Consider the following 230,686-nt stretch of genomic DNA (forward strand, 5'->3'; position numbering starts at 1 on the left):
TATAGCATCGGCACCAAGTGATTCTGCGATGACGGCATCTCTGACTGTTGTAATTCCGCATATTTTTATACGCATACAAAACCCTCCACCGCTTCTCTCCTGTTTTTGGCTTTCATAAGTGAGCTTCCTATCAGGAACCCGTTACAGTATCCCTTCATTGCTGCAAGATCTTTGGGAAAGTTATACCCGCTCTCTGAAATTATAACGGCTTCTTCGTATTCATCTCTGATATATGCCGAGAGTTCAGCAGTCTTATTGAGGTTAATTTTCATGTCTGTTAGATCACGGTTGTTGATGCCGATAATTTCTGCACCGCAGGAGATGGCAAGATCTGCCTCTTCTTCTGTTCTGACTTCTATAAGGCTCTCAAGTGAGAGGGCTGATGCAGTCTCCTTAAATTCCGGAAGCTTCCCGCCCAGAATTTTAGCTATGAGAAGCACTGCATCCGCTCCGATAATCTTTGTCTCATACAGCTGTTTTTCATCTACAATGAAATCTTTTCTGAGCAGAGGCACTGTGGAAATCCTGGAAATTTCTGTCAGGTACTCCTTCTTTCCTCCGAAAAATTTCTCATCTGTAAGAACCGAAATTGCAGTACATCCGCCCCTGATGTATTCGTCTGCAATATCCTTTTGATCTGAGGAGGGTGCAATTTCTCCTCCTGATGGTGACCGGAATTTTATCTCGGCTATCACTGCATTTCTATTCTGATTTAGTACTGCACCTGAGAGGCTCTTTACTTTATAATCCGGCATCATGAATTCGTACGGCATATCTATTCCGGCTGCCTCTGCCTCTTTAAGACGGACGATCTCACTTAAAAATCCGTTTATATCTGTATTCATAATAATTCCTCTCCGCCTGTGGCTTTTATGAGTCTGCTCAGCTTTTCAGCCGCATTTCCGGAGTCGATACTCATCTCCGCCATCCCTATTCCGTCATGGATGCTTCCGGCATTCCCGCTTATATATATCGCAGCAGCCGAATTCATCAGTACAATATCCCGGCAGGCACTCCTCCTTCCATTCAGGATATCCCTGATAATTTCTGCATTGCGGCCCGCATCCCCGCCTGAAATATCGGATAGTTCTGCTCTTTGGATTCCGAACTCCTCAGGGGTCAGGTAAAATGTTTCAGTCTCTCCTCTACCCCTAAACATCGAAATCTTTGTCTCTCCTGTTGTTGTTATTTCGTCAAGCCCGCAGCCATGCACAACCATTGCATTCCTGACACCCATAATCCGGAGCACATCTGCAATTGTCTCTGTAAGCTCCGGATCGTATATACCTAAAAGGCGTGCATCTGCCGATGCAGGGTTTGAAACCGGGCCTAATATATTGAAGAAACTCCGGATGCCAATCTCTTCCCTGGCTCTTCCTGCATATCTCATCGCGGGGTGGTGATTCTTTGCATAGAGAAAGCCTATCCCGTTCTCTTCAATGGATAATTTCACCGCATCCGGGGCAGCATCAATATTAACCCCAAGTTCTTCGAGAACGTCTGCTGAACCGCATCTGCTGCTCACACTCCTGTTGCCGTGTTTTACAACCGGAATTCCTGCACCGGCAGTGACTATTGCCGAGGCTGTGCTGATATTGAAGGTATTTAATCCGTCCCCGCCTGTTCCGCATGTGTCAACGAGCATACCGGAAACTTCCGGCCTTACCTGTACTGAAGCCCTCATCATAGCAGATGCAAAGGCTGCAATCTCGCCGGAAGTTGTTCCTTTTGTCATCATTGCGGCTATAAATGCACCAATCTGGGCATCGGTTGTTCTTCCGGAGATGATTGCATCCATGGCGGATTCTGCCTCAGTTACTGTAAGTGTCTCTCTGTTTACGGCTTTAAAGAGTGATTCGGTTATCATTGCCTCACCCCATATCTGAGGAAGTTCTCTATAAGGCGGTCGCCGTCCTCTGTAAGTATACTCTCAGGGTGAAACTGCACCCCTTCTATGGGATAATTCCGGTGGCGGACTCCCATTATGCACCTGTCATCAGCTGAGAGAGCGGTGACTCTGAGGCAGTCGGGAAGTGAAGTCTTCTCAGCAGCAAGTGAGTGGTATCTCGTTGCTGAAAAGCCGTTTTTCATTCCTTCAAATATGCTCTCCCCGTCATGGTTAATTCCGGATACTTTGCCGTGATATGGGGTTGTTCTTAAAACCCTGCCCCCGAATATGGTACATATTGCCTGATGTCCGAGGCATATGCCGAGTGTCGGAACTGTCTTTGAGATATTATTCAGTGCTTTTAGGCAGAGTCCGGATTTCTCCGGGGTTCCGGGTCCCGGTGAGAGGACAATTCTGTCATAATTATCATTTAATATGGTGTCCTCAGGCTCATCGTTTTTCACAACCGTAATTTCGCATCCGGATTTTCCTATCTGCTGGCAGAGATTGTATGTGAAACTGTCATAGCAGTCGATTACCAGGACTTTCATGCTGATTTCACCTCATCTGCAAGGGTTATTGCCTTTGCAACCGCAAGGGCTTTCTTTTCAGCCTCCATATATTCCGCTTTAGGGTCAGAGTCTGCAACAATTCCTGCTCCTGCCTGAAATGTCAGACTGCCCTCTTCAAGAAGGAGCGTCCGGATAGCAATAGCAAAGTCAGTTCTGCCGTTAAATCCGATATGGCCGACAGCACCGCCGTAAAGACCTCTTCTCTCAGATTCAAGTTCATCTATTATCTGCATGGCACGGACTTTTGGTGCACCTGTCAGAGTTCCGGCGGGGAAGACAGATTTAAATGCATCTGCGGCGTTAAGGCCGTTCTTTAGTTCTCCGGATACTGTTGATACGATATGCTGGACATGGGAGAATTTCTCAATCTTCATGAAATCATCGACACTGACTGAGCCGTACCTGCTGATTCTGCCTATATCATTTCTCGCAAGATCGACAAGCATCAGATGTTCTGCACGCTCTTTTTCATCGGACAGGAGTTCATTTTCAAGGATTTTATCCTCTTTTGGGTTTTTTCCCCTTATTCCGGTACCTGCAATAGGAACGGTTGTAACCCGGTTATCCTCAACCTTTACAAGCATCTCAGGACTTGAACCGATTACCTGCCGGTCACCATAATCTATGTAATACATATAAGGGCCGGGGTTTATTCTCCTCAGTGCCGAGTATATTGAGAACGGGTCGCCTTCGTACCGGCAGCTGTTCTTCTTGGATATAACTCCCTGAAAGATATCACCTGCAAAGATGTACTCTTTTGTCTTTCTGACAAGATCTTCAAATTCTTCCTTTGGTATGTTCTCGGAGTAATTAACATCCGGAATTATCTCTTTATCAGGATCTCTTTTCTTATCGCTGCTCTTCCTGTCAGTTATATCACCAGGTTTTATGACTTCGTTATCTGCATGACTGTAAATCCGGTTATAAATTTCCTGAACTCTTAAGCCTGCCTCTTTGGTTGCTGTTTCTGCATCAGTATTCTCTGCTGCAAGTGAAAGACTGAAGATATACAGGTCTTCTGCCGGGTGATCAAAGAGAATGTACTCTGATGTCATTATGAAATCAGCAAGCGGTGAATTCAGGTCGGTTTTATCAGTGCTTACTGTCTCAAATAGTGAATATACGAGATCATATGAGAAATATCCTGTAAGGCCACCCTGGTATCCGGGTATCTCTTCGCCCCGGTAATCAAAGAAATCCATTATCTGATGGATTCCGGCTACGGGTTCCGGCTCTGGGACAGTTATTATCTCAAAATTATCCGGAATACTGCATCTGTTATCTCTGCCTTCGTCTGCCTCTGTGCTGTCAGAACTTTTGGATATAATTCTGCCTGAAAAAAGCGGCATAAGTGCATCTGTATATTTTTTATCTCCGGAAATTACCATTCTGTTGCAGTTTTCTGCTTTTACTCTTAATACCGGATTTAATCCTATCAGTGAGTACTTCGCTTTTTTCTCCTCTCCACAGGCAGATTCGAGCATAAACGGAGCTGAATCCTTAAATGTCCTGAATATCTCTTCAGGGGAATAACAGTTGGCTTTTTTCCCTGTCAATTTCAGGCTGACCGGAATTATCTGAGGTTTTTTAATCTCTTTTCCGTGTTTATCTTTATTTTTAGTTATGCTGGCAGTAACCATTCCACCGGCATCACCTCACGTTTAATTGATGTCATCTCTGTACAATTATGTTCGCCGTTGTACATATTTATATGTTTTGTTGATGGCGGGAATAACCTGTAATGTGATTACTCTGAATATGTGAACGCCGTAGGTGCTGTTGTGTAATGTGAATACTGCTGATGCTATAGAAATGATGGCTGCTCCGGGCGCTGTGTATATATTTACCAAAGATTCAGCCACCATCACTCATATTAAGAGGTTATTTATAATATTGTGGAAAATTTATGTTATGCAGGATTTTAAATCGTGGACTGATGCAGGCCTTGCAGAGAGGCTGAATTCAAAAATTCCGGCAGTGATTCTGGCATCACTGCTTCTGTTATTGTTCATTCCGGGCACTGTCTCGGCATGCACCATCTTTGGTATAACGCCCGGTGCATCTGAGGACGGCTCGGTGTACGCCGGACATACCAACGATGGTGTCGGGAAAGACTGGAGAAATATTGATGATGTAACCTTAACCTACATCCCCCCGGCTGATCATAAACCCGGCGATAAAAGGCCGGTATTCTTCGATCCAAACAGCGGTTCCGATGCTGCCGGAGGAAAGGAAAGTCCGGATAAGATGACCGTTATTGGCTATATTGATCAGGTGCCGCATACCTATGGCTATTACACCAGTTCCTATGGAATGATCAATGAGAAGAATCTCATGAGCGCTGAATGCACCGACTATGCAAAGTTTGAACCGAATGCAGAGGAAGGGAAGAGAATTTTTTATTCGTCAGGACTTTCAAATGTAGCACTTGAACGATGCACAAATGCAAGGGACGCTGTTCTGCTTGTTGGTGAGCTGATTGACAATTACGGCTACTATGGAACGGGTGAGACTCTCATCTTTGCTGATAGTGAGGAGGTATGGGTAATTGAGATGTGCGGAAATCCGGTAGATGAAACAGGCGGACTGTGGGTTGCAAAGAAGGTTCCAAATGGTGAAATCTTTGTTGCAGGAAATGAGTTCCGGATCCGTGAGGTGGAAACAGGCACTTCTGATATGTACTACTCTGAAAATCTCTTTAAGGCTGCAGAAAAAGCCGGCTGGTGGTCACCCGCAGACGGTACTCTTGACTGGCTCTCTACTGTGAGCTATGGTGAATATGCACACCCTTACTACTCTTTAATGAGAGTATGGAGGCTTGAGGACAAACTTGCACCGTCACTGAACCTCAGTCCTTATGTGGAGAATTCATATACGAAGGCGTATCCGTTCTCGGTGAAGCCCGATGAAAAGGTTGACTTTGAGACTGCACTTAATATGTTTCGGGACCACTATGAGGGAACAGAGTTCGATCTAAGGGATGGAAAAGCATCAGGGCCGTTTGAGAACCCCTACCGTTATCTCGGACCGATGGATGCACACACCAACTTCCAGAATGAATCATATCTGGATGTCCGTGCCGGTGCAAACGTAAGACCGATATCGGCAATATTCTGTGCATACAGCTATGTCGCACAGGTACGGTCCGGGCTTCCGGATGAGACCGCCGGAGTGCTCTGGTTCGGTCCGGCAGTTGCGTATGAGACGGTATATGCTCCGTTTTATGCAAACTCTGAATCTGTTTCAGATCGCTATTCAAAGGGAAGCCGCCTGAAGTACAATTATAACACGGCATACTGGACCTTTGATCTGCTCACAAACTGGGCAATGCTGAAGTATGATGCTATGATTGATGACATTCAGACTGAACAGAAGAAGCTTGAAACAGAGTCATATGATCTGCTGATGGATACTGACAAAAAAGCAGGTGAATGCCTCTCTGCCGGAGATGAGGCCGGTGCAAAGGCTCTCATGACAAATTTCACGCTTGGAAGGGGTGATGAGATAATTAATGACTGGAAGGCACTCACCGCAACTCTTATTGTTAAGTATTCAAACGGACTTGTGACAGATCCGGTTACTGAGGAAGTTACTGAGGGTGGTTATCCTGACTGGTGGTATGATGATACAGATTACCAGTATGGTCCAAGGGTCTATCAGCTTGATGAGTTAAGAAATACTCCGGGGTTAAACTATACAGGAAAGATTGTTTCTGTGTCAAAGGATGCCTCATTTGAGGAGATTAAAGAAGTAATTCAGTAATGGTGTCAGGATTGAAAATCATCCTGTCTGCTTAGGAGATCCTGATCTCCGTTTTAACCGGAGATTGACAGTATAATTTATACCCCAGGAAACAAAATTCATTTTTATGCAGGATTTTAAAGGTGCAGGGAAGCTGAAGGCATTAATTCCGGCTGCACTTATGGTGTCATTGCTGATACTAATATTTATTCCGGGAATTGTTTCGGCGTGTACTATCATTGGTATAACTCCGGGTGCATCTGAGGACGGTTCGGTGTATGCCGGACATACTAATGATGGCATCGGAAAAGACTGGAGGAATATTTATGATGTAGTGGTAACCTACATTCCGCCGGCAGATCATAAATCCGGTTCAGAAAGGCCGGTATTCTTTGCACCAAACAGTGGTTCCGATGCTGTTGACGGAGGAAGAAAGGACAATCTGACAAAGATGACAGTGCTTGGATACATCGATGAGGTGCCGCATACCTATGGCTATTACACCAGTTCATATGGTATGATTAATGAGAAGAACCTCATGAGTGCGGAGTGCACTGACCATGTAAAATATGAGCCCGATGCAGAGATCAATAAGAGAATATTTTACTCCTCTGATCTCTCAAATGTAGCACTTGAGCGCTGCACCAATGCAAGGGATGCAGTGCTTCTTGTTGGTGATCTTATTGACAGTTATGGCTATTATGGCACTGGAGAAACTCTTCTCTTTGCCGACAGTAAGGAGGTCTGGGTCATTGAGATGTGCGGAAATCCTGTGGGGGATACAGGTGGACTATGGGTTGCAAAGAAAGTTACAGATGGAGAGATCTTCATAGCCGGAAATGAGTTCAGGATCCGTGAAGTGAAATCGGGAACGCCCGATATGTATTACTCAGAAAACCTCTTTGATGCTACAAAGGAGGCAGGGTGGTGGGATCCTTCAGAGGGCACTTTTGACTGGCTTAAAGCCGTAAGTTACGGAGAATATGCCCATCCGTATTATTCACTTATGAGGGTATGGCGGCTTACAGATAAACTTGCACCATCACTGAACCTGAGTCCCTATGTTGAAAATTCATATACGAAAGCTTATCCATTCTCCTTTAAGCCTGATGAAAAGGTGGACTTTGAAACTGCCCTGAATATATTCAGAGACCACTACGAAGGAACGGAATTTGACCTTACCAAAGGGAAAGCCGCAGGGCCGTTTGGCAACCCCTACCGGTATGTTGGCCCGGTGGATTCCCATAGGGCTTTCCAGAATGAAACATCAATGGAAATACGCCCCGGTGCAAATGTAAGGCCTGTATCTGCAATATTCTGTTCTTTTAGTTATATTGCCCAGATCAGAACCAACCTTCCGGATGAGACTGCCGGAATTCTCTGGTTTGGTCCGGCTGTCCCCTCTGAGACTGTTTATGCACCGATATATGCAAATTCGGGCAATGTTTCACCTTCATACTCAGAAGGCAGTCGTATGAATTATAATTATGATATGGCATACTGGACCTTTGATCTGCTCACTAACTGGGCAATGCTGAAATACAATGCTATGATCGGTGATATACAGGATGAGCAGAGGTCACTTGAGGAAGGTTCGTACAGTATGCTCCGGCAGACAGATGCAAAAGCTGCTGAATTCCTAAACAAAGGAGATTATAATGGTGCAAAAGCAGTTATGACCAATTTCACAGTTCAGAGAGGCGATGAGATCATTAATGAATGGAAGGCACTCACCGGCACTTTGATTGTGAAGTATTCAAACGGACTTGTGACAGATCCGGTAACAGAAGAAGTGACTGAGAGTGGTTATCCTGACTGGTGGTATGATGATACAGATTACCAGTATGGGCCAAGGGTCTATCAGCTTGATGAACTGAGGGAAACTCCGGGGCTCAACTACACGGGAAAGATTGTTTCTGTGCCAAAGGATGCCTCATTTGAGGAGATTAAAGAGGTAATTTAATCTTCCTGTTTTTTTGACAGTAAAAATCTGAATTCATTTTTTTCAGACAAACAAATAAGTTTAAGCTTTCCCGGATGAAATCATTTCAAAGCAGATTGAAATGGATTTGTGATTTATTATGGAAATGGAATTAATATACATACTTGCACTTCTCTTCACCGGAATTATAGTCGGATTTGCCGGCGGGCTATTGGGAGTCGGCGGATGCTTCATTATGATCCCGGTGCAGTACTGGGTGCTTACATCAATGGGCTATGACCCTCAGATCTCAATACTTGTGGCATTCGGGACAAATCTTGCAGTCGTTTTGCCGACTGCACTTTCCGGAGCATACGGACATAACAAAAAAGGTGCTGTTATGTGGAATGCCGCAGTCACAATGGGTATTGCCGGATTTTTTGGTGCAATAATCGGGGGGTATATCGCAACCCTGATTCCGGGCGACTACCTGAAAGTTATCTTTGGTGTTGTAATACTTCTCAGTGCTGTAAGAATGCTCACCGCAAAACCGCCAAAGCTAGATAAAAGTCCGGTGAATGACACTCTTACATTTCTGCTGTGGGGAATTCCAATCGGGCTTTTGTCCGGAATTATCGGCATAGGCGGAGGTGTTGTGCTTATTCCTGTAATGGTGCTTGCCCTTCACTTTAAGATGCACAGTGCTGTCGGGACATCCACAGCTCTCATGGCATTTACCGCACTTGGCGGAACGATTGCATATGTTATAAACGGATTTGGAGTTATTGGGCTTCCGGAATATTCCTTAGGTTATCTAAATCTTCTGCAATGGATTCTGCTTGCAGTTCCCAGTGTTATTATGGCACAGGTGGGTGTCCGGGTTGCACATAAACTGCCTGCAAAGCAGCTTAAATATGTATTTATAGCTGTGATGATCTATATGGGGCTTAAAATGGCCGGAGTCTTCACATTTCTGGGACTTCCGTTATAATGTGAACTACCTCTGGGCTAAAGACCCAGAGGCTTCCTGCTTCATACCCCAAACCATTGTTCGTAAGTCCACAGGCCCTTCCCCTTGTTCCAAGGGTGCAAAGATATTATATTCCAATTAGATTCTGTCTATCTAAAGCAAACTTCTTGATATTTATTGCGGCATTAATATCCCGGTCATGATGTATCCCACAATCCGGACAAATCCAGTCTCTATCAGATAAAGTCAAATCACGGTTGTAATACCCACATTCACTACAGATTTTTGTAGATGGTTCAAATTGTCCAATCCGTAAGATAGTTTTACCTTGTTTTTGTGCTTTATATTCCAATTGAGTAACAAATGAACTCCATGATGCATCAGCAATATGTTGTGCCAATTTATGATTTTTTAGCATCCCTTCAACATTCAAAGTTTCCAGTGCAATTGCCTGGTTCTCGCATACTAATCTAACCTAAGTTTGACACTTGAGCCAAATAAATTTTGATGGTATCACCTATCTCAATCAAAATTTTTCCAAATTATTGTCAGAAGATCCTATTTGACAGTTAAGGATTTTTGTGATCTCAAATCATGAAACTGCCCAATTTAGCCTTAGAATCATAGTGTTTATTCCATCAAAGTTTGAGTAAACGTACTTTTTTGTCTTCCTTTCCCATGAATCAACGGTAACTGTCAAATTCGATAGTGATTTTTTGATGAACTTTGTTGAAGTATGCTTAAGATCTGAAATTTCATGCCTTAGCAGTGAGATGAATAGCTGAGTTATAAATCCAATAATTAAAGCCCCGTAAATGCTCTCATCCGTCCATACTCTTAACGGTTTTATTTCAATATCATTCTTTAAGGAGTGAAATATTTTCTCAATGCTGTCCTTTTTACGGTATGTCCGGAGAGCCTCATTCAGTGTCAAATTCTTACTGGATTTTAGGCAGAAAAAACCTTCTCTACCATTTATGAATTTATCTTCAAGCAGCTTTACAGCCTCATCTTCTGAGAGTTCAATGAGTTTTGTCTGAAGAGAATAATCCACATCCACAAGAAGGTTGTTAATACGGAATTTCTTTGGGAGTTGTTTATCATCATCCAGGCTTTTTTGTATTGCCTTTGCTTCTTCTATTTGCCTCTTAACTTTTCGCGCTCGTGATTTTAGCTGCTTTTTTTGAAGTTCTTTTGAAAATATGAGATAATTGGTGGAGCTTGGTTTTTCTATTTTAATCCCACGAATGCCTGATTCTTCATCAATAATCTCAGGATTTAATTCCTCAAATACTGCGATTAATTTATCATCACTTTTATTCAGCTTCTTTGCAGTCAGATAGTGCATATTATCGGCACGAACCATTGCTGTATTGGTTACACTATTTGCTCCTTTATCAAATATTACAAGAGAATCCTTTTTTAACCTCTTATTCACCTGTAAATACGTTTTTTCAAAATGAGTTTGATCGTTGATATTCCCAGGTTCAACTGTAAGGCCAATTGGAATGTTTATAGGAGAAGATAATTCACTAACACCAACAGTAATCTGTTTTTTATCGGGCCTGTGATCCCGACTATAGCCATGTTTCCCAAGAGGGGCTTTGTCTCCATGAAGGATTATACTTGTCCAGTCCATATTGATATCAGTGTGCTCAAAATTATACAGTTTAAAGATAAAGTCCTGAATGTCGGAAATTATCTCATATCTGTTCATTCCGATTATTGTGAGAACGCGATATAATGTTCTTTCTGTAAATTCATCCAAATGATACAATTCGAGAATTTCACTCTGATTTATCCAGCTATGCCCTCTTTTTATGCTAAAATTATCAGATAACTTATAGCTTATAAGTGCCCTGAGCAATTTGTTGATATCAATCCCTTTCTTTTTATGCTTTCCAAATATTTCTTCAAAATTTAGAAATTCGTACATTCTGTCTACAAATTTAATGGTCCCAATAGGAAAGGATATATTCTGGTTGGGAACAATATCATGGGTTCTTAGTTTTGTTTGCATATGCATTACTCAGCAATAACTAAGAACATCTAAACTTATTTTAATTGCCAAATTTTGGCGTGAATTGACATAATATTCTTTTTTATAGGATTTTTTTAGAATTGGGCAGAGCCTTAACTGTCAAACTTAGGATCTAAAAGAGAGTTTGTGCTGGAAATCGCTTCTTTGATTGTGAATTTTTTCATGAATTTTTGCTACTGCATTTTTTGCTTTATTTCTGTTGTTAGAACCTTTTTGTTTTCTACTCAATCGTTTTTGCAACACTTTCATTCGGAGAAGTGACTGTTTCAAATATCGGGGATTGTCAATCTTTTCCCCATTGGAAAGTATTGCAAAATCTTTGATACCTACATCAACACCCACGGTTGTATTTACATCAAAATATTGTGCAGGAGGTTGTTCCTGTCCATCATCTATCAGAATACTAATGAAAAATTTGCCCGTTGAGGTGACTGACACTGTTGCAGTTTTTCCGGGCTCCTTCATATTTCCTGTGTAATTTTGTTTTAACCCATCCAATTTTAGGTAATTTAATTTTATGAGTATCAAAATTCACAATATAATGTTGTGGAACTGAAAATGACTGCACTGGATTTTTTCGGGATTTGAATTTTGGAAATCCTTTCTTTTCCCGGAAGAAACGAGTAAATGCATTCTCAGGATTTAACAATGCACTCTGTATTGATTGCGAATTAACATCTTTCATCCAATCATGCTCTGATTTCAAATCAGGTAGCATTTTTTGTAATGCAAATCTCGATATTGATTTTCCATCTGTTTCATAAGTTCGGATCTTATTTTCCAGACCCCAATTGTAGATAAACCTACAGGCACCGAAATGCTGAAAGAACATTTTCTCCTGTTCTTTGTTAGGATAGATTCGGTATTTGTAGGCTCTCAACATATATATCTGGTTTGATTTCAACCCCCCATATATTTTTTGGTAAAACTACAATTACGAAATATATATATGAGAACAAAGATGATGTCGCTTACATCCCCTTGGCTAAAGACCAAGGGGATTTACGCTAAATTTTTAAATTCATCTTTTTTTAACTGACTGAATTCCTTTTTTTTACAAAATGATAATTATATGAATATGTTTAACTCTGTCTGACTGAAATCATTTTAGACGTGGCTGAAGTGATGTTGTGGTAATATAATGGAAATGGAATTAATTTACATACTTATACTTCTCTTCACCGGAATTATAGTTGGATTTGCCAGTGGTCTTTTAGGGGTTGGCGGTGGTTTCATCATGGTCCCGGTGCAGTACTGGGTTTTAACATCAATGGGCTATGATCCACAGATCTCAATACTTGTTACATTCGGGACTAATATTGCAGTTGTGCTGCCGACTGCCATATCCGGGGCGTACGGGCATAATAAAAGGGGGACTGTAGTATGGAATGCAGCACTTATTATGGGTATTACAGGATTTTTCAGTGCTATTGCCGGAGGATATGCTGCAACTCTGGTTCCGGGTGAATGGCTCAAAGTGATCTTTGGTGCTGTAATTCTTATCAGTGCTGCAAGAATGCTGACTGCAAGACCGCCCGGAGTGGATAAACCAGTCGTGAACAACACCCTCATGTACATCATCTGCGGAATTCCTATTGGTTTTATCTCCGGAATGATTGGTATAGGCGGAGGTGTTGTGCTTATTCCGGTGATGATTTATGTACTCCATTTTAAAATTCTCAATGCCATCGGGACATCAACTGCACTTATGGTATTTTCAGCATTTGGAGGAACAATTGCATATATTATGAACGGACTTTCTGCTGCCGGGCTTCCTGAATATTCCTTTGGTTATGTAAACCTTCTTCAGTGGGTTCTTCTTGCAGTTCCTGGTATTATTATGGCTCAGTCAGGTGTCCGTGTTGCCCATAAACTGCCGGCAAAGCAGTTAAAGTATGTCTTCATCGCCGTTATGATCTATATGGGGCTGAAGATGTCAGGAGTCTTTACATTTTTTGGGCTTCTTTTATAAAAATGGTTTTTACGCTATTTAAGGCCGGAAAAAAGCAACTTTCTATTTTTGCCTTAATGTCTCTGTTTGTCTCTTAAGTACTGTATTTTATCTTTAACTGCTGATATTTCAGAGTACAGATATGTCAGGGATGTAAATGAAATATTTTTTCTTATTGTAACTTGTTAGTAATGTTACTTCTAATCTGAGCCGGATGAATTATCCGGAAAATAAGGGATTGTAATATGTCAGAGAATAAGCAAAAAACCGGAAAAAAGGGTTCGGGAAATATGGATGAGATTGCCAAAACTATATTTGCACCGATATACCCTGTAATTGCAGAGAATATAATCAGAAGATTTGGAATAAAAACAGGAATATGTATTGATCTCGGAAGCGGCCCTGCGTTGCTATCAATTGCAATTGCTGAAATGAGTGATCTCAGTGTAACCGCTCTTGATTATTCAAATGAAATGCATGAAGCAGCTTCCGGAAATATTGAAGAGGCGGGACTTTCAGACAGGATTACTCTCATGTGTGGCGATGTCCACAATATCCCGCTTGATGACGATTATGCAGATCTGATAATCAGCCGTGGTTCAATGTTCTTCTGGGATGATATACATCAGGCATTTAAGGAGATATACCGCATCTTAAAACCGGGTGGTAAAACCTATATCGGCGGCGGGTTTGGGAACAAAGAGCTTTTTGAGAGTGTTTCTGCCAAAATGATCCGTAAAAATCCCAAATGGAAGGAGTTTAACAGGAAAAATATCTCTGAGGAGAATGTAACTCGCTTTAAAAATATGCTTGAAGATATAGGAGTGCCGGATTATGAAGTCATACTTGGTGATGAGGGGTTCTGGATTATAATTTCAAAATCAGTGCCGGGAGTATTAAAATAAATCCGCAGAAAACATGAAATTAAATCTATATCAGGTGAATTAATCCTGATACGAAAACCAGTTCTGTAACTTTTACCTGGTTGTCAGCAGGATGATTTTATGATATTGCTGAATAAATTGAAACAAAAGCGTTTTCCTGTCAGAAATAATAGATGATGTTTATGAAAGTCGGAATTATACGCTGCCTGATGACTGAGGATATCTGCCCCGGAACAACGGATTTCAAAATTACAAAGGAAGGTAAGGGATCATTTCAGGAAACCGGACCTGTGGATATTGTGGGTTTTGTAACCTGCGGGGGATGTCCGGGCAAGAGGGCAATTCCAAGGGCAAAGATGCTTGTAGAGAGAGGTGCTGAGGCAATTGTATTTGCTTCCTGTATTTCAAAGGGAAATCCGATAGGCTATCCATGCCCGCATTATGCAAATATGAGGGATGCTGTAATCAAAGCAGTAGGGCCTGATATTAAAATTATTGAGTGGACACACTAATGGATTTGTTATAGGGTTTGTTGCAGAATTTATTGACTGAAGATCGTGGCAGAAAGTGAAATTTAATACTATTAGCCTACCAATTTTTTTACAGTTATGGTCTCCGAAGATAAAAAAGCAAAAAATTCCGGTATTCTAAGGCTTAAGGAATCCGGAACCGTGTCACTGAGAGTGAAAACCGTTGCAGGAAAGCTCTCGTCATCCCAGTTAAAAGTGCTTTCAGAAATTGTTGATCAGTATGGTGATGGATATATCTGTTCTACTGCAAGGCTTAATATTGAAATTCCGGGTATAGATAAATCCCTTGCAGATTCTGTAAGGGAAGAACTTTCAGTGGCTGATCTTGATGTGGGGAGTTCTAAATCTGAGGTCAGATCAATTGTTGCCTGCAAAGGCACTGTATGCCGGCATGGATGCTGTGATACATGGGCAATTGCAGAGAAACTCGAAGAGGAGCAGGGCGGCAGGAAGCTGCCAAGAAAACTGAAAATTGCCATTGCAGGATGCCCTAACAACTGTTCAAAGGTTCAGTTTAATGACATCGGTTTTATGGGACATTTATACCCCTTCTTTGATGAAGATGCCTGCACACTCTGCGGTGCATGTGAAAAAGCCTGCAAAGAGAATGCATTAAAGATTGAGGATGAGAAACTTAATTTCAATCCGGAATTGTGTGTCGGCTGTGGAGACTGCATTAAAAAATGCAGCAGTGATGCGGTAAAGATCAGTGAAAGCGGACTTACACTTTACCTTGGCGGAAGGGCAGGCAGGGAGATCTATATTGGTGAAGAGGCAGAAGGTCTTATTCCTGAAGATAAAATTCCGGAGATTACTGACTGTATAATCACTTACTTTGAAAATAATGCAGATATAGGTGAGAGGTTTGGCAGTATGATGGCACGCATTGGCAAAGGGAAAGTTTTTAATGATCTTGGTCTGCACTCCGGTGAGACCGGATAAATTAAATTTTTTTGATCTATAGATACTGTTGGACAACTACTTTTCCATGGACGATGAGGCAATTAAATTGGCCATTTGAATAATTTACTGCCTCAACATCACCCTGATATACTTGGAAATTGTCCAATTGTCGGTTGATTTTTATTCGTGCAGCAGCCTTTATAATTGCTCATATTTACTTTATGTGTATTTGGCACAGCCTGATTTATCAGTTGTATTAGTGCATAAAACTGGCTATGGTCATTCTGATCAGCAGAATATACAAGTAATACCTGGTAATGATCAGTCTATTGCTGAATTGTCAGAGGGTTTTGTGAGTTCTCCGTCTGTGCCAATGAACCATAAAAGTCTTTAACTTCAGAGAGTAAGTTTATCCAGGAAGATTTTGATTCTTCTATGTTTGAATTACAGTTTGGGCACTTATACTTTCCAATTCTAAGACTGCCCAAATTTTTCCTCGAATAGCTATTATGACCATTATGAACCATCTGATGGCCACATTTTTCACATTTTGGTGGATTTATTCTTCGAATTACAGAATTATGATCAAATACGTAATCATTGGAAAGATCTCCGAATATTTTAAAGATGGACCCAACATAATTGTCATCATATAACTTCTCTTGAATTTGTACCATGTTGCTCTAAAATAGTATTGGTTGTACAAATATGAATATATTTCATTTTTAGGTTCAAAATAGCTGTACTTATCCTATCACTGATTTTTCAGACTGTGCCTGCAAACCATAATCATTATTACCTGTAAGACATTATATTAACTGAGCATCGCATATCAGAACAATTAATTATTTTGTATGGCATGAACTACACTAAATAGAGGGGATGCAGATGAAAGGGGAAGATTCCACAATATCGATACTTTATGTTGATGACGAACCAATGCTCCTTGACGTTGGAAAGCTTTACATTGAAAAATCCGGCAATTTTAATGTAACAACGGCTGAGGATGCCAAAGAAGGGTTAAATCTTTTAAATGATCAGAATTTTGACTGTATAATCTCAGATTTTCAGATGCCCGGAATGGACGGGATTGAATTTTTAAAACAATTCCGGCAGAGTGACAGCATTACTCCTTTCATCATCTTCACCGGAAGAGGCCGTGAGGAGGTTGTCATTAATGCAATCAACAACGGCGCTGATTTCTATGTCCAGAAAGGCGGGGACCCTAAATCACAGTTTACTGACCTTCTGCACAAAGTAAAGCGTTCTGTCTCAGCCAGAAGTTATGAGAAAGAGCTGGCAAAGTCAGAGAGGAAATATAGGGACCTTGTAGAATATTCTCCAAATTTTATATACAGTTATGACTCTCAAAATCGTTTCAGAACGGCAAACCGCAGCCTTTGTGAATTTTTAGGTATGAGTGAAGGGGATATTATCAGCAAAAGATATGAGGAACTTGGTTTCCCAAAAGATACCTACGAATACCTCTATAAACTTCATGACAAAGTTTACCGGACAAAAGATGCTGTCAGGGCCGAATCTTCAATAACCATGCCGGACGGAAAGACATATCACTACAATGTGGTATTTGTCCCGGTATTTGATGAAATGGGTTCTGTTGTTGGAATCAGGGGCAATAGTGCAGATATTACTGATAAAGTCAATGCAGAAAGAGAGCTTACTGAGAAGAACAATACTCTCTTAAAGCTTAATGAAGATCTTGCGGCAGCTGAGGAGGAAATGCGGCAGCAGATGGATGAGATATCCAGGGGGCAGCATACTCTGATGGAGACTAATCAGTACATGGAGAACCTCTTCAACAACTCTGCGTCTCTTGTCATAGTCTGGGATAGTGATCTTAAGATCACCAAAGCTAATGAGGCCGTTACAAATCTCACCGGAATTTCAGAAGGTGAGGTGACCGGGCTATCTCTTGAAGAGATAATTACTCCTGAGAAGCAAAGTGAACTTAAGGAAAAATTAAGCGGCCTTACATCCGGGGAGTATATTAAAGGTTTTAATGTCCGGGTAAAATCTGCTTCCGGAGAAATAAGAACAATTCAGCTTGATGTCGCAGAGATCTTTGATTATTCCGGAAAGAAGATTGCCACAGTTGCCCAGGGTCAGGATATAACGGATATTCTGGATTATCAGGAACTGCTCTTAAAGAAGAATGGGGAACTCAATCTTGCATATGAGGAGATTGCAGCCGCTGAAGAAGAACTCCGGCAGCAGATGGATGAGATAGTCTCTGCCCAGAAAATTATCCGTAAATCAGAGCAGAGAATGTCTGATTTCATCAATCTTCTTCCGGATCAGACCTTTGCAATTGATAAAAAAGGTGAGGTTTTCGTATGGAATGCTGCAATGTCAGAGGCATATAGTAAGTCTGCTGAAGAGATGACCGGAAAATCAGGTTATGAATACTCCCGCTTTATTTATGGGTATGACCACCCTACCCTTGCTGATATTATTCTGAACTATGATGAAGATGCAATTAAACAGAATTACAGGTCATGCACATATGAAAACGGGAAGCTGGAAGGTTATGCCACTTTTAAAGATGTGAATGGTGAGGAGAAGACACTCTGGGGCATTGCAGCACTTCTCTACAATGAAGATGGAGAGGTAGAAGGGGCAATTGAGACTTTCAGGGATATAACTGTCATTGAGAAAAACAGGAACGAGCTTGAGCTCCGGAATGAGGATCTTGCAGCTGCTGAAGAGGAGATCAGGCAGCAGATGGGTGAGATTGCCAAATCAGAGCATGCACTTGCCGAAACTAATCAGTATATGGATAATCTCTTCAATAATTCAGCATCCCTTGTGATTATATTTGGCGCTGATTTCCGGATTACAAAGGCAAACGGAGCTGTTGTAAACCTCACCGGAATTGAGGAGAGTGAACTTAAGAAGCTCTGTTTTGATGATCTTATATCTCCTGAGAAGAAGAGGGAACTTTTCTTAAAGATGGATGAAACTGAGAGAGGTAAGCATATAACCGGTTTTGAAATCCCGCTGAAATCCCCATCCGGAGAAATGAGGACAATCTCATGGGATTTTGCACAGATCTTTGATAATTCCGGAAGGCATATCTCAACGAGTGCCCAGGGTCAGGATATAACAAATGTTCTGGAATATCAGGAACGGCTCTTAAATAAGAATGAGGAGCTTAATCTGGCAAATGAGGAGATCGCTGCATCTGAGGAAGAACTCCGGCAGCAGATGGATGAGATTGCCATTGCCCAGAGGATTATTCTGAAATCAGAACGAAGAATGTCCGCTCTCGTAAACCTTCTTCCTGATCCCACTTTTGCCATTGATAAAGATGGGGATATTATCCTCTGGAATGCTTCAATGGCAACGATATATGAACATTCTGCTGAAGAGATGCTGGGTAAAAATAACCGTTCACTGTCAGAATTTGTATATGGTTATGATCGTCCAACGCTTGCTGACATTATACTGAATTATGATGAAGCTCTGGTGAAGAAGTATTATAAGACATATTCATACAATGGCGGGAAACTGGAAGTTTATGTCACTTTTAAGGATGTGAATGGTGAAGAAAAAACACTCTGGTGCATTGCTTCATTATTATACAATCAGGACGGTGGAGTTGAAGGTGCAGTTGAGACCTTCAGGGATATAACTGCAATTGAGAAGAACACGGCTGAGCTTGAGGGCCGGAATGAAGACCTTGCGGCTGCTGAGGAGGAGATCAGGCAGCAGATGGATGAGATTGTTACTGCACATGAACTGCTCTTAACATCTGAAAATCTCTACAGGGCAATATTTGAAAATACCGGCACTGCTACTATGATAATCGGGGAAAACAATGAAATTTCTCTTGTTAACAGTGAATTTGAGAAGCTGAGCGGATATACGGCGGCTGAACTTAACAGTAAGGAATGGATGGATTTTGTCCATCCTGCTGATCAGGCTAAAGTCTTTGAAAGGTACGCAAAAAGAAGGGAGTCAGGAGATTCAGATCTGCCAAAGCATTATGAATTTAAGTTTGTTGACCGGAAAGGTGATATCCACAATATATGCCTCACTGCCGGATATTCTGATAAGACAAAGCAGATTGTTGTATCGCTCAATGACATCTCTGCGATAAACCGTGTGAACCGTGCCCTTTGTGAGAGTGAGGAGAAGTTCAGGCTGATCTTTGAAAACTCGCCGCTTGGCAAATTCCATTTCAGTGCAGATGGCAAAATTACGGCATACAACGATATATTTGCAGATATTATCTCTATTCCTGCCGGATCAATGGAAGATGTGGATGTGTCTGTAATTGCCAACAGGTGTATAAATTCTGCTATAGATGAAATTATAAATGGTAATGCTGAGAGGTCTGATCAGGAGTGTGTGATTAAGGCCGGTGATAAAAAGACCTATGTGAGGGTTATAATTGCTCCGCTTAAAGGCAGTAAGGGCAGGATTAAAGGTGGTATAGGGATAATTGAGGATATAACCGAGAAGAGAAAGGCCGAGGAAGAGCAGAGGAGATTTAAGGTAATATTTGACAAGGCAAATTACGGCTCGGTTATCGCCGATCTAAATGGGAATATTGTATATAATAATAAATATTTTGCTGATGTCCACGGTTATTCTCCGGAGGAATTAACAGGTAATAACCTTAAAAATCTTCACCATGATGGAGGAGATCTTTCACTGCCGGAATTTATGGGTACGATAATTGAAGAGGGTGAATTCGGTGCTGAGGAACTCTGGCACAGGAATAGGGCAGAGGAGAGATTCCCGATGCTTGTAAATGGTATCCTTCTCAGAGATGATGATGATATTCCGGAGTACATTGCTGCTACTGCAATTGATATATCTGATCGAAAAAGGCAGGAGGAGAGTCTCTCAGTTGTCAATAAGAAGTTAAAGATTCTCTCCGGCATTACCCGTCATGATATTCTAAATCAGATCTCGGCTCTCAGCAGTTATATTGAGCTTACGAAGGAGACTGGAGATGGTTTGCCTCTGCCGGAATATCTGGGACGTATGGAGAGTGCTGCCTCAACTGTAAGACAGCAGATCGAATTTACACGCGAATATGAGGAACTGGGTGTAAATGAACCTCTCTGGATAGATGTTTCTGAGATGACTGAAAAACCATGCAGTTTAAACACCAGTGGTATTGAGATTATCAATGAGTGCAGCGGGCTGATGATATATGCTGATCAGATGCTTGAGAAGGTCTTTTACAATCTTTTAGATAATACAATACGCTATGGGGTTGGTGCAGATAAAATCAGGGTGCACTATAAGCCGGCTGACGGCGGTGTTGTAATATTATGGGAGGACAATGGTCATGGTATTGCGGAAGGTAAAAAGGAGAGGATTTTTGACAGGAAGTTTGGAGATAATACGGGATATGGACTTTTCCTGAGCAGGGAAATTCTCTCAATTACCGGCATAACTATTAAGGAGACCGGAGAACCCGGCAGGGGAGCCAGATTTGAGATCTCTGTTCCTTCCGGGAATTTCAGGATTGAACAGATCACAGGGATGTAGGAATATCTACCGTCCGGGCGCTGTGAAAAATATCCGGCTTTGTATAATATTTGTGTGGTATTATTTATCTCATAAACCAGGATGTTGTTTTATTCCGTCAGGATGTCCTGATAATATTTTCAATTACTCTGAAATAACTTTCTGCACGGTTTAAGGCGTTTATTACTTCTGTATCAGAAATTACTCCTGCCTGATCATAAACGAGGGAATGTCTTTTTCTTCTCATTCTGTCCAGTTGCAGGGACCATTTTTTTTCAATGTGAATCTCTGCATATTTTACTACAGCTACATGCTGATTTGAACCGGAGGGTCTGAATCCATTATGGAACATAAGTGCCCGTGTTGCCTGAAGCATTGAATTATATGCTATATTATATGCCCAGTCAGGATCAATCTCCAGAAGTGAGAGTGCCGTTCTGAGATCGCGTTCTGAAAGTTTTATTGCATCTTCAACTTTCCTGGGATCATACTTTAACTCTTTTATTATGCCCTTTTTCAGCAATTCATAATTATCCGTAATCATACCTTCAGTTCAATTATTTTTCCGGATTTTATCTCTGAGATAAAGGGGTCCCCTGAGTTCTCTCTGGATTTATATTCTTTTTCTGTCATCAGGATATAATTAATTTCACGCCCTGTTTTTTCTTCAAGCACTGAAATGGTCTCAATTAATAAATCTTCATTCACATCACCAATTACCATTAGATCAATATCACTGTCGGGCCCAAAATTCCCCTGTGCATATGATCCAAATATAAATGTCCGGTTTATTCCTTTTAATTCTGTTAAATCTTCAGAGATCATGCTGCCTGCTCCGGCGGTTTTCATGAATACTGATTTTAACTCATTGTACAGTGGAAATGATTTATTAACGGAATAATACTTCTGTTTTCCTCTCCACAAACTCTTTAATAAACCAATACCTTCGAGATTATTTAATTCTCTTCTGACTGAATTGACATTGTCGCCGGTTTCTCTTGCAATTTCCCGGAGATATTTATCTATGTCCGGATTAAGAAGAAACAGGCTTAGAATATCCACTCTTGTTCCTGAGGAAAACAGGTTTATAAGCATAGTTAGTAATGGTATTGTGTATTAAAAAAGTATTCTATTGTATAAAATATTTATACTGTTGTGTGAGTATTGTAAACATCAGGTGTTGTGCTTAGACATCCCCCAATGATTACAGTCGCAGGCTTTCCGCCTGCTTTTTTCGTAAACAATTTTTGTGATGATTTCTCCGGGCATTTATGCTCAGGTTATCTCTGCCGGAATTTTATCTCTTTTATTGCCGGATTGTTCTGTATCACTCATAAAACTCTGCAAATACAAGGACGGGCACACCATCAATTCTGTCAAAGATCACCGGATAAAACCTAAGCCGCCATGACTGCTCCAAAAGTTCCGGTGATGAGAGATTTAAGTCTTCTATAAGCATTATCTCCGGGGATTTACAGAGGAAATTTCTGTGGCATTCCCTGCCCTCCTGCCTGAAGGAAGGAACAGACACTGATATTGCATCCAGGCCAAAGAATCTCAGTTCCGGGCAGATTTCCCTGAGGTAATCCGGTACATCCGGATGGATCCACGGATGCACTGTGGCATAGGTGTCGGGGTCAGCGTCCCTGATGTCACCAGAACCTGTTCTGATAAAGAGTGCTTCAGTATCTTTTATCTCATGGATATAGGGTTTTATATCCTCCGGAATTACAGGTCTGTCACCTGTTTTAGGGATGTCGATACAGACCGCCCCTTCTATTATATTTTCCGGCTTTAAAGTTTCAGATACTGTCAGCGCCCTGCCGCAGAAATGATTTGGTGCGTCAATATGTGTCCCGGAATGTCCGTTGAAGGTGATGAGGGTTGTATTGGAACTGTCTCCCTTTTCAATGGATTTTGCAGGCTCAAGTTTCATTGTGTTGGTTCCGGGATAAAGAGGTGTGTGCCGGTTTAAGGCATATGATAATCTGATCAGCATTCCTGAATATGCAGTGATTTTAAAAAATAAAAAGTTATCCTCCGGAAATCCCGGCAGATTGTCCGGAATATATTCTGGTCTTGCATCTCCGGATATAAAGGCAAAATCTGTTATTATGATCCGGCAAAAATATCAGGTCTAAATTCCGGATGAAAAAAAGGTTTTTTTAAAAATTCAGCTTTTTCAGGCAAAGCCCAGCATACCTGCAAAACCTGAAAGGAAGGTTGCAATTACAATTCCAAAGAGTAGGAATCCAAATAAAACCAGGAACACCGGCAGCAGAACCACAAGTAAGGCATGTTCTGTCTGTATCCCCTGAAGTTCGCGAATGCCTATTACCTGAAGTGCAAGCATCCATATTGCCGCAATTATGTTCACATAGGGTATCCATCCGAAGATAAGGTAAGGGGTGTAAGCATACATCATTGACTTTATAGTCTGTGAATACCCCTTTTCTCCTCCAAGCAAGAGCACAAAGCAGTGAAGCATAAGGCCGGAGATGAAGATTGAGAATAGGGATATGACAAACATCACATAGATGAAGAATATATCAAAGGAGACTGCAAAGTTTCCGAATGATGCTAAAGATGCTGCCCATTCCATCCCCGGAATACTGCTCAGCGAGGCAATAGTAGTGTTGAATACGCTCATATCCATTACAATTGCAACAATCCCGTAGAGGACTGAGAAGAGAACCAGAAGAACAACATAATACCTGTAAGCAGCACCAAGATGTTCTCCACTCTGTTTTTGGAAGGTTTCCACAGGATTTATGAGAAAACCCTTTATTTTTTCGCTATCACCAGACATGATCAGAAATGATTTGCATCATAGATAAAACTTTTGGCAAAAAGAATGCTGTAAAATAAAGTGGCAGATCTGAATGAGTTTTCTTTTGGGTAATCTTTCTTTTCAATTATCGGAGCATAGTTTTCAGGAATGAAATGATAACTGAAAGTTGCTTTAAAAAGGGATATTTTTGCAGGAGTTATGCAATTCAGAGTTCTCCGATCTTTCCGACAAAATACCAGGCAATCCTTGCTGCATCTCCGGTATCGACCTCACCGTTTTCGTTGAAGTCAGCAGCCATATCAACGGGCGTCAGTCCGGCAACCATATATGCAACCTTTGAAACGTCCCCTATGTCAACAAGGCCGTTGCCGTTGAAGTCGCCTTTCTTATAGACTGTAATGTAATCCGTTTTTGTCATCGTATCGCTGCCGCCATCGTTTGTTACAGTAAGGCTTACGGTATATGTGCCGTTTACTGTGTAGTTGTGCACCGGATTCTGTACTGATGATGTATTTCCGTCACCAAAATTCCATGACCATGTATGCGGACTTTCTGTGGAGAGGTCTGTAAAATTTACCTGCCTGACTGCTGCTCCGGTGAGTGGTGCTGCATTGAAGTTTGCAACCGGAGGTGGAACCGGTGTTGGGGTTGGGGTGGGTGTTGGGGTCGGTGTAGGACCTGGCCCCACAGTGTTGGATATCGGTGCAAAAATGACCTTGCTCTTTACCTCCAGTATTCCACAGCCAACCATGTTCTGATCGGTGTTCAGCCAGCTTTCGCCTTTCCATGTGGAAGTTTTGCCGTCATCCCATCCGAAATTATAGCGCCATACTGAGAGATCATCTTCATTAATGCCGGAAGCCTGATCATCTGTGTACCTAAAAGTAAGATTATATATTGGATCATATGGTGAGTAGGTATAAGCTTCAACATAATTGCTGATATTCATCAGGGTTATTGTTGGATCTCCTGAATCAGGATTTGCTGGTGCATTCTCAACGCCACGAAGGAGAATCTTTCCACTTGTGTTTGTTACATCGAAAACTGTAGGATTTGCAGTACCTGCATAATTTTCAGTCATGGAGACTGATGGGTTGGCATAAAGGTCGGAATTTGAGCAGTAGATGCTCCATGCGTCCGCTCCGGTAATGACTGCAATGCCGTTTTTACTGAATTCTGAACCTGCACAGTCATAAATTCTCATTGAATATAATGTGCTGTCATTGAATGAATTGCCTGTTACAGTGTTTGAAGGGCCTGTCAGATAAAGGCCGTATTTCATCTCCTCACATCTGTTATTACTGATGTTAAGGGAGTTTCCGTACTTTGCATAAATGCCCCTCTCTGCATCTGTAACATAATTTCCGGATACTTCACTGTAATATGAATTATCAACATATATTCCGTATTCTTCTGCAATATTTATGATATTGCTGTTTACTGTGTTTGAATCTGATCTGATCCTGATGCCTGTCTCTGTATCTGAGATATGATTGTCATTAATTTGTATTGAATTGCCGCTGTTGTATGCATCAATTCCGTAAATTTTTGAGCCGTTTATCCAGTTTGAAAGAATTACAGAGTTGTTATTTTTGCTGTAAACTTTTATTCCGTTGTCTGCCCGTGTGTCAATATAATTGTCAGCAACTGTTGTATTTGGTGCTTTTTCAAGCTTTATTGAACTCTCACGATAGTACTGTGAGATTATAGTGTTGTTTAATATTCTGCTGTATGTGGGGGACGGAGTATATTCACTGTCACAAATATATATGTCAGTTTTAACTCCGCTTCCTCTCGATCCTATATCTTTCAGATTGTTATTTTCAATCAGGCAGTTCTTTGATCTCAGGTGGTAAATTCCGTTTGTTCCAAGGGATATATTATTTTCTCTTACAGTTGTGTTCTCTGAATCCTTGAGCGAAAAACCCTGAGTATTGTCAGTAAGCTGATTTTTGAGTGCATCAGCATTGTCTGATCCTGAGATCTCTATTCCGCATGAGCATCCTTCAACACTGTTAAAACTTACATAGGCATAGTCAGCATTCTCAACCTTAATGCCATCGCCCAGATCAGGTGATTTGATGTAATTCTCATAGACATTCATGTCTGTGCCCTTAAGATCCATTGCTATGGATGCGGCACTTCCGTTTACAACTGTATTGTTATATACTGTAGCAAATTCACCACCGCCAATGTAGATTCCCCTTAGTCTCTGGCCGTCCAGACTGTTCTTAATATAGGCGCTGTTTGTGTCCGATTCTATCCATATGCCGTAATCTCCGCCAGAGACTGTATTGTTGAGTATCCGGGAATTTTTCAGAGTGCCGTCTTCAATTTTTACTGCGTAATCAAATGTATCTCCGGGGCAGATTTCATTTTCTGAGATGTTGTACTCATTGAATATGTCACCTTCTGTTTCTGATTTGACATTGATCGCTCCCACTTTATTGTCTGTTATGGTTATTTCAGAATTACTGTCAGAAATTACAATCTCTCCGGGAATTTCAGCCATTCCGGTTCTGGAGTAGTCATTCTTCTCAATGATCAGATCATGGCAGTTTTTGATGGTGATCTTCTTTCCTCCGCCGTTATAATTGTCAAAGACTTTTGAACCGTCATCAGAACCATCTGAATATGCGAGTGCAAGATTACAGGCGTTATTATCTTTCATCTCTACGGCAGGGCCTGAAACGCTGATCTCACAATCTCCATTCCCGGATACCTCATTGTGGCTGAGGTAAGGAATGTCTGTAACTCCGGCAGTAATTTTGCATTCCTTATTATCTTTTATATCTCCGGTTTTTGCTGTGGCATTGAATTCTATATTGCTGTTGGAGTTTATAGTAAATCCGTCTCCAAAAATATCAAAGAAGCATGTCTGCTCATCTGTACTGATCCTTTCATTATCGTTAAATGAAATATCTCCGCCGTTTATTTTCACTGCCGGCCATGCTGTTGTATTGTAGAAATCACAATATTCAAATGAAGTATGATTTGTGTATCCTCCGGAATTTAGGTTAATTCCTACATTGTCAACCTTTGTGTTTTTGATGTTCAGAACACCGTTTCCTTTTATGTAGCGTGTGGTTGACTCCGATCTGAATAACAGTTCTGCAGTCTCCTCGCTTCCGCCCACTATTGTAAGATCACAGTCATGCAGAGTGAGATCATATTTCATGTATATTTCATTCTGATCTGTCCATTCGTCGTTGAAGAAGAGATCCCCTTCTATATGTCTGAGTTGTAGATTTAGAAGCCCTCCAAGGGTTGTTTCAGTCCCGTCATTATTTACAAGAACAATGTGATATGTGTATATCAGGGAGTCAAATTCCGGGATGTCTGTATATTCAACAGTATCCAGATTTACATCGGCAATCTTCTGCCATTCGGTATTTATATCGTCTTTTCTGTATATGGTGATGTGGTTTGCATCTTCCGGCATAGGACTTGGTGTGTCCCATTCAAACCAGACCTTGTCCTTGCCAACGTAGGCATACTTTACATTATGTGCAGAAACCGAACCTGCAACCAGAAGCAGTGCAATTAAGGCAGCAATTATAATTAACCCATAATTTAGTTTCATCCCAATCAACCCATTAAGTATTGTAATTGCCAAATCTGTCAAAAACCTAAAAATCCGGAGCTGAAACCCTGGCTATAAACCAGTTCTATATACGTAAAAATACTTATTTGTTACCCTTAAAGTCAGGTTTTATTATCTGAAATAATGAGGCTGTTGCAATAATGAAAATTAATAGACTATGAAATAATTTATAGGTTTAATCGCTCAGATCTGCCTCAAAAAATGTCCGGTTGTCAAATGATGTTGTCATATTGTCTTCAAAAAATTAGTTCCACAACGGATTATTATCCTGAATTTTGGAGAAAATATTTTATTTTGGTGTTTCTTTTGATGTATGTTACTATAATTCACTAATCTTCCCGACAAAATACCATGCAATCCTTGCTGCATCTCCGGTATCGACCTCACCGTTTTCGTTGAAGTCAGCAGCCATGTCAACGTGGGTCAGTCCGGCAACCATATATGCAACCTTTGAAACGTCCCCTATGTCAACAACACCGTTGCCGTTAAAGTCGCCTTTCTTATAGACTGTAATATAATCCGTCTTTGTCATCGTATCACTGCCGCCATCGTTTGTTACAGTAAGGCTTACGGTATAGGTTCCGTTTACTGTGTAGTTGTGCACCGGATTCTGTACTGATGATGTATTTCCGTCACCAAAATTCCATGACCATGTATGCGGACTTTCTGTGGAGAGATCTGTGAAATTTACCTGCCGGATTGCAGCACCTGATAGCGGTGCTGCTGTGAAATTTGCAACCGGATTAGGGATATATCCGTTCCACATCGGTGCAAAGACCGAGAATTCAGTGATATTGTCGGCATAGGTGTACATTGCAGCTGTGTCAACACCGTTTGGCTGGGGCAGTTTGACCCAGCTGTCTCCCTTATAGTGCCACATGGACAGGAGATTTGGATCTTTTGTACCTAAGTCTCCGGCTGAATAATTCACCTCAAGGGATAATTCTGAACCGGAATCTCCGTTAATGTCGAGATAATGGCCGATATTTATCAGGTCATCACCGTCAGGCGGCGGGGTTAATGCCCATCCAAACGTCATATTGCCCTTTCCTTTCATTGAAAATGTCGTTGCATTCTCTCCGGCAAATGTGATTCCTGACAGACTGTTTGTATAGCCAAAGTTCTCAGCCGAAATTCCGGCTGAAACATTTGGAGATGCAATACTATTCAGATATGAATTTTTCAGGGTATTGCCATAGTCCCCGTTTAGTATCCAGCCATATGAATTGTTTGTGGCAGAAATACCTGTAAATCCGGAATTTTTAACAATATTTGGTCCGGATGTGAGCTTCAGCCCGTATGCACCGCCGTATGCAGCACTCAGACCGGATACGGTTACATTTTCTATTATATTACCGCTTCCTGAGGTGAGCGTTATGCCTGTACACTTTGAGGATTCAAAACCGGAAATACTTGAGTTTGATATTGAGTTACTGTCTGAATCGCCGTAGATCTTAAAACCGTCAACGGAATATCCTACAGATGCAATATCGTGGATATTACAGTTTTCTATTGTATTGCTCTCTGAACCTGAGATCTCAAATCCGGTGACGAAACCGTCAGAATTGCCTTTGAATTCACAGTCTGTAAAACTGTTTGAGTCTGAATTCTTAAGATATGCTCCACTTCCGAATGAATCGGAAGAGATGTCTGAAAATGTATTCCGGTCTGAATCCTCAGCATTGATTACGGTGTCTGCCGTGTTTTTGAAGGTTAATCCTGAAAAGGTGTTCTTCTCAGTATCATAGAGGTAGATTCCGTTCTCTGTGTCTGTGAATTCACATGACATAATCTCATTTACAGAACCGCCATGCTGAACAACAACACCGTATTCTGAATTTCCGGAGAAGGTACAGTCGGAAACTAAGCCCGATATGCCGTTTTCAATCGCAATTCCGATGGGATCTTTTATCTCACAGTCAAATACATTGTTCTCGTCCGAATCGTTGATATATACACCACAGTTTGAATTTCCGGAGAATTCGGAGTATGATATTGTACAGTACTCAGACTTTTCAGGGGTTCCTATTTCCGATTTGGCTAAGGATGCTCCGACAGAGTTTCCTGTTATTTTACAGTTGGATACCTTAACAACTTCACATCCTTCAATTTTTAATCCGTATGAGAATGCTGCCCCTGTGATGACGAAACCGTCAATTTCAACATTGTCTGAAAATATCTTTATAGCCGGATCATATGGATCATCTGCTGTAATGGTCACTGATGCCGCTTTTCCGGATGAAGATTTCAGCCTGACCTCTTTGTAAATATTGATGTTCTCCTTTGTGCCGGTGTATGATGTGTCAACGGTTATGGTGTCTCCGTCTGTGAATTCAAAGTCATCAAGGGCCTCTTTTATTGACATATAATCCGCTTCAAGCCGTGGGTTGTGCACCGGTTTTCCGGTTAGCGGCGCAAATATGCAGCAGTGGTATATGCTTGCTCCGACAATATTTCTCTCTGGATTCACCCAGTGTTTATTGTCCCAGCTCTCCCAGTCATCAGGATTGCCTTCGTCCCAGGTTGTTCCGTTGTGCTTCCATACCCACAGTGAACTCTCGTTATAGCCCTCAATCTCCTCATCTGTGTAATGGAATTCTATGTCCAGTTCAAGTTCAGTGCTCAGATTGTACACCTGTGCCCACTTTCCGATTGAGGTTCTGGTTGTGTTGTATTCCGGAGGTTTGGGTGGTTCGGGCGGATCTTCTACGCTCATTACTGCAAAGCAGTCTGAGATGTTTGAGAATGTAAGGTTTGTCGGGTTTGAAACGCCTATGGTATTGGTGTCAAGTGTCAGTGTATCCTGGAATAACCCTTCTTCAGTATTTATGTATAAGTCCCAGGGGTTGTAGGATGTATTTTTCTTCAGTATGTTACTGCTGATGTTTGTTCCCTCGCCCATTGTAAGATAGATGCCGTTCTGGGTATATCCGGTTACAGTATTGGACGTGACAGTTGTATTTTTAGCATCAACTTTGATGCCTGTGTTCTTTGATTCAACTGAGTTGTCGGAGATTTCATTCAGATAGCATCCTCCATATGTTTCTGTATATGGTCCGAATTCAATTCCGGATGTGGTGGTCTGTGTAATATTGTTATTCTCAATTAAAGTCCCGTTTACACTAAACAGAGTTATTCCCTTAGCAAAATTGGAAATCTCATTGTCGGTTATCTCTGCTTCATCAATATAGGTAAGGGCTATTCCAAATCCAGCTGAAGAGCCTTTGATTATGTTGTCCCTGACAGTGAAGTCAGACGGGCCTGATGAACTGACATATATTCCTGAACCATTGCTGATTATATTTTTCTCAACTGTTGTGCCGTCTGTGCCTCCGTCAAAATACATGCATCTGTAGGCTGTATCAACTGTATTATCTGTTATACTCAGGTTATTGCCGGAATTAATGTAAATTCCGCCATAGTAGACATTGTTAAAGTTTGAGTTATTTATGAGAGTGTTTCCGGAAATATTGCCAAATACAGCATCCAGGGTTATTCCTGAATTAAGGTTGTTCGTAACCGTATTTTTGGCAACTGTAATATTGAAGCCTTCGCATGAGATCCCTTCATAGCTCCACGATACGGTATTATTGATGACAGTACTGTTGTCAGATTCAGCATCAAGCCCGATATATCCTTCGCGGGTGTTTGATACTATATTATCTCTTACTGAATTGTATCCAATTGTACTCCACCAGCCGTCATTACCATAAATCTCCATGGATGACTTATCGGCATAATTCCCGGTGAACTCCGAACTGACAGCATGAATGCTCATTCCGGCATAACTACAGTTTACAAAACGGTTTTCCTTTACTAAAAGATCAGTCCCATCTACTCTGAGACCAATGTTTCCAAGATCTGAGAATAAATTACGTGAAAACTCTCCGCCACTTACAGGGTCCCATGTCCGGAATCCCTCTGAACCTGTCCGGCTGACAGTGTTGTTTATCAGAGTTACATTAATGATCTCTTCCAGGTAAGGGGAACTGATGTATATTCCGCGATCCCGGCAGTCACTTATGACATTATCCACAATTAGAGGATTTTTATCAGTGTATAAATTAATTCCCGTTCCCTTAATTCCAGACACTATATTGCCTGAAATTACCGTATTATTGCCGTTTTCAGTAGAAATGCCAGGATAATTGTCATAAACAGAGTTGCCGACTGTATTTCCGGTTATAACCGGAGATTCACCGCTCACCTGAATAATCATACAGTTGTTGTCTTCAAAGTGATTGTTGTCACCTTCAGCTTTTATGAACCCGCCGCAGTCACTTACGGTATTTGAATCCCCGATTATCCAGAATGAAACCGGATTTCCGTTATATGTCCCTTCTGCTGTAATATTTAGAAATGTCTTCTCACTGCAACGGAATTTTATGTCCTGGTTTGCTGACATTCCGGAAAAGAAGCTGTCATTAAGGGTTACATCGACGGTGACGTTTGTAAACTGAGAGTTTATAACCATCAGATCGCCTGAACCTTTGATAGTTTCCGGATAGTAATACTGATTGCTGGTCGGGCCTGAAAAAACGTTTGAATTACGCACTGATAGTTCATGACCATACAGATCAATATCACCTGTCATATTGACATCTATGCTGTTCCAGTCATCATCTCCAAGCCTGAGTGTTCCATGCACCTGTCCTATGTGAATATCTTTTGAATCAGTACTCTTCAGTTTATCGCTCTTATCGTAGTACTCAACCTCAAAATTGTACACCCGGTCTGTCGTCAGGCCGTCTGCACGGCATCTTGTCTCAGACTGGTCATATATGGTATCAACAGGCGATGAATCGGCATAGATCACGTATTTTCCAAAATCATCTCCAACATACTGCGACCATGAAATATCGGCCTTGTCATAGCCGACATAAATTACACCTATTGCAGATGCTGTTCCTGCAAATACCGCTGTGCAGATTAAAATTACCATTAAATAAGTCCCAATCCTCATAACAATCTCCTCATTCGGGCCTGTCCGGAACTCATTGACAGGAGCATAAAAAAAGAATACTAAATTAATGAATCTCCGGTTTATTATTCAGGAAAATACTCTGAGTGAAACTCTCTGCCAGATGAAAATCACTCATTACATATCCGGAATATCAGGCGCTTTAAAGTTTAAGTTGATCATGATCTTATAAATTTATTTCTTCAGATAAGAAGAGAGTCCGGCTGTCGTTTATCTGGTATTCCGGTAACTTTCATATTCATCATAATCCACGGTTAAAAACAAATGATTAAAATTCAGTAGTGCTTAAATTTCTGATTAATGGCAGAATCTCTCAATAAATACAGGCTTGGTTTTTTTACATTTGCAATGATCACAGCCTCAATAATGATTAGCCTCAGAAGCCTGCCTTCACAGGCGGTTACAGGCATGAATATCCTCTTTTATTTTGCCATAACCACAATCGGCTTTCTCCTGCCAATGACCCTTGTCCTGAAGATGTTTGGCTGTGCCTTTCCGGTTGAGGGCGGGCTTTATGCCTGGGTTAAGGAGTCATTTGGTGAGAGATGGGGATTTACTGCGATATTTATTCAGTGGATGCACCTGATTATCGTATCTGTTCTTCTCTTAAGCTTCATATCCGGAGCAATAGCCTATCTCTTCGCACCTGAATTGTCGGAGAACAAAATTTATATTCTTGCAGTATCTCTGATATTTTTCTGGTCAGCGACCCTAATCAGCATGAAAGGGCTGAAAGTATCAGCAAAGATAAGCACATTCTGCGTAATTATCGGAGTATTCATTCCGGCATTTGTGATAATCTCAATGGCGGCTTTACATATCGCAACCGGACATCTGCCCCAGACTGACCTCTCCTTTACATATGCTAATATTGTGCCCGATCTCTCATCCCTTGCAGCTCTTTCAATGATTGCGGCTTTTGTTAATCCCTTCTTTGGCATTGAAGCCTCAGCGGCACACCTTGGCGATCTAAAGGATGCAGCGAAAAATTATCTGCCAACCCTTGTAATCGGCGGAATATTCTGTGTTCTGGTAAACATTCTCTGCTCCCTCTCCATCGCAACCGTAATTCCGGAAGGGAATATCAGCCTTGTAAACGGCCTTTTACAGGCGCTGAATATGCTATTTGCTGAGATGAATGCGGGCTGGATGCTGTTTGTCATAATTCTCATGATAATGTTTGGGACTGTTGGTGAGATCAATTCCTGGATTTTAGCCCCGGCAAGGGGACTTACACTTACTGCCCGGAAAGGTTCACTTCCGCCTTTTATGCAGTATATCAATGAAAACGGAATTCCGGCACACACATTAATAATTCAGGCAGTTGCAGTCACTGTATTCTGCCTTATTTTCACTCTGATTCCGGGTGTGAATTCAGCATACTGGGTGATGCTTGCACTTTTAACTCATATATACCTCATTGCCTATCTTATACTGATGCTCTCAGCGTTTAAGAGCAGGAAAAGACTATTTGAGGCAAACGGTTACCGTACAATGGCAAAAAAAGCTATCTTTTCAGTTATGGGAATACTGGGGATAGTAACAGTTCTCTTCATGGAATTTGTGACCTTCTATGATCCTGAAACCGCACCCGGTTATGAGCTTATCTATGCCGCAGGTATGACCTTTGGTATGATTGTGATTATCTCAGTTCCGCTGATCACTTATGCCATCAGAAAACCGGAATGGAAGAGCAAAGATTAGGGCATAACAGAGTCAGTTGTTGTAAATTCATGATGAAAATTCAGAATCAAATCAAAATTATTATCTCATATAAGTGATAATGTTAATGGGTAGGTTTACTTCAGCAGTAAGGCCGGGTAATTAACTCTGTTTACGTCCGGAATAATTTGCATGTAAGTGTTTACTCAATAGATTGGGCCTGTAGCTCAGTTAGGCAGAGCGCCTGACTTTTAATCAGGTGGTCGGGGGTTCAAATCCCTCCGGGCCCGCTAAATTTTTCTTTGTTCTCTTTAGAATATTTCCGGATATCGTTTCTGAAATTCTTTCATAAGATCGCATTCTTTCTTCACTGTTCATTTATTTTCAGGCCCACATATAATTATGACCGGCCGATTATTTTGACAGTTCATATAATAAATAGTAACAGTTTAAATCCGGAATGTCTCCTAAACGGCAAAAATTTCAGTTTTTTAAAAAATCACCTTTAAGGATATAATATATCTGCAATACTCTGGTCATATCTCCTGTAAATTCCGGATCAAAATAATTCTGCCAGATATAAGATAGGTCGTGGTGGTATTGTCTGAAAAATCAGGTTTAAATATTATATCCTCCAATAGTACGATAATGAACTGTTTAAATTAGTATGGTTCTTTTTTAAATAGTTCTTTTAAGAAATAAATGGTGATAATATGAGCGGGCCGCTGAAATTTACGGAAAGGAAAAATGGAGGGAGGGGCAGGGGTTTAATCCAGCTTTATATCCTTCATTCCCTTAAAGATGATCCAAAATCCGGATATGAACTGTTAAAGGAGATATCTGTTAAGACAAAAGGTGCATGGGTACCAAGCAAGGGCACATTATACCCAATGCTAAAAAAAATGGACGAAGAAGGATTGATTACAATATCAGATACCGGAAAGCGCTGCAAGAATATCTTTGAGCTGACTCCGGACGGGAAAGATACACTTGATTCAATTGTACGGGGGAGGAAAGAAGAGAAGGAGAAGTTTTTCATGTTCAGGGATCTCCTCGTGGAGATATTCGGAGAAGAGAACGGAAATCTGAGATCTGACCTGCTGAATATACGGTCTGTTGCAGAAGGTATTCCGGCTGAAAAGCAGGATGATGTACAGAGAATTATTAATAAATGCCTTGCGGAATTACAGGAGCTGAATTCGGATGAAAGCGGTAGCAGTTGAAGAACTCACTAAAAAATTCGGTGATTTCACCGCCGTTGACAGCATATCATTTGATATAAATGAGGGTGAAATATTCGGCCTTCTTGGGCCAAACGGTGCAGGGAAGACGACTACAATTTCAATGCTTGCAACAATGCTCTCTCCAACTTCGGGAAAAGCTGAAGTTGCCGGACATGATATCAGTGCTGATGAAGACGGTGTCAGAAAGTCAATAGGGATTGTCTTTCAGGACCAGAGCCTTGATGAAGAGCTTACTGCATGGGAGAATATGGACTTTCACGGCAGGCTGTACCGGATTCCAAAACAAATCCGGGCCGAAAGAACAGAAGAACTGCTTGAACTTGTCGGGCTTACTGAGAGAAAGGACGATTTTGTAAAGACCTATTCCGGTGGTATGAGAAGAAGGCTTGAGATTGCAAGGGGTCTGCTGCACCGGCCAAAGGTGCTATTTTTAGATGAACCGACACTTGGACTTGATCCACAGACGAGGAATTACCTATGGGATTATATCGATAAGCTCAGCCGTGAGATGAAGATAACCGTAATTCTGACTACACATTACATGGACGAGGCCGACAGGCTCTGTGGGCGTATAGGGATAATTGACAAAGGTCAGATCGTTGCCCTTGATACACCTGAAAACCTTAAGAAGAGGCTGGGAGGGGATGTTATAACCATAAAATCTCCTGATTATTCCGGTAAAATTTCCGGCCTTGAAAAATCGTGGATTGAGAATACTGAGGGCTATAATGGCTTTTTCACAGTTGCCCTGCATGATGCCGAAGAGCATTTGTCAGAACTGATCGAGACCCTGATAAACCGGAAAATAAAGATAACATCAGTTTCAGTTCATAAACCAACACTTGAGGATGTATTTCTGCATTATACCGGCAGGACGATCCGCGATGAGGAAGCCGGGGCAAAGGATCACATGAGAATGGATTATAAGAGAAGGAGGCACTGATCATGGATGTCATCTACACAATCTGGCTCAGAAACCTCAAAAGATATCTCCGGTCAAGAAGCAGGATTGTAGGGAGTCTTGGGATGCCGCTCTTCTTCCTGATAATCCTTGGTTTCGGGCTGAATTCGGTTGTGAACATCTCAGGTGTCGGGGGGAATTATGTGGACTTCCTTGTCCCCGGAATTGTGGCGATGAGTGTTTTATTTACCTCGATATTCTCCGGAGTTCAGGTGATCTGGGATAAGCAGTTTGGTTTTTTAAAGGAGACTCTTGTTGCTCCGGTCTCGCGGACAGAGATTATGCTTGGGCAGACATTCGGCGGGGCAACAACGGCGATTATACAGGGTACAATAATTCTTGTGCTCTCGCTCTTTATCGGGCTTGAAATACCTGATATTGCCGGGCTGTTTATCGCATTCGGATTCATGGCACTGGTCGGAATAGGCTTCACCTCCCTTGGGATTGCAATTGCATCAAGGATGGAGGATATGAACGGTTTTCAGCTTATTATGAGCTTTATAATCTTTCCGATATTCGGACTTTCAGGGGCTATGTTTCCGATAGAGAGCCTCCCCCCGGCTTTTAAGACACTGACGCTCTTTGACCCGCTGACATATGGTGTTGAGGGGATTAGGTATGGCCTTAACGGAGTGTCACAGATAAATCCTTTGGTATGCCTTGCAGTCCTGCTCGGATTTTCAGGTGCAATGATAATTCTGGGAGCATTTCTCTTCCGGAAAACAAAAATATAATTCTTTTCCGGATAGTTCTAAAAAATTTTTCTTTTAAAAGAGGGTTTTTTGGGGGTAAAATCCTCAGTATTTTTCCCTGTGCTGCATAAGAATAAATCCTGCAGATGCCAGAAGAAGAACAAAAAGTCCAAAGCCGGGGCTTGCTGTCGGGAGGGGTGCATCCTTTCTGTCCGTTTTTTCTGTGATTATCACGTCTGTTTCTGTCTTTTCAGCTGTTATAATATCTCCTGCGGGTTTATCAAAGGCTATTGCAAAGGATGAAAGTGACGGTGTTTCTGCACTGTAGAGTTCATTGCCGTCCTTTTCACCCGTTTTTACGGTTGGGAGACTTACCCACTTTCCGTCTGTGTAATGCAGGAGGACAGTTTTCTTACCGGAAACGAGGTTTTGGGGAACTGAAAATTTGATACTTGCAGATGATACATCTGAGGGATCGGCTTTATAGAGTTCAAAGGTCAGGTAGCGATAGACCTCCAGTTCCGGCTCATTCTGTACACCGGGAGGAACCGTGCTCCTTGTATTCACTGTCAGGAGTACTGATGAGAGATCTCTGTTAAAGTTAATATCAGCCTCATAAACAGGCCCGTCCTTAACTGTAAATGCCGCCGGAACTCCTGCTTTTACACTTCCGGATGAGGAAGCAACAGTATCCCCGCCGCTTCCTCCTCCGCCTGATGAGGACGAAGATCCGCCGGACGGCCCTGGTGCAGGTGAAGGCACCGCCGATACGGCCACCATTGCAAATGCCGAGAACCCGTCAGGCGATATGGCCTCAAAGATCATATTGCCCTTTCCGTCTGTGCCGATATAGGTCGTTTCAAGGAACTGGCAGGTTCCGTTGTCTGCCTCCCTTATTACCCTTATGGCATCCTTTCCGCCGTTTGCATTAACCCATGCCTCTCCGGCAGTAAACCGCAGGACTGCATTGGATATGGTGTCATTTGCTGTCAGGTTTGTTTTGGTGATATAGACAGAATATGCTGTTGAATCAATATTAAGGCCATTCTTAGAGGCAGTCAGGCTGAACTGTGTGGCTGCATGATCACTTGGCTTTTCATAAAGTGATGTCTCAATGACGGCATCCGGGTTGTACCTCGGCATAGAGGCATTGAACGAGAATGAGGCATTGCCTACATTTCCGCCGATATCAGAAGTCAGGGGATCACTGCTCAGGTTTACGCCCGTAACATTGCCCGAGTACATCCCGCTTGTATTTGTAAGCCCGTCTGTGGTGATTGTGACATTAATCCCGTTATTTCTGAGGATGATATTGTCCCCCGATATCTCTCCGCCTGAACTTTCAGATGAATTGAAACTGACCTGCTGTTTTCCTCCGATTTCAGAGACTTTTGTCCCGTTGTCCTTTAAGGTCATGTTCTCAGTCTTCTTTGGCGGCTCAGGTGGTACATCCCTGACGGTTATGTAATCCATAACTGTTTTTGTATCACTTCCAAGCGGATTTGTGACTTTCAGACTTACTGTAAATGTTCCTATGCTGTTGTATGTGTAAACCGGATTTTTTTCTTCTGAAGTGCTGCCGTCACCAAATGTCCATAACCATATCTGTGCATTTTCTGATTTGTCAGTAAATCTTACCTGAAGCGGGACAGTGCCTTCTGTCGGTTCTGCTGTGAAATCTGCGACTGGAAGGTCTTTTCCGGACCACATCGGTGCAAATACTGAAAATTCAGTGATATTATCAGCATAAACATAACGCTCTGCCGTATTCACACCGTTTGGCTGTGGCACCTGCTGCCATCCGGTGCCTTCATTTCTCCATACCGAGAGAAGTGCCGGATCCTTTCCACCGAGGTCTTCATCAGTATAGTCAAATGAAAGCCATGCTTCAGCTGAACTTCCGGTGGAGAGATTCAGGTAATGGCCGATGTTATAGAGTCCGTCCCCGTCCGGCGGAATATCTGTCGTGTCTGAAACCGTGAGATCACCTGCTGCACGGAGTTCGTGAATATTTGCATTATTTCCAAGTGCTGTTGATTCGATGACATTTGAGTATTCTGAATCCTTAAATATTACAAATGATGAGGTATTTTCGGGATTTATTGCACCTGCTGTGCAGTCTTTAATCGTCAGATCTATGGCGTCATTATTCGGTTGGAAATATTGAATTTTGATAGCCATTTTTCAGCTGAACGTCCACCTTCAAGCAAGTTTATGAATTCTTCCAAATACTCCAATCTCTTACTGTCAGAATGTACAATTTCTTTATGTGCATATGGCCTCACCAGTTCACTTGCACTGCTGATCTCTTCAGCTGTAATATCCTGTATCTCTCGAATAAAATCTTTTATGTCATAGAGAATTTCTCTCACATAAGTTTCATTCTCAAGGTTTGAGAAAATGGCCATTAGTGCACCATATTGTGCCATTTCGTTTGTAGTTCTATTTCTTCCGGTTCGTCTTCGTATGTGCATTCTACTCCACCTATGGCCGCGTTCTTCAATATTATTATCTCTCATAATGTCAACTACATTACCAAATGTGTCTTTTACTTCCACAAAAAGTTCATCCATGTGTTTTCTGCAGTTGTTTGTTATTTGCCTTGCTCCGCGGAGTAATTCGCCCCCTTTGGTTACTCCATCTATGTCAATGGCATTCAGAATGATCTCAAAATCGTCTCTCATATTTTGAGCATTTGTGGTTATCATATCACTTCCATTTTGACTTAAGTGCCTGCCAACCCTTAAAGTAATCCTCACTTTCTCAAACCATTCCCATATCTTTTGAATTTTAGAATATTGGGAGTTTATGCCTGCATTGTTTGTGATATCATCTAATTTTTCAGAAAACTCCTTAATTTCACATACGTTAACTTTATGGGCCATATTCCATTCTAATATTTTGTGGGCCATTATTTGGACATCTAAAATTCTATTCATTATTTCAAAGTAGGGTAAACCAAATGGGTAATTTGAACTCCTTTCACGGCAGATAAGAAGATGCTCTATAGCAAGAATAATCCATTTTTGCTCTGCGAAGAATATATCTTTTTCAGAACCATGATGTTTTATTGCACTGAGGTCCCCTTTCATTTTCTTGATTTGACTTAGGATCCTCATTTTCACAATATCTTTGCGAAAAGTAGAGTATCTGGTTTTAAAAATGGTTTTACCAAGATTTTTAACGAAGTGATACTGACAAATTTGGTGCTTTACGTCAGGAAAAATCTCAAATGCTGCATCTCGAATCTGCTTGCTCATATCTCTAACAATGACTATTGGGTCCCCCAATAGTGATTTTAAGTTATTCAGGAAGATTTTAACATATTTTTTGCTCTCTGTTGGTATAATTTGGGCATCCATTGTAATTCCTGTATCCCCGTCCTTTGCCATAAAAACAATTTCATTTCCTGCTTCTCCGGTCCCATCCAGGTGAAGCTTTGCGCCACCTTCTCTCTCAAAAAAGGACTTCATTTGAGGCATATGTCTTTTGTGCAGAGCATAGAACCTTAACAAAAGCTCTTTAGACAGATTAGATATTTCACCAGTTGAAATACTAATTCCTCGAGATAAAAGAATGGTTCTTATTTCATCTCTTTGGAAATCAAAAAGAAATCGCAATAAACCAACAGCAACCATTATTTTAGTATCAAAGTTGCGTCCGGCAGGGCATATTTGATTGAAAATTGAGATTAATGGTTCATTACACGCACCATGTTCTTTACAGTATTTATAAACTATATTAAACCTGATCTCTCCCGATAATGTTTTAACTATTCTTTTAGCTGCTTTTTGGACGTAGAGTCTTTTTTTACAGACTGGGCATCTGTTATGGATTTTTTTGAGTTCTTTGGGTGGGAAAGGGAAATAGAGTACGTTTTTTTTCCAAAGTCGTAGGTAATACCTACACTCTTAAGGGATTCACGCGAGACAGGGTGTCCCATATTTTCCAACATATCTAATACCTCATTTGGAGTTAATTCTCTTTCAGTTAGTTGATTGGCTAAAAAAGAAAAATGGTCTTTATCTATAGTAAAATTATTTGGAAAAGATGGATCAGTCCCTAAAGGTCGGATGTATCGCTGGACAACTTTTCCATCAATTCGAACAGATTCAACTTCAGCAAAGTAGGTCTTAACATCTCCATTTTTGTTGTGACGAGTGTATTTCCGTATGTATGACACCCATAGTGATATATATCACCACATATATGAAACCATTGATTTAGAATTGAAAGTCAGATCAAAATTTAAAAGGAATGTAGGCTGTTTTGAGAGGGATTTAGGGAGTTATAAATCCAACTCTATTTTGACGCCATAGCGTCAGATGCTTAGCCCCCTCTATCCGGAAAGCCGTTGCATTTTCTGCAGCATATATTCCGCTTACAGAACATTTTCTGATTATATTTCCTGTGCTGTTTACTCCGTTAAAGACGGCCGATGCACCGCCGGCAGCACCCCTGAAGTCAGTGAATGTCGAGTTTCTGATAAGATTGTCTGATGCGAAAAGCCTTGCACCGTCAGCACGGGATGCCTCAAACCCGGAGAATGTGCAGGTGTCAAATGTATTATGATCTGCCGCCCCTTCGATTATAAGCCCTGTAACTGCATAGCCGACAGATTTTAGATCAGATACTGTGCAGCGTGTGAATGTATTGCTGTCCGAATCTTTAAGATCGATACCGACAAGTTCTGAGCCGCCTGCATCTTTGCCGGATATTACAGTGCCCGTGAAGGTGTTTGTATCTGAATCCTCACATGCGATTCCAAGCGGAGAACCGGTTACCGAATTGCCGGTGAAGGTACATTCCTCTGTCTTTTCAAGTACAATGCCGGGCCCGGAGGTCTCTGTTACAGAGTTCTCTTTGATTGTATCGGATTCGCTGTCATAAAGATAAAAGCCAAGTCTGCCTCCGGTAACTGTATTGCCGGTAATTTCATTGTTTTTACCATAATTATCAGTGACCCCGTAATCAGCACAGTCTTTGAGTGTATTCCCGGAGATAAATGCATTCTGTGCTTTCTCAAGCCCGACTCCAACTGCCCCTGAGAGGGTGCAGTCAATGACAATGCAGTCGTCCGAACTGTTGATATAGACTGCGCCGTGATCATTTCCGGTTATTGTGCAGTCTGTAATCTTGCAGTTTGTGCATTTTTCAGGCGACTGATAATTATCGGCGGCGATAACTGCACCGAAGAAGTTTCCTTCGATACGTGAATTGGTAACCTTTGAATTGTCACAGGCAACCATTTTAACTCCCTGTGAACCCGTTGCTCCTGTAATCACAAAACCGTCAATCTCGACATCGTCTGAATACCTCACAAGCACTGTTGGTTCATACGGGTCAAGGGCAGTAAGCGTAACTGATGCCGGAGTTCCGGATGATGCCTTCAGTTTAACTTCATCATCAATATAAATATTTTCCTCTGTTCCGCTGTAGCCTTCATCAACAGTTATCGTATCTCCTGACTGGAAATCAAAGTCGTCAAGTGCCTCTGTGATTGTTTCATAATCTCTTGGTATTCTGAGGTTGTGAACCGAAAGTCCGCCAAGAGGGGCGAATATACAGAGTTTCTCAACCTCAACCCCGATCTCGTGTTTATTGAGGTCATGCCAGCGTGTCCCGTTCCATGAGTCCCACATTTCATTGCCGGCATCCCAGGCAGTACCGTTGTATTTCCATACGGAAAGGGTGCTCTCCTCCAGATCTTTTACGTCATCTGCTGTATAGTGGAAAGTCAGGTTCATCTGAACGTCAGTCTGCCCCCCTTCGCCCACTATCTCAAGCCATTTGCCGATTGAGCTTTTTGTGGTCTGATAATCCGGGGGTGAAGGTGTATCAGGCGGGTCTTCCACCCCTCTGATATAGACCGGTTCATTCGGGTCCGTCAGAGTGAATGTTGTTGGATATTTATTCCCTATGGTATTCTCTTCAAGAAGGAGTGTATCCTGCAGTTCACCTGTGGAGGTCTTCAGGTAGATGTCACATCCCTCATCGTATGACAGGTTTCCATTTAACAGGTTTCCGGAAAATGTCGTTGCCTCACAGTCCTCTATCTCAATTCCGGTATATGAATACCCTGAGAAGGAATTCCCTGCAACAATTATGTTTATTAGAGGATCCCGGAAGATACCTCCTATATTTGTGACATTAAATATATTTGCGTTTACAACAGTTCCGTTTGAATTTTCAACAGAGATACCGTTTTTAACCTCTGCGATATTGTTGCCGCTTACAATAGCACTGTCGGCATCACGAATTACAATGCCGTAAGTCTTATTTACAATGTTATTCTCCTCAAAGGTGACATTGTCTGCATAATAGCAGCTAATACCATAGAGTCCTCCGTCAATGATATTTCTCCGGACGGATACCTCAGCTTTACCTTTATATTTGGATTCCCATGACCCTTTTTCTGCCTTCTCTATACAGACTGAGGATGATTTTGTGTTTTTTATGGTGTTGTCTTCTATGACAATGCCGTCATCAGCATACTTGGCATATATTCCGGTATTGCTGCCACTGTCTTCAATCAGGTTATTCCTGACAGCTACATCTCCTGTATGGTGAAGATAAATAACGCTGGTATGAGTATTCCCTGCAAGGGACGGATTTGTAAATGTATTACTCTCTATGGTTCCGTTGTAGGAGTCATAGAAATATATGCCCCATTCACCCCAGTTGTCATAAAATTCATTGTTGCGTATTGTCAGGTTTTCCCTGTATGATGTGTCAATACCGTTTCTGCAGTCCTGGATAATATTTTCCTCAACCACACTGTTTGCAGCTGAAATATCCATCCCGTCCGGACTTTTATCATCATCATGGATTCCGGTTATTGTATTACCCGAAACAACAAGGAAACCCCCGTCTTCATCCGAACTGACAGACATTGCATAATTGTTAACAGGATAGAGGCAGTTTTCCACAATTGAGGAATAGTTGCCGTGGAAGTTTAATCCTCCACCGCTGATATTTTCAAAGGAGTTTCCTCTTATATCCGCATGTTCAGAGTTTCCGATATTATATAACATCCAGCCTGAACAGTCATCAATCCTGTTGTCAGTTATGCTCCATCCGGAAACAGGTGCACGTGTGAAGATACCATATTCACCTCCGGTTATGGTGTTGGACTCTATGTTATAATTCTTCATGACATTATCTGAAGAAACAATTGCGTATATACCGCAATCATCTGCATCAGCTATAGTATTTCCATAGATATCGATGTCATTTATGCAGTCTGAAAGATGAATGCCTCTTCCTGACTCATCCCAGTTACTGGCATTATTGATGTTATTTGAGGAAATGCTGGTTGTATTTCCGGAGGCATAAATAGCATATCCCCGAACATCACGGAGGTTGTTATCCTTTATTGTATTATTATCTCCGGTTGCGTAGATCTTTGTCCACTGCCCTTCGCATCTCTCAATAATACCATTATCTCCCTGGAGATGAATTTCGGCATTGCATTTAGAAATCCGGTTGTCATCACCATAGAGCCAAAACCGGTTTTCTCCGTAATTTGCCCATGGGATCTGCACACCTGATGCGGTTATTCCCCCGCCTCTTACAGCCAGTTTTTTGCCGGATGATACATCATCAAGTGATGCTCCCGGTGCGGTTACATCTATCTCAACTTTGTCAAAGTCAGTATCGGAGATCTCAAGTTCACCAGTACCTGATATTTTATCAATACTGTCTCCGGCGGAGATGGTGCACCCGGAAATATCAAGCGAATTTCCTCCAAGACTGACATCGCCGCCAAGACTGAAGGTCTCACCTGTCCAGGTATCACTCCCAAGTTTAATTGTACCTCTCGGATGCCCGACATCGGCAGTCTTTGTTGTCGAGAAATCCCCTCCGGAATCAGCGGAATATCTTACCTGATAGTTATGACTTCCGGCAGGGACGTTGATGTTTCTGACAGATGTTTTTTCATAATCTGTTATCGTAATTATGACAGCACCGTCACGGACAACCTCGTAGTACTTAAACCCTTCAACACCGGAAGGTTTGTACCATGAAAGATCCACTTTGTCAAGGCCCACATAGTCCACATTAAAATTAAATCCAAATGCACATGCGGGCGATATAACAGCCATTGCCAGCAAAATGACTGTTATAAATAATTTTTTCCCAGTATTAAGCCCCATAAATATGACTCCTCTCTCTTTAGATGGTCATATTTTTAATTTCTCATATGTGCTATATATCATTATTGTAGTGCGGTTATGCACCGGAATTATGACTTTTCCTACCGGAGAACTGTCAGTCTTCTTAAGCCGGCAGCGTTTACTTCCACATGCCTCTTTGTTATAAAAAAGTTAAATTTTCCCTGAATTACAGGAAGGGCACCTTTCCGGTGAAGTACCATGCAATCCTTGCTGCATCGCCTACATCGACCTTTCCGTCCCCGTTGAAGTCAGCCTCAGGGTCTTCAGGCTCTTTTCCGGCAACCATATATGCAACCTTTGAGACATCACCTATATCCACAAATCCATTGCCGTTGAAATCTCCCAGTGGCCTGATTTTAAATCCGTCTTTTAATAATGCAGATTTTCCGTCATAATTTGTTACAATGACTGAACAGAATCCTGCTTCTGCATCATGCAGGCCGATTGTGCAGTTTATCAATGTCGGTGAGAATACTGTGACATTTGTTGCAGTTATGTCGGGCATTCCTTCTCCGGTTAAGGTCACTTTTGCATCTTCAATAAATCCGGTACCATTAATTGCTGCTCTTATTAGCGTGCCATTGCTGTACCCAAAATCAGGTGAGATTTTAGAGACTGTCGGTGGCAGGTTCTCAACTGTGATGTAGTTATTTTTTGTTCTCGTGTTGCTGCCGTCGTCTTTTGTGATCGTAAGGCTGACGGTATAATTTCCTCCTGTGAGGTATGTATGGCCTGGATTCTCTTCATCACCTGTGCCGCCGTCCCCGAATGACCATGACCATTCCTCAGGTCCTCCAACCGAGAGGTCAGTGAACTGTACTGTAAGGGGGGCTGTTCCTTCTGTAAGATTGGCTGTAAAATCAGCACTGAGTGGTTCGGCGAGCGGTGCAAAGATACTGAATTCATTTGTATCTGCATAGACGAAATGGTTGACAGTATCGACCCCGTTCTCACCGGAAACGCGGGTCCAGTCATCATTATGCCGCCATATACGGAGTGATGACGGGTTTGTGCCATTCAGGTCTGCCGTTGTATAATATATCCTGGCAGAGACTTCCGAAGGGGTTGTATTGCTGATCTCAAGGAATTTCCCGATCTCCTGCATATCTTCCGGAGGTGAGGGCGGGGATTTCACAGCCCGGATATGGACTGAGCCGTCTGCTGTCAGGTTGAAGAGAACCGGAAATTCATCTCCCACTTTAATAAAGCCAAGTTCTGCCTCTTCACATGACATAAGGGAGATGGCTGAACTCTCCCCGCTGCCGGAGATTTCTGTGATGGTGAGGTTTTCAAAGACTGCTCCGGAACTTCCGTTGATCTGAATGCCAAAAACCTCCCCGCCGGATGAGTTGATCTCATCGAATGCCGACTGCCTGATAACGGCGGAATTTGTTCTGTCTCCTGCAATTCCTGTCACATTTCCTGCTGATTCAATGTCGTGAATATCAGCCCGGTAAATGAGGCTGTTTCCTGATCCCGGCCTTAGGGAAATTCCTGTTACTCCGCCTGCACCGCCGGAAATATTTGCAAAAGTCAGGTTATTAATGGTAGTTCCCTGAGAACCCGGACTGACAAAAGTTCCTGTTATTGCGTGAGCAGTAATATCACTGAATACTGAGTCGTAGATGGCCGTTCCTGCTGAGGAATCTGAGATCTCCACGCCTGTCATACCATAATTCCCGGAATCTGCGTTTCCAAATGATATTCGGGTCAGTTCAGCATGATCTGATGATTTAATACTGAATCCTGTTGCTGCAGCATCCTCAGCCGCACCGCTGACATGGCAGTCCGTTATGTCAGTTCTGTCAGAATTCTCCAGGGAGAATCCCGTTGAAGAGTCATAGATCATATTTCCGGTTAAGACGGAATCAGAAGAGTCCTCAATCATCATAGCGGGATTTCCACCTGTTACTGTGTTATCCGCAATTATGGATCCCTCACTTTTAAGCACCCAGACGGCAAGTTCGGGGCAGTCCTCAAAGGAGCTTTCTGAAACCTTACATTCAGATCCCTCTTCTATGGCGACACCGAACTTTGGATCGGATACAGTGCATCCGCTGACGGTATTTTTATCTGACTGATAGATCACTACCCCTCCCGCACTGTTACCTGTGACTGTACTGTCAGCAAGTGTGCAGTTTTCAGTGGTGGCCGAGTATAAACCGGAGTAATCCTCAAATATTATGCCCTGCCTGTTATCACGTATAATGCTCTCAGTTAACCGCGAATTCTTTGATCCGTGGAAGTTAAGCCCGTATGAACCGGTTGCACCCTCAAGTATGAAACCTGAGATCAGGACATCGTCACGCAGCAGATCAATGACCGGCTTTGATGTGTCATCTGCGGTAACTGTCACATCTCCGGGCAGTCCTGATGATGCTATCAGCTTAATACCTTCATAGAGTATCATGAGATTCTCCTTCCCTGAGTACCCTGAATCTACTGCAATTGTATCTCCTGTTGAGATATCATAGTCATCTAAAGCCTCGGTTATTGTCTCATAATCTTTCTCAAGCCTGAGGTTGTGCACCGGAAGGCTGCCAAGTGCGGCAAAGATTACCGGATCTGCTGAGTATGACGGAAGGGCAGCCACATGAACGCCGACTTCATGGTTGGTTGTGTCAAGCCATCTGCTTGCATTCCACACAGGATCACCCGGACCGCCGTCCCAGTAGCTGTTGTTATACCGCCATACAGAAAGGCTCTCCTCATCAATACCTGTAAGTTCTTCCGGACTGTAATGGAATGTTAAGTTAAACCCAAAGGGATCACTTCTGAAGCTGCTGAAGGTATTAATGTCGATCCATGCTCCTGCTGATGCTTTGTTAAACGGATAATCGGGAGATTTCGGAGGCGCAGGCGGATTTTTGACAGGCTTTATGACAAGCCCGCTGCTGCTCTCCTTAAGGGAGAAGGTGGTCTTATTCACCATATCTCCGATTGTATTCATCTCGATCTCAAAGGAGTTCTCATTATAGGTCTCAGCATATATCGCAGCCGGATTTCCTGTTTCCCCATGCAGTATTGTATTGTTCCTGAGGATGGTTTCAGACGGGTTGTACAGGTAAATCCCCTTTCCGGAATAATTCAGGAGGGTGTTTCCGGTGGCAAGATCACCTGTCCCCCTGAGCCTGACAGCCTCTGAACCGTTGATTATTAAGTTATCCGAAATTATGCTCTCCTTTGTATATGGCCACAGATCTATTCCGTAATAGCAGTCTGTGATATTGTTTCCGGAGATCCATGAACCATAAATCCGGTCGATATAAACTCCGCTTCCGCCTGATGCACTCATTCCGGCGAAGGTGTTGTTGAGGATCTGCATATCTGTATAGCCTGCATTCGTGGTTGGATCTCCGCCTGAAACTTCCCCTGCATATATGCCTGCTGTTGTTACATTTGTGACTGTATTTTCAGAAAAGACCGTCCCGTTTTTGACCTTTGTTATGTAAAATCCGTTGTCCCCCGTATCTATCAGGTTTTTTGAGAATACATTCCCGCCGCAGTTTGTTGAATATACAATTCCCCTTGCCCAGGTCTTCTGGGTTGTGTTTATGATTGTATTGCCCTCAAAGAGCGAGTTCTCGGCCGAAAAGTTGACCACGTGATGATAGAGGGTGCTTCCGGATATGCCGTCAAGGATATTTCCGGTGACATTGTGATTATTCCCGATTATATCAAGCCCGGAGAAGTAATTGCTCACAGTGTTGTTTAAGAGATCTCCATCCATGCCGTCAAGGCGTATGCCGTACTGAAGCCCCCTGTCCTCAACACCGGTATAGCCGGAGATCCGGTTATCACTAATGAGGGCTTCATCTCCGTAAACAGCCATAGCGGCTTCAGCACCATATAGCCCTGAAGCTCCCTTTATCTCTGATATACTGTTGTTTTTCACCTCAAAGCTGTCACCTGAAAGACGAAGTGCACAGATGAAACCTGAGAGGTTATTCTCTTCGATATAGCCGTTATTTCCGGTTATGTACATGCCGTACGTGCCGGAATTATCTTTTGAACTGTGAATGTCATTTCTGTTAATCTCGAAGAATGAGGTGTCTGCCGGATACGACGAACCCATGCCGAAGTCAATGCCGTAATAAGTGGTATTCCGGACTGAGTTCCCGCTTACAGTGAGCAGTTCATTGTCGGATAAGATGCCGATTCCGGCACCGTCAACTCCGTCAATGCGGTTGCCGGATACTGTTATGTTCTCAAGAGGAGATTTGTTTGCCTCCCCTATCCTGATGCCATCACCCCAGCCTGCCCATGCGGTTACATTGATGATAGTATTATTCCTGATAATACTGCCTGATCCCTCCTTTAGCCAGATGCCGTATCTTTCGTCATATAGAGAGTGGCCGATATTTTTAAGGATGTTATCCTCAATGACTGCATCTCTTCCTGTAACCGTTATTGCTGCGGCCCCTTCACCTGTGCACCCCTTTACGTGTGTTTGGTTTCCTTTTACATCAGCCATTCCTGAAAATGAGATGACATAAGCACGGTCGCCGTTGACAAAGAGATTCCCTTCACATTCATTTATCAGGCTGTCATTTCCTTCGATAATAATCGTGCCTTTGCCTGAATGAACCTGATTGTTCTCACCTGTTAGTTCTAATGAGGAAGAGGTTGTGACATTTGATATCAGCAGACTGCTGTCGGCAACCTCAATAGAACTGTCCGATACGACATTTCCGGTGGTTATCAGCGCCCGTTCATCATTAATTGGGGTTAAATCAAGAGATACATAGCTGAACCGGACATTATCCAGGGTGAGGCTGGTAGCTCCGAGGATCTTTTTTGAGTATAATTCCGGGGAGTAAACACGGGTATCCTTTATCTCAAGCCTGTTCCCGTTCGGATTCAGATCGCCCGTAAGCTGCACCTCTCCGCCGGCTTTATTCCAGATATCATCGGTCTGCATAGTTCCGTAAACCAGGTTCCCAAAGCTTACCGGAGTTACATACAGTAATACATTATTAAATCCTGTGGTGTTTCTCGCATAGATGTAATAAGTATAATCCATCCCCGAACCGCCGGGGACGTTTTTATCTGTAATCGAACACCCGGTTCCGGTGGCAATTGTAACTCCGCCCCTGACCACATTATATCCACCGTAAAATGGTGTTCCTCTCATCGGGCTTGTATTCTCCCATGCCAGTGATACGGTCTCAACACCGAGATATACTGTATTCGCAGCCGGATACTCACCCGGTTTTGGTGTTGGAGTCGGAGATGGTGTAGGCGTTGCTGTTGGTGTCACAGTCGGAGTTGCAGTTGGCGTGGGCGTTGGCTCCACTCCTGAGCCGACTGTTATCAGGCCGGTTCCTGATGAGATATTTCCTCCGTATTTATTGGAGATTGTCAGATTGACAGTGTATGTGCCGTTTGCCGTGTATGTGTACGCCGGATTTATCTCTGTGGAGATGTTCCCGTCGCCAAACGACCAGAGCCTTGTGTAATTTATTCCGGTTGAGTTGTCTGTGAAACCGACTGTAAGCGGCACATCTCCGGATGTAACATTTGCCTCAAATCCGGCTTTCAGGTACAGGGCTAAAAGAGCTTTTGAGGCGTTTATTCTTCCGCCGGTCACACATTTTCCTGAAAGTGAGGTGAGTGCGTCGGTGTTTGAGGTGATAATCTCCTTAACCTGTGCTGTGCTCAGTGAGGAGTTGAAGGCTTTGATAAGCCCGGCAAGCCCGGATACATGAGGGGCTGCCATCGAGGTGCCGTTCATGGATTTATAATCCGGAAGTATTTTTGCGACATTGGTCACTTTGAGGTCGTCAACAAAGGCATAATCCGGTGATGAGAGGTTGTTTTTTATAAAAATAAAAGCAAAGCGAATCTCTTCCGGAATGACAGAATAACCATTTGACTGGTATGAATTAAATATCTGGTCTGTATTTACTGTAACCTGCTTCCAGTTGCCTTCAGATGTGCCATGTATCTGATAAGCAAAATTATATGCATTCTTGTCTGGGCAGGATGTATAAACATTAAGGCTGTTGTTTCCGTTTAATACTGAATAATTACAGCTGAATGTAAGTTCAGGGAGCTGATAATCCGACAGCGTAAGGTTATTTCTCATAACAAGCCATGATTTTGTGTCATTTCCCGGAGGGCCGGCATATGCTGAGGAAGGGACGGTGAGATAAACAGATGTATTCAGTCCCCAAACACCGGTATAATACCAGTTACTGAAGTCAGTAAAATTTTCACTGAAAATTTCTTTTCGGTCATAATATATTTCGGTACTGTAAATATCTGTGCCTGGTGCGGCAACATCCACAGTTGCAGAGCCATAGTTTGAGAAAGAGGAGAGGCTGTTCCTGTTGTCGGTTGATGCAATGGCAATGATATTTGTGCTGTTGTAAGTGGCAGGATAATTGGGGGACGTATCGGTGTCTGCGGCACTGTTTCCCGCAGAGCAGATCACCAGGCCGGAGAAAGAGTCAATAGCATCTTTTAAAGCCTGTGAATATGACGGTGACCCCCAGGAGTTGCTTATTATACCGGCACCGTTGTTTTTTGCATAAATTATGGCTTTTATAGCATCTGAAGTCTTTCCGGAGCCATAAGGGCTCATAAATCTCAGAGGCATTATCTCTGCTGTCCACATAACCCCGGCAACACCGAGATTATTGTTCCCAACCCCGGCAATAATTCCGGCACAGTGGGTACCATGCCCGTAAACGTCATCGGGATCATTGTCATTCTGATAGAAATCCCAGCCATAGAGGTCGTCAATGTATCCGTTTCCATCAGTATCCTTACCGTCCGCTGTTTCATTCCGGTTTATCCACATATTGTCCACGAGATCAAGGTGGTGCATGTAAACACCGGAATCAATGACGGCAATTATAACGTCCTTTGATCCTGTTGTTATATCCCAGGCAGCAGGAGCGGAGATGTCAGCACCGGGAGTTCCTGCCTGTCCGTTGACAGTCTGGCCGGTATTTCTCAGGCCCCACAGACGTGAGAAATCCGGATCATTGGGTATTTTATCCGCATAGCAGTAGTAGTCCGGTTCGGCATAGAGGACATACGGGCTGCTTTCATATACATCCACTGCCTCCTGAACTGTGAGGTCTTCGGGGAGATTTATGAGTTGCATGCCGGAGATTCCGTCTTCTGAAAAGTCGTGACTGAGTGTTGTATGGTGGGCATAACTGAGGCTATTGGCAGTATCTGCCAATATTGACATGTCAGATACAACCTCCGGGCTGTAACGGACTATTATACTGTCCGGAGCATAGAGGGGGTGTCCTGTTGTATCCTCCGGAATGGACATCTGATCGTTATTTTCGATAAACAGAGGCATTTCTCCCTGTAGAAATGTCTCTCCCTCATTATCATATATCTGAGCCTGAGTGGGAACTGGTGTCTGATAAGAGGTCGGAGTATTGGTTCCAATGGCCGGTTTATCTTCTGTTTCATTGCCATCCGCAGGATGAATGACGGCAGGCGGAGGTATTTCTCCGGAAGAATTATTCAGCGTTACATTCCCGGGCATTTCCGTGGAGATATACACTTCTTCACTCTGAGTTGCTGATGCGGCAGCACAGAAGAGAAGTATAATTAAAATAGCAAGGCAGGCAGATTTCACAGTAATCACCCCGTAATCAATAATTTCTGAGATATATACTGGTTGCTTTCCCCAAAAAAATCATTTTGCATACCTTTTGGTATAAATAATCATCAGAGATATTGATTTGTGATGAACAGGAATATATTGTCAATGTATATATAGATTTTGGCAATCCTGTTCTTTGAAAAAAAGAGCGATGAGTTTTTAAAATAATGTCTTCTTCAGATCATACCGCCAGCAATCTCATTGTCACTGTTGTCTTCGAGATAATCAGGATGTACCTCCTGTTTTGCCAGGAATGAGAAGATAACGATAATTATTGCAAGAATAAACGCCCCAAAGAAGGCGAGGTCAAATCCGGAAGATAAGACTTCCATCTTTATATTTACCGGAGCCTGTGATGTGACGTTTTGCCGGGCTGCAACAAGTGATATTCCCTGGAGGAATATCAGGTTGAATATTGCTATACCTATTGTCATAGGGGCAAATCTCTCAAGGCTTGTTAAGCTTGAGACCATCCCCTGATATTTTTTGCCGACTGAATTTAAGATCATATTTGATACCGGAGTTACCATCATTCCAAGTCCGAATCCTATCAGGATGAGACAGATTATGACATAGCCCGTTGACGTATCTGCATGCAGTTTTGTCATCAGGTAATATCCTGCAAGTATCGCAAGTGAGGCAGCTATGCAGAGAATTCTTCCTCCCGTCTTATTGTAAAGCACTCCTGCAAGAATTCCTGAGAACATCATTGCAAATGAGAGTGATGTGATTATAAACCCTGCTGATGATGAGTCAAAACCCTGCACATATTCGAGATAAAATGGCAGGAGATAATTGATTCCGGCAAAGCTCAGGAATACAAGGCACATAATCATATTAGAGTAAAGGAAGTTTTTCTTCTTAAACAGCCTCAGCTCAAGGAGAGGATCTGATGATTTTAACTCCTGGCATACGAACCAGGCGATGGAGAATACTGCAATTGCCAGAGATACCAGTATTGGAAGTGATGTCCAGCCAAGCTCCTGGCCTTCAGATACTGCAAAGAGGAGGGTTGCAAGTCCGGTGAATATGAGTGCCGCTCCGGTTCTGTCAAAGTTGTCAAGCGTTGACCCGTCACTGACGTGAGCCGGTATTGCTTTTATTCCGATTATTACAGCTACAATCCCCACCGGAACATTGATTAAGAATATCCAGTGCCATGAGAGGTACTGTGTCAGTACACCTCCTATTGTCGGGCCGAGTGCTGTTCCGAGGGCCGCAATGGTCATTATAATGCCCATTGCTTTTCCCTTCTGCTGCATCGGGATGTAGGCAGTTACCATAGCAGGCGCAATTGCGGTGATCATAGCTCCCCCTATCGCCTGAAATACCCTCGAACCAACGAGAGTCAGGAAGGAGTCCAGAATATCCGGCAGAAGAGCACAGGCAAAAGACCCTATTGTAAATATTATGAATCCGGATAAAAAAACCCTTTTAAACCCGATTACATCGGATATTTTACCAAATATGAGTACACATCCTGCCATTACAAGCAGGTATGCAGTAGCAACCCAGCTCACAGAACTTGAGGATATACCAAAAGAGCTGGATATCGTTGGGAGTGCAATATTTACTATAGTCCCGTCAAGGGATGACATAAATGCTGCAAGAGATATGGAGAAAATCAGGAGGCCATAACCTTTGCCTCCCGATATTCCGGGAGGATTTTCCATAATTATTAATTTTCTTTTTCTCTTATTAAATAAATATCTTATTTTAGTCATTTGTCCGGAATATTTTTGCGGGCCGTTATTTTGAGTTCCGGAGATTATATGGTCCCAGAAATGTCGGGCATAATTGTGTATGACAGATCCGGTTTTATCGAAGAGAAATATACCTCCCTTTATGATGACTTAAGCACAAACAGGATAGAATCCGGATATAATTATATATAAATAACCGTTATCCGGATTTATAAGTTGAGCGTAAAACCCCCTGGTCTTTAGCCCGGAGGTAATTTATATTAGGGTTAAGGAGAATCATAACCTGAAAGGCTATCTTACACCTGATTATTCTGAAACCATGAATCATGTTATCATTTAGAGTGTCTGTCAGTCAAAAACCCTTAATTTTATAATATGTAAGTACAATATTCACATTACCTGAATATGCAGTACCCTGAAAATCCCAAAATAAAATCCGGCAGTCTGCTCCTCTTCTATGCCGGAGATATCCATTGTGCAGTTCCTGTTACTGATGTGGACAATGTTATCAGAATGGTTGAGATAACTGATGAAGATGATCCCTCTGCCATAGATGGAGGAATTGCCGGAAGTTTCAGTTTTCACGGAAAGAATGTTAAAGTATATTCTCCGGCTGTCTTCTTCGGTGGCGGAATGCCGAAACCTGAACTGACAGACAAATTAATTGTGACAAATCCGGATGTGGGAAACTGTGCACTCTGGGTTAAAAGTATTGACAGAGTATGCAGTACTGATGAGTTTTTTGGCATTTCCGGAGATGAAGATAAACACAGTGCAGCATCTGAAGAAAAATCTGAGGCAGATGGCGGTTCTGAAATCCCTGTAAAGAAGTTGATCTCCGGATTTTTGGGTCTGGAAATATATGCTGCGGTATCCGGAACTGAGCCTGGTGAAGGGTCCGGAACTGGAATGAGCGGGAAATCCGGGCGAATTTCCGGCAGAGAACCTCTATCTCGATCTGAAGAGACAATCCTGCTCATTACTGATATAAAGGAGTTTATCAGTCAGGGTTTAAAAGGCAGTTTTGGGCATATATCCGGTTATATCCATAAATGGTCAGAATCCAAAAGATCTGAAATGTCCGGTGACCTGACAGAGTTGCCGGCAGCAAAGAATATAACTTCAGAGACTGAGCAGGGCATAAAAACCCCTGATTTCCTGCTGTATTCCGGTTATGAATTCCCGGACTCTCTAAAAGCGGCAGAAATACTCAGAGAGAGAAAAGAGCAGATAGAAATGCCGGAAGGGGAGGCAGAAGAGAGTGAAAAGATCGAAATTCTCCGATTTCGCCTGATGTATGCCGAATACGCAGTTGAGATGAAGTACATCAGGGAGGTTTTAATCAATGAGAGAATAACTCCCATACCCGGAATTCCGGATTTCATCATGGGCATCTTTGCACTGAGGGGTGAGATAATCTCACTTGTAAACCTCCGTGTTTTATTCAGACTTCCAAAGGCCGGAATTACCGATCTAAACCGCGTAATTATTCTCAGCAATGGTGAACTGACATTTGGAATTCTGGCAGACTACATAACTGACATAGGTTCAATTCCGGAAAAGCGGCTTAAAGTTCCGGATGAGAAGAATTCGCCGATTGATATAAAATACATTAAAGGCATTACAGATGATTCTCTCATTGTTCTTGATGCAAAAGTTCTGCTTTCAGATCCCTGCATGATCATTGATGAGGTATAATATGGCAAAGACAGTGTACTGCCATTCGCATTGATCCGTGTGGGGCCTTGCGATGATCATTTATGGGTATATCCGGAGGAGAGAGGAGCATGGAACTGATCCCCTGTTCAGAGATTCCGGTATAACCGAAACTCTTATTAAATGTCTGAATTGATTAAAATATATCATACATCTGCAAAATTTCATTTAAGAGGGCGGTTTAATGGTTCAGTTTTTTTCTAATATGAAAGTAGGTACAAAAATTCTTGTAATCTGCCTGTTTCTTGCAATAATGCCATCCCTGTCAATAGGGCTTGTTGCATACTCAAGTTCAAGCGGAGTTATCAGCGATGAGAGTGAAACTCTGCTTCAGACACAGGTTCACGATATGAAAGGGTGGACAAATGATGTGTATAAACTGACCATAAACAAGGTAAACAGTGACCTTAATGTTCTTAGGCAGAATTTCTACAGAAAAGGGACTCCTGAAATCGTTGACGGCGAAATGATACTGATCAATGATGAAGGGCAGGAATATCCAATTAATGACAATTTTGAGGTTGTCGATCTCGTCCGTGATCTTGTCGGAGGAACTGCAACAATATTTCAGGTGTACAATGACAGCTATGCTATCCGTGTATCAACAAATGTTGAGGAGAATGACGGATCAAGGGCTGTCGGTACCCGCCTCAAAGATAACGTATTTGATGTAACTGTAAAAGACGGAGAGACTTATTACGGTAAACGTGATCTCTTCGGAGTTGACTATGTTACTGCCTACGAGCCAATTAGAGATTCAGATGGTAAAATAATAGGCATTCTGTATGTAGGAACTGAGGAGGAGGAGACGCTTGACGTTGTCAAAAACAGTATCAGGGATACTGTTGTTGGCGAAAACGGCTATATGTACGTTGTTGACAGTGAAGGCAATGTGCTCATCCATCCAAACATGGAAGGAGAAAATATCGCAGATGAGGCATTCTTCCAGGAGATGATGAATAACAGGGAAGGTGGCATCACCAATGAGAATGATGACCCGAATGTCCTTGATGCCTATACATATTATGAGCCTCTTGACTGGTTCATTGTATCAAGGGCAGAACTCTCAGATTTCACAGGCCCCATTGATACTATCAGAAATACAATATTTATAGTCGTTACGGCATTTATCTGCATAGGTGCTGCCATTGCAATATTATTCGGGCGATCCATATCAGAACCGCTCCAGCAGGTGGTCGTTATGATCAAGGAGCTTAGAAACGGTCATCTCTCTGCCCGTTTAAACATCCGGCGGCAGGACGAGATCGGTATAATGGCACGGACGATGGATGAGTTTGCCGAGGATCTTCAGGTAAATATCGTTGGAAATATCAAAAAAATTGCCAAAGGGGAGTATATACAGGATTTCACAGTAAACGATGAACATGATGAGATCCGTCCGGCGCTAAAGATTATGCTCCAGTCGCTCGATCATCTGCATAATGAAACTATAAAGATGACAGATGCAGCACGTGCCGGTGATCTCTCAGTCAGGGGAGATGAAAAGGCATTCAAAGGCGGATACCGGATGATCATCGCCGGATTCAACAAAACACTGGAGTCAATTACAGAGCCGGTAAATGAGGCGATGCGTCTTGCCAGATATTATGCACAGGGTGATTTTACTGCCCGTTTTGATGAAAAAATACCCGTGGCCGGTGAATTTGTCGCGTACAGGGATGCGTTAAACACCATAGGCATTGAACTCTCACGCTTAATGAAACTCATAACAGAAGAGCTGTATGAAGGTGTGTCGGTTCTCTCTTCTGCCTCAAGTGAGATTTTAACAGTGACAACGCAGCTCTCATCCGCAAGTCTGGATACCGCAACTACAGTTAATTCAACCTCGGATATAGTTGAACTTGTCCGCAAAAAGGCTGATCTTGTCAACCGGAAGACCCAGCTGGTATCTGAAAAGGCTATGAAATCGATTCAGGTCTCATCAGACGGCCAGAAATCAGTGAGGGAAATTCTGGACGGAATGAATCAGATCCAGAGGCAGATGAACCTGATTGGTACAAATGTAATAAAACTGTCAGAGCAGAGCCAGGCAATCGGTGAGATTATTGCAACTGTCACTGACATATCTGAAAGGTCCAATCTTTTGGCGGTAAACGCTTCCATTGAGGCAGCAAAGGCTGGAGAACTTGGCAGAGGGTTTGCAGTTGTTGCACATGAGATACATGAACTTGCTGAACAGTCCAAGCAGGCAACGGCAAAGATTAGGATGATCTTAACTGACATTCAGCGTGGAGTCTCATCTACTGTGGTATCGACTGAGCAGGGCAATGAGTCGGTATCTGATGCCGTTTCGCTTACAAGCCGGGCCAGTGAGGCGATTGAGGTTTTAGCCAATTCGATTGCAGACTCTTCACAGGCATCAATTGAGAGCGCCTCATCAATTGAGGAGCAGGTTGCCGGAATGGATCAGATCTCACTTGCAATGGTCAATATACGCGATGCCGCCCAGAAGAACCTTGAGATTACAAGGCAGGCTGAAAAGACAGCAGAGGATCTGCACGAACTTGGCATACGCCTGAAGAATATCACAGAAAAATACCGTGTCTGATAACAGCCATGACAGATTCCGGCGACAGATTTCGTAAACAGTTAATTGAAACATTCCGCGGGGAGGCTGATGAGCACCTCACAGATATAGCTGAGGGTCTCTTAACCCTTGAAAAGAGAGGTTCAGCCGGCAGTCCTGATATAACCGAGAGTATATTCAGAAAAACGCACAGCCTGAAGGGTGCGGCAAGGGCTGTGAATATCCCCGAAATCGTCTCAGTGTGCCAGAATCTGGAGAATGTATTTTCTCTGATGCAGAAAGGGGTATTTCTGCCCGGAGAGGATGATTTTGATCTTTTTCACAGAACCCTGAGGACTATCCGTGAACTCCTGGCTGATGAGAATCCCTCTGAATATCCGTATGCAAAAATAATCCGGAGTCTTAAAAAACTTGCCCGTGAAAATCAGCCTGATGCAGCGGAGGGCGACATCCGGAGAACTGATATAATTCCGGGCGAAAAAAAAAATTCTTTTGAAGGAGGATCTGAAAGAAGAGAAAGCGGCGGATCTCAGGGTGAAAAAGAAGAAACCGGAGAAGTAATTGCAGATGGGGGGGATAATACAGGGCTTGATTCTCTGGATATAGTGCAGGAGGAGATGAATAATTATGACAGTCTCTCAGTATTAAGTCCGGGGTATGGTTATGACGATTTTGATGCCCGGAAATCCGGAAGGGATACTGTAAAAATTGCTGCTGAAAAGCTTGACCGGCTGATTCAGGGTTCTGATGATCTGCTCACCACAAGGCTTCTTATCACCCAGAGGGTGCGTGAACTTGAGGATATGATCTTAGATTTTAACCTCTGGCGCTGGAATGAGAACCAGAATTTCAATGACATCTATAATATCAGAAAAACTCTTATGTCTGAGGATGTCTTGGATCTACCACCCGATTTCATTCAGAGTATCGAGCATATACTTAAATTTCTTGAATTCAACCGGGATTTTGTAAAAAATCTTCGTCATGATCTTGAAAGGCATATAAGGGCCACTGAGACTGACCGGTCGTCCCTTGAGGCGAGCACATCAGAGATCTCAGATCTAATCCATGATGCTGTCCTTATTCCGTTTTCAACAGTAATAATCCCTTTTTCTGAGCATGTCCGGGAACTGTCAGGAGATCTTGGCAAGAGTGCGGAACTGGTGACTGAAGGCGGGAATGTCCAGATGGACAGGCGTATCCTTGATTCGCTTTCAGATCCACTTCTGCATCTGATAAGGAACAGCCTTGACCATGGTATTGAAACTCCGGCAGAGAGGGCTGCACTTGGCAAACCGCTGAAAGGAGTGGTTAGTATTAAGGTATTTCCTCTTTCAGGAAGCCGGGTTGGAATTAAAATATCTGATGACGGGGCCGGCATTGATATTCAGAAAGTACGCCGGACAGCAGTGGACAAAGGTATAATCAGCACAAGAAAAGAGGAGAGGCTGAGCGATGAAGAGGTTAAGCATCTGATATTCAGGTCGGGCCTTACAACGAGCACTATGATAACCGAGTTTTCCGGAAGAGGGCTTGGACTTGCAATAGTTGTTGACGCTGTCACACACTTAAATGGTGATATTGAGGTATTATCTGAGAGAGGCAAAGGGACGGATATTACGATAAGGCTTCCCCTGAGGCTTGCAACCTTCAGGGGTGTGATTGTTACCTCCTGCGGACAGACATTTATATTCCCAAAGCAGCAGGTGAAGAAGGTCATTGCTGTTGAATCAGGTAAAATCTCCTCAAAAGGTATGCAGCATATGGTCAGATATAAGGGCGATTCCATCGGGCTGATAAAGTTATCAGATGTCTTTGGTGTCTATGAGTACGAGAAATCCGGCAGGGAGGGCAGAAAAATTCCGGTTGTGATTCTCTCGTATGGAGTCGGGCAGATCGGCTTTATTGTAGATGAGATCATCAGGGTTCAGGAGATAGTTGTCAGAAATCTTGGCTCCCAGCTTAAACATATAAAAAAAGTGTCAGGTGCGTCAGTGCTTGGGGATGGTGATATTGCCCTTGTCATTGATCCGCTTGAGCTGATTGAAGAGGCACTGAATGATTCATATCTCAGGAAGGGATCACCGGGTTTTAAAGAAATCTCAGGGAGGGTGCTTGTTGTTGAAGATTCGGTTACATCGAGGTTTTATATCAAGAAGATACTTGAAAATTCCGGTTATCTGGTTGAGACGGCAACTAACGGAATTGAAGGCCTCTCCAAACTTAAAGAGAAGGGTGCTGATTTGGTCATATCTGACGTTGATATGCCAAGGATGAGCGGTTTTACACTTACTGAAAAGATCCGGGCGGAAGAACGGTTTACCGATATTCCGGTAATTCTTGTGACCTCACTTGATACTCCTGAAGACAGGCAGCAGGGGGCTTTTTCCGGTGCCAATGCCTATATCACAAAGAAGGGCTTTAATGAGAGCAAATTTTTGAGCCTTGTTGGTGATCTGATGAGAGGCCGGGTATGAAATGCAGGTGCCGGTGTGCCCCGGGATTTTGGGTATAAATTCCTTAATTATATATGGGGTTCAGTTCAGACAATATATTAATGGCTGGAATGTTATGAATAAAACAATTATAACCTCAATTACTCTTATCCTCACAGTTTGTGTTCTCTGTATTGCCGGATGCACAACTGCTCCTGCCGGGACAGATAGTTTAGATGTAGTTTTAGCTGATACGCCTGTGCCGGAGATTTCATATAATGATACACCGGTTCAGTATCATGAAGTAAATGGTGTTAAACTTGGATACCGCGAGTTTGGTGTGGATAATAATGAGCCGCTTCTCATGCTCATAGGATTTGGCAAAACTATGGATCACTGGAATACCACTTTTATCGGCATTCTCTCTGAAAATTATCATGTGTATGTATATGACCACCGTGGTATGGGTGAAAGCACCGATGCTGATGGACAGTTTACAATTGCACAGCTTGCAGATGATGCAGCAGGACTTATAACTGCACTTGGATATGATAGCATGAACACATATGGTGTTTCGATGGGTTCTTCTGTTTCACTGGAACTTCTTTGTGACCATCCGGAGAAGGTGAGAAAGGCAGTTCTCTCATCTGCAACGTACAGTGCCAACATTCCGGAGACTAAAATACTGCATGTTCTTCTTCTGGAGAATGCAGAGGGTGAGAATGTTAATACAGGTGTCAGGAAAGAAGCCGTGGCAAACCTTGAATGGGACGGCTGCTATGACAATCTCTCCGGCATTGCAAATGATGTGATGCTCATAACCGGTACAGCAGATATTATTACTCCACAGTCAGTTGCAGTTGATATTGCGGGGCAGATCAACGGCTCGTGGCTTGTACGCTTTAAGAAAATTCCACACGCCGGTTCATCATATGCACCGGAAGAATACGGAAGAATCACAACAACATTTCTGGAGATAAATGAATCTCCGGTTTAACTGTTTTTATATTTTATCTAATATCTCCTATGAAACTTTTGTTTCATCCACCATCTGTGAACCACAGGTTTATGAATGATTTTTTTATTGTCCGGAAATATTTAGTCCCGGAAAAACAGCTGATTATTAAAGCATAAATATCAGTTGTGATTATACAATACTTATTAATGGAGTATAATTCGGATATGCTTTTTACAGGGGACGATCAAAATAACAGAACCGGCAGATGAATATCATGACTGAGGAGAGAACAAAAAAATCCATAAAGATCCTTGTAGTGGAAGACAGCCGTACACAGGCAGAATTTCTCCGTTATATCCTTGAGGAGGAAGGGTGCAGGGTAATGCTGGCAGAAGACGGCAGAGAGGCACTTGAGGAGATTGAAGCTTATAAGCCGGACATTGTACTGACTGATATTGTAATGCCGGAGATGGACGGATATGAACTATGCCGGAGAATAAAATCTGATGATAATACAAAGGATATACCTGTTATTCTTGTAACTCAGCTGTATGACCCGGCAGATGTTATCAAAGGGCTTGAATCGGGTGCAGATAATTTCATAATAAAGCCTTATGAGCAGAGTGATATTCAGAGATGGATTGACAGTATTCTTCCGTCACTGCATAAGCCTGATCCTGACGGGCCACAGAATGCGCTCATAATCCGGCATTCTGAGAAGGATTATTCTATCAATGCCGGCAGGACGCAGATATTAAATATACTTCTCTCCACATACGGCGTGGCCGTCAGGAAAAATTCTGAGCTTGAAGATGCACAGGAAAGGCTGAATTCCTTAAATGAACAGTTAAAAGAGGCAGTCTTTGATCTTAAGGATACCAATGAGGAGCTGGTCTCTGAAAATACCGAGAGGAGGCGTGTTGAAAATGCCCTTGCCGAGGCAAATAAGAAACTTCAGCTTATGGCAAGCATTACCCGTCATGATATTATCAACCAGTTAACAGCAATGCAGGGCTATCTTGAGATTGCCATGACTCTTAAGGAGGAAGAGCCCGATTCCGCCTGGGAGAGTATTGACAAGGCCTTTTCAATGATAGACAAGACCAAAAATACTATTGAATTTACAGGCGATTATCAGGAGATTGGAATGCATACTCCGATATGGCAGGATATGCACACTCTGGTATTAAATTCCTTAAAGCATACTCAGATTGGTGATATCAGATTTGAGAATGTTATTCCTGAAGGAATTGAGATATATGCCGATTCAATGATTGAGAAGGTATTCAGCAACCTCATTGAGAATGCCGTCCGTTATGGGGATAAGATCACATATATCCGGTTCAGAACCGAAATTTCCGGTGATAAACTTAAGTTCATCTGTGAGGATGACGGGGTGGGCATAAGGGAGAGGGATAAAGAGAAGATCTTCTCATATGAATATGGCATGAATACCGGATTCGGGCTCTTTCTTTCAAGGGAGATTCTCGGAATTACCGGCATTAAAATCCGTGAGACCGGGAAGAGCGGTGAGGGTGCAAGGTTTGAGCTTTTATGCCCTGAGGATGCTGTCCGGAATTCCGGTGCGGAATAAAGAGATTTATCCACAGTTTTCCTTTTGTATTCCGGATTTTTTGGAATATGGAGGAATATTATTTATATTGTTCAGTTGTAGAGGAGAATGGTTGCCCTTATGAAATTTGATGCTCTCTTTGATGATGCCCATCCTGTAAGGCAGAGGCGTATATTAATTGTATTGGCTGTAACTGCGGTTGCAGTTGGTATAAATCTGGCAGGAATACTTTTTGGAGTAACTATTGTACTTGCACACCTGCTCTACTTTCCGGTTATTCTTGCTGCGTACTGGTATCCCAAACGCTGTTATCCGTTTCTGATTCTGATTGCTGCGTTATATGGCGGGTTTATATTATATTTTAATTATCCTCCTGATCTCTCGCTTATAGCTGCAACAGCTTCAAGGGTTGTTATCTTTACGCTTGTTGGAGTTATAGTCTCACTTCTCTCATTTAATCTGAGAAGGTCTGAACAGGAGCTGAATGACATAATTGAATTCCTTCCTGATGCCACTTTTGCAGTTAATAAGGATGGTGTTGTGATTGCCTGGAATAAGGCAACTGAGGAGCTTACCGGGGTTAAGAAATCCGCGATTTTAAACAGGGGCAATTATGAGTATCTCATATTGCGAGACCCCCATTAGTGAATGAATCTTTATCTTTATGAAATGTCAATTTTTGACTGAATGTTTCACAATATTCACTTTTGTTTCCTCTCAGTAAATAGAATTAATTTCTATTTGTGCCCACATATTGACTAAAATATATGTATCACTTTAGTTACCACTATGACCTGCTCCGATGATCTTATATTGAACATTAATATTTGAGTATTATATTTCCAATGAGTCAATCTCCAGCAACTTAAGCCAGGTTACAATATGGGGTTCATGAACATCAGTTTTACATTCATAATCAATTCCATCTGGTCTGGTAATGACTGTATAATATCCAAGGAAATGCATTATTTTTTTCAAACCTACCCTTTCAAGTGGTTTTCCATTGTAATCAAGACCGGGTTTTTCTTCCATAGTATCCAGATTTCTTCTGACAAGTACACGAATAATTACCTGCACAAGCAGAGCAAAGGAGAGGATAGTAACCAATGCCGTAATTCTACGAGGCAGCTTTAAAAATAGTGTATCAACCATTGCAGGCTTTTTTAAGACTGAAAAATTATCTTCCACAGTTTTTTGTCCTTTGTAAAGGCGAAGTATTTCCACAGTGGATGCCTGCTCGTAAGTAACATTTGTAAAAAGGACAAATGACTCTGTTTTCCTGACAAGAGCTTCATATTTATCTTTTACAATTGTCATTTTATCCATCTCAATCAACCACTGAACCTCTTTTTTTGGGGGAGGGGCATCTTTAGGAGGCCTACCACGGGCACGCTTTTCAACGACAACCTCTTCTGTTTTTAATGTGAAATCCACAGTCCAGAGACCCTTCTTTAGCTTACTATTAAGCAGTTCAATCTCTTTTTTTGCGTCAGCCTCGCAGGAAAACTTTTTGATGATTGATTCACGAATTGTGGATTTGGCTTCATCTTTTTTCTTTTCCAGGACTTTGTTGACTTTCTTTTGTCTATCGCCGCTCCTTAATACCAGCAACCTGCAAACTTTACCGCAGATCTCTTTTTGAAACTCCTGCGCTTCATATGTTGTAAGTTCACCTTTTTTAGATTCGCGATATGCTCCAATATCTTTCCAATCACTACTTGTATATGCCTCATTGGTAACTTTTTGTGCTATCTTTTTTTCAAAACTCGCAGGGCATCTCGTAACAAATAAAGAATTAGCTTCCATCAGTTTTTTTATGTTTGGACCTGTTGCAAGTTTTGAATCTGCGATATACGTCAATTTATCTTTTGAATTATTCAAGAGTTCTTTGAGTGAATCAATAACTGTATGATTCCATTTTGCATCATTTTGACTACCATCTCTCACAGTTGCCCGTAATGGAATACCTAATCTGTCAGTTATCAATCCAACCATTATCTGCTTGAGATTTCTCTTACCATCCTTACTCACCCCACGGCAAATTTTAGGAAGACTTTCATCTTCTTCATCTGTTTCATATTCACCATACAATGATATTGATGTTGTATCTCCATGAAAAACTGCATTAAATGGAATATTAAAGGCAGAATACGTCTTTAAAGCAATGTTTGTGAAAAGAAATTCACATCCTGCATCATAAAATCGGTCAAGCATAGTTGCAAAAGCATCTCTTGTCAACCATTCCGATTTCACCTCATCATTGAAAAGAAGTGACATGTCCAATGGTTCAAATTGCTCATTAATAGCCTGAATGGCTATTCTTGGACCATTATTGAGGAAAGGAACCAATACAATAGCTTTTGCCAAATTGCCAGGAGATACTCGCCATTGTTGAGAATCCCATGTTAGATGTTCATTTAGAAATTCGACAAAATTTAGCCGATCAAGGAAGCAGGCAACAATTATTGCGGGTAATGGAGTTCTCTTATCGCCACTTTTCTCCTTTTTAACTGCCCCTTTGAGGAGGTCTTTCAATACTTTTTTGCTTTTATAACTCTTGTGAGCCATTACATTATATTTTAATTACTGATGTAAAATATTGCTTGTCACAATTATGATTAATTCTGTCTCACATCGTCAAGGGTTCGCAATGTGCGAGTATTCCCTTCCTTTTTACGGCAAAAGAAGACCTATGCTTGTTGATCTTGTCCTGACAGGAGATCCTGATATTGAGGCGAATTACCCTGATTTAATCCAGGAAGACAATAATATTGCATCAGATGTACTCATTAAGCATTTCAGGGGTGAAGGTGGGGCATATCTCCGTTTTACAGCCGCTGCACTGAAAGATCCTTATGGAAATATTACTGGTGCGGTTGAGTCTATCATTGATGTGACTGATAAGCTGATGACTGAATCGGCACTCTCAAACACCACTAAAAAACTGAACACCCTTACCGGAATAATAAGGACTGATCTCTCCAATAAACTTGCGGTTCTCTATGGTTATCTGAGAATGGGTGCTATTAAGTTCAGTGATCCTGAAGTTATTTCATTTGTGACTGATATTAAGGATGCTGCAAGCGGGATTGAAAGACAGATTAATATATCCCGTGATTTCCGGGATCTTGGGACAAAGCCCCCGTCATGGGTGATGGTGCAGAAGGCTGTCAATGAAGCTGCCGGAAAACTTGATTTTGGATCGGTGTATTTTCGTACGTGGACCGAAAGGCTTGAGATCTTTGCAGATCCATATCTGCCCTCAGCATTTAGTCATCTCTTTGATAATGCGCTGAATCTTGCGGAGGATGTAACAAAGATTGTTGTCACATATCAGATACGTGAAGACGGGTGTGCTGTCATTATAGAGGATAACGGGCCTGGAATTCCTGATAGTGTAAAGGTAAAACTCTTTAATCAGAGCAGTGAGGAGGGGTATGGAAGAGGTCTTTTCCTTACACATGAAATTTTATCTATTACCGGCATTGATATTGTGGAAACCGGAATTCCGGGTAAAGGAGCAAGGTTTGAGATTATAATTCCTTCTGAGGGCTACAGGATCAGGTGATTGGTTATGGAAAGAGATACCGGCAGAAGGGCAGGTTCGGGTTATAAGGGTATAGTGCCTGAGGTTCGTGAGCTTAAGACATCTGAATTTCCAAAGGCCAATGAAGTATGGGTGGATTATCATAATACTACAGGTGTTCCAAAGACTGACAGGATATTCGGAGCATTTCTTGGTGTGGAACTTGTCTCCCTTGCACGATGCAGGCGGCATTTGGACGGTTATGAGGTTGACGGTGTCTATACTCCTGATGATTATCGTGGAAGGGGTTATGCCCGTCTGGTTGTGAATGCACTCATTGAGGCATGCCACAATGATGATCTGTATATGTATTCCGTAAGTCACCTCACTGAATTTTACGGACAGTATGGATTTTATGAGATTTCAGAGAAGGAACTGCCCGAAGGTGTGCGTGAGAGGTACACATGGGCAGTCGGCAATCTTGGCGGTGTTGGTGTTGTGCCGATGATCAGGACCCATACGGATTATATTTAATAATGCTCTCTGAACCGGAGATATGCAATATCTCTCTATGTCCCTCTGAAGATATTTATTGATAATTTTGACTGATAATGTTTACCGGAATTGATATCGGCGGGACAAATACTGATATTGCAGTTGTCAGGAATAATAATATTGAGACTGTTAAGGTAGCCAATGATGCCGGTATATCCTCGGCACTGTCTAAGGTCAGTAGTACCGGAGGCAGGCTTGCTATAAGCACGTCCCAGCCTTTAAACCGTCTGATTATGACATCCCCTGATGATCTGTGCACTGTCACAATTCCGGGGCCGGGTCTTCTCCGTTCCGGTGCTGTAAAGGGTGCTGTAACCATCAGGGGTGATATTGCAGAAGAGATTGATCCGGATGAGATCAGAGGGATTTTTGAAGGGACAGATGCAGACTATCTTGCAGTTGCAGGGAAATTTTCGATTAGAAATCCTCTTCTGGAAGAGAGGGTGCATGAGATTGCACTCGGCTTTTTTGATGAGAAGAGGATTGCACTGAGTCATCATATTGGTGAGATCGGGTTTCCGTCAAGGATTGCCACTACAAAGATCAATGCACAGGTTAAGGAGGTGGCCCTTGGAGTTGGGGGTATTGTAAATACTCATTTTTCGGGCAGAGAATTTTATTTTATGAAGGGTGACGGCGGTCTTTCTTCTCCGGAGATGGTATATAATAATCCTTCAGTGCTTTATAATTCCAGTCAGGCGGCGGTTGTACTGGGTACGGGGTACCTGACCGGAATTAAAGATGCACTGGTAATTGATATCGGTGGAACCACCACAGATTTTGTGCCCATGAAAGGCGGGATGCCTGAGGAGGAGGAACTGGATTTCGGGGGAGGGCATACGGGGATTCGCGGGATCAGGTCGCTTTCGCTGCCTTATGGTGGAGATTCCTTAATTGACGGCGGTCTTCTGCCTTTCAGGGAAGGTGCTTCACGGGCTTTTGGGGGCAGATCGTTTACACTGACAGATGCCTTAAATGTCTGTGGGCATGAGATTGGGGACTATAAGTCATCGGGATATGTTAACCGGAGCCTTGCTGATATGGTTGTTTCAGACTATTTTGAGAAGATTGAGTATGCGATCTCGGTCTTCTCTCCTGATCTGATTATCGGGGCTGGTTATCTTGCACCTCTGCTTATGCCTGAGATTGCAGGAATTACGGGTATTGAGGCACTCATTCCGGATCACGCCGGTTCAGCCAATGCGGTCGGGGTTGCAGTGTCGAGGGTGAGTATACTGCTTAATGTCCGTTATGACAGTGAGAAGGGCCGGATGATTGTTAATGGTGAGGTGAGGCATCCGGACAGGATATATTCTGATGATGAACTTATTGAGGAGTGTATCAGTGAACTCAGAAGGACTGCAATGGAGATGGGTTCACCGGAGGAGGACTGTGAGGAGGTTGTCATCCGGAATTTCAGGGCCTATGATGTTGTCCGGAATAAGGAGAGGGCAGGAAGGATTATTGACCTGTCTGTTGCTATTCTGCCGGGGATTTCATCGGAGGCGTTATGAGGACCGGAATTGTGTATCATCCGGATTATCTTCTGCATGAGCAGAGTCCGACACATGCGGAGAGGCGTGAGAGGATTGCATATACCATTGATATGCTGGATGAGGAGGAGATCTGGGATGATGCCGGGATTAAGAGGATAAATCCCCGGATGGCGGCTGAGGATGAAATTCTGTCAGTGCATACCGGAGATTACCTCCGGAGACTGAAGGAGGCTGATATATCCGGTGCTGAATTTGATACCAATACCTATGGCCCTCCCGGATTTCTGAAAAACGCTCTTCTCTCTGCCGGAGGTGCAGTTACTGCCGGTGAGGCTGTAATGTCTGGTGAAGTAAGAAATTCCTTTGCCCTGATTCGTCCTCCTGGTCATCATGCAGGCCGGAATTTTGCCGGAGGTTTTTGTTATATCAATAATGTGGCGGTTATGACGAGGGCTGTACAGAATTCCGGTGTTAAACGGGTGATGATCATTGACTGGGATGCCCATCACGGCAATGGTACCCAGGATATTTTCTATGATGATCCTGATGTGTTATATGTCTCGATTCACCAGGAGCACTGTTTTCCGGGTACTGGCAAAATTAAGGATGTTGGTGATGGGGTGGCTAAGGGCCGGACGATTAATATGCCAATTGCACCCGGAAGTTCGGGCAGGGTTTACCGGTATCCAGTACTTTAAACTTAGACGATCATTAATATGTTTAAACCTACAATATTAAATTCAAAATACTCTCTTAAATTACCTAAATCGCAGTATTGGCCCTAAATTCTCCGTTTTTTTGCACCGAGGTCACAAGGCACGTTTTGTAAACCTATTTTGATTAACATCACTCATCCCCATTTAGGCCTCATTACATTCTTCCATTTCTCATCGAGATCAATCTGAAAAGAGTATCTTTGAATTGAAATTGTGTTGTTTCCAGTGAAAAAGTTACAAAATTATAGATAGCTACCGCTAAATCGGTCGCAGCTGCATATTCCGTTCATTGAGATGTCAGAATGTCAGCTTATAGCAATTTCATCAATCCTTAATATACGAAAATGAGTCATACTTTCTTCAAATATGATGGCAAGATAATGATTTAAGGGGAATTTGTCCCTGTATATTACTTTTGGTCCTCTCTGAATCTTTGCAAATCGCTTCCATTTTGTTAAAACCCAAAAATTCTGAATTATGCATGCAATTAGATAATAAAAAAATCTCACCACATGATCCTTGGTGGATGTTCTTACTTTGAATTTATTATTAATGACATATGTTGATTCAATGGCAAATCTATGCCTGTATCGCTCACTAATTGATTGTGGGGAAGTATTAATTTTGTACACAACAAAAGCACGATGAAGAGCACCTTTTTTACCCTTTTTACCTTTCATGTAAATGACACGATCAACAATTTTCACCTTACATTTTAGCTTATTCTTCGATTTGGCGTTTATAACATATTCAAATGATTTTGATTTCTTTCCCTTCAGCTGCCTTTTGAGTTCATCACTGTTCTTCTTAACAGGCACTATGTGAGGAATTTCAGATTCCTTAAGGTAACTGAAGATTTCAGCAGAGTAAAACTCACGGTCAAGCATCAGAGATTTGATCTTGAATCCATATCCATAAATTAAATCAACACAATTCTTTATTGCGGTGAGGTTAGTGGAATCTCTAAACAAAGGAATAACCTGAAGTATAAGGTGCTTATCCATATTTACAACCGAGAATGTCAGGTATCCAACAAAATAATTTGTCGATGCCTTTCTTTTTCCACCTACAATTGGAGATTTAGGATTTTTTTTATCCTTTTTCCCATAATATGGAATTAGCGTTATATCAATTGCAAAATCATACTTCTGACCTTTCTTAAGGATTCCTTTTCCCGCTTTTAAAAGCATTTTTGGAGTATTTAGTGTCAATTCCTCCATATTAAGGCCATGAAGTTTTTTTAGACAAGTCGTATGGGACGGTAGTCCTTCCGTCATTTTTGCAAAACCGGATATTGAGTTATTAGAACATGCCGTAGCGATAGCTCCCCGAATCAACGTTAGACTATCATAGTTTCTGCCACCTGTTAAGGTTACATTCCCCTCAACAAGAGCGCATATCGGTTCAAGGTTTCCAAGCTTATTTTCTTTATTAAGCTCTGATTTGCCTATATTTTGACAATTATTTGCCATATGAGGGGTTTTTGAGAGTATATAAACCCCACCATAAATCAGGCGTACGTCAAAAAAATAAGGTAAATTCGGGCTAAATTCTAAAAGAATTTGGCGATATTGGGGTAAACGCGCAGTATTACGCGCAGTAGTCCATGTGGTTTGTCATTAAAATAGAGAAGTACTTAACTTTCTCAAGTTGGGCAGAAATACTCTGAGCAAAAAATGGGGTTTTTCAGGAAATGTTTAAAGTACTGGGTATCTTATGAAGGAGATTATCGTTCCGGCGGCTGAGGAGTTTAAACCCGGATTTATTGCTGTCTCTGCCGGGCAGGACAATCATTTTACTGATCAGCAGACAAGGCTTGCCCTTGATACGAAGGGCTATGCTGATCTGATGTCTGAGGCTGTTTATCTGGCAGAGAAGCTCTGTAGTGGGAGAATTGCAGCAGTTTTAGAGGGTGGATACAGTGTTGAGGGTGCACTTCCGTATGTGAACCTTGCTATAATTGCTTCTCTTGCCGGCCTTGATCTCTCGATGATGAGGGAGCCGGCTTCGTATGATCCTTTGTATAAGGACTCTTTTAATGATATAGCCTTTAAGGTCTCGGAGAAGATGTCGAGGAAGCTTAAGAAGGTTCAGTCTAAGTGGTGGGACTGTTTCTGAAGGTTTTGGGAGATATTTATGGTTGAGGATATTAAGGATGAACTGTATTTTATTGTGCTGATAGAGAATATATCCTCAATATTGAAACACGGTATTCTTTCAAACAATCTGGCTTCGGAAATCCTTCACGAAAATGTATCAATGAAGATCATACAGGATCGAAGGGCTAAAGTTCAGATTCCGGGCGGTATGATGCTTCATCATTATGCAAATCTCTATTTTGATGCCAGAAATCCTATGATGAGAGTTGTAACTGATCCTGTTAACAATGTAAAACCGGTTTGTGTTCTCCGGATAAGTAAAGAGATTCTGAAGCTTGATGGTGTTGTTGTCAGCAGTCAGAATGCTTCAAGCAGTTATGTATTATTTTATTCCTCTCCTGAAGGTCTGCTGAAACTGGATTTTGATCTGATATATGCCCGTAACTGGAATCATCCGGATCAGGTTGAATACTGGAAGCACAAAAGTATAAAATGTGCAGAAGTACTAATCCCATATAGCATTGGAACAGAATATATTACAGGTGCATATGTGCCTGACAAGTATTCGGAAAGTGAATTGAAAAAAGCAGGATTTAATCTGGAAATAATAATTTACCCTGATATTTTCTTTGGAGATTAAAGATGACAGTTGAAGTGGTGCTTGGAGATATTCTTAATGATAAATCGCAGACTCTTGTAAATACTGTGAACTGTGTCGGTGTTATGGGCAAGGGAATTGCACTTGAATTTAAGAAGAAGTATCCGGCAATGTTTGAGGATTATAAAATACGTTGCAGGAAAGGAGAGGTTGAACATGGTGTTCCATACCATTATGAAGATATCTTTGGCAATTCAATAATTAATTTTCCAACAAAGGATCACTGGCGTTCTGCATCACGGATTGATGATATTGTCAGAGGTCTTGATCTTTTCATCAGTTGTTATAAATCATGGAATGTAACTTCAGTAGCATTTCCGCCGCTTGGATGTGGAAATGGTGGTCTTCTCTGGGAGGATGTTGGCCCTCTGATGTACAGAAAACTGTCTTCTATTGATATTCCTGTCTGTATTTATGCCCCTTATTCAACGCCTGAAGATCATATGACTTGTGAGTATCTTTCAGATTCAATGAATTATAATGATAATATTACCGGAACTATTCTGAGGAATAATATTACTCCTGAGAAAGTATTGCTTCTTGAGGTGTTATTCCGGCTTGAGAATATGAAATATGTTTCACCGGTTGGCAGGACAATATTTCAGAAGATCTGTTATATGCTTACACAAACCGGTGTTGATCTCAACATCTCATTTAAACAGGGAACTTACGGGCCTTTTTCTGATGGTACTAAAGATCTAATCAAAGAATTTTCCAACTGTAATCTCATTACAGAGAAGAAGACCGGTTCTATGATTAATATCAGAACCGGGTCTGAATTTCCGGCTGTAAAAGAGCAGTTTAAAGAAGAAATCCAGGCCGGTGATGATAAGATTGAGACGGTGGTGGATTTATTTTCAAGGATTAAGAGTACTGAACAGGCCGGTGAGGTTACAACTGTATTTTATGTATATAGTGAACTTAAATCGAGAAAACCTTTTGGTAAAATATCCGAAGAGATGATCTTTGATCGTGTGATTGAGTGGAAAAATTACTGGGCGAATGAAGAGAAGCTTAAATCAATTGCAGATACAGTGCGTATTCTTACTGTCCTGAGATGGATTCAGGTTGAATTCAGTGATAATCTGCCGGTAAGTGAAATCGTCTGATTATGTTTCAGGTTGGTGTAAATATTATTGATCTACACATAAAGCGTGTAAAATTCAGGGAAAAAAGTATTGCAGCCTAAGGCAGTATCAGAGAGGAACAAAATCCTTCTGATAAACCTCATTGAGTACCTGGCCAAGGCCTGCATATATGGCAGATAAGCCACATATTATCCCTTCATATCCGGCTATGGTTGTTATAGCTGCATTGCCTGTGAAATCTCCGGCTGCAAGCAGAAAGAAGAGCAGAGCAAGGGATCCAAAGACAAACTGTATAGCCCGGTTCATCTTAAGAGTGGCAACAAACATCACCGTAGTGAATATCCCCCACATAACGAGGTATGAACCCATTGCAACCTTTTCAGGTGCAGCTGCAAGACCCAGCCCCGGCAGGATAAGCAGAGCCACAAGGCTTATCCAGAAGAAGCCATAAGAACAGAATGCAGTCGTTCCAAAGGTATTATTCTTCTTCCACTCCATTATTCCGGCTATAACCTGTGCAAGGCCTCCGTAAAATATCCCCATACCCATAATCATACTTCCAAGTGCAAAATACCCTGCATTGTGAAGATTTAATAGTACAGTCGTCATGCCAAAGGCCAAAAGCCCAAGCGGTGCCGGGTTGGCCGTTCCGTCTATCAGAAAGAAACTGTTTCTGTTCTCCTTTTCCATTTAGATCACCATTATTAATTGTATTTGATTGCATTTCCGGCCGGAATTTTTGCAGGGTTTATCAGATAACTCAGATACTTCCCGTCATCTGCAAAGATCACCTGAACTCAGGGACAAAGTTCTTCATCCGCCTGCAAAAATCTGTTTTTGGGGTTTTAATCCTCAAGTGTTGAGATGTCTCCCGGATCAAGACCCATCTCCTTAGCTTTTAATACACGCCTCATTATCTTCCCGCTTCTCGTCTTTGGCAGTGAATCGACAAATTCAATCTCCGAAGGCATTGCAATCGGGCCAAGGCTCATCCTGACATTGTATATCAGATCATTCTTAAGTGCATCGCTTGGTTTATATCCAACGCAGAGGGTGACGAATGCCTTTACTGACTGGCCCTTAACAGGATCGGGCTTTCCGATGACTGCCGCTTCAGCAACAGCCTCCTGTGAGACAAGTGCACTCTCAACCTCGGCAGTTCCGAGATTATGGCCGGCAACGATTATCACATCATCCGATCGTCCTATGACCATGATGTACCCGTCTTCATCCTTAACAGCCAGATCTCCGGCAGTATAGTAATTACCTACTGTATTCCAGTACTGCCTGTACCTCTCATCGTCATTGTGAATTGTCCTCATCATAGATGGCCAGGGGGCTTTTATCACCAGAAGGCCACCTATTCCCGGTGCACAGGGATTGCCGTCCTTATCCACAACATCGGCTATAACGCCCGGAATCGGTTTGCCTGTAAATCCGGGTTTCATCTTATCCCCGACAAGGGTGGCCAGCATGTGCATGCCCGTCTCAGTCTGCCACCAGGTATCTATTATCGGGCATTTTGCCTTGCCGATTTTTCGGTAATACCACTCAAACGCTTCCGGATTCAGCGGTTCACCAACAGATCCAAGTATCCTGAGTGAATCCAGATTATACTTCTCCGGCCATTCCTCACCATACTTCATAAACATCCTGATGGATGTTGGTGCTGTATAGAAGATCGTAACTCCGATGTCCTCAATCGTCTTCCACCATATGCCTGGATCAGGATAATCAGGAACGGTCTCTGAGATTAAAACCGTTGCTCCGGTGGAGAGAGGGCCGTACACGATATAGCTGTGCCCTGTGATCCAGCCGGGATCAGCAGTGCACCAGTGGACATCGGAATCCTTCATATCAAAGACATACTTTGTTGTATAATATGTTCCGACCATATAACCGCCACAGGTATGCACAATCCCTTTCGGCTTGCCTGTTGTTCCGCTTGTATAAAGGATGAATAGTGGATCTTCGGCATCCATCACTTCCGGCTCACATACGGGATCGGCACTGGCCATTATCTCGTAGAAATCAACCTCCTTCTCAGGCATAAGCTCGATATTGAGGTCTGTTCTCTTCAGGACTACCACCTTTTCAACACATGGTGCATGTGTGACGGCCTCATCAACGATTGACTTTAACATTATCGTCTTGCCACGCCGGTAGCTGACATCTGCCGTTATAACAACCTTTGCATTGGCATCACGTATCCGGCTGTTAAGGGCATCTGCACCAAACCCGCCGTAAACAATGCTGTGTACAGCTCCGATTCGTGCACAGGCCAGTATTGCAACGACATGCTCAGGAACAAACGGCATATACAGGCAGACTGCATCTCCTTTCTTAACTCCGAGTCCCTTAAGTGCATTTGCAAACCGCATTACCTGTGCATGGAGCTGCCGGTAGGTTAAAACCCGCTCATGCAGTTCATCCTCTCCACGCCACATGAGGGCAACTTTGTTCCTCTTATCGCCGTTTACGTGCCTGTCCAGACAGTTGCAGGTGATGTTGAGCTTTGCATTGGTGAACCACTTTGCATATGGGTGCTCCCACTCCATGACGTTATCCCATGGCTGCATCCATTCCAGTTCATGCGCAATCTCACTCCAGAAGCGTTCCGGATCGTCCAGAAATCTCTGGTAGGCTGGTTCATACTCACCAATCCAGGAATTGTCGCGATAGGAGTATTCCGGAAGGTATGACTTTTTCTCAAGTTTCACATCGAAATTATCACTCATTGTCCTCACCTGCATGATTAATCATGTAGTATTGGTATTTTCACCACCCTTCGCATCTGTTCTTATAATGCAGAAGAGGGGGGCACACCTGTGCAGTGCGCATCACTCATACAAGGCATTTATAATTAATAAATATGTCTTAAGCACAACCTTTATGCAGTGCATAATTAATATCTGTATAAATGAGGTTTTGGTTAAATGGCAGGTGAATTTCAGGAAACAATTGATATAAAGGAGCTTCTCAGAAAATATCCCAAAGGGCTGAATATATCTGAGATATCCAGTGCACTGCATATGCACAGAAATACCAGTGCAAAATACCTTGATATGTTAAAGCTCAAAGGTGACATTGACAGAAAACAGAGCGGACCTTCAAAGAACTATTACCTGATACAGAGGATGCCAATTTCAGCCCTTATCAGATATACTCCATTTCCGGCAATAATACTCAGTTCAAAAAAGGAGATATTAATGGTGAACAGAGAAGCTCTTAATCTCCTGAAATGCCCGCTTGATGTCTTATATGGTGAAAAAATTCGGGATCTTCCATATTCACTCTTCAAAGAGAGCATAATTGAAGATCTATGTCACAATGCAGTACAGGGGCAGTCTGAGATTATTGAGAGGGAGACCCACATCCTTGGTAAAAAACTTCATCTACGCCTGCATTTTATACCAGTAGTCTTTGATACCGGACGTGACGGCTGTGCGGTTGTGATATATGACAGTACAGAAAATATCGAAAACCTTGAAAAACTTAAGATATGCCGGAAACAGTACGAGGCAGTCACAAGTGACCAGACAGAATTTATCGTGCATATCAGCACTGAAATGATCATTATTTTTGTAAATGAGGCATACTGCCGGTATATCGGCAGAAGTTTTGAGAGAATAACCGGTCTTCGTTTTATTCCGATGTTTCAGGCGGATGAGAGGGAGAGAGTGCAGAGTATCATCTCATCACTAAACCCGGGGAATCATTCCGGAAACCTTGATCTTAAATCTGTCAGAAAGGATGGTGGCATAGGGTATGAAAACTGGACGTTCAGGGCTATATTTAAGGATAATGGTGATATTTCCGGTTACCACGCAATCGGCAGGAATATCACCGAACTTAAAATTAGTGAAAGCCGCCTTAGGCAGTATTATGACAACCTTGAAAAGTTGATCCAGGAGAGAACAAATGAACTTCAGGGGGCAAACAGGAGGCTTCTTGGCGTAATCTCTGAAAAAGAAGATCTTGAACAGGAGCTTTTATTTACACAGTTTGCATTTGACCATGCTTCAGATTCAATAATTCTCTTTGATGAGGACGGAAAAGTGTATAAGGCCAACAGGACAGCCGGAGAACTTCTTGGATATTCGGATGTGGAGATGAAGTCCATATCCGTATTTGATATAAATCCTTCAATCTCGAAGGAAGAATGGCTGCATATGTGGGGGGAAGCACATCCCGGAAAGAAGGAGAGGATAATTTCAATACATGCAAAACAGAACGGAGAAATTTTTGATGTTGATGTCTCACGGAATTTTGTTCAGTACTCTGAGAGGATGTACTTCTGCTCGGTTGCAAGGGAGATCTAAACAATTCATTAATCTATGTTATTCCGGACTATATTATCCGGAAATCTATTTTACTCTTTTAAATTTGTTTAATACCAGTCACTCATAAATACTGCCCTTTTCACTGAACTGAAGCATATAAACCATAAGCCTGACAGGTTTTCACCCGGAACTGAGATTAATAATATTGGCAGGCACTAACGGTTCTCCCTTAAAAACCTATATCTGTGATCGTGATGATAGAAACTATTATGAGAACCATTGAGTGGATCTGCCGAAGTGCACAGTTTTCTATGCTCATTACAGCACTGTAATACTCAAAGGTGAGATGGAGAATATCTCTTATCTGTTAGTTATCAAAGGTTTCTTCAGAATATGGAATTTTTACGGAATAAATGGTGTCGGGATAACTGAAACAGATACGTATGATATGAGACCAGGATCTGAATTCAGAGTATCTCCCTGTGCCGCCTGCCGGATATTTGGGTGGAGAATATCGTGAAAGAAAAATTAAATGATTCATTATCTGAAGACTCACCGGAGAGATATTATAATATGCTTTATATCGATAATGACCCTTTCCTTCTGAGTGCCGGAAAGACATTCCTGGAAAAAGGGAAAAAACGGATCATGATTTTTTTGGATTGGGGAGTTATATGCCTCATTCCGGATGGATCCCACCAGTGACTGAAATATTTAGGATTTGGAGAAGAAAATATGAATGATGATGATTATCCGGATAAGGATGGGTTCTTATTTTATAACTTGGATATCAGCAGTAATGCAGCTATTTTTGGTAAGGCAATTGATCTAATACCAAACCCTGTCTTTATGAAGGACATTAAAGGGAGATATACCGGAGCAAACCGTGAATTTTATAGATATCTGGGCAAAGTTCCGGATGAGATAATTGGTAAAACTGTCTTTGATATAGCACCAAAAGAACTTGCGGAAGTCTATCACAGAAAAGACAGGGAGTTATTTGACAGTACGGGCATTCAGCGGTATGGGGGAGATGTCAGGTACAATGACGGAACTGTTCACAATGTAATATTCAACAAAGCTACTTTTAATGATGAAAACGGCGATGTGGCGGGGATTGTCGGTGTGATGATTGATATCACAGAACTTGAAGATACAAAAAAATCCCTTGAAAGAAGCGAAAGATATTACAGGAAAATTTTTAATTCTGCAAATGATGCTTTCTTTGTTCATTATTTCAATGAAGACGGGCTGCCTGGCAGATTTATAGATGTCAATGATTCTGCATGCAGTATGCTTGGTTATAGCAGAGAGGAGCTTCTTGAATTGTCTGTCCCTGATCTTATGCCGGAGGATCTTTACCCAATAATTCCGGGTGTCATCAGTGACCTGAAACGTGATTCAAGTGTAAAATTTGTGAGTGCTTTTATTAGCAGGGAGGGCACGAGAATTCCCGTTGAGGTAAGTTCAAGGATATTCCTGAAGAATAGCAGAAAAGTTATACTGTCAGTTGCACGTGATATAACAGAGAGAAAGAGGGTTGAAGATGAGATCCGGCAGTCTGAGGAGAAGTACAGGACACTCTTTGAATCTGCAAGTGATGCAATATTCATCCTTGATAATGATGGCAATTTCCTTGAGGCAAACCACGTTGCATGTGAGCGGCTGGGATATTCAAGGGAAGAATTACTCGGAATGAATAAAGCAGATATTGATGATCCTGCTCTTAAAGGTGAAGTGCCTGCAAGAATGTATGAACTTGACAACAAAGGAAGTGTTATCTTTGAAACCGGACATCTGACTAAATCCGGAGTTATTATTCCTGTTGAGGTTCATGGGACAGTAATTGATTATATGGGCAGTCCTGCTGTTCTTTCGATTGCAAGGGATATATCGGAGAGGCTGAAACTTGAAGAGAAGCTCAGATATTCTGAGGAGCTTTACCGGACCATGTTTGAAAATACCGGCACTGCAATGCTCCTTATTGATGAAGACATGACAATTCAGCTTGCAAATTCTGAGATTGAGAAGATTTCCGGTTATAAAAAGGAGGATGCTGAAGGTAAGCTTAAATGGACTGAATTTATCTCCTCTGCTGATACTGAGAGAATGGTCAACTACCATACCCTGAGGAGGAGAGATCCTGGTTCAGCACCTAAAAATTATGAAGCTACATTTGTACGAAGGGATGGGGAGAAGGTCTATACAACCCTTAACATATCTCTGATTCCGGGCACAGAGAAGAGCATTGCATCAATACAGGACATTACTGATCAGAAACTGACCAATCTTGCATTAAAGGAGAATGAGGAGAGACTCAGGATTACAATTGAAGCGGCTAATATAGGCACATGGGACTGGGATGTCGCATCCGGAAAGGTGATACTGAATGATCTCTGGTACAGGATGCTCGGTTATAAGGAAGGTGATTTAAGGCCGGAATATAGTGAAATACTGAGACACATCCACCCTGACGATACTGAAAGAGTTAATCTGGCTGTTAAAGAATGCATTGACGGGAAAAAACTGACGCTTAATTTTGAATCCAGAGTTTTATCGAAGGATAAACAGTGGATCTGGATTATGTCATCCGGAGAGGTTGTGGAGTATGACAGGCAGAATAAACCTTTGAGGATAGCCGGAATTAATCAGGATATAACTGAGATTAAGCGTTTTCAGAATGCTATTACCGAGACTAACAGGAAGCTGAGTATCCTTTCCGGAATTACAAGGCATGATATCCTGAATCAGATTCAGGCGATGATGTATTACTCATATAAGCTCATGCAGAGGGGAGAAAATTCTCCGGAGATAACAGAAATTGCCAGTAAAATAAATGGCATAACAGAAATTATAAAGAGGCAGATCGAGTTTACAAGGGATTATGAGGGACTCGGCATAAAAGAGCCGGCATGGCAGCAGGTTGGAATTGTGGCAGATTCAGCTGCTTCAAGGATTGATGCTGACAGGATCAATATATCTGTTTCTGTCGGAAGTCTGAATGTTTATGCTGATCTCATGCTTGGTAAGGTCTTTTACAATATCTTCAGCAATTCAGTGAATCATGGAAGAGATGTTACTTCGGTGAAAATATATTTTGAAGAGAGAGGCAATTGTGGTATGATAATTATTGAGGATGACGGCACAGGAATTCCGGATGAAAAGAAAGAGAAGATATTTGAGAAAGGTTTTGGGACAAATACCGGACTGGGGCTCTTTCTGTCAAAGGAAATTCTGGCAATAACCGGAATGAGTATAGTGGAAAATGGTGAATTCGGGAAAGGGGCAAGGTTTCAGATAACCATACCCCATCAGAATTATCAAATATAATAATTATTAAACGGAATTTACATTAATTTCCGGAAAAATAAGTGCGATAACCGGGGATCGAACCCGGGTTAGAGGCTTGGGAAGCCACTGTCCTGCCGCTGGACTATTATCGCATGAATATATTGGTTATACCCAGTCTGAACGTAGGATTTAATAGGTTATAAATCTTTTTTTTTGCTGGCAGGAGGCAACCGTAACAATCTTCTTCTTCCTGTAAATGAATAATTCCGGGCGAAAATGACCGTGTTTTTTTTTGGTCAGTCAAATATTTATCGGTATAAGAATAATGGAGATGCAGTTCAGGATGGAGAAGAAGCCATCTTCAGAAATATTGTATGATAGCAACATGGAATGCCTGAAACACGGTATGATTATCATTTTGCCAGATATGCCGGAGAAATGTCTGTTAAAGTCTGAAAGCTTATTGTTATAGAGATTTATTTTGCAAACAATCATATTATGTCCGGATAATATAACTGATTATGGGAATGTACGGCTGGGCCGGCAGAATACTGAGGGTTGATCTTACCCGGAGTGAGATATCAATAATTCCGACAGATGAGAGTGTTGTTAAACAGTTTCTTGGAGGAAGAGGGCTTAATTCATGGACCCTATTTAATGAGATAACGCCTGGCATTGATCCTTTAGGGCCGGAGAATGTCATCTGCTTCTCGCCCGGAATTTTTACCGGCACAAAACTCCGGCTTACAGGCAGAATTTCGGTGAGCACACTCTCTCCTCTGTCAGGAATTCTTGGTGACGGGAGCGGCGGCGGTGCTTTTGCCTCAGAGGTAAAGGCAGCCGGTTATGACCAGATTGTTATAACCGGAAAGGCTGACAGACCTGTATATCTCCGTATCAGTGATAATGATGTGGAGATCCTTGATGCAGGGGACCTGACTGGTCTTTCGACCTGGGAAAAGACGGATATTATACGGGAAAATGAGGGTAAAAGAGTCAGTGTTGTATGCATCGGGCTGGCAGGTGAGAACCTTGTTCGTTTTGCAACTGTAATTATTGACAGGTACAGTTCCACCACAAGGGGAAGCGGTGCTGTTATGGGGTCAAAGAACCTGATGGCAGTAGCAGTCTCAGGTACAGGCAAAATTCCGGTTGCAGACCCTCTTCTCTTCAAGAAACTCTCAGATGAGGATAAGGAATATTTCAGAAATAATTCCTTTTTCAATGAGCAGGTAAAGGTTTACGGCTCACATTTCGGGATTGTAAACTGGCATCCGGGAGTCAGGAACAGCAGTTATTATCTCACACCGGAAGAAGTGCCGGAGAGTATCCGGCCTGAAAAACTTAAAAGTTACGAGACCGGACGGACTGCATGTAAAACCTGTACAGTGGGCTGCAAGAATGTCTTTGAAATCCCGTCCGGAAAATATGCCGGTGAGAAAGGGGAGGGTCTTGAATTTGAGGCGGTGTACTGTCTTGGGACAAACTGCGGGATATTTGATCCGGTTGCGATTCTTGAGATGGAAAATCTCTGTGACAAATACGGCATGTGTGTGGTAGGTCTTGGTAATGCAATCGCCTTTGCAAAGGATCTCTTCAGCAGGGGGATTATATCTGAAGAGGACACAGGACTTTCTCTTTCATGGGAGGATTCCGGCTCACAGACTGAACTGATACACAGAACTGCTCTAAGGGAAGGATTTGGGAATACTGTTGCTGAAGGGATGTACAGCATGGCAAAGATTCTCGGCCGGAATTCAATGGATTACTGTTATCATGTAAAAGGGCTTTGCAGAGGGGTATATCCGCCGGGTGTATTCAGCCTTGCCCACGCAACATCCACAAGGGGTGCAGATCATCTCAGAGGGAGAAGCTGGGCACTTGATGAGAACGAGCCGGAATTTTTTAGAGAACTTGTGAATAATGGTTTTATGCCTAAAGATCCGGCGGGTGCCCTCACTGTAGCAGAGAAGGCAGCCACTTTTGCGGACTGCACAGGTAGGTGCAAAGGGTCAGTTAACAGCTGGAGCTTCGCAGTGCCGCTTGTGTTTAAATCCCCGCTCTTTAAAGGGTCAGCAGAACTGCTTTCTGCTGCAACCGGGCTTTATTTTTCCGAGAGAGAAGTAACAGATGCCCTTGAAAAAATTTATCTGACTGAGATGGCATTCAATGCCAGACAGGGAGTTAAGAGGGGAGATGACAGGCTTGTTCAGCATCCGTGGGTTAGGGATTCAAAAACCGGCAGAGAGGAGATAAGGATTCATGATGAGATGCTTGACAGGTATTATACAGAACATGGTTGTGACCTTAAAACCGGAATTCCGACAGGAAAAAGGCTTTTAGAGCTTGGGGCTGCATCTGTCGCAGATGAACTTGAAAGAGGTATGCCATATCCGGACTGGGACGGGCCTGTGCTGTGGGAGAGAAGCAGTTATCCTTCCGGTGGCAAACGCATGTAAAAATCCGGTTTGTAATCCGGCAATAAAAAGAGAGATTTTGTCCGGAATTCAATGTTTATCATACATTTGTGTAATTTCCGGGGAGGTATTTTCTCTTGAGGCCGATTATTCTGTCATATGATTCATTAATTCTCTCCTCCGGAATTTCACTCTCTTCTACCAGTTCCTTTACAATGCTGACAGATTTTTCCGCAATATTTTCATCATAGACTATGTTGTTTGCAAAGAGGAATATGTCACATCCGGCATTTATTGATAGTTTTAAGGCATCCCTTAAGCCGTAACTGTCAGTAATTGCACCCATGTCCATTGCATCTGTGATTATTACTCCTTCGTATCCAAGTTTATTCCTTAGAATGCCTGAAACTGTCTTCTCCGATAAGGTTGCAGGGTAGTCGGGATCTAAATTTCTGTTGTAGATATGGGCAGTCATTATCATATCCGGAAGGTCTTCTTCGATCAGGTTCTGATAGGGAATAAGCTCTTCTTCACTCCATGTGCCCGTTACATCAGTAAATCCAAGATGTGAATCTGCCATTGCACTGCCATGTCCGGGGAAATGTTTTATCGCCGTAATTATGCCTGATTTTCTGTGCTCTTCGATTATCCAGCCTGCATTATCTGTGACTACCTCTGGATCTGCTGAAAAACTCCTGTTCAGCCTTCCGATTGCAGGGGAATTGTGATTCACATTGAGATCCACGACAGGTGCAAAGTTCATGTTAAATCCGTTCTTCTTTAGCATTCCGGCGAGATTTTTTCCGGCATTTCTCGTCAGGGTTTCGTTATTTTCAGTACCGAGGTATTCTGCTGAGACGGTTGCCGGAAATCCGTATTTCTCTTTTAAACGGCAGATTTTGCCACCCTCCTGATCCACTGCGATGAAGAGGGGTATCTCTTCTGCATAGCCCTGAAACTGACTATTAAGTGTTCGTACCTGCTCAGGTGATCTGATATTTCTCTCATCTGTGCCAAGTGCGACATCCTGATCAAAGAGGATTACGCCACCGATTCTGCCTTTTCTTATGTCATCTGCTATTTGTGAATCATTGTCTGCTGTGTAGCCGCGAAATCCGATCATGAGCATCTGGCCGATCTTCTCTTCAATGGTTGCACCTGAAGATTTAGTTTTATGGATATTATTTTCTGTTTTATCATCAGTAACCGGCAGATTATCTGAATAATTAATTATTGCCTCTTTGAATTCCTGCCGGGTCTCAGATGCTGTGCATCCGGCAGAGAGAACTGCAATGAGAACTGTAAGGGTTATTATCAGGATAATCTGACAATTGCAAATGTTCATGTATTTACATTTCCCCTGCCTGAAAATAATGATTCTGACCTGTCTGGGATTATGCCGGGTAGTATAATGCCGGTCATGCCAGGAAACGCTTATGTCTGGGAAAAAGACTAATATTAATAAATTAAAGTCATATTGTGCGATTTGAGCAGAGGGAATTATGCAGCTCAGTGAAATAACAATTTCCGGATATAAATCAATTTTAAATCAGAATATCCGATTTGGAGAACTGAATATACTTATCGGTGCAAACGGTTCCGGTAAATCCAATTTCATAGGAGTATTTGGTCTGATTGGTGAGATCCTGAACGGAAACCTTCAGATGACTGTGGCGAAAGGTGGCGGTGCTGACAAATTTCTTCATTATGGTAAAAAACATACAGATTCCATAGAGATATCCTTCACATTTGGGCAGAATGGATATTTTCTGAAACTGTCCCCCGCTGCCGGAGATACTCTCATATTTGAACATGAATCATCCGTTTTTTATGGAAATGGGAAAGACAGTTTTCCGTATATTGATCTATCTGCTTCCGGGAATAAAGAGAGTGAACTCGCATCATATGCAAAGGAGCATAAAGTATCAGAAATAGTGCTTAATTCTCTGAAAAACTGGAAGATATATCATTTTCATGACACAGGTGATACCTCCCCGATAAAATCCACGAATAAGATAAGTGACAACTTATACTTCAGGAAAGACGGTGCTAATCTTGCTGCATTTCTTTATTTTCTGATGAATATTTATCCGGAACATTATTACAGAATAAGAGATACGGTCAGGCTTGTAACTCCGTTCTTTGATGATTTTGTTCTCCGCCCGGATAATTACAATACGGAGACAATTAAACTTGAATGGCATGAAAAAGGGAGCGATTTTCCTTTCGGTGCAAATGATTTCTCAGACGGAACTCTGAGGTTTATCTGCCTTACAACTCTTCTTCAGCAGCCAAATCTGCCTGAGATGATTATAATTGACGAGCCTGAACTTGGTCTGCATCCGTATGCCATTAATGTACTCGCTTCAATGATAAAGAGTGCATCAAAGAGAACACAATTGCTTATCTCTACCCAGTCAGTGACTCTTGTCAATCAGTTTGAACCTGAAGTTCTGCTTGTAGTTGACAGGGCAGAAGGAGACACCCGGATAAGCAGGCCTGATGAAGATGAACTTACAGACTGGCTTGATGATTATACATTAGGCGAATTGTGGGAGAAGAATATTCTTGGCGGGAGACCAACCGGATGACAGATTATATCCGGCTGAAAATTATCTGTGAAGGTCAGGCTGAAGAGACTTTTGTATCAAAAGTCCTGTATGATAAGTTAGCCCTGAAAGGGATTTACTGCATACCATTCCGCCTGATAACTTCAGTAAAGTCAAAGACATACAGGGGTGGAATTGTCAGTTATGCAAAAGCAAAGAAGGATATTCTTCGCGCATTGAATGAGAAAGAGGCATATGTCACTACAATGTTTGATTATTATAAACTTTCAAAGGATTTTCCCGGAAAAGATGAGGCATCAGGTATAAATGATCCATATGGGAAAGTGGAAGTTATTGAAAATTCAATGGCAGAGGATATAGGTAACCGACGTTTTATCCCGTATATTCAGTTGCATGAGTTTGAATCACTATTATTCAGCGATATTGATTCAATAGACAGAGTTATGAAGCTCTCATACGGAACAAAAATAAATGAACTGAGATCAGTAATATCCGCATGTCCAAATCCTGAGGGAATAAATGATGGTGAAAATACAGCTCCCTCCAAAAGGCTTATCCGCCTGTACCCGTCCTATCAGAAGATCACAGACGGAGTGCTGATTGCAGATCTGGTTGCAGCCGGAAAAATGCGTGATAAGTGCCGGCATTTTAACGGGTGGCTGGATAAAATTGAAAATCTGAGCAGAATTTGATGGATTACGGTCCCGATATTTTTCACCGGATATCTGCCCGGAACCATTCTCTGTCCCGGCCCATATGCTTTCTGCGGGATAAAGGCGTATATTTTATTACATTCAGGGACATTGGATAGTATATGGGAACTATGTGATTCCCGGAGATATTATGTACCTTAAAACCGGAAGAGACGGGAAGGGTGATTTTGCCGGATTGAACAGTTACTTTAAATGTTTTATTCTCTCTCTGTTTTTACATAAGGGGTCTCCGGCTGAATCCGCCAAAAAGAGAAGCTGCGGTTATCTTTCCGGTTTAAAATGTTCTGTAAATTCCGTATCTGCCCGGTCTTCTCTAAACTCAGCAGCGTTTTTATCTGCCCGTCTGTTATTTACGCTGTATATTCTCCTTTTTTTCCTTCTCTTTATACTGTCGCCGGCTTCTGCACTGGCTGACGGCAGCCGGGTAATCACTGCCGGTGGTGATGATAATTTTGCCCCTTATGAGTATCTCGATCATTCCGGGCAGCCTTCCGGGTTTAACGTCGAACTGTTAAGGGCGGTTTCTGATGAGATGGGCCTGAATGTGAGCATAAAACTTACCCCCTGGTATGAGGCGAGAGGTGATCTCGAAGCCGGCAGAATTGATATGATGACCGGGATGTTTTATTCAAAAGATCGTGATGTGGTCCTGAATTTTTCCAGTCCGTATATTCTGGTGTCACAGGGAATTTTTGTCAGAGTTGGTTCTGAGATTAAAGGGCCTGAGGATCTCTATGGTAAAGAGATCATAGTTGAAAACTCTGATTATCTGCATGATTATGTCATAAGTATGGGTTTTTCTGATGATATTATTACACAAGACAGTCAGTCCGAAGCCCTTTTTCTTCTTGCATCCGGAAAATATGACTGTGCCCTTCTTACAAAGATCCACGGGGAAGATTTAATCAACAGATATGATCTCCGGAATGTTGTGGCCGTTGGGCCGCCGATTGAGCCAAGGGAATACTGCTTTGCGTTCTCGGCGGATAGTAGCGATCTTATTCCGGTTTTCAATGAGGGTCTTGCCATTGTCAAGAAGAACGGGAGATATGATGAGATATATGATAAATGGTTTGGAGTGTATGAGGAGAAGGAATTTTATTCAACGCTTCTCAATTTTGTCTTATTTTTCCTTCTGCCAGCGTTATTTCTTCTTGTAGTTGCACTGGTCTGGTCACTCTCGCTTAAGAGGGAGGTTGTACGGAAATCAGCCGAATTAAAGGAAGAGCTGATCAAGCAGAGAGAGATTAAAACTGCCCTTAAAGAGAGTGAGAACAAATATTATGAGCTTTTCAACAATATAAACGAGGCTGTATTTCTGAGTGAGATTTTATCGGGCGGAAAAGAGGGCACATTTGCAGAGGTGAATGAGACTGCATGCCGGAGGCTTGGTTACTCACGTGATGAACTGTTAAACCTTAAAGTTCAGGATATAATCAGGCTTCCGGTGCAGAAATGCAATGCCATACAGGCGGATATTGCTGAAAAAGAGGGTTATGCCTCATATCAGACTGAGCATATAAGAAGAGACGGCTTAGTCTTCCCTGTACATGTGAAGGCACGTCTCCTTGAGCTTGGCGGCCGGAGATACATCCTTCAGCTTGTAAGGGACATCACGGAGGAGAGGGAATCCCGGAAGCGTGAGACTGATGCATTAAAGCAGATTGAGCATAATATCTCACAGCTTGCAATACTCAATGATGAGATAAGAAATCCTCTGACAGTTATTGCAGGCGTTCTTGATATGAATATGGAAAACGCTGATGAAATTATTCTGAGTCAGGTAAAGGAGATTGATATTATTATAAAACGGCTTGATCATGGCTGGCTTGAATCAGCAAAAATTCAGGAATATCTGAAGAAGCATCTTGCTATTGATGATATAGAAAAGACCGTGGATAAAGAAGATAAGTGAATAACTTCCTGCTTACGAAGGGTGATTTTCCGCCTGAAAAGATTGGATGTTCACTCAGTTCCGGAATAATTATCTGCCTGCAAATTAATTTCTGATTATGGGAAAAAACTGTTTTCATACCACTCCCCGGTTCTCTTTGTTAAGGATTTAGAGGCTTCAGAGAAGTTTTACATGAGCCTGTGGGTTCACAGATGGCAGATGAAAAATCTAAGTTTTTCATGGGAGTTTTACACTGGAATTGTGGGCGAGGAGATCGAGCTTGATCTTGGAAAAAGTATTGGTTTTAAAGGCGGGCTTGCGATATGGGGCGGGTATTATGCAAAGGGATTTGTATTTGGCATTAATAATTCCGGAGTGGGGGCGGCTGGAAGTGCCGAGGATGCAGCGTTGAGTAATGAAGGAAATGATGGAGATGCAGGAAAAGAAGTACCTGCTGACTAAATTTCCGGGGAAACGACAATGCCGGTTGAAATTGTTAAGTTTATGTCTGGAGAAATAGATTAGTGTCAAGTCAATTAAATTTTGTGATGATATGGTCTATAGAATAATTATCAGACATCATAATTCAATAAAGTAAGATTTAAGCCTGAAAAATGCTAATTTCAATATATGATGAAGGGGATTTCATATTTTAATAAGGGGTGTCCATGGTTAAACCCATATATGTCTGCTGCATTTTCATCTCAGGCAGTTGTAAATTTAGTGAATAAGAATTCTTCTTTTTCTTCAGAAAATATTAAAAATTTGTATCACTATGCCTCAGGATTTACATTTAGTTTACATATTCCTGGTGATTCAGAAAATATTAATGACGATTTAAGAAGACTCGGTTCAGTACTGATGAAGTTTGCTCATAGAGGAACGCCTGCTCCATGCAGTATAAAACTGGAAGAATTCCTTTTAGAAGAAGCAAGAAAAGAAGATATACTGGATTATTTTGTAGATAAATATTCAGGTGAAATTAGTTTTACCTGTGAATCCATTATTTCAGCCAAAGAACTAAATAATTCCCTGAAAATATCCCAGATTCCTGAATTATTAATATCTGACGAAGAAGCTGAAAAATTATTTCAGGAATATCTTGATCTATGTACCGAACCTGAAAGATATTTTTTTAATATTCTATCTAAATCCCTGCTTAGCAAAAATATCCCACTTATTTTTCTTCCCCAAAGACATTTTGATAAAATGGGGGTAGAAGGACATGAAGAAGAGAGGGTTGATTTTGCATGTGAGATTCCATATCTTGACTCAGATAAATGGTTAAAAATCGTTGTTGAAATAGATGATGCAACACATTCCGGTGCCATAATTAAAAAGGACAGGGCAAGAGACAGAGATCTTGAAAGAGAAGGATGGAAAGTATTCAGATTTCCGACATCAAGAAGGGGAAGCTGGAAATTGAATTGTCGTGAAATCACAACTCTCATTAATCATGCAATCCCTGAACCTTATTTTGAAGCTGCGGAAAAAATCCGGAGTATGGATATTTCAAAAAGGAGAGCACTTGACAATTTAACTGCTCTTCCAATGGCCGAATCTAAAATTCTTATGGCTGTTGGGCATATGATTTATGATGGAAAATCCGGTGAAATATCAGTAATGGATGTACAGAATATTGGTTTAGAACCTGTAATATCTTCAGTTCAGGAAATAATTGATAATTTTAGAGTTATTCATTCAATTGATAAAGACATCAAAATTACCCTTTGCAAAAATAATGCTATAATTCCGGATATTAAATACTACAGATATCCATCAGTAGATATCTGGTCTGAAATAAATAAAAAAGATTCAGTTGTCATCTCTCCGGCAACAATTTCTTCAGATTACATTCAGCCAAATCTAAGAGCCAGTATTGTTCCCTTAAAAAGTAGATGTGCTGATAATGAAGATTTTGATAAATCTTTACTATTTTTCCTGAATAATATCTTCAGGAAAAAAGATTTCAGACCTAAACAAATTGAAATTATAAAAAGAGCTTTAAAATTAAAACCTGTTGTTGCTCTTTTGCCAACCGCTGCCGGGAAATCTCTATGCTATCAGATGACCGGAATTCTTCAGCCCGGAGTAGTAGTGATTATTGATCCTCTGCGTTCTCTGATGATTGATCAGGTTAACAGCCTTGAATTTATGGGTTTACACCGTTGTATGCCTTTCATGAGTGGGGCTGGGAATATTGATACAAGTGACAGAGAAATTCGTGAAAAGGGTTATGAAAATTTTGAAAAGGGCTTTTATGACTTCATATTTTCTGCTCCGGAAAGATTGCAAATGCCGGATTTTATTCATCTTATCAACAGGAATATGAGCAATATTTCCTATTGTGTGGTGGACGAAGCCCATTGTGTTAGTGAATGGGGACATGATTTCAGACCGGCCTATATGAATGTCTGGAGAAGAATGGGTGAAGGCAGTGACTTTAAACCTGTTTTTATGGCTTTAACCGGAACTGCTTCACAAAATGTTCTCTTTGATATAAAACACATCCTTAAAATAAGTGATATTGACTCTGTAATCCGGCCTGAGTCATTTGAAAGAAAAGAGCTGGAATATTATATTCATGAGACATCTCCTGATAAAAGAATTGACACAATAAAAGATATATTCAAAGAATGTATTTCTGAATGTGGTGTTCATAATTCCCATCCATGCGGACTTGTATTTACCAGTTTTACAAATGGTGAGCTTGGAGTAAGAGCACTATCTGAACCATTAAAGGAGCTAACTCAGGAAAAAATCAATGTATTTAGCGGTGGATGCCCAAAATGGTCTGATAAAAACACTTGGGATAAATGTAAATTTGAACTGCAGAAGAAGTTTAAGGAAAAAAAGGAAAATATTATTGTCTGTACCCATAGTTTTGGAATGGGAATAGATAGACCGGATATTAGATTTACTATTCATTCATTACTTCCAAGATCTATAGAAGATTTTTATCAGCAGGCAGGACGTGCGGGTAGAGATGGCAATAAATCCAAATGCCACATTATTTTCGTTGATAATATTCCGGGTTTGGCTGATAAATTAATGGATATTGAACATTATTCTTATGATGACATAAAAAAGGCTTACAGAAATATTAATTCATCTGATTCATCAAACTCAGATATAATCCGAAACTTATGGTTTTGGTCCAACAATTTTCCAGGAAAAACATTTGAAATGCATTTTGCAGAAGAGTTTCTTCTTAAAGAAATAGTTAAAATAATTGATGTCAATAGCAATTTTTCAAAAGTCATTAAAATTCCATACCTTAATAGACAGGATTACGAAGAATATTTTAAAATCTATGGCATAACGCTCGATGTTGAATCCCAAATTGAGAAAGTTCTATATAGGTATTTTATTTCCGGAATCATTGAAGATTATGAAAAAGATTATACTGCAAAAAATTTTAAAGTCACCCTTGGTTATGCGAAACCCGAAGAGATGTATGATAAGCTCAAGCAACATTTTCTGGACCACATTTCTGAAAAAGAGATGGATTTCTACTTTCCAAAGGCAAAAAAAACTGACTGGTACAATGCTGCTCTTGATTGTGTAAATGCTCATGTTGAATATTATTACGACATAATTGAGAAGAGAAGAAGGCGATCTATTGGGAATATGCTAAAGGTTGTCAGGACTGGGCTTGAAGAGGGAACTGATAAGTTTAGTTCTGAAATTCTGAACTATCTTGAAAAGTCCAAATACACAGAACCTGTTGAAAAGATTGCCAGATATTTCGATACCGCTACAGCAATTGATATTTTAATATCGATCAGGGATGTACAAATCCAGAATGATGATCTTTATCTATTATTATGGGCCTGCAGGAAGGAACTTGAAGAATTTCCAAATAATTCTTATCTGCTGATTATTGCCGGAATCTGCCAGACAATAACCGGAGATGCTAAAGGCGGGAAAATAGAGATTTCAAATGGGTTAGCAACCTTAGATAATTTTGAGAAAGACAAAATGATTTCTGATCGCATTTTGGAAATATTAAATGAGATACCGGCAATAGCGTTATGTTTGAATTCTACAGAAGAGAAAGAACAGAGTAATTTGATCAAATTAGAATCAGGGACCGAGAGTCCCGAAAATAGGGAAATAATCTCTGGAATAAATAATTATAAATATTCAAATGATATGATGAATTCTCAAAAATTATTGCAAACATATCCGGATGGGGAAAATGTAATCACTGACAACATTATCAATGCAAGTAATGAGAATCTCTTTGAAAACTGTGATGATTTGAAATCAATTGAGAAACTGTTACTTGAGGAAATAAAAGAGGTTAAATTAATTGGTCAGATTCCCTTTACTGATAATGATTATGATAAATTATGTGATTTAATCTCCAATAATTTATCTAATAAAGACCATAATACATTTAAAGAGAATATTCTGAAATATCGAGCATCTGTATGTTTTTATCTTGTCTGGAATGGGATTTATAATTATGATGATGGAAAATATTGGGAGCCTGTTTTTTCAGATATCTATGGCTTTAGTATTCAAAAAGAAACAGATTTAGGGGAATTATTTTTAAGATTTATAAATGATAATGATTTATTAACTGTTAATTTAAATTATTCTAAAAAATATTTAACTCAGATACTTTTTCATGGTTTAATTCCAGAAAAAATGATTGGTGAATATTATGATAAAATAATATCTGATCTTTACTATAATGAATTAATTAATCCTCTGGATAAAAATGAAATTGCTCACTGGCTTGAGGAAAACAGGATTATTCAAAAATCACTTGATGATCTGGATGAATTTAAAGGTCTGAAAAAAGAGACTAAATCATGTTTGAAGGGTTTAATTCCTGAGGATAAAATTGAAGATATTAATTTTAGACTTAAAGAAATTGAAAATCAGATTGAAATAAAATCAGATGTTATCAAATCATTACGGGATGTAGAAGAATATAATAATATTACATCCGGGTTTTTCAGGGAAAAGGAATTTAATGAATATGCCTGGAAATATCAAATTCGTAAAAAGATAGAGGAATTAAACTCCTCCAAACAGTCTATTGAAAGTGAATTAAATGTTTATGCAGATACAGAACATGATAAAATAAGGAGTGATTACTATAATTCCGTTCTTCAGGAAATTAACAATTATATCTCATCAAATCCGGAAAAATATAACAAATATTTCAAGAATCTATGTTTAAAATTAGAAGAAGATGATTTTAGAGAGAAATATGATATACCTTCTGATTTTATAGAATCACTAAATAAAATTTATGATAAATTTTATTCCGGTTCAGAACCTTTACCAACAAACAAAATTAATTATTCCAAAGAAGAATTTACTGATGTTTCAGATCCAATAGAAAAAGAAGAAATAAATTCTGAAATTATTGATCTTCCGGTATATGAATTTGAGGAAGGTTTTGAATTACCTGATAATGAATTTCTGGATTTCACCTTAAATCATATTTATGCATTTGATAATATCATGGGCATAAATAACAATGATTTAATATCCTGTGACGATAAAGACGAATTTGAAAAGTATAGTTTTATCAAATCAAATATCTCAGATAATTATTCAACTGAAGATCTGGATGATGTAAAATTAATTCAGGAAGATAATCAGATTATTGAGGTAAATGGGGATTCAAAACTGCAATCAGAAGAGATCAGAGAAGAAATAGATGCGGGTGGCAAAAACACAGTTCAGGCAAAATTTTCTGTAATTGATGAATTAAGCCCTAACAATTCTATTATTGAAGATAATGAACTTTTAAACAATTATATAGATGTTTCCCTTGAGAACAGTGGAATATATAACTCCGATACTGCAAATCCTTTGGCAACTGAAGATATTGTTTCAGAAATTAATGATTCAGTTATTCTGGGCAACGAAGAAGAGATGTCTTATGGGATGTCCTCAGCAGAGAGTGAGAATAAAATTAACCCCGAAAAACAGGCAAATGATATTTTTGCTGATATAATACCGGATTTACCTATAAATGTTACTCCAACAACTGATAATTCAAAGCAAATAGTTAATTTTGACAAGGCAATTTCAGAGACTAGAAATCTAAGTTCTGTTAATATCCATGCAAATAAGAAAACTGAAGCTAATACAATTTCAGAAGAAAGTGTAAATGATATTTTAGCTGATAAATCATCTGAATCATTAGATATTGTTCCAACAACTGGTAATTCAAAGCAAATAGATAATTTTGATAAGGCAATTTCAGAGATTAAAAATCTAAGTTCAGTCAATACTAACATAAATGATCATAATTTAAGATCTGATAAGACAAGTATTGAAAATAATAAACTTTCAGTCTTTCCTAAGGATGAACTGGCTCTTAATACCAATGATGATTATAAATGTAAATCTCCGGATTTAAATTCTGAAAATGTAAATATTGATAAAACAAATACAAAATCTAATGAACTTTTAAGTAAATATTCCAAAGATTATAAATTAAAGGATAAGATCCAGAATAATCATCCTGAAAAACCCATAATATCTAAAATAATTCCTGATGTCCCGGAAAAATCAGAAATTACTGGGAAAAATCCGGAAATTGAGATTAAGGAGTCTTTTGAGGTTAAATCAAAGCGGAGAATAATCTTAGGAAATAATATTAATGAAGAAAGGATTGAGAATAATTCAGTTAATTATTCCGGAATAAAAGATAAAAATTCTGTAAATCCACAAAATAATAAGAAAACCGAAAAAATTTCAATTTTTGCAAAGATAAAAAGAATCTTATTCAGGAAATAAATTCAGGAAATATTTCTTCAAAGAAATCGACAACTTTTTTCCGGTCTAACTGTTCATGGCAGAATTGATTTGAATATGTTCTCAGACATCCATAACAACTTGCCTCACCTTTAATTCCACCACAGGAACAGTTTTTAACATTATTATAAGATGCTCTGATTATTGCTTTTAATGTTTCTTTATCACTTATGGCCCGTCTTACATGTCCGGCTCCTCCGGGGACGTTATCAAAGATTACTATTGCAGGTTCATCATTTTTACCTCTGATTGGGTATAGTGTTCCATCAATATCATCACGTGAAATATCAAGTTCACTGCATAATCCTTCAATCAGCCCGTACAATAAGGATTTCCACATCTCATTATCATATGATGAATATCCCCGAAAGTCCAGAATCAGAATGTCAGTCAGGAATTCATGTCCAAGAGACAGCTCACGTCTTGGTTTACCTTTACAGATATTACCATATGAATTTTTGTGGGTTTTAGGCCATTTTCCATTTTCATCTATTATAGTATAACCACACCATGGACATACTAAAAATCCCTTTGAGCCTGCATTGTTGATTACTGCAAGTTGTCCCTGAGTGGCACTCTCAGCAAATAAATTTATTCCGGATTTCCCGGTCAATTTAATATTTCTTTCCGGTTTGCTCTCACCGGAATAATAAATTCTTGATGAATAAGTCTTTTTAGGTCTTTTGTAAATATTTCTGTTTGGGGCCTTGTTTTCTGAAACAAATCCATATTGTGGTTTTAAAAATTGTTTACACTTTTTTGCACTCCTAAGGTCCTGTTTACATGACTCACAGAAATCTAAACATTTTCCAGTACCATGAAGGACCCTGTGATATCGATGGCAATTGTCACAGATCGCATAGTCATAGATTAACCATTCTTTCTTGGGATTTTTCTTGATATAACGGCTTTCCCATATATAACCTCCGGCTACAATCTGACTTCCCGGAGCATATTCAGATATTGCAATTCTTAAATCTCTCTGGAGTTCAAATTTTTTTGCGGTCTCATATTCCAATGGTAATTTTAATTCAACAACATCAACAGGAAAACCATATTTTGGGAGAATATTATTTGTCGATAAATAACTGATAATTTGCTGTTTTAACAAAGTATTTTTTAGTCTTAACAGATAATCTGCAGATTTTTGATTATTTGTTCTTTCACTGTGTAAATTATCAATATCCTTAATATCTGATTCAATAATATTTTTCGCACGGGTGATTAAACCTTCAAATTCACAATTCTCTCCATTTGAGTACAGATCATCAATGAAATTCCATTTTTCTATTCCGGTTATCTCATGCAGACCTTCGGGAACTATCCTTCTAAGGCTTTGCTCAAGCATTTCAGGCCTGTTTACTAAAAACTTCCTAAATTTTTCAGGGATGTCATTATCAATAAAAAATGTTTTTACATCACTAAAATAATTGGGATTATATTTCCAGAATTCAGCAAGTGCAGTTGAATAAATATGCCTTTTTACGATTTTTTCATTATGAATTTCACACAATGGCGGACTTATTATTCCTTTTACAAAAGGCATTGGATCACGGAAATAAGTTAGATCGTGTGATCTTCTCTGGCAGAAAGTTGTTACAAAAGCATTTGAATTTAATCTTCTTCCGGCACGCCCTGCTCTTTGAATATAATTTGCAGACGAAGGAGGCATATTTCTCATAAAGACTGATTCCAGTTCTCCGACATCAACCCCAAGTTCAAAAGTTGTTGAACAGCTAAGAATATTTATGTCCCCTTGGATGAATTTCTGCTGAATATTACTTGCTTCATCATTGTTTAACTGAGCTGTATGCTCTGAAGCTTTCATTGGAATTGTATCCCATTCTTCATAGAGAAGCCTGTAATGGTTATCAGAGAATAATTGAGAGGGATTAACAGGAATTAATTTACCATTACATCGATATTGAGGACATACTGATCTCAGATTAGTAAGTGTTAATGTATGGCATTCATCACAATAGTACCATTTAAGATCATCTTCAGAATAATTCGTCCTGATGATCCATTTATCAGGTTTCATCAGGTATGCAGGGATATTTTGGCCTGCATCAGCAAGGATGAAATAATCACTAAAAACATGATTTGTGACTATATTTTTCCAGATATTATTTAATAATTCAACGCAGTCATTTTTTGATATTTTAGGGTTGATTTTCTTAACTAATCTGATCAGGAAATCCAGTCTTCTGTTGGAATACTTTTCTTTTGGTATCCATGAATTTATATGCTGATAACGATCTGATTCAAATTGTCTGAAATAAAACTGGTAATTTTTTGGCCTGAAAAATTCGTCCTCAGGATCAATTCCATCGGGATATTTGATTGCTCCAATTGATCTGAAATTTTCAAATAAAATACTGACTAATGACCACACCTCATCTTCAGATAAATTCCATGGCTCTCTTAACAAAGGGGGAGGTGCAACCCAGTTTTCAGGTTTTATAAGTGTGAAAGAACAAATACCAAGATCTTCAAGATTACCCATGTTTCCTGAAAAACTGAACTCATAAAACAGCCATTTTTTAATTAAATTTATCTTCTCCTGTCTTGCAAGATTAGAATTTCCCGTTTCGTCAAATTTAAAATTTAATTGATTTATTTTCGCAAGCAAAGGATCTATTAAATCAGTAATCCTCCACTGATTTTTATAAATTAGTTTAAAATTTTCTTTTAAAACTGAAACAATTAAAGATCTTCTAAGTATTTTATTATAGGTCTGATTAAGATATGGAGCAAAGAAAGCTGCATCCTGTCTGCTGTCTGAGAATATCAGCAGATTTCTCTTGTATTTTGAAACGGTTTCTTTTTTGCTGAATGACCAGTCACCATCTTCGGTATCATATGTGTCGTTGTTTACCGGGATTTCAGGCAGTTTCTGATATATAGCAGATGCAATAACACCCGGAACAGCGTCTCTTCCGGTTAAAAATCTTCCAACCACAGAATCTGCGGGATTCAGCTTTAAGCATACGGGACATTTGTGCAGCTTACCCTCTTTGCCATTTATTTTATAAAGTGAAATTAGATATTCATTGCCGCAATTACAGATATTCACTTTTATCGAGGCCTTATTTATTGCACCGCATTTGCCACATAGCTTATATTTCTCTCTCTTCTGCTGAAGATTTTTATTTAGTAATATCTCATCTTCTTCATCATTATCTTCATTGGTAATCTCCTTATTGATAAGGAAATATTCAACTTTGTTATCATCTTCAGAAAATGGATTTATTGACTGTTCCAGAACATACCTAAAATCATTTTCTTTTTTAATTTTACCAATAAGATAAGGAGAACCGCAGTATCTGCAAACTCCAAGTTCAAAAACAGGATAGTTACAATTATTTTTCTCTATAAAATCAGTTTTTTTAGGTTCAAGTGATATCTTTAATTCTGGCTGAAACTGTATGAATGCACCTTCAACACTTCTGACAAAAAGATGATATCTTGATGGCAGCAGGGGATCACTTCCTTCCCTTTTTGCTCTGGAAGAAATCTCTACCAGTGCCACGAGATATTCTTTATTTTCGGCAGAATCTGGGAAATATTTTTCTGCACAGGTTTCAATATCAGCAGGGTTTTCTGATAATTCTTTTTTTATCTTTAAAATCCTTTCATCTCCGGAAAGAACAGTATAAAGGAAAGAGTCTGTGTTATTGGATTTGCTTTTACTTCTTTTGATTATATTTTCCGGAATTCCATGTTTGATTCCTGAATCTGATAATTGTTCAATGATGTTTTCGTCTTCAGAATCAAGAATATTTTTCCATATCACGTATAAATCTTCATTTGGAAAACCCCAGGTATTATCAAAAAAGGTCTCTCTCCTTTCTGCACTGATGATATCTTCTTCAGTGAATTCTTCACCAAACAAATTTGATGCAAATTCGGCTACTTTCCCATAATCCTCTTTTCCGCCGCCTAATGTTGCACTTGTTGCAATGCATTGAATTTTGCCTTTTTCACTTTGAACTACCCGTTCTTTAACTCTTCTAAGAAGCATTGCAATTTCAATACCCTTTGCTCCGTTATATGTATGGGCTTCGTCAAGGACAATAAATTTCCAGTTTTCAGAGTTGTCACCATCAAAAAAGACATTATCTTTTGGCCTTAAAAGAAGGTATTCCAGCATTGCATAATTTGTCAGAAGAATATGAGGAGGATTTTCCCTCATCTCTTCTCTTGAAATCAATTCATTCTCAATTGGATTGTGACCATAAAGGTCATGGTAATTTTGTAATGCGTCCGATCTTCTTTCTTTTGTTTCACCAGTATATCTGCCAAATGTAATCTCCGGATTATTTTTGAGAAGTTTTCTCATCCTTTTTAACTGGTCATTAACCAGAGCATTCATTGGATACAGGATTAGTGCACGAACACCCGGAGATAATTTATTCTGCTCTTTCTCTCTAAAAAGTTTATTTAATATTGTGAGCATAAAAATTTCGGTCTTACCACTTCCGGTTCCGGTTGCAACAACAATATTTCTTTTATCATTAATTGATCTCAGAAGTGCTTTTTCCTGATGGAGATATAAATTTCTGGCAGCCGGAATTTCATCCTGATTTAAATTCATGAGAGATTTTGGGAAATTATCTTCTTTAACTAACTCCTGAATACTTCTTCCATTTTTAAAGGGCGGCGTTATTTCAAGTATAGGGCCTTTAATTAAATCTTTATTCCCCAGTTCTTCCCAAAATTTATTTCTGATGTCAGAATCACTTATCTGGAAAGTAGTTTTTAGATAGTTGATATATCTTTTTGAAATTTCTGAGTTAATTATTAAAGGATTTTGAGACATATGTTATTCTCCGGATTATAGTCTGCTGTAAAGTTCTTTAAAAGACGTATGAAGTTTTTTTCTCTCTTCTTCATCAAGATTATTACAGTTTTCAATAGATCTGGCCACAGTTTCTTTTTTACTGGAAATAATTTTTCTCTGGGTATTATCATTATTGCTTAACATGAGGATCGTTATATTAAAAATTTTAATGTATTCTGCACCTGACAAATACTCATTTAATGGTAGGATATTGACAAACATCAATTGTGTAGCATATGTTTTATCCATATTTCCAAACGTGCTGTTATTAAATATCAGTGCCAATATATCCAGTGCATCACTAAATTTATGTGTATAAATTAATCTGTTCTGGATTTTTTGTTTCCATAGGCCCCTAATTTCCGGATTTAACTTTTCAATTCCACGATACTCTTCTATTGCTTCCAAATATTTTCCATTTTCTAAGAGAATATCTGCTTCTTCTAATATCTCCTTTCCCTCAAGTTTAAATGTTCTCTGGAAGACATTTATTTGTTGTTCACCTGGAAATATTTGTTGTTCACCTGGAAATTTTGGGATTTGTGGCTGCCATTCATCAAAGACTGCAATAAATTGTATATAATATATTCCCTGGGTAAACCGGGATTTATTTATCCTGAATTCTGTCTCTTTTTCATCTTTAGAAATAATCTTATGTTCAATAACTTGTGGTTTCGTTTCATTAATTCCGGCTTTCCAGATAATTATATTTTTTTCAGGAACATCATATTTCTCCTCCCATTTCAATGAGATTATTCTTTCACTGGAGTTTTCAGAAACATCCCAGTCTAAATTTTTAACTTCCCACCTGTTTAAATTAAATAAATTTATTTCATTAGTGATATGGCCTTTATTTTTCAGATAGCTAAATTTAATTAAACTTTCTGTAACTAAATTTATTTTATATAAATATTTAAAAATATTAAATGGTATTTTTCCTTCATTTGGGTTAGAAGGAATAACTTCATTTATTGGGTCAATTACCAGATATCCTGGATTTTCATCTAAATGTGATGGAAATAATGATAATATCTTATGATCTCCAATACTATAGAATTCCTCTTCAGAAATCTCTTTAAATGAAGTATATTTAGGTCCAATGTATGAATTATCCGGGTTTTCAAATCTCCATGAGAGAATAGGTATCTCTATGGATAAATCTCCTGCATAATCATTAAATTTAATTTTACCAGATATAAAATCCCTCACTGGGAAAATTATGTTTAAATGTTCCTTGTTAATGTAATTTACAGAAACAGAATCATCAAATTCTAATTTTAGGTCCGGCATTGAGACTATATCAATTTTTACAACATCATCAGGATTCTTAGAAAAGTATTCCAATTGATCATATTTCATATCGAAAGATGGAACAAAGGTAAATTCAAATCTTTGGTCTGTTCTGCATTTTTTATTTCTTATTCTGATAATATATGCTGAAACTGAATTTTTGCAGATAAACACTTCGTTGGAGAGATCTATGTTTATTTCTCCGTTTAGAGGTAAATTATATTGATTATCTGTAAAATACTGCTTTAAATTAATAATTTTTGCATTTTCGATTTTGGTATTTCCTGATGGATGGATTGAAATTACTGTTTCGTAAAGTAAGTTTAAATCTTTATATTTTATACTGACTTTTGGAAGTGTTTTTATTATAACCGGTTTACCATTTATTAAAATACTGGATAATTGTTCATAACCATGAAGATCAACAACTAAATCTTTTTCTGATGTTTCCCCTGTTAATTCAGAACCTATTTCAACTTTAAAATCATCAAAATCAACCAGATGATAAGTATAACCGGTCCACTCTCCATAATATTTACCCTGTTCGATTATTGCCTCTTCAGGTTTAATTTCAATTTTATTTTTTGAAAGAATATAATTCAATCCACTTTTAACTTTGGATTTAACAAGTTTTAAATTGTCATAACTAAAGGCTGCATATCCATTTTTAAGAAATATTATTCTGAATTGTTTTATACATTGTTTTCCAGCCAGCATTTCAATTGAATAGTTCTCAGATGGTCTGTTTAGGATAATCTGGACTTCATCTGTTTTAGATACGTCATCATATTCATATATGGGTGATTTTTTTTCACATAAAAATCCACGATTATCATATACTAAAAACTGAATATAATCAGAGTCTGATTCTGTATTAAATATTTGTTGGGGAATTAATAATCTGATATCCCCATGTATCTTATTGTAAATAACTGTAGGGTTATTGTTCCTGGTTATTTTTCCATCTTCCCTGTTACTTTTTCCTTCTTTTTGGTCAATCCATTTTTCATACCCTTTTATGAACTGGGTAGGCAATATTCCATAATTATTAGATAATCCTACACTATTGTTTTTATTCGCCAAAAGAGAGAGGGAACTATATAATATTTCTTCTGCAAGTTCACCTGAATAAGTTAAAAATCTTTTAACCGGTTCATTGGTATAGGCAAAAGGTTTTGATTTAAAGTTTAACAATGATTCAATTTGTTTAATATCTTCATTTATTTCTTTAATTAATTCTAAATTATCTTTATTTATCTCTTCAGAGTTCTGATTATTTCTTAATTTATTATTCAGAGTTTTATTTTCTTTTGAAAGCTTATCAATTTCAGATTTAAAATTTAAAATCTGATCAATATTTTTTATCTTCTCTTCAGTTTCAGTTCCGGAAATGTTATATTTTTCTGGAATATCAGCAAGATTATTATAATCCTCATCCAGAAATCTATTATATAGCTCTATTTCTGCATTTAAACAGTTTAATTCTTTATTCTTCTCTGAAAGATATGCATATTTTATTGCAATATTTTCATTTATATTTGCAAAAAGATTATCTGGTGGATTGAATAGATATTCGGGATCTAAGCTTTTGAATTTCGGATTTTCAATTGGAATACTTATTATATCCTCTGTTCTGGATGAAAACAATTCATCTTTTTCTGATTTTGATGATTCAGTTGTTTTTCTCAGGAGAGATTCAAAATTTTCTCTGTTAAGGTTCTGTTTTAAATCTGAAGTATAGTATGTCCATAACTTGTAAACTATATCTTTAATTTCAGATGATAATTTATTGTTAATAAATATATTATTCAGTTCATCAGGAATTGAAAAATATTTTAATTGATAGGAGCATGAAGTATATTCATAATTTTCGGATAAAATATTTATCTCCGGTTTTAAAAAGGGGTAATTGTAATCATATTTTGAACTGCCAAAATCTTTCATCAATTCTGACACAATAAGTTTTCCTGTTTTTTCAACCATTAATTTCCATTCTGCCTGAATCGCTGTGGGAACAAAATTCGTTCTTAAATTTTTATAAAAATCTTCCTTTTTGTTATTGTCCTGATAATAATAAATAACCGGATTCATATATTCTCTCAAAGCAAGCTTCTGTTTACTATTACTGTATTTTGTTTCGCCTGGTTTTTGAGGTATAAATTCTTCTTCTGACAGTATTGAATAATAATTTTGAATAAAATAAGCAATCAGGCATGAAAATGGATATGCTCTCCTATTTGTCTCTAAAATATTAGATCCTTCTCCGGAAAAATCCTGTACGGTATTAATTGCAGATATAATTAATGAAAAGTTATAGGTTGAAGTAATATTTTCGTACTGAATTGTTTCAATAAAATCGTTATAAACCCCCAATTCTTCCATAAATTTAATTTACAAGTTATTTTTCCTTAAAGTTTTTGATTTGTGATCATAACTATTAATTGACGCTAATTAAGGACAATTGATAATTCTGAGAGTATTGAAACTATCTTCTTTTCTTCCAAATGTGACTGGCATCAAAATAAATACTGGAGATATTTGGGGTACAATTTCAGAATAAATTCCGTATTTTGAGCTCCAAATGATTTGATTGTGCTGTAAATTGAGCAAAAAATAGTTCGTAAAATAACCAATTGATAATGGAACTATAAATCCCTGACTAAAAATAGTTCAAAAGAACAATTCCAAAAGATATATGCCGGATAATCACATTTATTTCAATGACGTATATGGAAGAATTAATCAAAAAACTATCCGCAGAAAACAGGGCCAGAACTGATATTGTTAATTCTTTAAAGAAACTGAATAAACCGGAAGAAAACCTGATAAAAAAATTGATCCTGATGAAAGCTGAAACTGCAAACATCAGGAGAAAATATGAAAAAGCAAACCTGAGTGAGGATTTTTCCGGAGAGATAAATAAAATCCTTGAGGGATATGATCAGGAGATCATCCTGACAGAAAACAGCTGCAAAGCAACTTTCGGAAAAGAACTCCATGACAGACTTTCGGAACTAAATATCTCCCACGAAGGGCAGTATCCAAAATACAAACTCTCAAACGGGCTGTTATACCTTACAGCAGATCTGTCATCCGGAAAAACAAAGCTTTTCTACGGCAATGAGATTGAAAAGATAGGCGAATGTAAGACAGATCCGGAACTTATTGCAAAACTTATTCATAATGCCCAAAGCACAATATTTGAGCGTGAATTTGACGATGAATCCTTCATCTCCGAACTGAAAGCCACATATGACATATGGATATTCAAAAACAATGCCGAAAAGAACTCTGAAATAAAAATTGTTGATCTCCTCGCTGAGATAGCATTCATAAAACAGGATACCAGATTCAGAAATAACCCCTCAAAACTACGTTATAAAGACTATACAAAAGTAATGCTCAGCTATGACCTCTCAAAATTAAATGCCAGAACCACAGAAAATTCCGAATTAAAACTCACAGCCGCAAAGAGAAGCAATACCAGAAGCCAGAAAGGAGTAATCTGGATTCCGTCAAAGACAAGAGCCATAGGTGAAACATTCTCCGGCATTAAATTTGAATGACAATTTGTATGATATAATTATCTAATTGTAGATATGATAATAAACAATGCACAAAAAAGGTTAGTTTAACTGATTACTATGACCATTATCTCTGATTATGAAGAAAAAAAGGAACCTGATAAGATTCTGGCAAAAAGAATCATTCATGACGTGGGAAGTACAGGCCAGCCTCCTGTCTATGGCTACCAGTATTTCACAGCCGGAATTGACAGGTACATAAATACTATTGATGAAGAATATCTCTGTGATTATATTAGCTGTGGGGGGAGTTCCTTTAAACTCGTAATCGGAACATATGGTGGAGGAAAGACCCATTTCCTCTATTCAGTGCAGGGCCGGGGGTGGCTGAATAATTATGTTACTTCATATGTTGAACTGAGTGCAGATTCAACACCATTTCACAAACTTGAGACAGTGTACAGGTCAATAGCTGAAAATCTTATATATCCACAGAAATATGAGGATTTACACTCCGGATATGAGAGAGGAATAGAATCCTTAATTAAATACTGGTATTCCCGGAAGAGAAATAAACTTGAGGAGAGCGGACTTGACGAAGATGAAATCCGTGACTCACTCATATACTATATCTCAAAGATTGGCCCTTATGCAAGTACAAGTTTTCAGAATGCATTAAAGCATTCATTTCTTGCTCTGGCAGATGATGACTATGAGAAATTCAGCCTCATCATCCAGTACCTTAAAGGTGAAAACCTCTCAAAGACTGTACTGAAGGAGTACCAGATCTTTGAGAAGATTGACCGGCCAAATGCCTTTAAAATGATACGATCCCTCATATCATGGATAAAAGAAATTGAATTCAAAGGCTTAATCGTGCTGATGGATGAAGCTGAGCAGACACCCAGCATGACTACCAAACAGAGAGAGACCCTTCTGAACAATCTGAGAGAACTAATAGATGCATGCAGCAAGGGTACAATCGGCGGTTCCATGATATTTTATGCAGTTCCGGATGAAAACTTCCTTGAAGGCAGAACTGCCGTATATGAGGCATTAAATCAGAGGCTACAGACAGTATTTGATGGTGAAATCAACCCTTCCGGGGTTAAAATCGACCTTGAGAGATCAGAGCTTGAACCGGAAGAACTGCTGACTGAGATAGGAATCAAACTATCAAAGATATATGAGACTGCCTATGGTGTCACTTTTGATGACAAAACCATAAAACAGATAATGGCGGACACTGCAAAAGCAGCATATGAAGAGAGATTTGGTGAGATTGGTTATAAGCGTGAATTTGTCCAGAGAGCAATAAAGGAACTGAATGCACTTAAAGTGCAGGTTCAGAGATAATCCGGTGGTGATCTCACGGAAGAATGGGTTGAGCACTTCAGGTACGGTAAAGGCAGAATTATCGGTGAGAAGTATGGCGGATTTCAGAAGCTCGTACAGTTTATTGATGGCAATGAAGCCTGGCTTTATGACTCACAGCTGAAGGTTCAGAAGGATATTCCGGACGGCAGGGAAAAAACAGATGATAAACCAGCTTCTAAATCCTTAGATATTATTCCGGACAGTAAAGAGACAGACAAAAAAACAGATACAGATAAGGATAAGCCTGCCGGAAAGATCTCTGTAAGTTTTTTGGACAGTAATGATAAAGAGAAGGAAAACCCTTCCGGAAAAATATCTGTCAATATTCCGGAAGAAAAGGAGGAAGAAAAACCTGCGGCCAGAGTCTCAGGAAAAATTCCGGGTGAGAACTCACCCCTTTCTGACTGTCAGAAAATCGTTGAAAAACAGTTTTACAGGGAAGTAATTGAAGCTTTAAGGCTTGGCGGAGTGCCCCAGGAGAAGATATTTGATTTCACCTGTGGAAGGGAGGATGAGCTTAATAAAATCGCAGACTGGCTTTCAGACAGCAGAGGTAGTATTGCAATTGTGGGTGAATATGGTTCCGGAAAGAGCCATCTCATAAATATCATAGCCGAAAAAGCACTCTTAAACAACCGGGCAGTGGCTAAAGTAGAGATCGATCCACGTGAAAATGCGTTTAACCGGCCCAGAAATATTTATGCCAGTATTACTGAGTCATTCACATATCACTGCAATGATGACGTAAAGCACTTTGATGATCTCCTTGAAAATATCCTTTCCAACAGGGAAGATCCGGATTACAGCATCCTGTATGAGAACGAATTTTTTAAGGGATTTCTTCGGTACTGTGATATTTATGAATACAACGAGTCTATAAATGAGTGGATGAGGGGAAAACAGGAAACCCTCCCCGGAGCAGGATATATTCTTCCGAAGATGATGGATACACAGGTATCAGCCAATATTTATTCATATCTCATCAGCACCCTTGGATGGATCTGCAAAAACCTTCTGAAACTTGATGGCCTGCTCATCCTCTTTGACGAAGCGGAAGGCATAGATCCCGGATATTACTCCGGCTACCAGTACCAGCAGTCAGAGAATATGATCGGAGGGCTTATCAAAATGTCCAATTCTGAGCCGGTTTTAAAAACTGAGGAATTAAATAATTATATCGGAACTGAAACGGGCCTGAAATACTGCGGACAGAACAGGCAGCAGTACCCCTTTCTCTGGATGGATAAATCCCATGTCAAGCTTTTATTCTCTTTTGTTCCAGGAATGATCGATTCTCTTAGTGATGAATCGCCACTGACAGCAGAAGTAAAAAAACTTGAACCCATTCTGATTATTGATCTTGACATATATGAGAGGGCAGAACTTCTCAAAAAAATTGTGGATGCCTATACAAAAGCATATGGCTTTAAGACAGCATATAACCCCAATGAGGGCCTACCCACTGAAAAGACGAGGATTTTTGTAAAATCCATAGTTGAAGCTCTTGACCTGCTGAGGTTTCACCCAAAAAAAGATCCGGAGGAATTTCTGAAGAGATATGACTTCTTCGGTTAGGAATTATCAGGAAGAGAAGAGGCTTCTTAAAAGGACCTGGAATGCCTTCTTTCTCCGGTATAACAGAATGACTGAAATCCAGTCTATGGCAGTTCCGGTTGTGCTGAAAGGCAGAAATGCCATTGTTATATCGTCAACTGCGAGCGGCAAGACTGAAGCTATAATTGCCCCGATATGTGAGAGAATATTAAGGAAAAGGCTGACGGGCCTGTCTGTATTATACATAACCCCGACAAGGGCACTGGCAAACGATCTAAAGGAGAGGCTCAGTGACATACTGGCACAGCTTGAGATTACCATTGATCTAAAGACAGGTGACAGCCCCTATATCAGCTGGACCAGACTTCCGGATATAATAATCACAACCCCGGAATCACTTGATTCTATGATCTGCCGTCATCCTGATGCTCTGACTTCCCTTGAAGCTCTTGTAATTGATGAGATCCATGCCATTGACGGCACGTACAGAGGCGATCAGTTAAGAATACTCATAGCAAGGCTGAAAGAGATATCCGAAGATTTCAGCATCTATGCGGTTTCAGCAACTGTTGACGATCCTCTGGCAGTTGCAGAGAGGTATATGAAAAATCCGGAGGTTATTACAGCTCATAAAAAACAGGAGTTAATGTCTGATTACTGTTATTCCGTCCCGGAATTATGCCTCAGATTAAATGAGGAGAGGCTGAAGAAGGTTCTGGTCTTCTGCAACAGCCGCAGAAAAACTGAATACATTGCAGGTGAGTTTAAAAAATTCCGGAATGACAAAGAGGTTTTCGTTCACCATGGCTCACTTAAAAAATCCGTTCGTCATGAGACCGAAGACTGCCTCAGGACTATAACAGAGGCGGTATGTGTATCCACAGGTACACTTGAGATTGGCCTTGATCTCGGAGACATTGATGCAGTTATTCTTGCAGAACCTCCGGGAGATTCCTTCACATTTATACAGAGAATCGGGCGCTGTGGGAGAAGAACCGGAAAAATCCGTGTATTTATGCTGGCAGATCAGATGAACAGGCCAAAGTTTGAGGAGATCGTCAGTGGGTTCTACAATGGAGCCTTCGGAATTCCGGATTACAGAAGAGACGATTCCGTAATGGTTCAGCAGATATTCTCAGTTCTCTTCTCAAGACCACAGGGGCTTAACAGAGAATATTTTTATGACCTTTTTGCAGATTTCTGTGAGGATAAAAATCAGACTGAACTTATCATTAACCACCTCATTGATAGCGACTGCCTTCATTTAAACGGCTCTAAACTTTCTCTGTCCGAAGAGATTATGAACCTTGGTGAAAGTGGAAAAATTCACTCAAATATTCCTGAATCGGTTGGAATGACTGTAATTGATGTTAAGTCTGAAAAGGAGATCGGTGAGATATACATCTCCACTGAAAATCTGTCAAAATCCATAAATTTCATCCTTGCCGGAAAGATCTGGGAGATTGTACGGATTGAAAAATTCAGAATTTTTGCAAAGGCGGTAAAAAAAGGATATGGAAAAGCCTCTTTTCCTCTTATCATAAATCACGGTTCATTCTGTAATTTTCTGCCGGAATTTCTGCGGGAATAATTATTCTGATTGTCTATTCAACAACCACAAATTATATGTTTCACATTAATATCTGTGCCCTCATTGTTCATAAGAACGTAGCAGGAAACCCCTGTGTCTTTAGCTCAGGGGTAGTTGACATGGTTGTTGCTGTCATTACTACTATAATTGTTATGTATGTGGTGGAGTTTTATTTCCTGCTCTCCTTCCTTATCTTTGTGAGTGCCTCAAATGCTGCTTCAAATATTTCATAGCTCTTATCATTGAGGAATTTTTCAATGTCCGGTTCAACTGAAGCGTCTCCTTTCTCACCAAGCATAATCAGACTTTTTTTCAGAATTTCCCTGTCTTCAGAACTAAGTTTTAATAATAATTCTTCAGTCTCAGGACTTCCGCCTGACAATGTTATCTGCAGATCCTCTGCCTCCTGATTATCACTGGCAAAGTCCTCAACGGTAATGTTTTCTTCCGGAACTACAGTTTTGTCATTATTATGTGGGTTATATCTGTTTACAATGTCAGAATAGGTATTCTGATTTTCGTAACCGGATATTTCCGGCTCAGATAGTATTTCCGGCTCTTTAACCGGGCTGAATCTGCTCATTATGCCGGAGTAGGATTCCGAACCGGATAAATGGCTCTTCTCCGGAATTTTAACCTCTTCTTTCTCTGCCGGTACTGCCTCCGGTCTGCTTATAGCGTAATTATTGTTATCTGTTTTGAGGATCTCTTCATCAGTTCCGGTGATGTTATTGTCTGAGTTTTCTTTCACTGAGATGCTCATCTCTGAAATCTCAGAGACTGGTTTATCATCTTTATCTGTGATATATCGGGTTTCTTCAGTATTGCTCCTGATAAAAACCCCGCCTGCACATTCCGTTGCATTAACCGCGTCTTTGACATTATTTATCTGGTTGTATCTGTTTATAATGTCAGAATTGCCCTTAAATTTTCCATAAAGAAACTTTTCCTGCTCTGAAACAGACTTTGAAACAGGTTCTGCCTCTTTAACCGGACTGAATTTATTTATTATATCCTGATATGTTTCTGAACGGGAAAAATGGCTCTTATCCGGAATTTTAACTGTTTTTTCCTCTGCCGGCACTGCCTCCGGTCTGCTTATTGGGTAATTATCTTTATCTCCTATGAAAAACTTCGATTTTTCATCTACTATCTGCGAACCCACAGGCTCATGTATGACTATTTTGAGGATCTCTTCATCAGTTTCGGTGATCTCTTCATCAGTTTCGGTGTTCTCTTCATATGTTCCGGCGATGTTATCGTCTGAGTTCTCTTTCACTGAGATGCTTATCTCTTCTTTTCTATATTTTGCTCTCTCCTCAAAATAACGTTCAATGTCTGTTTTTTCCCTTATATGATCATCTTTTGGGACATCTTCAGTTTCGTAATTATTATCCGGAATTTTTTGTATATCTTCAGTATTATCCCTGACAGAAGCCTCAATGGCAGTGTTTTCTTCCGGAACGACAGTTTTGTTATTATTCTCCGGATTAAATCTGTCTATAATTTCAGAATCAGTATTCTGATTTTCGCAAACTGGCATCTCCGGCTCAGAAACAGGCTTTGACCCTTTAAACGGCCTGAATATTTTTATTATATTATTATATGCTTTTGAACGGGAAAAATGGCCCTTTTTCGGAGTTTTAACCTTTTTTCCCTCTGCCGGTACTGCCTCCGGCCTGCTTATCGTGTGATTATTTTCATCAGTTTCAGTGATCTTTTTATCTGTTTTGAGGAGATCTATATCAGTTCCGTCAGTCTCTTCATCAGTTTCAGTGATCTTTTTATCTGTTTTGAGGAGATCTATATCAGTTCCGTCAGTCTCTTCATCAGTTTCAGTGATTTTTTTATCTGTTTTGAGGAGATCTATATCAGTTCCGTCAGTCTCTTCATCAGTTTCAGTGATCTTTTTATCTGTTTTGAGGAGATCTATATCAGTTCCGTCAGTCTCTTCATCAGTTTCAGTGATTTTTTTATCTGTTTTGAGGAGATCTATATCAGTTCCGTCAGTCTCTTCATCAGTTTCAGTGATTTTTTTATCTGTTTTGAGGAGATCTATATCAGTTCCGTCAGTCTCTTCATCAGTTTCAGTGATGTTATCATCTGAGTTCTCTTTCACTGAGTTGCGTATCTCTTTTCTCTCAGAGCCTGCTCTCTCCTCAAATAAATTTTCAATATTGGACTTACTCTCTATATAATTGTCTTCCGGTACATCTTCAGTTTCTATATTATTATCCGGAATGTTTCGTGTATCTTCAGTTTCATCAGAGAATGCCTCAGAAAATAATGAATCTTCTGATTTTTCCACACCTGTCAGTAATATATTACTGTATTTTTCAATAATCTCTGATTTTGTGTTATTTTTAGTGTAATCATTTCCTTTCTGAGTTATACAGAAGCTTTCCTTTTTTACTTTATACAGTATTCCGTTGCTGATTAGTTCCCGGACTCCGCTTTCAAGTATTTTTTCGGATATTAATTCCAGGTTCTCCGGCCTTTCCCTGAAAACATTCTTAATATGAATATTAAGCCCTTTATAATTATGGACAATCCCTTTTTTAGAATAATTGATTATCTCATACATTATCTCCCCGGTTAAAGACCCTTTCATGATTATTATCTTATAATTCTCATTATTGAATTTATCTATTTGATTGGAGGGTTTTTTTATTCTTTCAAAAATTACTCATTACCATTTTTGTAATTCATCTTCCTGAAATATTGGATTGATCTCTGCCGGTTTTTTCTTTTTGCCTGCCACTGAACCTGCAAGCTGGTACATTCCTTCATCAGCCAGGGCTCTAATAAAGAATATCCTGGGCATATTCACAAAAAAGGCAGGAAATGTCAGCCCGGCAGAGGCTTATGAACCGGGGTGTAAATCTAAGTATTTATCCTAATCTCCTGAGTTTTTAGGTACATGGATCCAATACAACCAGCATATTGAATTTTCAGCTACAATAGGTCATTTTTTCAAAAATTGTGTGCCTACAATTTAAGCGCAGGGCATGGGCAATTTTGTTCTGATTTACCGGCCAACAATCCCTTAGATATTAAAATAATGCTTCAACAAACAGCTATTTTTTGAAATAATGTGCCCAATGATGTAGGAAAGTCAGTATGTAAAGATCAGTCAAAAATCCAATTGAAAAATAGTTATATTTTCTGATTCAGGGATAACTTTACTCTGCCAAAAGTGATATTGTAGAGTTAATAAGCTCACAGGTGAAAAATCAGGGTTTATTTATTTGCCTGTGTGGCACCTCAGGCATATGATATAACCAGATTGTCAAGTTCATATTTCTCTTTCCTCTCCCATCTGCCATTTCCGGCCTTCATGAGAATATAAACCGGAACAACATCCCCTGAGTCATCAAACTCCTTCTCTCCTGTCAACCCGTACAACCGACAGTCATCAAGTCCGTTTCTGATACCATCGATCGAATATCCACCACGGTTTATGGAATCAGCAACCACCATCATGGTATCATATCCTGACTGAACGTAATAATTTGGTTCTCTTTTATTGTAGTCTAATTTATATTGATTGATAAACGCATCAGTAAATTTTGTCGGAGTGTCCATATCCGGAATAGTCATATATATTTCACCTGCGTAATTTTCTGTTCTGATGAAGAAATCATTAACATTCATTCCTTCAGTGACATATACAGGAATATCTGCCTCTGTTTTGGTAAATGTATCAAGAAAATCAAGTCCCTCAGATGCAAACGAAATAAGCACAAGAGCATCAGCACCGGATGACTGCACTTTATCTGAAAGTACTGAAAAATCAGTCTGACCCGGAGCTATCTTTTCAGCCATCAGAACTTCTCCTCCTGACTTTTCATAATCAGTAATAAATACATTCTTAAAACCATTTCCATAGGTATTGTCAATATATAATACTGCGGGAGAATTTACCCCTGTTTTGTGTGAGATTATTGCTGAAAGGGTTGTTGCATGTGCTGAATCAGAACCTATAGTTCTGAAGACATAATCCTTATATTCTGACAGTATAGGGGTTGAGGCAGAGGGTGAGACCATCACAAATTTATTACCCCCCGCAATCTCTGCAAGGGCAATGGCTGCGTTACTTGCAGAAGGGCCAATTACTACAGGTATGCCTGATTTTATGAATTCATCTGCAATCTCCTCTGTTTTTTCAGGACTGCCTGCATTGTCCCTGTAAACTGCCTCAACCGAAATTCCGGCAATGAAACTCCCACTGTTTATCTCCTTTACTGCCATATCAATGCCCTCCTTTGTCGAAAGTCCGTATTCGCTCAAATCACCGCTCAGAGGCAGGGCCACTCCGATAAGGTATGGATCTTTTAAATCTTCAATACCTTCATCGGGATCATCAGAAAGAATAATTCCGGATTTACCGGATTTTTCGTGAACATAGTAAAGCTGCTTTAAGCGTGTCCAGGAATTATCTCTGATCTCCCATACACTAAACAGAGGCAACTGGAGATCGCCTGAATCCGTAAAAATTTTCAGCCCGGAAACATCAAAATATCTGCTGGAATTCAGACCTTTTAAGACTGAATCCGACGTTGTTCCCTGCCGGCGCATTGCATCCGCAGCAACCATTAATGAGTCATATGCATATGCTGCGAGGTAGTTTGGCTCTTCTCCGGGATAATTTTCCTGGTACCTTCTGTGAAACTCTTCCCCTTCAGGTTTCCAGAATGGTGCAACCGAATACAGGCCCTTATAACTGCCGGCAGTTTTCTCTATCATCTCGTCCAGCTGAACTGTTTCAGAGCATATTATTGGCATATCCATGCCTGAGGCACGTATCTGATTTACAATATCAGATGCATCGGAGACATGGGCAATCAGGACAACTGCATCAGGATTTTTCATAAGTATTTCATCATATGCAACTGAATTGTTACCAAATCCCTCTTTAAATCCAGCTGAATAAATGACATATATTCCAAGGTTATTTAGTGTCTCAAGAGTTGCATCCCTTAAATCAGCTCCATATGAATCATTAAGATAAATCAGAGCAGCATTCTGCGGGTCCTGCACAAGACCGTTTAAAAATAATGCCATTGCAGTTCCGGTTGCATAGTTTGAACCGGTTGTCCTGTAAAAGGATGGATAATCAGAGAGCTTTCCGGATGTTGCTGTTGGTGAAATCAGGACAATTCCTTTTTTTTCAGCTACATCTGCCATTGAGAGCGTGGTTTCACTTGTCAGTCCGCCAATAACGGTTGTTATGCCCTCTTCTGCAAGTCCGTTTATCATCTCAGCTGACACCTGTGGATCACCTCTGCTGTCCTTATAGACGATCTCCACTTTCTTTCCGTCAATGCCGCCTTTTTCATTCAGTTCCCCAGCTGCAATATCAATGCCACGCTGCAGATAACTGCCAGGACTGCTGAATTCTCCGGTCAGGGGCAGAATAGATCCGATTTTAATACTATCATATTTATAATTATAATTGTTCTCTGTTGTTTCAGTACCTGTGCACCCTGATAAAAAAGCAGCAATCAGAAGAAGTAACAGAAGATATGATGATAATTTTATTTTATTCATAATGGATCATTTAAGGGCAGCAGATGATATAAATATCCATTTGAGTGAATTATCCGTCATCCCGGCAGGAATGTTACTTTGATTAATCCCGGAAAAAACCTCACATAGATAATCATAAGTATTATGCCTTCTGAGTGCTCTCTTTTTATTTAACGCACCACAAAAACCAAAACCGTTAAAGGAAGCAAAAGATGGTGCAGATTTATTCAGATAAGAGTATGATTAAGATGCAGACAATATACCATTTCAATGATAATATTATTCCGGAACTGAGGGAAGTCGGTGGAAAAGCCCTGTCTCTGATAAAAATGACTGACGGCGGGCTTCCGGTACCACCGGGATTTGTCCTCACCTCCTCTTTCTTTCAGCCCTGGGTTGATGAGATTCAGGCAACAGAGGACTGGAAGAATTTACTTGCATCAGATAGTGATAAACAGGAAGAGTTATCCGGCAGACTGAAAGCACGCTGTAAAGAACTTAAATTTACTGATGAACAGAACCGGCAGATTACTGATGCCCTTAATGCTATAAGCCATAAGGGTTTAATGATATTTGCGGTCCGGTCTTCCTCACCGGAAGAAGACCTGGAATATGCCTCTTTTGCCGGAGTCTATGACAGTGTTCTCGGTGTAATCCCGGAAAAGCTTGAAGATGCTGTTAAAACCGTATTTTCATCCGCACTGGACATCCGTGCGATAAAATATAAGGAACAGCACGGTTTTGGCATAGACAGAATTATCATTGCAGTAATTATACAGGAACAGATTGCAAGTGAAGTCGCCGGAGTAGGATTCTCGATAAACCCGCTCTCAAACTGCTATGACGAAGCGGTGATAAACGCCAACTGGGGTCTTGGAGAAAGCATAGTTTCCGGTGCTGCAACACCCGACCAATATGTCATTGACAAATTTTCCGGAGATTTTAAAACCAAAAAAACGGGTGGGAAAGAGGTGTCATACTTCCTGCGTGATGATGCCTCCATTGAAACAGTAAATGTCCTGAAAAACAATGAGATGAGCCTTTCAGACGAAGAGGCACTTAAACTGAAAGATCTCCTCGTAAAGGTTGAGGAATACTACAAAATGCCTATGGACATAGAGTGGGCTTTTGCACATAATAATCTCTATCTTGTTCAGGCCAGACCGATTACGACATATGTCCCGCTTCCGCCTGAAATAATGACCAAGCCGGCGGAAAAACGCCGTCTTTATCTCGATCTGACACTCGTTGAACAGGGCATATCCTCACCACTCTCACCAATGGGTGCACGATGGTTCAGCGACACCTTTGATTTTATGATGGTCAGACGAATCGGGCATGATGTCGGTCATGACATTATAAATGGCCTTGGTGGATCGGCAGGCGGGCGTACATACATTAATCTATCAAATATGCTCTGGATACATGATCCTGAGGGGATAGCAAAGAAGATAGAGGGCCTTGACAGTTATTCGGCAGAGATTATCCGCAGCATAAATCCGGACGATTATAAATCCTCACAGAGGCCGCCGGAACTTAGGGCAGTAAAAATAAAAGGACTGTACCATACTGCCGGAGTGCTGGGCAGGTCACTCGAAGGTATGATTACTCCGGAAAAACTCAAAGAAAAGTACATCGCCGGAGTTGATGCATATCTCAACAGGCTAAAAGAAGAGGATGCACAGGAACTTTCAATTGAGGAATATTATCGTGCTGTCACAAAAGATGCAGTTGATCTGATCCAGGATGTTACAATTCCAACTCTTATTGATGCTGAAATAGCAAAACAGCAGCTCAGAAAACTTTTTTGTGATGAAGATCCGGATATAAAATATCTTGCAGACCGGCTTGATCGTGCCCTGCCGGATAATGTTACCACCGAAATGGGTCTTGAGATCTATGATCTCTCTGTTGCTGCGAAAAATGCGGGGAATTTAGCTCCGGAAAAACTTGAAGAAAGCATCAGTGCCAGAAAACTTCCGGAAGACTTCCTTAGTTTATGGGACAGTTTTATGGAGAAATACGGTTTTAGAGGCCCTCTGGAAATTGATCTGAAATCTCCACGCTATGCAGAAGAGCCTCTTACTCTGATAAACCAGATGCAGAACTTCGCTATGGTATCTGTGGATGCGGAATCTCCAAAGGCACGCTTTTTAAGACAGCAAAAGGAGAGAGAAGAAGGGTATGATAAACTCTGCACCCACTTTTCTGACAAAACAGACAAACTCCATAAGTTTAAGAAACTGTATAAGATTGTCGTGATGTTCGGCGGATTCAGAGAGGTTCATAAGTATTACCTCATGATGGCCAACTACCGGATACGGCAGAGGGCACTTGATGCAGGACGAAGACTTGCGGCAGAAGGCCGCCTTGACAGTTTCGAAGATGTCTTTAAGCTGACTGTTTATGACCTTCAGAAAGGCCTGGACAATCCGGACTCAGATCTCAGAGAGATTACAGAGGAAAATATGGCATTTATCAGCCGGCTGAATCAGGTGAAGGCTTTCCCGCCGGTAATTGACTCAAGGGGTGAGATCTTACGTCCTCCAAAGAGAGAATCAAAAGACGGGGAACTGTATGGTGATCCGGTATCCTCAGGTGTTATCAGAGGGCCGGTCAATATTATGCGTTATCCTGGTGAAAAACCTGTCATGCCGGGCGATATACTCGTAATTCACGCGGCTGATCCCGGATGGACTCCTCTTTTTATCACAGCCGGAGGTATTATTCTTGAAGTTGGTGGGATGCTTCAGCATGGCTCAATCATAGCCCGTGAATACGGCAAACCCTGCATTGCCGGTGTGGAAGATGTATTATCCCTCTTCGAGGACGGGCAGATGGTTGAACTGAACGGTGCTGAGGGATCTGTCAGGTTTATCAAAGATCAGTAGAGAAAACCGGCACAACCTGCAATATTTTTTTTCTTCTGAAATTCTCTCATAGAATTGTCAGAAATCTGATGGTGCAATGTGATTTGCACTGGCGCAAATCTTATAATATATTAATTACCAGTTTTTAATATGCCCAATATTGAATTCAATGTTCCGGAGAGCAAAGTTATTGACACAAAATATGGTCCGGTTGAGTACACTGTTGTCGGAGAGGGAAAGCCAATCCTGGCATTTCACGGAGGTGGCGGTGGCTATGATATGGCCGTTCTGATTTACTCCATGTTTTCAGATGCAGGATTTTCTCTCATCTGCCCGTCACGCCCCGGATATCTGAGGACTCCGCTGTCATCCGGAAAAAGCATTGTGGAGCAGGTTGATCTCTGTGCTGCACTGCTGGATGAACTTGGCATTGGTGAAGTAGGTGTAGTCGGTGCATCTGCCGGAGGGCCGCTCACATATGAGTTTGCCAAACGTCATCCGGATAAGACAGAGGCTATTGTTGTTATTGATGGCATCAGCATGAAATATGAGTACCAGCCGATTGACAAGGTCTCAGAGAAGATATTTTTAACTGACAGGGGGCAGAGATTCCAGTTCTGGCTTGCCGATCTGCTACCAAAGACTGTTATTAAGCAGATTGTAGCCATAGAAGGTGATCTGACTCATGATGAGCTTAAAGAGCGGGTAAAAAACATTTACGATGATCCGGTAAAGCGTGACTTCATCAACAAATTCTTTAAGACATTATATCCATACAGCAAAAGAAAGGAGGGAATGTGGAATGATGTGGAGACTGAAGCTGAAATTGATAAGATAAAAGATCTCGACACCATCGCCTGCCCTGCACTTATTATGCATTCTAACCGTGACAATGATGTGATAATGGCACATGCAGAATATGCGGTCTCTGAAATTCCCGGTGCTGAATTTTATATGATAAAGGAAGGGACACACTTTGGGTTCTGGTTCTCAGATTATGCTGAAGATGCACAGCAAAAGGCCATTGATTTCTTTAAAGAAAAACTCTGAATCTAAAATTAAAATATAATTTATTTTCTTCATCTTCCGGATGTCTGGTTATAACCAGAGCAGGCAGGAGATAATATTTTTGAAATTTCCATTATTATTTACAAAATTATATCTGATCTTAGCTGTAAGTTTAAATTTATGGGGAAAAATTTCTGGATTCCTGAAAGTTTAGTTATAACAACAGAGAAAGGGCCGGTTGAATACGCTGTTATCGGAGAGGGAAAGCCGATTCTGGCATTTCATGGAGGTGCAGGAGGCTATGATATGTCAGTTCTTATATACAGCATCTTATCTGATGCCGGATTTTCTCTCATCTGCCCGTCCCGTCCGGGGTATCTTAAAACGCCACTATCTTCCGGAAAAACCTTTGCTGAGCAGGCAGATCTCTCTGCTAAACTGCTTGATGAACTTGGCATTGATAAAGTTGGGGTTATCGGGGGGTCTGCCGGAGGGCCACCCACCTATGAGTTTGCCAAACGCTATCCTGAGCAGACAAAGGCCATTGTTGTCATTGACGGTGTCAGCCGGACATATGATCAGGGCGAGGTCAGTAAATTAAATGAGATGCTCTTCTTATCAGATCCGGGTCAGAAGTTACAGTTGTGGTCATTGAAAGTCTTCCCTCAGGCGGTAATAAAAAAGATACTTGAGGAAGAGAGCAATTTAACTCCGTCAGAGCTTAAGGAACGGGTTGAACATATCATTGACGATCCGGTGAAACTTGATTTTATTATGAAATTTTACCAGACGATGTATCCGTACAGCGACAGGAAGGCAGGACTCTGGAATGATGTCGAAAAACTGGCGGCTATTGATAAGATAAAAGACCTTGGAAAGATAACCTGTCCGGCACTGATTATGCACGGCAACCGGGATGATGATGTGGATATAGCCCATGCAGAATATGCAGTATCAGAAATTTCCGGCTCAGAGCTGTATGTCATAAAGGAAGGCACTCATTTTGGCTTCTGGGTCTCGGATTATGCTGAAGAGGCACAAAAGAAAGCTGTTGATTTCTTTAAAATGCATATATAGTGGTATATGCCATCTGAAAAATATTTTGGGCTTTTTACATGGTTCCGGAATAAGTTAACTTATAGGCATAACCACATACATAATCATATTGTAGTATTATACATTGTAGAAAAATTACATTTTATCAATAAAAAACAAATTTTTGCGCCACAACATATAATTTTTAGATTAAATGATTGATTTATTGTTTGAATTTCAAACATGTTTCAAATAATAACTTATATTAATAATTAATGCATATATTCAATGAAAAAGGATTAGATTATGGATTTTAAAAGGAATTTGTTTTTTTTGTGTATATTATTTATTCTTCTTTTTTCATTTACAGCAGGATGTACATCTGAAAATAATGAGAAAATGGAACGTGCCGTTAAACTTTTAGAATCGGCAGATGAGAGAATAAATGATCTGGATTTTGAAGATGATGGAGCTATTGAAATAAAAAGCCAGATGAAAGCTGCAAATGTAGATTATAATGAAGCATTAGATATTCTTGATTCCATCAAAACTTCAAATGATGATGAGATTAAAATGATTTCCGCATTAGAGCAAATGATAGAGGCAGACATAATACTTTGTGAGATTATCGAAACAGATTTCCTTGATTTCATGACACATCTTGAAAATGCTCAGGCACAACAGGAAAAAAGAAACTGGTTAATGATGAGGGCAGAACTTCAGGCAGGAATTGATTCACTGGAAAGTGCCAAATCCAGAACAGCATCTGCAAAAAGTAAAATTAACAGTATTAACAGAAATGACCTGCCATCCGAATCAAAAGGGGATCTGGAATATATGAAAACTGAAATAAATGAAGTTCAGAATATTTTAGATGATGGAATCAGTGAACTCAATTCTAGAATCACCGAAAGTCAGTCCAGTAATTACAACCCATCATCTTACTCATCTTTTTCAACATACTCCGTAACTCCTGAACCACCAGCAAAGAGCTGGCATAAAGCAGTTGAAGATACCGTTCAGGTTCCAAAAGATAAATATTATTACTGGGAGTTTGAACTGTCAAAAGGTGATAAAATATCTGTTGACGTTTCAACAGATGGTTCTGCCCTTGATTTGGAGATAATGGACCAATATAATTATAATAAATACAGCAAAGGAACTACCGGAGAATATAAGTGCTGGGGTAGAGACAGCATAATTAAGACAAAATATGAATTTTCTCCGGCAGCAAACGGGGATTATTATTTTGTACTTGATAATTCAATTGTTCCGGATGATGGTGCATATGCAGATGCCAATGTCAATGTCAATGTTATAATTAGCAAATATTATTAGATATTGCAGAATCTCAAATGCAAACGAATTCAGGGATAAGTCCTGGATTTCCTTTTTTCCCGAAACAGGTTATGAAACATGAAAACAATATACTTAAAGAAAATGTGCCAGAACCAAAATTTGTTAGGTTGGAGCACATGCTCAATATTGCCGATTGTGAAAATAGTGATAACTTTGTAATGTTAAATATGCTGCATATTATGTAGTGCGTTTGATATTTAATATTATATGCTTTGAATGGATTTTACTAAAAAAGGCCTATTTCTATTGGAAAATTTTCCAAATTTTTTCACTGTAACTGAAAAATCCGACTGTGCCTTTAGGAGATACTTTTTACTGGGATACTCTTTTAAACCCTATCGTTATATTATCATATAATTGCGATGGGGGAACTGTCATATGCCGTTTCATGAGATCGAACTTATAAAAAAATGTGAAGAAGAAGCCCTGAATCTAATCAGTGAGGCAAAAAAGGAAGCTGAAGCATCCCTTAGTGAGGCAGAAGCCAGGGGGAGAGAGATTATCAGAGCTGAAACTGAGCGTGCCGGTGAAGAATGCCGGCAGCTTTCAGCATCGTCTCTTGAGATAACTGCCCAAAAGAGGGAAAAAATTCTTAATGAGGCAGAAATCCGGGCAGAAACACTCAAAAAAAACTGTGCAGAGAGGCACGAACAAGCAGTAGCATATATTGTGAATACTGTCACAGGAGAAATTCATGCTGACTCCGGCACCGATGTGCAGGCTTACAATTCTGGTCCATAAAAACGGCGAAGAGAAACTCATTTCCAGGCTGCATGAGTCAGGATTAATTGAGGTGACAGATATTGCAGATGCTCCGGAAGATCTGAAAAAACTTCTTGGAGGTAAGCAAAAACGCCTCGATAAACGAATAGCTGAGCATAAGTCCTTTCTTGAACGCGGCATAGATGCCTTAAAGGAAGAGCCTCCGGGAGGATTTGGGGAAATTATGGCATATTTCTCCCCAAAAATCCAGAAAAAAACAGTTGTCACGGAGAGGAGCCTGTCGGAAATCGAGGCTGATCTCCTGATAATTAAGCCTGAGATCCAGCAGGCAGTCTCACTCAGAACAACAGCTGAGGAGGCACGGGAGGAGCTTGGGCGGCTGAAGGATGAACGGGCACTGCTGACTCTCCTAATCCCGTTTGATTTTGATCTCAGCTACCTTGGCAGATCGGAATTTCTTTCAGTCCGGGCAGGTTTTTTTGAGAAGGAAGAGGCCGGACTACTGAATAAAGAACTTACCGGACGTGGAATTGACGGATATATTCTCAGGCAGGCAGAGGTTGAGGGTGGAGAGGTTATTGTCATAGCCTCACTCTTCCGCTGCTCGGCTGAGGTGGAGCGGGCACTCAAAAAATTCTCATTTCGGGAGTTTAATCCCGGAATTTTATCCGGTAAACCTGATGAGGTTATAGCGGGAATTGACAGGGAGACAGAAGAACTTGAAGAGAAGATACATACAATACGTGGAGAGCAGGAAAAGCTGAGAAAGAGGGATCTTTTGGCATTTCAGGCCCTTCATGAGGAGTTTGCAGTACTTCGCAGCCGTGAAGAGGGACTTTTGCATTCTGACTCAGAGAAGGATCTTACTGTAATCAGGGGCTTTGTTCCTGAAAAGGAGAAAGAAGAGCTTAAAGAACTCTGTGATAATGCCTCATCCGGACTTTCACTCTGTATATTTGAGCGTGTTGATCCGGAATCTGAGGAAATTCCTGTTCTCTGTCATCACCATCCGGCCATCCGTCCGTTTGTCATGCTTACAAAGCTCTTTGCAACACCGCAATACGGGGAGACAGACCCGACACTCTTTTTAGCCCCTGTGCTTGTGATAACATTCGGAATCATGCTTGGTGATGTCGGCTATGGTCTTTTGCTTGTCATACTCAGCGCCCTTATACTGAACGGAGCCGGGAGGGAGGAGGGTGATCTCCGTGATCTCACCCTTGTTCTTCTTGCATGCGGATTTTCAGGGATATTTTTCGGGTTTCTTGAAGGTGGGTTCTTCGGTGACCTCCTGCCACAATTTGCCGGGGACAACTACATTCCCGGAATCATAAATCCGCTTGAGGACCCTATCCGGATGCTCACCATAGCCCTGATATTCGGCATTCTGCATCTCAATGCCGGCCTTATACTCGGAGCCAGAAAAAACCTGATGGCCGGCAATAAGGCAGGGATGCTCAGAGAACAGGGAGTGTGGTTCATGCTTGAGCCTTGTGCCGCCGTTTTGATCTTTATATTCTTTGGCTGGGCGGATTTCGGCTGGAGCGTAAAATATGCGGCGGTTGCAGGAACTATAATCTCGGTAGCTGTCATAATGCTCTCTGAAGGGCCTCTTGGATTCTTCAGCCTGACTGGCTTTCTTGGGGACTGGCTCTCCTACTCCCGCATACTGGCACTGGCTCTCGCAACCGGAGGTATAGCAATGACAATTAATATTATAACCGGCATGATGGCCGGCATAGGTGAAATATTCGTAATTGCCGCAGCCGTATTCTGCATTGCAGGCCATATGATAAACTTCATCCTCCAGGTGCTTGGCGGCTTTATTCATTCACTGAGGTTGCAGTACGTTGAGTTTTTCGGAAAGTTCTATGAAGGGGGCGGTGAGAGCTTCAGCCCCTTCTCATATAAGAGAGTTTATACTATACAGGAGGGTGATACGAAATGACAGTTATAACTCCCGGCCTTGCACTCGCAGTTATCGGAGCCGGAACTGCTGTAGGAATGGCAGCTGTCGGTTCAGGGATAGGGGTTGGAATTGCGGGTGCGACCGGTGCAGGTGTAACCTCAGTCAGGCCGGATAAGTTTGGAAAAGCACTTGTTTTTCAGGCAGTTCCACAGACACAGGGCATATACGGGCTGCTTGTTGCAATCCTGATACTTCTCTCCACCGGAATTATCGGCGGAACAGGTGAGGAGATCTCCATTGCATCCGGGCTTGCGGCACTCGGAGCCGGTATAGCCGCAGGGGTCTCCGGCCTCTCGGCAATCGGACAGGGGATAGCTGCATCGTCAGGGATTGCAGCAACAGCAGAGCGTGATGAGGCGCTTGGAAGGTCACTTGTTTTCTCAGTTATCCCTGAGACGCAGGCTATATACGGGCTGCTTGTAGCTATTTTAATTCTTGCCTTCTCAGGGCTTTTATCCGGAAGTCCGGTTGCTACCACTGCCACCGGGCTTGCAGCTGTCGGCTGTGGTCTTGCTGTTGGTCTTGCCGGACTTTCCGCAATCGGGCAGGGGATAGCAGCTTCCGGGGGAATTGCCGCAACGTCCGAGAGACCGGAGATCTTTGGCAAGGCGCTTGTCTTCTCAGTAATTCCTGAAACCCAGGCTATATACGGGCTGCTTGTTGCAATACTTCTCATGACATTCACCGGAATTGTTACAGACAGTCCGGTGTCAGATGTTTCGCTCGGCATTGCAGCAATCGGCTGTGGTCTTGCTGTTGGTCTTGCTGCCATATCTGCCATAGGCCAGGGCATTGCCTCTGCTGCCGGAATTGCGGCAACGGCAGAGAAGGACTCTATGTTTGGACGGGGTCTTGTCTTTTCGGTCATACCGGAGACACAGGCTATATACGGGCTGCTTGTTGCAATACTTATTATGGCCTTTACCGGCATAGTCACCGGAGATATTACTACGAGCATTGCTGCCGGAATGGCTGCCATTGCTTCGGGCATTGCCGTTGGTCTTGCCGGATTTTCAGGCATAGGGCAGGGAATTGCCGCATCGTCTGGTATATCGGCAACTTCAGAGAAGGATTCCATGTTTGGAAAATCCCTTGTTTTCACTGTCATCCCTGAAACCCAGGCTATATACGGGCTGCTTGTTGCAATCCTCCTTATGGCTTTTACGGGAATAATCACAGGCGATGTTACAATAACAGCGGCAGTCGGCTTTGCATCACTCGGCTCCGGAATAGCAGTCGGTCTTGCCGGACTGTCGGCAATAGGGCAGGGAATGACTGCCGCATCCGGAATTGCGTCAACCACTGCACGGGCAGAAGCGATGGGCAGAAGCCTTATTTTTACTGTAATGGCAGAGACCTTTGCTATATTCGGCCTCCTTATTGCAATTCTGATCATGTTTGGCATCGGCCTCTTTAACGGAGGATAAGAGATGAGTGCTGAAGCAATTATGCAGGAGATCAGGCGTGAAGCGGAAGAGAGAGTTGCAGCAGTAAAAAAAGAGGCTGAAGAGAAGAATAGAGAGATCATTAATGAGGCACGAAGGGAGGCAGAAGCAGAGTATGCTGCTGTCATGAAAGAGGGCTTAAGAGAGATCCGGGAGGAGGAGAGGAGGCTCATATCACTGGCAAACCTTGAGGCAAATGAACTTGTAAGGCAGATAAAGGAGAAAGGAATTTCAAACTGTTTCTCAGAAGCAGAGAGAATCCTCTCTGAGATCTCTTCATCCGGAAACTATCCTGCCATCCTTGCCCGTCTCATTGAGGAGGGAAAGGCAGCTATAGGTGAAGATGAACTTTTTGTGCTGACACGAAGAGAGGACAGAGAGCTGGTGAAAGGTCTTATTCCGGCATTTAACGGGCTTAATATGGATGATGTGGAGATCCGGGACGCAGGTGTGGTTTTACGTTCAGCCAGGCTTAATATCCGGATTGATCAGACCTTCCCTGAACGACTGAAGCGGCTGAAGAAGAGACTGACACATGATACAGCAGTGATGCTCTATGACAGAGTTTGAACCCGGAGAAGTACTCTCTGATCTCATTTCCGGCTCATTTTCCGGAGAGAGTGGCGAATATGCAGTAATTCTCTTTGTATTCGTGATATTCATAGCCATTATCATCGGTGCTGCAATATCATCGGGTTATATAAGGCTGATACTGAATATTGCAGGTTTTGCCCATCCTGTGGCAAGGGTAAGGTCTATCGGAAATCCGCTTGTTGAGAAAGAGAAGCTTAGGATACTTGCCGAATCCCATTTCCCCGATGAGATGATGGAGCACCTGCGGCAGTTTGGATATGAGATTCCCCTGCACAGGATGTACACAGAAGATGAGAGCGAGCGTTTTCTGCGGGAGGAATATTACCGGTCAATGGAAAAGCTCCTTGATTCTGTTCCCGGCTCTGTCAGGCCCTTTTTTATTGCATATCTGAAATTTTCCGAGGCAGAAGAGGTGAAGTACATACTCAGGGCAGCCAGAGGAGGAACTGATCTTCAGGCAGTTTCTGTCGGCCGCCTGAATACAGTTCTTATCCGAAAACTGGCTCATGCTGAGAGCAGCGGAGAGATAAAGGCAATATTAAAGGAGCTTGACCTAATTTCTCCGGATCAGGAGATTGGGGAAATTTCAGCAGTTTCACTGGAAGAACTGATCGATCGCCACCTGTACCATTCCTTTATTAACGCATCCGGTCAGGTTGATGTCAGCCTTGCTGAACCAATAGGACTATTTGCAGGGCATGCAGTTGATATCAGAAACTTAAAAAACATCTCCCGTGCGGTCTCTCTCGGACTTGACAGGGAGGATAAACTAAAACAGCTGATAGACGGCGGGATTGAATTTCACGGCGAACGGTTGAGGGATCTTGCATCATGCACAACAGCAGAAGCGGTGACTGATGCCTGCCGGGGGACATTATACCAGACTGCCCTTGAGAAGGCATCAGGAAGCGGGGATCCTGAAAAGGAGATGGATAATCTGCTTCTTGAGACCGGAGCAAGCCTTGCAGTAAAATATCATCTCGGAAGCGGCCCTCTGATACGTTTTGCCTTTGCACGAAGAATAGAGCATAACAATCTGATTATTGCATACAACGGAGTCAGTGCAGGAATGCCGGCAGAGGAGATTATGAATATGATGGCCTGGGAGGGAGCTTTATGAAGCTTGCTGTAATTGGCGGCCGTAAAATCACAGCCGGATTCGCCCTTGCCGGAGTGTCCGTTCTGAGATCATGCAGAGATGAAAGAGAGGCTGAAAAAGCCCTGAAAGAGTTCGCGTACCGGGAAGATACAGGGATTATTCTGATCGAGAGATATTATGCAGATAAGATTGTGGAGGAGGTAAACCGCTTTATGCAGATTAGAAATCCATATCCCCTTATTGTTATAATTCCTTCATATGGTGGGGAAGGGAGAAGTGAAGATGAATAAGAGAGGAATAATAATACGAATTGCAGGCCCTGTTATCGAGGCGGAAAATATGCGGGGTGCACAGATGTACGAACTCGTCCATGTCGGGGATAAGGGGCTTGTCGGAGAAGTAATTGCACTTGAGAGGGATGTTGCCACAGTACAGGTATATGAAGATACAAAAGGTCTCTTTCCCGGCCAGCCTGTGGAAGGGACTGGTATGCCGCTCTCGGCAGAGCTTGGCCCCGGACTGTTGGGTATGATATATGACGGCATACAGAGACCGCTTGAGAGTATGCGTAATTCTGTTGGCGATTTCATAATAAAGGGCACTTATATTTCCCCCCTTGATCACAAATGCCTCTGGGATTATTCTCCGGAAATCACTGCCGGAAGCAGGGTATCAGAGGGAGATATTCTTGGAACTGTCCCCGAAGGAAATATCCTGCACAGGATCTTAGTCCCCGCAGGAACAGAGGGCGAAGTTATCCGGGCAGCACCCCCCGGACGATATACAATAGAAGAGCCTGTAGCTGTAATCAGGACAAAAGACGGTGAGAAGGTTGTAACTATGGTCAGGCACTGGCCGGTCAGAAAGGCAAGGCCAATCGGGAAGAAGCTTGACCCGGTTGAGCCGCTCATTACAGGCCAGAGGGTTATAGATACACTCTTTCCGATTGCAAAAGGCGGCACATCAGCTGTTCCCGGCCCATTTGGAGCCGGTAAAACTGTAGTGCAGCACCAGCTTGCCAAATGGTCGGATGCTGATGTCATCGTCTATGTCGGCTGCGGGGAGCGTGGCAATGAAATGGCCGATGTGCTGCGTGAATTTCCGAGGCTTGAAGATCCAAAGACTCATGAACCGCTTATGAGGAGAACTGTCCTGATTGCAAACACCAGCAATATGCCTGTCGCTGCAAGGGAGGCGAGTGTCTATACCGGAATCACTATTGCGGAATATTACCGTGACATGGGTTATAATGTCGCATTAATGGCAGATTCAACCTCACGCTGGGCAGAGGCAATGAGAGAGATCTCAGGAAGACTTGAGGAGATGCCTGGAGAACAGGGCTATCCGGCATATCTTGCTTCACGTCTTGCGGATTTCTATGAACGTGCCGGAAGGGCAAGGGTTCTTGGAAGCAGTGAGAGTACAGGCTCAATTTCGGTCATAGGGGCGGTCTCGCCTCCGGGGGGAGATTTTTCAGAGCCTGTAACCCAGAATACTCTTAGGATTGTCAGGGTTTTCTGGGCTTTGGATGCAGAGCTTGCCCATGAACGGCATTTTCCGGCTGTAAACTGGCTTCTCTCGTACTCTCTTTATACTGATCTGGTATCTTCCTGGTGGGAGGAGAAGGCAGGAGGGGGCTGGGCTGAAATGAGGCAGGAGATGATGAGCCTGCTGCAAAAGGAGAGCGAACTTGAGGAGATTGTTCAGCTTGTAGGACCTGATGTGCTCCCGGAGGGTGATCGACTTATACTGCTGACGGCAGGGATAATCAGGGACTCTTTCCTTGTGCAGTATGCAACAGATAAAGATGATCGCTACTGCGCACCATTTAAGCAGAATGCCATGATGAAGACTATTACAGGCTTTTACAGACTTGCCGGAGATGCTGTAAAGAGAGGTGTTCTGACATCTGAGATCGCAGCACTTCCGGCTTTGCAGAGTTTCACCCGTCTTGGAAGCAGGCCTGATGATGAGATACTTTCTGTCTGCAATGAAATTATACATTCTCTGAAGACAGGGATTGAAGATCTCAACGGGGATGGTGTATAATGGTGAAGCATGGAAGGGAGTTCTCTTCGGTAGTAAGGGTTGAAGGGCCACTGATTGCAGTGGAGGGTATTGATGATGCAGATTATGGTGAGCTTGTTGAGGTCAGGTTTCCGGATGGCACAATACAGAAAGGGGAGGTCCTTGAGACAAGGAGGGGCCTTGCAATTGTGCAGGTCTTTGGAGGCACAAGTGATCTTGATACAGATATAACTTCAGTCAGGTTTACAGGTTCGCCTATGAAGATCGGTGTCTCGCGTGAGATGCTCGGACGGGTGCTGAGCGGCCAGGGTGAGCCGATAGACGGGGGTGGAGATGTAATTCCCGATATGGTCATGGATATCTCCGGCTATTCTATTAATCCCTTTGCCCGGGAGTACCCCGAAGATTTTATCGAAACCGGAATATCTGCAATGGATGGTATGGATACACTTGTGAGGGGGCAGAAGCTTCCGATTTTTTCAGGTTCAGGAATGCCTCATTCGCAGCTTGCTGCACAGATCGCAAGGCAGGCCCGTGTGCTTGGTGAAGAGGAGGATTTCGCACTGGTCTTTGGTGCCATGGGCATTACCTATGAGGAGGCACATTACTTTGAGCAGGAGTTCAGACGGACAGGTGCTCTTGAACATTCCGTTCTTTTCGTCAACCATGCAGATGATCCGGCAATTGAGAGAATAATTACGCCAAGGCTTGCACTGACTGCGGCTGAGTATCTTGCCTTCCATGAGGGGATGCATGTTCTGGTGATTCTTCAGGATATCACAAGCTATTGTGAGGCACTTCGTGAGGTCTCGGCTGCAAGGGAGGAGGTTCCGGCCCGCCGGGGTTATCCGGGTTATATGTACACTGATCTCGCCTCCATATATGAGCGTGCCGGAAGAATCAAGGGGAAAAATGGCTCAATTACCCAGCTACCAATCCTTACCATGCCGGATGACGATATAACCCATCCTGTACCTGATCTTACCGGCTATATCACTGAAGGGCAGATTGTACTCTCCCGTGAGCTGCACAGGAAAGGGATTTATCCCCCGATAGATGTCCTGCCCTGTCTGTCACGCCTGATGAAAGGTGGTATCGGAGAGGGCAAGACACGCGGGGATCATTCTGCGTTAAACAATCAGTTGTACGCGTCATATGCCAGGGGTCGGAGGCTTCAGAACCTTGTTGCAGTTATAGGGGATGAGAGCCTGACACCTGTGGACAGGCTTTATCTCTCATTTGCAGATCGTTTTGAAGATGAATTTGTCAGGCAGAGGCATAATGAGGGGAGAAGCATAGAAGAGACGCTTGATCTCTCATGGAGCCTGCTGTCAGTATTTCCAAAAGAGGAACTCAAGCGTATAGATGAAAAATACATAGAGAAATATTACCGGAAGAACGGAGCATGAAGGAATGAAGGCACGGGTCATAAGGGGTGTCAGGCCGACAAGGATTGAGCTTCAGAAGATAAGGAAGAGGATTGTCCTTTCAGAGCGGGGCAGGGAGCTTTTGCAGGATAAACTTGATGCCATGACCGGCGAGATGATGCGTATGAAAAAAGAGCATGCTGCACTTGCCAGGTCAGTTGATGACCATGTGCATACTGCATATCCGGCCTTAACCCGTGCAGGCATGAGTATAGGGTGGCGCAATCTGTCAGCAGTTGCAAAAACAACTGACGGGATGGCAGATATAGAGATGCAGACCCGGAATATTATGGGCAGAAGGGTGCCGGATATTGTGATTCCGGATAAGCTGAGGGAGTCCCTGATTCCGGGCTATACACTCTCAGGAACCACTGCATATGTGGATTGTGCCGGAACTGAGTTTGAGAAGCTGACCATTGCCCTTATACGACTTGCGGAGGCGGAAGGTGTCATGCACTCCCTTGAAAGCGAGATCAAAAAGACACGGCGCAGGGTTAATGCTCTTGAGAATGTGCTTATACCCTCACTGAATGCAACCTCCGAATATATTGAAAGCTATCTTGAGGAGCTTGAGAGGGAGGACTTATTCAGAAGGAAAAGGGCAAAGTCTGTGCTTGCCGGAGGCGGAAAGTGGGGACGGGGGTGAAGATGAAGATAAATCCTGAAAAATTATATGTGCTGATGCAGGCTGCCGGTTTTCTGACGTTTTTTTCCGGATTTTTGGTCTTAATTCTTATTTACATTTGATATGATGTTTTCTTCAGATGGGGCGGCAACCGGAGAGATCTTTTCTGTTTTTTTTATCATTCCGGACAGTAATTACAACCTGAATAATCTCCTGCTAAACCACTGTCATTGAGAAATATTTAATTGTTATAAAATAAATCTTCTCATCATGCATATAAGGTACAGATCGTCAATATTTATTTCACTTGCACTAATTGTTTCATTACTGCTCTTATGTCTCCCGGCATCAGCTGTAATTGTGGAGTTAGGGGATGGAAACCTCGCTGAATCACAGAATGAAGGAGGACTTATACAATATACAATTGAAGTGAGCGGCATTCCAAAGCAGGCAGAGATCATTGAGATGGATACTGACCTGATCCCTGTCCCTGAAAAAGACCTCTGGCAGTTTGCAGAGGGCGAATTTAACATCTCAGGCGGAGAAGAATCCTTAAATGATCACAATGTAGAGCTTACAGCCGAAAGCGGATTTCCGGATAAGATTACTGTAACTGTATATGGCAGAGTTCCGGTTCTGACATCTGTAGAGATTGTGGACGGCGTTGTTGTAACAAGAAGAATTACGCAGACGACAGGTTATATCTACTACCACATACAGGCGCTTGATGAAAACCGCGATATTATAGGAACAGGCACAACAAAGACATTTTCCATTACAATACCTGATGACGAGCAGTTCATGGCACAGCTCAATGCAGTAACAGATCCGGAGATGCGTGAAATCATAGATGATCTCTACTCAAGAGGTCTGAGAGATGAGGCAAAAGGTCTCTTAAAATATGCAAAATCTCCAAAAGAGGCAACCCTGCCGTTTACAACCGCAGTTTTGATTGGGGTTTTAATGCTCATAATCGGTCTGGGAGCCGGAATAATATTCGGACAGATCAGAGCGAAGAATATGCAGGACTTTCAGAAAGAATACAAGGAGAACTGATTAATGGCTCATGATGAAATAATTGAGGGAAAACCTTTCCAGATGCCGGACGAACTGACTGTTGTTGCAATCGGTGGGTGCGGGAAAAAGCTTATATCAAACCTTTATGACCACGAATGGTTTTTAAAGCACTATCTGACTGACGGTAAGCGCCTCTCATTATATACAATAGATACAGACTCAAACCAGAGAAAGGATGATATAAAGCGATCTGAAGCTGTCATGTCAAGGCTTGGGGATATCCAGAGGACAAACAATCAGATGGGCGGGAGCGTAAAGAGTTTCCATTATCACCTGCCTGACCTTGCCAATGTCGAGAGAGTTTCATCCCTGACATCAAGGGATATTGCAGAGCAGATGAAGAGACGGCGTGAAAAGCCTCTTGTTGATGTCTGGTGGATGAATGATCCTGAATACGGGTTTGACTACCAGATGCTCAAAAAAATTGACAAAAATATTGTTGATGACTTCGGCGGTGGGGTGCACAGAAGGCGTGCCATATCAAAAGCGGTATTTTACAAGGCCATAACACAGGGCGGAGAGCAGTTCCCCTCATTTCAGGGACACGGGCCTGTTGCAATAATTGTCGGCCTTGGGGGGGGAACAGGCTCAGGCATGTTTATAGATCTCGCCCGCTACATCAAAGAGAAACGCGGGCAGGAGTCCAAGATCTGGCTCTTTGTCATCCTTCCGGCAGCAAGCGAAGGCGAAAAAGAGCAGTTAAACGCCGCAATTGCACTGTCTGAGATTGAATATCTCAATATGAAAGAGGACAAACTCTTTAACTACATAATCGTCTCATCACTAAGCCCCACAGGATATGTTGACGGAGGAGACAGAAAGCAGGAGGTTGTCGAATTTGACTCTGCATTCCCATACCTCTTCATAAACTCCTTTTATCTCCCGACAGCAGATATATCCGCAATCGTGGACGCAAAAAAAGATTATTCGGGTTTCATATTTGCAGATTCACATGTGATTGAATATCCGGTTGAAAACCTCCGGTCACTAAAGAAAGGCTTTGAGGACGTAATAGAAAACCTTGGCGGCATTTCACAGAACAGGTCAAAAATATTAAAAGAGGTCTCGGATTTCATCACCACTGGTGAAAACCTCTACCCGGGTGAATTTTCAAAGACTGACACAGAAATTACCCACGATGATGTAAACCTCTATAAAAAAGAGATTGAGAGGATAAAGAAGAGCTGGGAGAATGATATAACTGACCTGTTAAACTTTAAGACCCAGTCCATAATCGAATCTGCGGTTACCAATAATATGCCTGAAGAGTTAAAAGATGTCTCTTCATTAAAGGACTTTGACAAACTGACCGAATATGTATCAAGGCTTAAAAAATCTCTTGAAAATGAGAGCAAACCGCATGAAAATGCCAAAGATCAGGAGCTTTATGAAGTCATAAAGAAGAATCTGCTGTTTTTAGAGGAGATGTCACACCTTGAGAAGAAGATACTCTCTGTAAATGAAAAATCGGCAAGAATGGCCCTGTTAAATATTGTCAGGGGTGAGGAGAACTTTGGAAAAATTTCAGGTGATCTCTCATCGCGACAGTCCGGACTTAAGGCTGAGATCAGCGAGGCCGATGCAAAGGTAAGAAAGAGACGTATTGAGCTTGAGGAGATTAAAAAAGAGGAGAGCAGTGTACTTGACCAGATAAAGTCTGAGGTCAGTGCACTTGCAAAACCAGTTGAGGACTATATTGCACTTGGACATGGTGCAGCAGGATCGGACTCGGTCGAAGATCTTGAGAGGGCGTTTCTGGATAAGTTCTCTGCACTGCTCTTTGTCTTGAAGGAGAAGCTTAACCAGTCCGGAAAAAAGAAGGCAAAGCCGATAAAACGTGACGTATGGCTCTCATCACTGCCGCTTGGGGATCTCCAGGGTGATATCGAGAATCTTGAGGGAGCAACCTCAGCAGATTTCTCGTACCTGAAAGACCTCGCGGAGTCAGTATCCCTTTACTTCTACAACGACTACATGCTCAGGGTTGCTAAGAAGCAGGGTTTCGCAGACGGAATTTTGGGCAGAAAGCTCAACCCGGAGATATTCCGGAGCGAGAAACAGACAAAAGAGGAGAGAATCAGAAAAATATCACAGATGCATCCCGGAAAGATATCCATACGTGATCCGTTTGAGGTATTTGTTCAGGATAAATTCCTGACACGGGAGTTTGATTCCAGGCTTGGTTCGTTAAGAGAGGCAACAATAGGCCCGCTCGTCTCACAGTTCAATCTTGAATCGGATGAGAAGGCCATGCTTATCAACTCTTTTTCCGGAAGGGACACTGCATCAATAATAACTGGTGTCAGGGAGAGTCTGACTGACATTATAAACATGCGTGAAGGCTACTCCTCAAAGAGGGGAAATCTTAATACTGAGATTGATGTGTTGATCCAGTCGCAGAAAGTTATGCAGCAGGAGGTTGAATTCCTTCAAAAGACTGACGATCTTGTCAGTTCAACCTTTGAGGCGAGAAAAAAGTACAATGCTGAGACTGAGTCATATGAGTCCGGACTCCGGGCAATAGATGAGAAGAGAAGGAGTGGGAATAAAACGATTGAAGGAATGTACAGGACGTGGTTTGGTGAGATAAACCCGAATATTCTCTCGCTCTTAAATGATGACTCAGATCTCTCTGTTCTGGACTATGATGAAGAGGGTAAATCTGAGATAGAGAAACTGTACAACATTGTTCAGTGGAAGTACAAAGAGCTTGTTGACGCACATAAACTTGGTATCAATAATATATCTATTGGATACGGAAGTGCCGGCACTGAGAGATGGAGCTTTGACAAGTCTGCTCTTGTGGTGTCATCTCCGTCACGATGGCTGTCACAGCTTACCGAAAATAAAGGGAGTGATTTCAGGCGTTACCTTGTTAAATCACTTGATCTTAAAGGTTTTGACAGTGCAAAGGTAAATTCCCACAATTATACAAAGCCTTGGGAGATCTCACTCACATTCTTCGCAGCCGCAGGTTTTCTTGAAAATATCTCGCCGCTTACAACCGGTGGAGGGTACTGGGAGAAGTACGATAAGAACAGGAATAACATCCTTCACCATGCCCTTTATCTCCATCAGGGTAAGTATATCTCCCGTGAAAAGACCCTGCTGTTAACAGATGCAGCAGAGATCGCAGATCTTGAGTCCGGCGGCAAGACAGAGATTGATGAGGCAAAAAAGAGGATAATGGATTTATATTCCGTCAAGGACATCAAAGAGGCAGCCGGTGAATGATAATAAACAGTAAGAGAAGAAAAATCTATCTTCTTTTAGGTCTGCCAATCAGCATTATTGTTGCATATATCTTTATGACCATTGCTCCGGTATTCAAGCTGCATCCAACCCCTTCTGAGCTGACAGTCTTTGTTGAGTTTTTATGCGGGCTTTTTTTCGCAGTCGCCGTTGGAATGCTCTTCAATGAGGATTCCAGAATAAACGGGGTCATCTATGCCGGAATTTTTGCAGGCATTCCGGCATTTTATGTTCAACTGACCCCGTGGGCTGATGTATACCTTCTGATGCTTGCTTTTTCAGCCGGAATTATCTGCGGTGCTGTATTTGTCATCAGGGCGGTTATGACAAATCATTATGACAATCTTGCAAAATTTGCACGGGTTTTATTTACAGTATTCTTTGCAATTATTGTCGGTTTTTTAGCATATGAGATGTATGCCACTGCAATGCCTTCTGACACGGCTGTGGACTCTGCATATGCTGCGCAGAACATCTTCTTTTATGGTATTGGAATTGTTCTCTCCCTGATTTTATACTGGCTTGCGATTAAGATAACAATCGGTGTCAGGGCATCTGAGATATTTATATTCGGGCCAAGGTCATCGGGCAAGACATATTTTGTCCTTGGACTGTGGGATTATATATCCGAAAATTTCGACAGGGGGCATTCCAATGAAGGTGTTGTCCTTACTGGTGATCCAAACGATGAGGGGGATGAACTGATGATCTCCAGCCTGTATGCAAATGTTCTTGACGGAAAGATACTCTCAAGGACATACCGTTACCAGATGGTGATGTACCAGCTTACAGGTAAAAAATATGGCATAATTCCTATTAAGTGGACTGTTGTTGATTATGCCGGTGAGTATTATGATGAACTCAATGAGATAAATTTCAAAAAGGCGGTTGCACTCCTGAGTGACAGGCTCAGGATTGCAAGGGCTGACATCCGGAAGAATGCCGGGACTATTGATTTTGTCAGGAATATTAAACTGCATCATTCTGAGGAGCTTTTAGACCCGGAGTTTACAAAGAGTGTCATTATTGCCACAATGTATGGCAATTTTTTAAAGGCGGGAAAGGTTATCTTTCTGATAGACGGCGAAAAAATTACTGATGACAGAAAGGGCCATGCTCAGCTTGCAAGGGAGTTTGGTGGATATATGAAGACTTTAATTGATCTTGAGGGCAGAAATTACTTCGGGTTTCTCAGGCCGGACAAGAAGTATGCACTTGCGGTTACTAAGACTGATCTTGTATTCTGGAAGAATAAGGAGATTAAGAACCTCATCCATTCTATGAGTGCCGGAAAACTGTCAGATATTCCTGACAGATCAAGGGAGGCACAGGCCATTGAAGAGAATATCTTTGAAATTCTCAGTGCAAATAAGGTCTTTAAAAATCTTGTGAATATGATGAATGACATCTCTATGTATTTTATCGCCGTTTCTGTGGATGCAACGGCAGAGCCGTTTCCTACTGAAGATGGGGAAGAGGAGGAGATAGCACCAATGGCAATTACACCGTGGAGATTTTCTGAGATATTCAAATTTGGCTCTTAGCCTCTGGTTTCATGGTGATCTGTAAATATGTATGATTCATATGGGATATTCACAACAGACGGCATTACTGTTGCAGGAACCCTGCATGACGAATATGCGGTACATCTTGCCGAGAGGCTTGACGAGAGCACGGCATCTCTGTATATCAGCACAAAAAACGGGGAACTGCTGCTTGGAACGGCTGTAAATGTACAGAAGAAGGGCAGAAGGCCGGATACTTTCATATATCTCGAAAAGACCGGACTTAGAGGCGGCCTTCTGCCCGGAATTAACCTCTCCTATATTCACGGATTTTATACCCGTGTGCAGGATAAGCTGTCGCAGATTGATTATGTGGTCCGGGATCTTGCATCTGACAATGATTTCTTTGATAATCGGCACAGTACAGTGATAACCGGACTTTTGGGTCCGGATGCTGCTGATTATACAGTTGGGCGGCTTGTTCTTGGGAAGGACACTGTATGTGTCTCAGATAACCTCTCAAAGTCTGTTGACTTTGTTGTTGCCGTTGCAGAGAAGCTTCATTCATATCTGCCGGCAGGTTTTACTATGGTGGTATCGAAGATGACCTTTAGAGGGGCTGATCTGAATGTAGCAGAGAAGTATTCCGGAAGGGTTGATATTGACCTTAAAAAAGAAAGGACTGAGAGTTCTGAGACTGGCAGGCTGTACAGGAGTATGGGCACTTTTGTCCAGAGTCCGGTTGTCAGGAGAAAACTGTCAGGGATAACTTCACGTAGTGAACTGGTGGGGAGGATTATTTCGGAATTTAAGGGCAGCAGCAAATTTCCGAAGGATAAATCCGGAATTTTTGATAGATTTCTGGCAGATGAAAATATTGGTGTTAACGGCTCTCCGGCGGACTTTTCATCCTCTGCTTATGAACCGCAGGCAAAAGGGGAGTTTAAAGCACCTGCGGAATCGGAGTATGGTAAGTGGAAGATCAATGATCTCGACAGGGAGAGTCTTAATCTTGAGTACGAAAAGCATATGGAGAAGAAGAAAGGCCGGATTCGCCTGCTGGCAGTTATCGGAATACTTGTAATACTTCTGGGAGGTCTGCTCTTTTTTTTTGTGATTAATCCAGGTTTTTCCGGTGCAAAACCACCGGTAATTGTGACAATTACCCCTTCTGCAACTATTACTCCGGAGGAGAGGACGGCAATAATTACCCGTCTGAGCACACCACCGGGCAATGTGCCGGAGGGTCTTTTGGGATTTGGCAGTGCTTATGATATTATGGTCTCCGGGCCACAGAATGTAGTTGTCAATAATACTGCGGAGTATAATCCTGACAAGTCATACCGCCTGATGAGATATAATGAGTCCGGGCTTACCTGGGATTATAAGGGCACTCCGGTTTTAATGTCAGATAATTCTGCTGAGGTGTTTATTGCTGATTCCGGAATATACCGGCTTTTTTCTGACGAAGTCTTTGGGACGGACAAAAAGGTTTAGCATTTTTGTCTGTGCGGACAGACGGGTTATATCTTATGAAAATTAATCCTGCACTGGGGATAATTCTGTTACTGCTGCTGTTATTTTCAGTGCTGGCTCTTCCTGCCTCTGCCCAGGCTACAAAAGGGACAATCTCTGTCACCTCCTATCCGCAGGGTGCAGATATTTATCTGAATGATGAGGATATCGGCCGGCAGACCAATGCAGTGATTGAGGATGTCTTTCCGGGCATTCACTATGTCCGGCTTGAGATGACCGGGTACCGGACATGGGAGGATATATTTGAGGTGAGGGAGGGTGAGATCTCCTATATCAGTCATAATATGGAGCCGGTTGTCGGTGATGCCTTCTCGGTTCTGACAAAACCTGAGGGTGCAGCGGTTTTTATTGATGGTGAGTATTCCGGCAGGTCAAATGTGGTTATAAATAATGTCCCTGCCGGTGCACATACTGTTCTCCTGACGCTTGACAATTACTCAGATTATTCTGAGACTGTCTGGATTAATGAGGATATGTCACAGTCCCTTATTCATAATTTTGAGCCGATCCCGACTACCGGAAGGATTACTTTTGAGTCTGAACCGACTAATGCAGGGATATATCTTGACGGTGAATTTAAGGGAAATACAAGGCTTGAGCTTGATGACGCTGAACCCGGAACTTATGATGTTATAGTCCGGAAGACGGGTTATGACGACTGGACCGGCAGGGTTGATGTCTCAGCCGGAAAGATTTCTGAGGTGAAAGCAGAGCTTACGCTCTCTAAGGTCAGTATTTCGGTTGTCACATCACCTGAGGGCGCAGATATTTTTATTGACGGGGTTTTGTCAGGCATTACTCCGGCTGACATTTCTGTAAATCAGGGGGTGCATACAATTCTTATTGAGAAGTTTGGGTATGAGAGTGTTGAGGAGGAGGTGGATGTCGGAGCTCTTGGGGCATCTTTTTCATATTCTCTTGTTTCTATGGTGCCTCAGGCGATAGAGGAGGCTGAGATAGCTGTCTCTTTAAACCTTGCCTACAGGCCGGATAATGCAGAAAAACTTCTTGAAAAAGCGAGGTATAGTTATAACTCCGGAGACTCCGGTAGTGCTATTGGTTATGCAGAGGCTGCAATTTTAAGTGCTTATGATGTCGATGGTGATGGAGTTAAAAATCCGCTTGACATCAGTCCGAATCTTAACAATAATGTGCTGTATGGTCTGCCGGTTCTTATCATTCTGCTTGTCGGGTGGTTTGTATCTAAGGATTTTATAAGGAGAAGGGTTAAGCCGGAGATAACCCTGCATCTTCCGGGATCATTTAAAGAGGATGATATGTCTGCCCGTGCGGAGATAATTACAGATGTGAAAGGCGGCCCTTACCGTGGTTTTGTCTGCACTGTATATGTTGATGACACTCCTGTGGATCATTTTACTGACCCCGGCAGGTATGCTGTAAGCATTGCCGGAAAACGCCCCGGCGTTCATACAGTTTCAGTGCTGCTGCAGGTTGCAAAGGAGAGGTCCGGAACTGCTGAGAGGAAGGCTGAGGGGAGTTTTACTGTTGAAGCTGTACAGGATTTTAGTGTGAGCAGGAGTGCCGGAATCTTTGGGGATACTAAAGAAGCCAATAATCATGAACCGGATGAGGCTGTTGCTATTATTGATACTGATGAAAAATGAGAGACTATATGAGGATAATATACACAATAAATATTAATACAGGCGGAAAGTGAGCATTTCAGGGAAATTGTTCAGCTATGGAATTTTAAGAATAATGTTATATGCCGGAATATGATCTCAGACAGATACCCGGAGGTGTAGGTGAACTGTTATTGTGGATGATTCTGATAATAGTAATTACCTTCACACTTGGTCTGTTACTGACATTCATTCTGGAATTTTTTTTCTGTTGATTGTCTTTAACTGATATTTATTAATCTTAGGAAATTATTGTCTGATTTTCAGATATAACTATTATTGCTGGTGAACTGGTTGTTACATCCGGAATTTAAGATAAATTAATTATGCTCTGTTTCATCTCATATGAGACAATTAAAAATCCCGGAAAAATCCGGCTAAACCACCAAAGTTCAGACAATCTTAAAGATATGATCTTCAAGATTTTTTCTCTCCTTATCAACCCTCTTTAAGAGATCTTCATATACATTCGGGAAGATAAGGCCCTTGTTCTTCATCTCCTCATAATAATCCTCATCCTGAATGAGTAGGCTGAGGCGCAGGTAATAATCCTCGATATCCTCTGAAAGTTCAGGATACCTCATTGCCATATCCTCAATTATCTTCTCAGCCCTCCCGGAAATTTTTCTGAATTCATCTTTTGCCTCCAGGATAATCTCATCCGGAAATCCGAATTCAGCAGTGATCATATCAACTGAAAACTCCATCTGCCTTGCTGATGAGATCATTGCAATCTGCTTTTGGTACTCAGTTGTCAGTGCAAACTTTCTGAGATTTTTTGCAAATTTAAACCTGTTAAACAGGGCAGAAATCCACCACGCCGGAGTTATAAAAATACTGTACTCTATAGAATCTGACTGAATAAGCTCATGCGGGGGCACAGTTCCGGCAGAGACCTCATCCAGTTTCATATTTATATAATATCTAAGCTCATCCAGAACAACTTCGGAAATATAACCATAACCATAAATTTCCTCATAAATACTCCTTTCAACCATAATCAGCCGGATCCATAGGAGTTTTTTTAATTTATTCTCTTCAGACCTTACTTCAGAGAAGAGATCTTTAAGTTCTGCCATCGCCTCTTTTATCTCATCTTCATAATCGGCTCTTATTTTATCTGCAATGCCACGGTCGATCCTTCTGTTTTTCAAAAGGCTGTCAAGTGCCGTAAGGCCCTCTTTTTTGGCATGAATAACAGTTGAGAAATATTCATATACAGCAAGATTACTTGGCCTGTCAAGCCCAAGCTTTTTTGCAAGTGGTTTTGTGGTAATCCCGTCAACAATTATCGTAAAGAGAACAACACCCACAGCCATAATAACAATCTCATCCTTAAACGGCATATCCTCACTTATCGAAAGTGCAAGTGCAATTGCAACCGCACCACGAAGGCCGCCCCAGAATAGTGCATGCTGATATTTCAGTGGTATATAATCCTCACCTTTAAAGAGATTCATAATTCCGGAAAAGATATAGATGACCGCTGCCCTTGAGATAAAAACAGCAATAATCCCTGCCGGAATAAGTATTAATAGCTCACGGTCAATCTGGGAATTAACAAGAAGGTTTGCAGTTGTAATACCCATCAAAAGAAAGATTAAACTGTTTACAAGATAGGCAGAAAAATACTGAAATTCAGAAATCTCTTTTGAGTCTTCTGACTTGAGCCATACTGATGTAAACCTGCCGACTATAAGTCCGGCTGTCACAACCGCAATTATGCCTGAAGCATGAAATACAGACTCTGCAATTAAGTAAGAGGCATAGGCGGTAACCACTGAAATTACTGAAGATACAACAGCACTTTTTTCCGAGAGGGCAATAAGACCGCCAATAAGAAAACCGGATATAATTCCGGTTATAATTCCACCGGAAAAACTCCATATAATGCCTTCTGCTCCATAGATTATTGTTGATATATTGAATGTCCCGGCAGCTATAATGCCCAGAACAATATTAAATGTGACAATTGCCGAAGCGTCATTAAACAGGCTCTCTCCCTCAAGGATTGTTGTAAGTCCTGCCGGTGCACCCATATTCCTAAATAGCCCAATTACTGATACCGGATCAGTTGCAGAGATAAGTGCACCAAAGAGCATGGCATATACAATAGGAACTGGTGTCATAAAACCAATGATATATCCGACAATTAATGTTGAAAATATCAGTCCAGGAATTGCAAGAACCAGTATTGGCACAATCTTTCGTGCCATAAGCCGTTTGTTGATATGGTAAGCTGCCTCAAAGACCAGAGGCGGCAGGAAAAGAAAGAGTATAACTTCCGGAGAGAGAACAAAATCAAAGATCTGCTCAATTTCAGAAATACCGGACGATATAGTCGAAATTCCAAGTCCAATGAGAAACAGTCCGATAGTATAAGGGATTTTAATTCTCCTGAATAGAATTCCTGATACAACTGCAATAATTAGCAGGAAAAGTATCAGGGCTATGATGCCTTCTATTTCAGTCCCGATCATATATGTCTCCAAAAATTATTCTTAGCCTAATTATTCTGTTTCCGGGAGATAATAATATCTGAATCTCTCTGTATATGAATAACTCCCGGAAATATTTACTGCACATTCAAAAAAACAAATAATGGAATTATCCAATGAATATTTATTAATAATGTGAATTATAAAAGAACATTTCGGTAGCTATGATCAGCATAATAAAAAGATATGGCCCGACTGCAGTTCCAGTGATTTTAATCATACTTATGACAATGATACCGGCATCTGCAAACGGTACAGAGGAGAATATACAGATGGAAAATATAGATAACTGGCGTTTTCCAGGTGAATTTGAAGACCAGGACGCTGTATGGATTGGATGGCTCACGAAAGAATATATAAGCGGCTATTACACCGATGATGTATTTCTTGAAATTGTAAATGAACTTCAGGAGAATGTCCATACAATTATATGTGTCCCGAATGACGACCAAAAGAAGCATGTAGAAGAGGTCCTAAACGGGAACAATGTCCCGATGAACAATATCTCATTTTATGAACAGAAATTTACTATGCTCTACTGGCGGGATTTTGGGCCGATCTTCGTTGTAAATGATAAGGGTGAGAAGAGAATAAATGATTTTAACTTCAACTGCTGGGGTTATTTCCCGGTTTCCGACACACAGTCCCTCATGATGGAGAGAATTGACAGAGATGCCGCAAAATACCTGGGTGTTGAAAGTGTTATGACAAGGATTACAAGCGAGGGTGGAGACCGTGAGTTCAATGGAAAAGGCACAATGCTTGTAACTGAGGCCTGCGAATTCCAGAGAAATCCTAATGTTGCAAGGGAAGAGATTGAAAGTGAATTTAAAAGGCTTTTTGGTGTATCAAATATTATCTGGCTGAAGAAAGGCTCAGTCGAGGATGACCCCTACGACAGCGGTTCCCTTCCGGGACCTGGTGGAGTTGGAATAGCATACAGGAGTGCATCTGCAAATAATCATATGGATGAATACTGCCGGTTTGTATCGCCGGATACCATTCTTCTTGCAGAAGTAAGTGTGGAGGAGGCGGCAAAAGATCCGATTGCAGCTGAGAACCGGAGAAGAATGGAGGACAATTATGAGATTCTTAAGAATTCTGTCGATCAGGACGGCAACCCGTTTAAAATTGTAAGAATGCCGATTCCTGACATGATCTACTTCACTGCAAATCCAACAGATGAAGCATATTTCGGCCTTTCAACCTTCTATAGGTCATATGACGGAACAACATTCCCTGTCGGAGATCCGGTTAATATAGTCCCGGCACAGAGTTACTGTAATTTCCTTATTACCAACAACCTTGTGCTCGGACAGAAGTATTACATGGAAAATATAGGTATGCCTGATTCTTTAAAAGAGAAGGACAGGATAGCTGAAGAGACCTTAAAGAGTCTGTTTCCGGACAGAAAAGTTGTAATGGTGAATACTATTCCAATCAACTTCGGCGGCGGGGGCATCCACTGTTCAACCCAACAGGAGCCAAAGGCTAAAACTGAATAAATTTTCTTTTTTTACATATTTGTTATCCATTTTTCTAATATCTGGGTATGATCTTCATCCGAGTAATGGAGATCTGTTGTACTATTTCGAAAGGTTAAAGTAATTTCGAGAACATTTTACTATTGTAAGCATTAATCTGTTTACGTTGTTGCTAAATGTAGGTGGTGTTGCTATGATGAAGATAATGATGGTAGATAATGAACCCGGAATTTTACAGGTTGGACAGATATTTCTTAGGAAGATGGGACAGTATGATGTCAAAACCGCTAAATCGGCTATCGAAGCACTTGAAATTCTTAAAGAGAATAAGTTCGATGCTGTAATCTCCGGATACCAGATGCCTGATATGAACGGTTCTGAATTTTTAAAAGAGTTCAGAAAAAGGGATTCCGATACTCCGTTTATCATATTTTCAACATGGGATGCCAATGAAATGAACCCCCGGCCCTTTACAGGGAAGGCGGATTATTATGTCCGGAAATCAGACCGGGCAGGAAAACAGTTTGAGGAGATTAACCTTAAGATTATCAGCCGGAATTCCGGCATGGTCTGTCACTGAACCAGAGAAATTCTACTGAATTTAAGAAAGGAGTAAATCTAACCAGTCTGTCTGATACCTGTTCATCATACAGTCCGAACAAACTTAAGTAGTTCCATAAAAATCAAATATTTTTTAACTCTTCCGAAAATTTGTTTATCTTAATTATGTATTTAATCTGATTAATTTTATTTTGGAAAATTCCGGGTGACGAATGAAAATTTATTCGAATGAATCTGATATAGACAAATACAGAGAAGTTATGGCTGATCTATTCTCTGAGAGCCGGGACGGTGTATGGGAATGGAATCGTGTAAATGGCAAAATTTTTCTGAACGATGTCTCCGCTGAAATGCTTGGCTTTAAATCCGGAAGAGATACATTTAATATGAAGGATATAATCCAGATTGTTAATCCGGTTGATCTTGAAGGGCTTAAGGCATTTTTTAATATGCATTTTAATGGAGAGAAAACCTATATCAAGCACCTTTTCAGGGTTAGAGGTAATGATTCTTCATGGAAATGGATACTAATCCGTGGAAAGGTAATTCTCAGATCTAAAATCGGAAATCCCGCCTATCTTGCAGGAATAATCACCTGCATGAAGGCCCCGGAATATCTGAGGCCGTCTAAATACTCTAAAATCTCAAAGTTGAAGGAAATTAACCGGATGTTTACCGGTTTTACACCTGATTATTATAGGAATATCTCTGTTATTGTAAGAAATGTTGCACTTGTGACCGGTTCATTTATGTCAGGTTACATTAAATGTAAGGGCGGTATTTCGGAGATAATTTCTGAATATAATCCTGAGGGGAAGGATTTATTAGATGAAATATTGGTGGCATTTCCGGAAAGCTATTTTTTGTCTGAGAAATGTCCCCAGAAAACTGTTCTTAAAATATCACTGAAATCAGGTTTTTTCTTAATAATCTCACCGGTTTTTATGGGTCGAAATCTCATAGGTTCATTATTTGCAATAAATTCAGTAGATTTTAGTCTTACGGATGATGAGAAGGAACTTATTAAGATATTATGTACTGCGGTTTTTGTGGAGGAAAACAGGTTTAAGTCTGAGATAGCCTTAAAGGAAAGGCAGGATCACATTAATCTGGCAATAAAAGGGGGGAATATTTCTTTTTGGAATTATGATATTCCTGAGAGAAAAATTTTGTTTTATGGAGAGTGGAATGATATTACCGGATGGGAGTCCGTTTCGGAAGATAACTTTAATATTTTTTTCTCTTCAGTGTTCCATAAGGATGATGCTGAAGAGGTCAGATCTCTATATTCAGAATTTAATGATTTGATGGTCAGTGGAATTGATCACCGGTGCCGGATTTTCTCAAAATCGGGGGAAGTGCTTGGTGTAAGAATTCTTGGCGATATTACTGATTATGATAAAAATAATGGTGCAATCAAGATTTCCGGGGTTATTATTGATGAAACTAGACTTAGAAATTATCACCGTTCGCTTGAGGCTGCAAACCGCAAACTGCATCTTTTATCTGGTATTACCGGGCATGATGTAACTAATCAACTATGTATTCTTAAGGGATATCTTGAACTAATGGGTGATGAGAAATGTGATAATGATCTCATCTCCTTTGGCCTGAAGGAGTGTTTAAAGGTTGCCGGGATGATCAATGGACAGGTTGAGTTTTCAGGGGATTACCGTAATATCGGAATGGAAAAGCCTGCATGGCAGGATGTTGGGAATATAGTATTGCACCTGTCTGAAATGCCTGTATTTTCAGATGTCAGTATAAAAACTGAAATCAGAGGTGTTGAAATCTATGCCGATGCAATGCTTGAGAAAGTTCTCTATAATCTCATTGACAACAGCATCCGTTATGGGGGTGGAAAAACTGAAATCAATCTTGAATTTTCTGAAAGTTCTTCCTGTGGAAGGCTTGTTTACAGTGATAACGGGCCGGGGATTGCAGACGACATTAAGGAAACGATCTTTTTAAGGGGATATGGGAGTAATACAGGCTATGGTCTTTTCCTTATAAGAGAGATCCTTGATATTACAGACATCCGGATATCTGAGTGTGGCTATGAAGGGGCAGGTGCCCTTTTTGTAATGGAAATTCCGTTTGGGAATTACAGATATTCGGGAGCAGTGGATGAGAGAGTATGCGGAAATATGGTCTCTGATTTTACTCTGGATTCAGAAAGAGAGTATTTTGAGTGAGGAAGAGTCTGCTAATGATGTTCAAATGATTTCTTCATATAATTACTCACCCGGATTTCAATAACCAAACAATGGTTTTGGTTGTGGATTTATATTCTGATATTCTGAAAAAAATTTTGTTGGTTAATTTGTATTTGGTGCTATAGTCTGTTCAGTAGAGATCAGAGAGATAAACGCCTGATCCGACCCACCATTTGTCATTGACAGGTTTTACATATCCGAGTTTCAGTTCCGGTTTATTGTTGTTTTCCGGATTTTCCCATCCAAAGACTACATATCCTCCGCCGTTTTTTGCAGTTTCAGCTAATACTCTGATTACTTTTACACCATACGGCCCTGTGAACTCCTTAAGGTTTGTGCCTATTTTTTCCGGCATGTACGGATGAGCGAGCATTGTGCAGTTGTAGTCATAGGCGTAGTCGTAGAGGTTTCCCTGTGTGAACTGACCATTGATTAGGTCAATCTCCTTTAATGCCTCTTCATCACCGTTTTCTTCTGCAAATTCCACTGTTCCCTCAACAAGGTCTGTCATTTTGATGATTTCTTCCGGCATAGCACCGGTTTTACTGTCGGTGTAATCCCTGAGATATATTCCTGAACCGATCCAGAGATTATCATTCACCTTTTTTACATAACCGATCTTCGGGATGTATGTGGATGATTCAGACTCGTTGATGCTTCCTGACTCCGGTGCAGGATACATATACATGATATATCCTTCGCCATTTTTGGCTGTGTCCATCGCAGCTCTAACAAATTCAAGTCCGTTTGCAGTGGTCCAGTCCAGTCTGTCAGTGCCGATCTTCTCCGGCTGGTAGGGGTGCGCAAGAAGAATTCCTTCAAAGTTATATGCATAGATATAAAGATCACCTTTTGAGAATATTCCATCTTTTTTGTTGTATTCCGAAAATGCAACCTCTTCTCCGTTTTCATTGGCGAATTGGGCAGCCCTGTCAACGAAATCCACAAATTCTTCTTCGCCTATTATTGTTGTTTCCGGAGTTTTTTCTTCTTCTGGTGAAACTGATTCTGCCGGAGTTATGTCCTCTGTTATAGTGGGAATTACCTGGTTTTCCGGTTCCGGCGGTGCTTCTCCAGTGCATCCTGCCGAAAAAATCAGCGCTGTTACTATCAGCGCTGTAATGATAATACCTTTGAAGTTTATAGCTGATTTACCAGTCATATATTTCAGATTAATATTTCATACGTAATAATCTGTTTGATCTCAATCTGGAGGAAATAAATGTTATTCTCATAATTTGCGTTTTTAATCATATTTAAGACGATATTATACACATTCACGACTTATGATGTCGTTTTTTAAGTTTTTATCTGCTATACGGCAGTTATCTTTTCTGAGGATTATTCTGCTTCTTACTTTTAGTTTTTAACTGTCATTGCAGAGACAAATCAAATGATTTAATTAGAACAAGTGCATACTTTATAGAGCAAGTCTTATGACTACGGGGCTCGTGGTCTAGCTGGTTATGACGTCGCCTTTACACGGCGAAGATCTTGAGTTCGAATCTCAACGGGCCCATAAATATTCTTTGTTTTCTAAAATAAAGACCAATTCATTTTTAGTATTATTTTTAAGCTCATTTGAGGCATTATCACTAAATCGTGATGTGTTAAGTCCGTTTTCTTTAATGAACTTATAATTCTCCGGCGATATAGTTATATTTAGGCTCTTCTTAACCCTGCCCGATTTCGTATTTTCGCGGCGCTTTTCTATACATGGCCTTCTTTTAATCCGCCCTTATGTGTCCGTACATAACGGCATATTTCATAGTAGTTTTAAGACATCCTAAATCTGATGTTCCAATGTTTAAAAGTACTTAACTATATAGATAGATCCAAATATAGTCGAATAGGGACACAGAATTACTTCTGCGTCCCCTTCTAAGAACGAAGCGTGCGATTTTCACCGCACTTCGCTCAAGCCCTTTACAACCCAAATTCAGGGCGGCTTCATGTGAAATATGATAGTTTTGTTTGAATCCAAGGTGTTTGTTTTCGTATCTTTTCAGTTCTGTTGTGGAAATATTCCTGATCCAGATAGGGACTTGCTTCAAGTTTTACCATTGAGTGTCTCCTAATTTTGGTTTCCGCAAATGAATTAAGATTGACGGATTCTGACTTGAAGACCCAGTTTCTAGCTCCTTCCTTATGCCAGTATCGTTGTGCAATCCATCTTTTGCCCTTATTATGATGTCTGCGTTTTGCCCATCTCCACAACATGTTCCAAAGGATAAAATCCAATTTTTGATATGTCCTTTTCGCAACAATGTGACGGTGATAATTAGCCCATCCTGTAATGAGAGGATTTAACTTTATAATCAGATCTTCTTGCGTCCAGGCAGCGCCCCTATGGATAATTTCTTTCATCTTTTCAATAATTTTCTTAATTGAATTTCGAGAGGGTTTTATGAGAAGTTTTCCGTTATATTTCCGAAAATTCCAGCCCAAAAAATCAAACCCTTCATCAATATGAGTGATTAGTGTTTTTGATTTGGAAAGTTTTAATCCTCTTTTAGCGATGAATATCTGAATTTGCCCACAGATTTCTTCCGCAATGTCCCTTGTAGGGGCAGTAACAAGGAAATCATCTGCATAACGTATGAAGTGAACCTTCATATTTGGAAAATTATCATCAAGCATTTTTTCTATGCCATCTAAGGCTATATTAGCCAATATCGGCGAAATTATCCCTCCCTGCGGTGTACCTTTATCTGTTGAGTAAAGCTTTCGCTCAAATACAAATCCAGCCCTAAGAAACTGATTTAAGACCGATTTCTCCATAGGTACGTTTATTTTCAGCCATTCATGTGAGATATTATCAAAACACCCCTGAATATCTCCTTCCAGAATCCACATGGCGGATTTTGGATGGTGAAGACAGAAGAATGCATATTGTGCTGCATCTTGGGTGCAACCTGCATTCCCGGAAACACATAACCCACTCTGAAATCTAACTCCACATTTTTCTTAATATTCCAAAATACTCCCCAAGATCAAACCGATAGTTTTATAATCGTTATGTGTTAAATAATACACATAACGATTAGGGGTTTACATGGTCGCAATAGTTCACCAAACAGACAAAAGATCCGGGATAACCTATGCTTACCGCTCTGTATCATACTGGGACAAGGAAAAGAAACAGTCACGTGCCAAACGTACCCTTATTGGGCGTGTAGACAAAGAGACAGGTAAAATAGTCCCCACTGATGGACGCAACAGGAAGAAAAAAGAAGGTAATCCGCCTGTGAAACGTAATACAAAGAGGGTTGAGGAAGCACATCGTTCATTCTACGGAGCCACATATCTACTGGATGCTATTGGTGAGAAATTAGGTCTCATTCAGGATCTGAAACAGTGTTTCCCCGACACATATGAGCAAATCTTATCCGTTGTGTACTATTTAATCCTTGAAGACAGCACTCCGCTATACCGTTTTGAGAAGTGGGGACTCCTACATAAGCATCCTTATGGCAAAGACATCACCTCACAACGCAGTAGTGAACTGTTTTCCAGCATTACCGAGGCAAATAAACTACAGTTCTTCAGACTTCAGGGAAAGAGAAGGATGGATAATGAATTCTGGGCTTATGATACAACATCTCTGTCCAGCTATTCAGAAACCCTCAGGCAGGTACAGTATGGTCGCAACAAGGAGCACGACAAACTGGCACAGCTGAATCTTGCTCTGGTCTTTGGACAGGAGTCCAATCTCCCTTTCTATTACAGAAAACTCGCAGGTAATATCCCGGATTCAAAGACCATTACACGCCTGCTTGAAGAGCTGGATATTCTTGATCACTCAAGAGTTAAACTGGTTCTTGACCGGGGCTTTTACAGTGAGGTCAATATCAACAACCTGTTTAAGAATCACGTGAAGTTCCTTGCAGGTGTCAGAATGTCTCTGAAATTTGTCTATGGAGAACTTGATGCAGTCTATGACACTTTTAGGAGCTTTGAACGTTACAGTGAGAATTACGAACTGTATTACCAGACTGTCCGGACCACCTGGAATTATACACAAGAGCGTCCTTACAAAGGAGATACTCTTCAGGAATCACGCCGTCTTTACATCCACTATTTCTACAATATTGACCAGGCAGCCGAAGATGAGAAAAACTTCGACCGAAAGCTAATCGCACTAAAAAAGGAACTGGAGTCAGGAGAGCGTGTTCCAGGACACGCTAAACTTTACAAGCAGTACTTCATTACCAAAACAACACCTAAGAGAGGAACAAAGGCACAGATTATTGATGAAAATGTCATCAAAGCCAAGCGATATTTTGGGTTTTTTGCTCTGATTACCAATGAAAAGATGGATGCAGTAACTGCTCTTGAACTCTACCGCAACAAAGATGTGGTTGAAAAGGCCTTTGGAAATCTCAAAGAACGCCTGAATATGCGCCGTACACTCGTTTCTTCAGAACAGAGCCTTGATGGGAAACTGTTTGTGCAGTTTGTGGCACTGATCTACTTATCTTATCTCAAAAAGCAGATGCAGGATCATAACCTTTTCAGGAATTACACATTGCCTGGTATGTTGGACAAACTGGATGTCATCGAGTGTTTTGAACAACCAGGAAAATCTCTCAGAGTGGGTGAGATACTCGATAAACAGGAGCAGCTGTACCGGGACCTGGGGGTGACACCACCCACATCGTTATGAATGGGCGGGAATCTAGGGTGCAACGAAATAATCTAAATCCAAATGAACGTTTATCAGCACGAGTTTCAGCAACTGGCTGGAGTGCAAGTGTATAAAGAGCCTGCATGGCTCTATCGTACATAGTTGGAATGGAAAGAGGGCGTTTTGTTTCTTTACCAGGTTTTGGGATGTAGATACGTTTTAGTGGTTTAGCGTGGTATTTTTTACTGGTTAGACTTAATGCTGCCTTCATTTTATCAGAATGACGCATCCAGCGTTCACCGTCAATACCCGCTGTACGAGCACCCCTGTTCTGCGTGACCATTTTTATTGCAAGTAGTTTTGCATAGTGAGAATGAGTCAGCAAATACTGGAGTCGTTTGACGAGATTCCATTTATTTTCACGTGTTGCCTTTGCAATTCGGGTCTGTAGCCTATTAACCTGATGTTTAATTTCTTTCCAGTCAATGGATCTCCATTGATTAGAGTAATCCTGGTCTGTACGTTTCTCACTAATTAGTGTCGTTGAATATCGTACATTCATGGGTATACCTCCTCTTATTGCCGTAAAGCACCAGTAACAAGTTAGCACCTTTTCAGGTTAGAACATATGTCCCTATCCTATCCATTATGGACAGACTTTTGCGTTTTGTTACCTCCTCTGCCCCCTGAGCCATTGAATATTCTCACGAATATCCTACCTCCAAAGGAGGAACTCATGGGGTTTACCATGTTCCATATTAAAGATAATTATGGATGCCTTAGGAGCCATCTATAGACCGGGAATTCTCTGTCCTTTCGTTTCCATGTGAGCCAAGCCATGAAAACCTAATTCCGTGCCATATTGGCTCAAGCGTATCAGCCTTCTTTTCACTTGTTCAGCGTAACGATCTTTATGATGATTCAGTTTTCACTTCTCCATAGCATCCTTATTCTAGCAATTTATCCAGGTAAGGCTCCCGAAGTTTATCACATTGTTCCATGAGCTTCACACAATCCCGTTGCCAAGAATGCATGTCATGGTAGAATTATCCCGAAAGGATGGCATAGCGTTTAGCAATCTCTAATATAGCTTACATGTCGCACTGGCTCCTCGCTGTTTTATGTGGGTAACATTTGATGGATTGAATCAGAAATTAAGTTAAATATCTCGTAAATCTGGAATTTGACTGAAAAATACGTCACAAATCTGCTGAAAATATAAGTGATTTTATGGAATTTATTATAACTACCCACAGGATTTAGTGAGATGCCTATAAAATCAGATTAGTATATGCCCAGAGAATAGAGCAGATCAAAATGCCTGACTATTGGCAGGACTATTACCAATATTGGAATAAATACTGCAGATATTGCATTTATGGTTGATATTTCGTGGTATTCCCTAAGTCCTATAGTAAATAATATAAGTATCCAGAATGCAAGGATTATCAGTAACAGAACTGCGATGCTGTGGTTAAATATCGGAATTGTCCATCCTGCAAGAAGAAAAGGAGTACATGAATAGAAGAATACCTTAAATGATTCTTTAAGGTTTTTTTTGCCTCCGAATATCTTCACCCATATATGCAGCCAGGAAGCAATTATACATCCGCCTATGAAAAATCCTAAAAATCTTTTTGAGTAGTAGGAGAGGAAATAACTAAAATCCATATCAATGAAGAAGAAATTGATTACTATCAGGGCCGCAGAGTATAAAATGACCATCATAAGATAATAACCAAATCCACTGTCATGGTTATATTTTTGGTTTTTGAAAGATTCTAAGGGGTTGGTGATAAATCCAATTGCGGTATCAATTGTTCCTTTTTCATTAATATATGGCTGATGGTTTTCTGATTTATGATATGATGATTTATGTGTCCGGGTGGAGTCATATCCTGATCTCTGCTGGTTATTGTGTGACTGGTTATATTCTGCTCTCTTATCCCTGTTACTGGCATTATCTGAATTATTTTTATCGTTTTTCAGTTTATTGTCATAATCTCTTCTTTTATCCGGGCATGAGAGTGTTTCATAGGCCTCCTGAATTTCAATATATTTTTCATGAGAACCGGGAGCTTTTGATACATCCGGGTGATAAATTTTAACGAGTTTTCTGAAAGCTGTTTTGATCTCTTCATCCGTTGCATTGACAGAGACTCCAAGTGTTGTATAATAATCTGACATCTGCATAACACCACAGCAATTTTAGTTTATTATCACTCTCAAGTTAACTTTTCTCCCTGCATTCGCTCCTTCCTCTGTAAAATAAGCATTTTCAATGACCAAATAATATGTTCCTGTATCAGGAAGTTTGTATGAAATTTTTTTATTGTTTATGATTTTGTGCGATATACCTTTCCATTTGTAATTCAGGCCATCCTCAAATGATTTGTCATAATTTATATAATTTTCATCGTCAAAAATCCACAGATCAACAGGTGCGCCATCTGTTACGATCTGTATATCAAAGACAGCCCCCTTGATTCCTGTGAGGGAATAGGATTGAATATACTCCTCATCAAGTGTTATGACTTCATCTATTGGTTCTTCCATATCATTGGAGAAGTTTAATTTGTCAGAAAGACAGCCGCATATTAACGTCGATACTACTAAAATAAAGATCAATCCCCAATCAAATTTCATAATCCAATTATAATATTGTAATATTTTAACATTTCTTTTGGTGTCTTAAGTTAATAATATTGTATATTACATACATCCAAAAATAATAAAATCCGATATTATTTTATTGAATATTATGTACTTGTCTGTTTATCTGTAAGTTGACCCTACAATACTATATGCAGCTACGATAGGCGTTATATTTATGAGGTATTATGATTATTTATTTTTGGGGATATGGATGGGAAACAATTTACATCGTATAATGGGACGTGAATATATAGTTGTAACTGGATTTATCAGTGGAATCTGGCTTGCTGCTATGTTTCATGTAAATTCACCGTTGTTTAATATGATTTATTCATTTTTTATCAATTTTGATATTGTGCCGGGAGATGGTTATTATATGGTAATTTCATTTTTAATTATCTGCCTCTGGACTATTCTGCTGTTGACTATGGTATGGATCGGTGGAATTAAAGGACTGGCCACCATGGCAATGACATTTTCTGCATCATGGTACTTTCCGGAAAATATATGGATCTCTTTAATTGTGCTTGGAATTGCTGCTGTAATTGCTGTTTTTTCAATTAAAACCAGAATTTGCAGAGAAAACTTTGGTCATTACTGAATTAATTATTGTCCTGATGAGAGGTATTAAATAATATTAATTATTACTATTAATTACGGTCTATCGGAATTATTCAATCTGAAATACCTCAATCAGAGAATTTTTTAACAAATAGGCCTGGATTTATGAAATAATATTTCATAATTTCATCATAAACCTCCACCTCAATTTTTCTTTTTCAGCAGTGTTAAATAGTTTTGAAAGATAATTTAGTGTTAAATATCTATTCTGGTCTGGTATCTATGATTAAAATAATATCGTGTTTTATGATAATCCTGGTTTTTCCAGGATTGCTCTTATGTCCGGCAGCCGCGGCAGACAATGCGACTTCCGAACAGACAGGTTCGGTCACTGTCACAACCGTACCGTCAGGTGCAACTGTTTCAATTGATGGCATTAATAAAGGAAGTTCTCCTGTAACTGAATCAGCACTCTCATCCGGAGTTTCGCACACGATTTCAGCCTCAATGGATGGCTATAACAGTGCATCCAAAACAGTCACGCTTGGAAATGGTGAAGATAAGGCAGTTTCCCTGACTCTTGAGGTAATTCCAACACCTACGCCAACTCCTACCGCAACAGCAACCCCGACACCCACGCCAACTCCTACCGCTACTGTAACAGCTACAGCAACCCCAACACCTACGCCAACCCCTACCGCTACTGTAACAGCTACAGCAACCCCAACACCTACGCCAACCCCTACTGCTACAGTAACGGCTACAGCAACCCCAACACCTACGCCAACCCCTACCGCTACTGTAACAGCTACAGCAACCCCAACACCAGCACCAACAGCAACACCTGCGCCCGGAGTTGGATGGTATAAGGTGAGCTGCAATGTTGAATCTGCGGAAGTCATCTTCGACAATAAATATGTCGGGAAAATACAGGGAGGCTCCTTAAGTGTTCCTGTGACAGTCGGAACTGACAGCTATAAGCAGTTCACAATCTCAAAATCTGGTTATAATACATATAAAAACAGCCTTCCGGCACCTCCAAAAGCAGGAGAGACTGTAAACGTCTATGCAACCCTTCAGTCTTCAGGGCCGACAGAAGGACAGATTACTGTGAGCACATCACCTTCAGGTGCGTCGGTTTACATTGATAAAACCTACAAGGGAACAACTCCCCTTACATTTTCACTCAGCCCGGGCACACATGGGCTGAAGATTACGAAATCAGGATATGAAGATCACTCTGAAAATGTAATTATCACTGCCGGACAGACAATCACAAGGTCTGTAACACTGCAAAAGCCTGACAATTACGGTACTCTTGTGGTAACTTCCGAACCGGACAATGCCTATGTCTATCTTGACGGCAGCGGGGTTGGAAGAACGGCAGTGACACTTAGGAATATTGCTGTAGGTAACCACCAGATAAGGTTTACAGCAAATGGTTATACTGACCAGACAATAACAAAATATGTTTATGCAAATGGTGTTACAACCGTTCATGCAGTTCTTCAGCGCATTGAAAACCCAAACATCGTTCATATAAAAGTGATCTCTCACCCTGGTGAAGCTGAGGTGTACCTGGACGGTTCATTTGTTGGTTATACCAATGATGCCGGAGTGCCCGGAGCGCTGACGCTTGCAACAACACCTGGGAACCATAAAATTTCAATAGAAAAAACCGGATACAGGGATTATGAGATAGCCCAGTATTTCAACGGCGGAACAACTTCAACTGTGGAAAAGGTGCTGACACAGATTACTGCGCCGGTAACAGGTTCAGTTGAAGTGACATCCACACCATCAGGTGCAAATGTCTATCTTGACGACAATTACAAGGGCATAACACCCTTAACTCTGAACAATGTCCCAACCGGAAACCATAAAATTACCCTTATGCTTGACGGTTACAGTAAGTCTGAGGGTACAACCGAAGTTGAACAGGACAAAACATCATCAGTTTCAGTTTCCTTAAGTCCTGTGCAGGGCGGACAGTCCGGAGGTGGACAGCAGGCATCACCCGGATTTGGGATAATTACCATTCTTACCGGAATCGGCCTTGTCGGATGGTATCTCCGGAAGAATGAGTGAGATAAAAAAATAATTTAAATTTTAAATTCATCCACCCTTTCTTTAAGTTTTTGAATCATATTGCGCATTTCTTCGGAATTTCCGGCAATCTGTTCACCTGAAGCGCTGCTGTCCCCGGCAATTTTAATAAGATTGTCCATATTGCTGTCAGCATCCATGATCATTGTGCTGATAATATCAATACTCTTTGTCACGTTGTCTGTTGCAGAGGCCTGTGCAGCAGTTGCACCGGAGATCTCATCCATACTTGAGGTTACGGAGTTAACGTCATCCACCATATGATTAAGGGCATCAATCGTCTGATTCACACTTATTATTCCTGAGATAATCTCATCATATACCTTTTTCATAGACTCCGAAGTCCTCTTACTTCCGGATGTGATCCCCTCAATCATCTTGACAATATCTCCCGCTGCCTCCTTTGATTCACCTGCAAGATTTTTTACCTCTGCTGCCACAACAGCAAAGCCCCTTCCGGCTTCTCCGGCCCTTGCAGCTTCAATTGCAGCATTAAGTGCCAGCAGGTTAGTCTGGTTTGCAATGTCAGTAATTATCCTTACAACATTTGAGATCTCCTGTATCTCTTTATTCAGATTGCCGATCTCATTCATGGCAAGTTCGGAGTTCTCTTCCACAGCCTTCATCTTGCCTGTGGCTTCATTGCCAAGATTAAGAGCTGAAGCCCCTGCATCAGAGACCCCGGCGGTGAGATCCGATACATCGTTTGAACGATCCGCAATATCATTTGTTGAGGTTGATAAGTTATCTATATCGTGCAGAACACTCTCAAGCTGCAAAATCTGTTTTTTTACTCCATCACCGGTATTTTCTGCACTCTCTGTGACATTCTGTGAAAGCATTGCGATGTTGTCTGCTCCGTTGCCAACATCCTGAATCATTCTTTCAAGTCCGCCCGTGGACTCAATAACCTCCTTTAACATTGAACTGAGGGTTTCAACCGCCTGATTGTAATCAGCCTTAATTTTATCCAGAGGATCACCTTCGTATCTCTGGGCCGGCTTTGAGAGATCTCCTGCTGCAAGAGCCTCAAGACTGTTCTCGATCTCACCTGCACTCCGGATAAATGCCTTATTGGCATTGTATTTTTCGGTCTCATCGACATAGACTCCCATCATATGGGTAATCTCATGCCTCTCATCAAAGAAAGGAATGGTGTACAGTCTGACATGTTTTGTTCCTGCCGGCAGATTCCATTCAACAAATGCTTCGCCCCTTTTCTTTGTGTGAATGACGTGCTTTGCCCCTTCACCTTCAAATTTTGTAATATCAAGGTCAAGCATATGTTTGCCGATAACTTCTTCTGTTGTATATCCGGAAAGGGCATAAAAAGCAGGGTTTGCACTTGTGAAACGTAGTTCCGGGCTGATTATTGTAACAGAGAGTGGATTCTGGTCAATCATTGTCTCTATCTGGTTCATCTTCTCTGCCATATCGGTTACATCAAAATATACTGCAAGTATATCAGTAACCTCACTCTTCTCATTTTTAAGCGGGATATAATAATAATCAAGCCTTTTAATTCCGGCAGGGCATTTTAGTGACAGTGAACCATCAACCTGTATTTTTCCTGAAAATGCTTCAGATGCACTTTTACCCGATCTTCCGGAGATGTCATAGTCAGAAAGCCTCATTCTGAGAATCTGATCTCTTGTAAATCCTGTAATGTTAAGCCATGATTTGTTTGTTGATGTTATCCGGAAATTTTTATTCAGAAGAAGAATTGCGGCAGGATTCTCTTCGATCATTGCATTTGTTTTATTCTGGAGTTCGGTAATTTCCTGCTCTTTATGGTATTTTTCAGTTTCATCAATATAGACACCCATCATGTGGGTTATCTCATGCTGCTCGTCAAAGAAAGGAATAGTGTACAGTCTGACATATTTTGTTCCTGCCGGCAGATTCCATTCAACAAATGCTTCGCCCCTTTTCTTTGTGTGAATGACATGCTTTGCCCCCTCACCTTCAAATTTTGTAATATCGAGGTCAAGCATATGTTTGCCGATAACTTCTTCTGTTGTATATCCGGAAAGGGCATAAAAAGCAGGATTGGCACTTGTGAAACGCAGTTCCGGGCTGATTATTGTAACAGAAAGCGGGTTCTGGTCAATCATCGTCTCTATCTGGTTCATCTTCTCTGCTACATCGGTTACATCAAAATATACTGCAAGTATATCAGTAACATCACCGTTTTCGTCTTTGAGAGGGATATAATAATATTCAAGCCTTTTATTTCCGGCAGGACATTTCAGCGATAGTGAGCCATCAACCTGCATCTTCCTTTCAAGTGCCTCATATGCTCCGCTGCCTGTTCTGTCATATATGTCATATTCAGAAAGCTTCATCCCAAGAACTCTATCTCTTGAATATCCTGTAATTTCAAGCCATGATCTGTTGGTGGATGCTGTCCGGAAATTTTTGTCCATTAAGAGAATTGCAGCGGGATTCTCCTCAATTATGGTGTTTGTCTTGTTCTGGAGTTCAGTGATTTCAAGCTCTTTGCGGTATTTATCTGTTTCATCAATATAGACACCCATCATATGGGTTATATCGTGATTTTCATCAAAGAAGGGAATCGTGTAGATGGTAATATATTTTGTCCCTGATGGCAGGTTCCACTCAACAAATCCTTCTCCTCTCTTTTTCGTGTGAATTACATGCTTTGCTCCCTCACCCTCAAACTTTGTGATGTCAAGATCAAGACAGTGCATACTGGTGAGTTTTTCTTCAGTAAATCCTGAAAGGTCATAGAAAGCAGGATTGGCACTTAAAAACTTAAGTTCCGGACTGATGATTGTCACAGAGAGTGGATTCTCCTCGATCATCGCATTGGTCTGGTTCTGGAGTTTTAAAATCTCTTTTTCCCTTCTGTATGTTTCGGTTATGTCAACAAATACCAGGAGGACGTTTGTAATTCTTCCTCCACTGTCTGTGAGTGGTAGTGCATATGAATCAAAAACACCGGAATACTTTGGCAGATTCAGTTCAACATTTCCACGCCTCTTTTTTTTATCTTCTAAAAGGTCTTTAAGGGAGAAATTATCAATTACTTTATGTGGAATATCCAGAAGGTTCATATTTTTCAGTTCTTCCGGTGAGTATCCGCTCATCTCAAGAAAGGCCCGGTTATGATCGGTTATTGCATATGAGCTGTCTGTAAGCAGCATTGCCACAGGGTTTTCCTCGATCATAACCGCTGATTTTCTGTTTATTGCATCCAGTTCATGCACTCTTGAATTAAGCTCTCCCTCAGCTTCAAGACGTTTTTTGTTCTCTTCATCTGCAAGCAGACTGGCATATGCAAGTTCTGAGAGTTTTTCGGAAAAAATAGCCAGAAATTCAATTATTTTCTTAAAAGTTTTCTCATCATTAAGGGGTATTTTTTTGTATTCGTCCCATAACAGATCAGGGTCCGCACCTATCTTCTCTGCATATTTTTTAATATCCTCTTCGGGCAGTTCTTCTATCTTTGTCTGCCCTACAGCCCAAGTTGCAATATAACGGCCATTGACAACTATCGGAACTGCTCCGTCAATAAATCCACATCTATGACACTTCTCCACTGTTGGCCTGAGAGATTTAAGCGTATTTTCACTAAGGCAATGGTTAGCTTCTGCACAGTTACGACTCCCTATTTCAGTATCTCTGATGATCTGACAGACCCTGCAAAAATTTACGGGTTCTGTAATCATTCTTCCTTCGGGGTCCATAATCACTGATGCAACATTGTTAAGTTCTGAAAATTTATTCTGTATCTTCTGGAGTTCTTCTGCCGGAATAAGATCAGTTATATTGATATTGTTGGTTTGGTTTGACATGCGCAACATATAATCATTAATATTTAGTAAATTCTTATAATTAAATCAGTACTATATGATTTGATCTAAGCCTAAATTCAATGATGCCGAAGATAACTTAGTTAATTAAAATCAATTTACAGATGACGCATATAGAATATATATATTACAAAATTCACAAAGGTTTTTAGAGGTTATCCGGAAATATATTACCATGTTTAAAACTGACCGGATTGAAATTGCCAAACTCTTTGCCGCGGTATGTTTTGGTTATCTCGCCGGTACGTGGGCTTATCAGTATTCAGGAAATTCTGTTCTTTCGATAATATCATCAGCTCTTGGGATTGTCACTGCATATTATGCAGTCAGTTTTATATTTGGAAGACTTAATACCGGGAATTAACCTAAATCTCAGCCTGTAAACCGTATTATTCTCAGTTTGTACAGTATTCCGGAGATTTTTCAGTATATCTCCCTTCAGTTCAGAGGAAAAACCTTTTTTTTACCAGAGATCTTCGTCATGATCAATTACTTATTTTAAAACCGCAATAGTAACATCTCAGTATGGGAGAGATATACAAAATGATAATCGGCGGGGAGTTGAAGGAGAGCGGGGAGATCATTGATATAATATATCCATATACTGGTGAATCATTCTCAAAAGTTTATCTTGCCGGCTGTGCAGAGGCAGAAGAAGCAATAATCCTGGCAGCTGAGTCCTTTAAGGAGACAGCACATCTTCCGGCACACAGAAGAAAGGAGATTCTTGAGAGGCTTGCCGGACTTGTCGGGGATAATGGCGAAAAGTTTGCAGAAATACTGGTGAAAGAGAGCGGCAAGACGATAACACTTGCGAGGGCCGAGGTGGCACGCTCTGTTGATACGTTAATAATCTCAGCCGAAGAGGCGGTGAGGATAAACGGGGAACTGATTCCACTTGACAGAACGCCTGCCGGAGAGGGGTGTGAGGGGATAATAAAGCGTTTTTCCATCGGAACAGTACTTGCAATAACACCTTTCAATTATCCGCTTAATCTTGCCTGCCATAAGATCGGCCCGGCAATCGCTGCCGGAAATCCGTTTATTCTGAAACCTGCTTCAAAGACACCACTCTCAGCCCTTCTCTTAGGAGAACTGATCATAAAGGCCGGGTACCCAAAAAGAGCAGTAAATGTCCTGCCCTGCTGTAATTCCGTTGCTGAATCTATGGCAAAGGATGAGAGAATTGCATATCTCAGTTTTACCGGCAGTCCTGATGTCGGCTGGCATTTAAAATCAGTCTGCGGGAAGAAGCGTATCGGCCTTGAACTTGGTGGAAACGCTCCTGTAATTGTTCACAGTGATGCAGATTCTGATTATGCGGCAGAGAGAATTGCCTTTGGCGCATGCCTCAATGCCGGACAGGTCTGCATCTCTGTTCAGAGGGTGCTTGTCCATAATTCCATATATGAAGAATTTCTGGAGAAACTGAGGGATAACTTTGAGAGGGTCAAAACCGGAGATCCGATGAATGAAGAGACCTTTACAGGGCCGGTGATCTCTGATGAAGCATGTGAAAGAGCAGTGGACATAATGCTTCAGTCAATTGAGGATGGTGCTGTTCAGTATTATGGCGGGGGATATGAAGGCCGGATAATCACTCCGACCATACTTGCAGATACATGCCACTCAATGGAGATAGAATGTGAAGAGATCTTTGCTCCGGTTGTGACAGTAAATTCATATGATTCCTTTAAAGAGGCTGTTCAACGGGCAAATGATACGAAGTACGGTCTTCAGGCAGGTATATTCACTGACAGTATAAAAAATGCCTCCTATGCTGCCGGCCATCTGAAATACGGCGGAGTAATCATCAATGACATTCCCACTTTCAGAACAGATGCAATGCCTTACGGAGGGATAAAAAGTTCAGGGCTTGGAAAAGAGGGGCCTTACTATGCAATACGTGAGATGACAGAAGAAAAACTGATAGTTTTTGCCCGAAAACAGAGATGATTATTAATCCTTCACTGCAAGGACATTCTCTGCAATCTCTTTTTTTATCAGGATTTTGCTCTGCCCTTTACCCACAAGGAGTTTGACTGGTCCGGATTTTGGTTCTTCTGTCAGCACCTTAAAATGTGAGCCGGGGAAAATTCCCATGCTGCCAAGCTCCTCTCTGTATTTATTTACTTTAGTTACTCTGCCCTTCTCTCCTCTTTTCATTTCATGGATCAAATAATTGTTCAGGTTTATCACCTGCCTCATTGTTAGTTTCTCGTATCCCCTTTTGTTATAATCACACCGTAGTTGTACGGTTTTGCAAGGTTAAGGCTGCCCTGTGTTGATTCTGCCGGCAGTTCTGTTCCGGTCTTCTTTATATTGTTTGGATACAGTGTCTCACCTACGGTTCTGAATGGAATGCCTGCTGCTTCGACTTCTGCCTTCGTTTTAGGGTTAAATCCGGCAGGCACATCTTCATAATTGTATGCGAAGAATGTGGCAAGGATATTCATGCCTTCACCGGTTGCGCCGAATGGATTTGAGTAGTCATAGTTTACTGCTAATGCCAGGTTGTTGTCAGGTTTTTCTCCGGCATCAAGTGTTACTTTGACTGAGTTAAGCTCATCATCTTTAACAACAATTGGTTCGGTCACCGCGGGTACTTCCTCTGTTGGTACTGGTGTCTGAACTTCTGTCGGCGGGGCTGTTATTACCGGTTGTGTGTCAGCTATTGGTTCACTGTTGGATGTGCACCCTGAGACTGCAACTGCGCATGCAACTATTAAAAGTAGTATTGCTGTAAGTTTTCTCATAACTCTCTAGATTGGCATACATGGATATAACAATTGGCATTATTTTTTGAAAAGGAGAATTCTGTTTTTTGGACAATATCAAGCTAACCCAAAATATTTCCGGAAATTCCATGATATTTTCAGTATATTTTTTTAATAAGCAGGACAATTCTTTAATTGGTAATTAAATGTCTGACGATGGTTATCTCACTGCGATGGTGGACGGGGAAGAAGTCCCTTATGATCCTGAGCAGCTGAGGAAAATAAAGGAACACCCCTGTTACAGCAAGGAAGCCTGCCATAAATTCGGCAGGATGCACCTGGCTGTTGCACCTGACTGCAATATTCAGTGCAATTACTGTGTTCGCAAATACGACTGTGTGAATGAGAGCCGTCCAGGCGTGTGCAGTAAAGTCTTAAATCCAAAGGAGGCACTTGACCTTGTAAGGGTTGTTATGGACAAATTCCCGTACATAAAAGTAATTGGCATTGCAGGGCCGGGAGAACCCCTTGCAAATAAAGAGACATTTGAGACCCTTAAGCTCTTAAAAGAGGAGTTTCCAACGCCTATTAAATGCCTAAGCTCAAACGGGCTTATGCTTCCGGAGTCCATTGACAAGCTTATAGAGTATGATGTTGGCAATGTTACTGTCACGTTAAATGCGGTTGATCCTGAGATCGGCGAGAAGATCTACTCCTTTGTTGAGTGGGATGGTAAAAAACTTCACGGCAGAGAGGCTGCTGAAAAACTTCTCTCACAGCAACTCAAGGGAATTGAGATGGCCGTTGCAAACAAAATGCTTGTCAAGATCAATACGGTCTATATTCCAGGTATAAACGATCATCATATCGTTGATATTGCAAAGACTGTAGGTGAGATGGGTGTATATACATTCAATCTGATACCCGTAATTCCGCAGTACAAGTTTAAGGATATCATTCCTCCGACCGGGAAAGACAAAAAAGAGATGCAGGACGCATGCCTTCCATATGTCCGCCAGATGAGGCACTGCAAAAGATGCAGGTCTGATGCAATCGGACTTTTGGGAGAAGATGTTCAGGATTGTCTTTTTGAGCGGAAATAACTTATGAATTTTAAATCCGGAAATGTTTCTGAAATATTTCCGGGTAATAATTTATAACTCATTCTTTTCAACCGGAATTTAGATTAACTTTTTTATTCATTATATTCTATGGACCGTGTCATAGATTCATTACGCTTTGAACTCCTGAGTAATACCGATCCATCGGTTGCAGAAGGGCATCAGAAATTTTTTAAAGAAGGGGCAAAGTTTTACGGTGTTAAAACCTCCGTTGTGCATAAGATCTCAAAGAAATATTTTAAGACCGTTAAGGGACTTGATAAACCGGAAATTTATGAGATCTGTGAGGAGCTTTTTAAATCCGGATATACAGAAGATTTCTTTGTAGCCTGTGACTGGCTGCCCCTGACATCAGGAAATTTTGAGAGAGGAGATATAAAGATCTTTGAAAGGTGATAGAGAGTTATGTTGACAACTGGGCGAAATGCGATACATTCTGCAATCATACAGCTGGGGATTTTCTGGTGCTCTTTCCGGATGAAGTTTCTCATCTTAAAAACTGGGCACAGTCTGAAAACCACTGGATGAGAAGGGCTGCGGCTGTATCGCTTATTATTCCGGCAAAGCGTGGTGAATTTCCGGATGATATCTTTGAAATTGCTGATATTTTACTTGAGGATGAGTATGAAAGGATACGGCTGGCTTTTGAAGGATCTGGCAATTACAGGGCAGAAGGATGTCTTTGATTATATCATGAAAAATAAGAGGATTCTGCCGAGGGTATCGCTTCGGTATGCCATAGAAAGGATGCCAAAGGAAATGAGGGCCGAAGCGATGGAGAAAGACTGGTGAAATAAACTATCATTTATATTTTTCTTGCAACCGCAAAAATTCCTGTGATAGTTCTGTCATCATTCCGGTACACCGATACATTGTAGGATACTTTTATGAGACTGCCGTTTTTGTGTTTAATCTCAAGTCTGTAATCAATAAGTGATCCGTTTTTATAAGCTGTTTTATATCCGTGACTGGCTCTCTCCGGATCGCTGAAATAATCTGAGAAGTCATTCCCTATCAGTTCTTCGCGGTTATATCCGGTAATCTCTTCACAGGCTGAATTGACATCATTGATCTTACCTGCCGGGCTGATCAGTACAAGGGCATCCGGGCAGATCTCAATCAGTCCTCTGTGATATTTGTTTGACTTTTTCAGGTGGTTTTGTGCTTCAATTTTCTTTATGGTATTGATCAGATTTGTAATGACTGACTCTATCGCAGTTTTAGAATAGTCCGGTATATCTGTTATTTTGTATGAATATATCAGGTAGCAGCCATAATTTGACCTTTTATTCTTTATCGGAATCATTATTGCGGATTTGATCTCCTCCAGTATTTCATGCCGGAAAGTTATACCTTCGGGATCTTTGTGTCCGGATATTATGGTTGTACCTGAATCTGCCAGTGCACCAAAACTGGAATCCTTATTATACTGTGAGCAGAATGGATTTGTTATTTCATCAGTGTTTCTGGATTCAACAAGCTTTAAATCTCCTGATTTTGGATTCATTTCATAATATAAGCCGAATTCCATATCAAGAATTGACAATAGTGAATCCAGGCAATATGACGTGGCTTCAGATTTTCCGGAGGACTCTGATAATCTGAGGGCGATATCCTTCTGCATTTCAATATTTTTCTCGATCTTTTTTCTTCTGTCAATGTCCTGCAATATTCCTGTAGCACTTACAAGTGTTGCCATATTGTCCCTTATTGTTGTGGTATTGGTATATGAGATCCATCTCCAGTTTCCGTTACTGCACAGTATCCGGAATTCACATATGATATGAGCAATATCCCCTTCAATGAAGCACTTTCTCTTCTTCATTAAATAACTGTAATCCTCAGGGTGGATCATATGGTCCCAGTTTTTTAGGCTTTTGGAGAAATCTTTTGATGAATAGCCAATAATTTCAAGGGCGTTTTTATTCAGAAAGATGGTTTCTTTCTTATAATTGATATCGCACGTTCCCAGATCAGCAGCATTCATAATGAAATTTAATTTTGTTTCATTTTCACTCAGTTCATATTTTACTGTTCTGATCTCTTTAATTAATTCATTGAGATGCTCTTCAGTATCTCTCTGTTTCAGTATCTCTCTGAAAAGTTTTTTATTAACTGTCTGAAGTTCTTTTGTTCTTTTTTTAATGAGTTCTTCAAGGTTATTTTTATATACTTCAAGCTTCTCTTCAGCATTCTTTAGTTCACTAATGTCCCTGCCTGTTGCCTGATATTCCATTAATATGTTATTGATGTCAAAAATTCCTTTTATGTTCCACTCTATGTGCCTGACTGTGCCTTCGTAGTTTAAGGATTTTAGTGTTATTTTTTTTACTGGTTTTTCCAGTGATATTTCATCAAATATCTCTTCCAGAACTGTATCTCCATCCACAATTACCGGGTTGAATTTCAGTCCTGCTACTTCATCCTCTTTTTTATGAATGTACCTACAAAATGCTTTGTTTGTGAATGTTATTGTCATATCCGGAAGTAAACGGCAGACATACTCCATCTGATTTTCAAGTATATTTCTATATTGGCAGTCTCCGGTTTCGGGTGATGATATATTATCTTTGAATTTGGTATTATCAATAAGTACAATGGTAAATCCCTTTGCCCGTTCCTCAAAAATAGTCGGAATTAATCTTATGAACAGATAATATTCTCTGCCATTTATTGTGGCGCCAATATGTTTTGTTGACATTTCCCCGTTGATTGTTTTTTTATATTGAATTTTTAAATGTGGATCATTAAACAGAGGCATCTGTATTGAATCCAGGTCATAATCTATGATCTGTTTTTGATTAAATCCGGAAATTTTATAGAATGCCTCGTTTGCGTACCGGATTTTTAAATTTGAGTTTACAATTATATATGGATTGCAGAAAAAATTTTTAACCGTTGTTTCAGAAATTCTTTTTGACGGATAATATTTTTTTGAACTTCCTGATTTTTTAATATCAACATTTCCTTTGAGATGGAGTATGCTGAGATATTTTGATACTGTATTTCTGTGCAGGTTGATCCGGTTTGATATCTCATTTATGCAGATGCCGTCTTCACAATTATCAATTATCTCTTTTATCTGTTGTAAATCCTTGAATTCTATCCCCATTTTTAGATTCTCCTTTAAACCCGAATTTGCAGAATTATCTTATCTGTTGTGCCCGGCATATAGTTTGTGCATCAGTAGTATATATTTGATATGCTTTCCAATATTGCATTACCAAGTATTGGATTATATCTGGCAGGTATTGGTGTATCCACATGATTGATCCAATTTAGGTGTTTGTCTGAATTTCATCTTAAAAAGAGAAGGATTTGGGAGGTTTGTTAATGGAAGAAAATCTTAAATTAAAACTGGAAAAGACAGAAAGAGAGAATAACGAACTGAAGAATAATTTGTCATTGTATAAATCAATTCTGGATGCTGTGCCGTTTCCAATCTCTGTAACAGATATGGATATGAACTGGATTTATATGAATCCGGCAACTGCAAGGATGGCAAATGTTGATCCTGAAAGAGCAAAGGGAACACATTGCAGCAGCTGGGGTACTGCCATCTGCAATACTGAAAACTGTGCTTTTAAACAGCTCCGTCGGGGCAAAAATGATGCCTTCTTTGACCAGACCGGGCAGAATTTCAAATGCAATATGGCATATGTCCGCAATGAAAGCGGGCAGGATATCGGCATGATGGAAATTGTTCAGGATGTTTCTGATATGGTTCGTGTCACTAATTACCTGAACAATGAAGTATCTAAGGCTGCGGAAAATCTTGAACTCCTTGCAGACGGAAATCTTGACTTTAAACTGGATGTTGCAGAAGCAGATGAGCACACTCGTGAAGTGAGGGATCAGTTTGTACTTATAAATCAGTCAATCGGCAAGGCACGTGATGCAGTACAGCTTCTTGTTGAAGATTCTGTCATGCTTGGAAAAGCCGGAGTTGAAGGCAGGCTTGATACAAGGGCTGATGAATCAAAGCATAACGGTGAGTTCAGAAAGATTGTTCTGGGCGTTAACAATACGCTTGATGCAGTTGTTGACCCACTGAACCTTGCAGCCGAAAATCTGGACCGTATCAGTAAGGGTGATATTCCTGAAAAGATTACTGTACAGCTGAATGGTGATTTCAATAAGATTAAGGATAATCTCAACCAGTGTATTGATGCTGTAAACCTGCTTGTTAAGGATGCCGGCATGCTCGCAGAAGGTGCGATTGAGGGCCGGGTTGACATACGTGCGGATGCCACACGCCACAGAGGCGACTTCAGAAAGATTGTTGTCGGTGTGAATGACACCCTTGCAGCCATTGAGACTCCTGTTAAGGAGATAACTGAAATTACAAAGAATTTTGCTGTCAATGACTACACCAGAAAGGTTGAAGGGCACTATAAAGGCACTTTTGCCGAGGTTGCAGGGGCTGTCAATGAAGTTTATGATACCATTAATCTTGCCCAGAGGGTTGCCGGAAATATTGCAGCCGGTGATCTCAGAGATCTCAGTCAGTTAAAATCGCTTGGTAATGGTGCAGGTAAACTGTCACAGAATGATAAGCTTGTCCCTGCCTTTATTGGTATGATTGAGGTCATGAAGGCATTTGATATAGAATTTGGCAGACTTGTAAACTTTGCCGCTGAAGGTAAAACTGCAATGCGTGCAAATGCCTCGGAATTCAATGGAATATACAGTAATATTATTACCGGTGCAAACCAGGTTCTGGACAATATCTTAACTCCACTCAATGAAGGTTTTGATGCTCTGGATCGTATATCGCACGGTAACATTGAGCTGATGACAAAGGTGTATAATGGTGATTATGAGGACATCAAGAATAATATCAATGCTATAGCATCTGTTCTTCAGGAGTTTAAGGCTGAATTCAATAAAGTAGTTCAGTACGCCAATGATGGTGACATTAACAAACGCCTCGATTCATCGAGATTTGAGGGTGCATATGCTGAAGTCATTGACGGAGCAAATCAGGTTCTGGATAACATCTTAACCCCACTCAATGAAGGCTTTGATGCACTTGAAAGGATTTCACACGGCAATATTGATCTGATGACAAAGACCTATAAAGGTGAATATGAGAATATCAAGAAAAATATCAATGGCATAGCTCTGGTTCTTCAGGAGTTTAAGGCTGAGTTCAATAAAGTAGTTCAGTACGCCAATGATGGTGAAATTGACAAGCGCCTCGATTCATCAAGATTTGAGGGTGCATATGCTGAAGTCATTGACGGAGCAAATCAGGTTCTGGATAATATCTTAACCCCGCTCAATGAAGGCTTTGATGCACTTGAAAGGATTTCACACGGCAATATTGATCTGATGACAAAGACCTATAAGGGTGAATACGAGAATATCAAGAAAAATATCAATGGAATTGCACTTGTTCTTCAGTCCTTTGAAAAAGAGCTTAATGTTCTGATTAAGGCAGCAGCTGACGGAAATTTGGATAAACGTGCCGATGCCTCACAGTTTGAAGGAGCTTATGCCAATGTGATCAATGGAGCCAATGCTATCATGGAAGCAATTGATGTGCCCGTGCAGGAGACACTGCGTATGGCCGGTGCATATGAGGCATGTGTATTCGATACCCGCGTTAATGAGAATATTGTTGTCAAAGGTGATTTCCTTAAACTCAAGAATGCCCTTAACAATGTTGGTATTGCCGTTGGTTCAATTGTCCTTGAGATTCAGCGTATTGCTGATGAGTTTGAAGCCGGGCACTTTGATACCCGTGTTGATGAGAAACTCAGGGTCGTTGGAGATATTATTGCCATCAAAGAGGGTCTGAACAATGTCGGTGAGGTTGTTGCCGGAACAATTTCAGATGTAAAAGTTGTTGTTGATAAGGTTGATCAAAGTTCCAATGAGGTCAGTAAGGGTACTGATGAAGTATCAAAAGCCGCTGAAGGAGTTGCTACCACAAGTCAGAATGCAGCAGCTATGACCAAGGAACTGCTTGGAAGAATTGAAGGTATAAACCAGCAGATTGGTGAACTTTCAGCATCCAACGAGGAGATTGCAGGCACTTCACAGGAAGTTCTGAAACGTGCAAATGAAGTTGTCGAAATCGGTAAAGAGGCACAGCGTGCTGGTGATGATGCAAATGCAAAGATGGGCAATGTTGAAGTGATTGCAAAACAGAGTGTGGATGAGATAAACAGCCTTACCGAACAGGTCAAGGAGGTTAATAACGTCGTCAAACTCATAAACGATATAGCAAGTCAGATTAATCTGCTGGCTCTGAATGCAGCAATTGAAGCCGCCCGTGCGGGCGAACATGGGCGTGGATTTGCTGTTGTTGCCGGAGAAGTCAAGAATCTTGCGGCTGAAGCACGTGAAGCAACCGGAAATATCGAGAAGGTTGTTTCGGCGGTTCAGGCAAGCAGTGAGAAGACTGCCAGTGCAATCAACAATGCAAATGAAGAAATTGTTGACGGAGTTACCAGTGTGAATACTGCAATTGGAGCACTTAACAGGATTATTGAGAATGCAAGTCAGGTGACACTTGACATTAATGATGTCAACAGGGCTATTGGAGATCAGGCAAGTATTGCCAATGATGTTGTTATTGCAACTGAAAACGGAATGAAGATGACAAAGGATGTTCAGGGTCAGGCAGAGGAGCTTGCAGCTCTGGCAGAGGAAGCCAGTGCTTCCATTGAGGAGATCGGCAGTGCCATTCACGAAGTGGGTGATCTCTCCGGCGGCCTTAAGCAGAATATGAATAAATTCAGAGTCTGAGTAATTCTGAGGTAATAATTATGGCAATAATTGATGTGGTCGAATATGAGATCGGCGGGACACGCTATGCACTCGACATCCATCTGGCACGTGAAATTGTTGAGATGATGCCAATAACACCTGTTCCAAGAGCGCCTGATTATATTGCAGGCATAATAAATCTGAGGGGTGAAATAACCAACATCCTCAATTTAAACTGCCTGATGGGTCTTCCGATGCAGGAAAATCCGGAGAACCAGAAGATAATTGTGCTCGTTGCGGAGGCTACCGGAGGTTCAAATGTGGGAATTATTGTTGATAATGTCCACAGTGTCCTTCAGGTTCCGGAAGAGAATATAGAGCAGATGGATAATTCAATCTCCACTGAAGCCTATGTAAAGGGAATCATAAAAATTGGTGAGGATAAGACAGGTGAAGAGAAGTCTCTGGTAATCTGGACGGATATATCAAAGATTCTCTCTGAGATTGTCGGAGTTAGTGATGTGGTGAATAACCCTGAGGAGGAGACGGGAAATATTACAGCTGCTTAGATCATAAGTCTGATTAATACAACGAAACCTCTGACAGGCTGACAGGTCTGTCTTAATATGATATCTGTTTTCCATGGGTGAAACGCCCTATGCCCGTGGGATATAATATATTTTTCTCTTCTGTCTGTGGATATTTTTTTACTACCTAACTTCCCTACTTAATTAGGCACATTATTTCAATGAATTGCAAATATATGTGCATGATTTTAGAATTAGGTGTGTTATTGTCCACTAAATTCAAATATGGTGGCCCATATGGTGTGCCTAAATTATAGATCCATAGTTTTTGAAATAATGATCAATTTAAGCAGTAAATTCAATATTGGGGCTACTTTTGATCTATGTGCCTAAAATTCCGGGAGTTCAGGTTACTATAGTCTAAATACTTCTACAGGAATCAATGCCGGGCACATCTTGGTGTGCATCAAATTCATATATATGTTATGCCCTTCAATAATGCTTATCCGACTATCGTTTTATATTGGTGCATATCATTAAGGGGCGATCGGGATAGTTTCGTCCCATAATAACTATCACATTTAAATGGGTAAACGGTCTGTCCGGAGGGTAAAATATGGAAGAAAATTTACAGTTAAAACTAAAAGAGTATGAGAATAAAATTGATGAGCTGACCAGCAGTGCCTCATTATATAAATCAATTCTGGATGCTGTGCCGTTTCCAATCTCTGTAACAGATATGGATATGAACTGGATTTATATGAATCCGGCAACTGCAAGGATGGCAAATGTTGATCCTGAAAGAGCAAAGGGAACACATTGCAGCAGCTGGGGTACTGCCATCTGCAATACTGAAAACTGTGCTTTTAAACAGCTCCGTCGGGGCAAAAATGATGCCTTCTTTGACCAGACCGGGCAGAATTTCAAATGCAATATGGCATATGTCCGCAATGAAAGCGGGCAGGATATCGGCATGATGGAAATTGTTCAGGATGTTTCTGATATGGTTCGTGTCACTAATTACCTGAACAATGAAGTATCTAAGGCTGCGGAAAATCTTGAACTCCTTGCAGACGGAAATCTTGACTTTAAACTGGATGTTGCAGAAGCAGATGAGCACACTCGTGAAGTGAGGGATCAGTTTGTACTTATAAATCAGTCAATCGGCAAGGCACGTGATGCAGTACAGCTTCTTGTTGAAGATTCTGTCATGCTTGGAAAAGCCGGAGTTGAAGGCAGGCTTGATACAAGGGCTGATGAATCAAGGCATAACGGAGAGTTCAGAAAGATTGTTCAGGGCGTTAACAATACGCTTGATGCAGTTGTTGACCCACTGAACCTTGCAGCCGAAAATCTGGACCGTATTAGCAGAGGAGATATTCCTGATAAGATTACTGTACAGCTGAATGGTGATTTCAATAAGATTAAGGATAATCTCAACCAGTGTATTGATGCTGTAAACCTGCTTGTTAAGGATGCAGGTACGCTTGCACAGGCCGGAATAGATGGCAGGCTTGATACAAGGGCAGATGCTTCAAAGCATAACGGGGACTTTGCAGTAATTGTTAACGGGGTGAATAATACACTTGACGCAGTTGTTGGACCGCTCGGCCTGTCAGCAGATGTTCTTGATCGTATAAGTAAAGGCGATATCCCTGAGAAGATTAATGCGGATTTTAAAGGTGATTTCAATAAGATTAAGGATAATCTCAACCAGTGTATTGATGCTGTAAACCTGCTTGTTAAGGATGCCGGCATGCTCGCAGAAGGTGCAATTGAGGGCAGGGTTGACATCCGTGCGGATGCCACACGCCACAGGGGCGACTTCAGAAAGATTGTTGTCGGTGTAAATGACACCCTTGCTGCAATTGAGACTCCTGTTAAGGAAATCACTGAAATTACAAAGAACTTTGCTGTCAATGACTACACCAGAAAGGTTGAAGGGCACTATAAAGGCACTTTTGAAGAAGTTGCAGGAGCTGTCAATGAAGTTTATGAGACCGTTAATCTTGCCCAGAGGGTTGCAGGAAATATTGCAGCCGGTGATCTCAGAGATCTCAGTCAGTTAAAATCGCTTGGTAATGGTCAGGGTAAACTGTCACATAATGATAAGCTTGTCCCTGCCTTTATTGGTATGATTGAGGTCATGAAGGCATTTGATATAGAATTTGGCAGACTTGTAAACTTTGCCGCTGAAGGTAAAACTGCAATGCGTGCAAATGCCTCGGAATTCAATGGAATATACAGTAATATCATTACCGGTGCAAACCAGGTTCTGGACAATATCTTAACTCCACTCAATGAAGGTTTTGATGCTCTGGATCGTATATCACACGGTAACATTGAACTGATGACAAAGGTGTATAATGGTGATTATGAGGACATCAAGAATAATATCAACGCTATAGCATCTGTTCTTCAGGAATTCCAGAAAGAATTTGATAAGCTTATTGTGTACAGTCAGGAAGGTCAGCTTGACAAACGTGGTGACCCGTCTAAGTTTGAAGGTGCATATGCCGATGTAATTAAAGGTGTAAATGACACCCTTGATGCAATCTTAATTCCAATCGGAGAAGGCAACAGGATCCTTGATCAGGTGGCACATGGTAAGATTAACGAGCTGATAACTCAGAAGTACAAAGGTGACCATGAAGCAATGAAGAACAATATTAATGGTATTGCCCTTGTTCTTCAGGCTTTTGAGAAGGAGCTTGATATGCTCATACGTGCGGCAGTTGACGGCAATCTTGATAAGCGTGGTGATTCATCCAAATTTGAAGGTGCATATGGCAAAGTTATCGATGGAGCCAATGCTATCATGGAAGCAATTGATGTGCCTGTGCAGGAGACACTGCGTATGGCCAATGCATATGAAGCATGCCGGTTTGACACCCGTGTTGATGAGAGCATTGCTGTCAAAGGTGATTTCCTTAAACTCAAGAATGCCCTTAATAATGTTGGTGTTGCCGTTGGTGCTATTGTTGACGAAATTCAGCGTATTGCTAATGAGTTTGAAGCCGGACATTTCGATACCCGCGTGAATGAGAGGCTCAATGTTGTCGGCGATATTGTTGCTATCAAGCAGGGATTAAACAATGTTGGTGAAGTTGTTTCCGGAACAATTTCTGAGGTGAAAGTAGCTGTGGACAGGGTGAACAGAAGTTCTGATGAGGTGAGCAAGGGCACTGATGAGGTCTCAAGGGCCGCTGAAGGTGTTGCCACCACAAGTCAGAATGCGGCAAACATGACCAAACAGCTGCTTGGTAGAATTGAAGGTATAAACCAGCAGATTGCTGATCTCTCCTCCTCCAACGAAGAGATTGCAGGCACATCGCAGGAAGTTCTTAACCGTGCAAATGAAGTTGTTGCAATCGGTAAAGAGGCTCAGGTTGCCGGCGATGATGCAAATGTGAAGATGGGCAAGGTTGAGATAATAGCAAAGCAGAGTGTTGATGAGATCAACAGCCTTACCGAACAGATCAAGGAAGTTAATAATGTCGTTAAGCTCATAAACGATATTGCGAGCCAGATCAATCTGTTAGCTCTCAATGCTGCAATTGAAGCTGCCCGTGCCGGAGAACATGGGCGTGGATTTGCTGTTGTTGCCGGAGAGGTCAAGAATCTGGCGGCTGAAGCACGTGAGGCTACCGGAAATATTGAGACGGTTGTTTCAGCGGTTCAGGCAAACAGTATAAAGACAGCAGATGCAATCAATCTGGCAAACAATGAAATTGTTGACAGTGTTGGCAGTGTAAACACAGCAATTAAGGCACTTAACCGGATTATTGATAATGCAGGTCAGGTCACACTGGATATAACTGAAATTACAAGAGCGATTGAAGATCAGGCCAGTATTGCCAATAATGTTGTTGTTGCCACTGAAAACGGCATGAGGATGACAAAGGATGTACAGGGTCAGGCAGAAGAACTTGCAGCCCTTGCAGAGGAAGCCAGTGCCTCTATTGAGGAGATTGGCAGTGCAATTCATGAAGTGAGCGGCCTTTCCAGCGGCTTAAAAGAGAACATGGATAAGTTCAGGGTATAAAGTATTCTGAGGTAAATTATGGCGATAATTGATGTAGTTGAATATGAGATCGGCGGGACACGCTATGCACTCGACATCCATCTTGCACGTGAAATTGTAGAGATGATGCCGATCACACCTGTTCCCCGTTCCCCTAATTATATTGCAGGCATAATAAATCTGAGGGGTGAAATAACCAACATCCTAAATTTAAACTGCCTGATGGGTCTTCCGATGCAGGAAAATCCGGAGAACCAGAAGATAATTGTGCTCGTTGCAGAGGCTACCGGAGGTTCAAATGTGGGAATTATTGTTGATAATGTCCACAGTGTCCTTCAGGTTCCGGAAGAGAATATTGAACAGATGGATAACTCCATCTCCACTGAAGCCTATGTAAAGGGAATCATTAAAATTGGTGAGGATAAGGCAGGTGAAGAGAAATCTCTGGTAATCTGGACAGATATATCAAAGATTCTCTCTGAGATTGTCGGAGTTAGTGATGTGGTGAATAACCCTGAGGAGGATACGGGAAATATTACAGCTGCTTAGATTATAGTCTGATTAATACAGCAAAACCTCTGACAGGCTGACAGGTCTGTCTTAATATGATATGTGTTTTTCCACAGGCAACAACGCCCGTTACCTGTGGTATATTATATTTTTTTGCCGGAATTTTTGTTATCGCGTGTAACCACAGTTACATCTGCAAATGAATTTCTGAAAAGAGATCTCCTTAATTTCCGGTTCAGATTATCCCGGAAATCCCAAGTCCGAGATAAATAGCAAGGATAATCATTACAATGCCGGATATAATTCTTATAGCCCTTCTCTTCTCTGTCCTGAATGCGTCAATTTTCTCAGTCTTTCCTGCCGGAAGTCCGGATGCCATCAGGAGAATGATAAACACAAGCGGCAGTATGAACATTAAATTATAGAGCAGCAGGTAAATGATTCCGGTTGTGAAATTCCCTGACATTAACCCTGAAAAACCTGATGCTCCCAAACTCCCGGAGAATGAGTTTGATATCATCGAGAGGACAGCAACATAAATTCCGCCTGTACAGGGAAGTTCAAACATAGAGGCAAGTGTGCCGAGAATAAAGGCGGTTGCTACGATACAGCCTGTATTTTTACCTGAAGGATTATGCCCATAACTAATATTTTGCTCTCTCTTCTCAGCCTCTGATATAATATCATCAGATGTGATTTTATCTGATAGATTTCCGGCTGACGGTAGTGTTTTATCTTCCGGAAGAACTTCATTTACAACTTTAATCTCTTTATTATCTCTGAATTTATGATCATTTCCAGATACATATTTATCTTCAGATTTTTTTCTGTCCTTAGCTTCATCATCATCTCCGGATTCTTCATCAGAAAATTCTTTATTTTCCTGAAGTTTTCCATAATATTTCTTAAGGATTCCTTTGGCAGACTCCGGAATCCTGATGAAATCCTGATGTCTGCCTGTAACTCCTTCATATATACTTAAAATTCCGGCAAGAAGGGCAACAGCAAAGGCAAATAGTGAGAAGTAAAAGGAAATTCCGGCAAACCCGGTTATCGCGAGAATTCCTACACCGGCAAGTGTGTAGAAAATAAATACAGCAAAAGTATATGAAATTCCGGCTGACAGAATAGTTCTTCTGCTTCCTGCTGCAGAGAGTGATGCAAGAAGAATCAGCAGGACTGATATTGCACATGGATTAATCCCGTCAAGAAGTCCTCCGATTAACACAAGTGGAAGTCCAACCTCCCCAAAATTGCCGCCATCACCTGAATTTCTGATATAACTATCCCCCCCGGAATTATCAGGACTGATATTTCCCTCCTGTTTATCCTGCCACTTTGCTTCATATTCATAATCAGGAATGAGGCCACTGTCATATGCAATGAAGAGGTCCTCGATATTATTGTTAATTTCAGTAAAGCCTTCAAGATATATTGAATTTCCGGCAAAGAGATTCGGGTATGCAGGATAATCAACGCCATAATATGCTGCAAATGTGTACATGACCGAGCGGTTTTTTGGGGAGTTGTATGTATCATAGTAGTAAACCGGAATGTTTGGGTACTTTGCTGACAGTTCTTTTACCACCGGAAGTGCCTTGTGGCAGGCACCACAGCGCTCACTGTAAAAGAAATTTATGGAGGTATTTGAACTTTTAAGTGCAGAATTTTCTGGATTTAGTTCCTTTCCGGATAAAATATTTATGCTCTCTTCTTCATCTGTATAATTATTCTGATTTTTGGCTGTACTTTCTTTTGAAATCAGATCTTTGTCTGATGTGGATGATAAATTCTCTTCTGAGAAGGATATTATGTTGGGTAAAGGCGCTTCTGCATCAGCATTTGTGGAAAATAATTCTGTATTGTTATTATAAATATCGGGACTGCTGCCCATAGCACCGGCAATTCCAATAAAAATGAGAAAAACTGCGGCAGATAATGTGATATATTTTATAAGTCCGGCTTTATCCATCTAAAACTCCGTTAAAAAAACTTCTATAATTAGTATCTGCCCGTGATTATTTAGTTATTGAGATGGGTGTTTCTGCATCCCGTACCCTTGCCGGACATCTGAAGGCTGAACGGAGACAGCTCCTGTATCTTAACCGGAAATCTATATTATCTGAGGTTTGACATATGCACAATAGATAAGTCAAAATCCGGTAAAATTTCAGTTGAATGATGTAAAAAAAGTTGAATCTGAGTTTTCCGGATTTTATTCAAGCTCTATCTCAATACCTCCGAACCATCCTGCTGCAATATTGTAGATGAATGCAATTATTGCACCATAGATAAATCCGACAACTGCTGCGCCTATTGTCATTACAATGATTGCAATTACCCCTCCGGCAACACCCATTGCCGCCTGAGGTGCATAAGAACCCATAAACAGGGTTGCGACTCCCCCAAGTAAAAGCGCAATAATTCCGATAATCAGCCCGACAACAAGGGATACAGCTGCAAAAATTTTTGCAAGCGATAATACGGCTATGTGTTTAATTTCTGTCATGATAATTCCCAGTTACTAAGGAGTAATATATATCAAAACATAATAAATTTTTTGTTAATTTAATGTGAATAAATCTGAATTAAATAAATACCTGCTGAAAATTTCCGGAGAAAATAGTTATATTATGGGAATTAAATCCCTGAAATTTTGATTTATTCACCGGCTTCGTAGATATTTACCATATAGCGTGCGGTAAATACTGCCCACAGCGGTGCAATGACAAACATAAGGAACCATCCTACAAGGGGGATAATTGCAAGAATCATCATAATGACAACAAAAATTACTGCAATCAGCCAGAGGAGGATGTAATATCCAATATATCCGAGCCATCCAACACCATTTGAGACAGTCTCATTTATTGCATGGAAGTTGAATGCCTCACCAATTTTATCAGTTTTTCCAAGCCTTACAACACCCATGTATGCAAAGAGGAATAATACGAGGATTACAACCATTGTTATGCCGAGTCCGACAAAAACACCGGCAAGAGCCACCATATTCGGAGCCTGTCCGGTTGTAACAGGAGCGAAAAACTCAGGTACAAATGCAAGAACTCCAAAGATTAAAGCAATAATGATTGCCGGAATTGCGTACAGAATCATAACAATGTTAATCTTCCATCCGTCAACAAAGAGTTTGCCCCACTGATTGATCTCAGGTGCAGGTTTTGCTCCGGAATATATTCTGTACATGTATCCGGTAGCAAGGGGAACAATATTAAATGTAATTCCCTGGATAAGTGTGCATATAATAAGCAGTAACCACTTCATCCATTCTCCGACAAAGCCATCTTTCGTGTATGAAAGTGCTTCGCCAACTATATCTTTACTCATATCAAATCACCATAAATCTGGTAAGGATGAATGCACTCTATTAGAATTTAAGTTATTCGTTTATTATTGTAATATTATGGATGACTCTGACGATTTTTCCGGGAAAATTATAATAATCAGGTATCTGGTAAATTAAGTTAAGATGACCCGTTTTACGGATTTTGATATATGTGCGCCGGAAATAGATATTTTAACTCCTTTTGTGGATTAAAAAAAGTGGTTTATCTGAAAAATCAGATGAATCTTGGTTTGACTGAAAGCTTCTTTGAAGTGTAGAGTTTCCTGTATGGACGGTCTCCGATTTCGTCTTTGACCTTACCTACAAGTTCTTCATGGGACAATTCAACCTTGAAAGGCTTTCCTGCCGCAGATTCACTCCTGATAGTAACTGTCAGCTTACCGGATTCAGCTTCAGAATCTCCAAGCACTGCAACGAAAGGCACCCAGTCCATTCCGGCAGCACGGATCTTCTTTCCTACACTCTCCTCACGGTCATCAAAGTCGCACCTGACACCTGCATTGTTCAGTTTATTGCAGATCTCTTCTGCAAGTTCGTTATGCCTCTCTGCAACAGATACAATTCTGACCTGAACGGGCGAGAGCCATACAGGAAGCATTGGAACGTCCATTGTTCCGGTCTTCTCAAGCAGTGCACATATTACACGCTCAATACTGCCCGTAGGCGAGCAGTGGATAATCGGCGGGTGAACCTCACCATCATCAGTATAATATTTGATGTCAAACCTGTCTGAACTCTCGACATCGATCTGAACAGTCGGGTTCTCAATCGGTCTTCCCTGTCCGTCAATTGCAGCAAGATCAACCTTTGCAATCCAGTAATGCACTCTGTCAGAGAGTGTCTCAATGAGCATTGGAACTTCAGATTTCTTAACGAGGCCCTTAATCCAGTCCTCGTGATCCTTATAAAAGTCCTTTGTGCACCGGAAAATTGCTGCGAAATCTGTCTCAAGATCCTTTCCTGTCTGCCAGCCCATCATCATCTGCTCTTCAAAGCACTCAAGAGTCTGGTCCATGTCAAGGCAGAGCGAGTGCATATCCGGCATTGTAAAGGCGCGAAGCCTCTTAAGTCCTATACATTCTCCCTTCTGCTCATGCCTGAAAGAATATGTGGACAGCTCATACATCTTCATAGGGAGAGTATTTGGTGAGATGTGCATATCCTTCATAATGGAAAACATGCCGAAGCATGCAGCAAAACGAAGCATCATACTCCTGTTTCCGGATTTAAACCGATACTGCCTCTCACCAAACTTTCCGGCATGCTCATTGATTGCTTTATCGCCAAGGTCATACATAACAGGGGTCTCAACCGGCATTCCGCCATAGTCAAGGACGAGACCCAGGACATAATCCCCTAAAAGATCGCGGACAAGTTTTCCCTTTGGCATCCACCTGTGCTGGCCGACATCTGAGAGGGGTTCATAGTCCACAAGCTCTTTTGAGCGCATGAGACTGACATGGAGCGGCTCTTTTCCGGACTCTTTACCCAGGCCGGTCTCTTTTTTAATGAGCATTCCAAGTGGAGAATTGTCAGCATACTCTTTATAATCCTTAACCTCACCTTCAGGTGTCATTACAAAGAAATCATGTGTGACCTGCTTCTTCTCAGGCTTCTCCTCAGCATCTCCGGGAGTGATGGTTCTTGATAGTTCAGAGAGCGGATGGCCCTTGCATGAGAGTTTAAAAGACTTGTACCAGCCAAAAGGTGCCCTTTTGATAGTATAATTCTCCTCACATGAACATCCGGCTTCCATCTTCTTTAAGATCTCTACTGCTGTCTTTGGTGAAGAGAGATCTGATGAGAGATGCGCATACGGGTAGAGCATTATATTTTTTGTGCCCAGTTTTTTGCTCGTCTCAAGAATCTCGGCTACTGCTTTTGTTACTATTCCTTCGATGTCATCCTCGTCTATGGATTCAACCGCACAGAATACCGTTAAAGCCTCGTCAAGGGAATCCTGCGGAATTATTTCTTCCTCTGCCACAGGGGTCTTTTTCTGGGCAGAATATTCTATATTATCAGAATGAATTAAGAGAAGTTGCATTTTTTTTAGATCTCCGTTACGCCTTAAAAATTGGTTTTTTTTATATTTATATTGATGAGAATTGTCCGACAGTCAGACATTTACTCCTTCTTATTCTCAAAGTATTTTGAGAGGGTCGCATTCTTCTGGTGGAGATATTTTGCATCCCCCTTTGCACCGTAGGGCTTTTCAGCTTTTTCAGTTGTGTAGAATACAAGCTGCCCTATTGGCATTCCGGCATAAAGCCTGACCGGCCTCTGGTTGACATTGCAGATTTCAAGGGTAATTGTGCCCGAAAACCCGGCATCGATCCATCCTCCGGTCTGGTGCAGTGTTATCCCAAGCCTTGCAATGCTGCTCTTACCTTCGATTGTGGCAACAATATCATCCGGAAGTGTCACTGTTTCAAAGGTCTCCGCAAGTAAAAACATGCCGGGACCTATGTCAACATAGTCTGCATTCTTTTCATTTACGTGAGATTTTACTGTTTCACCGTCATATGGGTCAATAATCTCATCGCTCTTATCATACCAGACAAAGTGGTTTCCAAGCCGGATGTCAATGGAATTTGGCTGTATGAATTTTGGATCAAAGGGTTCTAATTTGATAAAACCTCTTCTGACCCTGTCCTGAAGCTGCCAGTCAACAAGTATCATTTAAACTCTATAATTTTGGTTGGGAATAATGATAACTTTGCGGGTATAGTTTGGACACTGAGAAAAGAACATTCATGATTATTGTGTAATTTTAAACATTAGTAATGACGATTTTCTCAGATTTACAACGATAATAATGTTGGATATTGGGACATTTTGTATGTCACCAGTATATCTGTCCTAAAAAAAGTTTTATTGTGGGATATAAGTGATTAAAACATCACATCTTCTTCGTCACTGGAGATATGCCATTCAGCACGCCTCAAAAGCCCATGAAGGGTGGATACTTCCCGTGTTGTAAGCTTTGTCCTGCCAAATATCCTTCGAATCATAGTGGATGTATTCTCCATCTTGTGGTCCGGATGGCCGATGACATCCAGAAAATGATCAAAATGGTCATAAAAAGAGTCCATCTCAATTCTTGTCGCAAGGGGAAACTCCTCCTTCTCAATTCCGGCAAGCTCATAGGCAATAATTCCAACAGCATGTGAGATATTCACAATCGGGTATTTGTAAGAACTTGGGATAGTACAAATAACATCACAACGCCTTACCTCCTCGTTTGAAAGGCCCCAGTTCTCCCTGCCGAAGATTATTGAGACCCGGCCTTTTATGTCACCAATAATATCCCTGATCTCACCGGGAGAATAATAGGGCATCCTCATCGAAGTGGAAACTGTCCTGGAAAGGCCGCCGGTTGTCGCAATGAGCATATTGCTATTCTCAATTATCTCATCGAGACTCTCTGCATACCTTGCATTATCCAGTACATCACGTGCATGTGAAGACCTTGCAATTGCTTCATCACCAATAGGCGGAGGGTTGATGAGGGTCAGGTTTAAAAACCCGAAATTTTTCATAACACGGGCAGCAAAGCCGATATTTCCCTCATATATCGGCTCTAAAAGAACAATCTCAATTTCCGGCATAAAAATTACTTGACAGCCTTAACTGTCTCGATAAGTGCTTTTGCACCCTCGTCATATACTGCATTTCCAACAACAATAGTATCAGCAAACTGACCCATCTCCGCTGCCTTCTCACCGCAGTTGATACCGCCGCCGTAGTAGAGAACAGAATTTTCCATAACCTCTGAAACTGCCTTAACAATATCAGGATTACCGTATGTGCCGGAATACTCGATATAGACAACCGGGAACTTAAAATACCGGTCAGCAACAGTAGCATAGGCTACGACCTCTTCAACCGGGATATTGCAGAGGGCCTTTGTAACCTTAGCAACTGAAGAGTCCGGATTTAATACAATATATGCCTCCGGAACAACTATATCCCAGTCAATATTATGCTTCTTCTTCACCCAGTACTGGTGCTTGCCGACAACCCAGGTGATGTCAGGAGTATTCAGGACACTTGGTACAAAAAGGCCCTGAATGCCTTCATATAAAACAGCTGAAGGATCTGCCGGCTCAACAACCATCGGGACACCGTATTCCTTAACCTGCTCCCTGAGCAATGTCAGGTTCTCTTCTGTAATATTCAGTGTACCTGACAGCATCAGTGCATCTGTGCCGCTTGTTGCGATGTCCTCAATATCGCCGGGACGCAGGATCTTGTCAGGATCAAGTTTTGTGATATGTCTCCAATTCTTCCAGTCAATCATTGTTCTCACTTGTTCTTCTCTGCCTCTTTTTTAAAGTCCATAATCTTCTTTCTGGAAATTTTGGTAATCTCTGAAAGTTTGTCGGCCTCAGCCTCAACAAGAGTCTTAAAGTTCAGCACTCCTGCATAGTACATCTTATCAAGCATCTCCTCTTCAAAGCCCTTCAGTGACATAAGCTCAGTTCTGCCCTTCTCAAATGTCTTACGTGACATTCCGGGCGGTGGGGTTATGCCCTTCTTCTCGCAGACGATATTTACATGTTTATGGACAGTATCAATATTAATTCCGGATTTATAGCTGAGATATGCCGGATGAATCCTGACTAAATTATCAGGATCTATAAATCCGGATTTGAAATACTTGTTTATGCTTATTGCCGGAATTCCCATCTCCTTAAAGATTGCCTTATTATGGATAAGTTTTGCCTCAAAGATTAATTTTTCAGCTTCCTCATCGTTTAACTTTAAGGTCTTTAAGGCATCCTTATTTGCACAGCTGAGCCTTCCGAGATCAGTTATATCCAGGGAAAACAGCCCGTTTGATACTTTGGAGTGGCTTCTGCCTTTCTTTGGCGGGATGGTCTTTCTGACGAATTTCTTAACTTCAGACCTCTTCCTCAGCTCTTCCAGGACACCGTCAGCTTCTCTTTTAAATTCAAAAGCCTGTTTATCTGAAAAACTCATTTTGGCTGCAATCTCTGCTACAGGCAGTTTTGAGATCTCAAAGACTGAGTAGATGTGGTTTTCGTGCATCTTTCTGATAACTTCAGAATTGACCGAATCCATCATCTCAAGAGCATCAATATTTGATCGTATGTGGTTGCAGAGCGGGCATCCAATTTCCCACGGCCTTGCGCCGGCACGGATGAGCTTTACGTAGTTCAGATTATGCTGATCACATATATTGACATCGTCACGTATTGCCTTGCCCCACTGCACAGACGGAAGATTGAGATTGAATGAGCAGTCCGGATAATTGGTGCAGCCGACAAACTGCGCCATTCCCTTTGTGGTTCTGATCATAAGATTTGAACCGCAGATCGGGCATTTGCCGACAATCCTCTCCTCGGCAGTACGGTCCATGATCTCCTCACCGATAACCTCCTCATTCTTTTCAAGGTCATCAAAGATCTGGTTGAGCATGCTTCTGGACTCATTCACAGCCTCATCCTTTGATCGGCTTGCTTTCTTGATCTCCTCCATATGGCCTTCAATAGTCCTTGTCATGTCAGGCTTTGTAATGAGGGTAGCATGCTTCTCAAGAGACTCTGTAACTGCCATACCTACCTGAGTCGGCTTTAAGGGGTTGTCCTCAACATAACGCCTTGAGACCAGTTTTCCTATGACTTCATGCCTTGTGGACTTAGTGCCGAGTCCAAGTTCTTCCATCTGCTGGATAAGCTTACTCTGTGAATATCTGGGCGGTGGCTGTGTCTCCTTCTCCTCAAGTACTGTGTCAGCCAGAGGGAGTTTTTCACCTTCGGATAGATCGGGCAGCGCCTGATCTCTGGCCTGGCTGTACTGGTACACCATCCTGTAGCCCTCATATTCAAGTCTCTGTCCGGTTGACGTGTACTCCTCGCCTCCGGCATCAAAGAGATATTTTAGGGTCTTCCATCGTGCATCCGGAGACAGGGTTGCCAGAAACCTTCTGACAATCAGTTCATAGACCTTCCATGATTTTTCGTCAAGATCGCCGGGTTTTGCTGCTCCTGTCGGATGAATCGGCGGGTGGTCAGTGCTTGTCTTCTTACCCTTTGTGGGAGTATCTCTCATATTGGCAATGACCCACTCTGTATCCCGCCTGAATGACTTTTTAAGCTCGTTTAAAATTCCTTTTAAATCCAGTGAGTCCGGATATACAGTATTGTCAGTTCTCGGATAGGAGATGAATCCATTCATATAGAGATCTTCTGCCACTCTCATTGCACTTGATGCACTAAGCCCAAGCCTTGAGGCTGCAACAATGTAGCCTGTAGTATCAAAAGGTGCCGGAGCTTTATCAGTTCGTGACCCTTCCTTCTTCTCTTTAACAAGTACAGGCCCTTTTGTGCCCGAAAGTGCCTTTTCAGCCTCTTCCTTAAGATCGAATTTGCCGTGTGTATGCCTCGCCTCAAACTGCTCCTCATCCTTTTTGGAGATGATACTGAGCATCCAGTAGGGCACAGGAATAAATTCGCTGATCTCCTTTTCACGGTCAACTATCATTGCGAGGGTGGGACTCTGCACCCTTCCGACAGAGAGGATGTTCTTTCCGCCTCTCTTTGCGGCAATTGATATAAACCGCGTCAGTGAAGCACCCCATACAAGATCGATCTCCTGCCTGGCTTCACCGGCGGCGGCAAGGTCAAAGTCAATTTCTGTCGGGTTGTCAAATGCAGCTGAGATCTCCTGCATAGTAATGGCCGAAAATCTTGCCCTGTTTACAGGAACTTTTTTGTTGGCTTCCCGGACTATTTCATATGCCTCTTTACCGATTAACTCTCCCTCGCGGTCATAATCAGTAGCTATTGTTACAAGATCAGCCTTTCTTGAGAGCTTTTTAATCAGTGCAACAATCTTCTTTTCAGTGGGTACCCTTATAATTCCGGCATCTATGAGGGTTCTTGGTGTGTGGGTCTCACTACGCCAGTTTTTATACCCATCCTCAAAGTCAACCTCGACCACATGGCCGCGAAGACCAAGAGCAACTTTATCATCGAATCTGTAAATACTGACATTATTGTCTTTTTCGGTTTTTGGGTTTCCGCTGCTGTTTAAGAAGCCGGCAATTCTTTGTGCTGCTATGTTTTTTTCTGCGATGATAAGATGCATTTTTGGATTTTCACTCCTTTGGGGCAATCTTTTCTGCCATTATTTTATTGAGAATTTTTGGGTCTGCACGCCCTCTGGTCTCCTTCATCACCTGTCCGACAAGGAAATTCAGGGCATTCTGCTTACCTTCATGATAGTCAGCTACAGCCTGTGGATTTGCCTCAACTATCTTAGCGATAATGTCATCAAATTCTCCATCTCCGGCTTTTCCAAGTGAAAGCCTCTGCACAATATCGGATGGCATCTCTGCCTCCTTTCCTTCCTTCACCTCGTCCAGCATTATACGGAGAACGTCAACGCCGACCCTGTCAGTGATCTCATTCTGCTTTAAAAGAGCTATAAGATCAACAAAATTGTCAACCGGAACTGAGTCTATCTTCATCTCTCTGTAGTACAGTTCGCCGAGAAGTGTGTCTGCAACCCATGTGGCTGCAAGTACAGAGTCACATCCGGGTTTTACAACAGTTTCATAAAAGTCTGCAACCTTTATGTCCCCTATAAGGGTCCTGGAGTGGTTTGGTGACAGATTATACTGTTCAATGAACCTCTGGCGGCGTGCATCGGGCAGTTCGGGCAGTTCTATATCTTTAACCCATGAACTGACTCTCAGTGGTCTTAGATCAGGTTCAGGGAAGTAACGGTAATCACACTCCTCCTCCTTACTTCTTGAACCCTGGGTGATACCCCTTGATTCCATGAAGTGACGGGTCTCCATCACGATCTCCTGGCCCCTCCGAACCATATTTCTCTGTCTTGTGATCTCAAAGTTGAGGGCTTTTTCCACACCTTTGTATGATGAAATGTTCTTGCATTCCACACGGCTGTGCCCTTCAAGTGAGATGTTTGCATCGACCCTGATTGAACCTTCACGCTCCCCGTCAAAGACATCAAGATATTCAAGGGTCGATCTAAGCTTATTCAGGAAACGGCGTGCCTCCTTTGGTGATGAAAGGTCCGGCTCGGTAACAATTTCAATCAGAGGAATTGAACTCCTGTTGTAATCAACAAGGGTATAACCTGCCCTGTCTCTTCCTGTCTTGTGAACAAGCCTTCCGGGATCTTCTTCCAGATGAATTCTTGTAATTCTTATCGGTTTTTCATGCCCTTCGTCATCCTCAACTGTAACAATGCCTCTTTCCGCAACCGGTTTGTCGTACTGGCTTACCTGATAACCTTTTGGAAGGTCAGGATAGAAGTAGTTCTTCCTTGAAAACTCAGAATATTCCGGAATCTCAAGGTTGAGTGCCTTTGCGACTTTAAGTGCATATATTACGGCCTGTTTGTTGAGCTTTGGGAGTGCTCCGGGGAGTCCCAGGCATATCGGGCATACGTGGGTGTTTGGCTCGTCATCGCGGTAGTCAGTTGAGCACCCGCAGAAGAGTTTTGTCTTTGTCTTTAACTGGCAGTGAATCTCAAGACCTATAATTACTTTAAGGTCTTTTGGATCTTTTTTCAGTTCCGGAGATCTGACTGGTTCTGCTTCAGACATATTATGCCACCTCCTGTTCAAAGGCATATGCAGCATCAACCACACCCTCTTCATCGAAATGTCTGCTTATCAGCTGAAGTCCGACAGGCATTCCGCCGACCTTTCCGCATGGCACTGATATTGCAGGCACTCCGGCAAGGTTTGCAGGCACTGTAAGTATATCACTTAAGTACATCTCAAGTGGATTTTCCAGCTCTCCAATTTTTGGTGCTACATTCGGCATTGTCGGCCCTGCGATGATATCAACATCCTTTAAGACCCTGAGGAAGTCATTTCTGATATTATCCCGTGCAGTGCATGCCTTTGCATAGTATTTGCCGTAATATCCGGCTGAGAGTGCAAATGTACCGAGCATGATTCTTCTCTGGACTTCCTCACCGAACTTTTCGCCGCGTAAATCCCTGTATTCAGCATGCCACTCTCTCTTTTTCCCGACCTGCGGGCCAAACCTCACGCCGTCAAACCTTGACAGGTTGGATGATGCCTCACTTGTGCATGTAACATAGTAGGCTGCAAGTGCATATTCCATTGAGGGGATTGTACATTCCACAGTCTCAGCGCCGAGTGATTCAAGAACTGCTATTGCATCCATGACAGTCCCTGCAACCTTTTCGTTGACACCCTCTCCGAAATATTCCTTTGGGATTCCTATTTTTTTGCCTTTAATATCGGCTGTCGGGGTGTGATTGTATGGATGATCATATGCAGTTGAATCCCGTCTGTCATATCCGGCAATGACTCCCATGAGCTTTGAGACATCAGTGACATTCTCTGCCATAGGGCCGATCTGCTCAAGTGAATTTGAGTATGCTATCAGGCCGTATCTTGATACGCGGCCAAATGATGGTTTAAGTCCGACAATTCCACAATATGATGCCGGGCATCTGATTGAACCTCCGGTATCCGTTCCAAGAGCCATGGGCACCATTCCGGATGCGACTGCCGCAGCGCTACCGCCTGAAGATCCGCCGGGGACACGTTCGGGATCAATTGGATTTAATGTAGGGCCGAATGCTGAACTTTCAGTTGTCGTGCCCATACCGAATTCGTCCATATTTGTCTTTCCGACAATTGCAGCGCCGGCATTTTTCAGCTGGGTTACTACATGGGCATCATACGGACATATGAAGCCCTTCAGTATTGCTGACCCGGCAGTCGTCTCAATTCCCTTTGTGCAGATATTATCCTTTACTGCAATTGGGATTCCGGATAAGATGCCCTCTTTGTATTCCGCTTCATCAACTCTTGTGATAAATGCGTTATACCTGTCCTCTTCTGTAAATGATAAACTCTGCATTACATCACCTTTGGTGCTTTAATATAACCGTCCTCAGTCTCTCCGGCGTTTAAGAGCGCCTCTTCCTGGGTCAGCGACTCTTCAACTTCATCTTCCCTGAATATATTTTCAAGGTCAGAGCCTTCGTTCTCTTTCATCTCGACACGGTCGAGTATATCGAAATATTCCAGGATGTCATTGAAGCGTGTTGTGAACTGCTTCAGTTTTTCCTTATCAACTGTTATATCAGCAAGATTTGCTATACTTTCAACTTCTTTATCAGAAACCATAATTCAAAGACCCTTTGTAATGTTATATTATTAAATGTTCCAGGTAATGTTGTACCGAATTTTTATAACCATATTGACGTGCCTGCCTTTGTATTTCTTTCCAGATGCCACTGCCATACTGCATCGCTTTTTTGGCGTAGAATGCGGCTTCATTTGGCATATGGGCGGATGCAGCGACTCTTAGAGGATATTTCCGGATGCCACCCGCAACAAGTGTTTCAGGCGGCAGAGACTGTGCAGCGCGCACGACTCTAATATCCTGAAATGGGCATGAGAGGTATGTTCCATTCATCCCGGCAACCGACTGATCACGCAGTCCCTGCCGGGAAAGGCTTTTAAAATCCGTATTTAGTGTTTCTTTGATGTTCTCTGTTTCAAGGTACCTGGCATAACCACCAAAAAGTTCATCCGCACCCTGTCCGGCAAGCACTCTGTCATATCCGTTTTCGCCCGCCCATCTGGTTACGAAGTACATTGTTACTGCAATGGATGCCTCAACAGGTGACTTATCCGGAATTACCTTCAGTACTTTCTCAAGTGCAGGCCTGATCTCATTTTTATCAATCTCAACAAGTTCGACATCTAAAATATCTGCCATACCAGCGACCTCTTCTGCATGTTTAAGATCATGTGACCCCTTAAGGCCGACAGTCACTGCCGGAAGTTTTGCAAGCTTTGCAATGAGGGCGGAGTCAACTCCTCCTGAAAATGCCACAACTGCCTTTTCTCCGGGGGGGAGGCATTCTGCCCTCAGCCTGACAGATTCAGTGATTGCCTCCTCAACAGGGAGGGCAGGCAGATCCGGAATTATTATGCCGACCTCTTTTTCATTGCAGAAAATTCTTCCACCACCCCTTCTGCCCGGAATTATACCCATATAATCCCTTGCAGAATATCCATTCCATTCAAGATAAAACTCCCCTCCACAGTCCAAAAGCCACTCCGGCATAACTTCAGGCTTATCCCTGAACAGTCTGGTAAGGTCATCCCTGAAGAACACCTCTCCTCTCTTCTCAATCCAGCCCCTTAATTTCAATTCACAATCTTCCTGGTTCATGATTGTCACATTCCAAAATCAAAGAGTGTTGTTCTTGAAGGGTCAACTTCAGCCCACGGTATCCCTATAGCCTCAATGATTCTTGATATCGGCTGTTTGATCGTCTTCTCCAGCATGGTCTCCCAGTCAATTATGAACTCGTGCGGCACCTGATCGGCATATTCAAAATCAATAACATCGGTCTTTGGGTATTTTGCCGTAACAGTTTTGATATACACCCTCTTTGGCTTGCTTCCACGTTTGAAATCCGTACCTAGATTATCATTTGAATAGATTGCACCCCTGACGTGGGCATCCTTATTCTCATAACTCTGGAGATCCTTTCCAATCCCGCCCGGAATTCCGACATCGTCGAGTGCATATCCACCTTTCCTGTAGGTTTTAATTACCTCTCCAAGGTAACTTTTAAGTTCGGATTGCTCAGCCCCTTTAAGAATCAGATCCATAACCTTCAGCTGAACTTCCTTAGTAATATGCGGAGAGTCACTCCTCTTCATCTCAAAGCCGACAATGTCAATCTGATCAACCTCCTTTCCCTCTTTCCAGACGAGATAACCGGCATATCTCTTCTTCTTTCCGGCCTGAAAGAACCTCTCATAGATCTTCTCAAATTTTATTGAGAAATAATGGCTCTCTGCATTGAGAATATTCTTTGAAAATTCAGAATAACTGTCATTTAAGCGTTTTTCAATCTCACGGGCGGTTTTAATCGTATCCTCCCTCTCCATTACAGGAAGATTTATCATACAGGAATCTGTATCACCATAGATGACGGCATAGCCCATCCCCTCAATGATTTTTCTGGTATGATCAATTATAGCACGGCCGACTGATGTGACGGCTGACCCGATGTCCCGGTCATACAGCCTGAACCGTGCATATCCGCTTACACCGTAGTAGGTGTTCATAATGACCTTCAGGACATTCTGCTGGATGTCATAGAGTTCATATTCAGGGCTGCCGTAGTCATAATTATTCCTCTCTGTCTTTCTCTCATCCCTCTCCTTTAAGAGATCACTGATTATGCTTCTTGTCAGGCCGTCAGGCTCTTTTTTAAACCGGATTCCGTTTGGTGCTCTCAGTTCTCCTTCTTTATTCTTCGTTTCAGGTGAGGCATTGATGGTCATCATGCACATTGGATAGAGGGACTTTAAGTCAAGGACTATGACATTCTCCTTTACACCCTTTGACGGGTCAAAGACTGTTGCGCCCTCAAATTCCTCGGCATCTGCATAACCCTTTGACGGAAGGATATATTTTTTGTAGGCTTTCCGGAGAACAAAGATATCAATTACATTGGAAGAATTCAGTGTTCTGTCAAGCGGACAGCCGACATATCTTGCAATCTCCCTGTAAAATTCAACAATCTTATTTTTGTTGTTTATACCAACGCAGAGTTCAACATCTTTCACATTATATTCAACAAGCTTTTTCGGGTCATACTTCCAGAGATCAGAGACTGTGCCGGTGTAGCGGATTTTGCCTTCGCCGATCTCTTCTTCTGCGATGGCATCAAGGCGATATGACTCCTTTCTTCCGCCCTGCATCTTTTTATATCCTGTCAAAAGATCAAATACTGCCCTGCCCCTTACAGGGTTTCTTGCCGATGGCCCGCCGGGCAGTCTTGAAAGCCCTTCGTCACTCACTCCGAGGACCTCAATTCTCTTCTGGATATACGGCATATCGAAATCTGTGAAATTCCAGCCTGAGAGGACATCAGGATCTCTCTTTGCAATATAGGCGATAAACCGTTTCAGGAGGTCATTTTCATCACTGCATATAACTACTTCATGGCAGTCATTGCAGAGTGCAACCGATTCCGGCCCGTTCCCGTTAATAAGCCAGACAAATGTCTTATACTCATTGTCATATGAGTCCCAGCAGGTGATGCAGTTGATCTTTTCTTTGTTCGCATCCGGAAATCCGTGCTCGTCCTCACACTCTATGTCGATTATGCAGACCCTTGCCGGTGAGTTCACCTCTGACGGGGAGACATCTTTATAGTCTGTTATTTCAGATTTGACAGAGACACCTCCTGTAAGCCCGTTGTCTATCATAAACCGCGTTGCAAAGGGTATGTCGGCCTCAAAATGTTTAAATCCCTCACGGAATTCCCTGACATCTCCGGGTTTTGCAGTAATTATTCTGCCAAGCCTCTCACCCTGAATTGAGATGTAATTTTCTGATAAATCCCGGTTATATCCGCCTGGAAGCCAGGCCTCCCGCACTGCATCTTCCGGTGCATAAAAGTAGGGCCGAAAACCGGTGACCTGAATGTGACGGGCTTTTCCTGACTCTTCCCTGCCAAAGATATGTACTACCGGGCCGTCAAATTCGTTTGAGTATTCCACCTGGTTAATTGCAATACTAATCTCATCCGGATTTTTAACTACAGCTTCTTCTCCGGTAAGTTCCGGATTGTTGTTATTTAAGCCATTAATTTCCTTTTCGACCTCTGACAGGTCATTGCTGCCACAGGTTTTGTTCTTCTCATCCTGTATGATCACTTCTGTTCCGGGAAAAAGGCTCTGCTGCATATCTCAGACCTTCCTGCAGAGACAGTTTAAGTGTTCTGAAGCCATTTTCAGCTTTTCATTCTCCCATTCGTCAAGCTCCCATTCGATTATCTCAAGGACACCTTCACGCCCAATCCTTGCCGGAACACCCATTGAGCAGTCTTTAAGGCCGTATTCTCCATTCAGCACAACTGAACAGGGTATTATCCCGCGCCTGTCTGATACAACAGCATCAATTAATGATGATATGTGGTATGCCGGGCCAAAGACTGTACCGCCTTTGCCTGATATCACCGGCATACTGGCTCTTCGCATCTCTGTGAGAATTTCTTCCCTTGTATCTGTATCAATTCTCCGGCCTGTACCATCTGTCTTTGAGAACAGAGGTACCTGATGCTCGCCATGCTCACCGATTACAAAGGCATCTCCAGAAAATCCCCTCTCTTTGAGGAATAATGAAAAACGTGCTGAGTCAAGCTGTCCGCCAAAGCCGATGCACTGCTCTCTATTCAGTCCAAGCGCCTTTTTAAAGAAGTAGTTGTTGGCATCCATCGGGTTTGTAACTGTAATTAGTATTCCGGAAAAACCCTTCAGATACTCTGCGCATTCACCTGCAACTGCAAGGTTTGCCTCAAGCAGATCAGCTCTTGTCTTAATTGCAGGTGTCCTTGGAATTCCGGCTGTGAAAACTGCGATGTCAGAGTCCTTTATCTCTCTTGGATCTGTGGATATCTCTGTCTTTATTCCGGTATGGAGAAGATCCAGTTTTTGGGCGTTTAAAAAATCAGGTACATTGTCGTAGAGAATTATCTCATCTGCAAGTTCTCGTACAGCTGAAATGAATGCCACTTCACTTCCAACTTTACCTGCACCGATTACTGAGAGGACTGTCATTGATGTGTACACATTTTAAACACAATAATAATAAAATAACTCCAAATACTATCTCAGTTGTTATGGTGTCATTGTTAAAGGAGGAAAATATTGCTGTCGGTGGTGTCAGTCTTGATAATCATCTCATTCTTGCCGCAGGTGTGCTTGGAACGACAGGTGCTTCACTTAAGAGGATGCTCTCACTTGGCGCAGGCGGGGTTGTTACAAAATCTATTGGCCCTGAGCCAAAGGGAGGCCATAAAGGGCCATGCGTTCAGGTATATGACGGTGCTGTGATGAACGCTATGGGGCTGCCCAATCCTTCTGAGGAATTTAAGGGTGAGCTGTCATTACTTGAAGACAGGCCGGTTATTGTCAGCATATTTGGCGGAGATCCGGATGAATTCTCTAAGGTTGCATCCTGGTTTTCAGGTATAAAGTCGGTCCGAGGTTTTGAGCTTAACGTATCATGTCCGCATGCTGAAGGATATGGCGCACAGATTGGCAGCAATCCTGAGCTTGTGCAGGAGTGCACAGAGGCTGTTGTAAAAACCGGAATTCCGGTCTGGGTCAAGCTTACGCCGAATGTTACTGATATAACTGAGTCCGGCCTCGCGGCAGAGGAGGGCGGCGCATCTGCTGTTGTTGCTGTGAACACAGTCCGTGCAATGAGGATTTCCACTGCTATGAGGCGCCCTGTGCTTGGGAACGGGTCAGGCGGCCTTTCCGGCCCTGCCATATTTCCGGTTGCAGTGAAGTGCGTCTATGATCTGTATGAGGCGTGCAGAATTCCGGTTATCGGCTGTGGGGGGATATCGGATGCTGATAATGTCATTGAGATGATAATGGCAGGCGCATCTGCGGTTGAGATCGGCAGTGCAGTTCTGGACAATGTCGGGATATTTTCTGAGATCTGCGGTGATCTGTACTCTGAAGATGGTGAAAATATAGAGGATATAAGAGGTTGTGCACATGCGTGAGATAGCATCGGTTCCGGTGAGGATTACAGAGATTAGGGATGAGACTCCGACAATAAAGACGTTTGAGTTTGACGGATGCTTCAGTTCAAAGGCCGGACAGTTCTGTATGGTCTGGATTCCTGGAGTTGATGAAGTGCCTATGGGATTTTCCTCCCCTTCATCAATTACCGTGCAGAAGGTTGGAGAGGCAACAGAGGCGCTCTTCTCCCTTGATGTTGGTGATACAATCGGCATCAAAGGGCCGCTTGGAAACGGATATACTCCCAGGGGCCGGGTTCTGGCAATAGCCGGAGGGGTAGGTGCTGCACCACTGCGCCCGCTTGCTCTTGAAGGTCTTGCAGATACTTTTATTCTTGGTGCAAGGACTGCCGGTGAGATTGTCTATAAGGATGAACTTGGCAGTATGACAGATCTTCATATATCCACAGATGACGGGACTTTTGGTCATCACGGCTTTGTAACTGATCTTCTGTCAGGTGTTGATTATGGCAAAGGTAAAGACGATATTAAAGGTCAGAGTAAAGTCGGTGTAAATCCGGAAGACTACGACACCATATGTGTCTGTGGACCTGAGATCATGATGAAGAATGTCCTTAAAATTCTTGATGGTCTGGGGGCTGCTGACCGGGCGCAGTTCTCGCTTGTGAGATATATGAAATGCGGGGTTGGTATCTGCGGTTCATGCTGCCTTGATGACGGAGGTCTTCGTGTATGCAGAGACGGCCCGGTATTCAGTGGTACTGACCTTTTAAAAAGCTCTGAGTTTGGAAATTACTCCAGGGATGCCACAGGAAGAAGGGTTTTTGGCGGCGGCCACTGAATTTTTTTCAGAAAAACAGGATTTAATATAACATTAAAGCCGGTATGACATCCGGCTTACCTGTGATACTTCTCTTTTCTGGAAATCTTAAATGCCCTGTATATCTGTTCGACAGTTAATAGCCGGACAAACTGGTGCGGGAATGTGAGGTCTGAAAGTTTCCATCTGATGTCGGCCCTGCGGATGAGCAGATCTGATACACCAAGGCTGCCGCCAATGCAGAATACCATTCTCCCCCGGCAGGATAGTTCCTGCTCGCTGATAATCTCTGCAATGCCCTCAGACGAGTATTCCTTTCCGTGAAGGTCAAGAAGGATTACAAAGTCGTCACTGCCTGTCTGCTTTAAGACTTTATCTCCTTCTTTATCAAGAATAGATTTTATTATTGCGGCTGATGCTTTTTCCGGGATGCTCTCATCAGCCACCTGAATGATTTCTGTTCCGGCATATGGCCTTAATCTCTTTAAATATTCATCAATACCGTCACTGATGTACCTCTCTTTTATTTTGCCTATTGCAATTATACGGATTTGTGCCGGCATGTCAGATCTTTGTATTTATCTCTTCAAGTTCTTCTAATTTGTTAATGTTTGTAAAGGTCATGAGGTTTGGATCAATATCTCTGAACTCTTCAACACTGATATATTTTGAATGCAGTTCATGAATCATGGCCCTAAGAGAGAGTGATTTATGGCTTTTAAGGTATTTCACAAGGGCATCACGCCTGTAAATGGCATGAAGCGGCTCTACTTTATCTTCATCCCATGCCGGAATTATAGCATCATATTCATTCATCTGATCAAAAAGCCGGTTAACGACCTCAGGATTTAAAAACGGCATATCGCAGGCAGATACAAATATTACTTCTCCTTTTGCTTCAGGTACACCTGCCTGAAGTCCTCCTATCGGTCCTCTTCCTTTAATGATATCACTGACTATATGGACATTATCAATCCCGTAAAAATGACTGCATTTCTCTTCGTTCTTAGCAACGATTATTATCTCATCAACGACAGTTTCAAGGCATTCAATAAGCCTTGTGATAAATGTCTCTCCCCTGTAAGAAAAAAAGTATTTATCCCTGCCCCCGGCTCTTTTTCCTTCTCCTCCTGCAAGAATTATTGCTGTCCGGAATGCCGGCTTTGCAGGATTTTCATCAGGCATTATTAATATTTTCCCTGAATTTTATCAGACTGACAACTGTTCTGTTTACAGGTGTGTCTATGCCGTGTTTATCTCCGAGATCTGTAATTGCACCATTGATAAAATCAATCTCAGTCTTTTTACCCATTGATATGTCCTGGTACATTGATGAATGATGATTGGCAGTATCCGGAATCTGCTTTTCTCTTAGATATTTCAGGTAGCTTCCTGCACTGTCCCAGCCAGGATTTATGCCTTCTGCTTTTAAAACCAGAAAAGCTTCTTTTATGATCTCTGTTATGATACTAAAGGCATTTTTATCCAGAAGTTCTCTGTAGGGAACCATCATGACTGCTCCGAGTGGATTTAATGCAGAGTTGTATAGTGTTTTTCCCCACAGAGAACCCCTTACATTATCATCAGTAAGGGCGTTTATTCCGGAACTTTGCAGAAGTTTTACAATATTTTCAACCCTTTCATCTGTTCCGCCCGGAAATCTGCCTAATTTTGCGGGGGCTGCCTCAACTGAGACATGAACCTTCCCGTCACCACGCCATTCAAATCCGGTAATTATCATTGCACCAATGACTCTGTTGGTATAACCTGCAATGATCTCCTCATTGCCAATTCCGTTCTGAAGACTGATGAGATCAGCATCTCCAAACCTGTCACCAAACTGTTCGCAGATATCCCTCGTTGCAAGGGATTTTGATGTGATAATAATATAGTCAAAATCCACACCTTCGGGCAGATCTTCAGAGCATGGGAAATGAAAAGTTTCACTGCCCCAGATTCCGGTCATGACAAGACCGTCTTTATTTATTGCGTCTGCATTCCTCCGGCGTGTCACTGCATATACATCACATACTTTAGAGAGCATTCCGGCAACGCAGAGACCGACAGCACCGGCACCAAGGACTGCAACTTTCATGTATCTAATTTGATCTGTTAAATTCTTAAATAGAGATCATTTAACACCGGACATTTAAGGTTGTTCAATCCAGAAATAAAATAGCAGTGGGATATAATTTTTAAGACTGATGTGATGCCGGGCATCATTATTGTTTAACATATTATGTGCCTGTATCTGACATTCGACACTAACTCTACGAAAAATAATCTTTTTATCTACCCACTTTTCTTTATCACATCGAAGTAATCAAATTTCAAATGTAAGTTAATATAAGCTAATATGGACATTCAGCCGGAATATATTAGTTATTTGTATTGGTGACGCTAAAATATTAAATCAAATTACACACGCAGATTTAGATTTTAACCCCTTCCATCCGGAGAAGTGCTTCCTTAATTTCAACTGACGGGGTAAACCCACCAGTTCCGGATTTGGCAACCACCCGGTGGCAGGGAATTATCAGTGGTGTCGGATTTCTCTTCATTGCAGTGCCGACAACTCTTGCATTAGTCCCTGCCTTCTTTGCAACCTCACCATAGGTCATTGTTTCCCCGTATGGGATCTCCTTTACAATCCTGTATATCCCGCAGTATGGATGGCCATCCTCTGTTGCGGATGATTTTAGCATTGAGAGATTCCGGTTTTTACCGTTTAAATACAGCCTTATGACAGCAGGAATATCCCCGTCTGTCACATCCGGATTCCTGGAAAAACTGACTCTTATTATTCTCTCATCGCTCCACCAGACAATGACATGCCAGTACCCGAAGGGATATCTTCCGGAATATGTATTCATATCAGCTTTCTGTCTTTTTGCCTCTCTCTTTCTCTCTCCTTTGATTTTTATCTCCACCTGGCTATATCCTTTGAAAACTGTGATACATCACAGACAACCATCTCATCCTGCATCCATGGTGGCAGTCCTCTCTTAACTCCGGATTCAAGGAAACGTGCCTCCCCTATGAGCAGAACGCCTGTGTCATCCGGTGTCCTGAGCACTCTTCCAAGCGCCTGAAGTGCTTTGTTTATTGCCGGAAGTGTGTATGATATAAACTCACCCTCCGGGCCGAATTTACTCTTAAAATAGTCAATGACCATCTTTCTGACATCATTATAGGGCGCAAGAGGCAGGCCGATTACAATTGCACCGTTTAAGAGTTCACCCCTGTAATCAAGCCCCTCACTCCATTTACCACCACATACACCAAAAATGATCCCGGATTTACCCATCTCCGGCAGGGACAGAAACTTCCTTAAATCACGGTTGGCAACCTGCGTTTCAGGTGATTCTATGAATACCTCTTTTTTGTTTATTTTTTGCGGTATGTCAACTGCAATATTATTGAGCATATCATAGGACGGGAAGTACACCGCAAGGTTTCCCTTTACCTTTGCAAATTCCTGTATATATCTGTGAATTTTCTCAAGGTTGTCCTTATCCTTCCTCTTTGAAAAAGCAGAAGTGACATCTTTTGAACAGTATATGGCCCGGTTTTTTTTTGGGAATGAATTGGGCAGGGAGAGGGTTAATGCTGGCAGATCCTCAAAATAAAGCTTTTTAAAGCTCTCAACCGGAGATAGTGTGCCACTTATCATTATACATGACGAATGGTTCTGAGCAATCTCCTTTAATGTTGATGACGGGTCAATATTTCTGACCTCAAGTGAGATCATATTCTCATTCTTTCTGTATATGGTCAGGAATGCCGGATCCTGAGTTGCCTGAATAATTCTGAAGAAAAATTCCATGACTCTCTCAAGCGGAATTTCCTTAAAGTCTCCCTCCTGGATCTTCTTATCCTTTATTGCCTCATATATCCGGTTGAGATCGTCATATATATCCTCCATTTTATTGTAGAGAGATTCATTGAGTATAAATCTTGAGAACATAACCGGGTCGAAATAGTCCTCTTTTTTAACTGATCTCCTTAATCCTTCCATAAACTTCCTGACTCTTGGAAGCATACCCTGCACAGCTTCAACACCCTTTATTCTGTTCTTCATATGGGTAAGTTCATTCTGGGCATGTTCAAGGGTTTTTTCACTTATGCTAATAGTCTGAATGCTCTGGACTGTATCGGAGCAGTTGTGGGCTTCGTCAATGAGAAGCATGGTGTTGTTCTCTTCAATCCCGATTGAGAGATACATCTGCTCCCTTATTGTTTCGTTGAAGAGGTGGTGGAAATTAAGAAGTATAATATCTGCATCTCTTGATGCCTGAAGCATCACCTCATAAGGGCAGATCTCACTGCAAAGATCTTTAATCCTGTCAGGATTTACAAGGCTTTTTGATACCTCATCCCCCTTCGCCCTCAGGATGTTTGAGGGAATCATCTTAATGCCGTCATTTTCAACAAAGACTTTTGATTTTATGTAATAGGGACATAACAGGGGTCTGTCCGGGTCCTGCATTTTGATCTGTTTTTTTATTACTGCATCATTAGCCGGAACAAGGGAGCCTTTCTGCGCACGGTCCCTCATTATTGATGAGGAGAAGGCTTTCAGACCTTCACAGAGATGATAGATGTCACCCTCACCTGTCATCGGGCACATATTCCGTTTTCCTACGAGATATGCAGCTTTAATCCGTTTTTTTCTCTTAATAAGCTCAATTTCCCGGATGAAAATATTCAGCTGGCTGACTGTTCTCACCGCAACCACAATTTTTCTTCCGTTTGCGTTTGCAAGCATTGCCGAGATAACACTTGACTTTCCGCTTCCTGTAGGAGCATCTATAAGGCAGATTTTATTCTCCCGTACCGCTTCTGCGGCTGTATTTAACATCGTCTCCTGGTTTGGCCTGAAATTGTCGTATGGAAACCAGTCTTCAATATTACCCATTACTTACATATTTGGTGCCGCCACATTTTGTATTATTGTGCTGTGTCTGCGCAGGCACTGCACGGGTGATTTCAATGAATAAGATATACAGAACCAAAGATGACAGGATTTTAGCAGGTGTATGCAGTGGAATAGGCAGAGGGCTGGACATTGACCCGAATATTGTACGGATAGTGTTTGTTGTTATGACTCTTGCGTACGGCGCAGGCATTATTGCGTACATCGCGGGGTGGGTACTGCTGCCGGATGAAGAAGAAAATGACGTTATTGATGCTGAATTCACAATTAAAAATTAATTTAGCATTTTATCTTTATTTGGCATTCAAAAAATTCAGTAATAGTTGCCCGCATATATCATGCATGACTGAAAACCAATTTTATAAACAAGTTACATACCAGTAAACACTATGGCAATACATCCTATTGATTTCAGATACGGAACACCTGAGATGAAAAAGATCTGGGGCGAGGAAAACCGTTTTGCCGCTGTTGTTCAGGCAGAGGTCGCACTTGCAAAAGCAGAGGCAGATCACGGTATGATCCCGGCAGAAGCGGCAGATTCAATCGCTAAACTGGCAAAAAATGCATCACTTGCGCGGGCCAAAGAGATTGAGGATGAGATCAGCCATGATATGATGGCAATTGTAAAAGCTGTCACTGAAGTCTGCGGCGAGTCCGGAAGATGGATTCATTATGGCGCGACATCCAATGACATCCTTGACACTGCTACAGGGATTCAGCTTAAGGAGAGCATGTTTCTTATTGAGGCAAAACTCAGAGGGCTTCTGAGCGTACTTCTTGAAAGGGCGAAGGAGACAAAAACACTTGTCTGCGCCGGAAGAACACACGGGCAGATCGGCGTGCCGACAACATATGGTCTGAGATTTGCGATCTGGGCAAGCGAGGTTGCAAGACATATTGAGAGACTTGAACAGATGAGGCCGCGTGTCGCAGTCGGACAGATGACCGGTGCTGTCGGGACTCAGGCATCATTGGGAAATTCCGGCCATGAGGTGATGGTCTCAATGATGGGATATCTTGGCCTTCATCCGGTAGATGTCTCAAACCAGATAATTCAGCGTGACAGGTATGCGGAATATGTAATGCTGCTGGCAAATATCTCAACCACCCTTGATAAGATAGGAATTGAGATAAGAATGATGCAGAGATCTGAGATCGGTGAGATGGAAGAGGCATTCGGCAAAAAGCAGGTCGGATCATCAACCATGCCGCATAAGAGAAATCCTATCAAATCTGAGCAGGTCTGCGGACTTGCGCGTATTGTAAGGGCAATGGTTGAACCGGCACTGATGAACAATACACTGTGGGATGAGAGGGATCTTACAAATTCATCATGCGAAAGGGTAACCTTCCCTGAATCATCCATCCTGACCGATCACATACTAAATCTCATGATTGGTGTGATCTCCGGAGTAAAACTCAATGGAGACAATATCCGGAAGAATCTGAACCTTCTGAATGGTGTCAATATGGCAGAGTCTGTTATGATTGAACTTACAAAAAGAGGAATGGACAGACAGGATGCACATGAGATAATCAGGGTTAGCAGCATGACTGCCCTTGAGCTGCACAGGCCGCTTGCTGCAATTCTTGCTGAAAATCCGGGTGTCTCAAAATATCTCTCATTTAAGGAGATTGAAGAGCTTTTACTCCCGGACAATTACATCGGAACAGCAGTATTTCAGGTTGACAGCCTTGCTGAAAAACTGACTCCATTTGTACTGTAGAAATTATGTAATTGTCTGCTGAGTTAAAAAAAATATTATTTTTTATTTAAATATAAGTTCTGAGGCCGTCGGCCCACTCACCTATGAGGTGCCAGTCTCTGTAATCTCCGGGAATTCTGCCTTCTCTGAATAATGAACTGATCTTTTCTGTGATGGTTATATTTCCGGCATCCAGTTTTCCGCCAAAGTAGCCGGTTGTGACGAGATCAATGTGCTGTGAAATTTTTTCTGCAAGTTTTTCAGCTTTCTCTCTCTCTTTGTAATCATTGTTCCTGAGTGAATATCCGGTGATGAAAAGAGCAGCATTTTTTTTATTCAGATAATTTCTGTGAAGCTTCACAAACTCTTCAGCCTCCGGCATTAATTTTCCTTCGTATATCGGTGTGCCCATTACAATGAGTGAATACTGCCTTATATCCTCAACATCCTGCACTTTTTTGACATCTGCCTTATATCCGGCATCGAAGAAACTGTTCCTGATGGTCCATGCAATATCAGCAGTTGAGCCGTGCTTTGTTGCATATGTTATCAGGATTGTTGATTCACCTGTATCTTTAGTGCCCGTTTTATCCTGTGAGATTGGATTTTTTTTAACCGGATCTCTCTTATTTTCAGTTAAAAATCTCTCGGCTTCAGTTTCTCTATAGGACTTAGATGACTCACCTGTAATTTTTCCTGATTTATCATTGTTATTATCATGATTGTGATTGTTATAATTGTCACCAACCTTTTTTCTCCGGATAGCAATGGCTCTGAATTTATTTCCTCCTTTAGGAGTCTTTGCCCACCCATATGATGCAATGCCTGAGAGAACTATGAGATCAGATATGTACAGCAGGGTATTTTTAATATTTTCACTGTCTGATCCCTGTTCTGTTTCATTTATAGTTAGATTTTCTATATATGCGGGAATTTCTTCGTCATCAGTTGCATCAAGTGCTACAACGGGGTTTGTAAGCAGGAGTTCTATCAGCTGTTCCGCAGTATGTAATGACAGACCAAACTCTTCTCCTTCTTCTGTTCTTAATGTTGCACTACCCCTGTCTCTGCAGCTTTCTGTTATCCCGAATAATTTATCATCGCCGGTTTTGAACAATGCCCTTGGTGAGGATAATGGTTTGCCTGTATTTAGTTCTATGAAGTCAAGCAAAATATCAGTTTTTATCATTTTAAGAAATTCTCCCGATTATTATTCGATGTGATTATATGATTCCTGTTTATTTTTCTGGATGTTATTATCCTGTTCTTTGCAATATGGTTATTGGACTATTTGTATCTTTCCTGGAGGAGAAACTGTAGGAATCAGCTATTATAATTTACCTGAATTAACCTTCATAAATTTATTTGAATTAAAGATGGGCCGGATGTTAATTCCGGACAAATACTTCAGCATCTTTGTCAAACGGATTTGTTCTTATGGCAAGTGAGAAGAGATATGGGAAATTGTCTTTCAGGTGCTTAAGGTATGACAGCCATTCTATGACAAGCCGTGAATAGACACGGTTTATGTCACCTTCAAGATGTTTAATGTCAGTATCCGGACAGAGAGAAATGTCTGTTCTTTTATGCAGTTCTTCTGCCAGATGAAATGTTGCCTGAAGCAGATCAGTGAATGACTCATGCTCAAGGAGGACCGGATTTTCAAGCATTCTTATAAGGAAATCTTCCTTCTCTTCCATAAAATTCTTGAGTAAACAGATGTCAGTTCCTGATTCACTAATCTCAAAGGAATATCTCTGTATCCTCTCTGTTGCCTCTCTGAATGTACGATCTGTCCATTCACCCGATATTTTAAGTTCTTTTCCGGCATCCTCAATATCAGGATTGTCTTTTGAGAACATCTCAAGAAGCTCTGTCCCGATAACACTGAAAAATGTACCGATGACCATATTCATCTTTTCAAGTTTCTTCTTCTTCTCGCGGTTGTCAAGCATCCTGTGTATAACAAGCGTGACGATTAATACTTCAATTGGCAGAAATGCCAGTTCGTGAAGTGCAAAGAGTTCAATATGGTGAAGATCATGAAATATCAGGTAATGCAGGAAGTAAAGCAGGAATGATGTAAATACAAGCATTCCTGCAAGTGATATAAACCATTTATTATCATCCATTTTTCTCACGTCCGGATTTTTATGAAACTGGTATGATTCGGTTATTGTGCTTTAAGATATTTATCTGCTATGCCATCTGCCCATTTATTAACAGTATTTATATCTGTATAATCTCCTTCACCAACTCCTGCAATCCGGACGATCTGGCTGTCAGTCTCATTTAGATCTGCAATTGTCAGTTTTCCGGCGAAGAACTCCTTTTCATCCATTTTTACATACTGTGAGAATTCATATAATGCGAATTCAGCTTTTTTCAGGATATGTTCTGTTTTATCTTTGAGTGTAATTCCGCATGTGAAGACAAAAACCGGTTTTTTATTCAGGACATCCCGTCTGAACTGCATGAATTCCTTTGCTTCCGGCAGCCATTTCCCAAGGTGAAGCGGACTTCCGACAAAGAAGGCATCATAAACAGACATATTTTCGGGGTTGATTGTATTGATGTCCATACAGTCCGTTTCAATACCTCTCTTTCTGATTGTATCAGCTATTACTTCGGCTATATCCTTAGTTGAACCGTATCTTGTGGCATATGCCACGAGCACTTTTCCGGCAGTCATATATTCCGGTATTTATGCAGTTTAAACTGTTTATAGTCTGCCATTATCCGTCACCGGTTTTTGATCTATAAAATATCCGGGTAACATTTCAGTCGAAGGCTATTTGGCAGTTAAAGTTCAAAACAGAATTATTATGAATAATTACTGGCTGAAAGTTCTGGCACTTTTTATTCTGTCCATCCTCATGGTTTTTTCATCACCTGCAACAGCAGAGGAATTTTATGTCGGAGATGTCATTAATCTTGGTGGAAGTTCTCCGTCAAATTATGTATATCTCTTTGTTTCCGGACCAAATCTACCATCAGGCGGTGCAAATCCTGAAGATATTCAGTCTGCGGTTGTGACTGATGATCCTGACAGTTTTGTAAGGGTTACAGTAAACAGTGGCAGGTGGAGTTATAAGTGGGACACTTCCACAGCTTCAGGCACACCTGATGCCGGAGTGTACAGGGTTTATGCTGCAAGCAAACCTGTAAGTTTAAGCGATATCTCATCTGCCGATTATTCAATGACAGTTGTAAATATTGTACGGCCTTATGTTACTGCCGGAGCAGAGGGGGGCATAATTTCGGCAAAAACGGGCGTGGTTGCCGGAACCGGGGATGAAAAAACTGGTGCTGCTCTCCCTGAGATGAAAACCGAATCTGAAAACGGTGTTGTTGCTGTGGAGAGTATGGTGAATGTGAGTAATTCAGATACTGTGGTTACCGGAGCCGCAGAAAGCGGTGGAGATGCACAGCCGGCAACTTCTGAAAAATCTGCTCTTCCGGCAGGTGTTCCTGTACTTTCGATTGGCATTTTATTTCTGGTATTTTTTGTCCTGCGTAAAAAGGACTGAATAATCCTTTTTCAGGGATTATCTGTTTTATTTTTCTCATGTGAATATTCTGGATCCCATCTGCCGGCCATACATCTGATACAAAATAATTTTACTTAATACAATCAAATAAATATCTATTGTAATGAAGAAAAAAAATATTCTGGTAATTCTGATTCTTCTGACTATATCTCTCTTCAGTATTATCTTCTCAATATCCCTTGGACCGACAGAGGTTGAACTGTCCACCCTTCTGGGCATTTTTTTAAATCCTTCCGGGGCTGATCAAACTGCAAATCTGATAATATTGGACATCAGACTGCCAAGAATATTGTCGGCATTTTTTGTCGGCTGCGGGCTGGCTGTTGCCGGTGCGGTGATGCAGGGACTGTTCAAAAATTCAATGGCTGACCCTTATATTATCGGAACTTCCTCAGGTGGTGCACTTGGTGCTGCCATATCAATAGTAATTTTTGCAGGTGCCGGCCTTCCGATATTTGCATTCATTGGTGCAACAGGAGCAACGCTTATGGTGTATGTTCTTGCAACCAAAAACGGCAGAGCGCCGGTAGAGACTCTTCTTCTCTCCGGAGTTGCCCTGTCCATGTTCTTCTCAGCAATACTCTCATTTTTGATGTATAATGCCGGAAAAAGTCTTCACCAGATTGTCTTCTGGCTGATGGGAGGTTTCTGGAACGTAGGGTGGACTGATGCTTTAACAGGCCTGATTATTATCTTTGCATCAGTATTTCTCCTCTTCTTCTCAAGGGATTTAAATATCCTCTCTTTAGGTGAGGATGATGCCGGCACTCTCGGTGTTAATGTTGAACTGCTGAAGAAAGTTCTTCTTGTTGTAAGTTCTCTTGTTGCCGGAATTGCGGTTGCGATTGCCGGTGCTATAGGTTTCATAGGGCTTATTACCCCTCATGTTATGCGCCTCATTGTCGGGCCTGATCACAGGGTGCTCATACCTTCGTCACTACTTGCCGGAGGACTTTTTTTACTGTGGGCTGACAATATGACCAGAACATTCTTCAATGAAATGCCGGTCGGAGTAATAACTGCATTTGTTGGAGCACCGTTCTTCCTGCTCCTGCTCAGAAGGAGGATGAAGGCATGATCATTGTAGATGACATATCTTCGGGATATGGCGGGGATGACATAATCCGTGACATATCATTTTCACCGGGAGATGGCGAATTTGTGGGAATTATCGGGCCGAATGGTTCGGGTAAGAGTACTCTTCTCAAATCCATTGCAGGAATTTTAAATCTTTCATGCGGAATTGTAAAGATTGATGAACTTGATGTATCAAAGGTTTCACCAAAAGATATGGCTAAAACTCTCGGTGTTGTCCCCCAGGAGACTGCAATATCCTTTGATTATTCGGTATTTGATATTGTTATGATGGGCCGTCATGCGTACATCGGCAGATTCAGCCAGGAATCAGCAGAAGATATTGACATTGTGAATCATGCAATAGATACATGCAATCTCAGACATCTTGCAGAGAGATCTGTCAATGAAATCAGCGGCGGCGAGAGACAGAGAGTGATTATTGCAAGAGCACTTGCACAGCAGCCAAAAGTTCTTCTCCTGGATGAGGCAACATCTCACCTCGATATCAATCACCAGATGGAGATACTAAACCTGATAAAGGACCTCTCAGGTGTGACAAAGATAGGGGTATTCCATGACTTAAATCTTGCATCCCAGTACTGCGACAGGCTTATTTTGCTGAATAACGGGAAAGTCTGCTCATCCGGTCTGCCAAATGAGGTTATTACCCAGAAGAATCTCTCGGAATTTTATGGTATTAATGCAGTTGTAGCTGTTAATCCGATCACAAAAAAACCGAAGATAGTTTCTCTCATTGAATCCGGAGACAAATCAGCAGAAAAACTTAACATTCATATCATCTCCGGCGGAGGTTCGGGTTGTGAGATAATGTATGCCCTTTATGAATGCGGGCATATTCTCACTGCCGGAATTCTGTCCATTGATGACTCGGACTACTATGCAGCCAAATCACTTGGAATTGATGTACTGTCAGTTATGCCGTTTTCACCTCCGGATAATGCAATGCTCTGTAAATTATCAGAAATAATCTCAGAGGCAGATGCTGTTGTTATTGCCGGCATGTGTGTCGGTGACGGGAATATTGTGAATATTGATGTTCTCACGGAAAATCAGGATATACCTGTATATGTGGTCGGTGAATTTTCAGATTTCACTTCCGGCGGAAAACTGAATGATACCCTTTCAAAGATCAAAAAACGGATACATTATGCCGGAGATCTCTCCGGACTGTCTTCAGAAATATCCGGCAGATAAATTAAACTTATTTTAGTTATCTAAAATCTGCGTGAATTATTTATTCCCTGAATACCAACATTATATAATTAGTTCTGGAGTTAATTTTATGATATTGGGTATGAATAAGCGGATATATTGCTTAACAATAACATTTCTTTTAATTATTACATTATTATCAGGAACAGTTTCAGCGTCAGATGCTGATGACCTGAACTCTTCTCTATGCGGGGAGGGTATTGAAGAATACAGGGTTTTTCCGGGAAATTCCATAGGGAATATTTCTGATGTCGAAAATGAAAAGATGAGATCTTCCGGAGAATCAGTGTCATGTTCTGATTCTGTTAATCCGGATGATTCTGTAATAGAACAGGTGATCCAACCGGATACGCAGAATAATAACAATTGTCTTTTTTTTGATGAGGAGATTATAACATCTGAAGGCACAGGCCCAAAAACCGCAAACATCCGCTGGAATACAACTCCTCTCTCCGGTGATGCTGATACTCCGCCTCTAATTGCGGATGGCAAAGTCTTCGTCTCCACCTGGTGGACGACAAACCAGATGGATGATTATTACCTCTACTGCTATAACCAGAGTGACGGCACATTTCTCTGGAAGAACACACTTGCCAGTGGAATTGGATCATACCTCGCTTCAGCCGCAACAGGTGGCGGCAGGATATTTGTCCGGGGCATAAATGGTGTTCTTTACGCCGTTGATATGGATACAGGGGTGACCAAATGGACAAAAACCCTTGATACCTCGCCTCTGTGGTGGAGCCAGACAACATCATCCCCTGTTGTATCCGGAGATTATATTCTGGCAGTCTCCCAGACAACCGGAATTTTAAGGAAGTTTGATTTTTCCGGCAATGAGATTAAGACATTCAACGGAGGAGGAACTCTGGAACACAGGAGTTCTCCGGTTGTATCCGATGGAGATGCCTATTTCGCTGCCGGAGATTCGTTAAAGCTTTTCTCAATTAATTTTGAAACCTTTGAAGAGAACTGGAATTTTGTATCATCTGAAAAGATACTCTCATCACCTGTAATTGGTACTGATGCACTTTACTTCACCACTTCATCATACCTTTATGCTCTCAATAAAAGTTCCGGTGAAGAACTCTGGATTGCTGCCATAAGTTCGCCAAGCGGTGCCGGCACTCCTGCTTTCTCAGACGGGCATCTCTATGTAGGTGAAAAGGACGGGCTGCATAAATACAGTTCAGCAGACGGATCTGAAGTGTGGCATTACTCATCAGCAAGCATTGCAGCATCTCCCGCTATTGCTGAGAATGGGGTATATTTCGCCACCAATGAGAAAGCCGGAAAAGTAATCTGCTTAAATCCTGATGACGGCACTCTGATCTGGGAGTATACACAGGCAGCACCTGCCGGAGGCTACTTTGCGGCATTCTGGGGTTCATCACCGGTAATTGATAATGAAAAACTCTATATCGGCGGTGCATATTATAACACTCTATACTGCTTCGGCAAAATGGATGATTTCAGCTGGAGCGGTGATGTCACACTTGAGGAAGGGCCTGATTTTAAATATTCACCAACGAACAATCCGTCAGCAGATTACAATGTAAATGCGGCATCTGATCTTGCAGCGCTGAAGAAAGCGTCAGAGAAAGGCGGGTTTGAGTATTATACAGATGATTCATCATATCCTTCATACAATACATTTGAGCTTACCGGAATTGGAGGGATAAACCAGACAGATGACCTCTCATACTGCTGGTCAGAATACATCAACGGTGAGAGAATATCAGAAGGGCTTGCCGGTAATATTTTAAGAGACGGAGACCTTCTCCAGTTTGCCTATGGATTTTGCGATTCCGGGAAAGGGATTTACCCGGCACCGGACAACTCCGACAATTCTGTCAATATTACAGTTTCTGTTCTAAAAAAGCAGAACAAAGGGCCAAAAACCTCAAACATCCGCTGGAATACAGCTTCTCTCTCCGGCGATGTTGAGACACCACCCGTTATTGCGGATGGCAAAGTCTTCTTCTCCACCTGGTGGACTACAAACAAAATGGATGATTATTACCTCTACTGCTATAACCAGAGTGACGGATCATATCTCTGGAAGAATACACTTGCAAATAATGTAAGTTCTTACCTGGCTTCTCCGGCATCAGGCGGCGGCAATGTATATGTAAGAGGTACTGACGGTGTACTGTATGCTGTTGATATGGATACCGGAAAAACCAACTGGACAAAAACACTTGATAATTCGCCACAGTGGTGGAGTCAGGCAACCTCCTCCCCCGTAGTATCAGGAGATTATATTCTGGCAGTTTCGCAGACAACCGGAATTCTGAGGAAATTTGACTTTGAGGGCAATGAAGTTAAAACATTCAACGGTGGAGGAACACTGGAATACAGGAGTTCTCCCGTTGTATCCGGTGAATATATCTATTTCGCAGCCGGAGATTCTCAGAAACTATACTCTTTAAATTTTGAGACCTTTGAGGAGAACTGGAATTTTATATCACCTGAAAAAATACTCTCATCACCTGTTATGGGCACAGATAGTATTTATTTCACCACTTCGTCAAACCTGTATGCCATCAATAAAAGTTCCGGAGAAGAACTATGGAGCACTGCCATAAGTTCACCAAATGGTGCAGGCACCCCTTCATTCATGGACGGACATCTGTATGCTGGTGAAAAGGATGGTCTGCATAAATACAGTGCAGCAGACGGTTCTGAAGAGTGGCATTATTCATCTGCAAGCATTGCAGCCTCTCCGGCTATTGCTGAAAATGGCATATATTTTGCCACCAATGAGAAAGCCGGAAAAGTAGTCTGTGTAAATCCGGATGACGGCACTCTGATCTGGGAATATGCACAGGCAGCACCTGCCGGAAATTGCTTCGCGGCATTCTGGGGTTCATCTCCGGTAATTGACAATGAAATGCTCTATATCGGCGGTGCATATTACGATACTCTCTACTGTTTCGGCCCGGAAATGCCACTTGGAGAACCACACCTCTATGCCTCTCCAAAAGGCGGAAAGGCACCGGTAAATGTAAGTTTTTCTGCAACCGGGTGTGAAAATGCAAAGAGATTCGTTCTGGACTTCGGTGATGGTTCAGATAAACATATCTCCGGCAGTCTCTCAGGTGTATCTGTATTACATACCTACACAAATGTCAGTGAATATACTGCAAAACTTACAGCATATAATAGTGATGAAACTGAATCACGCTCCTGCGATCTGAAAATAAACGTAATCACTGCTCCGGTGAATAAAACAGCCGAAAATTCTGTCTCAGCCAATGTTCCGGGAGTGAACATTTCGGTTTCACAGCCAGGAATACAGGATATAAGCATTAATCTCTCCGGTTGGGAAGAATCAGACGGAGTTGCAGGATATACAAAACCTGACGGAACAGAGGTAACGATTCAGACCGGAAATTATACCAAATCAGGCGATGTACTTTCAGGTGAAGTCACCTCAGTAACAATATCGTCTCCGGGTATAAACGGCAGTGAGATTAGCCCGGATGTGGGAAATGCTTCAGTAAACTTTAATTTTACAATGGGTGACTACCAGGAGAATGCCACAGTTGAGACTACCATCTCTCCGGACGTGGTGGATGATGCCAAAAATGCCTTCTCTGTTGCATGCACAGATTCAAATCTTGTATGTGACAGTATTGCATATACCGTCTATTTCACAAAATCAGGATTTACCAATGATTCATCAGTCTCAGGAGTAAACCTCTCCTTTACTGTTAAAAATACCTGGATTGACAGTCAGGGTGGGATTTCAGATGTCAGGATTATAAGATGGAAAGATGACGGAGAGAGTGAAGTTCTGTCACCGTTTTCATATGATATTTCCGGAAATTACACCCGGTTATATGTCTATTCCGATGGATTTTCAGTTTATGGCCTTATTATGGCACACAGCAATGCACCTTCACCAACTCCGACTACCGGAGGAGGTGGGGGCGGAGGAAGTTCACTGACATACACCCCGGTGACACTTTCATCCGGTACATTTGAAGTAACTGCTACGAACAGTGGGAAAGTCTACGATGTTGACATATGCACTGCCCTTGGTATCCTTCATGTAAAGGGAATTTCATTTGTGGTAGATGACGGCTGGTATGCCGAGTATGGAACTCTGTTTGTTAAATCAGTGCAGGGTGAGGATAATGAGGGAAATGCCGGCTGGATGTACCAGGTAAACGGAAATACAGGAAATATTGGTGCTAATGTATTTAAACTGAACAATGGCGATGAGGTATTATGGTATTATAGCGAGAGCATGGAATCCGTGCCCGAAGAATCGGCTCAGAAGATTGCACTTAAAGCCAGTATCTCTTCCTCAGCTTCGGGCAGTTCCGGCTCTTCTGGCGGAGGTGGCGCGGCCACCACATCAGGTGGAAATGTTTTGGCAGCAACCGGTTCAGTTGATCTGGCAATCGGGCTGCCTGAGGATTCATCCTTAACCCTTGAAGGCGGAAGGATGTACTTCTCAATAGATATTCAGTCTGCAAAATCCTCCGGTGAGGTGATTGTTCAGGATAAAAATTCCCTGATAATCACAAGGGGAGATTTAACTCTTAAAATAAGGTTTAAGGATTATAAAGTACGTGATGGTGTAACTTCCGGTGAGATAGAATCTATATCAATCTCCACTGCTCCGGTAATTAAAAATTCCGGGATGGATGCAGGAGTAAAAGCCTGCCTTGATATGGAGATGAACAGTATCCCTGTTGACGGCCAGCTTATCCTGTCAATACCTGATGATGTCGATTCCGAGGAAATTAACCGGCTGCTTAAAAGCTCAGGCACAGGAAAAGTAATCGGCAATGCGGTATATGAGCTTGATGCTGAGAAAGAGAATATTGAAAACGGTGTGGATGTTGCTTCTGCAACTGTATATATGACTGTGCCGGAAGATCTTCTCAGCAGTAAAGGGGAATTATCTGAATTCAGGATTGTCCATATACTGGATGATGGCGGTGCAGAGATAATTACACCTGAAATCCTCAATGATGATGAACCGGGCCTGGTGACATTTAAGGGTATATCTCAAAACGGTGTATCATCCTCATTTGTTCTTGCAACAATTACATCAGAGAGTAAATCTTCAGGTCAGGCAGGCGAAGATAATCTGAATCTGACCGGAGAAGAGAATAATGCAGAAAAATCCGGTTCATACGCAATGCCGGTTTTTGCTGTACTGGCTGTTCTGTCTCTTGCAGCAGCCCTGAAATATAACAGGAGATGATTAATTTGAGAAAAAAACTGATATCAGTATTTTTAACTGTACTCTTCTTAGTACTGGTCTGCCCGGCAGACAGTTATCCGCTTGGTCTGTCAGACCAGGAGATAACAGGATCGATAGATTACTTTAAGACATGCCAGAAGTCCGACGGTGGTTTTGGCGAGCAGGATCGTAACTCCAACCCGGGTACTTCAACATGGGTTATACTTGCCCTCGCCGCTGCCGGAGAAGATATTTCTGAATGGAAATCCGGTAGTGTTTCGGCTATGGATTACCTGAAATCACTTGCACCTGAGACTGTTGCGCTGGATGGTACATCAGAGACATCAAAGATGATTCTTACCCTGGTAGCTATCGGTGAAGATCCACGCAGTTTTGAAGGAACAGATTTTGTAACTCTCCTAAAGAGTAAGGAGAAGGATTCCGGGCAGTATGGCGATCATATATATACCACAAACTGGGCTGTTATGGCATTGTCTGCTGCCGGTGAGGATGTTTCAAAGTCAGTACAATGGCTTGAATCACAGCAGAATGATGACGGTGGTTTTGGCTGGACAACAGGCGCTGAAAGTGACAATGATGATACATCTTCTGCCGTTATGGCATTATGCTCAGCAGGAAGAAGTTCATCATCCCCGTCAATAAAATCTGCAATATCATTCTTCAGAAACAGCCAGGGTGATGACGGCGGCTTCAATTACGGCGGCTCAAGTTCATCCAATACAGCATCTGATTCGTGGGTTATTCAGGCACTTATCGCCGCCGGAGAAGATCCAATCAGTTTTGTAAAGGATGGTAAATCTCCGGTGGACAACCTTATGACATACAGGACAGATGATGGTTATTTCATGTGGACATCACTCTTAACTGACAATCCATGCAGAATGACCTCAGCCGCAGTCCCGGCACTTCTTGGAATTCCATACCCGATAAAACCTGATGACCACCTCTCAGTTGCAAAAACATCAGCAGGCAGCCAGTCAGGCAGTACCTCAAAGGACTCTTCGTCAGATGCTGACTCAACAGGTTCTTCATATCTTTCCGGTTCTGATGCTTCATCAGAGGATTCCAACAGAGCAGTAATCGTAGTTGATGACTTTGGCAGAAGTGTTGAAATTAACGGTTATCCACAGAGAATAATCTCCCTTGCACCTGCAAACACTGAAATTCTGTATGCACTCGGCCTTGGAGACAAAATTGTGGGTGTGACAGATTATTGTAATTATCCGGCAGAAGCTGAAACAGTTGAAAAAGTCGGTGGATATTCCACTCCAAATGTTGAAAAAATAGTAGCTGCAAAACCTGATCTTATCATTGCATCATTCGGGAACACCGAAGAAGTGGCAAATAAACTCAGGAATATGGGCTTTGTTGTGATCTCAACAAATCCAACTGACATATCAGATGTTTTAAATGACATTACCATTATCGGAGAGGCAACCGGAACTGAGACAAAAGCCAGAGAAATTGTAACTGATATGGAAGACCGCATTAATTCCATACGGACAAAGGCCGCCGGAGCAGATGAACATCCGACAGTTGCACATATGGTATGGTACGATCCTGTCTGGGTCAGTGGAAGTGAGACCTTCCAGAATGAGATGTTTGAGATAATCAGTGCAAAGAATGCATTCCCTGAGGTGAAAGGATGGGGCACTGTCAGCCTTGAAGAGTTTGTTGTCACAAATCCGGATGTGATTGTCGTAAGTTCAGGCTCAGGTATGGGTACAGAAGGGAGGGATGTAATCTACAATTACCTCATGGAAGAGACAAGATTCAAAAACATGAATGCGGTGAAGAATAACCGTGTCTATGTTGTTGACGCAGATATTATTGACAGGGGCGGACCGAGAATTGTTGACGGACTTGAGGAGGTTGCAGCCGATGTTTATCCTGATCTCTTTACATATACAGCTAATAGTGAAAATAATAACTCCGAATCAGCCCCACTCGGAATGTCGGTTATAATGTCGTTAATTGCAGGTTTATCCATTGTTTTCCTGCGGGGAAAGGAGAAAGCCTGATGAAAAAATATTTTTTTCTTTTTTTTTCCCTGCTTCTCATACTGACAATTCCTTCTTTTGCTGCTGCCGGAAATAATGCAGTCAGTACTGATGAAATATACTTTGAAAAGCTCTGGGAGGTAAGAACTGTTCCCGGCACAGCGGAGATTTCCATATCCGGTGACGGTGAAACATTAGCAGGTGGAGGCACAGGCGGATTTTTCTGCTGCGATAATAAAGGCAGTATATTATGGACAAAAGAACTTGGACTATCAGATAATGCTGCTGTATCAGATGATAGCAGAAAAATACTCTCCGGTGGTGTTTCACTCAATCTCTTTGACCATGACGGCAGTTCATTATTCAGGAAAAATTATGGCTATGTCATAAGATCCGTTGCAATTTCTCATGAAGGTAATCTTCTCTATTTTGCAACAGATAATCAGGATTTGAATATTTATAATACTACAGATGAAACAGAGGTCAGTTTTGATGCAGGATATGACCTTGATTCAGTTGCAGTATCAGAAGACGGAAACTATATTGCAGGAGGGTCATCAATTGGGGATCTGATATTTATGGATGAGGAGGGCAATAACATCTGGACGAGAAAATCCCATTCAGGCAAACCTGTAATTGACCTTGATCTCTCTTCAAAGGGTGATTTTATTGTTTATACCGTTGATGACACACTAAACGCCCTGTCACGTACCGGAAATATCCGCTGGAATAAACTAATTGCAGGTGCAAAAGGAGTCGCATTGTCTGCTGATGGCTCTTACACAGCTGTTGCACATGATGGTCACGTATCTGTTTTTAACCGGAATGGTGATCTGCTTACAGATATTCCGGGTGTTAATGGCGTAAAGGACCTCTCATTCTCTGATGACGGCGAATATCTTGCATTCTGCACAGATGACACTTCCGGATTATTCCGGATGATAACCAAAGAGTCATCGGGCGTTACAGGCAGTGATTACAGTTCTGATAATACTGAAGGTCTGGATATATCAGAGAGTAGAGATTATTCAGAAATTCCTCCTGAAGGCGGCAATAAGGATAAACCTCTTTTTTCTGATGTCAGAAATACAGCCGGAGCAGAAAGAACTGAGAATCCGGAGCAGTCAGGAAATCCTGTTATCGCCCTGACAGGAATATTATTGTCACTGCTTATTGCCGGTTATATTTCCGGCAGAGACTGGTAAGTCTGTAATCGGCAGATCTATCTGTTTTTTGCCTGCAATTCACTAATCCGGCGGCTTAAATAATTTAAAAAAGGGTTTGGTTCTTTTTTCAGGCACTGTCATATACAAGGCACATGTAGCGTGAAGAGAATACTGCAACTGCCGGCATGAGTATGAACATTAACAGCCATCCGATTACAGGTATCATTTCAAGTATAGTATAAAAGACTACTACTGCAATCCAGAGGATAAATAACATCAGGAAATATTTAGCCCAGCCGATCTTTCCAATCTTTGCAAAAATTTCTGAGAAATTAAATGCCTCTGTGAATTTACCTTCCCTTGCAAACCGGATTATACCTGCAATAGCTATAAGTTCAACTACTAATGCAAAAATCATCACTATTATCAGACCTATGCCAAATGCACCTATAAGTGCAACAGGGCTTGTTATGTCTCCTGCACCAAGTGCCATAAATGATCCGCCAATGATTATAAATCCGACAATCATAACCGGAATCATGTAAATTAATGAAATGATAAAATAGACAATTCCGTCAATAAACATTTTTACCCAGTTGTCTGCTTCAGGTGCAGGTTTTTCGCCCCTTAGAATCCTTAACTGGTATCCCATAATCAACGGAAAAATAATGGATGAAATAATAAGCAGAATCCACTTAGTCCATTTTCCCATCAGCCCTTCCTTTGTATATTCAAAGGAATCGTTAAACATATTTCCAATATCCATAGAAGATACCTCCTTAAAAGTAACAGTTCTAATTAAGTCCGGTTTGTATTTATAACCTCCCGGAGAATCTGAAAAATCATGTGAAATCTCTACTGAAAACAAATAGAAATGAAAATAATAAGCAGAAGATTAGAATAGATGTTATTTTGACTTTGATTTTTATTTTTTAAAAGATTTATATCTGGATGGAAAACTTAATCGCCATTTACTTTATTCTTAATAGATATTCCATTTAAGTCACATGCTCCTTCACAGGGTTCTTCACCCGAATCAATAACCCTGTACGCATCAGCAAGAACAGATGCCTGTGCAAGAGAACCCGCAATAAGGACAACCTCAAGAATTTCGTCCTTTGTTGCACCTTTTTTTAGTGCAGCCCTCATATGGTATTCAGTACAGTGTTTGCAGTTAAGTGCTGCACCGACTGCAAGAGATATTAATTCTACAAATTTTGGATCAATTGTGCTTGTATCGGCTATAGCCCCTTTGTAAAGCAGATGTGATAACAATACTTCGGGCCTCTTTGACATTCTCTGAAATATAAGGGGAACTTTTCCGGACTCTTTTTCAATCTCGTCCAGCCACCCTTCTGCAAATTCTTCCTTGCCAATATCTGCAATGTCCTTTAACAGCTTTTCAAATTCCACAGCTAAAAACACCTGTCATGGTTAAATTATATTGTATTATATTCAATAATTTTGGTTTGAAATTAATATCAAATCATAATATTAGTTTCTGAAAAGGGTTTGATCTTTATCCATATGTAATTGCGCATACGGGAAGGAGTAATATCACAGATTTCACCAACAGTGATCCCATCTTCAATCTCAACTGCACCAAGTTCATCTGAATATTCTTTATATGATATTTTAACTCTTAGTCCTGCTGTCTGCACAGTAATAGGGGTTGGGTGAGTTGAACCTTTTATAATGTGCATCTCCTCATCAATTATGGACATCAGTTTTGCCGGAGATACTGACAGTGTATCCTTTGCAATCTCTTCCCTTTTTTCATCGAGAACACCGGATATAACATCCACCAGTTCATCAAGATACTCAATCTCACCCTCCTGTTTCTTCATCCTGTGTCCAATACGTCCAATATTGCCGACATATCCGTCAAGAGGCGGATCTGCAAGGGTAGCAAGTGACTCTGTATCCGGACCTCCGGTAAGAATAATCGGGACTGTTATGCCACGCCTCAGCGCCGGAAGTTTATGCCGGATACATGATTCAAAATTGCCGAGCATGAGAACAGCACAGTCATGCTCATTGATAATGTCCCTCTCTTCAATATTGAGATTTGCAATCCTCTTTCCAAAACCTCTTGAAAGGCCGATCATATTGGTCTTGGCTCCGGCACTTCTCAGATATTCTGCCACATCACAGGATGTATGAGGGAGGTGATGAATCTCAAGGCTTGGCGAGATTACGGCAATCTCAGTACCCACAAGGGGTGACTCAAAGACCTCACTTCCAAAAGGCCTGCCTGTCTCTTTTATCAGATCAATGTCTTCTTTTGGCACAAGACACTGGAGCACCACATCCTGTGCAATCATATGCTTCTGGACAATATGGCCGCCAAGATCATCTATCAGGTCGAGTATAATGTCATGCTTATACACTCCGCCTTTGTATGTAATCGGAACAAATGTCATAGTTCATCCCTCCAGTTTATCAAATGCTTCTGAAATTTCCTTTTCAGCAACATCATCGGTGAGAATATTTTCACTTGCAATGTAGTAAAAACGGCTGCCTTTTGTGCACTCCCTTCTCACTTTGAAACCCTCAGGGGCTATCCACTGCATAGCATATATAATGTCCTTATACACCCCTGTTCCGGCATCAAAGACAGCAAGATTTTTAATCTCTTCAACTCCGGCAATACTGGCATCAATGGTAATTGTGAATCTGTCCGGCTGTATTACATTCTCCCTGCCATAGAGATCCCAGAGCTTTTCCAGGAGAAATGAGAGGTAAGTTTCATCACCGATCTCTATTGTGATTTTGCCTTCATCATTTAATATTCCGGTAAAATCACCGGCACGCACTTTTCCGGGCATTTTCCTGATCTCTCCGGAAGCAATGAATAACGGAAATTCCGGGTCAATTTTGATGTAAAATCTGCTGATGATCTGCAGTAGATTGAGATCCATTAAAATATCTCCGGCTATCTCTTCATAAGCCTTCCTGCCCTTCTCCTCAACACATTCAACCTGGAAATAATCAAGAGCCATTGTTTCATCTGTCCTTATTATCTATGAATCCGGATGCGAGAAGTGCAGATCCGACTGAACCGATATACTGCGAATGGTGCGGAACAATAATATCTGTCTGAAGAAGTTTACCCATCTCATTTACAAGACCCTGGATAAGTGACGTTCCTCCGACCATTATCACCGGCTCTTTGATCTCCACTTCCTGAAGCTGCTGTTCAAAGACCTGCTCGGCAACACTTCTGCATGCAGCTGCTGCCACGTCCTGCTTGGTGTGCCCTTCAGCAAGTGCATTTACAAGACTCTGTGTTCCAAAGACAATACAGTAGCTGTTCATCGGAACCACAGACGAATCTCCGCCCATTGCAAGAGGGCCGAGTTCAGTGATGTCAATACCAAGCCTCTTTGCAGTCATCTCAAGGAACCGCCCGGAAGCACCTGCACATATGCCGCCCATTGTAAAAGTACCCGGAATTCCGTCCTGGACAGATATTGCCTTATTATCCATTCCGCCAATATCAATGACGGTTGCCTCACCCTTCTGCCGGTCAGCAAGATATACAGCACCTTTTGAGTTTACAGTGAGTTCTTCCTGTATCAGATCGGCCTTAAGCTGATTGCCTATAAGGTACCTGCCATATCCTGTTGTGCCGACTGCATCGATCTCAGAGAGCTTTATTCCTGCCTCTTCAAGGGCACTCTCCATAACGGATTTTGCACTGCCCAGCACTTCAGTGGTGGGTGTCCATCCGGTGCCGACAATCTCATTATCCTTCATTACAACAGCTTTTGTAGTTGAAGAACCGGAATCAATGCCGAGGGTTATTCCTTCCTGAACTTCCCTCGCCAAAAGTGCCCTTCTTCGTGCAATTGTAGTTAAGGCTTCCATTCTTGTCAGAAGTGTTCCGGAAGTAGTCCTTTCAGTGAATGAATAGCTCACCACCGGGAGATCAGAGTTGTTGTGGATATACCTTCTCAGCTCATTTCTGACGATTGCAGCTTCTGAGCATCTGAAGCATGTGGCAATAAATACCGCATCTGCCTCTACAGAACCTTCAACGAGGGCCTTTGCCCTTGCAATTGCAAGTTTTAAGTCACCGGACTTTGCTTCAAGGCCAAATTCCTGATATGCCTCTGTTATGTCTTTTAGTGTGACATCCGGAAAGAACATCTCGGCATTGACCATCTCTGCTGCGTCATAGATCTCCTTCTGCACTCCGCTGTGTTCAGGGCCGCATGACAACTGTGCCACTCTGACAGGTTGATCATTCACTTATTCTTCACCTCCGGAATTATCCATACTTTCTGATTCATCTTCTGGCATATTAAGACTGTCAAGAAAGCCCTTAATGTTTGTAACAAACTGTATTCCTTCCTCTTCATCTGATGGATAATTCAGATCAAGCACAGGAATGTCTTCCCTGGTTCGTACAAGATACTTTACCAGCTCGTTTGTTCTGGAACAGCCCATGCAGCCAAATGAGAGATCTGCGTCATTGATGATTATCGCTGCCTCTGCTTCATCAATCATCGGGCCAAACAGTGCCATTCTTCCCCTTACTCCGGCAGGCACTTCCACCGCTGCATATTTAAGACCTTTTTTAGGGTCTTCCGGAGTCATCTGCATAGGGGGTGAGTCAAGTCCGGGTGTCTGTATCTTCTCCCGTACGGCAACTGCGGCCCCTAAGGGCTGATGTCCGAATCTCTCGACCATATCGGATAATATGAGGCTTGTTGATGGATATATGAAAACTTTTGCCATTGTCAGGATACCTCTGAGTTAATAATTTTTACAAGTTCTTCTGCCGGAAGCTTCTTCTTTTCAGTCAGGGTATTTTCCGGATTATAATTATATTTATTATCTTCTGTACCGAGTTTTTCAAGACCTTTTGATATATATCTGACCAGTCCGATCTCAAATTCATGGCCATAATATCCAGGTCTTGCACCACCCAGATTTGCCCTGCATCTCCTTGTGTCTCCCGGAGGATAACCCCTGTCCTTGACAAATATATGCGGTGGGTCAAGCTTCCTTAGTTCAGTTATGATCTCAGATACCTCACCTGGCATTCCGGTGATCTGAAGGCCAAAACATGTCTCCTTTATCATAACTCCCTCTGAGATCTCATATGCTGCTGTTACAAGCATCTGAGGAGTTACATCCGGAGATTCAACAAATACATATTTTGTTACCGTTCCCACAAATTCCGGGATATATTGTTTATCCGGAGGCATCTGATTTAACCTCCATGATATAAATCAGGCCGCCCTCTTCGATAAATTTTAATTTATCAGTGTCAATCAGGCGGCCTATAATATTTGTGGCATTGAACGGCTCTGATGTCGGCCCGAAATCACTGTTTGGTGCGGTTCTTACTCCGACAAGACCACTGTTCTTCCTTGAGTCGTTTGTCATGGCGATGCTGTAAGCCGGAACTTCACCTGATGGGTTGTTCTCAATGTTTATCTTTGTGGTTTTCGGTATCTTTGGACTGAAGAGATATACATCCTCAAAGTTGAGTACCACAGGCAGTTTTCCAATGCTGTACCACTTCAGGCCGGTCACTTCACGGAAAGTTTCACAGGTTTTTGGTGCTTTGTCATCCCATAGTTCGATCTTAAGAACTGATGATAAAGGAACGGTTTTAACTTCCACTCTCTTTTCCTTTAACATTTCAAGTGTTGTAGCCGGGTTCTGCCCGGTTACAACCCTCTTCTCCTCTTCAGAATCGGTACTAAAAGAGATGCCGTACTTCAATGCAGTATCTTTTGCTTCTGTAAGGCTCATTCCGCGAAGATCGATCTGGTCAGGGATTATCTGTACTGAAAATTTTTCATCCCCGCCGGCAAGTCTGGCAATCTCAATGCCATGCTCAACTTCCCCGACATGGGTGTGTGACGGACTGCTTGCAACACTTTTCCTGTAAATATAAATGCTGCCTTTCTGTTTTCCGGATGTCCTGACAGTTACAGATCCTTCAAGCCTTGGTTTCTTAAGTTCAAACGGGACGATGCTCTTCTTCATCGTCTCATCTCTGATGAATGTTCCTGCCCCAAGATTATTTGCAAATCTGCCACCCGAATAGGTGAGAAGAAGATGTTCAACGCTTTTTGCTGATGTTATGTCAATCTCATCTTCTGAATATCCCGATGCACGGATAACTATCCGGGTAACTATCTCCATCCCGTCTTCTAATTTCAGATCCATATCTGATGTGGTAAAAGAGGACGATCTGTCAACTCTGCTTATTATCCTTTCAGCATTGAGAATTCTGTCTTTAACAGTCAGTTTTTCAACAATTGCCTTTCCGCTCACAACTTTACCGATTACTCCGCCGGAGGTCTCTGAACCGTGGTCTGCGAAGTGAGGAATTTTAGAGAATATAAGAAAAGACTTTTTAGGATCATATCCGGCACATCCCAGTATTACATCATTATGCGCATATCTGTGATGCTTTTTATCCGGAATTATTCCGGATGTAAAATTTCCGGCTGACACACCATACCTGTCTGACCATCTGACAGGATGATTCTCACCCGAATCTGAAAAAAGATTTATGAATCCGGCATCCCCTATGAATTTTTCAGCTTTTTCGTTTAGCTCAACTACTATCTCTCCGGCAGTAGTAAATAGCCTGGCGCTTGCTGTCTCACTCTCATGAATGCCTGCTGATTTAATTACGGCTACAGAAAATTCCTCCCTGAAATCAGGAAGCAAATCCCTGAGCCTGTCTCCTTCTTTAACCTCTCTTATCTCACCGTCAAGGTGAATTATCATGTGATTTGCACCTCATTTTTCAGGCTGGGACATAATTTCACGTTCTTCATTGGTGAGATATTCAAGAACCTTCTCGGTCTCTCCGATTGTTACTATCTTACCATGCCTCATCAGCATTGCCCTGTCACATATATCTCTGACAAATTCCATGTCGTGTGAGACAACAATAAAGGTCTCGTCCATCTCTTCACGGGCATGCATGATTGAATGCTTGACATCTATCTTGGTAATCGGGTCCATTGTTCCGGTTGGCTCATCAAGAAGAATAATTCTTGGTTCGCGGATGAGCACCTGCGCAAGTGCAACACGGTGTTTCTCTCCTTCGCTTAACTGGCCCGGAAGGCGGCTTAGAATATCCCGGCTCTTATCTTCGGTAAATCCGGCCATTTTAAGGGTTATTATTGCCTTCCTCATGGCAAGTTCTTTTGGAAACTCAAGGCCGATTGAATCTGTGAGATTATCGAGGATATTTCTGTGAGGATAGAGATCATATTCCTGATGAAGGAGACCGATATAACATTTTGCACGCCCGCGGAACTCTATTCCGGGCTTTGTCATATCAATCCACTGATCACCGATTCTGACATCCATGTCTCCGCCGGTAGGTTCAATAATACCTGATATTATTCTTGACAGGGTGGTTTTTCCTGCTCCGCTTGTTCCGATTATCCCAAATATCTCTCTTTCTCCAACCTCAAAAGAAACTCCGTCAACAGCTTTAATCATTCCCCTGTCAACAGTAATGTAACGCTTTGTAATGTCCTTTGCCTTAAGCAGTTCTTTTCCAATATCTGGTTTCTCAAAACTTTCATCATCGGTTGCATCTTTGAGAAATTCCCTGACAATCTCTTTGGAATCGCCAATTTTTTTGATTTTGCCATCTTCAAGGAATATTGCACGTTTGCAGATGTCTTCAATGATCTCAGAGAAATGGGATGAGACTACCATACTCATGCCATTGCTGACAGATGCTTCATGCAGCATTTCATGAACAACATTTGCAGTTCTTGGATCAAGTGTGCCTGTTGGTTCATCTGCACATAGTAAGAGAGGCTCTTTAGCAAGCTGTCTTGCAAGAACCACACGCTGTTTTTCTCCGCCGGAGAGATCACGTGCAATGTGCATCATCCTGTGCGACAGTCTGACTTCATCAAGGAGATCTGCTGCTCTTGATACCTGTTTTTCTGAAGGATAATTTACATCGCTCAATGCATGCATGACATTTTCTATTACTCTGTCATCGCCATACAGCGCAAATGATCTCTGAAACATTATTGCACTGCGGCGCATTATCCTTCTTTTCATTCCGGCATTTTCTTCGGCCCAGAGGTCAAAGTCGCCTGATATTAATTCACTGCCACATTTAGGGCATTTACTTCCGGATTTGCTCTGCAGGTCTATGTGTGGACAGCTGTCGCAGTATGATATATGGAAAATTACATTTCCTAAGGTTGGCGGTGTGTCAACACCCCTTATAAGGTGCATCAGTACGGTTTTTCCGGCTCCGCTTCTGCCGATTATTCCAACGATTTCCCCTTCTTCTATATCAAAGTTTATATTGTCCAGAACCCTATGTCCATCAAAGTCCTTGCAAAGATTCTCAACCGTAACAAATGGTGCCATAAGATTAATCCTCTAATTAATAACTGTTTTATGATAATAATAATACTATTCCTTTGGGATTGCCTGTCTGCATAGATCGTATGCAGTATAGTAATCAAAATAATTCCGGAGAGTATTAACTTATCTTTTGTAAATGAAAAATTGTCTTTGAAATTTAAAAGAGTTTATATCGGGTTCTGCCGGGTTCAATATTTTTTGAAATTCCCGCCTTTAATTGCGTTTTCTGTAATATTTTTAATTTCACTCACATCATTTATAATTATATCTGCTGTCTCAATGAGTTTTTTTGGCTTATTTTTATTCTGCTGGCATGTCAGAACTGCAATGTCTGCCTCTCTTAATGCGGGAATATCATTTATTCCGTCTCCAACCATTATTACACAGTCATAAACAGATTTCAGATCCTTTATGACCTGCGCCTTAATTGATGGTGTTGCAACACCGTGGATGTTGTCATGCGGAATTCCAAGATAATCTGCCATTTTTACAAGTTTGTCCGTGCTGTCTCCGGATGCGACATATGTTGCAACTCCCATCTTATGCAGGCTGGATATTGTCTCCTTTGCATTTGAAAAAGGCCGCCCTCCGGAAGTTATGGTGAATTCTATGCCCTTAAGATCCCGGTTAACAATAACTCCGCTGTTCATAGCAACAATTGGCAGCTTTTTACAGCAGTTCCAGACTGTTTTTATGCAGATCTGAAGATCTGAAATCCGGGCATATCTGTCATTTAAGAGATATTCTGATACTTCTTCATGTGAGACTATGCCGTTTGAACAGGCAATTCCAAATTTTATTCCCTCTTTCTTCATATAATCGGAGAGAAGGGTGTCAGATGGGGTCTCAAATATGTTCAGGGAGTGGGCATAAAGAAGAATTAATGAGCGCCCTTTTTCTGAGCATGTCAGCATCGTACTTTCAACACCTTTTTTCATTTTTTTGGATCTTACGTCCACGGCCACGCGGTAGGTGTATAAAAGGGTGCCTGCACTGTCAAAAACAATAGCTACTTTCATAGAAATCCCTGTAATATTAAAGAATATGCGTGAATACTAATCATTCTTTTCATTATTTTATCTGAATATATATATTTTTGCTGTACTAAATACACTGCCGGAGCATGGACGGTAAATCTTCTGCATTCTTTGGATAAATTTTTAATATCCTGCCGGTAATGGTAGATCACTATGTCTGATGTATTTTCATACTATTATTTCAGGCCACGCAGTGATACAAAACCTGAGGATGCGGCAGTAGCAATTGCTGAGGAAGAGACAACAGGTACGTGGACTGATCTTAAAACAAGGAAGGATTATGTAGGGGTTCTTGACGGAAGCGTTGAGGAACTCCGTAAAGAGGGAGACGGATATGTCACAAAAATCCGCTATCCTGTTGAAATTTTTGAACCGGGAAATATACCTCAGTATCTGAGCGTTGTTGCCGGAAATCTCTTTGGTCTTGGAAGACTTGATTCTGTGCGCCTCCTGGATATTGATATTCCCGATAAGCTTGCCTGTTTTGACGGCCCTCTGTTCGGCATGAAGGGAGTCAGAAGGCTTATTGGTACAGATAAGTCAGGAAGGCCGCATGTCGGTACAATTATCAAGCCAAAGGTCGGCCTTACTCCGGAGGACACAGCAGAAGTTGCATATAATGCGGCAGTCGGCGGTGTTGATTTCATCAAGGATGATGAGACACTGACAGATCAGGCGTTCTGCCCTATGGATGAGAGGATTGAAGCTGTAATGGCAAAGATTGACCAGGCACAGAGTGAGACAGGCAGGAAGATTCTTTATGCCGTCAATATCTCTGACCGTGCTGACAAAATTGTGGAGCGTGCTGAAAGGGCACTTGAACATGGTGCAAATACACTTATGGTTGATGTTATCACCTGCGGGTATTCGGCACTTCAGGCTCTTTCAGAAGAGCTTAAGATCAATGTGCCGCTTCATGTTCACCGGACAATGCATGGGGCAATGACAAGAATGCCTGAACATGGCATTGCAATGAGACCCCTTGCAAGGCTTGTCCGGCTTTCAGGCGGGGATCAGCTGCACACCGGAACTATCAGCGGAAAGATGGGCCATTCTCCCATAGAGCTTAAACGTGACAATGAAATTTTAAAAGAAGATTATTTCGGGTTAAAACCTGTCTTTCCGGTTGCAAGCGGAGGGCTGCATCCCGGAAAGGTTCATGCTGAGATTTCAGGACTTGGCCGGGACATTGTTCTGCAGGCAGGCGGGGGTATTCACGGCCACCCGGACGGGACTGAATCCGGTGCGCGTGCTATGAGGCAGGCGGTTGATGCATTCATGGAGGGCTTAACGGCTCAGGAATATGCGAAAGATCACATTGAACTCAGAAAAGCTCTGGAAAAATGGGGCGATAGTTAATTCAGAAACCAGTAATATGCAGGACTGACAGGTCCGGCATTAAAATACAATATTTTCTGACAGTTTCCCGGAAAAATAAATTGATTAATTACAGTGATAAATATATAAAAAAAGTACATACAGAGGTTTTTTAAATGGAGATATTCTTTACAAAACTACAGGGAAATGGCAATGACTTCATTTTAATTGATGAGATGGAAGAGAATATAATCCCGGATTCAATGAAAGGGCAGTTCTCCGGATTATACTGTGACAGAAGATATGGTATAGGTGCAGACGGAATTCTGTTCATATCTGCATCTGAAGATGCAGATGTCAGAATGAGACTCTTTCAGCCTGACGGGAGTGAAGCAGAGATGTGCGGCAACGGCATACGCTGCCTTGCAAAGTATGCTCTGGATATGAAATATGTCAAAGAAAACTGCACAATAGAGACAGAATCAGGAGTTCTCTCTGTTGATATGGAGTATGACGCTGAAGGGGAATTTTCTGCAACAATAGATATGGGCAAAATTATCTTTGAGAGGGAGGAGATTCCGGCAGCAGGAAAAGGAAAATACTGTGAGGAGATTGACGGCATGGCCGTATATGCAGTAAACACCGGAGTGCCCCACGCTGTGGTCTTTACTGAAGATCTTGAGAGCCTGCCTTTATGTGAGAGAGCACCACAGATCAGGCATCATGATTCATTTCCAAAAGGAGTAAATGTAAATTTTGTTGAGATTACAGGGGATGATGAGATTGTCATCCGGACATTTGAGAGAGGTGTTGAGGATGAGACATTCAGCTGCGGAACAGGATCAACTGCCTCTGCCGCAGTTGCAAATTATCTTGGAAAGACAGGCGATATTGTGAATGTCACAACAAAAGGCGGCCCGCTGACGATATATATAACAGAGGGCAGAGCAACGATGAAAGGCCCGGCCGTAACGGTTTTTAAGGGTTCGATATCCTTTTAATCCCTTTTTCTGTGATCTCAAACCGGAAATATTCCCCCTCCGGTTTTGACCGGTGCTTCTCTAAAACTGCCCTTCTGAAATTTTTATCTCTCTCTATTCTGATGATTACCTTTGAGATATGCCTGAGTGATGTCCCTCCAAGACCTGACAGCCTGTCTGTGTCAATATCGGTATATACCTGATTTGTGACAATTACCGGAATGTCATACTTTCTGGAATATGCGAGAAGTTTGATCAGCTGCTGTGAAAGCTGCCTCTGTACATCTCCGGATGACGCGGCATTCACCCTGTACAGTGCTGTAATAGAATCAAGAACAATAAGACCTGTATTTTTTCTCTCCAGAATTTCTCTGCACTGGTCGATCATTATGCTCTGCTCCCTGAAGTCGCAGGGTTCAAACAAAATGAGATTTGAGGCAAGTTCTTTGGCATTATCACCGGCAATCTGCTTGAACCTCTCAGCAGAAAAACCCTCAGAGTCAATGTATATGACTGACTTTCCTGACCTCAGGACACTTACAGCACTCATCAGGCAGAAGGTGCTCTTCCCTCCCGCAGGTTCGCCATAATACTGTGTAATTACTCTGTTCTCCAACCCTCCGCCTATCAGTTCGTCAAGTTCATCTGCGCCCGTATGTATCTTTGAAATGTTCATCTGTCCTTTCTCTGCAAAAAATATGGTATTATCTGTATTCATTTTTTTCTTTCAGTCAGATCTCCGGCGATAAACAACATCCTGTGCCGGAAACTTCTCTTCAGCCTGAAGATAATGATGTGCAGGTATATTCAGGGTTAAGGTTAGTTCAGCCCCGTGCTGCCAAATCTTAACTTCAATATCTGATGCCCCTTTTCTGTGGCAATTCTTCTGACTTCCTGCAGCGGAATGCCTGTATCTTCAGCAATGTTTCTGATATCCTCATACTCCGGCTTAAGTGAGATTATTCTGTTATCCTTTACTCCGGCTTTAATAGCTACGGTATAGCTCTTATCTCCGGCAGTCAGCTCAATTTTTTCAAATACTCTCGTTATAGCAGTTCTGTGCACTGATTTGAAATGCCGGATGCCCAGTGTGCCGAGTTCATCGCATAAAATTCCTACGAACATATCGGAATCTTTCGGGCTGCATATGACTTTTATCAGATGTCCGGGCCTGCCCTTCTTCATTATAGCCGGAATTGCAGATACATCCCTTGCACCGGAGTTCATTATTTTCTGCATGAGATACGCAATATTTTCTCCGGTTGTATCATCCACATTTGTCTCCAGGATGTCCACAATGTCTGCTTCACTCTCTTCTGATTCAACTGTATATACTCTGAGGACATTTGGTGTCTCTGTTGTATCAGCAGTGCCCGCACCATATCCTGTGGATTTGACTGTTCCCTCCGGGGGTGCATCAGATCCGGCATGTGAATAAAATTCGGATAATAATGCTGCTCCTGTTGGTGTCAGCAGTTCTGCTTTTTCATCGGAGTGTGAGAACCTGAGCTTACTTCTGCGCATTATCTCCATAGTTGCGGGCGCAGGAACCGGAATAAGTCCGTGTGCAGACTG

156 protein-coding genes, 3 tRNA genes and 3 pseudogenes (2 of these 162 only partly in view) are annotated in these 230,686 nt (G+C 41.6%); 86 read left to right on the plus strand and 76 right to left on the minus strand.

From position 1 onward, the window contains the following. The 5 genes in view from L6E24_RS00160 to L6E24_RS00180 are tightly spaced (each overlapping or abutting the next) and all read right to left on the minus strand, a layout consistent with a single transcriptional unit that may run on beyond the window. Positions 1–75 carry the 5' end (the start) of a phosphoribosylanthranilate isomerase gene (locus L6E24_RS00160; RefSeq protein WP_257742722.1) on the minus strand. 501 nt of this gene lie to the left of the window's left edge, so 75 of the gene's 576 nt are visible here — the first part of the coding sequence; it begins with the start codon at positions 73–75; the stop codon falls past the left edge of the window. Beyond that, a complete protein-coding gene (locus L6E24_RS00165) occupies positions 66–845 on the minus strand; it encodes an indole-3-glycerol phosphate synthase TrpC (RefSeq protein ID WP_257742723.1) in 780 nt (259 codons plus the stop codon). The genes L6E24_RS00160 and L6E24_RS00165 overlap by 10 nt, the downstream gene beginning before the upstream one ends. Continuing rightward, complete coding sequence (gene trpD, locus L6E24_RS00170) at positions 842–1,867, minus strand: anthranilate phosphoribosyltransferase (RefSeq protein WP_257742725.1); 1,026 nt, start codon at positions 1,865–1,867, stop codon at positions 842–844. Before trpD ends, L6E24_RS00165 begins: the two co-directional genes overlap by 4 nt. Continuing rightward, on the minus strand, positions 1,864–2,439 hold the full coding sequence (locus L6E24_RS00175; protein ID WP_257742726.1) for an anthranilate synthase component II: 576 nt from the start codon (positions 2,437–2,439) through the stop codon (positions 1,864–1,866). Before L6E24_RS00175 ends, trpD begins: the two co-directional genes overlap by 4 nt. Then, on the minus strand, positions 2,436–4,100 hold the full coding sequence (locus L6E24_RS00180) for an anthranilate synthase component I family protein (protein WP_257742727.1): 1,665 nt from the start codon (positions 4,098–4,100) through the stop codon (positions 2,436–2,438). The genes L6E24_RS00175 and L6E24_RS00180 overlap by 4 nt, the downstream gene beginning before the upstream one ends. Before the next feature lie 271 nt (positions 4,101–4,371). Here L6E24_RS00180 and L6E24_RS00185 point away from each other — a divergent pair, with 271 nt between their 5' ends. From L6E24_RS00185 to L6E24_RS00195, 3 genes are all read left to right on the plus strand, one after another. Further along, positions 4,372–6,222, plus strand: coding sequence for a dipeptidase (locus L6E24_RS00185; protein ID WP_257742728.1), 1,851 nt, complete (start codon positions 4,372–4,374; stop codon positions 6,220–6,222). A 106-nt stretch (positions 6,223–6,328) separates the two neighbouring features. After that, the gene (locus tag L6E24_RS00190; RefSeq protein ID WP_257742729.1) at positions 6,329–8,164 is read left to right on the plus strand and encodes a dipeptidase; all 1,836 of its coding nucleotides are present in this window, start codon (positions 6,329–6,331) and stop codon (positions 8,162–8,164) included. Positions 8,165–8,282: 118 nt separating this feature from the next. Next, entirely contained in the window at positions 8,283–9,113 is an 831-nt protein-coding gene (locus L6E24_RS00195) for a sulfite exporter TauE/SafE family protein (protein ID WP_257742730.1), read from the plus strand. A gap of 106 nt (positions 9,114–9,219) precedes the next feature. On the opposite strand, the gene L6E24_RS00200 is transcribed toward L6E24_RS00195, so the two are convergent. From L6E24_RS00200 to L6E24_RS14720, 3 genes and pseudogenes are all read right to left on the minus strand, one after another. Then, positions 9,220–9,525: an RNA-guided endonuclease TnpB family protein gene (locus L6E24_RS00200; RefSeq protein WP_257742731.1), complete on the minus strand. Its 306-nt coding sequence runs from the start codon at positions 9,523–9,525 to the stop codon at positions 9,220–9,222. 159 nt (positions 9,526–9,684) lie between these two features. Then, complete coding sequence (locus L6E24_RS00205) at positions 9,685–11,112, minus strand: IS1634 family transposase (protein WP_373021101.1); 1,428 nt, start codon at positions 11,110–11,112, stop codon at positions 9,685–9,687. A 126-nt stretch (positions 11,113–11,238) separates the two neighbouring features. After that, positions 11,239–12,016, minus strand: a pseudogene (locus L6E24_RS14720) (RNA-guided endonuclease TnpB family protein). Between the two features lie 258 nt (positions 12,017–12,274). On the opposite strand from L6E24_RS14720, the gene L6E24_RS00220 reads away from it, so the two are divergent. The 5 genes from L6E24_RS00220 (at position 12,275) to L6E24_RS00240 (ending at position 20,927) form a co-directional block, all read left to right on the plus strand. Beyond that, complete coding sequence (locus L6E24_RS00220) at positions 12,275–13,105, plus strand: sulfite exporter TauE/SafE family protein (protein WP_257742733.1); 831 nt, start codon at positions 12,275–12,277, stop codon at positions 13,103–13,105. Positions 13,106–13,329: 224 nt separating this feature from the next. Then, a complete protein-coding gene (locus L6E24_RS00225; protein ID WP_257742734.1) occupies positions 13,330–13,989 on the plus strand; it encodes a class I SAM-dependent methyltransferase in 660 nt (219 codons plus the stop codon). A gap of 161 nt (positions 13,990–14,150) precedes the next feature. Next, positions 14,151–14,480, plus strand: a complete 330-nt coding sequence (locus tag L6E24_RS00230; RefSeq protein WP_257742735.1) for a CGGC domain-containing protein — start codon at positions 14,151–14,153, stop codon at positions 14,478–14,480. Positions 14,481–14,576: 96 nt separating this feature from the next. Continuing rightward, entirely contained in the window at positions 14,577–15,440 is an 864-nt protein-coding gene (locus L6E24_RS00235) for a ferredoxin-like domain-containing protein (protein ID WP_257742736.1), read from the plus strand. A gap of 849 nt (positions 15,441–16,289) precedes the next feature. Continuing rightward, positions 16,290–20,927 (plus strand): hybrid sensor histidine kinase/response regulator, encoded by a 4,638-nt coding sequence (locus L6E24_RS00240; RefSeq protein ID WP_257742737.1) that lies wholly within the window; start codon positions 16,290–16,292, stop codon positions 20,925–20,927. 97 nt (positions 20,928–21,024) lie between these two features. Here L6E24_RS00240 and L6E24_RS00245 read toward each other — a convergent pair whose 3' ends face one another. The 6 genes from L6E24_RS00245 to L6E24_RS00270 form a co-directional block, all read right to left on the minus strand. Further along, complete coding sequence (locus tag L6E24_RS00245) at positions 21,025–21,450, minus strand: HEPN domain-containing protein (protein WP_257742738.1); 426 nt, start codon at positions 21,448–21,450, stop codon at positions 21,025–21,027. Then, entirely contained in the window at positions 21,447–21,968 is a 522-nt protein-coding gene (locus L6E24_RS00250; protein ID WP_257742739.1) for a nucleotidyltransferase domain-containing protein, read from the minus strand. The genes L6E24_RS00245 and L6E24_RS00250 overlap by 4 nt, the downstream gene beginning before the upstream one ends. A 265-nt stretch (positions 21,969–22,233) precedes the next feature. Continuing rightward, positions 22,234–22,842 carry a cyclase family protein gene (locus L6E24_RS00255; RefSeq protein ID WP_257742740.1) on the minus strand — a complete coding sequence of 203 codons (609 nt, stop codon included), beginning with the start codon at positions 22,840–22,842 and terminating at the stop codon, positions 22,234–22,236. 246 nt (positions 22,843–23,088) lie between these two features. Continuing rightward, the gene (locus L6E24_RS00260; RefSeq protein WP_257742741.1) at positions 23,089–23,715 is read right to left on the minus strand and encodes a YIP1 family protein; all 627 of its coding nucleotides are present in this window, start codon (positions 23,713–23,715) and stop codon (positions 23,089–23,091) included. 187 nt (positions 23,716–23,902) lie between these two features. Then, on the minus strand, positions 23,903–27,280 hold the full coding sequence (locus L6E24_RS00265) for a right-handed parallel beta-helix repeat-containing protein (protein WP_257742742.1): 3,378 nt from the start codon (positions 27,278–27,280) through the stop codon (positions 23,903–23,905). 340 nt (positions 27,281–27,620) lie between these two features. Beyond that, the gene (locus L6E24_RS00270) at positions 27,621–32,264 is read right to left on the minus strand and encodes a right-handed parallel beta-helix repeat-containing protein (RefSeq protein WP_257742743.1); all 4,644 of its coding nucleotides are present in this window, start codon (positions 32,262–32,264) and stop codon (positions 27,621–27,623) included. Between the two features lie 318 nt (positions 32,265–32,582). On the opposite strand from L6E24_RS00270, the gene L6E24_RS00275 reads away from it, so the two are divergent. The 5 genes from L6E24_RS00275 to L6E24_RS00295 all read left to right on the plus strand — a co-directional run bounded on the left by L6E24_RS00275 (position 32,583) and on the right by L6E24_RS00295 (position 36,883). Continuing rightward, the gene (locus tag L6E24_RS00275) at positions 32,583–33,986 is read left to right on the plus strand and encodes an amino acid permease (RefSeq protein ID WP_257742744.1); all 1,404 of its coding nucleotides are present in this window, start codon (positions 32,583–32,585) and stop codon (positions 33,984–33,986) included. Between the two features lie 174 nt (positions 33,987–34,160). Further along, positions 34,161–34,234: transfer RNA gene (locus L6E24_RS00280), tRNA-Lys, on the plus strand. 423 nt (positions 34,235–34,657) lie between these two features. After that, complete coding sequence (locus L6E24_RS00285) at positions 34,658–35,167, plus strand: PadR family transcriptional regulator (protein WP_257742745.1); 510 nt, start codon at positions 34,658–34,660, stop codon at positions 35,165–35,167. After that, positions 35,148–36,131 carry an ATP-binding cassette domain-containing protein gene (locus L6E24_RS00290; RefSeq protein WP_257742746.1) on the plus strand — a complete coding sequence of 328 codons (984 nt, stop codon included), beginning with the start codon at positions 35,148–35,150 and terminating at the stop codon, positions 36,129–36,131. The genes L6E24_RS00285 and L6E24_RS00290 overlap by 20 nt, the downstream gene beginning before the upstream one ends. 2 nt (positions 36,132–36,133) lie before the next feature. Beyond that, a complete protein-coding gene (locus L6E24_RS00295; RefSeq protein ID WP_257742747.1) occupies positions 36,134–36,883 on the plus strand; it encodes an ABC transporter permease in 750 nt (249 codons plus the stop codon). A 63-nt stretch (positions 36,884–36,946) separates the two neighbouring features. Here L6E24_RS00295 and L6E24_RS00300 read toward each other — a convergent pair whose 3' ends face one another. From L6E24_RS00300 to L6E24_RS00325, 7 genes and pseudogenes are all read right to left on the minus strand, one after another. Further along, positions 36,947–39,022 carry a PGF-pre-PGF domain-containing protein gene (locus L6E24_RS00300; RefSeq protein ID WP_257742748.1) on the minus strand — a complete coding sequence of 692 codons (2,076 nt, stop codon included), beginning with the start codon at positions 39,020–39,022 and terminating at the stop codon, positions 36,947–36,949. After that, a complete protein-coding gene (locus L6E24_RS00305) occupies positions 38,977–40,479 on the minus strand; it encodes a transposase (protein ID WP_257741295.1) in 1,503 nt (500 codons plus the stop codon). Before L6E24_RS00305 ends, L6E24_RS00300 begins: the two co-directional genes overlap by 46 nt. A 134-nt stretch (positions 40,480–40,613) precedes the next feature. Then, positions 40,614–40,796: a hypothetical protein gene (locus L6E24_RS00310; protein ID WP_257741296.1), complete on the minus strand. Its 183-nt coding sequence runs from the start codon at positions 40,794–40,796 to the stop codon at positions 40,614–40,616. A 156-nt stretch (positions 40,797–40,952) separates the two neighbouring features. Beyond that, a pseudogene (locus L6E24_RS14840) lies at positions 40,953–41,024 on the minus strand (hypothetical protein); the annotation flags it as partial. Between the two features lie 97 nt (positions 41,025–41,121). Continuing rightward, complete coding sequence (locus L6E24_RS00315; protein WP_257742749.1) at positions 41,122–44,997, minus strand: right-handed parallel beta-helix repeat-containing protein; 3,876 nt, start codon at positions 44,995–44,997, stop codon at positions 41,122–41,124. Positions 44,998–45,184: 187 nt separating this feature from the next. Then, entirely contained in the window at positions 45,185–52,624 is a 7,440-nt protein-coding gene (locus L6E24_RS00320; RefSeq protein WP_257742750.1) for a S8 family serine peptidase, read from the minus strand. A gap of 203 nt (positions 52,625–52,827) precedes the next feature. Beyond that, on the minus strand, positions 52,828–54,324 hold the full coding sequence (locus L6E24_RS00325) for a DHA2 family efflux MFS transporter permease subunit (RefSeq protein ID WP_257742751.1): 1,497 nt from the start codon (positions 54,322–54,324) through the stop codon (positions 52,828–52,830). Between the two features lie 99 nt (positions 54,325–54,423). On the opposite strand from L6E24_RS00325, the gene L6E24_RS00330 reads away from it, so the two are divergent. The 7 genes from L6E24_RS00330 to L6E24_RS00360 all read left to right on the plus strand — a co-directional run bounded on the left by L6E24_RS00330 (position 54,424) and on the right by L6E24_RS00360 (position 64,229). Further along, entirely contained in the window at positions 54,424–54,546 is a 123-nt protein-coding gene (locus L6E24_RS00330) for a hypothetical protein (protein ID WP_257742752.1), read from the plus strand. Positions 54,547–54,759: 213 nt separating this feature from the next. After that, positions 54,760–56,052 carry a chemotaxis protein CheW gene (locus L6E24_RS00335; protein WP_257742753.1) on the plus strand — a complete coding sequence of 431 codons (1,293 nt, stop codon included), beginning with the start codon at positions 54,760–54,762 and terminating at the stop codon, positions 56,050–56,052. 223 nt (positions 56,053–56,275) lie between these two features. Continuing rightward, complete coding sequence (locus L6E24_RS00340; protein WP_257742754.1) at positions 56,276–58,639, plus strand: methyl-accepting chemotaxis protein; 2,364 nt, start codon at positions 56,276–56,278, stop codon at positions 58,637–58,639. A gap of 8 nt (positions 58,640–58,647) precedes the next feature. Then, on the plus strand, positions 58,648–61,095 hold the full coding sequence (locus L6E24_RS00345; RefSeq protein WP_257742755.1) for a hybrid sensor histidine kinase/response regulator: 2,448 nt from the start codon (positions 58,648–58,650) through the stop codon (positions 61,093–61,095). A gap of 94 nt (positions 61,096–61,189) precedes the next feature. Further along, positions 61,190–62,050, plus strand: coding sequence for an alpha/beta fold hydrolase (locus tag L6E24_RS00350; RefSeq protein WP_257742756.1), 861 nt, complete (start codon positions 61,190–61,192; stop codon positions 62,048–62,050). 235 nt (positions 62,051–62,285) lie between these two features. Beyond that, positions 62,286–63,605, plus strand: a complete 1,320-nt coding sequence (locus L6E24_RS00355; RefSeq protein WP_257742757.1) for a hybrid sensor histidine kinase/response regulator — start codon at positions 62,286–62,288, stop codon at positions 63,603–63,605. Positions 63,606–63,704: 99 nt separating this feature from the next. After that, positions 63,705–64,229: a PAS domain-containing protein gene (locus L6E24_RS00360; RefSeq protein WP_257742758.1), complete on the plus strand. Its 525-nt coding sequence runs from the start codon at positions 63,705–63,707 to the stop codon at positions 64,227–64,229. A gap of 189 nt (positions 64,230–64,418) precedes the next feature. Here the strand turns inward: L6E24_RS00360 and L6E24_RS00365 are convergent, their stop codons facing one another. Beyond that, on the minus strand, positions 64,419–66,152 hold the full coding sequence (locus tag L6E24_RS00365; protein ID WP_257742356.1) for an IS1634 family transposase: 1,734 nt from the start codon (positions 66,150–66,152) through the stop codon (positions 64,419–64,421). Between the two features lie 82 nt (positions 66,153–66,234). Here L6E24_RS00365 and L6E24_RS00370 point away from each other — a divergent pair, with 82 nt between their 5' ends. The 4 genes from L6E24_RS00370 to L6E24_RS00385 all read left to right on the plus strand — a co-directional run bounded on the left by L6E24_RS00370 (position 66,235) and on the right by L6E24_RS00385 (position 69,859). Further along, positions 66,235–67,152 carry a sensor histidine kinase gene (locus L6E24_RS00370; protein WP_257742759.1) on the plus strand — a complete coding sequence of 306 codons (918 nt, stop codon included), beginning with the start codon at positions 66,235–66,237 and terminating at the stop codon, positions 67,150–67,152. A 6-nt stretch (positions 67,153–67,158) separates the two neighbouring features. After that, entirely contained in the window at positions 67,159–67,644 is a 486-nt protein-coding gene (locus L6E24_RS00375) for a GNAT family N-acetyltransferase (protein ID WP_257742760.1), read from the plus strand. Positions 67,645–67,721: 77 nt separating this feature from the next. Then, entirely contained in the window at positions 67,722–69,179 is a 1,458-nt protein-coding gene (locus L6E24_RS00380) for a hydantoinase/oxoprolinase family protein (protein ID WP_257742761.1), read from the plus strand. Continuing rightward, positions 69,176–69,859: a histone deacetylase family protein gene (locus L6E24_RS00385; protein WP_257742762.1), complete on the plus strand. Its 684-nt coding sequence runs from the start codon at positions 69,176–69,178 to the stop codon at positions 69,857–69,859. The genes L6E24_RS00380 and L6E24_RS00385 overlap by 4 nt, the downstream gene beginning before the upstream one ends. A gap of 323 nt (positions 69,860–70,182) precedes the next feature. On the opposite strand, the gene L6E24_RS00390 is transcribed toward L6E24_RS00385, so the two are convergent. After that, positions 70,183–71,349, minus strand: a complete 1,167-nt coding sequence (locus tag L6E24_RS00390; RefSeq protein ID WP_257741974.1) for a transposase — start codon at positions 71,347–71,349, stop codon at positions 70,183–70,185. Between the two features lie 244 nt (positions 71,350–71,593). Between L6E24_RS00390 and L6E24_RS00395 the strand changes: the two genes are divergently transcribed. The 3 genes from L6E24_RS00395 to darG are packed head-to-tail and all read left to right on the plus strand — an operon-like array spanning position 71,594 to position 73,743. After that, on the plus strand, positions 71,594–71,995 hold the full coding sequence (locus tag L6E24_RS00395) for an arginase family protein (RefSeq protein ID WP_257742763.1): 402 nt from the start codon (positions 71,594–71,596) through the stop codon (positions 71,993–71,995). Positions 71,996–72,013: 18 nt separating this feature from the next. Further along, positions 72,014–72,616 (plus strand): DUF4433 domain-containing protein, encoded by a 603-nt coding sequence (locus L6E24_RS00400; RefSeq protein ID WP_257742764.1) that lies wholly within the window; start codon positions 72,014–72,016, stop codon positions 72,614–72,616. 2 nt (positions 72,617–72,618) lie between these two features. After that, on the plus strand, positions 72,619–73,743 hold the full coding sequence (gene darG / locus L6E24_RS00405) for a type II toxin-antitoxin system antitoxin DNA ADP-ribosyl glycohydrolase DarG (RefSeq protein ID WP_257742765.1): 1,125 nt from the start codon (positions 72,619–72,621) through the stop codon (positions 73,741–73,743). Positions 73,744–73,830: 87 nt separating this feature from the next. Here the strand turns inward: darG and L6E24_RS00410 are convergent, their stop codons facing one another. Both L6E24_RS00410 and acs read right to left on the minus strand, forming a co-directional pair. Continuing rightward, positions 73,831–74,412, minus strand: a complete 582-nt coding sequence (locus tag L6E24_RS00410) for an acetate uptake transporter (RefSeq protein ID WP_257742766.1) — start codon at positions 74,410–74,412, stop codon at positions 73,831–73,833. A gap of 155 nt (positions 74,413–74,567) precedes the next feature. Then, positions 74,568–76,460 carry an acetate--CoA ligase gene (gene acs, locus L6E24_RS00415; RefSeq protein ID WP_257742767.1) on the minus strand — a complete coding sequence of 631 codons (1,893 nt, stop codon included), beginning with the start codon at positions 76,458–76,460 and terminating at the stop codon, positions 74,568–74,570. A 198-nt stretch (positions 76,461–76,658) separates the two neighbouring features. Between acs and L6E24_RS00420 the strand changes: the two genes are divergently transcribed. From L6E24_RS00420 to L6E24_RS00430, 3 genes are all read left to right on the plus strand, one after another. Beyond that, positions 76,659–78,044 (plus strand): PAS domain-containing protein, encoded by a 1,386-nt coding sequence (locus L6E24_RS00420; RefSeq protein WP_257742768.1) that lies wholly within the window; start codon positions 76,659–76,661, stop codon positions 78,042–78,044. 244 nt (positions 78,045–78,288) lie between these two features. Continuing rightward, complete coding sequence (locus L6E24_RS00425; RefSeq protein ID WP_257742769.1) at positions 78,289–78,525, plus strand: hypothetical protein; 237 nt, start codon at positions 78,289–78,291, stop codon at positions 78,523–78,525. Between the two features lie 215 nt (positions 78,526–78,740). Then, on the plus strand, positions 78,741–81,335 hold the full coding sequence (locus tag L6E24_RS00430; RefSeq protein ID WP_257742770.1) for a sensor histidine kinase: 2,595 nt from the start codon (positions 78,741–78,743) through the stop codon (positions 81,333–81,335). 42 nt (positions 81,336–81,377) lie between these two features. Here L6E24_RS00430 and L6E24_RS00435 read toward each other — a convergent pair. After that, a tRNA-Gly gene (locus tag L6E24_RS00435) sits at positions 81,378–81,448 on the minus strand. Positions 81,449–81,817: 369 nt separating this feature from the next. On the opposite strand from L6E24_RS00435, the gene L6E24_RS00440 reads away from it, so the two are divergent. Continuing rightward, positions 81,818–83,755, plus strand: a complete 1,938-nt coding sequence (locus L6E24_RS00440; protein ID WP_257742771.1) for an aldehyde ferredoxin oxidoreductase family protein — start codon at positions 81,818–81,820, stop codon at positions 83,753–83,755. 58 nt (positions 83,756–83,813) lie between these two features. On the opposite strand, the gene L6E24_RS00445 is transcribed toward L6E24_RS00440, so the two are convergent. Further along, positions 83,814–85,058: a glycoside hydrolase family 3 protein gene (locus L6E24_RS00445; protein WP_257742772.1), complete on the minus strand. Its 1,245-nt coding sequence runs from the start codon at positions 85,056–85,058 to the stop codon at positions 83,814–83,816. Between the two features lie 157 nt (positions 85,059–85,215). Between L6E24_RS00445 and L6E24_RS00450 the strand changes: the two genes are divergently transcribed. From L6E24_RS00450 to L6E24_RS00470, 5 genes are all read left to right on the plus strand, one after another. Further along, entirely contained in the window at positions 85,216–86,304 is a 1,089-nt protein-coding gene (locus L6E24_RS00450) for an AAA family ATPase (RefSeq protein WP_257742773.1), read from the plus strand. Next, positions 86,301–86,975 (plus strand): DUF4276 family protein, encoded by a 675-nt coding sequence (locus L6E24_RS00455; protein ID WP_257742774.1) that lies wholly within the window; start codon positions 86,301–86,303, stop codon positions 86,973–86,975. The genes L6E24_RS00450 and L6E24_RS00455 overlap by 4 nt, the downstream gene beginning before the upstream one ends. A 151-nt stretch (positions 86,976–87,126) precedes the next feature. Beyond that, a complete protein-coding gene (locus L6E24_RS00460) occupies positions 87,127–88,911 on the plus strand; it encodes a transporter substrate-binding domain-containing protein (RefSeq protein WP_257742775.1) in 1,785 nt (594 codons plus the stop codon). Between the two features lie 198 nt (positions 88,912–89,109). Continuing rightward, positions 89,110–89,352 carry a VOC family protein gene (locus tag L6E24_RS00465; RefSeq protein ID WP_257742776.1) on the plus strand — a complete coding sequence of 81 codons (243 nt, stop codon included), beginning with the start codon at positions 89,110–89,112 and terminating at the stop codon, positions 89,350–89,352. Between the two features lie 222 nt (positions 89,353–89,574). Then, positions 89,575–95,661 carry a RecQ family ATP-dependent DNA helicase gene (locus L6E24_RS00470; protein ID WP_257742777.1) on the plus strand — a complete coding sequence of 2,029 codons (6,087 nt, stop codon included), beginning with the start codon at positions 89,575–89,577 and terminating at the stop codon, positions 95,659–95,661. Here the strand turns inward: L6E24_RS00470 and L6E24_RS00475 are convergent. Next, complete coding sequence (locus L6E24_RS00475; RefSeq protein WP_257742778.1) at positions 95,651–100,501, minus strand: DEAD/DEAH box helicase family protein; 4,851 nt, start codon at positions 100,499–100,501, stop codon at positions 95,651–95,653. The genes L6E24_RS00470 and L6E24_RS00475 overlap by 11 nt on opposite strands. A 15-nt stretch (positions 100,502–100,516) precedes the next feature. Then, positions 100,517–104,194, minus strand: coding sequence for a DUF8808 domain-containing protein (locus tag L6E24_RS00480; protein WP_257742779.1), 3,678 nt, complete (start codon positions 104,192–104,194; stop codon positions 100,517–100,519). A 338-nt stretch (positions 104,195–104,532) separates the two neighbouring features. Between L6E24_RS00480 and L6E24_RS00485 the strand changes: the two genes are divergently transcribed. From L6E24_RS00485 to L6E24_RS00500, 4 genes are all read left to right on the plus strand, one after another. After that, on the plus strand, positions 104,533–105,378 hold the full coding sequence (locus L6E24_RS00485) for a hypothetical protein (RefSeq protein ID WP_257742780.1): 846 nt from the start codon (positions 104,533–104,535) through the stop codon (positions 105,376–105,378). Between the two features lie 78 nt (positions 105,379–105,456). After that, the gene (locus tag L6E24_RS00490) at positions 105,457–106,692 is read left to right on the plus strand and encodes a BREX system ATP-binding domain-containing protein (RefSeq protein WP_257742781.1); all 1,236 of its coding nucleotides are present in this window, start codon (positions 105,457–105,459) and stop codon (positions 106,690–106,692) included. 291 nt (positions 106,693–106,983) lie between these two features. Continuing rightward, positions 106,984–108,288 carry a BREX system ATP-binding domain-containing protein gene (locus tag L6E24_RS00495; RefSeq protein WP_257742782.1) on the plus strand — a complete coding sequence of 435 codons (1,305 nt, stop codon included), beginning with the start codon at positions 106,984–106,986 and terminating at the stop codon, positions 108,286–108,288. Continuing rightward, entirely contained in the window at positions 108,272–109,858 is a 1,587-nt protein-coding gene (locus L6E24_RS00500) for a DEAD/DEAH box helicase (RefSeq protein WP_257742783.1), read from the plus strand. Before L6E24_RS00495 ends, L6E24_RS00500 begins: the two co-directional genes overlap by 17 nt. Positions 109,859–110,027: 169 nt before the next feature. Here the strand turns inward: L6E24_RS00500 and L6E24_RS00505 are convergent, their stop codons facing one another. The 3 genes from L6E24_RS00505 to L6E24_RS00515 all read right to left on the minus strand — a co-directional run bounded on the left by L6E24_RS00505 (position 110,028) and on the right by L6E24_RS00515 (position 115,408). Next, positions 110,028–112,442, minus strand: coding sequence for a hypothetical protein (locus L6E24_RS00505; RefSeq protein WP_257742784.1), 2,415 nt, complete (start codon positions 112,440–112,442; stop codon positions 110,028–110,030). 105 nt (positions 112,443–112,547) lie between these two features. Beyond that, positions 112,548–112,688, minus strand: a complete 141-nt coding sequence (locus L6E24_RS00510; protein WP_257742785.1) for a hypothetical protein — start codon at positions 112,686–112,688, stop codon at positions 112,548–112,550. A 434-nt stretch (positions 112,689–113,122) separates the two neighbouring features. After that, positions 113,123–115,408, minus strand: a complete 2,286-nt coding sequence (locus L6E24_RS00515) for an ABC transporter substrate-binding protein (RefSeq protein ID WP_257742786.1) — start codon at positions 115,406–115,408, stop codon at positions 113,123–113,125. Between the two features lie 191 nt (positions 115,409–115,599). Here L6E24_RS00515 and L6E24_RS00520 point away from each other — a divergent pair, with 191 nt between their 5' ends. The 18 genes from L6E24_RS00520 to L6E24_RS00605 all read left to right on the plus strand — a co-directional run bounded on the left by L6E24_RS00520 (position 115,600) and on the right by L6E24_RS00605 (position 140,564). Beyond that, the gene (locus L6E24_RS00520; protein ID WP_257742787.1) at positions 115,600–118,278 is read left to right on the plus strand and encodes a PEP/pyruvate-binding domain-containing protein; all 2,679 of its coding nucleotides are present in this window, start codon (positions 115,600–115,602) and stop codon (positions 118,276–118,278) included. Between the two features lie 129 nt (positions 118,279–118,407). Further along, on the plus strand, positions 118,408–119,307 hold the full coding sequence (locus L6E24_RS00525; RefSeq protein ID WP_257742788.1) for an alpha/beta fold hydrolase: 900 nt from the start codon (positions 118,408–118,410) through the stop codon (positions 119,305–119,307). 138 nt (positions 119,308–119,445) lie between these two features. Continuing rightward, positions 119,446–120,342 (plus strand): alpha/beta fold hydrolase, encoded by an 897-nt coding sequence (locus tag L6E24_RS00530; protein ID WP_257742789.1) that lies wholly within the window; start codon positions 119,446–119,448, stop codon positions 120,340–120,342. A 264-nt stretch (positions 120,343–120,606) separates the two neighbouring features. Continuing rightward, positions 120,607–121,638 carry a hypothetical protein gene (locus L6E24_RS00535; RefSeq protein WP_257742790.1) on the plus strand — a complete coding sequence of 344 codons (1,032 nt, stop codon included), beginning with the start codon at positions 120,607–120,609 and terminating at the stop codon, positions 121,636–121,638. 399 nt (positions 121,639–122,037) lie between these two features. Next, positions 122,038–122,400: a hypothetical protein gene (locus tag L6E24_RS00540; RefSeq protein ID WP_257742791.1), complete on the plus strand. Its 363-nt coding sequence runs from the start codon at positions 122,038–122,040 to the stop codon at positions 122,398–122,400. Continuing rightward, positions 122,354–124,330 (plus strand): V-type ATP synthase subunit I, encoded by a 1,977-nt coding sequence (locus L6E24_RS00545; protein WP_257742792.1) that lies wholly within the window; start codon positions 122,354–122,356, stop codon positions 124,328–124,330. The genes L6E24_RS00540 and L6E24_RS00545 overlap by 47 nt, the downstream gene beginning before the upstream one ends. Then, positions 124,327–125,778 carry an ATP synthase subunit C-like protein gene (locus L6E24_RS00550; protein WP_257742793.1) on the plus strand — a complete coding sequence of 484 codons (1,452 nt, stop codon included), beginning with the start codon at positions 124,327–124,329 and terminating at the stop codon, positions 125,776–125,778. Before L6E24_RS00545 ends, L6E24_RS00550 begins: the two co-directional genes overlap by 4 nt. A gap of 3 nt (positions 125,779–125,781) precedes the next feature. Continuing rightward, a complete protein-coding gene (locus L6E24_RS00555) occupies positions 125,782–126,366 on the plus strand; it encodes a V-type ATP synthase subunit E (RefSeq protein ID WP_257742794.1) in 585 nt (194 codons plus the stop codon). Next, a complete protein-coding gene (locus tag L6E24_RS00560; RefSeq protein WP_257742795.1) occupies positions 126,353–127,510 on the plus strand; it encodes a V-type ATPase subunit in 1,158 nt (385 codons plus the stop codon). The genes L6E24_RS00555 and L6E24_RS00560 overlap by 14 nt, the downstream gene beginning before the upstream one ends. Next, positions 127,507–127,779, plus strand: a complete 273-nt coding sequence (locus tag L6E24_RS00565) for a V-type ATP synthase subunit F (RefSeq protein WP_257742796.1) — start codon at positions 127,507–127,509, stop codon at positions 127,777–127,779. Before L6E24_RS00560 ends, L6E24_RS00565 begins: the two co-directional genes overlap by 4 nt. Next, positions 127,772–129,538 (plus strand): V-type ATP synthase subunit A, encoded by a 1,767-nt coding sequence (locus tag L6E24_RS00570; RefSeq protein ID WP_257742797.1) that lies wholly within the window; start codon positions 127,772–127,774, stop codon positions 129,536–129,538. The genes L6E24_RS00565 and L6E24_RS00570 overlap by 8 nt, the downstream gene beginning before the upstream one ends. Next, entirely contained in the window at positions 129,538–130,926 is a 1,389-nt protein-coding gene (locus L6E24_RS00575; RefSeq protein ID WP_257742798.1) for a V-type ATP synthase subunit B, read from the plus strand. The genes L6E24_RS00570 and L6E24_RS00575 overlap by 1 nt, the downstream gene beginning before the upstream one ends. Before the next feature lie 4 nt (positions 130,927–130,930). Next, positions 130,931–131,590 (plus strand): V-type ATP synthase subunit D, encoded by a 660-nt coding sequence (locus L6E24_RS00580; protein ID WP_257742799.1) that lies wholly within the window; start codon positions 130,931–130,933, stop codon positions 131,588–131,590. Between the two features lie 339 nt (positions 131,591–131,929). Then, a complete protein-coding gene (locus tag L6E24_RS00585) occupies positions 131,930–132,625 on the plus strand; it encodes a hypothetical protein (RefSeq protein ID WP_257742800.1) in 696 nt (231 codons plus the stop codon). A 3-nt stretch (positions 132,626–132,628) separates the two neighbouring features. Further along, positions 132,629–135,880 carry a tubulin-like doman-containing protein gene (locus L6E24_RS00590; RefSeq protein WP_257742801.1) on the plus strand — a complete coding sequence of 1,084 codons (3,252 nt, stop codon included), beginning with the start codon at positions 132,629–132,631 and terminating at the stop codon, positions 135,878–135,880. Continuing rightward, positions 135,877–137,442 carry a hypothetical protein gene (locus L6E24_RS00595; protein ID WP_257742802.1) on the plus strand — a complete coding sequence of 522 codons (1,566 nt, stop codon included), beginning with the start codon at positions 135,877–135,879 and terminating at the stop codon, positions 137,440–137,442. The genes L6E24_RS00590 and L6E24_RS00595 overlap by 4 nt, the downstream gene beginning before the upstream one ends. 27 nt (positions 137,443–137,469) lie before the next feature. Then, positions 137,470–138,900 carry a hypothetical protein gene (locus L6E24_RS00600; RefSeq protein WP_257742803.1) on the plus strand — a complete coding sequence of 477 codons (1,431 nt, stop codon included), beginning with the start codon at positions 137,470–137,472 and terminating at the stop codon, positions 138,898–138,900. Between the two features lie 35 nt (positions 138,901–138,935). After that, a complete protein-coding gene (locus L6E24_RS00605) occupies positions 138,936–140,564 on the plus strand; it encodes a PEGA domain-containing protein (protein ID WP_257742804.1) in 1,629 nt (542 codons plus the stop codon). 410 nt (positions 140,565–140,974) lie between these two features. Here the strand turns inward: L6E24_RS00605 and L6E24_RS00610 are convergent, their stop codons facing one another. Beyond that, positions 140,975–143,062 carry a cation:proton antiporter gene (locus L6E24_RS00610; RefSeq protein ID WP_257742805.1) on the minus strand — a complete coding sequence of 696 codons (2,088 nt, stop codon included), beginning with the start codon at positions 143,060–143,062 and terminating at the stop codon, positions 140,975–140,977. A gap of 242 nt (positions 143,063–143,304) precedes the next feature. On the opposite strand from L6E24_RS00610, the gene L6E24_RS00615 reads away from it, so the two are divergent. The 3 genes from L6E24_RS00615 to L6E24_RS00625 all read left to right on the plus strand — a co-directional run bounded on the left by L6E24_RS00615 (position 143,305) and on the right by L6E24_RS00625 (position 147,320). Continuing rightward, positions 143,305–144,585 carry an agmatine deiminase family protein gene (locus L6E24_RS00615; protein ID WP_257742806.1) on the plus strand — a complete coding sequence of 427 codons (1,281 nt, stop codon included), beginning with the start codon at positions 143,305–143,307 and terminating at the stop codon, positions 144,583–144,585. A gap of 172 nt (positions 144,586–144,757) precedes the next feature. Then, on the plus strand, positions 144,758–145,144 hold the full coding sequence (locus tag L6E24_RS00620; RefSeq protein ID WP_257742807.1) for a response regulator: 387 nt from the start codon (positions 144,758–144,760) through the stop codon (positions 145,142–145,144). A gap of 193 nt (positions 145,145–145,337) precedes the next feature. Next, on the plus strand, positions 145,338–147,320 hold the full coding sequence (locus L6E24_RS00625; protein ID WP_257742808.1) for a sensor histidine kinase: 1,983 nt from the start codon (positions 145,338–145,340) through the stop codon (positions 147,318–147,320). Between the two features lie 151 nt (positions 147,321–147,471). Here L6E24_RS00625 and L6E24_RS00630 read toward each other — a convergent pair whose 3' ends face one another. Next, positions 147,472–148,503, minus strand: a complete 1,032-nt coding sequence (locus L6E24_RS00630) for a cache domain-containing protein (protein WP_257742809.1) — start codon at positions 148,501–148,503, stop codon at positions 147,472–147,474. 283 nt (positions 148,504–148,786) lie between these two features. On the opposite strand from L6E24_RS00630, the gene L6E24_RS00635 reads away from it, so the two are divergent. Further along, positions 148,787–148,860 (plus strand) — tRNA-Val (locus L6E24_RS00635). A 431-nt stretch (positions 148,861–149,291) separates the two neighbouring features. Here the strand turns inward: L6E24_RS00635 and L6E24_RS00640 are convergent. Beyond that, complete coding sequence (locus L6E24_RS00640; RefSeq protein ID WP_257742810.1) at positions 149,292–150,197, minus strand: reverse transcriptase domain-containing protein; 906 nt, start codon at positions 150,195–150,197, stop codon at positions 149,292–149,294. A 199-nt stretch (positions 150,198–150,396) separates the two neighbouring features. On the opposite strand from L6E24_RS00640, the gene L6E24_RS00645 reads away from it, so the two are divergent. After that, positions 150,397–152,007: an IS1634 family transposase gene (locus tag L6E24_RS00645; RefSeq protein ID WP_257742637.1), complete on the plus strand. Its 1,611-nt coding sequence runs from the start codon at positions 150,397–150,399 to the stop codon at positions 152,005–152,007. Here L6E24_RS00645 and L6E24_RS00650 read toward each other — a convergent pair. The 3 genes from L6E24_RS00650 to L6E24_RS00660 all read right to left on the minus strand — a co-directional run bounded on the left by L6E24_RS00650 (position 151,931) and on the right by L6E24_RS00660 (position 154,614). After that, on the minus strand, positions 151,931–152,530 hold the full coding sequence (locus tag L6E24_RS00650; protein WP_257742811.1) for a reverse transcriptase N-terminal domain-containing protein: 600 nt from the start codon (positions 152,528–152,530) through the stop codon (positions 151,931–151,933). The genes L6E24_RS00645 and L6E24_RS00650 overlap by 77 nt on opposite strands. A gap of 722 nt (positions 152,531–153,252) precedes the next feature. Beyond that, positions 153,253–154,155 (minus strand): DnaJ domain-containing protein, encoded by a 903-nt coding sequence (locus L6E24_RS00655; RefSeq protein ID WP_257742812.1) that lies wholly within the window; start codon positions 154,153–154,155, stop codon positions 153,253–153,255. 21 nt (positions 154,156–154,176) lie between these two features. Continuing rightward, complete coding sequence (locus L6E24_RS00660; protein WP_257742813.1) at positions 154,177–154,614, minus strand: hypothetical protein; 438 nt, start codon at positions 154,612–154,614, stop codon at positions 154,177–154,179. Positions 154,615–154,798: 184 nt separating this feature from the next. Here L6E24_RS00660 and L6E24_RS00665 point away from each other — a divergent pair, with 184 nt between their 5' ends. Together L6E24_RS00665 and L6E24_RS00670 are read left to right on the plus strand one after the other, a co-directional pair. After that, entirely contained in the window at positions 154,799–155,224 is a 426-nt protein-coding gene (locus L6E24_RS00665) for a hypothetical protein (protein ID WP_257742814.1), read from the plus strand. Positions 155,225–155,514: 290 nt separating this feature from the next. Then, positions 155,515–157,272, plus strand: coding sequence for a PEGA domain-containing protein (locus tag L6E24_RS00670; protein WP_257742815.1), 1,758 nt, complete (start codon positions 155,515–155,517; stop codon positions 157,270–157,272). A gap of 14 nt (positions 157,273–157,286) precedes the next feature. Here the strand turns inward: L6E24_RS00670 and L6E24_RS00675 are convergent, their stop codons facing one another. Then, on the minus strand, positions 157,287–161,108 hold the full coding sequence (locus L6E24_RS00675) for a PAS domain S-box protein (RefSeq protein WP_257742816.1): 3,822 nt from the start codon (positions 161,106–161,108) through the stop codon (positions 157,287–157,289). Positions 161,109–161,301: 193 nt separating this feature from the next. On the opposite strand from L6E24_RS00675, the gene L6E24_RS00680 reads away from it, so the two are divergent. Together L6E24_RS00680 and L6E24_RS00685 are read left to right on the plus strand one after the other, a co-directional pair. Continuing rightward, on the plus strand, positions 161,302–161,490 hold the full coding sequence (locus tag L6E24_RS00680) for a hypothetical protein (protein ID WP_257742817.1): 189 nt from the start codon (positions 161,302–161,304) through the stop codon (positions 161,488–161,490). 161 nt (positions 161,491–161,651) lie between these two features. Continuing rightward, complete coding sequence (locus tag L6E24_RS00685) at positions 161,652–163,082, plus strand: aldehyde dehydrogenase family protein (protein ID WP_257742818.1); 1,431 nt, start codon at positions 161,652–161,654, stop codon at positions 163,080–163,082. A 3-nt stretch (positions 163,083–163,085) separates the two neighbouring features. On the opposite strand, the gene L6E24_RS00690 is transcribed toward L6E24_RS00685, so the two are convergent. Together L6E24_RS00690 and L6E24_RS00695 are read right to left on the minus strand one after the other, a co-directional pair. Beyond that, a complete protein-coding gene (locus tag L6E24_RS00690; RefSeq protein WP_257742819.1) occupies positions 163,086–163,292 on the minus strand; it encodes a FeoA family protein in 207 nt (68 codons plus the stop codon). A gap of 44 nt (positions 163,293–163,336) precedes the next feature. Beyond that, entirely contained in the window at positions 163,337–163,882 is a 546-nt protein-coding gene (locus L6E24_RS00695; RefSeq protein ID WP_257742820.1) for a hypothetical protein, read from the minus strand. A gap of 167 nt (positions 163,883–164,049) precedes the next feature. On the opposite strand from L6E24_RS00695, the gene nifB reads away from it, so the two are divergent. The 3 genes and pseudogenes from nifB to L6E24_RS00710 all read left to right on the plus strand — a co-directional run bounded on the left by nifB (position 164,050) and on the right by L6E24_RS00710 (position 165,756). After that, positions 164,050–164,946 carry a nitrogenase cofactor biosynthesis protein NifB gene (gene nifB, locus L6E24_RS00700; protein ID WP_257742821.1) on the plus strand — a complete coding sequence of 299 codons (897 nt, stop codon included), beginning with the start codon at positions 164,050–164,052 and terminating at the stop codon, positions 164,944–164,946. 108 nt (positions 164,947–165,054) lie between these two features. After that, positions 165,055–165,360: a DNA alkylation repair protein gene (locus L6E24_RS00705; protein WP_257742822.1), complete on the plus strand. Its 306-nt coding sequence runs from the start codon at positions 165,055–165,057 to the stop codon at positions 165,358–165,360. Beyond that, positions 165,357–165,756 (plus strand): annotated as a pseudogene (locus L6E24_RS00710) (DNA alkylation repair protein). The gene L6E24_RS00705 and the pseudogene L6E24_RS00710 overlap by 4 nt, the downstream one beginning before the upstream one ends. A 13-nt stretch (positions 165,757–165,769) precedes the next feature. Here L6E24_RS00710 and L6E24_RS00715 read toward each other — a convergent pair. Next, positions 165,770–168,076, minus strand: coding sequence for a PAS domain S-box protein (locus tag L6E24_RS00715; protein WP_257742823.1), 2,307 nt, complete (start codon positions 168,074–168,076; stop codon positions 165,770–165,772). A gap of 221 nt (positions 168,077–168,297) precedes the next feature. Between L6E24_RS00715 and L6E24_RS00720 the strand changes: the two genes are divergently transcribed. The 4 genes from L6E24_RS00720 (at position 168,298) to L6E24_RS00735 (ending at position 176,781) form a co-directional block, all read left to right on the plus strand. Further along, on the plus strand, positions 168,298–171,720 hold the full coding sequence (locus L6E24_RS00720) for a methyl-accepting chemotaxis protein (RefSeq protein WP_257742824.1): 3,423 nt from the start codon (positions 168,298–168,300) through the stop codon (positions 171,718–171,720). Between the two features lie 20 nt (positions 171,721–171,740). Beyond that, positions 171,741–172,250 carry a chemotaxis protein CheW gene (locus tag L6E24_RS00725; RefSeq protein ID WP_257742825.1) on the plus strand — a complete coding sequence of 170 codons (510 nt, stop codon included), beginning with the start codon at positions 171,741–171,743 and terminating at the stop codon, positions 172,248–172,250. A gap of 574 nt (positions 172,251–172,824) precedes the next feature. Beyond that, positions 172,825–176,253 (plus strand): methyl-accepting chemotaxis protein, encoded by a 3,429-nt coding sequence (locus tag L6E24_RS00730; RefSeq protein WP_257742826.1) that lies wholly within the window; start codon positions 172,825–172,827, stop codon positions 176,251–176,253. An 18-nt stretch (positions 176,254–176,271) separates the two neighbouring features. Beyond that, positions 176,272–176,781, plus strand: coding sequence for a chemotaxis protein CheW (locus tag L6E24_RS00735; protein WP_257742827.1), 510 nt, complete (start codon positions 176,272–176,274; stop codon positions 176,779–176,781). A gap of 196 nt (positions 176,782–176,977) precedes the next feature. Here the strand turns inward: L6E24_RS00735 and L6E24_RS00740 are convergent, their stop codons facing one another. The 14 genes from L6E24_RS00740 to L6E24_RS00805 all read right to left on the minus strand — a co-directional run bounded on the left by L6E24_RS00740 (position 176,978) and on the right by L6E24_RS00805 (position 194,744). Further along, positions 176,978–178,714: a hypothetical protein gene (locus tag L6E24_RS00740; RefSeq protein ID WP_257742828.1), complete on the minus strand. Its 1,737-nt coding sequence runs from the start codon at positions 178,712–178,714 to the stop codon at positions 176,978–176,980. A 243-nt stretch (positions 178,715–178,957) separates the two neighbouring features. Beyond that, positions 178,958–179,251 (minus strand): hypothetical protein, encoded by a 294-nt coding sequence (locus L6E24_RS00745; RefSeq protein ID WP_257742829.1) that lies wholly within the window; start codon positions 179,249–179,251, stop codon positions 178,958–178,960. A 152-nt stretch (positions 179,252–179,403) separates the two neighbouring features. Then, a complete protein-coding gene (locus L6E24_RS00750) occupies positions 179,404–180,087 on the minus strand; it encodes a DUF4013 domain-containing protein (protein ID WP_257742830.1) in 684 nt (227 codons plus the stop codon). A gap of 233 nt (positions 180,088–180,320) precedes the next feature. Continuing rightward, positions 180,321–182,153 (minus strand): threonine--tRNA ligase, encoded by a 1,833-nt coding sequence (locus L6E24_RS00755; protein WP_257742831.1) that lies wholly within the window; start codon positions 182,151–182,153, stop codon positions 180,321–180,323. Between the two features lie 80 nt (positions 182,154–182,233). Then, positions 182,234–182,788 carry a dCTP deaminase gene (dcd, locus tag L6E24_RS00760; RefSeq protein WP_257742832.1) on the minus strand — a complete coding sequence of 185 codons (555 nt, stop codon included), beginning with the start codon at positions 182,786–182,788 and terminating at the stop codon, positions 182,234–182,236. Positions 182,789–183,000: 212 nt separating this feature from the next. After that, positions 183,001–183,717: an RNA methyltransferase gene (locus L6E24_RS00765; RefSeq protein WP_257742833.1), complete on the minus strand. Its 717-nt coding sequence runs from the start codon at positions 183,715–183,717 to the stop codon at positions 183,001–183,003. Positions 183,718–183,722: 5 nt separating this feature from the next. Then, positions 183,723–184,409 (minus strand): phosphoglycerol geranylgeranyltransferase, encoded by a 687-nt coding sequence (locus tag L6E24_RS00770; protein ID WP_257742834.1) that lies wholly within the window; start codon positions 184,407–184,409, stop codon positions 183,723–183,725. Between the two features lie 5 nt (positions 184,410–184,414). After that, the gene (locus L6E24_RS00775) at positions 184,415–187,222 is read right to left on the minus strand and encodes a DNA topoisomerase I (RefSeq protein WP_257742835.1); all 2,808 of its coding nucleotides are present in this window, start codon (positions 187,220–187,222) and stop codon (positions 184,415–184,417) included. A 10-nt stretch (positions 187,223–187,232) separates the two neighbouring features. Continuing rightward, positions 187,233–188,711, minus strand: coding sequence for an Asp-tRNA(Asn)/Glu-tRNA(Gln) amidotransferase subunit GatB (gene gatB / locus L6E24_RS00780; protein WP_257742836.1), 1,479 nt, complete (start codon positions 188,709–188,711; stop codon positions 187,233–187,235). A 1-nt stretch (position 188,712) separates the two neighbouring features. Continuing rightward, positions 188,713–190,008 (minus strand): Asp-tRNA(Asn)/Glu-tRNA(Gln) amidotransferase subunit GatA, encoded by a 1,296-nt coding sequence (gene gatA, locus L6E24_RS00785; RefSeq protein ID WP_257742837.1) that lies wholly within the window; start codon positions 190,006–190,008, stop codon positions 188,713–188,715. After that, positions 190,008–190,277 (minus strand): Asp-tRNA(Asn)/Glu-tRNA(Gln) amidotransferase subunit GatC, encoded by a 270-nt coding sequence (gatC, locus tag L6E24_RS00790; protein ID WP_257742838.1) that lies wholly within the window; start codon positions 190,275–190,277, stop codon positions 190,008–190,010. The genes gatA and gatC overlap by 1 nt, the downstream gene beginning before the upstream one ends. 22 nt (positions 190,278–190,299) lie before the next feature. Beyond that, the gene (locus L6E24_RS00795; RefSeq protein ID WP_257742839.1) at positions 190,300–191,334 is read right to left on the minus strand and encodes an asparagine synthase C-terminal domain-containing protein; all 1,035 of its coding nucleotides are present in this window, start codon (positions 191,332–191,334) and stop codon (positions 190,300–190,302) included. 5 nt (positions 191,335–191,339) lie between these two features. Then, on the minus strand, positions 191,340–193,871 hold the full coding sequence (locus L6E24_RS00800) for a DNA-directed DNA polymerase (protein ID WP_257742840.1): 2,532 nt from the start codon (positions 193,869–193,871) through the stop codon (positions 191,340–191,342). Between the two features lie 3 nt (positions 193,872–193,874). Next, positions 193,875–194,744: a malate dehydrogenase gene (locus tag L6E24_RS00805; RefSeq protein WP_257742841.1), complete on the minus strand. Its 870-nt coding sequence runs from the start codon at positions 194,742–194,744 to the stop codon at positions 193,875–193,877. A 62-nt stretch (positions 194,745–194,806) separates the two neighbouring features. Here L6E24_RS00805 and L6E24_RS00810 point away from each other — a divergent pair, with 62 nt between their 5' ends. Both L6E24_RS00810 and L6E24_RS00815 read left to right on the plus strand, forming a co-directional pair. After that, positions 194,807–195,703: a dihydroorotate dehydrogenase gene (locus L6E24_RS00810; protein ID WP_257744052.1), complete on the plus strand. Its 897-nt coding sequence runs from the start codon at positions 194,807–194,809 to the stop codon at positions 195,701–195,703. After that, positions 195,696–196,523, plus strand: a complete 828-nt coding sequence (locus tag L6E24_RS00815) for a dihydroorotate dehydrogenase electron transfer subunit (RefSeq protein ID WP_257742842.1) — start codon at positions 195,696–195,698, stop codon at positions 196,521–196,523. Before L6E24_RS00810 ends, L6E24_RS00815 begins: the two co-directional genes overlap by 8 nt. Positions 196,524–196,579: 56 nt before the next feature. On the opposite strand, the gene rlmH is transcribed toward L6E24_RS00815, so the two are convergent. The 5 genes from rlmH to L6E24_RS00840 all read right to left on the minus strand — a co-directional run bounded on the left by rlmH (position 196,580) and on the right by L6E24_RS00840 (position 201,420). Continuing rightward, entirely contained in the window at positions 196,580–197,065 is a 486-nt protein-coding gene (gene rlmH / locus L6E24_RS00820) for a 23S rRNA (pseudouridine(1915)-N(3))-methyltransferase RlmH (RefSeq protein WP_257742843.1), read from the minus strand. Position 197,066: 1 nt separating this feature from the next. Continuing rightward, positions 197,067–197,687, minus strand: a complete 621-nt coding sequence (mobA, locus tag L6E24_RS00825; RefSeq protein ID WP_257742844.1) for a molybdenum cofactor guanylyltransferase — start codon at positions 197,685–197,687, stop codon at positions 197,067–197,069. Continuing rightward, the gene (locus L6E24_RS00830; protein WP_257742845.1) at positions 197,680–198,597 is read right to left on the minus strand and encodes a ketopantoate reductase family protein; all 918 of its coding nucleotides are present in this window, start codon (positions 198,595–198,597) and stop codon (positions 197,680–197,682) included. Before L6E24_RS00830 ends, mobA begins: the two co-directional genes overlap by 8 nt. A gap of 337 nt (positions 198,598–198,934) precedes the next feature. Next, positions 198,935–199,432, minus strand: a complete 498-nt coding sequence (locus tag L6E24_RS00835) for an MGMT family protein (protein WP_308219132.1) — start codon at positions 199,430–199,432, stop codon at positions 198,935–198,937. Further along, on the minus strand, positions 199,423–201,420 hold the full coding sequence (locus L6E24_RS00840; protein ID WP_257742846.1) for an ATP-dependent DNA helicase: 1,998 nt from the start codon (positions 201,418–201,420) through the stop codon (positions 199,423–199,425). The genes L6E24_RS00835 and L6E24_RS00840 overlap by 10 nt, the downstream gene beginning before the upstream one ends. Positions 201,421–201,494: 74 nt before the next feature. On the opposite strand from L6E24_RS00840, the gene L6E24_RS00845 reads away from it, so the two are divergent. Then, positions 201,495–201,716, plus strand: a complete 222-nt coding sequence (locus L6E24_RS00845; protein WP_257742847.1) for a PspC domain-containing protein — start codon at positions 201,495–201,497, stop codon at positions 201,714–201,716. Between the two features lie 111 nt (positions 201,717–201,827). Next, positions 201,828–203,168: an adenylosuccinate lyase gene (gene purB, locus L6E24_RS00850; protein WP_257742848.1), complete on the plus strand. Its 1,341-nt coding sequence runs from the start codon at positions 201,828–201,830 to the stop codon at positions 203,166–203,168. 46 nt (positions 203,169–203,214) lie between these two features. Here the strand turns inward: purB and L6E24_RS00855 are convergent, their stop codons facing one another. From L6E24_RS00855 to L6E24_RS00865, 3 genes are all read right to left on the minus strand, one after another. Beyond that, a complete protein-coding gene (locus L6E24_RS00855) occupies positions 203,215–204,336 on the minus strand; it encodes a flavodoxin domain-containing protein (protein WP_257742849.1) in 1,122 nt (373 codons plus the stop codon). Between the two features lie 199 nt (positions 204,337–204,535). Next, the gene (locus L6E24_RS00860; protein WP_257742850.1) at positions 204,536–205,279 is read right to left on the minus strand and encodes an MJ1433 family protein; all 744 of its coding nucleotides are present in this window, start codon (positions 205,277–205,279) and stop codon (positions 204,536–204,538) included. A gap of 41 nt (positions 205,280–205,320) precedes the next feature. Continuing rightward, positions 205,321–205,839 carry a flavodoxin domain-containing protein gene (locus L6E24_RS00865; RefSeq protein ID WP_257742851.1) on the minus strand — a complete coding sequence of 173 codons (519 nt, stop codon included), beginning with the start codon at positions 205,837–205,839 and terminating at the stop codon, positions 205,321–205,323. A 133-nt stretch (positions 205,840–205,972) separates the two neighbouring features. Between L6E24_RS00865 and L6E24_RS00870 the strand changes: the two genes are divergently transcribed. The 6 genes from L6E24_RS00870 (at position 205,973) to L6E24_RS00895 (ending at position 217,437) form a co-directional block, all read left to right on the plus strand. Then, positions 205,973–206,677 (plus strand): hypothetical protein, encoded by a 705-nt coding sequence (locus tag L6E24_RS00870; protein ID WP_257742852.1) that lies wholly within the window; start codon positions 205,973–205,975, stop codon positions 206,675–206,677. Between the two features lie 124 nt (positions 206,678–206,801). Beyond that, positions 206,802–207,776 carry a FecCD family ABC transporter permease gene (locus L6E24_RS00875; protein ID WP_257742853.1) on the plus strand — a complete coding sequence of 325 codons (975 nt, stop codon included), beginning with the start codon at positions 206,802–206,804 and terminating at the stop codon, positions 207,774–207,776. Continuing rightward, positions 207,773–208,990, plus strand: coding sequence for an ABC transporter ATP-binding protein (locus L6E24_RS00880; protein ID WP_257742854.1), 1,218 nt, complete (start codon positions 207,773–207,775; stop codon positions 208,988–208,990). Before L6E24_RS00875 ends, L6E24_RS00880 begins: the two co-directional genes overlap by 4 nt. An 88-nt stretch (positions 208,991–209,078) precedes the next feature. Beyond that, entirely contained in the window at positions 209,079–214,232 is a 5,154-nt protein-coding gene (locus L6E24_RS00885; protein WP_257742855.1) for an outer membrane protein assembly factor BamB family protein, read from the plus strand. After that, positions 214,229–216,253 (plus strand): helical backbone metal receptor, encoded by a 2,025-nt coding sequence (locus L6E24_RS00890; protein WP_257742856.1) that lies wholly within the window; start codon positions 214,229–214,231, stop codon positions 216,251–216,253. Before L6E24_RS00885 ends, L6E24_RS00890 begins: the two co-directional genes overlap by 4 nt. Then, on the plus strand, positions 216,253–217,437 hold the full coding sequence (locus L6E24_RS00895; RefSeq protein ID WP_257742857.1) for a WD40 repeat domain-containing protein: 1,185 nt from the start codon (positions 216,253–216,255) through the stop codon (positions 217,435–217,437). Before L6E24_RS00890 ends, L6E24_RS00895 begins: the two co-directional genes overlap by 1 nt. A gap of 88 nt (positions 217,438–217,525) precedes the next feature. Here the strand turns inward: L6E24_RS00895 and L6E24_RS00900 are convergent, their stop codons facing one another. The 10 genes from L6E24_RS00900 to L6E24_RS00945 all read right to left on the minus strand — a co-directional run bounded on the left by L6E24_RS00900 (position 217,526) and on the right by L6E24_RS00945 (position 226,796). Further along, positions 217,526–218,164 (minus strand): DUF4013 domain-containing protein, encoded by a 639-nt coding sequence (locus tag L6E24_RS00900; protein ID WP_257742858.1) that lies wholly within the window; start codon positions 218,162–218,164, stop codon positions 217,526–217,528. Positions 218,165–218,358: 194 nt separating this feature from the next. Further along, complete coding sequence (locus L6E24_RS00905) at positions 218,359–218,811, minus strand: carboxymuconolactone decarboxylase family protein (RefSeq protein WP_257742859.1); 453 nt, start codon at positions 218,809–218,811, stop codon at positions 218,359–218,361. Between the two features lie 68 nt (positions 218,812–218,879). Beyond that, positions 218,880–219,821: a methanogenesis marker 7 protein gene (locus tag L6E24_RS00910; RefSeq protein ID WP_257742860.1), complete on the minus strand. Its 942-nt coding sequence runs from the start codon at positions 219,819–219,821 to the stop codon at positions 218,880–218,882. A gap of 3 nt (positions 219,822–219,824) precedes the next feature. Beyond that, on the minus strand, positions 219,825–220,400 hold the full coding sequence (locus L6E24_RS00915; RefSeq protein WP_257742861.1) for a methanogenesis marker 17 protein: 576 nt from the start codon (positions 220,398–220,400) through the stop codon (positions 219,825–219,827). Positions 220,401–220,404: 4 nt separating this feature from the next. Then, positions 220,405–221,652: a methanogenesis marker 15 protein gene (locus L6E24_RS00920; protein WP_257742862.1), complete on the minus strand. Its 1,248-nt coding sequence runs from the start codon at positions 221,650–221,652 to the stop codon at positions 220,405–220,407. Then, complete coding sequence (locus tag L6E24_RS00925; protein ID WP_257742863.1) at positions 221,653–222,141, minus strand: methanogenesis marker 5 protein; 489 nt, start codon at positions 222,139–222,141, stop codon at positions 221,653–221,655. 2 nt (positions 222,142–222,143) lie between these two features. Beyond that, a complete protein-coding gene (locus tag L6E24_RS00930) occupies positions 222,144–222,614 on the minus strand; it encodes a methanogenesis marker 6 protein (protein WP_257742864.1) in 471 nt (156 codons plus the stop codon). Continuing rightward, positions 222,601–224,157, minus strand: a complete 1,557-nt coding sequence (gene mmp3, locus L6E24_RS00935; protein ID WP_257742865.1) for a methyl-coenzyme M reductase-associated protein Mmp3 — start codon at positions 224,155–224,157, stop codon at positions 222,601–222,603. Before mmp3 ends, L6E24_RS00930 begins: the two co-directional genes overlap by 14 nt. Positions 224,158–224,169: 12 nt before the next feature. Next, the gene (atwA, locus tag L6E24_RS00940) at positions 224,170–225,780 is read right to left on the minus strand and encodes a methyl coenzyme M reductase system, component A2 (protein ID WP_257742866.1); all 1,611 of its coding nucleotides are present in this window, start codon (positions 225,778–225,780) and stop codon (positions 224,170–224,172) included. A gap of 185 nt (positions 225,781–225,965) precedes the next feature. After that, positions 225,966–226,796 (minus strand): HAD-IC family P-type ATPase, encoded by an 831-nt coding sequence (locus L6E24_RS00945; RefSeq protein WP_257742867.1) that lies wholly within the window; start codon positions 226,794–226,796, stop codon positions 225,966–225,968. A 171-nt stretch (positions 226,797–226,967) separates the two neighbouring features. Between L6E24_RS00945 and L6E24_RS00950 the strand changes: the two genes are divergently transcribed. Then, positions 226,968–228,173: a RuBisCO large subunit C-terminal-like domain-containing protein gene (locus L6E24_RS00950; protein WP_257742868.1), complete on the plus strand. Its 1,206-nt coding sequence runs from the start codon at positions 226,968–226,970 to the stop codon at positions 228,171–228,173. A gap of 134 nt (positions 228,174–228,307) precedes the next feature. Next, a complete protein-coding gene (gene dapF / locus L6E24_RS00955; protein WP_257742869.1) occupies positions 228,308–229,132 on the plus strand; it encodes a diaminopimelate epimerase in 825 nt (274 codons plus the stop codon). On the opposite strand, the gene radB is transcribed toward dapF, so the two are convergent. Together radB and larC are read right to left on the minus strand one after the other, a co-directional pair. Then, entirely contained in the window at positions 229,110–229,787 is a 678-nt protein-coding gene (radB, locus tag L6E24_RS00960; protein ID WP_257744054.1) for a DNA repair and recombination protein RadB, read from the minus strand. The genes dapF and radB overlap by 23 nt on opposite strands. A gap of 143 nt (positions 229,788–229,930) precedes the next feature. After that, positions 229,931–230,686, minus strand: the 3' portion of a protein-coding gene (gene larC / locus L6E24_RS00965; RefSeq protein ID WP_257742870.1) for a nickel pincer cofactor biosynthesis protein LarC. Its footprint extends 399 nt past the window's final position; only the last 756 of its 1,155 coding nucleotides appear in the window; its start codon lies off the right edge, out of view; its stop codon occupies positions 229,931–229,933.

Source organism: Methanoplanus endosymbiosus (assembly GCF_024662215.1).
Classification (GTDB): Archaea; Halobacteriota; Methanomicrobia; order Methanomicrobiales; family Methanomicrobiaceae; genus Methanoplanus; species Methanoplanus endosymbiosus.

Coding starts and splice junctions, on each gene's coding strand:
- L6E24_RS00795 (WP_257742839.1), bottom strand. CDS start 191,334: ATGAACCAGGAAGATTGTGAATTGAAATTAAGGGGCTGGATTGAGAAG.
- L6E24_RS00590 (WP_257742801.1), top strand. CDS start 132,629: ATGGCTCATGATGAAATAATTGAGGGAAAACCTTTCCAGATGCCGGAC.
- L6E24_RS00515 (WP_257742786.1), bottom strand. CDS start 115,408: ATGAATAAAATAAAATTATCATCATATCTTCTGTTACTTCTTCTGATT.
- gatA (WP_257742837.1), bottom strand. CDS start 190,008: ATGCAGAGTTTATCATTTACAGAAGAGGACAGGTATAACGCATTTATC.
- gatC (WP_257742838.1), bottom strand. CDS start 190,277: ATGGTTTCTGATAAAGAAGTTGAAAGTATAGCAAATCTTGCTGATATA.
- L6E24_RS00775 (WP_257742835.1), bottom strand. CDS start 187,222: ATGCATCTTATCATCGCAGAAAAAAACATAGCAGCACAAAGAATTGCC.
- L6E24_RS00660 (WP_257742813.1), bottom strand. CDS start 154,614: ATGAAATTTGATTGGGGATTGATCTTTATTTTAGTAGTATCGACGTTA.
- L6E24_RS00445 (WP_257742772.1), bottom strand. CDS start 85,058: ATGAACATTTGCAATTGTCAGATTATCCTGATAATAACCCTTACAGTT.
- nifB (WP_257742821.1), top strand. CDS start 164,050: ATGTCTGACGATGGTTATCTCACTGCGATGGTGGACGGGGAAGAAGTC.
- L6E24_RS00690 (WP_257742819.1), bottom strand. CDS start 163,292: ATGAAAAGAGGAGAGAAGGGCAGAGTAACTAAAGTAAATAAATACAGA.
- L6E24_RS00305 (WP_257741295.1), bottom strand. CDS start 40,479: ATGGTTGCTGTTGGTTTATTGCGATTTCTTTTTGATTTCCAAAGAGAT.
- purB (WP_257742848.1), top strand. CDS start 201,828: ATGGCAATACATCCTATTGATTTCAGATACGGAACACCTGAGATGAAA.
- L6E24_RS00375 (WP_257742760.1), top strand. CDS start 67,159: ATGGAAAGAGATACCGGCAGAAGGGCAGGTTCGGGTTATAAGGGTATA.
- L6E24_RS00575 (WP_257742798.1), top strand. CDS start 129,538: ATGGTGAAGCATGGAAGGGAGTTCTCTTCGGTAGTAAGGGTTGAAGGG.
- L6E24_RS00765 (WP_257742833.1), bottom strand. CDS start 183,717: ATGCCGGAAATTGAGATTGTTCTTTTAGAGCCGATATATGAGGGAAAT.
- L6E24_RS00355 (WP_257742757.1), top strand. CDS start 62,286: ATGACTGAGGAGAGAACAAAAAAATCCATAAAGATCCTTGTAGTGGAA.
- L6E24_RS00650 (WP_257742811.1), bottom strand. CDS start 152,530: ATGAATGTACGATATTCAACGACACTAATTAGTGAGAAACGTACAGAC.
- L6E24_RS00505 (WP_257742784.1), bottom strand. CDS start 112,442: ATGTATGAGATAATCAATTATTCTAAAAAAGGGATTGTCCATAATTAT.
- L6E24_RS00420 (WP_257742768.1), top strand. CDS start 76,659: ATGGCAGGTGAATTTCAGGAAACAATTGATATAAAGGAGCTTCTCAGA.
- L6E24_RS00230 (WP_257742735.1), top strand. CDS start 14,151: ATGAAAGTCGGAATTATACGCTGCCTGATGACTGAGGATATCTGCCCC.
- L6E24_RS00225 (WP_257742734.1), top strand. CDS start 13,330: ATGTCAGAGAATAAGCAAAAAACCGGAAAAAAGGGTTCGGGAAATATG.
- L6E24_RS00805 (WP_257742841.1), bottom strand. CDS start 194,744: ATGACAGTCCTCTCAGTAATCGGTGCAGGTAAAGTTGGAAGTGAAGTG.
- L6E24_RS00745 (WP_257742829.1), bottom strand. CDS start 179,251: ATGACAGAAATTAAACACATAGCCGTATTATCGCTTGCAAAAATTTTT.
- L6E24_RS00810 (WP_257744052.1), top strand. CDS start 194,807: ATGGTGTCATTGTTAAAGGAGGAAAATATTGCTGTCGGTGGTGTCAGT.
- L6E24_RS00235 (WP_257742736.1), top strand. CDS start 14,577: ATGGTCTCCGAAGATAAAAAAGCAAAAAATTCCGGTATTCTAAGGCTT.
- L6E24_RS00530 (WP_257742789.1), top strand. CDS start 119,446: ATGGGGAAAAATTTCTGGATTCCTGAAAGTTTAGTTATAACAACAGAG.
- L6E24_RS00610 (WP_257742805.1), bottom strand. CDS start 143,062: ATGATCGGGACTGAAATAGAAGGCATCATAGCCCTGATACTTTTCCTG.
- L6E24_RS00385 (WP_257742762.1), top strand. CDS start 69,176: ATGAGGACCGGAATTGTGTATCATCCGGATTATCTTCTGCATGAGCAG.
- L6E24_RS00915 (WP_257742861.1), bottom strand. CDS start 220,400: ATGGCTCTTGATTATTTCCAGGTTGAATGTGTTGAGGAGAAGGGCAGG.
- L6E24_RS00395 (WP_257742763.1), top strand. CDS start 71,594: ATGAAGGAGATTATCGTTCCGGCGGCTGAGGAGTTTAAACCCGGATTT.
- L6E24_RS00360 (WP_257742758.1), top strand. CDS start 63,705: ATGAAATTTGATGCTCTCTTTGATGATGCCCATCCTGTAAGGCAGAGG.
- L6E24_RS00465 (WP_257742776.1), top strand. CDS start 89,110: ATGAAAAATCTAAGTTTTTCATGGGAGTTTTACACTGGAATTGTGGGC.
- L6E24_RS00615 (WP_257742806.1), top strand. CDS start 143,305: ATGACAATGATACCGGCATCTGCAAACGGTACAGAGGAGAATATACAG.
- L6E24_RS00675 (WP_257742816.1), bottom strand. CDS start 161,108: ATGTCAAACCAAACCAACAATATCAATATAACTGATCTTATTCCGGCA.
- L6E24_RS00180 (WP_257742727.1), bottom strand. CDS start 4,100: ATGGTTACTGCCAGCATAACTAAAAATAAAGATAAACACGGAAAAGAG.
- L6E24_RS00885 (WP_257742855.1), top strand. CDS start 209,079: ATGATATTGGGTATGAATAAGCGGATATATTGCTTAACAATAACATTT.
- L6E24_RS00345 (WP_257742755.1), top strand. CDS start 58,648: ATGACAGATTCCGGCGACAGATTTCGTAAACAGTTAATTGAAACATTC.
- acs (WP_257742767.1), bottom strand. CDS start 76,460: ATGAGTGATAATTTCGATGTGAAACTTGAGAAAAAGTCATACCTTCCG.
- L6E24_RS00845 (WP_257742847.1), top strand. CDS start 201,495: ATGAATAAGATATACAGAACCAAAGATGACAGGATTTTAGCAGGTGTA.
- L6E24_RS00370 (WP_257742759.1), top strand. CDS start 66,235: ATGTGCGAGTATTCCCTTCCTTTTTACGGCAAAAGAAGACCTATGCTT.
- L6E24_RS00755 (WP_257742831.1), bottom strand. CDS start 182,153: ATGCAACTTCTCTTAATTCATTCTGATAATATAGAATATTCTGCCCAG.
- L6E24_RS00220 (WP_257742733.1), top strand. CDS start 12,275: ATGGAAATGGAATTAATTTACATACTTATACTTCTCTTCACCGGAATT.
- mobA (WP_257742844.1), bottom strand. CDS start 197,687: ATGCCTGATGAAAATCCTGCAAAGCCGGCATTCCGGACAGCAATAATT.
- L6E24_RS00265 (WP_257742742.1), bottom strand. CDS start 27,280: ATGAAACTAAATTATGGGTTAATTATAATTGCTGCCTTAATTGCACTG.
- L6E24_RS00680 (WP_257742817.1), top strand. CDS start 161,302: ATGTTTAAAACTGACCGGATTGAAATTGCCAAACTCTTTGCCGCGGTA.
- L6E24_RS00190 (WP_257742729.1), top strand. CDS start 6,329: ATGCAGGATTTTAAAGGTGCAGGGAAGCTGAAGGCATTAATTCCGGCT.
- mmp3 (WP_257742865.1), bottom strand. CDS start 224,157: ATGATAATTCACCTTGACGGTGAGATAAGAGAGGTTAAAGAAGGAGAC.
- L6E24_RS00335 (WP_257742753.1), top strand. CDS start 54,760: ATGCAGTACCCTGAAAATCCCAAAATAAAATCCGGCAGTCTGCTCCTC.
- L6E24_RS00695 (WP_257742820.1), bottom strand. CDS start 163,882: ATGAGAAAACTTACAGCAATACTACTTTTAATAGTTGCATGCGCAGTT.
- L6E24_RS00840 (WP_257742846.1), bottom strand. CDS start 201,420: ATGGGTAATATTGAAGACTGGTTTCCATACGACAATTTCAGGCCAAAC.
- L6E24_RS00380 (WP_257742761.1), top strand. CDS start 67,722: ATGTTTACCGGAATTGATATCGGCGGGACAAATACTGATATTGCAGTT.
- L6E24_RS00185 (WP_257742728.1), top strand. CDS start 4,372: ATGCAGGATTTTAAATCGTGGACTGATGCAGGCCTTGCAGAGAGGCTG.
- L6E24_RS00685 (WP_257742818.1), top strand. CDS start 161,652: ATGGGAGAGATATACAAAATGATAATCGGCGGGGAGTTGAAGGAGAGC.
- L6E24_RS00430 (WP_257742770.1), top strand. CDS start 78,741: ATGAATGATGATGATTATCCGGATAAGGATGGGTTCTTATTTTATAAC.
- L6E24_RS00855 (WP_257742849.1), bottom strand. CDS start 204,336: ATGATAAAAACTGATATTTTGCTTGACTTCATAGAACTAAATACAGGC.
- L6E24_RS00240 (WP_257742737.1), top strand. CDS start 16,290: ATGAAAGGGGAAGATTCCACAATATCGATACTTTATGTTGATGACGAA.
- L6E24_RS00270 (WP_257742743.1), bottom strand. CDS start 32,264: ATGAGGATTGGGACTTATTTAATGGTAATTTTAATCTGCACAGCGGTA.
- L6E24_RS00705 (WP_257742822.1), top strand. CDS start 165,055: ATGGACCGTGTCATAGATTCATTACGCTTTGAACTCCTGAGTAATACC.
- L6E24_RS00500 (WP_257742783.1), top strand. CDS start 108,272: ATGACTTCTTCGGTTAGGAATTATCAGGAAGAGAAGAGGCTTCTTAAA.
- L6E24_RS00830 (WP_257742845.1), bottom strand. CDS start 198,597: ATGAAAGTTGCAGTCCTTGGTGCCGGTGCTGTCGGTCTCTGCGTTGCC.
- L6E24_RS00875 (WP_257742853.1), top strand. CDS start 206,802: ATGAAGAAAAAAAATATTCTGGTAATTCTGATTCTTCTGACTATATCT.
- L6E24_RS00545 (WP_257742792.1), top strand. CDS start 122,354: ATGCTGACTCCGGCACCGATGTGCAGGCTTACAATTCTGGTCCATAAA.
- L6E24_RS00175 (WP_257742726.1), bottom strand. CDS start 2,439: ATGAAAGTCCTGGTAATCGACTGCTATGACAGTTTCACATACAATCTC.
- L6E24_RS00330 (WP_257742752.1), top strand. CDS start 54,424: ATGGTCCCAGAAATGTCGGGCATAATTGTGTATGACAGATCCGGTTTT.
- L6E24_RS00625 (WP_257742808.1), top strand. CDS start 145,338: ATGAAAATTTATTCGAATGAATCTGATATAGACAAATACAGAGAAGTT.
- L6E24_RS00410 (WP_257742766.1), bottom strand. CDS start 74,412: ATGGAAAAGGAGAACAGAAACAGTTTCTTTCTGATAGACGGAACGGCC.
- L6E24_RS00570 (WP_257742797.1), top strand. CDS start 127,772: ATGAATAAGAGAGGAATAATAATACGAATTGCAGGCCCTGTTATCGAG.
- L6E24_RS00475 (WP_257742778.1), bottom strand. CDS start 100,501: ATGTCTCAAAATCCTTTAATAATTAACTCAGAAATTTCAAAAAGATAT.
- L6E24_RS00880 (WP_257742854.1), top strand. CDS start 207,773: ATGATCATTGTAGATGACATATCTTCGGGATATGGCGGGGATGACATA.
- L6E24_RS00440 (WP_257742771.1), top strand. CDS start 81,818: ATGGGAATGTACGGCTGGGCCGGCAGAATACTGAGGGTTGATCTTACC.
- atwA (WP_257742866.1), bottom strand. CDS start 225,780: ATGGCACCATTTGTTACGGTTGAGAATCTTTGCAAGGACTTTGATGGA.
- L6E24_RS00715 (WP_257742823.1), bottom strand. CDS start 168,076: ATGGGGATAGAATTCAAGGATTTACAACAGATAAAAGAGATAATTGAT.
- L6E24_RS00665 (WP_257742814.1), top strand. CDS start 154,799: ATGAGGTATTATGATTATTTATTTTTGGGGATATGGATGGGAAACAAT.
- L6E24_RS00860 (WP_257742850.1), bottom strand. CDS start 205,279: ATGGATGATAATAAATGGTTTATATCACTTGCAGGAATGCTTGTATTT.
- dcd (WP_257742832.1), bottom strand. CDS start 182,788: ATGATACTTGTTGACTGGCAGCTTCAGGACAGGGTCAGAAGAGGTTTT.
- L6E24_RS00620 (WP_257742807.1), top strand. CDS start 144,758: ATGATGAAGATAATGATGGTAGATAATGAACCCGGAATTTTACAGGTT.
- L6E24_RS00560 (WP_257742795.1), top strand. CDS start 126,353: ATGACAGAGTTTGAACCCGGAGAAGTACTCTCTGATCTCATTTCCGGC.
- L6E24_RS00455 (WP_257742774.1), top strand. CDS start 86,301: ATGACAGATTATATCCGGCTGAAAATTATCTGTGAAGGTCAGGCTGAA.
- L6E24_RS00480 (WP_257742779.1), bottom strand. CDS start 104,194: ATGGAAGAATTGGGGGTTTATAACGATTTTATTGAAACAATTCAGTAC.
- L6E24_RS00890 (WP_257742856.1), top strand. CDS start 214,229: ATGATTAATTTGAGAAAAAAACTGATATCAGTATTTTTAACTGTACTC.
- L6E24_RS00550 (WP_257742793.1), top strand. CDS start 124,327: ATGACAGTTATAACTCCCGGCCTTGCACTCGCAGTTATCGGAGCCGGA.
- L6E24_RS00645 (WP_257742637.1), top strand. CDS start 150,397: ATGGTCGCAATAGTTCACCAAACAGACAAAAGATCCGGGATAACCTAT.
- L6E24_RS00400 (WP_257742764.1), top strand. CDS start 72,014: ATGGTTGAGGATATTAAGGATGAACTGTATTTTATTGTGCTGATAGAG.
- L6E24_RS00460 (WP_257742775.1), top strand. CDS start 87,127: ATGTACCTTAAAACCGGAAGAGACGGGAAGGGTGATTTTGCCGGATTG.
- L6E24_RS00725 (WP_257742825.1), top strand. CDS start 171,741: ATGGCAATAATTGATGTGGTCGAATATGAGATCGGCGGGACACGCTAT.
- L6E24_RS00520 (WP_257742787.1), top strand. CDS start 115,600: ATGGTGCAGATTTATTCAGATAAGAGTATGATTAAGATGCAGACAATA.
- L6E24_RS00490 (WP_257742781.1), top strand. CDS start 105,457: ATGACCATTATCTCTGATTATGAAGAAAAAAAGGAACCTGATAAGATT.
- L6E24_RS00315 (WP_257742749.1), bottom strand. CDS start 44,997: ATGGGGCTTAATACTGGGAAAAAATTATTTATAACAGTCATTTTGCTG.
- L6E24_RS00655 (WP_257742812.1), bottom strand. CDS start 154,155: ATGTCAGATTATTATACAACACTTGGAGTCTCTGTCAATGCAACGGAT.
- L6E24_RS00730 (WP_257742826.1), top strand. CDS start 172,825: ATGGAAGAAAATTTACAGTTAAAACTAAAAGAGTATGAGAATAAAATT.
- L6E24_RS00750 (WP_257742830.1), bottom strand. CDS start 180,087: ATGAGTAAAGATATAGTTGGCGAAGCACTTTCATACACGAAAGATGGC.
- L6E24_RS00255 (WP_257742740.1), bottom strand. CDS start 22,842: ATGAAACTTGAGCCTGCAAAATCCATTGAAAAGGGAGACAGTTCCAAT.
- L6E24_RS00605 (WP_257742804.1), top strand. CDS start 138,936: ATGAAAATTAATCCTGCACTGGGGATAATTCTGTTACTGCTGCTGTTA.
- L6E24_RS00720 (WP_257742824.1), top strand. CDS start 168,298: ATGGAAGAAAATCTTAAATTAAAACTGGAAAAGACAGAAAGAGAGAAT.
- L6E24_RS00735 (WP_257742827.1), top strand. CDS start 176,272: ATGGCGATAATTGATGTAGTTGAATATGAGATCGGCGGGACACGCTAT.
- L6E24_RS00205 (WP_373021101.1), bottom strand. CDS start 11,112: ATGCAAACAAAACTAAGAACCCATGATATTGTTCCCAACCAGAATATA.
- L6E24_RS00630 (WP_257742809.1), bottom strand. CDS start 148,503: ATGACTGGTAAATCAGCTATAAACTTCAAAGGTATTATCATTACAGCG.
- L6E24_RS00245 (WP_257742738.1), bottom strand. CDS start 21,450: ATGATTACGGATAATTATGAATTGCTGAAAAAGGGCATAATAAAAGAG.
- darG (WP_257742765.1), top strand. CDS start 72,619: ATGACAGTTGAAGTGGTGCTTGGAGATATTCTTAATGATAAATCGCAG.
- L6E24_RS00580 (WP_257742799.1), top strand. CDS start 130,931: ATGAAGGCACGGGTCATAAGGGGTGTCAGGCCGACAAGGATTGAGCTT.
- L6E24_RS00365 (WP_257742356.1), bottom strand. CDS start 66,152: ATGGCTCACAAGAGTTATAAAAGCAAAAAAGTATTGAAAGACCTCCTC.
- L6E24_RS00600 (WP_257742803.1), top strand. CDS start 137,470: ATGTATGATTCATATGGGATATTCACAACAGACGGCATTACTGTTGCA.
- L6E24_RS00275 (WP_257742744.1), top strand. CDS start 32,583: ATGGCAGAATCTCTCAATAAATACAGGCTTGGTTTTTTTACATTTGCA.
- L6E24_RS00865 (WP_257742851.1), bottom strand. CDS start 205,839: ATGACTGCCGGAAAAGTGCTCGTGGCATATGCCACAAGATACGGTTCA.
- L6E24_RS00870 (WP_257742852.1), top strand. CDS start 205,973: ATGAATAATTACTGGCTGAAAGTTCTGGCACTTTTTATTCTGTCCATC.
- L6E24_RS00340 (WP_257742754.1), top strand. CDS start 56,276: ATGAAAGTAGGTACAAAAATTCTTGTAATCTGCCTGTTTCTTGCAATA.
- L6E24_RS00195 (WP_257742730.1), top strand. CDS start 8,283: ATGGAAATGGAATTAATATACATACTTGCACTTCTCTTCACCGGAATT.
- L6E24_RS00485 (WP_257742780.1), top strand. CDS start 104,533: ATGACGTATATGGAAGAATTAATCAAAAAACTATCCGCAGAAAACAGG.
- L6E24_RS00800 (WP_257742840.1), bottom strand. CDS start 193,871: ATGCAGCAGAGCCTTTTTCCCGGAACAGAAGTGATCATACAGGATGAG.
- L6E24_RS00450 (WP_257742773.1), top strand. CDS start 85,216: ATGCAGCTCAGTGAAATAACAATTTCCGGATATAAATCAATTTTAAAT.
- L6E24_RS00770 (WP_257742834.1), bottom strand. CDS start 184,409: ATGATTGACTGGAAGAATTGGAGACATATCACAAAACTTGATCCTGAC.
- L6E24_RS00390 (WP_257741974.1), bottom strand. CDS start 71,349: ATGGCAAATAATTGTCAAAATATAGGCAAATCAGAGCTTAATAAAGAA.
- L6E24_RS00900 (WP_257742858.1), bottom strand. CDS start 218,164: ATGGATATTGGAAATATGTTTAACGATTCCTTTGAATATACAAAGGAA.
- trpD (WP_257742725.1), bottom strand. CDS start 1,867: ATGATAACCGAATCACTCTTTAAAGCCGTAAACAGAGAGACACTTACA.
- L6E24_RS00895 (WP_257742857.1), top strand. CDS start 216,253: ATGAAAAAATATTTTTTTCTTTTTTTTTCCCTGCTTCTCATACTGACA.
- L6E24_RS00945 (WP_257742867.1), bottom strand. CDS start 226,796: ATGAAAGTAGCTATTGTTTTTGACAGTGCAGGCACCCTTTTATACACC.
- L6E24_RS00910 (WP_257742860.1), bottom strand. CDS start 219,821: ATGACATTTGTTCCGATTACATACAAAGGCGGAGTGTATAAGCATGAC.
- L6E24_RS00925 (WP_257742863.1), bottom strand. CDS start 222,141: ATGGCAAAAGTTTTCATATATCCATCAACAAGCCTCATATTATCCGAT.
- L6E24_RS00950 (WP_257742868.1), top strand. CDS start 226,968: ATGTCTGATGTATTTTCATACTATTATTTCAGGCCACGCAGTGATACA.
- L6E24_RS00325 (WP_257742751.1), bottom strand. CDS start 54,324: ATGGAAAATCCTCCCGGAATATCGGGAGGCAAAGGTTATGGCCTCCTG.
- L6E24_RS00470 (WP_257742777.1), top strand. CDS start 89,575: ATGTCTGCTGCATTTTCATCTCAGGCAGTTGTAAATTTAGTGAATAAG.
- L6E24_RS00525 (WP_257742788.1), top strand. CDS start 118,408: ATGCCCAATATTGAATTCAATGTTCCGGAGAGCAAAGTTATTGACACA.
- L6E24_RS00815 (WP_257742842.1), top strand. CDS start 195,696: ATGCGTGAGATAGCATCGGTTCCGGTGAGGATTACAGAGATTAGGGAT.
- gatB (WP_257742836.1), bottom strand. CDS start 188,711: ATGTCTGAAGCAGAACCAGTCAGATCTCCGGAACTGAAAAAAGATCCA.
- L6E24_RS00540 (WP_257742791.1), top strand. CDS start 122,038: ATGCCGTTTCATGAGATCGAACTTATAAAAAAATGTGAAGAAGAAGCC.
- L6E24_RS00260 (WP_257742741.1), bottom strand. CDS start 23,715: ATGTCTGGTGATAGCGAAAAAATAAAGGGTTTTCTCATAAATCCTGTG.
- L6E24_RS00310 (WP_257741296.1), bottom strand. CDS start 40,796: ATGTTGGAAAATATGGGACACCCTGTCTCGCGTGAATCCCTTAAGAGT.
- L6E24_RS00285 (WP_257742745.1), top strand. CDS start 34,658: ATGAGCGGGCCGCTGAAATTTACGGAAAGGAAAAATGGAGGGAGGGGC.
- L6E24_RS00300 (WP_257742748.1), bottom strand. CDS start 39,022: ATGGCTATCAAAATTCAATATTTCCAACCGAATAATGACGCCATAGAT.
- rlmH (WP_257742843.1), bottom strand. CDS start 197,065: ATGCCGGCACAAATCCGTATAATTGCAATAGGCAAAATAAAAGAGAGG.
- L6E24_RS00165 (WP_257742723.1), bottom strand. CDS start 845: ATGAATACAGATATAAACGGATTTTTAAGTGAGATCGTCCGTCTTAAA.
- dapF (WP_257742869.1), top strand. CDS start 228,308: ATGGAGATATTCTTTACAAAACTACAGGGAAATGGCAATGACTTCATT.
- L6E24_RS00740 (WP_257742828.1), bottom strand. CDS start 178,714: ATGGATAAAGCCGGACTTATAAAATATATCACATTATCTGCCGCAGTT.
- radB (WP_257744054.1), bottom strand. CDS start 229,787: ATGAACATTTCAAAGATACATACGGGCGCAGATGAACTTGACGAACTG.
- L6E24_RS00535 (WP_257742790.1), top strand. CDS start 120,607: ATGGATTTTAAAAGGAATTTGTTTTTTTTGTGTATATTATTTATTCTT.
- L6E24_RS00640 (WP_257742810.1), bottom strand. CDS start 150,197: ATGTGGATTCTGGAAGGAGATATTCAGGGGTGTTTTGATAATATCTCA.
- L6E24_RS00565 (WP_257742796.1), top strand. CDS start 127,507: ATGAAGCTTGCTGTAATTGGCGGCCGTAAAATCACAGCCGGATTCGCC.
- L6E24_RS00350 (WP_257742756.1), top strand. CDS start 61,190: ATGAATAAAACAATTATAACCTCAATTACTCTTATCCTCACAGTTTGT.
- L6E24_RS00930 (WP_257742864.1), bottom strand. CDS start 222,614: ATGCCTCCGGATAAACAATATATCCCGGAATTTGTGGGAACGGTAACA.
- L6E24_RS00595 (WP_257742802.1), top strand. CDS start 135,877: ATGATAATAAACAGTAAGAGAAGAAAAATCTATCTTCTTTTAGGTCTG.
- L6E24_RS00555 (WP_257742794.1), top strand. CDS start 125,782: ATGAGTGCTGAAGCAATTATGCAGGAGATCAGGCGTGAAGCGGAAGAG.
- L6E24_RS00295 (WP_257742747.1), top strand. CDS start 36,134: ATGGATGTCATCTACACAATCTGGCTCAGAAACCTCAAAAGATATCTC.
- L6E24_RS00290 (WP_257742746.1), top strand. CDS start 35,148: ATGAAAGCGGTAGCAGTTGAAGAACTCACTAAAAAATTCGGTGATTTC.